This is a genomic window from Blastococcus goldschmidtiae, from assembly GCF_031845325.1.
Lineage (GTDB): Bacteria > Actinomycetota > Actinomycetes > Mycobacteriales > Geodermatophilaceae > Blastococcus > Blastococcus goldschmidtiae.
This window is the reverse complement of the sequence record NZ_JAVREI010000006.1, coordinates 1-213,299: the sequence shown is the minus strand read 5'-3', so window position 1 is coordinate 213,299 and position 213,299 is coordinate 1. Positions and strand designations below refer to the sequence as shown.

Genomic DNA, 213,299 nt, shown 5'->3' with positions numbered 1-213,299 from the left:
CCCCCCCCCCCCCCCCCCCCCCCCCCCCACGACTGCGAGGCCCGCCACGGGAGGTCCCGCCCCGTCACGGGGAGAGGTACCGCCGCGTCACGGGAGGTCCCGCCGCGTCACGGCGCGGCGGAACGTCCGTCGACGCGGCGAGAGCCCCGCGTGCCCGCTCAGCGGCGGGTGATCTCCAGGGTCCCGGCGGGGACGGAATCCATGTCCGGGCCGGTGGAGCGGGTGCGCTTGAGCTCCCAGAAGTCGGGCAGGTTCGCCAGCAGGACGGCACCGTCGAAGGCCTTGCCGGCGTCCTCGCCGGTGGGCACCTTGCTGATGACGGGTCCGAAGAACGCGACGCCGTCGATGTGCATGACCGGCGTGCCGACGTCGTCACCGACCGGGTCCATGCCCGCGTGGTGGCTCTTCTCGAGCGCCTCGTCGTACTCGGCCGAGGTTGCCGCCTCGGCCAGGGACGCGGGCAGGCCGGCGCGCTCCAGCGCCGGGGCGATCAGCTCGTCGAGCTCCGCCTTCTCGTGGTGCCGCAGCGTGCCCATGGCGGTGTAGAGGTCGCCGAGCACCTCGTCGCCGTGCTGCTGGGCGGCGGCGATCGCGACCCGCACCGGGCCCATCGCCTTCTTCATCGTCTCCTGGTAGTCCTCCGGCAGGTCGCGGCCGCGGTTGAGCACGGCCAGCGACATGACGTGCCAGTGCAGGTCGATCTCGCGGACCTTGACGGCCTCGAGCACCCAGCGGCTGGTGAGCCAGGCCCAGGGGCACAGCGGGTCGAACCAGAAGTCGACGCGGGCCTTCACGGGGGCGCTCTGCACTGCCTCGGTCATGCGGTTCTCCTCGCGGTCGGCGTCCCGGGCGGCGTCACCGGGCTCTCCCCGGGTGCCAATCAGGATCGCGGCGCCGTTGTTCCCCCGCAGGACGGAGCGGTGGCCGTGGACCCGGGGCCCCCACCGTGGCCGCGAATGCCCTGCTCCTCGCGTGGGAAGCTCCCGGACGTGGCCGCACCCAACTTGACCCGCATCGATGCCTCCGCCCGCGCCGAACTCCTGACCGTCGAGAGCTACGACCTCGTCCTCGACGTCACCGACGGCGCCGGGCACCCCGGCGAGCGCACCTTCGAGTCGACGACGACCGTCGTGTTCGGCTGCCGCGAGCCCGGCGCCTCGACCTTCATCGACCTGGTCGCCGACGGGCTCCGCTCGGCCACCCTGAACGGCGTCGACCTGGACGTGAGCACCTGGAAGGAGGAGGTCGGGCTGCCGCTGCCCGACCTCGCCGAGCAGAACACGCTGGTCGTCACCGCCGACTGCCGCTACTCCAACAGCGGCGAGGGCCTGCACCGGTTCCTCGACCCCGAGGACGGCCAGGTCTACCTCTACACGCAGTTCGAGCCGGCCGACGCCAAGCGGATGTTCGCCTGCTTCGACCAGCCCGACCTCAAGGCCACCTTCACCCTGCACGTGACGGCGCCCTTCGACTGGCAGGTAGTCTCCAACAGCGGTGACCGCACCGTCGAGGCCGGCGACGGCGGCTCGCAGCTGGTGCACTTCGCCCCCACCAAGCGCATCTCGACCTACCTGGTCGCGCTGATCGCCGGGCCCTACGCCAAGGTGACCGACTCCCACGACGGCATCCCGCTCGGCCTCTACTGCCGGGCCAGCCTGGCCCAGCACCTCGACCCCGACGAGTTGTTCCGGGTGACGAAGCAGGGGTTCGACTTCTACCACCGGGTCTTCGACTACCCGTACCCCTTCGACAAGTACGACCAGCTGTTCGTCCCCGAGTTCAACGCCGGGGCCATGGAGAACGCCGGCGCGGTCACCTTCCTCGAGGACTACGTCTTCCGCTCCAAGGTGAGCCGGGCCCGCTACGAGCGCCGGGCCGAGACGGTGCTGCACGAGCTGGGCCACATGTGGTTCGGCGACCTGGTGACCATGCGCTGGTGGGACGACCTGTGGCTCAACGAGTCCTTCGCGACCTACATCAGCACGCTGTGCCAGGCCGAGGCCACCGAGTACACGACGGCCTGGACGACGTTCGCCAACACCGAGAAGGCCTGGGCCTACGCGCAGGACCAGCTCCCCTCGACGCACCCGATCGCCGCCGACATCCCCGACGTCGCAGCGGTCGAGGTGAACTTCGACGGCATCACGTACGCCAAGGGCGCCTCGGTCCTCAAGCAGCTGGTGGCCTACGTCGGACGGGACGAGTTCCTCGCCGGGGTGCGGCGCTACTTCCGGCGCCACGAGTACGGCAACACCACGCTCGCCGACCTGCTCGGCCCCCTGTCGGAGAGCTCGGGTCGCGACCTGTCGGAGTGGGCCGACCAGTGGCTGCGCACCAGCCAGGTGAACACGCTGCGGCCGGTCTTCGACCTCACCGACGACGGTCGCTACGGCAGCTTCGCCATCGAGCAGACCGCGGTCGCCGAGCACCCGGTGCTGCGCAACCACCGCCTCGCCGTGGGGCTCTACAGCGAAGATCCCGACGGGCTGACCCGAACGCACCGGGTGGAGCTCGACGTCGCCGGCGCACGGACCGAGGTCCCCGACCTGGCGGGCCACCCCGCCGCGGACCTGGTCCTGGTGAACGACGACGACCTCACCTACGCCAAGCTGCGGCTCGACGAGCGCTCGCTGGCCACGCTGCGCGCCCGCGTCGGGGCGATGACCGACCCGCTGGCCCGGGCGCTGTGCTGGTCGGCGGCGTGGGACATGACCCGCGACGCCGAGCTCCCGGCCCGCGACTGGGTCGAGCTGGTGCTGGCCGGGGTGGGCGCCGAGACCGAGATCAGCGTCACCCAGTCACTGCTGGCCCGGGTGCAGACGGCGCTGAACAGCTTCGCCGACCCGGCGTGGGCGCCCACCGGCTGGGCGCGGCTGGGTGATCACGCGCTGGCCGCGCTGGACTCCGCGCCGGCGGGCAGCGACCAGCAGCTGATGTGGTCCCGCACGCTGGCCAGCGCCGCCCGGACCGACGAGCACGTCGCGGCCCTGCGCGGTCTGCTCGACGGCTCGCGCGCCCCCGAGGGGCTCGTCGTCGACACCGACGCGCGATGGTCCTTCCTGCAGGGTCTGGTCGCCCTGGGCGCCGCGGGCGACGCCGAGATCGAGGCGGAGGCAGCCCGTGACGCCACCGCGACCGGGATCCGCCGTGCGGCCACCGCGCGGGCGCTGCGGCCGACGGCCGAGTCCAAGGCCGAGACCTGGCGGCAGTCCTTCCACGACGACGAGGTGCCCAACGCGGTGCACGAGGCGATCGTCGCGGGGTTCTGGCACCCGGCCCAGCGCGAGCTGACCGCCGCGTACGTGGACCGGTACTTCACCGACATCCGGTCCATCTGGGACCGCCGCCCGGGCGAGATCGCCAAGAACGCCGTCCAGTACCTCTTCCCGTCCGTGGTGGAGCCGCGCACCATCGCCGCCGCCGACGCCTGGCTGGCCGACGCCACCCAGCCCGCCGCCCTGCGGCGGCTGGTGTTCGAGGGTCGGGACGGCATCGCGCGGGCACTGCGGGCCCGCGAGCGGGACGCCGAAGCCGGCCTCTGAGGCACCGACGAGACGAGGCCCCGGCCACCGGATCGGTGGACGGGGCCTCGTAGGTGTGGTGATCGTGGGGCGATCGCGGGGGCCGGAGGCTCCCCGATCGGCACACGAGGTGGGGCTCCGGGCCGGTCGGGGACGGCTCCTGGCCGCGGTGCGATCCGGAGGATCGCGATGTCTCAGTGGCGGGTGGTGGGCCGGCCCGCCTGATCGGCCAGCTGGCGCAGCCCGTTGATGATGCCGCCGACGAGGTCTCCCCCGGCGAAGGCGGTCGTCATGGACAGCACGGCCAGCGCGCAGGCGCGGTCGGGCAGCCGCCGCGCCGCCGCGGACCCGGTGACGACCTCGGCCACGCGCTGCCCGGGCGAGACGGCGATCAGCACCGCCTCGGCGGTGTTGCCGCCGGAGTGGGCATGCAGCTCCTCGGCGCGGGAGCGGGTCGGGGTGCCCAGGTCGCCCACGTAGAGGGTGAAGCGCAGGCCGGTCTCCCGCGAGGACATGGTCAGGGCCTCGTCGAGGCGGGCCAGCTCCCGGAAGCTGAAGATCTGGTCGACGCCCTCGTCCGTGCGCGCCGCGGCGGTCCGGTTCGTCGCGGTGTCGTGGGACTCGACTTCGAGAGCGCTGGTCATCGCGGGCCTCCGGGCAGGTCGATCGCGGGAGCGACGGGGGTGGTCGTGACGGGTGCGGGCACCGGGCTCACCACGTGCCGCGGGCTCCGCCGAGCGGGCCGGCGGCCCGGGGCCGGGAAGCCACGGTGGCGCCACCGGTCGAGCCACCGCTGATCGCGCGCGTCGCACTGCTGCCCGCGTGCGTCCCGCCGCTGACCGCGTGCGTCGCCGCGGCCTCGTCGCCGTACCGCTCGGGGTAGACCGACGAGCCGAGCGCCTGGGCGTCGTCCTCGCCGTGGCCGCCCCCGTGCCCGGTGGCCTCCGGGTGTGGCTCGTACCAGATCGGGTCGTGGTTCCACGGCTGCCCGGGCTTGTAGCGGGGCCGCCGGTTGCGCGCGCCCGGCCCGAGGGTCATCAGCGCGAGCACCAGGACCACGGCCAGCGGGACAACGGCGAAGACGAGGATGGTCTCGACGACGGTCACACCCGCCAACTTACCGGCACCGGTCCCGGTCAGCCCGTAGTGCTCCCCCAGGCGGCGGGGTGTCGGTGCGCCCAGGGCCGGGCGGCCTCCAGCTGCGCCGAGAGCGAGATGAGGGTGCTCTCGTCGGCGGGCCGGCCGACCAGCATGCTGCCCATGGGCAGGCCGTCGGCGGTCCAGTGCAGGGGCACGCTCACCGCCGGCTGGCCGGTGACGTTGCAGAGGGCGGGGAATGCCGAGAGCGAGATCAGGGTGCTCTCGTCGGCGGGCCGTCGCCGTCGGCGTCGAACCAGCCGATCGGCCGCGGGGTCATGGTGACCACCGGTGCGACCAGCACGTCATAGGCCGCGGTGGCCTGCACGAAGCGCCGGGCGAACGACCGCAGCGCGGCCATCGCCAGCATGGCGTCGCGGGCCGTCAGCGCCAGACCGCGGGCACGCAGTTCCCGCGTGAGCGGCCGCAGGTCACCGACCCGCTCGGCCGGAACCGGAAGGGTGGCGCCGGACAGCGCCCACACCTGCTCGAAGGCAGGCAGCACCTCGGGCCCGACGAGTCCGGCCGGCGCCTCCTCGAGGTCGTGGCCGAGGTCGGCGAGCAGCCCGGCCGCGTCCGCCAGGGCGGTGGCGACCTCGGGCTCGAGCGGCGCCGCCCCGGGCATCGGCGACTCGCGGAGGACGGCGATCCGCAGCCGCCCGGGCGCACGATCGGCCGCGGCCAGGAACGTCTCCCCCTGCGGCAGCGGAGGCGCCCAGCCGGGATCGCCGGGCTCCGGGCCGACCATCGCGTCGAGCATCGCGGCGGCGTCGCGCACCGTCCGGGCGAGCGGGCCGTGGGTGACCAGTCCGGTGATCTCGCTGCCCGACGGCGCGTTGCTCACCCGCCCGCGCGCCGGCTTCAGTCCCACCAGCCCGTTGACGCTGGCCGGGATGCGGATGGAACCGCCGCCGTCGCTGCCGTGGGCGAACGGCACGAAGCCGGCCGCGACCGCGACCGCCGCCCCGCCGCTGGAGCCACCGGCCAGCAGGCCCGGGTCCCACGGGCAGCGCGCCGGCCCCACCAGGTCGTTGTCGGTGTAGCAGGGGAAGCCGAACTCCGGGGTGTTGGTCTTGCCCAGGCTGATGGTGCCGGCCGCGGCCAGCCGGGTGACGACGACGTCGTCGACGGTGGGCACGTGGTCGGCGGTGACCCGCGACCCGGACGTCGTCCGCACGCCGGCGGTGCTGGTGAGGTCCTTGATCGCCGTCGGCACCCCCAGCAGCGGGGGCAGGTCGCCGCCGTCCCGCACGCGGCGCCCGGCGGCGGTGGCAGCGGCCAGCGCCCGCTCGGGGGTGACCGTGACGAAGGCACCGAGCGCCCCGTCGAGCGCCTCGATCCGGTCCAGCGCGTGCCGCACCAGCTCGGTGGGGCTCACCTCGCCCGACCGCACGGCGGCGGCCTGCTCGAGCGCCGTCAGGTCGTGCAGCTGGGTCACGGGCGGCGACGCTAGTCGGCGGATTCCCCACCCCCGGGGCCGCGCACGCCGGCGGTGACGTACACAAGGAGCCATGGACCTCTCCCGTGCCGCCGCGGAGGCCCTCGACGCGGCCGACCCCCTCGCCGGCTCCCGCGCGCGCTTCTACGGCGCCGACGAGGACGGTCCCGACCGGCTGCTCTACCTGGACGGCAACTCCCTCGGCCGCATGCCGCTGGCCACGCCCGCCGCGGTGACCCGCGTGGTCGAGCAGGAGTGGGCGCGCGGACTGGTCGGCTCCTGGTCGCAGTGGATCGGCGCGGCCACCCGGCTCGGCGACGACCTCGGTGCGGGCGTGCTCGGCGCCGGCCCCGGTCAGGTGCTGGTGGCCGACTCCACCACCGTCAACCTCTACAAGCTGGTCACCGCCGGTGCCGCGGCCCGCCCGGGGCGGGACGTGCTCGTCTGCACCGCCGACGACTTCCCCACCGACCGGTACGTCGTCGCCGGCGTGGCCGAGGCCCGGGGCATGACGGTGCGCGAGATCGAGGCCGACATCGACGAGGGGCTCGACCTGGACGTGCTGGCGGCCGCGCTGGACGAGCGGGTCGCCGTCGTCGTCCTGTCGCTGGTGGCCTACCGCTCCGGCGCGCTGGCCGACGTCGCCGAGGTGACCCGGCTGGTGCACGGGTCCGGCGCCCTGCTGCTCTGGGACCTCTCGCACGCCGTGGGCGCGGTGCACGTCGACCTGGACGCCACCGGCGCCGACCTGGCCGTGGGCTGCACCTACAAGTACCTCAACGGCGGACCCGGGGCCCCGGCGTTCCTCTACGTGCGCCGTGAGCTGCAGGCCGAGCTGCGCTCGCCGATCCAGGGCTGGTTCGGCCAGCGCGACCAGTTCGCGATGGGCCCGGCGTACGAGCCGGCCGAGGGCATCGAGCGCTTCGGGGTGGGGACGCCGCCGGTGATCGGCATGGCCGCGGTCGAGATCGGTGCGGGCGTGGTCGCCGAGGCCGGCATCGAGGCGCTGGCGGCCAAGGGCCGGGCGATGACCGACCTCGTCGTCGCGCTCGGGGACGAGTGGCTCGTGCCCGCGGGCGTGGCGCTGGCCTCACCGCGGGAGGCGGTCCGGCGGGGCTCGCACGTCACCTTCGCCCATCCGCAGGCGTGGCAGCTGACGCAGGCGCTGGTCGACCGCTCGGTGGTCCCGGACTTCCGCACCCCCGACCGCGTCCGCCTGGGCCCCGCGCCGCTCTACACCCGCTTCGTCGACGTCTGGGACGCCATGGACCGGTTCCGCACGATCCTCACCGACCGCTCCTACGAGGCGTTCCCCGCCGAACGCGCCCGCGTCACGTGAGCGCCTCGGCGAAGACCACGAGGTTCTCCGACGACGCCCTGCCACCGCCGAGCTGGAGACAGGTGATGAGCACCAGCCGGCCGGGCACGGCCTCCCACACCTCAGCGGCGGCGGGGAGCTCCCCCTTCGCATAGCGCTCGGTGCGCTTCACCTCGTAGCCGACCGCGCCCGCCGGCGTGCTCACCTCGACGAGATCACCCGGGGCCAGGGTGCTGCCCTTCCCGTCGGGGTCCATCAGTGCATCGAAGCCGTACACGCCGGCGCTGGTGGAGTGGGCGGCGAGGTACAACGTGTTGTCGGCCTGCGCCACGTCGCCGACCGGGGCGCCGTAGGGCTCGATCCAGTAGGCGGCGGTGAGGGTCGGCGGGTTGATCACGCCCTGCTGAGGCGTGAGCGGCAGCACCGGGAGGTCCAACCCGACGGCCGGGACCGTCACGTGCACGTCGGAGGTGGGAACGGGAAGCTCCTCACCCTCGGCCGGGAGCGTCGGCTGCGCCGGCTCGCCGACCGGGGTGGTTGCCGGGGCGGTGGCCGCGGCCACCGGGTCGGATGACCCCGTGGCCGCGGCCGGCTGCCGGCTGTCGGTCAGACCGACGGCGAGGAACGTGCTCCCGGCGACGCCGAGGGTGGCGACCGCCGCGACGACGGCGGTGCGCCGGTTCAGGGCTGGCACGTGCCGCCCTCGACCGCCGGACGGCGGCGGGTAAGGGCGACGGCGATCCCACCGATGCCGGAGAGCGCCAGCAGACCAGCCCCCAAGGCGACCGTGGCCGACGCGCCGGAGGCCGGCGCGGCGTCCTCCACGCCGGTGTTGGAGCGCAGGCCGACGTTGGCGGCGGACGGCGCGCCGGGCGCCGGGGCCGACGGCGTCGCCGTGGGCGACGGCGTCGCCGGGGGCGCAGCCACCGGCGCGGGGGCGGGCGCGGTGACCGCCAGCTCTCCGAGCACCAGGGAGAGGCCCGACGCGGCGGGCTGGACGACCAGCAGTGCGTAGCTCCCGGGCGCGATCGTGGCGGGGATGTCCACCGTGGCCGACGACGTGTCCACGACCTGAACCGGCAGCTCAATCGGTGCCCCCGTGGTCGGCGCGCCGTTCGCGTCCAGCTCCTGGAGGCCGAACCGGGCGCCGGTGAAGTCGGCGATGCCGAGGTCCCGCAGGAGCGAGGTGGCCGGGAGGCTCAGCCCGACGGTGGAGCCGGCCGTCACGGTGCACGCCGCCGCGGAGGGGCAGAGCACCTCGGACTCGGCGGTGAGCTCGGGCCGCAGCGTCACGTCTCCTCGCGTCGTGGCGTCGATCGCGAGGAAGTAGCCGACCGGATCGACGGTGAACTCGGGCCCGAGACCCGTCGTGAGGCCGCCGATGACGAGGAGTCCGTCGGAGATGGTCGCGCCACCGGCCGCCGGGAGCGCGAACGAGAGGTTGCGGGTCCCCGCGCCCGTCACGGTGAGCGTCGCATCGGAGGTCGAGAACGTCCGGTCCGCAACCTCGTCGCCGTTGTCGTCCAGCTCGAGGTCCACCGTGGCGCCGGTCGTGTCGAACTCCGTCGGGAGCTCGACGGTCAGCGTGTCGCCGTACTCGGCCTCCGCCGGGACGAAGGTGAGGGTGCCGAGGTCGTCCAGGGGGTCCACGGCGCCCCCGAAGTTCTCCACCGGATTGCCGCCGAGGGCCACCGCGGCGGGGTCGAGCGGGATGGTGATCGCGGGAGCGGCGCCGGCCGACGGCATCGCCAGTCCGGCCGACACCAGGGCGGCCAGCCCGACGACGCCGGCACGGGCGAGGCCCCGGCGGCGGACGGAGCGGGGCAGGGTGCGGGAGGTCATCGGGCAGGCGCCTTTCTTGGAACGGCGAAAATGGCTGAGAGCGACTGATTTGCTGAGAGCGATTGATCCGGAACGTAAGGAGCCCGCCACCACTGGGCAAACCTGCGACAAGCCGAGCGATCAGGCGCGCACCGTGCGGCCCAGTCGTCACACCGACCCCACCCGACACACCGATGTTGCCGAAATCGCGGCCCGGGATTGGCAGATCCGGTCGAGACGGGCGCCAGTCAGTCGGGCTCCGGGACGCCGATCGGGTTGCCTGCCGGCCACAGCCCCGCGGCGACGACGGCGCGGCGCACCGGCCGGAGCAGCTCGGCCAGCCGGTCGCAGCCCGGCGCGCCCAGTGCCCGCCAGGGCCCGAGCGCGAGGCGGTCGGTGTCGGCCTCGATCGAGGTGACCATCGCCAGCCCCTCCGCGGTGAGCCCGTCGCCGGCCAGCCAGCCCCGGTCGGTCAGCCGGGTGGCGGCGCCGTCCCAGGCCGCGTCGTCCCAGCCGCGCGCCTTCTGCAGCCACGCCCGGTCGGACCGGCCCGCCGCCGCGGCGAGCACGTGCGCCTGGACGCCGTCGACCTCCCGGGCGACCAGCGCGACGGTGTGCCCGTCGCCGCGGTGCTCGCGGAGCGTGGTGAGCGCCTGCCACAGCACCAGGTGGGGCTCACCCGCCACGGCCACCGCGCTGTTCGCGGCGGCGAGCGGGCGGCCGGGATGGTCGACGGCGGCCGCCGCGGTGGCGGCCAGCTCCATGGCCTCGATCGCGGCGCCGGAGCCGGTCCACTCCTCCCCCAGCACCCTGCTGACCGCGGCGTCCACGCCCGCGACCCGGGCGTCCAGCGCCGCCGCCGGGGTCACCGCGTCCCACACCGCCGGCACGCGACGGGCCACGAACTCCGGCGCGAAGTTGACGAAGGTCGCGGAGACGACCTCCGCACCGACCGCGCCCAGCGGCGCCGCCCGGCCGGCGAAGTACCCCGACCAGAATCCGCGCAGGCCGGCCGCGGCGAAGGCGCTGCCGGCCTCCTCGGCGAAGTAGGTGAGCGCGTGGAACGGCTCGGCCATGCTCCACAACAGCCGCGCGGTCGCCGGAGAAGTCATCCGTTCCTCCGGTAGCTCGTCGGCCGCGTCCCGAGGCTCGCCGCGAGCGTGCGAGTGGGGAGGAGGACGGGGTCCTCTTTCATGCGCTCACGCTCTCGGGCATGCCCAGCCACTCCCGCCAGCGCGGGTCGACCGTGCGGTGACCGAGCAGCCGCCACGCAGCCCCGGTCGGCGGACGTGGCGGCTGCGGCAGCGACCACCCCAGCTCGGCCAGCGAGCGGTCGGCCTTGGTGTGGTTGCACCGGCGGCAGGCGGCCACCACGTTGTCCCAGGTGTGGGTGCCGCCCCTGCTGCGGGGGACGACGTGGTCGATGCTGGTCGCCGAGCCGCCGCAGTAGACGCAGGTCTGGCCGTCCCGGGTGAACACCGCGCGTCGCGACAGCGGCACCGACGAGGGGTAGGGCACCCGCACGTACCGGGTCAACCGGGCTACCACGGGCACCGGCAGGCTGACCCGCTCGGCGTGCACGACGTCCGCCGCCGAGTCGACCGGCTCGGCCTTCTCGGCGAGCACCAGCACGATGGCCCGCCGGCTGGAGACGACGCACAGCGGCTCGAACGTGGCGTTGAGCAGCAGGGTGGCGCCGGTCGTCCCCGGGGACGGCACGGGCAGGACCGATGGATGGTGTGGGTCGCGACGCGGGCCTGGGTGACCCTCCGACGTCGACCCGGACGCGGCGCGCAGCACGGATCACCTCCGGTCGCCGCGGACCGCCGGTGGCTCCGAGACCCGCGGGCTGGCCCCATTCTGACCCGGAAACCCCGGATCGGCGCTGCTGGGTTTTCCGGACGGCCCGGCCGGGCGGCCCCGGCCCGCCGCTACCGTGGGCGGGATGCGCTACCCCGAGGCACCCCGGTTCGACCTGGTCGAGGACCTGCACGGACACGCCGTCGCCGATCCCTACCGCTGGCTGGAGGACGACGCCGACCCGCGGACCGCGGCATGGAGCGAGGCCCAGGACGCCCTGGCCGCCGACGTGCTGGGCTCCCTGCCCCTGCGCCCGGCCTTCGCCGCCCGCCTGGAGGAGCTGGTGCACGCCGGCGCGGTCGGGCTGCCGGCGTGGCGGGGTGGGCGCGCGTTCTCCACCCGCCGCGACCCGGGCCAGGAGCACGCCGTGCTGCGGGTGACCGAGCCCGACGGCACGGTCCGGGTGCTGGTCGACCCGATGGCGCTGGACCCCGCGGGCACCACCACGCTGGACGCCTGGTCGCCGTCGATCGAGGGCGACCGGCTGGCCTACCAGCTCTCGGTCGGCGGGGACGAGGAGTCGCGGCTCTACGTGCTCGACGTCGCCACCGGCGAGGTCCTCGACGGCCCCGTCGACCGCTGCCGCTACTCCCCGGTTGCCTGGTTGCCCGGGGCTGCGGAGCTGTTCTACGTCCGCCGCCTGGCCCCCGACCAGGTGCCCGCCGGCGAGGAGCAGTTCCACCGCCGGGTGTGGCGCCACCGGGTCGGTTCCGACCCCGACGACGACGTCCTGGTGCACGGCGAGGGCAGCGACCCGGCCAGCTACTTCGGCGTGCACACCAGCCGGGACGGCCGCTGGCTGGTGGTCTCCCGCTCGGTGGGCACCGCCCCGCGGGATGACGTCTGGCTGGCCGACCTGACCGCGACGTCGGAAAGCGGGCCGGCGCCGCTGCGCGAGCTCCAGGTCGGCGTGGACGCGCAGACCTCGGCGTGGGTGGCGCGCGACGGGCGGCTGTGGCTGATGTCGGACCGCGGCACACCGCGCGGGCGCCTCGGGGTCGCCGACCCCGCCGACCCCGCGACCTGGGCGCCGGAGGCGTGGCGGGACGTCGTCCCGCAGCAGGACGGCGCCGTGCTCACCGACGTCACCCTGGTCGACGGGCCCGACGGCGACCTGCAGGTGCTGGCGGTGCACGCGGTCGACGCCACCGACCGGCTCTCGGTCTGGGCGGCGGACGGCTCGGGTCGGCTCTCCGACGTGCCCGCACCGGGCAGCGGCAGCATCTCCGGCGTCGTGTCCCGGCCCGAGGGCGGCACCGAGGCGTGGATCGGCTACACCGACTACGCCACTCCGCCCTCGGTGCTGCGCTGGGAGGCGGGCTCCGGCGCGGCGCTGCAGGAGTGGGAGCGGGCGGCCGTCGCCGGTGCCGTGCCGGAGCTGACCGTCGTCGAGACGCACGCGACCTCGGCCGACGGGACGCCGGTGCACCTGTTCGTCCTCTCCGGTACCGGCACGCCCGACGCCCCGCGCCCGGCGGTGCTCTACGGGTACGGCGGCTTCAACGTCTCGCTCACCCCGGCCTACAGCGCGCAGGCGCTGTCGTGGGTGGCCGCGGGAGGCGTCTGGGTGGTGGCCAACCTGCGCGGCGGCTCGGAGCACGGCGAGGACTGGCACCGGGCCGGGATGCGCGACCGCAAGCAGAACGTGTTCGACGACTTCGCCGCCGCCGGTGGGCACCTGGTCGCCGAGGGCTGGACCACGCACGGGCAGCTGGGGATCTTCGGCGGGTCCAACGGCGGTCTGCTGGTCGGGGCGACGCTGACCCAGCGGCCCGACCTGGCGGCGGCCGTCGTCTGCAGCGCCCCGCTGCTGGACATGGTCCGGTACGAGCTGTTCGGGCTCGGGCGCACCTGGAACGACGAGTACGGCACCGCCGAGGACCCGACGGAGCTGGGCTGGCTGCTGGGCTACTCGCCGTACCACGCGGTCCGGGAGGGGACGGCGTACCCGGCGGTGCTCCTCACGACCTTCGAGTCCGACACGCGCGTGCACCCGCTGCACGGACGCAAGCTCGCCGCCGCGCTGCAGCACGCGACCAGCGCCGAGGCCCCGGTCGTCCTGCGGCGGGAGGTGTCGGTCGGCCACGGCGCCCGGGCGGTGAGCCGGACCGTGGGGCTGGCGGCCGACCAGCTGGCGTTCCTGGCGCGGTACACCGGCCTGCTCCCTCGGGAGGACGCGTCCGGCGCCCCTCGCTGACAGACCGACCTCGGCCTGACACCATTCCGGTGATGGTCAGGTCACTATCCGTCGCCGAGCGTGGCGCGGCGGCGGTGGACGAGAGATCCGGGGAGCGGCGATGGTGACGACGAACGCAGTTCCGCCCCTGGCCGTGGCCCGCCCCGGATCGAGGCTGCGCTGACCTCGACCGCGCCGGAGCAGGCCGCTCCCGGCGCTCCCGACCGTCCGGCGACGTACCGCGAGGTCTTCGCCGTCGCGGAGTTCCGGCCGCTGTTCGGCACCTTCCTGCTCTCCACCGCGGGCGACGAACTGGCCCGCGTGGCGCTGACCGTGCTGGTCTACCAGCGCACCAGCTCCCCGCTGCTGGCCGCGCTGACCTTCGCCATCAGCCACTTCCCGTGGCTGATCGGCGGCCCGCTGCTGTCCACGCTCGCCGACCGGCTGCCCCGGCACCGCGTGCTCATCGCCACCGACGCCGCCCGCGCCGCCCTGCTGGCGGTGATGGCGATCCCAGGGATGCCGCTGCCGGTGCTGCTCGGCCTGCTGCTGGTGGTCTCGCTGTGCGCGCCGCCGTTCGAGTCGGCCCGGTCGGCGCTCATGGCCGACGTGCTCGACGGCGAGCGCTACGCCGTCGCCACGTCGCTGACGACGGTCACCCTGCAGCTGGCCCAGGTCGTGGGCTTCCTGGCCGGCGGCGCGCTGGTCGCCCTGCACCCCTCGCTGGCGCTGGGCATCGACGCCGCCACCTTCGCGGTCTCGGCGTTGTGGCTCTCGGCGCGGCTCCAGCGCCGGCCGGCGCCCGCGCCGCCCGAGCAGGGCTCCTCGCTGTGGCGGGACACCGCCGCAGGCCTGCGCTTCCTCGGCGGCACCCGGCGCATGCTGGCCATCATCGCCGTGCTGTGGGTGGGCGCGCTGTTCGCCAACGCCTGGGAGGGCATCGCCGCCCCGCTGGCCGACGAGCTGGGTCGCGGCAGCATGACCATCGGCGTGCTGCTGGCGGCCAATCCCGCGGGCGTCGTCGTCGGCGGCCTGCTGCTGGGCCGGCTCGTCCCGCCCGACCGCCGGGAGCGGCTCGTCGTCCCCCTGGTCGCGCTGTCCCTGGCCCCACTGCTGGCCGGAGGTCTGGTGGTGGCAGTGACCGGAGGCGGCACCCCGCCGTTCGCGACGCTGCTGGCGCTGCTGTTCGTGTCGGGACTGGGCTCCTCCTGGCTCATCCCGCTGAACATCTCCTTCGTGCAGGCGACGCCGCCGGCCTTCCGCGGCCGCGCGTTCGGTGTCGCGGTCAGCGGCCTCTACGGCGTGCAGGGCCTGGGCGCGCTGGCCGCCGGGCTCGCCGCGGAGGGCATGGCGCCCAGCGTCGTGCTCGCCGCGTGCGGCGGTGTCGGAATGATCGCCGTCGCCCCGGCGCTGGTTGCCTATCGACGGACGCAGCACCGGTCGTCCGTCGGAATCGACGCTGAGGGAGCATCGCGGGCATGAGCGAGTCGCGGCGGTCGCCGTCGGAGCGGACCGCCTTCTACGACGAGGTCGGCGGCTCCGCCACCTTCGAGCGGCTCGTGGCCCGCTTCTACGCCGCCGTCCGCACCGACCCCGTGCTGGCGCCGCTGTACCCCCAGGACGACTGGGAGGGCGCCGAGACGCGGCTGCGCCGGTTCCTGGAGCAGTACTGGGGTGGCCCCACCACCTACTCCGACCAGCGCGGGCACCCGCGGCTGCGGATGCGGCACGCGCCGTTCGCCATCGGCCCGGCCGAGCGCGACGCCTGGCTCACGCACATGCGCGACGCCGTCGACTCCCTGGAACTGCCCGCCGAGCAGGACGCCACGCTGTGGGGTTACCTGGCGATGGCGGCGCGCAGCATGCAGAACCGCTTCCCCGCGGACGCCGGCAGCGACCTCACCCCCTAGTCCCGGCCCGGCCCCCGGCCGACCCGATCCCCGAGGAGCCCGGTGCCACCGGAGCCGACGACCGTAAAAGGACCCCCTGCCCCCCACCGCTCGCAGGCTCGCGGCGGGTCCCTGCAGAGGGCCGAATGGTGGCGGGAGGCGGTCTTCTACCAGGTCTACATCCGCAGCTTCGCCGACGGGAACGGCGACGGCGTCGGCGACCTGGCCGGGCTGCGCGCCCGGCTGGGCTACCTGCGCGACCTCGGCGTCGACGCGCTGTGGATCACGCCCTTCTACCCCTCGCCGATGGCCGACCACGGGTACGACGTCGCCGACCCGCGCGACGTCGAGCCGGTGTTCGGCGACCTCGCCGGGTTCGACGCCCTGCTCGCCGAGGCGCACGCCCTGGGCATCCGCGTGACCATCGACCTGGTCCCCAACCACAGCTCGCACGACCACGAGTGGTTCCAGGCGGCGCTCGCGGCCGCGCCCGGCTCTCCCGAGCGGGCGCGCTACCTGTTCCGGGACGGTCGCGGGCCGGACGGCAGCGAGCCGCCGAACAACTGGCCCTCGGTCTTCGGCGGGCCGGCGTGGACCCGCGTCCCCGACGGCCAGTGGTACCTGCACATCTTCGCCCCGGAGCAGCCCGACCTGGACTTCGCGAACCCCGAGGTGGTCGCCGACCTCGAGGAGACGATGCGCTTCTGGCTGGACCGCGGGGTCGACGGCTTCCGCATCGACGTCGCGCACGGCATGGCCAAGCCCGACGGTCTGCCCGACATGGTCCCGATGGAGGACACCGGGCTGCTCGACGACCACGGCCCCGGCGACCACCGCTTCGACCAGGACGGCGTCCACGTCGTGCACCGGAGGATCCGCTCGGTGCTCGAGGAGTACCCCGGCCGGATGGCCGTGGGCGAGGTGTGGGTCTCCGACGACCAGCGGCTGGCCCGGTACCTGCGCCCCGACGAGCTGCAGCTGGCGTTCAACTTCAAGCTGCTGACGGCGGAGTGGACGCCCGCCGCCCTGCGCGACGCCGTCGTCCACTCGCTGGCCGCGGTCGCGGGCACGCATGCACCGGCGTGCTGGGTGCTGTCCAACCACGACCGGCCCCGGCACGTGACGCGCTACGGCGGCGGCGAGCTGGGCTCCCGCCGGGCGCGGGCGGCCGCGCTGCTGCAGCTGGCCCTCCCCGGAGTGGCGTACCTGTACAACGGCGACGAACTCGGCATGCCCGACGTCGACCTGCCCGATGCGGCGCTGCAGGACCCGATCTGGTTCCGCTCCGGTGGCCGGGAGCGCGGACGCGACGCCTGCCGCATCCCGGTGCCCTGGTCGGGCACCGAGCCGCCCTACGGCTTCTCCTCGGGCTCCGCGACGTGGCTGCCCATGCCGGAGGGCTGGGCGGAGCTCACGGCGGAGGCGCAGGCCGTCCAGCCTGCGTCGATACAGTCGCTGTACCGAACGGCGCTGGCGTTGCGGGCCTCCTCGCCCGCGTTCGCCGGGGCGGAGCTGGAGTGGTTACCGGCACCCGACGGATGCCTGGCGTTCCGCCGTCCGGGAGGGCTCGTCTGCCTGCTCAACCTCTCCGGTGCGGCCGTGCCGCTGCCGGAGGGGCGGGTGATGCTCGCCAGCGGGCCTCTGGAGAACGGGACGGTGCCGGTCGACACCGCGGTCTGGGCCGAGCACCAGGGCGTCGTCCCCGGCCAGGAATCGGCCGGACCCGTTCGGTAACTTGCCTCCCGTGAAGTCCCGGGATCTCGCCTACGTCGCCCTGTTCGCCGCGATCGTCGCGGTGCTGGGACTCCTGCCGCCGGTGCCCGTGCCCGGCATCCCCGTACCGATCACGGCGCAGACCCTCGGCGTCATGCTCGCCGGGTCGGTGCTGGGCGCCAAGCGCGGCGGTCTGGCGCTGCTGGTCTTCCTCGCGCTGGTGGCCATGGGCGCGCCGATCCTCTCGGGCGGGCGCGGGGGCCTGGGTGTCTTCGTCGGCCCGAGCGCCGGCTACCTGTACAGCTGGCCGATCGCGGCCATGGTCATCGGCCTGCTCACCCAGCTCTTCTGGCGTCGCTTCAACCTCGCGTGGGCGATGGTGGCCAACCTGATCGGCGGGATCGTCGTCATCTACGCGGTCGGCATCCCGTTCACCAGCCTGTACGGCGACGTGCCGCTCTGGGCCTCGTTCACCGGGTCCTTCGCGTTCATCCCGGGCGACCTCGTCAAGGCGGTCGCCGCCTCGGTGGTGGCCGTCGCGGTCCGCCGCGCCTACCCCGTGATCGAGCTGCCGTCGCGGCGCGTCACCGCGAGCTGACCCGCGTGCGGTGGCGACGGCGTCCCGGTGCGGACCCCGAGACGCCCGCTGTCGCGTCCGGGGCCTCGATCGAGCTGCGGGACGTGGCACACGCCTACGGCGAGCGGACCGTCCTGGCGGGCGTGTCGCTCACCCTGACCGAGCGCCGCGTGGGCGTGATCGGCGCCAACGGCTCCGGCAAGAGCACGTTCGCGCGACTGCTCAACGGCCTGGTCGTGCCCACGTCGGGCGCGGTACGGGTGGACGGTCTGGACACCCGCACCCAGGTGCGTGCCGTGCGTCGCCGGGTGGGCTTCGTGTTCCAGGACCCGGACGCGCAGATCGTGCACCCCACGGTGGCGGAGGACCTCGCGTTCGGGCCGCAGAACCAGGGACTGCCCCCTGCCGAGATCGCGCTGCGGGTCGAGGAGCTGCTCGGCCGGTACGAGCTGGCCGGGCACCGCGACCACCCGGCGCACCTGCTCTCCGGCGGGCAGAAGCAGTTGCTGGCGATCGCCGGCGTGCTGGCCATGCGACCCCAGCGGATCGTGTTCGACGAGCCGACCACCCTGCTGGACCTCGCGAACACGCGGAAGGTGCAGCGGGTCATCTCCGAGCTGGAGCAGGACGTCGTGGTCGTGACCCACCACCTCGACCTCCTGTCCGGCTTCGACCGCGTGCTGGTGGTCGAGGACGGGCGGGTGGCGGCCGACGGCACCCCGGCCGAGACGGTGCCCTGGTACGTGGCCAGGATGACCTGATGCTCTCCCTCTACGTGCCGGGGACCAGCCCTGTGCACCGGGCACCGGCCGGGCTGAAGCTCGGCCTGCTGGCCGTTCTCGGGGTGGCGCTCTTCCTCACCGAACGGCCGGCCGCCGTGGGCGGCGCGCTCGTCGTGGCCCTGGGCGTCGGGCTGATCGCCGCCGGGCTGCCGTGGCGTGCGCTGTCGGCCCAGGTCCGCCCGGTCTGGCTCTGGCTGATCCTGCTGTTCGTCTTCCACCTGCTGGTCACCGACCTCCGGACCGGCACGGTGGCGGTGGTGCGACTGCTGGCCCTGCTCGTGGCGGCGGCGGTGGTGACGGCGACGACCCGGGTCACCGCACTGGTGGCCGTCGTCGAGTGGCTGGCCTCGCCGCTGCGCGTGTTCGGGGTGCGGCCGGCGCGCATCGGGCTGGTCATCGCGATGACGCTGCGGTTCATCCCGCTGGTGGCCGAGCGGGCGGCCGGGATCCGCGAGGCGCAGGCCGCCCGCGGGGCGGACCGGCTGCGCTGGGGCATGGCGGTGCCGCTGCTGGTGCAGGTGCTGCGGATGGCGACGACGGTCGGCGAGGCACTGGACGCCCGCGGCGCGGACGACGCGCCCGCGCGCCGCCCGCGGCGTCGCCCGGCGGTGGCGTCGTGACCGGTTCCGTGCGCGAGATCTGGCGGACCGGCACCGCCGCCGCCCCGATGCTGCGGGTGCCCAGCGGCCGGCTGGTGCCGGGCGTCGGGCTGGACGGGGACCGCTACGCCCTCGGCGGCGGGACGTGGGCGCAGTACCCCGAACTCGAGAAGCAGCTGACGCTGATCGACCGGGACGACGTCGCCGCGGTCGCCGCTGAGGTGGGTGCCGCTCTCACCCCCGGCGACACCCGGCGGAACCTGGTCACCTCGGGCATCGATCTGCCCTCGCTCGTGGGTACCTGGTTCGCTGTCGGCGACGCCTTGGTGTTCGGGATGAAGCGCTGCCCACCGTGCACGCACCTGGAGCGGCTGACCGGGCTGAAGCTCGTGAAGGCGATGGTGCACCGGGGCGGGATCAACGCGGCGGTGTTCGGTGGCGGGCTGATCGCCGAGGGCTCGGTGATCAGGCCGGTCCCGGACGAGGAGGCCGCGAGCCGGGGCGCACCCACCGGCGCTGCGCGGCCGGTGCCCCGCCTGGTCTGACCGCCGTCAGCCGCACGCCTCCACGACCATTGCCACCCCCTGGCCGCCGCCTGCCGCGATGGCCGCGAGGCCGTAGCGGCCCCTCCGGCCTCGGGCCAGCTGGGAGAAGAGACGGACGACGAGCACCGCACCCGAGGCGCCCCAGGGGTGGCCGAGGGCCAGCGCGCCCCCCTGAGGGCACACCCGCTCCGGGTCCAGGCGCAGGTCGGCGCAGCACGCGAGCACCTGGCCGGCGAACGCCTCGTTGAACTCGACGACGTCGACCTCGTCCAGGCGGAGCCGCGCGCGGTCGAGGGCCAACGTGGCAGCGGGGACGATGCCGAGCCCCGGACGGTTGGGGTCGACCCCCGCCGTGGCGGTGGCCAGCACCCGCAGCCCCCGCCCGCCTCGCCGGTGATGCGTCGCGGCGTCGACCATCGTCACCACCGCGGCGCCGTCGTTGATACCGCAGGAATTGCCCGCGGTCACAGCGCCCTCCGGGTCGAAGGCCGGCCGCAGCCGCGCCAGCCGGGCGACGCTGAGACCGTCCCGCGGACGCTCGTCGACGTCGACGCCGCCCAGCGGGACGATCTCGCCCACGAACCCGCCGGCCCGCTGGGTCGCCATCGCGCGGGCGTGGGACCGGGCGGCGTACTCGTCCTGCTGGGCCCGGGTGATCCCGCGTTCCGCGGCGATCAGCTCCGCCGCCGGTCCCATGTCCGGATCACCGATGTGCGCGGGAGCGAAGGGGGCCCGTTCATAGCGGGTGGCCGGGCCGTCGCCCTGCGGCGCCCAGGACCGCCAGGGCGCGGTGGATGCGGACTCCACGCCACCGGCCAGCACCGTCCCCTCCTCGCCGCGCAGCACGGCGGCGCCCAGGACGACGGCAGCCAGACCACTGGCGCACTGCCGGTCGACGGTGAGTGCAGGCAGGGTCACGGGTAGGCCGGCCTGGAGCGCGGCGACGCGGGCGACATCACCGCCGGGACCCATGCAGTTGCCCAGCACGACCTCGCAGGTGGGTGAGCCGGGGCGTGCGCCGGCCGTGAGATCCGCGAGCACGGCGGCCGCGAGGTCGGCGGCGGTGTACCCGGCCAGTGACCGCCCCGCCGTCCCGATCGGCGTGCGGCGCGCGGCCACGATGACCGGCGCATCCGGGTCCGTGGGCATCACCGGGGGGTGTCCTCGGGGCTGGTGGATGCCTCGGGGGTGGCGGCTACCGGGGCGAGCCGCCCGGAGGCCACCAGCTCGGCCACCGCCGCGCGGTCGACCTTGCCGGCGTCGGTCATCGGGAAGCACGGCAGGCGGAACCACAGGCGGGGCCGCTGAGCCGCGGAGAGGCCGCTCCGTGACGCCCGCTGGGCGACCGGCAGTGCCGCGGGCTCGGCGAGCACCGCGGCGACGACCGCGCCGAACCGCGGGTGCGGGACGCCGACCACCACCACCTCGCTCCCGGTCACCCGGCGCAGGGCCTCCTCCACGTCGTCGACGAGCACCGTGGCGCCGCCGGTGACGACGGCTTCGGCTCCCCGTCCGGTCACGGTGAGCACCCCCTCGTCCAGCCGACCGCGGTCCCCTACGGTGGCGAAGCCGTCGGCGGCGACGGTGAACGGTCCTTCGGCACCACCGGCGTAACCCCGCGACAGGAAGGGCGACCGCGCCCAGACGCGCCCGTCCCGGATGTCGACGGTCACGTCCGGGAAGGGCCGCAGGTCGTCCTCGTCGCCGCCCCAGGCGACGAAGGACAGCTCGGCCGCCCCGTAGTAATGGGCGATCCGTGCGCCGCCCGCGCGCGCCTGCGCGGCCAGTGCGGGTTGCAGTCGGTCACCGGCGACCACGACGGTGCACCCGCGGAGATCGGTGCCCCCACGCAGGAGGGCGAGCAGCACGGCCGGCGTGACGTGCAGGTGCGTGGCCTGCTCCGGGTCGGCGACCAGCGGCAGCGCCTCGTACCGGGCGTGGACGGCGGCGAAGAGGTTCATCGTCGCCGACAGCGGCCCGGGCACGCAGACCCGGGACGACGCCCCGATCCCGGCCAGCGCCGAGACGTGTGCGAACGAGTCCACCCATGACGCGGTGGTCCGCACGACCACGCGCGGCCGGCTGGTGGTGCCCGAGGTCCGGAGGGCGATCAACCCGCCCCTGTCATGGGCGTCGAGCACCGCGGCCACGGGGTCCTCGGCAGCGGCGATGTCCGCGATCGACTCCGGCACGTCAGGCGGCCGGCGGCTGGTCGGTGAACCGGGCCAGGAAGTCCTTCTCCTCGGGCGTGAGCCGGCGCGGGCGCTCGAGGGCGAAGTCGAACGGCACGATCTTGGTGCTGCCGGTGACGGCCAGCTTGCCGTGGTCGAAGAGCTCGTAGCGGCACAGGAAGGTCGCCGCGCGGACGTCGGTGACCCAGACGTCGATCTGCAGCGGCTGGGAGGAGTAGACGACCTGGCGCTTGTAGGCGATCTCGTGCGCGGCGACGATCAGGCCGCGCCGCTGCCCCGTCCTCAGGTCGTGCGTGGGCTGCTCGCGGAACAGGCTGATCCGGGCCATCTCGAAGTAGCCGAGGAAGGCCACGTTGTTGATGTGCTGGTAGGCGTCCATGTCCGACCAGCGCATCGGGACCGCAGCGGTGTGCCTCACACCGCCACCCTGCCCTACCCCTCGCCGGGCCTACGACCGGACCCGCGCACGCGCCTACGGTGAGGCGGTGGGGAACTCCTGGCCCGCCGACCTTCCCGGGGTCCTTCCCCTGCCGTCCGGACGGAGGGTGCTGGGCCGCGGGCTGCGCACTCCGCCCCCGGTTCCTCCGCCGGACCTCGGGGTCTACCTGCTGGCGCGCCGGCCGCGGGCCGCGGCCTGGGAGCAGCACTGGGTGCGGTGGCGGGACTTCGGCCTTCCCCGGGACCCGGCCGAGCTGCGGACGGCGCTGGCCGCGGCCTGGGAGCGCGCCGCCGGCGAACGGGTGGAGATCGCCTGCGGCGGCGGCATCGGACGCACCGGCACCGCGCTGGCCTGCCTGGCCGTCCTGGACGGCGTCGCTGCGCAGGACGCGGTCGCCTTCGTCCGCCGGCACTACCGCCGCCGTGCGGTGGAGACGCGAGGTCAGCGCCGGTTCGTCAGCGCGTTCGGAGCGGCCGGCTGAGGTGCGGTCAGCCGGTCAGCCGCCGGGCGATGCGCTCCTGGCCGGGGCCGGACAGGTCGGCGACGGCGGCCGGCCGGCCGGCCACGGTCATCAGGAGCGCCTCCGCGGCGCCCCGGACCTCGGGGCCGCGGCCGAAGGACCAGTCGATGTCGGTGGCCACGAGCCGGACGTCGCGCACCCGCAGGGCACCCAGCAGGGTCGGGGCGAACAGGGCCGTGCGCAGCGCCGGCACCAGCCGCTCGGCCGGGACCTGCCGGGGCAGGCCGAGCGGGCGCCGGATGTCCTGCTGGTGGATCATCCCGTCGGTCAGGGCGATCGCGCCGCCCATCGCGGCGGTCAGCCCCGTCGGCGTGAGATGGCCGTCCAGGAGGCGGAGCAGCTCTTCGGGCGTCCGGGTGCCGTACTCCCGCAGTCCGATGGCGTTGGACCGGTCGACGCTGAGCAGCCCCCGCGCGAGCCGTTCGGCCAGCTGCCGGGGACCGAGTTCCTCGTAGCTCAGCATGTGCGCCACGACGTCCTGGACGGTCCAGCCCGCGCACAGCGAGGGCGCCCGCCACTGCTCCGGGGACAGGCCGCTCAGGAGGTCGCGCAGCTCCTCGCGTTCGGCGCGGGCCAGGTGCATGACGGACATGCGCGCTCCGGGGAGGTCTCGGTCGCATCGGTCACGACGGCTGGCCGGAGCGTAGGGCGCCGGCCCAGGTCCCGGACAGCCCCCAGCCGCGGTTCCCGAGTGGCCCCCATCCCGCGGGCCAGGCCGGTCCCCACCGCGCGGCCGCACTCCGCACGGAGCGCGGGCGGAACGACGACGGCCGGCGCGGAACGACGACGGCCGGCGCGGAACGACGACGGCCGGCGCGGAACGACGACGGCCGGCGCGGAGCAGGTGCTCCACGCCGGCCGTCGTCCGGTCGTTCCGCTCAGTCGCGGGACAGCTTGCGGTAGGTCGCCCGGTGCGGCCGGGTGGCGTCCTGGCCCAGCCGCTCGACCTTGTTCTTCTCGTAGTCGGCGAAGTTGCCCTCGAACCAGAACCACTTGGACTCGCCCTCGTAGGCGAGGATGTGGGTGGCCACCCGGTCGAGGAACCACCGGTCGTGGCTGACCACCACGGCGCAGCCGGGGAACTCCAGCAGCGCGCCCTCCAGGCTGGTCAGCGTCTCGGTGTCGAGGTCGTTGGTGGGCTCGTCGAGCAGCAGCAGGTTGCCGCCCTGCTTCAGGGTCAGGGCGAGGTTGAGACGGTTCCGCTCACCGCCGGACAGCACGCCTGCGGGCTTCTGCTGGTCCGGGCCCTTGAAGCCGAAGGCGGCGATGTAGGCGCGCGAGGGCATCTCGACGTTGCCCACCTTGATGTGGTCCAGGCCGTCGGAGACGACCTCCCACAGGGTCTTCTTCGGGTCGATCCCGCTGCGGTTCTGCTCGACGTAGGACAGCTTGACCGTCTCGCCGACCTTGATCTCGCCGTCGTCGGGCTTCTCCTCGCCGACCAGCATCTTGAACAGCGTCGTCTTGCCGACCCCGTTGGGGCCGACGACGCCCACGATGCCGTTGCGCGGGAGGTTGAAGGACAGCTCGTCGATGAGCACGCGGTCGCCGAAGCCCTTGGTCAGCTTGTTGGTCTCGACGACGACGCTGCCCAGCCGCGGGCCCGGAGGGATCTGGATCTCCTCGAAGTCCAGCTTGCGGAACTTGTCCGCCTCCGCCGCCATCTCCTCGTACCGGGCCAGACGGGCCTTGCTCTTCGCCTGGCGGGCCTTGGCGCCCGAGCGCACCCACTCCAGCTCGTCCTTGAGCCGCTTGGCGCGCTTGGCGTCCTTGGCCCCCTCGACCTGCAGGCGGGCGGCCTTGGTCTCCAGGTAGGTCGAGTAGTTGCCCTCGTAGGGATAGGCCCGCCCCCGGTCGAGCTCGAGGATCCACTGGGCGACGTTGTCGAGGAAGTACCGGTCGTGGGTGACGGCGACGACGGTGCCGGCGTACTTCTCGAGGTGCTGCTCCAACCAGGCGACGCTCTCGGCGTCCAGGTGGTTGGTCGGCTCGTCGAGCAGCAGCAGGTCGGGCGCCTCGAGCAGCAGCTTGCACAACGCCACGCGGCGGCGCTCACCACCGGAGAGGACCGTGACGTCGGCGTCACCAGGCGGGCAGCGCAGCGCGTCCATGGCCTGCTCGATGCGCGCGTCGAGCTCCCAGCCGTCCTGGTTCTCGATGACCTCCATGAGCTCGCCCTGCTCGGCCATCAGCGCGTCGAAGTCGGCGTCGGGCTCGCCCATCGCCGCGCTGACCTCCTCGAAGCGGGTCAGGGCGTCGCGCAGCGGCTTGACCGCCTCCTCGACGTTGCCGCGCACGTCGAGGTTCTCGTTGAGCGGCGGCTCCTGCAGCAGGATCCCCACCGTGGCCCCCGGCGCGAGCGTCGCCTCACCGTTGGAGGGCTGCTGCATGCCGGCCATGATCTGGAGGACCGTCGACTTGCCTGCGCCGTTGGGGCCGACGACGCCGATCTTCGCGCCGGGCAGGAACGACAGGGTGACGTTGTCGAGGATCACCTTGTCGCCGTGCGCCTTGCGCGCGCGGACCATCGTGTAGATGTACTGAGCCACTGGGCTTCGGAGCCTTCCGTCGTCTCGCGAGCGGGGGCGGGGCCGCCGGGCGCGACCCCACCCCGTCCGTTCTCGCTGTCGATCCTCCCAGTCCAGGGCGACTACGCGTGCGCGGGCTCCTGCGAGAGGTTGTCGGTGTCCGCAGGGTTCAACGTCTCGTCGCTGCCCACGTAGTCCCGACCGGGCCGCAGTTCCTCCGCCGACGTCGGGAAGCCGTGGTCCTCGGTGCTCGCGGAGGAAGCCGGCGTGCCCTCCTCGGCCGTTCGGGCGCTCCGGTCCCTGGTGAAGACCGACCGCCCCTTCTGCAGGTTCGACCCGACCGCGAACGCCCGGATGCGCGGCTTGCTGCGCGGTCCGCTCTCGGACTCCCAGCTGTGCGTCGTCAGCGCCCCGTGGACGATGACCGGGTCCCCCTTGCTGATGCTGGCCGCGACGTTGCCGCTCAGCGCGCCCCAGCACTCGACGTCGACCCAGAGGGTGCCGGAGTCGACGAACTGCTGGGTGGCGCTGTCGTAGCGGCGGGCGGTCGACGCCATGCGGAAGTTGGTCACTGCGCCGTTGTCCAGGCTGACGCGACGGGGTGAGTCGACGACGTTGCCGACGACGGTGACGGTGGTGTCGTTCACGGTGCTCCTCGGGGTGCTGCGCCGGACGGCGCGACCGGCGCGGTGCCGGCGTGCTCCGACCCTGCGGCGCAGGCAGCCCGGCAGGGCCCCGGGTGGCGCATCTGTGGAACCGCACTCCCCCTGTGGACGACGCGGAGCATGCGCGCTGAGACCGCCGCCGGGCACCGATGCGATGATCGGCGACCGAGCGCCCGTAGCTCAGCGGATAGAGCACCGGACTTCTAATCCGACGGTCGCAGGTTCGAATCCTGCCGGGCGCGCCCTCCCGCCGGGCTCGAGGTCGCTCGCGTCCGGCCTGCGCGGCGGCGACCTCAGGTCCGATCGCACGATGTCATTGAGACCACAGGACACGGGTAACGAGCGCTCGCCGGCGGGGCCGGCATCACTGTCCATGCAGGCGAGGGACGGGTGCGAGGGTCCATGGGCAGGACGCAGGCGCAGAGACACGGTGTGCTGGTCGTCGCGGCACTGGTCGTCGGGGGGTCCGGACTGGTCGCCGGTCTCACCGCGTCCGGCGACACCCCGGTCGACGTGGCGCGGGCGGAGGCGAAGGCGGCCGACGACGGCCGCACCGACGTCGCCGTCGGCGCCTTCTCACCCGACCGCCTCTCCGCCGGCGCACCCCCCGGTGCCACGACTCTGCCGGCGCTCCCGGTCCGGGGAGCCGAGCAGCAACCGGCCGGGACGCCGGTGATCGAGGGCCTCGCCGCCAACGGCATCCCCGACGTGGCGCTCAACGCCTACCGGGTCGCCGCGACCCGCATGAACTCCACCAAGCCCTCCTGCGGCATCGACTGGTCGCTGCTCGCAGCCATCGGCCGCGTCGAGTCCAACCACGGTCGCTTCGGTGGCGCGGTGCTCAACGGCGACGGCACCTCGACGCCGGAGATCCGAGGCCCCGCTCTGGACGGCGGGCAGTTCCCCTACATCGGCGACAGCGACGGGGGCCGCTTCGACCACGACACCCGCTATGACCGTGCCGTGGGCGCCATGCAGTTCATCCCCACCACCTGGCGGTCCCACGCGGTGGACGGCGACGGCAACGGCACGACCGACCCCTTCGACATCGACGACGCGGCGCTGGCCGCCGGGAACTACCTGTGCGTCGCGGGGCGTGACCTGCGCACCGATTCCGGCCAGCGCCGGGCCGTGTTCGCCTACAACCACTCCGATGCCTACGTCGCCCAGGTGCTGGCCCTCGCCCGGGCGTATGCATCCGGCATCCCGGTCGACACGCTGCCGCTGGTCGGCGACACCAGCAGCCCGGTGCCGCCGCCGTCCGGCAACTACCGCGCACCGGCCGCGCCCGGGCCGGCCATCGGCGCCCAGGACACGACGCCCGCCTCCGGGGACACGGTGCTCGTGGGCAGCAGCGGCCCGCCACCGGCGGCTCCGGCCGCGGGAGCCCCGGCCGCGCCCCCGGCTCCTCCGCCGGGTTCCGACAGCGGGAGCGGAGCGTCCGCGCCGTCCGGCGGCGGGGGCGGCGGCACCCCTCCCCCTGCCACCGAGCGGGCTCCGGCCCCGGCTCCCGCCCCTGCGCCGGCACCCCTACCGGCCGCCCCGGCACCCGCGCTGCCGGCACCGGCGCTGCCGGCTCCTGCGCCGCCGGCACCGAAGCTGCCTGCGGCGCCCGCGCCGCCGGAGGTGGTCGAGCCCGTCCCGGGCGAGACGTGCACCCTGCTGGGCCCCCTCGGGAAGGCCCTGCTCCCGGGTCTGCCGGTCTGCCCCTCCGACGCCCAGGAGGGCTAGCCCCGACGACGACGAACCCCCGGCCGCGCGATGCGGCCGGGGGTTCGTTCGCTCACCGTCCCTGTCGCCTCAGCCCCGCTGGAGGGCCGGCGCCGCAGGTCGGCTCAGTACCAGACTTTTCGCCCTCCGACCGCGCGTCCGGTCGCACCGAGCACGTAGAGGATCGCCCCCACGACGAGCAGGATGATCCCGATCGTCCAGAGGATCGAGATCTCGAGGAAGAAGCCGAGCAAGAGCAGGATCAGTCCGAGAATCAGCATGCGTCTCTCCGTTCGGCTCGAAGTGGGTCAACCCGGAAGCTGGCCACCACCCGCCGGTCGACACCTCGACGCTCCGCTGATCACCCGTTCGTGATCATCTCGACACCCGGACGAGTCGCCCCACCTCTCCGCAGCCCGGTGTCACCCCTCGTAGCCGGGCGACCGACTCTGACCGTCCGGATCGCGCGACGGCGGTCGGAAGACCGCGAAGGGATCGGTGACCGCCAGCTCCGGGGTGACGAACCGGTGGAGCGCCGCGGGCCGGCCACCGGCACGACCGGACGCCGCCTGCTCCCCCGTCGGCTCCAGCACGCCGCGGCGCAGCAGCACCCGCTGCAGATTGGTGGCGGTGACGTCGTAGCCGAGCGCGGCGACGTAGAGCTCGCGCAGCTCCGCGATGGTGAACTCCGGCGGGGCCAGCGCGAACCCGACGTTGGTGTACGAGAGCTTGGCCCGCAGCCGGTCCAGCGCCGACCGCACCATCGAGCCGTGGTCGAACGCCGTCGGCGGGAGGGCGTCGACCGGGTGCCACGCGGTGTCCTCGGGCAGCGCCGGGTCCAGGTGCGCGGGGATGAGGCCCAGGTAGGCCGTGGCCACGGTCCGCCCCCGAGGATCCCGACCGGGGTCGCTCCTGGTCTCCAGCTGCTCCAGGTGGCCCAGCACCTCGACCTCGACCTTGGCCGCCAGCTGCCGCGCCACCGACGCCCCGAGAGTCTCCTCGGCGAGCAACGGCCCCCCGGGCAGGGCCCACGCGCCGGCGAACGGCTCGTTCGGCCGCTCCCAGAGCATCACGTGCAGCCGCCGCACCCTGACCTGCAGCACCACCGCCAGCGCCTGGTGCGGATAGGCCGGGCGCTCCGGCGACGACCACACAGAACCCATGCCCGGGAATGCTAGGGTCCTGCTCCGAGGTTTTCGCCTGATAGTCATAAACCCCGTCCGCATGGAGGTCCCCGTGACCGCGACGCTCCCCGCCCCTTCCGCCGCCGCCTGGACGCCCGACCAGTGGCAGGACTGGCGCGACGAGGTGCGCCGGCTCGCCCGCGAGAAGGACGTCGTGATCCTGGCGCACAACTACCAGGCGCCCGAGATCCAGGACGTCGCCGACCACGTGGGCGACTCCCTCGCCCTCTCCCGCCTCGCGGCCGCCAGCGAGGCCGGCACGATCGTTTTCGCCGGCGTCCACTTCATGGCCGAGACGGCGAAGATCCTGGCCCCCGAGAAGACGGTGCTGGTGCCGGACGCGAACGCCGGCTGCTCGCTGGCCGACACCATCACCGCCGACCAGCTGCGCGCCTGGAAGGCCGAGTACCCCGGCGCCGTCGTCGTCTCCTACGTGAACACCTCCGCCGAGGTGAAGGGCGAGACCGACATCTGCTGCACCTCGTCCAACGCCGTCGAGGTCGTCGAGTCGATCCCGGCCGACCGGGAGATCCTCTTCCTGCCCGACCAGTTCCTGGGCGCGCACGTCCAGCGGGTCACCGGCCGGCAGAACATGCGCATCTGGATGGGCGAGTGCCACGTGCACGCCGGCATCTCCCCCACCGACCTGCGGGCCAGCGTCGAGGCCGCCCCCGACGCCGAGCTGCTCGTGCACCCCGAGTGCGGCTGCGCGACCAGCGCGCTGTGGATGGTGTCCGACGGCCAGCTGCCCAGCGAACGGGTGCACATCCTCTCCACCGGCGGGATGCTCGACGAGGCCCGGCGGACGACGGCCAAGCGTGTTCTCGTCGCCACCGAGATCGGCATGCTGCACCAGCTGCGCCAGGCCAACCCGACGACGGCCTTCGAGCCGGTCAACTCCCGTGCGGCCTGCCCCTACATGAAGATGTCGACGCCGGAGAAGCTGCTGCGGGCCCTGCGCGAGGGCCGCGACGAGGTGACCGTCGACCCGGCCGTGGCAGCCCGCGCCCGCGCCGCGGTCGAGGCCATGGTCGCCATCGGCACGCCGTCACCGGTCGGTGAGTGAGGTGCGGAACCGGGTCGCCACGCTGGCGCCCACGGTCGTCGCCGGCCTGCCCCTCCCGGCGGCCGAGCGGGAGCAGACCACCGACGTCGTCGTCGTGGGCAGCGGCGCCGCCGGGCTGATGGCGGCCGTCGCGCTGGCGGAGACCGGGCGTTCGGTCACCGTCGTCACCAAGGGCGAGCTCGGCGCGGGCAGCACGCCGTGGGCCCAGGGCGGGCTCGCCGCCGTGCTCGGTGCCGACGACGACGCCGAGCTGCACGTACAGGACACCCTCGTCGCCGGCGCGGGGCTCTGCGACGAGCCCGCGGTGCGCGCCCTCGTCACCGAGGCGCCGGGGGCGATCGCCCAGCTGCGGGAGCTCGGCGCCCGCCTCGACCTGGACGACGTCGGCCGGCCCGCGCTGACCCGCGAGGGCGGGCACAGCCGCGACCGGATCGTGCACGCCGGCGGCGACGCCAGCGGCGCCGAGGTCACCCGGACGCTGGCCACCGCGCTGCGCGCCCGCGGCATCGCGGTGCTCGAGCACACCGTCGCCCTGGATGCGCTGCACGCTGCGGACGGCGGCGTCGCCGGGGTGCGGACCGCCCGCCTCACCGACGACGGCGCGCTCACCGACGTCACCGACCTGCACGCCCGCGCGGTGGTGCTGGCCACCGGCGGCTTCGGCCAGGTGTTCACCGCCACCACCAACCCGGCCGGCGCCACCGGCGACGGCCTGGCCCTCGCCCTGCGCGCCGGCGCCGAGATCGCCGACGTCGAACTCGTGCAGTTCCACCCGACCGCGCTCTGGACGGGCGCCGGTGCCCGCGGGCAGCAGCCGCTGGTCTCCGAGGCCGTGCGCGGCGAGGGCGCCGTGCTGGTCGACGCCGACGGGAACCGGATCATGTCCCGTGCCCACCAGCTGGCCGACCTCGCGCCGCGCGACGTCGTCTCGGCGACCATCGCCGCCTCCCTCCGCGCCACCGGCGCCGACCACGTGTTCCTCGACGCCCGGCACCTGGGTGCGGAGTTCCTCGCGCGCCGCTTCCCGGGCATCGTGCGGGCCTGCCGTGACGCCGGCCTCGACCTCGCACACGAGCCGGTCCCGGTCGTGCCGGCGGCGCACTACGTCTGCGGCGGTGTGCTCGCCGACCTCGACGGGCGGACCGTGGTGCCCGGCCTCTACGCCGTCGGCGAGGTCGCGTGCACCGGAGTCCAGGGCGCCAACCGGCTGGCGTCGAACTCGATCACCGAGGGGCTGGTCGCGGCGCGCCGCTGCGCGGAGCTGCTCGCCGCCGAGCTGCCCGCACTTGCAGAGATCGTCCCGCCCGCGACCGCCGGGGACGCGATCGACCCGGCTGCTCGGCCCGCGATCACCGCGGCGACGACCCGCCACGCCGGCGTCCTCCGTGACGCGGACGGCCTCACCGAGCTGGCCCGCACGCTGGCCGCCGTGGACCGGGCCGCCGGTCCGCTCGACCTGGCCACGGTCGAGGCGACGGCACTGCACACCGTGGCGACCCTGCTCGCGTCGGCCGCGCTGGCGCGTCCCGAGAGCCGGGGGTGCCACCGGCGGCTCGACGCCCCCGAGACCCGGCCGGAGTGGCAGGTCCGCCTGGTGCACCGGCTCGACCGCACCGGCCACCTGCGCACGCGCACCGTGCCGGTGCAGGCCGGCGCCGACGAGCAGGTGGTCGCGTGACGAGCGGACTGCGGGAGGAGCTGGCGGCCGCCCTGCGCAGGGACCGGCTCGACCCGGTCGCGGTCGAGCGGCTGATCCGTACCGCGCTGGACGAGGACCTGGCCTTCGGCCCGGACGTCACGACGGAGTCCACCGTGCCTGCCGACGCCGTCGCCACCGGCGACGTGACCCCGCGCAGCGTCGGCGTGCTCGCCGGGGTGCACGTCGCCGCCGCCGCCTTCGACCTCGTCGGCGGCCCGGCCATGGACGTGGTGGTGCACGAGGCCGACGGCGCGACCACCGAGCCGGGACTGCCCGTCCTCACCGTGACCGGCCCCACCCGGGCGCTGCTCACCGCGGAGCGGACCGCGCTGAACCTGGTCTGCCACCTGTCGGGCATCGCTTCGCTGACCCGACAGTGGGCCGACGCGATCGCGGGCACCGGGGCCGCCGTCCGCGACACCCGGAAGACGACGCCGGGCCTGCGCGCGCTGGAGAAGTACGCCGTCCGCTGCGGCGGTGGCGTCAACCACCGGATGGCGCTGGGCGACGCCGCGCTGGTCAAGGACAACCACGTCGCCGCCGCCGGGGGCATCGCGGCGGCGGTCGCGGCCGTGCGGACGAGGGCTCCGGCGATCCCGCTCGAGGTCGAGTGCGACACGCTCGAGCAGGTCCGGGAGGCGATCGCAGCCGGGGTGCAGCTCGTGCTGCTGGACAACTTCTCCACCGCCGACACCCGCACCGCGGTCGACCTGGTGCGCGGGACGGGTGTGCGGCTGGAGGCCAGCGGCGGGCTGGACCTGGTGCGGGCGGCTGAGGTGGCGGCGACCGGCGTCGACTACCTGGCGGTCGGCGCGCTCACGCACAGCGCGCCCGTGCTCGACCTGGGCTTCGACCTGCGCTGACGCGCTCTACGGGTGTTGTTCGCGCTCTGCGGTTCTGCAGGACCGGTGAAGAGCCAACAACGCCCTCAGAGCGGTGCGGAGGCCGGATGCGCGTCCAGGAACGCCTGGACGCGGCGCGTCCTCCGCGCCATCACCGGCCTACTGACCGCCAGCACGATCAGCACCCCGATCCACCACCAGGACAGGGAGCCGATGAGCTGTCCGGCGCCCAGGAGCACGAGACCCCACCTCAGCCTCGGCTCGAGATCCTGACGAACGAGGGTCTCCGCCAGGTGGCGCGCGAGCGGGAGGTGGGCGGGGTCGGCCGGCACGCGCCCCAGGACCTCCCTGGTCAGTTGCCTGCGCTGGCTCAGGCGAAGCACCAGCAGCGGGGTGCGCCACGCTTCGCGGAGCTGGCTCTTCCGCAGTTGCCTGAGGGCGGCGGGGAAGGCCACGACGACGCCGGCGAGCATGATCAGCAGCCCGATCAGCGAACGCCACACCGGAGGGTCATCGGAGTCGCTCTCGGCGTCGGGACCGGGCCAGACGTCCAGCGCGAACACCGCTCCGAGCCCTACTGCGAGCACGGCCGCGAAGGCGAGCAGGTTTGAGGCGCTGCGCGCGGCGCAGTCGTCGCCGCGCTGCTTCCGACGGGGTGCCCTCGAGGAGGGACTGCGCCTCCGACCAGCGGTCCTCGTCCGACGTCACGCCCGGCAGCGTCACGCACGGCAGGGCTGGTGCGCGCACGGGACGGCGATGATCAACCGGACGGGTGACGCGCGCCGGGGTGACGCTCGGAACCATTCACCCCGCGGTGGCCGGACGCGGTTCCACCGCCAGCCGCACGGCGAGGGCGCCGAGCACTCCTCCCATCAGATAGCGCTGCACCCGCAACCACGACGGGCGGACGGCGAGGAACCGTGCCAGCGCCCCAGCGAAGAGCACGATCAACGCGTTCACGGTCAGCGCGATCGCGATCTGCACGAAGCCCAGCGTCAGGCTCTGCAGCGCCACGGACCCTCTCTCCGGGTCCACGAACTGCGGGAGCAGCGACACGTAGAGCACCGCGATCTTGGGGTTGAGCAGGTTGGTGACCAGGCCTATGACGAACAGCCGGCGCGGCCCGTCGACCGGAAGGTCGCGCGGCGCGAAAGCGTTGACGCCACCCGGCCGGACCGCCTGCCAGGCGAGGTACAGCAGGTAGGCGGCGCCCGCGAGCTTGAGTGCGGTGTACGCGGCCGGGACGGCGACGAACACTGCCGCGAGGCCCGCGGTGACGGCCGCCAGGTAGACGAGGAACCCCACGGCGACGCCGAGCAGCGAGATCAGTCCGGCCCGCCGCCCCTGGGTGATCGACCGGGACACCAGGTAGATCATGTTCGGCCCCGGTGTCAGCACCAGCCCGAGAGCGACGGCCGCGATCCCGGCGACTGCCGACCACTCGACCATGAGGGCTCCTCCACCGTCGCGCCGTTCCGGATGATCATCCGCAACCGGCCGCCGTACAGCAGCATTCCGAAGCCGGGGGACGCCGCTCTACGGGTGCCGCGGAACGGTCAGACGGTGCGGCGGTCCGGGTGCACCCAACCGATGGCCGGGGCGACGTGCTCCACGATGTTCTGCAGCAGCCGGGCGTTGTACTCGACGCCGAGCATGTTGGGCACCGTGATGAGCAGGCTGTCGGCCTCGCGGACGGCGGCGTCCTTGGCCAGGTCCTCGGCGAGCTGGTCGGGCTCGCCGACGTAGCTCTTCCCGAACCGCGCCCGCACGCCCTCCAGGACGCCGACCTGGTCCTGTCCGGGGTCGCCGCCGAAGTACTGGCGGTCGAGGTCGCTGACGATCGGCAGCACGCTGCGGCTCACCGACACGCGCGGCTCGCGCTCCCAGCCGGCCTGCCGCCACGCCTCCCGGAAGCGGGCGATCTGCTCGGCCTGCAGCTCGTCGAAGGGGACGCCGGTGTCCTCGACCAGCAGCGTGGAACTCATCAGGTTCATGCCCTGCTGCGCCGTCCACTCGGCCGTGGCCCGGGTGCCCGACCCCCACCAGATGCGCTCGGCCAGCCCCGGCGACTGCGGCAGGATCGGCAGCTGCGCGGCGCGGCCGCCGGTCGTCTTCGGGTCGGCGTCGACGATCGGCTGCCCCGAGATCGCGGCGAGGAACAGGGCGGTCTTCTGCCGGGCGAGGTCGGCGTCGCTGCTGTCCGGCCCGGGCACGTAGCCGAAGGCCTCCGAACCGCGCAGCGCCGTCTCCGGTGATCCTCGGCTGACGCCGAGCTGCAGCCGGCCGTCGCTGAGCAGGTCGGCCGCGGCGGCCTCCTCGGCCATGTACAGCGGGTTCTCGTACCGCATGTCGATGACGCCGGTGCCCAGCTCGATGCGCGAGGTGCGGGCGGCCATCGCGGCCAGCAGCGGGAACGGCGAGGCGAGCTGGCGGGCGAAGTGGTGCACCCGCACGTAGGCGCCGTCCACACCGATCTCCTCGGCCGCCTCGGCCAGCTCGACGGTCTGCACGAGCGCGTCCCGGCCGGTGCGCACCTGCGAGCCCGGGATGGGTTGCCAGTGCCCGAAGTTCAGGAAGCCGATCTTCTTGTCCACGCCCGATCCAGCGCTTCCGCACCGCACCGTGTTCCCGGGATGACCGGGGCACGCGGCGGCGTTCCCCTGGGCAGCGACCGCACCGGGCGGTCCAGCGGGAGGGGATCCCATGCGCGCCACCGTCAACGGCACCGTCATCGCCGAGGCCCCGGAGTCCGACCTGGTCCGGATCGAGGGCAACTGGTACTTCCCACCGTCCGCGGTGGTGCCCGGGGCGCTGACGGAGAGCCCGACCGCCTACACCTGCCCCTGGAAGGGCGCGGCCCAGTACTTCGACGTCGTCACCCCGTCCGGGACGACCTCGGATGGCGCCTGGAGCTACCCCGACCTCAAGCCGTCGGCCGTCCAGCGGGTGGGCACCGACTTCGCCGGCTACGTCGCCTTCTCCCCCGGGGCCACCGTCGGCGACTGAGGGCCTGCCCGCGTCCCGGTCCGCACACGCAGGGACCGTCCTCCCACGCACAGATTGGGACGTGGTCTGCTCGATCTGCCGGACGTGGACGCGCGTCTTCGGCAGATTCCGCCTGCGCAGCCCAAGATCTCACGCGCTGTCACGGCACGATTACGACTCTCCGTGCCCGAGTTCCGTCACTTGGCGCCTCCGATGCGTAACCCTGACCCGGTGAGTCATCCCGCCTCCGCGACGCCGTGGCAGCCCACCGGCACGCCCGATGCGGCTGCCCGGCAGCGCATGCGGGCCATCGACACGCTGCTGGCCGACCGGGGCCAGCTGTTCCAGGCGCTGTTCCTCGCTGCGCCGATCGCCAAGGCCCTCGTCGACCTCGACGGTCACGTGGTCGTCGCCAATCCGGTCATGTGCGCCCTGACCGGGCGCAGTGCCGACGACCTCGCCGGCCGGCACATCGATCTGCTGGCCCACCCCGATGACCCGCCGGTCGGCGACCTGGGTCTGGCGCCGCTGCCCGGCGAGCCCCCGATGGACCCGAACCTGCTGCTCGACGGCGAGCGCCGGTTGCGCCGCTCGGACGGCACCGAGCTCTGGGTCGTGCAGGCCCACGAGGTCGTGCGGCACAACAACGGGACCCCGCAGTTCGTCGTCCTGTCGCTGGTCGACGTCACCGACCGCCGCCGGGCCGAGGACGACCTGGTGCGGCGCGCCTTCACCGATCCGCTGACGGGGCTGCCCAACCGCCGTGCGCTCACCGACCGCCTGCGGCACGCCGTCGCGCTCTCCCGCCGGCGGGGGCTCCAGGTCGGTCTGGTGCATCTCAACATCGACCGGTTCCGCGCGGTGAACGACACCCTCGGCCACGAGGCCGGCGACATGCTGCTCAGCCAGGTCGCCGACCGGCTGCGGTGGAGCACCCGCGTCGAGGACACCGCCGTGCGCCTGGGTGCCGACGAGTTCCTCGTCGTCGCCGAGGACGTCGAGGACCTCGAGGGGCTGCGCGCCCTGGCCGAGCGGCTGCTCAGCGTGCTCGACGAGCCGTTCGTCGTGCTCGACCGCGAGATCACCCTGTCGGCCAGCGTCGGGCTCACCCTCGGCTCGGACCTGACCCCCGACGACCTGCTGCGCCAGGCCCAGAGCGCGCTCAACCGGGCCAAGGCCGACGGCAGCCGCGCGCGGGTCGAGGTGCACGAGGGAGCGCTCAGTGACAGCGACGTCGACGCGCTGCAGCTCGAGGTCGACCTGCGGCACGCCCTGGACAACGACGAGCTGCGGCTGTTCTACCAGCCGATCGTGCACCTGGCCGACGAGTCGCTGCTCGGCTACGAGGCCCTCATCCGCTGGCAGCACCCGACCCGCGGGCTCCTCCCGCCGGGTGCCTTCCTCGACGCCGCCGAGAACAACCGGCTGACCTCCAAGCTGGGCGCCTGGGTCCTGCGGCGCGCCTGCAACGACGCCGTCACCTGGCCCGAAGAGCTGCGCGTGCACGTGAACGTCTCGGCCCGGCACCTGGCCGAAGAGGGCTTCAGCGAGCTGGTCGCCGCCGCGCTGGAGGAGTCCGGCCTGGCACCCGAGCGGCTGGAGCTCGAGATCACCGAGTCGACGGCGCTGTTCGCCGCCGAGGCCACCCTGCACGCGGTCGCCGTCGTCACCGACGCGGGCGTGACCCTGGCGCTGGACGACTTCGGCACCGGGTACTCGGCGATCACCGCGCTGCACCGGCTGCCCATCCACACGCTCAAGATCGACCGCTCCTTCGTCGCCGACGTCGTCGCCGAGCCCGCGACCGCAGCGCTCGTGCAGGGCCTGCTGCAGCTCGGCCGCGGCATGGGTCTGCAGGTCATCGCCGAGGGCATCGAGGACCTGGACCAGGCCGCCTGGCTCCTGGACCACGGCTGCGCCATGGCCCAGGGCTACGCCTTCGGGCGGCCCGCTCCGCTGCCCAGCCCGGCGGACGTGCTCATCGGCGAGGTGACCCAGGCCCCGGCCGAGGACGTCGCCGGCGAGCTGCTGCCCGACGCGCTGGAGACACCGGTCGTGCCCCAGCCGCGCACGGCCGCCGCCGAGCCGCCGCGTCGGGTCGTGCTCGCGAGCGACGACACCGGCACGTTCGGCCTCTTCGACCAGTTCGCCGACGACTCCGACGAGGCCTGAGGGCTTCTGGCGGCGTCGCCGCACCGGGCCGCTGAGTGCCGGTCCTCTGCCACGATCACCGACGTGGACACGTTCGCGGAGATCGCCGACGAGCGTCGCCGGCTGGCCGAGCTGGTGCCGGGCCTGACGGAGCAGCAGCTGGCGACGCAGAGCCTGTGCAGCGAGTGGACCGTGCGCGACGTGGTCGCGCACCTGGTGGTGCCGCTGGAGGTCGGCATCCCGAGGTTCGCGCTGGCCATGCTGAGAGCCCGCGGGAGCTTCGACCGGGCGAACGTCCGGCTGGCCCGCGCGCAGGCGCGGCGGCCCATCGGCGAGCTCACCGAGGTGCTGCGCCGGAAGGCGGACTCGCAATTCACCCCTCCCGGCGCCGGTCCCGAAGCACCGCTCACCGACCTCCTGGTGCACGACCTGGACATCCGCTGGCCACTCGGGCTGCGGTGCGACGTCCCTCCGGCGCGCCTGCGCACGGCACTGACCTTCGCGGCCTCCTCGCCCGTCGGCGGCAAGGTCTCCGCGCGGACGCTGAGCGGGCTGCGATTCCACGCGGACGACCTCGGCTGGGCACACGGCGGCGGTCCGGCCGTGTGCGGCCCCGCCGAGGCCCTGCTGCTCGGGATCACCGGTCGCACGGCCGCGCTGGACCACCTCGAGGGCGACGGCGTACCGACCCTGCGGAGCCGGCTGGCCTGATCCCTCCCGATGGCGCCGCCGCACGGACGGGTGGGGGTGTCGGCCTAGGGGCGCGGGAGGGCCAGCGGCACGGGACGCTTGGGCGCCCGCCCGTCGCCGGAGGACCGGCCGCGCAACCGCCGGCCGATCCAGGGTCCGACGTAGCCACGCACCCACGCCGCCTCCTCGGCCACCGCGGCCCGGAGGGCCCGGGGTTGCGCCGGCGGGAGTGGCATGCGCCAGTCGTCGTCGCCGGCCGGCACGCCCAGCGCGGTGGCCGCGGCCAGCGCCATGCGGCGGTGCCCCTCGTCGGTGAGGTGGATCCGGTCGGTGTCCCACAGCCGGAAGTCCTGCACCCAGCCGGCACCCCACTGGTCGAGGACGGCAGCGCCGGTGCGCGCGGAGATCGACCAGATGTTCGCGTTGAACACCGCGATCCTGCCGCGCGCCCGGCGCAGGATGGGGGTGTTCCGGGTGTCGACGCCGGTGGCCAGCAGCACGTCGGCACCGGCCTGCCGGAAGCGGACGACGGCCGTCTCCAGGGTCGCCGCGAGCTCGTCCGGGTCCGCGCCGGGGCGCATGAGGTCGTTGCCGCCGGCGATCAGACTGACCAGGTCGGGGGCCGCCTCCAGCGCGACGGGCACCTGCTCGGCGACCACCTGCCGCAGCAGTCGCCCGCGGATCGCCAGGTTGGCGTACTCGACGTCGGCCTGGGTGGCGGCGGCCAGGTGCTGGGCGAGCCGGTCGGCCCAGCCGCGGTACTCGCCGGGACGGGACGGGTCGGCGTCGCTCAGCCCCTCGGTGAAGGAGTCGCCGAGTGCGATGTAGCGCTGCCAGGGAGCGGATGAGGGCACGAACTGCACGTCCCCCACCCCATCACGCCACTGCGGGCCGCCTGCACCGACCGGGACGTGCCGTCGAGCACAGCGGCTCAGGACACCGCTGGCGGCCAGCGGTGACCGCGCCACTCGTCCCACGTCGCGAATCCGTCCGGCGGTTCGTCCACCGGTTCACTGCCGTCGAGCTCGCCCGGGGTGGGGACCTCCATCGCCGCGGCCCAACCGGCGAGCTCCTGGTCGGACATCGGCCACGTCGTGTGCGGCGCCTCGGCCTGGCGCCGGTCGATCCGTCGGCGCTGTTCGGCGGGGGTAGCGACGAAGTAGCGCATCTCCACCACGGCACCGCGGTCGGCTGCTGCCTGCCGGAGAGCGGAACGCTCGTCCCGGCTCCAGAGGCCGAAGTCGATGACGACGTCGTCGCCCAGTTCCAGAGCCCGCAGCCCGATCTCGATGAGCGGCGTTCCTCTCGGCCTCGATGCGCGTGGCGGCCGGGGTCTTCCCGGTGCACGGGAGCCCCACGGTCAAGAACAGGGTGGGCGGACGCATCGGCTCACGCTAGGGCCGCCCCATGCCCCACTCCCAGCACTTTCCCGGGCAGGGCAGGTCCCCCGGCGCACGAGCCGCAGGTGAACGCGGGTAAGAACCCCGCGTCGGTCCTGTTGCCGGCCAGCGGAAGACACGATCCGCGGTCACGATGCCCGCATGCGCATCGACGTCGCCGCCTCGCTGGCCCTCTCCTCACCCGCGCCGGCGCCCGCCCTCCTGCAGGTGGCCGTGGCCGCACCGCTGACCGAGCAGCTGACGGTGATCTCCGGCGGCACGGCGCTGGAGCCCGACGAGTTCGAGGTCGACGGCGCCCGGGTCCACCGGGTCCAGCTGCGGCCGGGCGACACGACCATCACCTACTCGGCGTCGGTCGAGGACGGCGGCGCACCGCGCCAGGTGACGCCCGCCGACTGGGCCCTGGCGCTGCGGCCCAGCCGGTACTGCCCCTCGGACCAGCTCGAGGGCTTCGCGCGCTCGGAGTTCGACGCGGACCTTCCCCGGGGTGAGCTGGTGTCCGCCGTGGCGGACTGGGTGCACCGGCGGCTGACGTACAGGTCCGGCTCCAGCCGGCCGGTGGACACCGCCGTCGACACCCTGCTCACCGGTCAAGGCGTCTGCCGCGACTACGCGCACCTGACCATCACCCTGCTGCGCGCGCTGGAGGTCCCGGCCCGGCTGGTCGCCGTGTACGCGCCGGGGTTGCGCCCGATGGACTTCCACGCCGTGGTGGAGGCCGACGTCGACGGCACCTGGTGCGTGGTGGACGCGACCCGGCTGGCGCCCACCCGGTCACTGGTCCGCATCTGCGCCGGCCGGGACGCCGCCGACACCGCGTTCCTCACCACGCTGGGCGGCGTCGCGGTGTTCGAGGGCATGACCACCACCGCCACCACCGCCGGGACCCTGCCGGCGCCCGACCCGTCGCCGTTCCCGCTGCCGTGACGTCGACCTGTCGCCCAGTCGACGTGTCGGTTCGGCGACAGGGTGATCAGTCGCCGTCGCGCCAGGTCTCCAGCAGCCGCAGCCAGATCTCGCTGATCGTGGGATAGGCCGGGACGGCATGCCACAACCGGGAGATCGGCACCTCACCGACGACGGCGATCGTGGCAGCGTGCAAGAGCTCCGCCACGCCGGGGCCCACGAACGTGACGCCGAGCAGCACCTCGCGCTCGGTGTCCACGACCGCGATCGCCGTCCCGGTGTAGCCGTCGGCGAACAGCGACGCGCCCGCGACACCGCCGATCGGGTACTCGACCACCCGGTGCGGCAGCCCGGCCTCGCGCGCCTCGGCGGCGGTGCGGCCCACGCTGGCGACCTGCGGGGCGGTGAACACCACCGACGGCGTGGCGGAGTGGTCGGCGGTCGCCGCCGCCGGTGACCACGGGCCGCCGTCCGCCTGCTCGCCGCGGGCCCGCGCGACGATCGCCGCGGCGGCCTGCCGGGCCTGGTACTTGCCCATGTGGGTGAGCAGCTGGCGCCCGTTGACGTCGCCGACGCCGTAGAGCCACGGCAGGCCCTCGACCCGCAGTGTGTCGTCGACCGGCAGGTACTCCCCCGGCTCCAGGCCGACGGTGTCCAGCCCGATGTCGGTGGTGCGGGCGGCGCGCCCGATCGCGACCAGCACCTCGTCGCCGCGGTACTCCTCGTCCCCCGCCGTCAGCACCACCTCGGTGCCCTCCCGGCGCGCAGCGGTGACGTCGACGCCGAAGCGCACGTCCACCCCGGCATCCCGCAGTGCGTCCGCGACCGCCTCGCCGGCCTGCGGCTCGGACCGGGGCAGCAGGCTGTCGCCGCGCTGCAGGAGGGTGACCTGCGAGCCCAGCGCCTGCCACGCCGTCGCCATCTCGCAGCCCACGTAGCCACCGCCCAGGATCAGCAACCGCCCCGGTGCCTCCTTGGCGCTGGTCGCCTCTCGCGGCCCCCACGGTGCGACGTCGGCCAGGCCGTCGACCGGCGGCAGCTTGCCCACCGACCCGGTGCAGACGGCGACAGCGACCCGCGCGGTGAGCCGCACCTCCTTCCCGTCCGCGTCGGTGACGACGACGGTGCGCTCGCCGGCCAGCCGCCCGGTGCCGCGCAGCAGATCGATGCCGGCGCCCTCGACCCAGTCGACCTGGCTCGAGTCGTCCCAGTCGTGGGTGAAGGAGTCGCGGCGGGCGAGGGTCGCGGCGACGTCCTGCTCCCCGGTCACCGCCTGCTTCGCCCCGTCGACGGCCCGGGCCTCGGCCAGCGCCTCCGTGCCGCGCAGCAGCGCCTTGCTCGGCATGCAGGCCCAGTACGAGCACTCCCCGCCCACCAGCTCGCTCTCCACGAGCACGGCGGACAGCCCGCCCTTGACGACCACGTCGGCGACGTTCTCCCCCGTGGACCCGGCTCCGAGGACGACGACGTCGTAGGTCTGCTCCGCTGCGCTGCTCACCGGATCATCTTGCTGGTGTGCTGGACTGACCGCCATGCCGGTCGATGCCGCCGAGTTCGCCGCCGCCCTCGGCTCGTACGCCGCGGGGGTGTGCCTGCTGACCGTGCGCGACGGCATCGACGACGTCGGGACGACGGTCAGCTCGGTGATGAGCGTGTCGGCCGCGCCCCCGCTGGTCGCCGTCGGCCTCACCGCCTCCGGCTACCCGGCCGAGGTGCTGGAGGAGGTCGGCAGCTGCGCGCTGACGGTGCTCGCCGCGCCGCACGCCATCGTCGCCTCGCGGTTCTCCTCCGCCGGACGGCCCAGCGCCCGCCACCTGCTGGAGGCGGTGCCGTGGACGCGGGCCCCGGGCAGCGACGCGATCGTGCTCGACGGCGGCCTGTCGGCGCTGGACTGCCGGCTGGACCGGCTGGTCGAGGCCGGCGACCACGTGCTCGCCCTGCTGGAGGTCACCGACGTGCTGCCCGGGGACGCATCCGCGGTGCCGCTGCTGCGCCACCGCGGCCGGTACGTCGAACCGGGTGGATCGGCCGCCGGCCGGGCCTGAACCGCAGGTCCGCACGGCAGACTGCGGATCCGGTGTCACGAACCGGGCCGCGGCGGTGCTTCCTGGACATGGACCTCGTGCGGCATCCCCCGCCCCGATCGGCGGTCCCGGCGAACGCCCTGGCGCTGTCCGCCGGCGTCGTGACGCGGATCGGAGGGAGGGACGGCGTGCCGGTTCCCGATGTGCCCACCCGCGGCACCCTGCGCACCGACCTCGACCCCGTCTTCCGCCGGGAGTACCAGCGGGTCGTCGCCGTGGCCGCCCGCGTGCTCGGCTCGCGCGACCAGGCCGAGGACGTCGCCCAGGAGGTGTTCCTCGCCTTCAACCGCTCCTCGGTGCCCGCATCCGAGGCGGGCGGCTGGCTCTCGGTCGCCGCGGCCCACACCGCGCTGAACCTGATCCGCTCGGGGCGCCGCCGGGCGAGCAACGAGGAGACCGCGGCCGCGGCCGTCCCTCCGGTCGTGCCCGACGTCGCCGAGGACGTGGTGACGCTCGAGGAGCGCAGCCGCGTCCGGGCCGCGCTCGCCCGGCTCCCCCACAAGCAGGCCGTCGCCCTGGTGCTGCGGCACAGCGGGCTGAGCTACGCCGAGGTAGCGGCCGCCCTGGACCTGTCCCCCGGCAGCGTCGGCACCACCGTGCGACGCGCCGAATCCGCCCTGCGCAAGGAGTTGACCCGTCATGCGTCATCCCACTGACGGCGTGCTGCGCCGGCTGCTCGACGAGCCGGCCGGCGTGGCCGAGACCGACCGCCGGCACGTCGCCGGCTGCGACCAGTGCCTCGCCGCACTGGCCGCCACCCGCGAGGACGCCGCTCTCGTCGGCGCGGCGCTCTCCACCGACACCGACGTCGACGTCCCGGCCGCCTGGACGCGGCTGTCCACCGCGGCGCACACGTCGTCGTCCCCGGTGCGCGCCACGTCCCCTGTGCCGGCCCGCCGCGGCCGGTTCGGGGAACTGGTGCGCCGCCCCGCCGTCGCGGCGCTGGCCTTCGGCGTCGTCCTGGCCGGTGCCGGCACCGCGGCCGCCAACGACTGGCTGCAGATCTTCCGGACCGAGGAGGTCGCGGCGGTCGGGCTGCGCAGCGCCGACCTGATCGCCCTGCCCGACCTGGAGGCCTACGGCGACGTCGTCATGACCGGCGACGACGGCCTGCGCCCGGTGCCCGACGCCGCGACCGCGGCCGCCGAGTCGGGTCTGGACGTGCCCGAGGTGGACGCGCTCCCCTCCGGCATCACCGGGGAGCCGGAGTACCAGGTCGGTGGTGAGGTGACCGCCACCTTCACCTTCGACGCCGACCGTGCCGCGCAGGCCGCCGCCGAGGCCGGCGACACCCTGCCGCCCCCGCCGCCGGGGCTGGACGGCGCCTCCGTGCGGCTCGTGGCGGGGCCGGGCGTCGCCCAGGTGTGGCAGAGCGGCAGCGGGGCGCCGGGGCTGATCGTGGGCCGCGCCGTGGCGCCGACCGCGTTCTCCTCCGGGGTGCCCTTCGAGACGGTCCGCGACTACCTGCTCTCCCTGCCCGGCCTGCCCGACGACGTCGCGGCCCAGCTGCGCACGTTCACCGCGGACGGCTCCACGCTGCCACTCCCGGTGCCCTCGGACCTGGTCACCACCTCGACGGAACAGGTGGACGGCGAGCCGGCCACGGTGCTGGCCACCCGGGACCGGACCCTGGCCGCCGTGGTCTGGGTCGAGGAGGGCGAGGTGACGGTGGTGGCCGGCGCCCTGGACAGCGACGAGGTACTCGAGGTCGCGCGGGGGCTCCGCTGAGCACCGCGGCGGCCGGCGGGGCGGCGCTCGGCGGCGACGCCCTGCGGGACGCGGCCCGGCTGGTCGCCGACCTGCCCCCGCCGGCGGCCGCCTGGTGCACCGGACTGCGCAAGCGGTACGGACGGCGCACCGCCGTGGACGGGGTCTCGCTGGAGGTCGGCCGCGGCGAGGTGGTCGGCCTGCTCGGGCCGAACGGCGCCGGCAAGACGACCGTCATCAAGATGCTGCTGGGCCTGGTGCGCCCCGACGCCGGCGAGGTGATGCTGCTCGGGCAGCCGGCCGCCGAGCCGGCCGCCCGGGCCCGCGTCGGCTACCTCCCCGAGCTCTTCCGCTACCAGCCGTGGCTCAGCGCCGCCGAGGTGCTGGAGCTGCACGTCCGGCTCTCGGGCATGGAGGTGACGGCGCCGGAGCGGCGCGAGTCCCTGGAGCTCGTCGGGCTCGGCGACCGCGCCGGTGACCGGGTCGGCGGCTTCTCCAAGGGGATGCAGCAGCGGCTCGGCCTCGCCGTGGCGCTGGTGGCCCGGCCGGAGTTCGTCGTCCTGGACGAGCCCACCAGCGCGCTGGACCCGCTGGGCCGGGTCGACGTGCGCGACATCGTGCTGTCGCTGAAGTCCCGCGGCATCGCGGTGCTGCTGAACTCGCACCTGATCGGTGAGGTGGAGCGGGTGTGCGACCGGGTGGTCATCCTCGACCGCGGCCGGGTCGCGGCGTCGGGTTCGCTGCTGGAACTCCTCGGCCAGCACGAGGTCCGGCTGCACCTGACCGGGCTGCTGCCCGCGGGCGAGACGCGGCTGGCGGCGGCGGGACGCGTCGAGCGGCAGGGCGACTGGCTCACCGTGGCGTTTCCCGCCGACGACGAGGAGACGGTGCCGGACCTGGTGCGTGACCTGGTGGCGCTCGGCGTCCGGGTGCACGCGGTCGAGCCGGGGCGGATCAGCCTCGAGGAGCGGCTGCTGGGCATCCTGCGCGACGGAGCCGAGGGAGAGCGCTCGTGACCCGCGTCGTGCTGACCGTTGCGGGGCTCACCCTGCGTGAGGCGGCCCGCCGGCGGGTGCTGCTGGCGCTCGCGATCCTGACCCTGGTCCTGCTCGCGCTGAGCGGGTGGGGCTTCTCCCGGTTCGCCGCGGAGTCCGGCGGCACGCTGACCAGCGGCGAGGCGCGGCTGACGGCATCGATCCTGCTCAACCTGGTCATGTTCGGCTACAGCCTGATCGCCGCGCTGGGCACCGCGTTCCTCGCCGGGCCGACGTTGTCGGGCGAGACCGAGTCGGGCATCGCGCTGGCGGTGCTCGCCCGGCCGATCCGCCGGTCGGCCTTCCTGCTGGGCAAGTGGCTGGGGCTGGTGACCTTCGGCAGCGTCTTCGTCGTCCTCGCCGGTCTGGCGCAGATCCTCGTCGTCCGGGCGACGGTGGACTACTGGCCGCCCGATCCGGCGGCCGCGCTCGCGCTGCTCGCCGCACAGACCACCGTGCTGCTCACCCTCGCCGTCCTGCTGTCCACCGTCATCTCGCCGATGGCCTCCGGCGTCGTCGCGGTCGGCATGTTCTGCACCACCTGGGTGGCCGGCGTCGTGGGTGGCATCGGGGCCTCGCTGGACAACGAGGCCGTGGCCCGCGTCGGCTCGGTGTCGCGGATGCTGCTGCCCACCGACGGGCTGTGGCGCGGGGCGATGCACGGGTTCCAGGACCCCTCGGCGCTGCTGCAGTTCGGCGGGGCCGACGGCGAGGCGTTCCCGTTCCTCAGCGTCGCGCCGCTGACCTGGGCCTACCTGGCCTGGGCCGCCGTGTGGGTGGCGATGGTGTGGGGGCTGGCCGCGGTCTCCTTCGTCCGGAAGGACCTCTGACGGGATCGGCACCGGCTAGCCTCCGGAGCCGATGAGCGCACTGCGGATCCGGGCCGGGGCCGTCGTGCTGGTCGCGCTGCTCGGCGGCTGCTCCGGCACCGAGCCGGTGGCCGCACCCCCGTCGTCGCCGTCGCCGTCGCCGTCGACTGCGCCTGCCACGACCGCAGCGCCCCCGCCCGATGCCTCCCCCGCCTTCCGCGGACTGGAGGCCGAGTTCGGCGCCCGGCTCGGCGTCTTCGCCGTCGACACCGGGACGGGGCGGACGCTGGAGCACCGCGCCGACGAGCGGTTCGCGTACGCATCCACGCACAAGGCGCTGAGCGCGGCCCTCGTCCTCGACCGGACCACCGACGCCGAGCTCGACCAGGTGGTGCCCTACGACGCCGACGACCTCGTGACCCACTCGCCGGTCACCGAGCGGCACGCCGGCACCGGGCTGCCCCTGCGCGACCTGCTCCAGGCCGCGATCGGCCGGAGCGACAACACCGCCGCCAACCTGCTGCTCGCCCGCCTCGGCGGACCGGCGGGGTTCGAGGCCGGGCTCCGGGAGCTCGGGGACGACGTCACACAGGCCGACCGGACGGAGCCCGAGCTGAACGAGGCGGTGCCCGGCGACGAGCGCGATACCAGCACCTGCCGAGCGCTGGCCTCCGACCTGCAGGCCTTCCTCCTGGGCGACGCCCTGTCCGCCGACGACCGCGCCCTCCTCATGGAGTGGATGCGGGGCAACACCACCGGCGCGACGCTGATCGAGGCCGGGATCCCGCCGGGCTGGGAGATCGCGGACAAGTCCGGGGCCGGCGGCTACGGCACCCGCAACGACATCGCGGTCCTGTGGCCACCCGACGGCGCCCCCATCGTGCTGGCCGTCCTCTCCACCCGTTTGCTGGCCGATGCGCCGCACGACGACGCACTGGTCGCGCGGGCCGCCACGGTGGTCGTCGACACCCTGCAGTGACGGCCCCCGTGCAGGGGCCCGCACGCGAGCTCGCGAGCGGGTGGGGGGCACGGGGGTCCTTCGACTAGCGTCGGACGGGCTATGAGCGCTCTGCCTGCACCCACCGAGTCCGCCCTCCGCCGCGCGCTGACCCGCGCCGAGCGGGGCGTGACCCTCGACGCCGTCGAGGCCGAGACGCTGCTGCACGCCCGCGGCCTGGGCGAGGGCGAGCCGCTGGACCGGCTGCTGACCGCCGCCGCCCGGGTCCGCGACGCGGGGCTGGCGTCCGCGGGACGTCCGGGCGTGGTCACGTACAGCCGCAAGGTGTTCATCCCGCTCACCCACCTGTGCCGCGACCGCTGCCACTACTGCACGTTCGTCACGACGCCGGGGCAGCTGCGCGCGGAGGGCAAGGCGCCCTACCTCTCCCCCGACGAGGTGCTCGACGTCGCCCGCGCGGGTGCGGCCATGGGCTGCAAGGAGGCGCTGTTCACCCTCGGCGACCGCCCCGAGGACCGCTGGCCCGTCGCCGCCGAGTGGCTGGAGGCGCACGGCTTCGACTCCACCCTGGGCTACCTGCGCGCGATGGCCATCCGGGTGCTCGAGGAGACCGGGCTGCTCCCCCACCTCAACCCCGGCCTCCTGTCGTGGGAGGAGATCCAGCGGCTCAAGCCGGTGTCGGCCTCGATGGGCATGATGCTGGAGACGACGGCGACCCGGCTGTGGTCCGAGCCGGGCGGCCCGCACTTCGGTTCTCCCGACAAGGAGCCCGCGCTCCGGCTGCGGGTGCTCGAGGACGCCGGCCGCTCCGCCGTCCCCTTCACCACGGGCGTGCTGCTCGGCATCGGCGAGGACTACGCCGAGCGGGTCGACGCCGTGCTGCAGATCCGGGCCAGCGCACAGCGGCACGGGCACGTGCAGGAGACCATCGTCCAGAACTTCCGGGCCAAGCCGCGCACCGCCATGCAGGCGCACGACGACCTGGAACTGCAGGAGTACGTCGCGGCGGTGGCCGTCACCCGGCTGCTGCTCGGCCCGAAGGCGCGGGTGCAGGCGCCCCCGAACCTGTCGGACTCCACCGAGCTCGGCCTGCTGCTGCGCGCGGGCGTCGACGACTGGGGCGGCGTCTCGCCGCTGACCCCCGACCACGTCAACCCCGAGCGGCCCTGGCCTCAACTCGAGCAGCTGGCTCTGCTCTCCCTCGATGCCGGCTTCACCCTCCGCGAACGACTGGCCGCCCAGCCGCCATACGTGCTGCAGCCCGAGCCCTGGCTGGACCCGCGGGTGCGCCCGCACGTGGACGCGCTGGCCGGCCCCGACGGGCTGGCCGTCGAGGGACGGCTGCCGGTCGGCCTGCCGTGGCAGGAGCCGGACGAGTCGTGGACGTCGTCAGGCCGGGTCGACCTGCACGTCGAGGTGGACACGACCGGGCGGACGTCGGACCGGCGCAGCGACTTCGACGCCGTCTACGGCGACTGGTCCGAGCTGCGCGACCGCACCGAGAGCGCCCGCGACGGGCGCTCGACCGCGCTGACCGTGGGCGACCCGGAGGTGCACGCCGCACTGGCGCACGCGGAGACCGATCCGGCCGGGCTGACCGACGCCGAGTACCTCGCGCTGCTGGGCGCCGACGGCGCCGATCTCGAGGCGCTGTGCGCGCTCGCCGATGCCGTCCGCAGGGACGTCAACGGCGACGACGTCACCTACGTCGTGAACCGGAACATCAACTTCACCAACGTCTGCTACACCGGCTGCCGGTTCTGCGCGTTCGCCCAGCGGCGCACCGACGCCGACGCCTACACGCTGTCGATGGAGCAGGTCGGCGACCGCGTGGACGAGGCGTGGGCGGCCGGCGCGACCGAGATCTGCATGCAGGGCGGCATCCACCCCGACCTGCCCGGGACGGCGTACTTCGACCTGGCCCGCGAGGTGAAGAAGCGGCGGCCGGGCATCCACCTGCACGCCTTCTCGCCGATGGAGATCGTGAACGGCGCGGCCCGCACCGGGCTGTCGTTCCGCGAGTTCCTCACCGCGCTCAAGGAGGCCGGGCTGGACTCGGTCCCGGGCACCGCGGCGGAGATCCTCGACGACGACGTCCGCTGGGTGCTGACCAAGGGCAAGCTGCCGACGGCGACCTGGCTGGAGATCATCGGCACCGCGCACGAGGTCGGCCTGCCGACGACGTCGACGATGATGTACGGCCACGTGGACACCCCGGCGCACTGGGTCGGGCACCTGCGCACTCTCGCCGCGCTGCAGGACCGCACCGGTGGGTTCAGCGAGTTCGTGCTGCTGCCGTTCGTGCACCACAACTCGCCGATCTACCTGGCCGGCGTCGCCCGCCCCGGGCCCACGGTCCGTGAGAACCGGGCCATCCACGCCGTCGCCCGGCTGCTGCTGCACGGCCGGATCCCCAACATCCAGACCTCGTGGGTGAAGCTCGCCGACGCCGGTACCAAGGCAGTCCTGCAGGGCGGCGCCAACGACCTCGGCGGCACGCTCATGGAGGAGACGATCAGCCGGATGGCCGGCAGCGAGAACGGCTCGCTGAAGACCATCGCGGAGCTGGAGGCGATGGCCGCCGCGATCGGCCGGCCCGCCCGCCAGCGGACGACGGAGTACGGCACGCCCCCGGCCGAGCGGCTCGCCACCGCGCGCTCCGAGGAGGGCCGCGCCCGGCTCACCCTCTCGATCACCCCGAGCTGAGAGCGGCCAGCTCCACGACCGCCGAGACCACCTCCTCCCCGGAGAGCAGGACGAGGTCGTTGTGGTCGGCACCCGGCACCTCCACCACCCGGTGCAGCCGGGCCGCGGCGTCGGCCACCTCCCGGCTCTGCGCCGGCGGCACGACCGAGTCGCCGCCGCCGTACACGACGGTGGTGGGCACCTCGACCCGGCGGACCAGCTCGGTCACCGGGTAGCGGTCCCGCAGCAGCGCCCGCACCGGGAGGAACGGGTAGTGCTCCCTGCCCACGGCGGCCAGGTCGACGAAGGGCGAGCGCAGCACGAGGCCGGCAGGCGGGTGCTCGACGGCCAGCTCGGTCGCGACGGCCGCACCGAGGCTCTCGCCGAAGTACACGAGCCGGTCGGGCGGGACCTGCGCCCGGTCCAGCAGGAACGCCCGCGCCGCACGGGCGTCGAGCGCGAGGCCGGCCTCGCTCGGGGTGCCCGGGTTGCCGCCGTAGCCGCGGTAGTCGAAGAGGAGGACGGCGAGCCCCTCCTCGGCGAGCGCACGCGCCAGCGGGGCCCGCATGCCCCGGTGGCCGCCGTTGCCGTTGGCGACCAGCACCCCGGCGGCGTCCGGCGTCCGGCCGGGGACGAACCAGCCGGCCAGCCGCAGGCCGTCGTCGGTCTCGAGCACCACGTCCCGCGCACCGGGGACGGCCTCCGCCGCCGGGGCGACCGGCCCGGCGTCCGGCAGGTAGACCAGGTGGCGCTGGAACGCCCAGAGGAGGCTCACCAGTGCAGTGCACAGCAGGACGACGACGGACGCAGCGACGACCGCCCTGCGCAGCATCCCGCGATGCTCCCTCCTGCCGTCCGTGGGAGACCAGCGCTAGCGTCCGCCCATGGCACACGACCACGCCGCCGACGGCAGCGACCAGTGGCACGCGCCGCTGCGGCACGTCCGCGCGGCCGAGATGTCGACCGACACCGGCCAGACGCCCGGGATGAGCCGCAGCGAGGCGATCTCGGCGCGCACCGTGGGGTCGGAACGGCTCTGGATGGGGCGGACGACGGTCGGCCCCGGAGCGACGTCCGGCAATCACCACCACGGCGACTCCGAGACCGCCATCTACGTCGTCTCCGGGCGCCCGGTGTTCGTCTTCGCCCGCGACGGCGAGGAGGTGCGGCTGACCCCGGAGCCCGGCGACCACGTCTTCGTTCCGCCGTTCACCCCGCACCGGGAGGAGAACCCGGGCGACGAGGAGGCCGTCGTCGTCATCGCACGAAGCAGCCAGGAGGCCATCGTGGTCAACCTGCCGCCGGGGTCGCTCCGGGAGGTCTGACCGCCGCCCGCGGTCGGCTAGCGGTCCTGGCCCTCGCGGCGCCCGGTCGGCTCCACGCCCTCGCGGCGCGCGGTCGATTCCACGCCCTCGCCGGCGGTGGCCCCCCGGGCATCGGTCTCCTCGACCAGCACGTCCACCCGGGTCACCTCCACCGGTGGCTGCTCGACGACGGCCACTGGCTGCGTGGTCGGCGGTGCCGGCGGGGACACCTCTTCCCCCTGCACGCTCTCCGACCCGCCATTCGACCCGGCCACGGCGGCGCCGGCAGCCACGGCTCCGGCAACTGCGGCCGCTCCGGCGGCGACGGCCTTCCCCGACATCCCGGCCTTGCCGCTGTCCCCTCGGGACAAGGACGCGTCCTCCACGCCCGGCGTGCCGAAACCCAGGGAGTGCTCCTTCGAACCTCGCCAAGCGCCGCTCGCGTGGCCCGCGTCCTCGATGAGAATCTTGAACTTCTGCAGGTCCGACTTCGCCTGCCTGCTCACGATGCCCAGCTTGTCACCGGCGTGCTCCACCAGACCCTCGGGCTCGTATTCGAGGCTGAGATGCACGATCGTGGAAGAGGGACCGGCGGGTTCGAAGCGCACGGCGCCGGCGTTGGTCGCGCCTCCCGTGGCGGCCCAGCTGATCTTCTCGTCAGGAACCTGCTCGAGGATCGCGGCGTCCCATTCTCTCCGGACACCTGCGATCTCGGCCACCCAGTGCAGGCGCAGGTCGCCGCGCTGCTGGACCTCCTTGACCCCGCCCATGAAGTGCGGGAAGTCCTCGAACTGCGTCCACTGGTTGTAAGCCGTGCTCACCGGGACATCGACCTGGATGGACTCTTCGACCTTGGTGCTCATCGTCGTCTCCTCGTGTCGTCGCGCATGTCGTCCGGCCCTCGCACTACCCGATCGCCACCGGTGATGCACGGACCGCGGACGAACGGCTCGACTGCTCCGGTGGAGGCTCGTCTGCCCGGTGCCGATGGACCTGTTCCTGGCGTTTCCGCTGCGGCTCTCGTCCCGGTGGTGGTGGCTGACCCGTCTGGCCGCGGTCGTGCTGACCGTGGTGCTCCTGGAGCGGATCATCCGGCTGGAGAAGGGCACGGCCGCAGCCGCACAGCCCGTCGCTAGCCTCGGCGCGTGGGTCTCTTCGGGCAGTTCGCGTACAGCGACGGGCGGTGGAGCCGGGGCGGCCCGACGGCGGTGCCGTTCCTGCTGGTCGACGTGCACGACAGCGGGTTCGCCACCGTCGACCACCGCCGCGCGGACGCCAGCGGCGGCCGCTTCTTCCTGCGCTACGAGCCGAGGTTCTACTTCGCCGAGGTCGACGCGTCGGATCCGGTCGACGTCGACGCGGAGGCCGAGGGGTTCGCCGCGTGGACGAAGGAGGCGACCGGCACGGACCTCGACCCGGCCGATGTGCGCCCGTTGCTGGCCTCTCCGACCGGGGTTCCGCCCACCGACGAGTCGGTCGAGCTCACCGTCGACCGGCTGGCCGCGCTGGCCGGCCTGCCCCCGGTGCAGTGGCCGATCGAGGCAGACGGCTACGCCGGCTGAGGTCAGCGTTCGGCGAAGGCCAGCCGGGCGCCCAGGGCCACGAAGGCCCCGCCGAAGACGCGGCGGACCCAGGTGATGACGCGGGGCCGGGAGATGACGTGGTCGCGGACGGCGGCGGCGAACAGGCCGTAGCCGACGAACACCACGAACGTCACGCCCATGAAGGCTGCGCTGAGCCACAGCATGCTGGCCAGGACGTTCGCCGAGCCCGGGGCCACGAACTGCGGCAGGAAGGCCAGGAAGAAGATCGTCAGCTTCGGGTTCAGGATGTTGACCAGCACCCCGGAGACGATGACCTGCCGCGCGGAGCGGGCGCTGGTTTCCCCCTCGACCGCGAGCGCGCCGGTGTCCCGGATCGTGTTCCAGGCCATCCAGAGCAGGTAGGCCACGCCGGCGTACTTCACGATCTGGAAGGCGACCGCGCTGGTGTGCAGCAGCGCGGCCAGGCCCGTGATGGCGGCGAGCACGTGCGGCAGCGTGCCGAGCGTGCAGCCGATGGCGGCGATCAGGCTCGCCCGGGCGCCGCGCGCCAGCCCGGCCGCCACGGTGTAGAGGACACCCGTCCCCGGAGTGGCGACGACGACCAGCGTCGTGATCATGAACTCGACGCTCACGGATCTCCTCGGTAGGCCCGGGTGGTCGCTCCTCGGCAGCCCGGGTGGCCGGACCGGAGGCTACCCAGATCACCCGGCGATGGGAACGGTGCAGACGCCGACGGCTCGCCAGGTCAGCAGCCACGCTCGGTGACGACACGCCCAACGGGTTCCGCGGGGCAAAGCGTGCTGGTCAGAGCCGCTGGTCCGGCAGGATGCGCCCGACCGCGCGGCAGCTGCGCCGCGCCCGGAAGAGGAGCCTCCGTGGCCGTCCAGGATCGAATGACCCCCCGCAACCTGTACCTCTACCTGGTCTGCCTGATCATGCTGGTGGTCAGCCTCGTCGCCGTCGTCCAGCTCGTGCGCAGCGCGATCGGGATCGCCTACCCCGAGGACGTCATGGGCTACGGCTGGACCGCCTACGAGGACCCGAGCGTCATCGGCGGCGTCGACGAGGAGTTCCTCTCCGCGGAGCAGAACGCCGCGAAGGACTCGCTGCGGCGGAGCGAGATCGTCAGCACGGTCACCGCGGGGCTGACGCTGCTCCTCGCGGGCGGGTTGTTCGCCCTCCACTGGCACCGCGCGCAGTCGGAGCGGTTGCTCCCGGCCGCCGCCCCGGAGGTTCCGGCCGCTACGCCGACCCCCTGACCCCGCCGCGGCGTGTCAGGCCGGACCTCGCCTCCGGGGTGCGCGCCGGCATCCCTTGACCGGCACCGCGAGGTCGCGGGACCGTCGGCGGCGCCGGAGGTGACCGACCATGACGCTCCTCGGACCGGGGCAGGGTTCCCGGCTGACCGCGCTCGGCTCCACGTACACGACCAAGGCGGCCGGGAACGCGACGGACAACGCCTACTGGCTTGCCGAGGAGGAGTTCTGGGGCGAGACCACGCCCCAGCACGCCCACACCACGGCGGACGAGGCGTTCGTCGTCGTCTCCGGCCGCGCGGCCGCCTGGCTCGACGGTGAGGAGGTGGACGCCGGACCGGGGACCTTCCTGCTGGTGCGACGTGGCCGGCCGCATGCCCTGCGACGCCTCTCCCAGGAGCCTGTGCGGATGTTCACCCTGGCCACGCCCGCCGGGATGGAGCACGTCTTCCGGGCAGTCGTCGAGCAGGGCGAGGAGGCGTTGCTGGAGGACCCCGCCCGGCTGGTCGCCCTCGCCGAGGAGCACGGCACCCGCATCCTCGGCGACCATCCCGGCCCCTGACGTCGACCGAGGCTTCCCGCGCACCGCTCCGGGTAGGGCGGCTCTCGTGCGCCTGATCTCCTACCGCCGTGCCGGCGGTCCCGACGTCCTCGAACTCCTCGACGTCCCCGTGCCCGACCCCGGCCCGGGTGAGGTCCGGGTGCGCGTCGCGTACTCGGGCGTGAACCCGACCGACTGGAAGTCCCGCAACGCGGCGCAGCCCGGCGCGGACGGCCAGGTGCCGAACCAGGACGGCTCGGGCACGGTCGAGGCCGTCGGCCGGGGTGTCGACCCGGTGCTGATCGGCGAGCGGGTGTGGATCTGGGAGGCCGCCTGGCAGCGCCGCTGGGGCACCGCCGCCGAGGACACCGTCGTCCCGGCCCGGCACGTCGTCCTGCTCGGGGCCGAGCCGTCCTTCGAGCTCGGCGCCGCCCTCGGCATCCCGTTCCTCACCGCCCACCGCTGCCTGACCGTCGCCGAGTCGCTGCCCGACCGGCTGGTCGCCGGCGCGCTCACCGGCCACACCGTGCTGGTCCAGGGCGGCGCGGGCGCGGTCGGCAACGCGGCCATCCAGCTGGCCCGCTGGGCCGACGCGACGGTGATCGCCACCGTCAGCAGCCCACGCAAGGCCCAGCTGGCCGCGGCCGCCGGTGCCGACCACGTCGTGGACTACCGCGAGCAGGACGTCGTCGCCGAGGTCCGGAAGGTCGCGCCGAAGGGGGTGGACGCGGTCGTGGAGGTGTCGGCGGCGACGAACGCGGCCGTCGACGCCCAGGTGATCGGGATGCACGGTGCCGTCGCCATGTACGCCGACGACGGCGGTGCGGAGGTCACGGTGCCCGTCCGGGCCCAGATGGGGCCGAATGCGCGCTGGCAGTTCGTGCTCGTCTACACCGAGCCGGAGCGGGCCAAGGTGCTCGGCATCGAGGACGTCGCCACCGCCGTCGCCGACGGCGCGATCCGGGTCGGCGAGGAGGCCGGGCTCCCGCTGCACGTCTTTCGGCTGGCCGAGACCGCCGCCGCCCACCAGGCCGTGCAGGACGGCGCCGTCGGCAAGGTGCTGATCGACGTCACCGGCTGAGGTGGTCGACGGGTCGACACGGCGACTCGGGAGCCGCCGTGCCGGTGCACGTTGACCCGCGCGCTCCCCGCCGGGACCGTGGGTCCGACACCGACACGCACGGAGGTGCCCGATGATCCTGCTCGGACCGGGAGACGGGACGAAGCTGACGGCGCTGGGATCGACGTACACGACCAAGGCCGACAGCGCCGCCACCCGCGGGGCGTACTGGCTGGTCGAGGAGGAGTTCTGGGGGGCCACCACACCCCTGCACAGCCACACCACCGCGGACGAGGCGTTCTACGTGCTGGCCGGGCGCGCGGCCCTGTGGCTCGACGGTGGTGAGGCCGAGGCCGGCCCCGGCGCGTTCCTCCTGGTGCCCCGCGGACGTCCGCACGCCCTGCGCCGGCTCTCCGACGAGCCGGTGCGGATGCTCACGCTGGTGTCCCCCTCCGGGATGGAGCAGTTCTTCCTGGCCGTCGCGGAAGCAGGCGAGGAGCGGCTGATGGCCGATCCCGACCGTCTGGTCGAGCTCGCCGCCGAGCACGGCACCGAGATCCTCGGCGACCACCCGGCGGTCTGACCGGCGGCGTGCTCCCTGCCCAGCCGGCAAGCCTGTGGGCGGCCTAGGGTCGCGGCATGAGCCGCTCCCCCGTCGACCTGTCCACCCTCTCCGGCGAGCTGCTGGACCGGGCGCGGACCGAGCACGCCGGCCGGGCGGGGCACACGCTCCCGCACCCGGTGGACGGGCTGCGCCAGACGGTGATCGCACTCCGGGCCGGGGCCGAGCTCAGCGAGCACGAGAGCCCGGGGGCGGCCTCGCTCCAGGTGCTCCAGGGGCAGGTCCGGCTGGTCGCCGGCGAGGAGACGACGGAGCTCGGCCGCCACCAGGTCGCGCCCATCCCGGATCGCCGGCACGGCCTGCACGCCGACGAGGACAGCGTCGTACTGCTCAGCGTCGCGGTCCCCCAGCGCGCGCCCCAGGCCGACTGAGGCCCCCTGCAGGGACCCGCCGCGAGCGTGCGAGTGGCGGGGGGCAGGGGCTCCTTCTTCAGCCGAGGCCGAGGTCGCGGGCGATGAGCATCCGCTGCACCTCGCTGGTGCCCTCGCCGATCTCCAGGATCTTGGCGTCACGGTAGAACCGGCCCACCGGGAACTCGTTCATGAAGCCGTACCCGCCGTGCACCTGCGTGGCGTAGCGGGCGTTGTCCATGGCGACCTCGGAGCTGTAGAGCTTGGCGATCGACGCCTCACGCTTGAACGGCTCGCCGCGCAGCATCTTCTCCGCCGCCCGGTAGTAGGCCAGCCGCGCGGTGGAGGCCCGTACCTCCATGTCGGCGATCATGAACTGGATCGCCTGGTTCTTCCCGATCGGCTGACCGAACGCCTCGCGCTCACCGGCGTACTTCACCGACTCGTCGACGCAGCCCTGCGCCAGACCCACCGAGAGCGCCGAGATCGCGATCCGGCCCTCGTCGAGGATCGAGAGGAACTGCGCGTAGCCGCGGCCCCGCTCCCCCACCAGGTTCTCGGCCGGCACGCGGACGTCGTCGAAGGAGAGCTCCCGGGTGTCCGAGGCGTTCCAGCCGACCTTCGAGTACCGCTTGCCGACCGCGAAGCCCGGCGTCCCCGACGGCACGATGATCGCGGAGATCTCCTTGCCGCCGTCCGGGCGCGTGCCGGTGACCGCGGTGACGGTGACCAGCTCGGTGAGGTCGGTGCCGGAGTTGGTGATGAACGCCTTGGACCCGTTGATGACCCAGGAGCCGTCCTCGAGCCGGGCGGTGGTGCGGGTGGAGCCCGCGTCCGAGCCGCCGCCGGCCTCGGTGAGCCCGAAGGCGCCGAGCGCCTCCCCGGCACACAGCCGGGGCAGCCACTCGCGCTTCTGCGCTGGCGTGCCGAACCGGAAGATCGGCATGGCCCCCAGGGAGACGCCGGCCTCGACGGTGATCGCCATCGAGGAGTCGACCCGGGCCAGCTCCTCGAGCGCCACGCACAGGTCGAAGTACGTGCCGCCCGAGCCGCCGTACTCCTCGGGGAAGGGCAGGCCGAACAGCCCGAGCTCGCCCATCTGCCGCACGATGTGGGTGGGGAACTCGTCGCGCTCGTAGAACTCGCCGATCTGCGGGGCGATGACCTCGCGCGCGAACTCGCGCACCGTCGTCCGCAGCGCCTCGGTCTCGTCGCTGAGCCGGTAGTCCAGCATTCAGTCCTCCTGCTCGTCACCGGCGGCGGCCGGGGTCACCAGCGCCACCCGCTCGTCCAGCGCGACCGTCTGGCCGGCTGCCACTCCGAGCTCGGTCACCGTGCCCGCGATGGGGGCGGTGAGCACGTGCTCCATCTTCATCGCCTCGACGACCAGCAGCGGGGTCCCCGCCGCCACCTCGTCGCCGACGGACGCCTGCACCACGGTCACCGTCCCGGGCATCGGAGAGGTGACCGCGCCGCCCCCGCCGGATCCGGCCGCCGCCGACGCCAGCCGCTCCTGCTCGCGCAGGGCGGCCACCCGCCCCCCGGCCGCCAGCCACACCGTGCCGTCGCGGTGCACCACCACCCAGGACGACGTCAGCCCGTCCAGGGTGACCCGCAGCCGATCGCCGTCCCGGACCGCCGAGGCCCGCACCGGATCGCCGTCGCCCACCGCGACCTGCGCGTCGCCCGAGCGACCCCGCACCCGCACCGTCACCGGCTCCCCGCCGGCGGCCTGCAGCCGGCGCACGGTCCAGGCCGGCTCGCCCAGCCGCCAGCCGTCGGGCACGTCCCACCGGTCGACGACCGCACCGGCGGGTTCGGACTCGACGAGCAGCGCCAGTGCCGCCGCGGCATGGACCTCCGCCGGCGGGGGGCCGGGCAGCGTGAGCGCCTCGCCCCGCCGCTCGATCAGGCCGGTGTCCAGCCGCCCGGCGACGACGTCCGGATCGCTCAGCAGCTGCTGCAGGAAGCCGGCGTTCGTCGTCACGCCGAGGACGGCGGTGCGCCCCAGCGCCGCGACCAGGCGGGCGCGGGCGGTCTCCCGGGTGGGCGCCCAGGCGATCACCTTGGCCAGCATCGGGTCGTAGTCGGTGCCGACGACGGTGCCCACGGCCAGCGAGCTGTCCACCCGGATCCCCGGGCCGTCGGCCTCCACCAGCCCGAGCACGGTGCCGGCCGAGGGCAGGAAGCCGCGGGCAGGGTCCTCGGCGTAGAGCCGGGCCTCGATGGCGTGCCCGTCCAGGGAGACGTCGCTCTGCTCGACCGGCAGCGGCTCACCGGCGGCGATCCGGATCTGCTGCTCCACCAGGTCCAGGCCGGTGATCGCCTCGGTGACCGGGTGCTCCACCTGCAGGCGGGTGTTCATCTCGAGGAAGAAGAAGTCCCGTGGACGATCCGCGTCCACGATGAACTCGACGGTGCCGGCCCCGGTGTAGCCGACCGCCCGGGCGGCCTCGACCGCCGCCCGGCCCATCGACGCCCGCATCGCGGTGTCCAGCAGCGGCGACGGCGCCTCCTCGATCACCTTCTGGTGCCGGCGCTGCAGCGAGCACTCGCGCTCGCCGAGGTGGATCACGGTGCCGTGGGTGTCGCCGAGCACCTGCACCTCGATGTGCCGTGAGTTGCCGACGTACCGCTCGACCAGCAGGGTGTCGTCGCCGAACGAGCCGCGCGCCTCGCGGCGGGCGGCGGCGATCGCCTCGGGCAGCTCGTCGGCCGAGCGCACCACCCGCATGCCCTTGCCGCCGCCTCCGGCGCTCGGCTTGAGCAGCGCCGGGAAGCCGACGGCGACGGCGGCGTCGGCGACCTGCGCGTCGGTCATGCCCGGCTCGGTCCGCCCGGGAACGACGGGGACGCCCGCGGCCATCACGGTCTGCTTGGCGCGGATCTTGTCGGCCATCGCCTCGATCGCGTCCACCGGCGGCCCGACGAAGACGATCCCCGCCGCCGCACAGGCCTTGGCGAAGTCGACGTTCTCGGACAGGAACCCGTAGCCGGGGTGGATCGCCTGGGCGCCGGTGCGGACGGCGGCGTCGAGCACCCGCTCGATCGACAGGTAGCTCTGCGCGGCGGGCGCGGGCCCGATGGGCACGGCGACGTCGGCCAGCCTGGTGTGCAGCGCGTCGGCGTCGGCGTCGCTGTGCACGGCGACCGACCGGATGCCCATCTCGCGCAGGGTGCGGATGACCCGGACGGCGATCTCGCCCCGGTTGGCCACGAGGACGGTGTCGAACACCTACGCCACCGCCCCGTCCTGCTTTTCCGCGGAAAAGCGCAGCGCTTCTCCGCGGAAAAGCGCGAGCGCGGTGAGGTCACATGCGGAAGACGCCATAGCCGACCTCCTCGAGGGGTGCGTTGGCACAGGCCGAGAGCGCCAGGCCCAGCACGGTGCGGGTGTCGGCGGGGTCGATGACGCCGTCGTCCCAGAGCCGCGCTGTGGCGTAGTAGGGGTGCCCCTGCTGTTCGTACTGCTCCCGGATCGGCGCCTTGAACGCCTCCTCCTCCTCGGCCGGCCACTCCTCGCCGCGGGCCTCGATCCCGTCCCGGCGGACGGTCGCCAGCACCGAGGCCGCCTGCTCCCCGCCCATCACCGAAATGCGGGCGTTGGGCCAGGTGAAGAGGAACCGGGGCGAGTACGCCCGCCCGCACATCGAGTAGTTGCCCGCCCCGAACGACCCGCCGATGACGACGGTCAGCTTCGGCACCCGGGCGCAGGCGACGGCGGTGACCATCTTGGCGCCGTGCTTGGCGATGCCCCCGGCCTCGTAGTCGCGGCCGACCATGAAACCGGAGATGTTCTGCAGGAACAGCAGCGGGATCTTCCGGCGGTCGCAGAGCTCGATGAAGTGCGCGCCCTTGAGCGCGGACTCGCTGAACAGCACGCCGTTGTTCGCGATGATCCCGACCGGATGACCGTGCAGCCGGGCGAAGCCGGTGACCAGCGTCGGGCCGTAGAGCGGCTTGAACTCGGCGAACCGGCTGCCGTCGACCAGCCGGGCGATCACGTCGCGGACGTCGTAGGGCGTCCGGGGGTCCGGCGGCACCACCTCGACCACCGACTCCGGCGGGTACAGCGGCTCCTCGACCGGGTCGACGTCCCAGGGGCGGGGCTCCCGCGGGCCCAGGGTGCCGACGATCTGCCGGACGATCTGCAGGGCGTGCGCGTCGTCGTCGGCCAAATGGTCGGTGACCCCGCTGACCCGGCTGTGCAGGTCTCCCCCACCGAGGTCCTCCGCGGTCACGACCTCACCGGTCGCGGCCTTCACCAGTGGGGGGCCACCCAGGAAGATCGTGCCCTGGTCGCGGACGATCACCGCTTCGTCGCTCATGGCCGGGACGTACGCGCCACCGGCGGTGCAGGAGCCGAGGACGGCGGCGATCTGGGCGATGCCGGCCTCGGAGAGGGTGGCCTGGTTGTAGAAGATCCGGCCGAAGTGCTCGCGGTCGGGGAAGACGTCGTCCTGCATCGGCAGGAACGCACCGCCGGAGTCGACCAGGTAGATGCAGGGCAGCCGGTTGTGCAGCGCCACCTCCTGCGCGCGCAGGTGCTTCTTCACCGTCATCGGGTAATACGTGCCGCCCTTGACCGTGGCGTCGTTGGCGACGACGACGCACTCACGCCCGGCGACGCGGCCGATGCCGGTGATGATCCCGGCGGCCGGGGCGTCGCCGTCGTAGAGGCCGTGCGCGGCCAGCGCCGACAGCTCGAGGAACGGGCTCCCCGGGTCCAGCAGCGCATCCACCCGCTCGCGGGGCAGCAGCTTGCCGCGCGACACATGGCGCTCGCGGGCGCGCTCGCCGCCGCCGAGTGCGACGGTGCGCAGCTGTTCGGCCAGGTCCGCGGCCAGCGCCGCGTGCGCCGCCGCGTTGCGGGCGGCGGCGTCGGGATCGGTCGCGGTCGGTCGGGTCAGCACCGGGGCGTCCACGGCTGCAGGTTAACCGCGGTTCACTACGGAGGGCCAGAGCGCGCCGCGCGTCGGTGAACGGCGGTTCACCGGCCGGTACGATCCCGGCGTGACGATGACCGGTACGGAGCGGGACACCGCTCTGCACGCCGACGTCGACCGGCCCTCGCGGCGGGAGCAGATCCTGCAGGCGGCGGCCCAGCTGTTCGCCGAGCGCGGCTCCCGTGCGGTCGGCGTCGACGACGTGGGTGCGGCCGTCGGCGTGACCGGTCCGGCGATCTACCGCCACTTCGCCGGCAAGGACGCGATGCTCGCCGAGATGCTGCTGCGGATCAGCGAGCGCCTGCTGGCCGGCGGGAGCGAGCGGGTGACCGCCGCCGGGGCCGATCCCGTGGCCCAGCTGCGGGCGCTGATCGACTTCCAGGTCGAGTTCGCGCTGGAGAACCCCGCCCTGATCACCGTGCACGACCGCGACCTCGGGTCGCTGGCCGACGCCGACGCCGCCCAGGTGCGCCGGCTGCAGCGCCGCTACGTGGAGGTGTGGGTCGCGGTGCTGGCGCGGCTGCACCCCACGTCCGACCCCGCCGCCTGCCGGGCCCGGGCCCACGCCGTCTTCGGGCTGATCAACTCCACCCCGCACAGCGCCGGCCAGCTCGACCGGCCCGCGATGGCCGCGCTGCTCACCGGCATGGCCGAGGCCGCCGCCACCGTCTGCTGAAGGATCCCCTCCCTCTCACCGCTCGCACGCTCGCAGCGAGCCTCCGGAGGGCGCCTAGTCGAAGGCAGGTGTGGTCAGGGACAGCCCGCTGGTGGCGACCTGGTCCACCTCGGCGGCGGTGCCGGCGGCGGACGGATCCACCCAGTCGCTCTCGACGATGGTGACCGTCGATCCGGAGACCGCGCTGGCGTACTCGGCGTCGGTCAGCTCCTCCGGTCCGCCGGGGTACCTGACACCCTCGCTCAGCAGATCGCTGACGTTGCCGGTCCCGGTGGTGTCGGTCAGGCCCCGCAGCTCGCGCGCGGCCACGGTGTCGGGCATCCGCACGCGGGAGACCGAGACGACGACGTCGCGCCCGCCGACCTGCGCCGAGTAGAGCGCCCGGGCCAGGCCCGTGCAGTCCGACGCCTGGAAGAAGGCCGCCGTGTCGCCGTAGGCGTTGCCGACGCAGGTGTCGTCCACCTCGGCGGCCCGGAGCGTGTACGCCACCCCCGCGACCTGCTGCACGTTGCCCACCGCGGGGCCCGTCGGGCCGGCGTCCCCGGTGGGCTGGGCGGGTGCGGCCGTGTCGCCACCGCCGTCCCGGTCGGCCAGCCCCAGCGCCAGCCCCACGCCGACCAGCGCCAGGACCAGGACGGCGGCCAGGACCAGCAGTATCCGGCGGGTGCGACCGGGCCGTTCGGGGTCGTCGTGGTCGGCGGGGCGGTCCCAGAAGTGCTGCTGGTCCGGCTCCGCGACCGGCGGGACGGGTGGTGTGGCGGCAGCCGACGGCTGCTGCGCGGGCAGCACGGCGGTGCGCGGCGGGGAGTCCGCGACCTCGGGCTCGCCACGGGCGAAGAGTCCGCCGATGCCTGCGTCGCCCGACGGCGGCTCGGCGGGTGCGTCCACGGCCACGGTGTCCTGCGTGGTCGCCGGAGCGGCGTCGGCGGCGTCGGCGGCGTCGGCGACGGACGGCCCGTCGATGGCCACGGTGTCCCCGGCCGGCGCCGCCGCAGCGGCGGTCACGGACGGGGACGGGGACGGGGACGCCGGCACGAAGGCGACCGGGTTCGTCGGGCCGCCGGCGGCCGCGGCGTTCCCGACCGGCGCGCGCGCCGGGGACTGGGCGGCTGCCGCGGCGTGCGCGGCGGCGACCGAGGCAGCCACCGCCTGGTCGATCGACGCCCGGGTGGGCGCGGCAGGCTGGGCCGGGGACTCCTGCGGCGCGGACGCCGGCGGAGGTGCCTGATGCTCGGCCGGGGCCGGCGGCGGGGCGCCCGGCGCGGCGGCGGCGGGCGACGCGGCCATCGCCGCCGGCGTCAGCAGCTGCGGACGGCGCAGCACGTAGGGCGAGTACGGGAAGCCCTCGCCGTTGAGCTCCTCGACCGAGGGCCCGCGGCCCTGCAGGCCCAGTGCCTCGAGGGCGGCCCGTACGTCGGCCGTCGTCCACAGCCGCGGGTTGTCGACGCCGGTGTACCGGCTCGCCCGGGCGATCCCGAGCAGCAGCGAGCGGGTCTCCAGCAGGGCCACCTGGTCGCCCTCGCCGAGGTCGCCGTCGGCGGGCAGGAGACCGTCGATACCGCCGACCAGCACGGTGAGCCGGGCGATGCGGCCGGGCTCCAGGCCGGCGCGACGGAGCCGCACGGCGGTCTCCATGCCGGCGCGCATGAGGCCGTCGAGCGGCGTCGAGCCGCCTCCGGCCAGCTGCAGGACCGCTCCCCCCGTGCCGGCGGGACCGATCCCCCACGGGCCCTCGGGTGACGCGGTGACGACGCCGGACTGGCGCACCACCTCGGCCACCCGGACCACCGCGATGCCCTCGGGCACGAAGAGGATCGCGTCGGACAGCCGGCGCTGCAGCGGCCCGTCGGCGAACGGGATGGAGGCCACCACCGCTCCCCGGAGGGCGTTCCCGGTGTCCCAGCGCACCAGTTCGGAGAAGAAGGCACGCTCCCCGTCCGTCTGCGGCGGCAGCGGGGTGAGGGGCAGCACGGTCGTCCTCCGGGCGATGGGGTGGGTGGTCCGGCAGTGCCGGGCGCAGCCGGCGGTCGATCGACCCCCGGCGATCGGCCCGACGCTACGTCACCTGCCGGGGCGGTCCCGGGCACCCGCGCCGGGCATGCCGCGATTCACCCGCGGCGGGAACGTGGCACGCCCGGGCGTCCGCGGGACGCCGTCGGTGGTGGTGCGTACTGTCGGTCGCCGTGGCTGACAGCACAGGGCACCTGGTCTGGATCGACTGCGAGATGACCGGACTGGACCTCGTCAAGGACAAGCTCATCGAGGTCGCGGTGCTCATCACCGACTCCGAGCTGACCGTCCTGGACCCGGGTCTGGACCTCATCATCGGCGCCGACGACGCCGACCTCGACGCGATGGACGAGGTCGTGCGGGAGATGCACGCCAAGTCGGGGCTGACCGAGGAGGTGCGCGCCGCCACGCTGACCGTGGCCGAGGCCGAGCAGCAGATCCTCGCCTACGTGAAGCGGTGGGTGCCCGAGCGCCGGACCGCTCCGCTGTGCGGCAACTCCATCGGCACCGACCGCGGCTTCCTCGCCCGGGACATGCCCGAGCTCGACGACCACCTGCACTACCGGATGATCGACGTCTCCTCGGTCAAGGAGCTCGCCCGCCGCTGGTTCCCCCGGGTCTACTTCGGGCAGCCGGCCAAGGGGCTGGCGCACCGCGCGCTGGCCGACATCATCGAATCGGTCCGCGAGCTGGCCTACTACCGGCGCACAGTGTTCGTCGAGGCGCCCGGGCCCAGCACCCAGCAGGCGAAGAAGGCGGCCGAGGAGGTCGTCGGCGGCTTCGCGGCGCTCCTCTCCGGCGAGGTCGAGCCGGCCTCCGCCGGAGACTGAGGCGCGCCGCTCCCCCGGCCTCGTCGGGGACGGCGGCGGCTCCGGTATCGTTGCGCCGGTTCCCCTCCGGCTCACGCGCGGGGGACGGACATGGTGGGTGTAGCTCAGTCGGTAGAGCACCAGGTTGTGATCCTGGGTGTCGCGGGTTCGAGCCCCGTCACTCACCCCAGCACGGAGAGGCCCTGGTCAGGGAACTGACCAGGGCTTTTACGTCTCCCCGGGTCTCCGTTGGGGGGCAGTCCCCTCCGCGGGCGCCCCCCAGCGGGGCAGATCGGGGGGCGTGACGGGGGCGACTGCGCATCGCGCAGAGCCCCACACCGTGCGGCTGGTCGACCTGACCCACCACCACACGCGGACACAACATGTGGATCGACTCCCGCTGCCGCCAGTACCGCGTCCACTACCGCGACCCTCAGCCGCAGCAGCCGAACCGCCGGTCCTACGGACGACCCGGGGTGTGAGCCTTGTGAGAGTTGTGCGAGAGGCGGTGTGCAGCAGCCCGCATCTGGGCTGCATCGCCTCACACCGGCGCCGGAGAGCCCGTCGCCTTGTCGAGGACGTGCGCGTCGGCGAGAGCGGTGAGGTCGGTGAGGTCGGCCGCCAAGGTGCTGGGGCAGCAGATGTGGTCCACCCACGTCCCCAGTCCGCCCAGGCGTTGACCGCCTCGACCTACCGTCGCGCGGCTGTGGCCTTCGCGTCGTCCCTTTCGTCCGGTTTCCCTTGCCCTCGAGCAGCACGACGAGCCGGTCGGTCATGCGCACCACGAAGTCGGGTCGGGACTCATTGACCGGAGGGTCGACCGCGCGGGAAGGTGCAGATCAGCCCATCGGGCGCCGACCACGCGCGTCCGAGCCGTCCCCCCCGCCGTCCTCCCGCCACCTGGAGCACCTCCTGACACTCGCCTTCGACCATCCCGGCGCCAGCGCCAGCGCCACGGTGTCGACGACCACCGGCCTCGTCTGGCTCGCCGGGCTCACGTCGCTCGGCGCCGGGGCGATCCACGCCGCCGCCATCGGGGTCCACAGCGAGCACCGGTCGGCCGTCGTGGCGTTCACCGCCGTCGCCGCCCTCCAGCTGGCGTGGGGCGTCCTGGCGCTCATCCGTGGCAACCGCCTCGTCGCCGTCCTCGGCCTGCTGATCGGGACGGGCGCCCTCGCCGGCTGGGCCCTCGCCAAGGTGAGCGGCATCCCCTTCGTCGCCGGCCTCGACGAGGCCGAGCCCATCCAGACGGCGGACGGCCTCGCCGCCGGCCTCGCCCTCACGTCGGTGCTCGCCCTCGGCGTCGCCCTGTGGACGTGGCGCAGCGCCCGCCCCGGGCTGCGGGCGCCGCTGCCACTCATGGCCGTCGGCGTCTCCGCCCTCACCGTGTTCGGCATGGTGACGGCCGGCTCGCACGCTCACGCCGCCGGAGACGGCCACGGCTCGGACGGGACGGTCGCCGCCGACCATCACGCCGACGGGACCGGGACCGCAGACCACGTCGAGGACGCCTCGGCGGCCACCGTCCCCTACGACCCCACCAAGCCGATCGACCTGAGCGGCGTCGAGGGCGTCACCCCCGAGCAGCAGGCCGCGGCCGAGAACATCATCGCGGTGACCCTCCACGGCCTCCCGCAGTGGGCGGACCCCACCTACGCCGAGGCCAACGGGTTCCACTCCATCGGCGACGGCTTCACGGGCACCGAGCACCTCGTCAACGAGGCCAACATGGACGACGGCGTCATCCTCGACCCGGACGTCCCCGAGTCTCTCGTGTACGACACGAGCGGCGGCGGTCGCCGGCTGGTGGCGGCGATGTACATGCTCAAGCGGGGCACGCCCCTCGAGCAGGCCCCCGACCTCGGCGGCAACCTCATGCAGTGGCACACCCACGACAACCTCTGCTACGACGCGGAGGGCAAGGTCCGGGGAATCACCGATGCGAGCGGCGCCTGCCCGGCGGGCCTGGTCAAGCCGGTCGAGACGCCGATGATTCACGTGTGGCTGGAGCCGCACCCGTGCGGGCCGTTCGCGGCGCTCGAGGGCATCGCCGGCGGCCGCATCCCCGACGGCGAAGAGGTCCTCTGCGACCACGCCCACGGCGACTGACCGACGCCCCCGGCGGCTCGTTGCGGGCCTCGCTCAGCGATGGCAGTCCCGCCCCTGGGCGGCCCCGCCGACGTGAACCGGGTCCCCGGCGAGTGGACGGCCCACGGGGCGCCGACCCCACCGGTCGTCGTGGACGAGTTCCCCGACCGACCGGCCCGCACCGGCCCGTGCCCGCCCTCGGGGAACAGAGACCATCAGGGACGTCACCTCCGTCCTTCCAGCGCCGTCCTTCCAGCGCCGTCCTTCCAGCGCCGTCCTTCCAGCGCCGTCCTTCCCGAGCCGCCGGGACGGCCATCGGGACGCGGCTGCCCCTGTGCTGTACCGGTCACGCACCGAGGTAGACCGAGATGGCACCGAACAGGGCGAAGCCGGCAGTGAGGAAGACCGGCCCCAGCCGCGAGGTCTCCCCCTCGTGGGCCTCGCTGATCATCTCCTCGACCACGACGGCGGTCAGCGCACCGCCGGTGAGGGCCAGCACGGACAGGGTGACGATCTCGGGGGCGTCCCGCAGGGCCCAGTAGCCGATGGTGGCGCCGAGCAGGATCGGCACGGCAAATCCTGCCGCCATGGCGATCCGCTTCCTCCGGCCGATGCCGGCGTTGCGCAGGGTGGCGACGGCGGCGAAGCCCTCCGGTACGTCGGCGGGCACCTGGCCGACCGCGAGCAGCAGGCCGAGCGCCGGGTTCACCACGGTGCCCGTCCCGATCATCACGCCGTCGCTGAAGAGGTCCATCGAGACCCCGGAGAAGATGGCGAAGGCTCCGGACTGCTTCTCGCCGCCGCCACCCGTCCGGGCCTGCACGAATCCGATCATCCGGTCGAGCCCGATGAAGATGGCCCCGCCCGCGACGAAGGCCAGCAGCGGAATCCACGGCAGGCCGGCGCCCAGCGCCTCCGGCATGAGCTCCAGGCCGACGACGGCGAGCACGATCCCCGCGGCCAGGTGCAGGGCGAGGCTCAACGCACGCTCGGAGACGGGGAAGAGCTCGGCCAGCACGCCGCCGGAGAAGTTGCCGGCCGCCGGCAGCGCAGCAAGAGCGAGGACGAGCAGGAAGTCGGACATGCACTCCTCCCATCAGGTCGGGACCACCGCCCCGCGGCGGCGCTCACTCCGCACTACCGCGGCACTGCCGACCGCAACCGTGTCTCGGGCTCGGTGACACCGCGGACCGCACGACCGCCGACCGGCTCGGACCGTGCGTGGGCCCGACCGTGACGGGTACGGCGACGGGGTCACCGATGACCGGTCACCGCGATCCGGACGAGGAGAGAATCGTGAGCAACGAGACGCCGAACACCCCCGGGCTGAGCGAGACGGAACTGCGGGATACCAAGGTCGACGACCTCCGCGACAAGGCCAGAGCCGCAGGGATCGAGGGAACCTCCTCGATGAAGAAGGAGGAACTCGTCGGCGCCCTCTCGGACGCCTACCGCAGCGGGGAGGGAGCCGGAGGCGGCGGGGACGACGGCGGGCAGGGTGAGGCGGGGAAGCCGGGTGACCGGGGTCCCGACGGCGGTCACCTGCGCATCGGCGACCAGACGTCGCGTTCCCTGCAGTACTCGCAGGAGATCGCCTCGCTCGACGAGGACCCTGAGCGCGCGGGCCGGAGCCTGGCCACGTCCAGTCACGAAGTGATCCGCAAGTGGGCCGAGGACCGCGATGCCGTGCCCGCCACCGTCGACGGGACCGAGCACGGCGACCACCTCGGTGTCCTGCGCTTCGACTTCGGCGGCGACTCGGACAACCTGCGCCACGTGAGTTGGGACGAGTGGTTCGACACCTTCGACACCCGGAAGCTGAACTTCCTGTACCAGAAGGAGCGCAAGGACGGGAACCAGAGCAACTTCTTCCGGTTGGAGAGCCCCGACCGCGAGGACGCCTGAGGGCCGGGTGGGATTCTCGTCCGGCGACCGGCCGTCGCCCCCTCGCGTCGGTGTCGTCGTCGCCACCCGGAACCGACGTGAGTCGCTGCTGCGGAGCCTCGCCCGGCTGGACGCCCCCGGCGGCGCGCCGATCACGGTGGTCGACAACGGGTCGACCGACGGCACCCCGGCGGCGGTCCGGGCTGCCCATCCCCGGGTGACCGTGCGCGAGCTGGGCAGGAACCAGGGGGCTGTCGCACGCAACGTGGGCGTCGCGATGTCGGCCACGCCGTACGTCGCGTTCAGCGACGACGATTCCTGGTGGGCCCCGGGCGCGCTCGAGCGCGCCGCCGACGTCCTCGACGCCCACCCGGGGGTGGCGGCGCTGGTCGGGCGGGTGCGGCTGGCCGCCGACGGCTCCGAGGACGCGGTCTCCCGGAAGATGGCCCGCGCACCGATCGGGCGCCGGGCCGGGGCCCCCGGTCCCGACGTCCTGGGCTTCCCTGCCTGTGCCGCCGTCGTCCGACGGGAGGCGTTCCTCGCCGTCGGCGGCTTCTCCCCGCTGCTCTTCTTCGGCGGCGAGGAGAGCCTGCTGTCCCTGGACCTCGCCGCCGCGGGATGGCAGCAGGTCTACGTCGAGGACGTCGTGGCGTGGCACGACCCAGCGGGTCCGGCGACGGTGGCTCCGGCCCGGTGGGCCCTCCAGACCCGCAACGACCTGCTCGTCGCCTGGCTGCGCCGGCCCCTCCCCACCGCCGCCTGGGACACGGCCCGGCTGGCGGCGCGGGCGCTGCGTGATCCGTCGGCCCGCCGGGCCCTCGCCGGGCTCCTGCGTCGGCTGCCGGCGGCGGTGCGAGCCCGCCGCGCGGTGCCCCGGGAGGTCGAGGACGGGTTCTCGGCCGCCCACCGCCCCCTGCCCCGGCTCAGCTCCGCAGCTGCCGGGTGACCCAGTCGCGAGCCGCCGCATTGCCCGCCGCCCCCAGCGCACCCGCGGTGACAACCGCGTCCGCCAGCTCTCCGGACAGGCATCGGTCCAGCCCGGTGTCCAGCGCGGAGGTGGTCAGCTCCTCGCCCGGCAGGACGACGGGCCAGCCCAGCGCTGTCGCCTGAGCCGTCACCTTGGCCCCGCCCGCGACGGGGTCCACGGAGATGACCGGCCTGCCGTGCTTCAGCCCCAGGACGAGCGCGTGCAGTCGCATGCTGACCACGACGTCGGCCCGTCGGATCAGCGCCTCGACCTGCGCGGGCCGGCGCCGGTGGGGCTTCTCGTACAGATCCATCGTCAGCTGGAACCAGGGCAGACCCCGGGCCGCGAGCCACTCCTCGATGGTCTCGCGCACCTGGTCGGCACGGCTGCGCCCGCCGTACTCGCCCTGCGCAGGAGCGAAGGCCACCGCGACCACCGGCTGCTGGCCGTCCGGAGCGCCGGCACTCTCGATGGCGAGGTCCGGACGGGTGACGCCCGGTGCATCCCGTTCCCACACCTGGTCGAACAGGCGCCGGCCGACCTCGTCGACGACCGAGACGTTGATCGCCCACCGCACCGAGGCGCCGAAGGCCGCACACAGTTCGTGCAGCAGGGGTTCGTCGCTGATCGGGCCGCTGACGAAGACCAGGTGGGTGTAGTCCGCCGGGTCGACCTCGCGCCAGTCCACCCCGCTGCCCAGATAGGGCGCCTCCGCGACGTCGAAAGGGACGCCGAGGTCGGTGAGCCAGCCGGCGACGGTGTCCGCCCCCAGCTCGTCGCCGACGGTGGCGATGACCTCGTCGAAGCTGAACCATCCGGCGACGAGGACACGCATGCGTTCCACCCTGGCAGGCGGGTGCGCCGACGGCACGGTGAGGGACGTGGACTGCGCAGGTCAGGACGCCTTCCGCCCGGCTGCCCGCGCCGCGTGCACGGCGTCGGCGAGCTCGTCCCGGGTCATCTTCGACCTGCCGGAGACGTCCAGCTCCTGTGCCAGGTCGTAGAGCTCCTTCTTCGACATGTCGCCCAGGTCCTCCTCCGGTCCCCGCGCGGAGGTGTCGTCACCGGACCCCCGGCGCGCCCGGCGGGTGCTCAGCTTCCCGGCGTCCTCGGCGTTGCCCGGCCGGTGCCCCGCGGCGTTCGCCACGCTCTCGCGCAGCGCCTCCATCAGGTCCAGGACGTTCGACGCCGCCTCGGGCTCCCCCTCGGTCACGATCTCCTCGCCCCGGCGCTTCGCCTCGATCAGCTCGTTGACCCGGTCCCGGTAGGTGTCGCGGTAGTTGGTGGGCTCCCACTCGGTGGTCATCGAGTCGATCAGTGACACCGCCATGTCGAGGTCACGGGCCTTGAAGGAGTGGGCGACCGGCAGCTGCTCGATTTCCTCGACCGGGTCGCGGACCTCGTCGGCGAAGAACATGGTCTCGAGCGTCAGGACCTCGCCCTGGGGTCGGATGGCGGCCAGGTACTGCTTGGACCGCATGACGAAGGTGGCGACCCCCACCCGCCCGGCTCGTTCCATCGCCTGCAGGAGGAGTGCGTACGCCCGCTGTGCCTCCTCGTTCTGCGGGGCCAGGTAATAGGTCTTCTGGTAGTAGATGGGATCGATCTCGGACACGTCCACGAAGTCGGAGATGTCGATGACCCGTGAGCGCCCCGGTTCGATCTCCTCGAGCTCCTCGGGGGTGACGATGACGTACCGGCCGTCCCCGATGTCCTCGCCCTTGACGATGTCGTCGTAGTCGACCTCCTCGCCGGTGTCCTCGTTGATCCGCCGGTAGCGGATGCGGGAGGAGGTCCCCCGCTCGAACTGGTTGAAGTGGACCGTCTTGTCCTCTGTCGCCGAGTAGAGCCCGACCGGCACGTTGACCAGCCCGAAGGTCAGGGCCCCGGTCCAGATGGCACGAGCCACTGCGATCGCCTCCTCCACGAGCGTTGCCGGGGGCGGTACCCGCGGGGCGCTCCTGCATGCCGCTCCGGTCGGGGACCGCTGCTGCCGCGCGCAGGTCAGCCCTCGGCGCTGCGGCCTGTCGCGGCCTGCCCGAGCCGGTCCACGCGCGACCGGGCACGGTCGCGCACCGTGCTCGCGCGATGCGCCCGGCGCTCGGCGGCGTCTCGCCGCCGCTGGCCCTTCCGCAGCTCCGCGGTCAGCTCACCGGACTCCTTCTCGGCCCGGCGCAGCTCCTCCTCCAGGTCACCGATCCGCGCGCGCACCTCGTCCCGCCGGGTGCCCAGGCCGGCCAGCTCCTCGCGTTCCCGCTCCGCTTCTCCCTCGGCCTCCGCTGCGGCGGCCTCGGCCTCGGCCAGCTCCTCCCGGGCACTGGCCAGCTGGTCCTGCGCGGCACGCCGCCGCCGGTCGCCGGTGGCTGCCCGGTCGTCGCCGGTGCCGCCTCCTGCTCCGGTCGCGGGGCGCTCCTCCCCCCGGGGGACGGCGGCGAGCGCACCCCGGACGTCGGCCCGGCCCACCCCCGAGTACGACAGCGGCGTGGTCAGCAGGCCCGACAACGTGGCGCGGCCGGCCTCCTCGTCGGCCACCGCCGCACGCAGGGTGTCCTGCACCTGGGCCGCGACGGAGTCGCTCACCGGCCGGCCCAGCTCGTGCGCCAGCGAGCGGGCCTGCCGTGTCAGGGCCGTCACCACGCCGCGGCGTTGCCGGGTGAGCTCCTTCAGCTGCTCGCCCTCGAGCTCGCGTTGCGCCCCACGCAGTTCGGTCCCCAGGGCCACGAGCTGCCGCAGCTCGTCTGGCTCCCGACGCACCAGCGTGTTGACCACCCACGCTGCGGTCGACGGCTTCCGCAGCCTGCCGATCGCCTCCGCCAGTTCCCGCTCCCCATCGGCACGAGCCTCTTTCCGCCGTACGTCCCGAGCGGCGATGAACTCGTCGGGCGGCAGCCCGTACAGCTCGTCCGCGACACCCGAGAGCCTCACCGCCCACCGCCGCATCCGGTCGACGCTGCGTCTCCCCCCGGTGACGCGGCACACCGTGCCCACGCCACCAGCCAGCCCGTCTCGAGGACCGCGTCCACCAGGTACATCCGGCTGATGCGGTGACGCCCCCCGTAGACGACATCCACGGTGGCCACCACCAGCGCGGTGCCCATGCCGATCCGGCGAGCGGCCGTCACGCCGTCCTGGGACGGTTCGGCCCGGAGCTGCACCGCACCGTTGGCCACCATCAGCCCGCTGACGGTGCGCACCAGCCAGCGGTCCGCCTTCGGGCCGGTGACCGCCTCGAAGCTCCGCATGCGCAGGAGCGGCCACGCACCCCCCAGCACGTTGAACAGGCCGTGCGCCCGCGCCAGCCGCACGCCCGCCGGCGAGGCTGCCGTCCTCATCCGTCCTCCCCTCGCCGTGTGCGAGCCGCCGGACCGAGCAGGTGTCCCGAGGAGCGCCCGGCCAGTCCGAGGGCCCCCCAGCCACGCAGCGGCCGCCCCGCCAGTTCCGCGGCCATCTCCAGGGCCCGGCGCCGCGCGCCCCGGGAGCGCCATGCCGCGGGGAGCACGCGCTCGCTGGCGCCGAGGTCGTCGTCGAAGTGGTCGTCCAGGAGCCCGACGACGGCCGCATCCTCGATCACCATCGCCACCTGCTCGTTGAGCGCGAGCGACCGGGCGTCGAAGTTCGTCGTCCCCACCATCGCGACCGCGGCGTCCACGGTGATGACCTTGGTGTGCATCAGGGTCGGCTGGAACCGCCAGATCTCGACACCCGCGTCCAGCATCGGCCGGAAGTCGGTCTCGGCCTGCAGGTGCACCGCCGGTCGTTCGACGTGCGGGCCCGACACCAGCAGCTGGACCCGTACGCCGCGCCGGGCCGTCGCCACGACCAGCTCCAGCAGCCACCGCGGCAGGCGGGCGTACGGAGTGGCGACGCGCACCGTGTCGCGCGCGGTGTGCAGCAGGGCGGCGATCGCGATCGCGGCCTCGTTCCACCCCGGTTGCGACGGCGGGCGGAGCACCTGGACGGCGGTGTCCCCGGCCTGGCCCAGCGCCGGGAATTCGTCCTGCTCGGTCAGCAGCGCGCCGGGCAGCCGGACGTACGCCTGCATCCACGCCGTCACGAAGGCCGACCGCAGACCGGCGACCGCGGGGCCCTGGACCCGGTAGGCGGTGTCCCGCCAGTCCCCCGGGCGGTCACCCTGCCCCGTCCACGTCCGGGCGATACCGGTCCCGCCCGTGAAGGCGACCGTCTCGTCGCACACCAGTACCCGGCGGTGGGTGCGCATGTTCCAGACCGTCGGTCGCCAGCTGGGCAGTGGCCGGTAGAAGAGGACCGGGCAGCCGGCAGCCCGGAGGCGACCGAGCTCTGCCCGGTCGACGTCCTTCCCGCCGAAGCCGTCGATCATCACCCGCACCCGCACCCCGTCGGCGGCGCGCTCCACCAGCGCGTCGGTCACCTGCCGGGTGACCTCGCCCCGGGACCAGGCGAACCAGATCATGTCGATGGTCCGGCGAGCGGTGCGGATGGCCTCCAGCAGCGCCGGGAAGGTCTGGTTCCCGTTCTTCAGGACGTCGATGCGGTTGCCGTCGGTGAACGGCACGCCCACGAGGGCCTCGAGGGCCGGGCGACGCATCGTGGACGGCGCGATGGCGTCCTCCTGTCGTCCACGGCTACGGCGCCGAACCGGGGAGCCTGCTCCTGGTGGGACGGCCGCCGGCGTCGTCCCACCCTCGACAGCACGTCCGGCAGCCACGGAGAACTCCTCACGCTGAGCGGTCCTTCCCGTCGTTCCGCTGCCCGCCGGCAGTGCCCGGTAAGCCCCGCACCGGCGCTGTCACCGCATTGACACATGCCGGTCGGGGGTCCGGCCGGGAACAGCGTTCCGATCCGTCGGTCACTGCGTCGTCGCACCGCTCCGATGGCCCCGAGCCGGGCGACCGCCGTCATTCCGACATCTCCTCGCCGTCCGGGTGCCCCGCGGAGACGAGGAGCCGTTCGGCGACGGCCGACTCGTTGCTCTCCGTGACCAGGTACCCGATCCCGGCCGCGAACGGCGCCAGGGCCCAGAGGCTGATGTGGGACATCGACTGCGCCAGCAGCAGCGCTGCGCCCATGCCGACGAGGACGGAGAGGACGTTCAGGCTCGTGCCCGCCGCCAGCGTGCGGGTGGGGTGCTGGGGCATCGGCCGGCGGAAGCCGCTCGACAGGATCCCCTCGAGCAGGGTGAACGACATGACCGCGCCGATCGCGTACAGGAAGATGCGGCGTATCCGGGGAACCCTCCAGCGTCTGCAGCAGGCCGAAGGTGACCGTGGCCAGGATGGAGAAGCCGAAGGTCGTGCTCTCCCGGTCGACGGTGCTCCTGAGCCCGCGCAGCACCGTGGTGCCGGCGGTGTCCGTTCCGTGCTGCTTCGACATGCCGCTCTCCTGTCGGTCCGGGGCCGTCCGGCTGCCGGACCGACCTGCTCGTCCGGCGGTCACGTGGTACCGCGCCCGGCGCCCGATAGTCCCCACGGCACCTGGTCGGGCCACCGCTGGCGGCGCCTCGGCCTGTGGTCGACGGGCCCGTCCCGGTCCTCCGGAACCAGGCCGACGGCCACCGTCCGCCTACCCGTGGAGGTCCACCGGGGCCCCGAGCGGGTGACCGCGGCCCCGCCCAAGGCCCTGGTCAGGAAACCGACCAGGGCCTCTCGCGTTTCCCGGGCGGCAGGACCCGTGGAGGCCTGCCACACAGCGCGCCACGGCGAGCGGGTCTCCCAACGAGAGCTGGCCGTCCGGACGCCCCGACCTGGCCGGCGTCCCGCCGTCCTGCCCTCCGTGGCTCCACCCCGACACGCCGTCATGAAGGAGTGGTCCATGCGCATCCGCCGGCTCGCCCGCACGGTCTCGGTCGTCACCCTGCCGTTCGGCCTGACCGCCTGCGGGAGCGCCATGGAAGCCACACCGGCCACGGAGGAGGAGTTCTGCAGCTCGTACGACGCGACCTACCGCTTCAGCGAGGCAGAGGGCGAGCGGATGGCGGAGGAAGGACGCTTCAAGAGCGAGGACCGCGAGTGGCTGGAGAAGCTGTACGGCAGCGTGCCGGACAGTGCCGACGACGAGGTGAAGGGTGCAGCCCAGCACCTGATCGACAACGGCCACTCGGGCCCGGGCGACCTGCGGGAGCGGGACCTCTCCGATGCCGAGCAGGATGAGATGTTCGGCGCCCTGAGCACCATCACGACGTACGGCGAGGAGACCTGCGCGGTCTGACCCGGTCCCGCGCAGGATCTCCGGCGACCTCGCTCGCTCTGGACGGGCCGCCCACGCGGTCGCCCTCGCGAGCGGGTCACGGCAGAGTCCCGGCCATGCCCCTCATCAGCACCCGCTTCGACGCCACCAGCACCGCCGCCGACGTCGTCGCCGGCCACGACCTCACCGGGACGCGAGCCATCGTCACCGGCGGCGGCTCCGGGATCGGCGTGGAGACCGTGCGGGCACTGGCCTCGGCCGGCGCCGAGGTCACCATCGCGGTCCGCGACCCGAGGCAGGGCGGGCGGGCCGCGCAGGACGTCGCCGGTACGACCGGCAGTACCACGCTGCGGGTCGCCCGCCTCGACCTCCTGGACCTGGACTCCGTCGCGGCGTTCGTCGCCGACTGGGACGGTCCGCTGGACCTGCTCATCAACAACGCCGGCGTCATGGCCCTGCCGCAGCGGACCCTGACCGACCGCGGCTGGGAGACGCAGTTCGCCACCAACCACCTCGGCCACTTCGCGCTCACCGTCGCCCTGCACGACGCCCTGGCCGCGGCGAGGGACGGCGCCCGCATCGTGTCGGTGTCCTCCACCGGCCACCTGGCCTCGCCCGTGCACTTCGAGGACATCCACTTCGCGCAGCGGGAGTACGACCCGTGGCAGGCCTACGGCCAGTCGAAGACGGCGAACGTGCTGCTCGCCGTCGAGGCGACCCGGCGCTGGGCCGACGACGGCATCGTGGCCAACGCCCTGATGCCGGGCGGGATCATGACCAACCTGCAGCGGCACGTGTCCTCCGACGTCATCGAGGGCTGGGAGAAGGCGCAGCGCGAGGGCACCGTGACGTTCAAGACCCCCGAGCAGGGTGCGGCCACCACGATCGTCGCCGCCGTCGCCCCGGAGTTCGCCACCGGTGGGCACTACCTGGAGGACTGCGTCGAGGCGCCGACCGTCGCCGACGACGCCAGGGTGCGGGCCGGCGTACGGCAGTGGGCCCTGGACGAGGGCAACGCCCGCCGCCTGTGGGATGTCAGCGAGGAGCACGTGGCCCGGCACCAGGGCGGCTGAGCGCCGCCTGGACGTCGACCGGTCGGTCCTCCACCATCGACCACGTGGAGGCGCCCCCGGTTCGGGTCCCGATCGAGGGCGGTGTGCTGGAGGCGACGGTCACGGGTTCCGGCGACCCGGTCGTCCTCGTGCAGACGGCGCTGGTCGCTGACGAGCTGCTGCCGCTGGCCGAGCGGCTGCGCCGCCGGTTCCGGGTCGTCCACCACCACCGGCGGGGATACGCCGGCAGCAGCCCGGCCCTGCAGCCCGGCTCCGTGGCCCGGGACGCGACCGACTGCGCGCGCCTGCTCTCGGCGTTCGCCGTCGACCGGGTGCACGTCGTCGGCGCGTCGTACAGCGCCGCCGTCGCCCTGCAGCTGGCCGTCGACCACCCCGGCGTGGTGCGCACGCTCACCCTCGTCGAGCCGCCGCCGGTGCACGGTCCCGCGGACGCCGCGTTCCGCGCCGCGAACGCCGCACTCCTGGCCGACGGACGGGCTCTCGGCGCCGAGGCCGCCGTCGACCGCTTCCTCGTGTCCCTGATGGGGCCCGACTGGCGCGAGCAGCTCGACGGTGCCCTGCCGGTCAGCTCGGCGCAGGTGCTGCGGGACAGCCGGACCTTCCTCGACGTCGACATCCCGGCGCTGCTGGCCTGGCCCTTCGACGCCGCCACCGCCGCCCGCATCCGCTGCCCGGTGCTGCACGTCGCCGGCAGCGACCACGGCCCCCTCTTCGACGGCGTCGCCGACCTGGTCCGCGCCTGGCTGCCGGACGCGGACCAGGTGACGATCCCGGGCGCCGGGCACGACGTCGCGCTGACGCACCCTGATGCGCTCGGCGAGGCGGTGGTCCCGTTCCTGGCCCGCCATCCCCTCGGCTGACCGCGACACCGCCCCGTCGGTGGTCCGGGGGCTAGGCACCGCCGCCCTGCAGGTGGCGGACGACCTCCTCGAGCTCGGCGGTCGGCGAGACGTCGATGTACTCGCAGTCCTCGAGCGCCTCCGGCGCGTGCCCCGGTGCCCAGTGGAAGGCCTGGCCCGCCTCGTACGTGGAGTCGCCGTCCTTGGTGTGCATGACCAGCCGGCCGGAGATCATGTACCCCCAGTGTGGGCACGGGCAGAGGTCAGCGGGCAGGCCCACCAGGCCCGGCCGGAGGTCGGTGCCGGCCGGCAGGCGCACCCAGGCGATGGTGTTCTCGCCCGCCGGGCCCGCCCGGAACTCGAGCCCCCCGTCCTGGATCGCCATGGGAAGGTCCGTGCGGTCGATGGCGCGCATGTCGTCTCCTCGGTACGGGATGCCGCGGTGGGCACCGGATCAGGGCTGGATGTTCTGGTTCAGGTGGAAGAGGTTGTCCGGGTCGTAGCGCCGCTTCACCTCCCGCAGACGGGCGTGGTTGGTGCCGTAGTTGGCGCCGGCCCGTGGCTGGTCGTCCGCCGACGCGAAGTTGACGTAGCCCCCGGCCTCGGAGTGCGGGGCGATCGCGGCGTGGTACTCGCGGACCCAGGCCGTGTTGCGCTCGTTGTCCGCCGGGTCGGGCCACATGCCGGCGATCACCGGAGCGAACGACGCGTCCCGATGCCCGAACGCCGTGGCGTCGCCCGCCACGTCGTGCACCGCGCCGTTGATCGAGTAGAGGTGCACCGTCGAGTTGACGGTGGGCACCTTCGGCCCGTGCTCCATGTGGACGGCGATCGCCTCGTCGGTCAGTTCGCGGACGAAGGCGGCCTTCCAGTAGTGCTGCAGCCCCGGGGGGACCAGCCCGTCGAAGGCGCTGTTGAGTGCCCCGTACGGCATCTCGCCGACGTGCTCGGCAACCGGGCGGGCGATCTGCCGGAAGCCGTCGAAGATCCGCTCGCCCTCGGCCGCGGTGCCGGTCCAGCAGGACACCAGGGCCACGAAGGGCTCGCCGACCCGGTCCTCCGGGACGAACGGCAGCGGCGGCGCGATCTGGAAGGCCGGGAAGCCGCCGTACTCGCGCGGTGCCGTGCGGATGAACTCCCGGAAGTACGCCAGCACGGCCGGGCCGTCGGACAGCTCGAAGAACATCGGCCCGCCGTGGACGGTGGTCACCGGGTGCAGCCGGAAGGTGAACCGGGTGACCACGCCGAAGTTGCCGCCACCTCCCCGCAGCGCCCAGAACAGGTCCGGGTGCTCGGACTCGCTGGCGGTGACCACCGAGCCGTCGGCCGTCACCACCTCGGCCGCGAGGAGGTTGTCGCAGGAGAGGCCGTAGCCGCGGCAGAGGTACCCGATGCCGCCGCCCAGGGTCAGTCCACCGACGCCGGTCGTGGAGATGATGCCGCCGGTCGTGGCCAGACCGTGCGCGGCGGTGACGTCGTCGACGCGCCCCCAGGTGCTGCCGCCGCCGACGGTGGCGGTGCGCGCCTCGTCGTCGACGTCCACCGTCTGCATGGCCGACAGATCCGCCACCACCGCGTCGTCCGCGGTGCCGAAGCCCGGCACGCTGTGCCCGCCGCCGCGCACGGCCAGCGGACTGCCGCTCTCGGCGGCACAGCGCACCGTGGCGACCACGTCGGCGGTGCCCGCGCAGCGGACCACCACCGCCGGGTGCGCGTCGATCATGGCGTTGTAGACGTGCCGCGCCTTCTCGTAGGCGGCGTCGCCGGGCCGGACGACCGGTCCGCTCACCCGCGTGGTCAGGACGTCGAGTGCTGGCAGGGCCATGGCTCCTCCTGGGGCTGGATCCCGGTGTGCCGCGCATGTCGCGGTGCGGATCCGACGCTAGGAGCGAGGGGGCGGCGACCACATGACCAGATGTGCCTGACCTGACCGCCACCCCGCGCATGGTCAGATCTGGTCATCGACGGGCGGAGCCGGCGGGTCTAGCGTCGGATGGGTGTCCGGCTGGGCGCCACCACCGCTCCCGGCGCGCTGGTCGGCACCCGCGCGCCCGGCTTTCGTCGGCCGCTGGGCGGAGCTGAGCACGCTCGAGGAGGTCTGGAGCGCCGTCCTCGCCGGCACCCGGCAGGTCGTGTTCGTCGGCGGGGAACCCGGGGCCGGCAAGTCCCGCCTGCTGGCCGAGGTCGCCACTACGCTGCACCGGCACGGCGCCACCGTGCTGGTCGGCACCTGCGCCGCGGAGTTCGGACCCCCGTACCAGCCCTTCGGCGCCCCCCTCGGCGCGCTGATGGGTCTCCGGGCGGACCCCCGGCACGACGAGCGGCTGTCGACCCTGGCCGGACGGAGCCCTCCGGAGGACACCGACGCCCCCTCGCACGAGTACCGGCGGACGCTCTACGACGCGGCGGTGGAGGCGTTCTGCGACGTCGCCGGCCGCCGGCCGCTGGTCCTCGCGCTGGAGGATCTGCACTGGGCCGGGCCGTCGTCCCTCCAACTGCTCAGCCACCTGGTCGAGCGCACCGCGGACTGCCCGATGCTCGTCCTGGGGACCCACCGCACCACGCTGCCGGACCGGTCCGGAGGTCTGGTGCGCACCGTTGCCCAGCTGCACCGGCTCGACGGCGTGCGGCGGCTCGACCTGGCCGGGCTGGCCGCCGAGGACATCGCCCGGTACCTCGTGCAGGAGGGCCACCTGTCCCCGCGCGAGGCGCGCAGCGCCGCCACGGTGCTGCGGGACCAGACCGGCGGCAACCCGTTCTTCCTCCGCGAGCTGTGGCGCGACCACACCGCGCGGGGCGCGAGGACGACCCCGGCACGGGAGGCCCGGAGGGCGCCGGCCTCGGTCCGCGACACGATCCTCGACCGGCTGGAGCGGCTCTCCGCCCCCGGCCGCCAGACGGTCGAGCTGGCCGCGGTCATCGGTGAGGACGTCGACGTCGGGACCGTCCTGGCGGCAGCGGAGTGGAGCCGGGCGACCACCCTCGCCGGGCTCGACGAGGCCGTCGCCTTCGGTCTGCTCGAACCCGTCCCGCCGGGCGACGACGTCCTGCGCTTCGCACACGCGCTGTCGCGCCAGGCGGTGCTGGAGCTCATGCCGGCCTCACGCCGCCTGAACCTGCACGCGGAGGTCGCGCGCGCGGTCGAGTCCACGGCCCCGGCCTCCGAGCGGCGGACGCGGCAGCTGGCCTTCCACTACGCGCAGTCGCAGGCCCTCGGCCACGCGGGACAGGCCGTCCGGTACCTCACGGCCGCAGCACGGTCGGCCGCGCGTGGCCTGGCGCACGAGGATGCCGCGGGCTGGTTCGAGCAGGCCTCGTCCCTGGTCGACGACGGGGCGGAGCGCGACCGGCTCGCCCTGTCGGCCGCCGACAGCCACCTCCTCGCCGGGGACTTCGCCCGCGCCCGCGCCCTCGCCGAGCAGGTGGCCCGGGGCGACGGGGACACCGGCGAGCGCCTGCGGGCCGCGGTGACCTTCGAGGACGCCTCCTGGCGGCCCGGCCTGCCAGGCCACCGCTCGGTGCACCTGCTCGTCGACGCTCTGGCGGAGATCGCACCGGACCCCACGGATCCTCGCTACGTCCGCGGCCTGGCGAGCCTGGGGCGGGCGCTGGCTTTCACCGGCGCCACCGAGGAGGCCGGCGCGCTCGGCCGGCGGGCGATCGGACTGGCCCGCAGCCAGGGCGACGACGACCTGCTGGCCCACGCGCTGCAGGCGAGTCTCTGGAACGGCCTGCGTCCGGAGGACGCCCCGGACAAGCTCGCCCGCGCCGGCGAGCTGTCCTTGCTGGCGGACCGCACCGGAGCGCTCGGTCACCTGGGCCCCGCGGCCTACTACCGGGGCGTGATCTCCTACCTGCAGGGCGAACCGGTCGCGCTGGCGCAGGCGCACGACGACCTGACCCGGATGGCCCGGGCCACGGGTCAGACCTTCTTCGACTACATGGCCGGGTGCATGAGCTATGCCCGCCAGTTCGTCGCCGGGGACTTCGCCGCCGCGCACCGCACGTGCGGCGCCCTGCAGGAGCTGGGCACCTCGTTCGGCAGCGACGACACCGAGGGCCCGTGCGCCGTCCAGAGCTACATGATCCGGCGGGAGAGCGGCCAGGTCGCCGCGGTGCGCACGCTGATCACCGGCGAGGAACGGCCGGAGGACCACTGGGCGCCCGGCCTGCTGGCCCTGTACACCGAGCTCGAGCTGGCCGGGCCGGCGGCGCGGCTGCTGACCTGGCTGCTCGACGGACACCTGGTCCGGCACCAGGACTCCGCGCAGTGGCCGTGCGTCCTGGTCTACGCCGTCGAGGCGGCGCTGTTCCTCGAGGACGCGGAGGCCGCGGGTGTGCTGCAGCCGCTGCTGGCCGAGTACGCCGGCAGCAACATCGTCGCCGGTCAGTTCGTGGCCGTCTTCGGCAGCGCGGACCGGTACCTGGGCGCCGTCGCCTCGCTGCTGGGTCAGCCCGGCGCAGGGGACCTCCTGGCGGCGGCCCTGGACATGGACACCCGGATGGGTGCGACCGTGCACCAGGCGCACAGCCTCGTGGCGCAGGTGGTCCACGGTCGTCGGACCGGCGCCAACGCCCCGCGGCTCGAGGAGCTCGCCGGGCGGGCCCGGCAGCTGGCCGAGCCCCTGGCGCTCCGGCGGGTGATGCGCCTCCTAGCGGAGCCGGCGCCGCCCGGGCCGGCACGCTCCCCCGGTGGCCTGACCTGCCGGGAGACCGAGGTGCTGCGCCTGCTCGGCGAGGGCCTGCTCAACCGCGAGATCGCCCAGCGGCTGGTCATCAGCGAGAACACCGCCGCCAACCACGTCCGCAGCATCCTGGCCAAGACCGGGTCCGGAAACCGGACGCAGGCGGCGATGTTCGCCGCCGCCCACGGGTTGCTCGCCTAGCCACGTGCGCGGAATCGACCTCCGGGGCGGCCGGTCACAGCGGCGCCGTCGAGCCGTCGGGCCGCAGCGTCGCTGCCATCTCGACGATGACGTCCGCGGGCAGCCCGGCGCGAGCGGCGGCGCGTCGGATCGCCTCGGCCGAGGGAGCCTCGTAGAGGCAGTACGTCTTCCGCTTGTCGGCGGACAGGAACGAGTAGAGCCACTCGACCCCCTCGTCGGCGTTGATCCGGTTGACGCCGTCCGCGTCGTCGGCGGTGACCTCGAGGTCGTCGGCGAAGCGGCGTTCGATCATGAAGACGGGCATCGGCCGGCCCTTCGACGGAGGTGTCGACCGTACTCGCCGATACGCCGCACCGGCCGGTGTCCGGCCACCGCGTGGCCCCTGGACGGCGCCGGCCGGCTGACGGGGACACCGGTGGCCTCCCCGTCAGCCGGCGGACGGGGTCAGCCGATGCGGACCGGCAGCGCCCGGGGCCCGCGGATCTGCCCCGCCGACCACCGCACCGCGTCGGGATCGGCCAGGCTGAACTCGGGGATGCGGTCCAGCCAGACGTCGAGCGCCACGGTCAGCTCCATGCGCGCCAGGTGGGAGCCCACGCAGCGGTGGATGCCCAGGCCGAAGGCGGCGTGCCGGTTCACCTCGCGGTCGATGACCACCTCGTCGGCCCGCTCGAAGCGCTCCGGGTCGCGGTTGGCCGCCGGGAAGGGCAGCAGGACCCAGTCCTCCTTCTTCATCTCGACACCGCCGAGCTCCACGTCCTCCTTGACCAGGCGGGCCATGGTGACCGGCGCGTAGGCGCGCAGGAACTCCTCGACCGCCTTCGGGCGCAGGGAGGGGTCCTCCACCAGGCGCTTGCGGTCCTCGGGGTGCTGCGCCAGGTGCCACAGCGAGGAGCCGATCGCGCTCCAGGTGGTGTCGATGCCGGCGATGAGCAGCAGCGTCATGGTGCCCACCACGTGCTGCGGGGACAGCTTCTGCCCGTACAGCTCGGCGTCGATCAGGTAGCTCGTGAGGTCGTCGCGCGGGTTGTCCAGGTGGTCGCGGACCTGGTCGAACAGGTAGTCCGACAGCGCCATCCCCCTCGCCTGACGCTCCTCGAGAGGCCCGTTGGCTCCCTCGAGCGCGTTCTCGACGAAGTGCGCGAACTTCTCGCTGTCCTCCTGCGGGAAGCCCAGCATGTCGGCGATGACCCGCATGGGGATGTACATGCCGTAGTCGGTCGCGGCGTCCACGACGTCCCGGCCGGCGAAGCCGTCGATCAGCGAGTGGCAGAACGCCTCGGTCGTCACCGCCTGCTTGGCGACGTTCGACTTGGTGAACGCCGGCAGCAGGAGCTTGCGCGCGTCGTGGTGGAACGGCGGGTCCGAGGAGATCGGCGGGGCCAGGCCCACCGGCGCCACGTCGAGCGGCGGCCGGACGTTGCTCACGATGATCGCCCGGGACGTGAAGTTCTCGGTGTCGTAGGCGATCGCCGCGACGTCCTCGTACCGGGTGGGCAGCCACGCGCCACCGAAGCGCTCGGTGCGCGCGACCGGGCAGCGGCCCCGGAGGTCGTCCCAGACGTCGATGGCGTTCTCCGCGTACTCCGGCTCCATGTGCGAGAAGTCGGTGGTCCAGTCGGACACCGGCCCGGTCACGATCTCGTTGAACGTGCCGAGCTGGCCCTGCGCGATGCGTTGCTGCCGGGCTTCCTCGTTGAACCTGTCGTCGACGGTCATCGTTCCTCCTCCTGGACGAGCACGGCGGACTCGGGGCAGTTGGCTGCAGCGAGACGGATGTCGCCCTCGCGGCCGTCCGGCACGGTGCCGTCGGCCGTGAGCGGGGTGAGGGTGGCGTAGCCCTCCTCGTCCTCCCCGAACAGATCGGGGGCGAGGTCGTAGCAGCGGCCGTGGCCCTGGCACGTCTCGGCGTTGATGGCGACTCTCATACGGATGTCCCGATCTGTTCGGCGGCAGGGTCTTCGATGGCGGTGACGGGCTGGAGACTGGCCACGACGCGGACCAGCAGGTCGGCCCACTCCGCGTCGTCGACGTCGTGGAGGTCGGGGCTGACGAGCGTCGTGCCCGCGGCCAGCGCCAGGCAGAAGTGCGCGACCGCCCGGGGTGGGAGCGAGGGGTCGAGGTCGCCGCGGTCCTGGCCCTCACGGACCAGTGCCGCGAGCCAGTCGGCCCGCTCCCCGATGTAGTCGCGCAGCGCATCGGCCACCTCGCTGTGGCGCCGGGCAGCGATCAGCGCCTCGACGGCCAGGTAGCTCTCCGGGTCCTGCCGCCGGCCCAGTGCCGCCCCGGTCTGCAGGAGCAGGTCGGCCACCGACCGGGTGGGGAACCTCGCCACCAGGTCGGCGAGCGGACGCCGTCCGTGCGCCCGGAGGGCACTGATCAGCAGGTCGGCGCGGGAGGTGAAGTAGCAGTACAGAGCACCGTTGCTCAGGCCCGCCGCGCTCGCGATGTCGGACACCCGGGTGCCGTCGTAGCCGCGCGCGGCGAAGACGTCGGCCGCGGCGCGCACCAGGCGTCGACGCGTGGCTTCCGCGCTGGCTCCGACCGTTCGCCCCATGACCGGAAATGAAATGTGATTCAGTTCACTGCGTCAAGGGCCACCGGCGTGGCGCCGCGCAATCGTCATGGCAGGCCGCCCACCACGCCGCCGGAACACGGGAACGGCCCCGCCGGGGCTGGTCGCCACCGGTGCGCGTCGGCCACACTCGCCGCCATGACCACGATCACGTCCGTGTCGAGCACGCCGTGATGCGGCTCGGCGAGCTGCCCACGCCCGCCCTCGTCGTCGACCGCGGGGCCCTGGAGCGCAACCTGGACACCATGGCCGGCGCCTGGCCGGCGCGCCGGCTCCGCCCGCACGTCAAGGCGCACAAGACCAGCGGCCTGGCCCGTCTGCAGGCCGACCGGGGCCACGTGGGCTTCACCTGCGCCACCATCCGCGAGGTCGAGGTCATGGCGGCGGCGGGGCTCGGCGAGGACCTGCTCCTGGCCAACGAGGTCCTCGACATGCGCCGGCTCGCGGCCGTCGTGGACGCGGGGAGCCGGGTGACGGTCGCCGTCGACTCCGACGCCGTGCTGCAGGCCGCCGTCGCCGGAGGCGTCCGGGAGGTGCTGATCGACGTCAACGTGGGGCTCCCCCGCTGCGGCTGCCCGCCGGAGGACGCCGGCCGGCTGGCCGACGCCGCGCGCACCGCCGGCCTGGAGGTCCGGGGCGTCATGGGCTACGAGGGCCATCTGATGCTCGTGGCCGACCCCGCCGAGCGCCGGCTGAAGACGGCCGGAGCCATGGACCTGCTGCTGCGGGCCTCCGCCGACGTCGGCGGCGACATCCTCTCCGGCGGCGGGACCGGCACCTGGCGGACGAACACCGCCGTGACCGAGCTGCAGGCCGGTTCCTACGCGCTCATGGACACCGCGTACGCCGCGCAGGACGACGTCCCGTTCGAGCAGGCGCTGACCGTCCTCGCGACCGTGGTCTCGGTGAACGGCAGCACGGGCTACGCCGTTGCGGACGCCGGGCTCAAGGCCTTCGGCATGGACCACGGCAACCCGACCCTGCCGGGCTCGTCGGTCTGGTACTGCTCTGACGAGCACACCGTCTTCTCGCCGGAGGACGGTGCACCGCTGCCGGCGATCGGGGACCGCGTGCGGCTGGTCCCCGCCCACATCGACCCGACCTGCGCCATGCACGAGCGCATGTGGCTGGTCGAGGGCGAGGAGGTCGTGGACTGCTGGCCGGTCGACATGCGGGGCTGGTAGAGCCCCCCTCGTGCGCCACCCCTCCGCTCCGGCATGCAGCGGGCGGGCGGGCTCGATGCGTCCTACTGGTGAGGACGGCTGACGGGAGCAGGACGTGACGAGCGAGCACTTCGTGGCAGCACAGGTCTCTTCCCTGCCGCCGCCGGGGTCGGGCCCCGTGAGCAGGCGCATCCTCCGGGTCGTGCTCGCTAGCGCCCTCCTCGCCGCGACCGTGACAGGGTGCTCGACCGCGGACGCGGAGCAGGCGCCGGAGACGGGTGCCGGGTGGCGCCAGCTACCGGATCCGCCTCTGGGACCGCGCGACGACGCCGTGCTCGTCGGCCTGGGCGACCGGGTGCTCGTCGTCGGCGGCGAGGAGTTCTCCTGCCCGCCGAACGCCGACTGCACCGCACCGCAGGAGCCGCTGTTCGACGACGGCGCCGTCTACGACTCGGCGACGGACGCCTGGCGCGCCACCGCGCCACCTCCGTTCGGCCTGCGCCGCGGACGGGGCGTGACCGCCGCGCTCGACGGCACCGCCTACCTGGTCACCACCTGCGCGGACGGACCGGCGTGCGAGGCGCCGCCCCGGCTGCTGTCCTACCGCCCGGACGACGACCGGTGGACCGACCACGGTCCCGTCCCCGGACCGCAGCCGCTCCCCCGCCGGGTCACCACGGTGGGCGGGAGCCTGCTGGTGTACTCGACCGGCGACACGCTCGTCGAGGCCGCCGACCTGCTCTTCGACCCGGAGACCTCGGCCTGGACCGAGCTGCCTGACGACCCGCTGCCCATGACCGACGACCGCTTCATGGTGCCGGTGGAGGGTCACCTCGTCCTCGCCGCTTCCCCGAGCGCCGTCCTGCCCCCGGACACCGGATCCGCGGACCCGGCTGCCCGCTCCGACCGCACGCCGGCTGCCCGGTTCGACCTCGACCGCGGCGAGTGGGCCGTGCTCCCGGACGCCCCCGGACAGGGACACCAGCTGCTGCCCACCGACCGTGGGCCGCTGCTGGACGGGCACTACAGCGGCGCGTCCGGCTGGCTCCTGGACACCGGCACGTGGACGTGGTCCGCGCTGCCGGTGCACGACCTCGAGTACGACGACATCAACGGCGTGCTGGACCGCGACCGAGCCGTCTACGACATCCACAGCCTCGCCTTCACGCGGCTCCTGGTCTACGACAGCGTGACGGACGCGTACGTGACCTTCCCATCGCCGCCCGGCCGCGAGGACGTCTACGGCGACTCCAGCACCGCCCTCGGACGGGACCTCGTCGTCGTCGGCGGGCAGCGGTCGGGCACCGCGCCCGGTGACGACGATCCCGCCGCCGATGCCTGGCTGTGGATCGCTCCCGCCGGCTGACGACGGGCCCTTGCCACCCGGAGGGCCGGCTCAGCCGATGCGCAGCGGCAGTGCCCGTGGCCCACGGATCTGCCCGGTGGACCAGCGCACGCCCGCCGGGTCCGCCAGCGTGAACTCCGGGACGCGGTCCAGCCAGACGTCGAGCGCCACCCGCAGCTCCATCCGCGCGAGGTGCGACCCGACGCAGCGGTGGATGCCCAGCCCGAAGGCGGCGTGCCGGTTGACCTCGCGGTCGATGATCACCTTGTCGGCGTCCTCGAACCGCTCCGGGTCCCGGTTGGCGGCCGGGAAGGGCAGCAGCACCCAGTCCTCGGCCTTCATCTCCACCCCGCCGAACGTCATGTCCTGCTTGACCAGCCGCGCCATGGTGACCGGCGCGTAGGCGCGCAGGAACTCCTCGACCGCCGTCGCGCGCAGGGACCGGTCCTCGACCAGGCGACGGCGGTCCTCGGGATGCGTCGCCAGGTGCCACAGCGAGGAGCCGATCGCGCTCCACGTGGTGTCGATACCGGCGATGAGCAGCAGGGCCATGGTGCCGGCCACGTGCTGGGGCTCCAGCTTCTGCCCGTAGAGCTCGGCGTTGATCAGGTGCGTCGTCAGGTCGTCCCGCGGGTTCTCCAGGTGGTCGCGGATCTGCGCCAGGAGGTAGTCGAAGAGCTGGTCACCGCGCTCCTCGCGCTCCTCGAGCGTCTGGTTGATCCCCTCGAGGGCGTCCTCGACGAACTCCTTGAACCTCGCCCCGTCCTCGGCGGGGAAGCCGAGCATGTCGGCGATCACCCGGATCGGGATGTGCATCCCGTACTCGGTCGCCGCGTCCACGAGCTCCCGGCCCTCCAGGGCGTCGATCAGCGAGTGGCAGAACGCCTCGGTCGTCACCGCCTGCCTGGCCACGTTGGTCTTGGTGAACGCCGGCAGCAGGAGCTTGCGGGCGTCGTGGTGGAACGGCGGATCCGACGAGATCGGCGGCTCCCCGCCGACCGGCGCCAGGTCCAGCGGGGGGCGGTAGTTGCCGGCGATGATCGCGCGGGAGCTGAAGTGCTCGGTGTCGTAGGCGATCGCCGCGACGTCCTCGTAGCGCGTGGGCAGCCACGCCCCGCCGAAGCGCTCGGTGTGCGCGATCGGGCAGCGGGCGCGCAGGTCGTCCCAGATGCGGTGCGCGTTCTCGGCGTACTCCTCCTCCATGTGCGAGAAGTCGGTGGCCCAGTCCGACACCGGCCCGGTCACGATCTCGTTCCACGTGCCGAGGTCCTCGCGTTCGATCTGCCGCTCGCGGAAATCGTCGGTGAACCTGTCGTCGACGGTCATCGTCGCTCCTTCTCCAGCGGATCACGGATCGTGCGATGGGGACGGCTCGGCGGCCCGGCCCGAACCCGTCAATTGAAATGTGATTCAGTTCACCCCGTCAAGGCCTTCGGCCCCGGCACGTGCGCGGATGGCCGCGCGTCGTGCCCGCGGCCGGTAGGTGCCTACGATCCGCACGGTCGGGAGCCCCGGCCCGCGCCGACGAGAACGACGAGGAGTGCACGTGGCCAACCACGGCGAGTGGCAGTTCGGGATCTACTTCAGCGGGCTGGTCGGCGAGAAGCCGACGCTGCCGATGGACTACGCCGCCCTCGAGCGGGCCGCCGAGGCCGCCATGTCCGAGGAGGTCTGGTCCTACGTGGCCGGCGGCGCCGGGAACGAGCACACCCAGCGCGCCAACGTGACCGCCTTCGAGCGCTGGGGCCTCATGCCACGGATGCTGGCCGGGGCCGCGCAGCGCGACCTCGGCGTCGAGCTGTTCGGCCACCAGCTGCCGACGCCGCTGATGCTGGCCCCCGTCGGGGTCATCGGCATCTGCGAGCCCGAGGGGCACGGCGATCTCACGACCGCGCGCGCCGCAGCCGCCACCGGCGTCCCGATGATCGCCTCGACGCTGATGCAGGACCCGATGGAGGACGTCGCCGCCGCCCTCGGGGACACACCGGGCTGGTTCCAGCTCTACCCGCCGAACGACCGCGAGCTGACCGAGAGCCTGGTCCGGCGGGCCGAGGCGGCCGGGTACCGGGCCATCGTCATCACCCTGGACACCCTCACCCTGGGCTGGCGGCCGCGGGACCTGACGATCGCCAGCTTCCCGCAGCTCACCGGCCTGTGCCTGGCCAACTACACCTCCGACCCGGTGTTCCGCTCCCGGCTGGACGCTCCTCCGGAGGAGGACCCGCAGGCCGCCACCGGGCTCTGGGCCAGAATCTTCGGCAACCAGAGCCTGAGCTGGGACGACCTCGGCTGGCTGCGTTCGCTCACCACGCTGCCGATCCTGCTCAAGGGCATCTGCTCGCCGGACGACGCGCGACGTGCCGTCGACGCCGGCATCGACGGCATCTACTGCTCCAACCACGGGGGGCGGCAGGCCAACGGCGGGCTGCCCGCGCTGGACTGCCTGGCCGATGTCGTGGACGCCGCCGGGGACGCCCCGGTGATCTTCGACAGCGGGGTCCGCGGCGGGCCCGACGTCGTCAAGGCCCTCGCCATGGGCGCCCGGGCCGTCGCGATCGGCCGCCCGTACGCCTACGGGCTCGCCGTCGGCGGTCAGGCCGGCATCGAGCACGTGGTGCGCTCCATGCTCGCGGAGACCGACCTGACCATGGCCGTCGACGGCTATCCGACGATCGCCTCGCTCACGCGCGACGCGCTGCGCCCCGTCGGCTGAGACCGGCGGCGTCCCCAGGATCCCCGGGGGCGCCGCGAGCGGGAGCGCCGATCGCCGTCAGCCGCCCAGGATCGCGGGCACCATGACCGGAGCGATCGTGCGCGCGTAGTTCGCGGTGAGATGGTTGTAGTGGGCGTAGACCGGGGTCGTGCCCACGACCGACGGGCAGAGGTCCTGCACGCAGAACCACGCCTCGCTGTCCACGAACCTCGCGCCGGCCGCCGCAGCGGCGCGCTGCTCGAGCGGCCGGAACTCGTCGTAGATGGCGTGCGGCGCGTTGTTGCAGCTGCTGGGAATGCTGCCCGGGCCGAGGCACGTCTCGAAGGTGTCCGACGCCGGCGGCGGCGCCACCACCACCAGCTCGGCACCGGAGGGCGCCAGCGTCCTGAGCAGCTCGGTCGCGCCGGCCTCGAACGTCGGGCGCAGCTGCGGCCGGCGGTAGCCGTTGCTGGCGATCACCAGGTCCGGCCGGTTGTCGAGGATCCACTGCGTCGCCCACTCCCGGTGCGCGACGCACCCGCGCGACGAGTCGTCCTCGGGCGTCCCGGGGGCCAGGTTGGGGCACGCCTCGTAGGTCAGGACCTGGATGGACCAGCCGGCGGGCTCGAGTTCCTGGCGGAGCCCGGGCAGCCAGCTCATGGCGATGGAGTCGCCCAGCAGGACGGCTCGCCGGGGAGCGTCCCGGTCTCCGAACAGGCAGTCGTCGACGTTCTCCACCGTGACGTTGAGGCAGCCGCCGTCACGCCACTCGGGGGCCACGGCCTCGCGGAGCTCGTCGAGCGCGGGATCCAGCTCTCCCCATGCCGGTGCGGTCAGCGACACCCGGATCTCCTCGGCCAGCACGTCCGCGGGGCTGGGCGGCGCGGCGGCATCGGCGGTCGACGGCCGGGGTGCGGCGTCCGCGGCCGCCTGCGCGGCGTCCTGTGCCGCCCGGTTCGCCTGCCCGGTGGGCGCCAGCACCGTGAAGACCGGCACGGAGACCGCCACCGCCGCGACTGCCGTCACGGTGACCACCTTCGCCCGCCGGAAGACCTGGCTCGCCTTGGCCGATCGTTGCCGGGCCGGCGTACCGACCAACCACCGGGAGTGCAGCACCGGCTGCTCGACGGCGTAGAAGCTCACCGTGGCCAGGAGCAGCGACAACGCCGTCGCCGTGGCGTAGAAGGCGACGGTGCCGCCGGCCATCACGGTGGCCAGGAGCACGACGACGGGCCAGTGCCAGAGGTACAGCGAGTAGGAGATGCGGCCGACGTAGCGAGCGGGGGCGCTGCCGAGGGCCCAGGCGACGCGGGGCCCGCCGGGTGCCGCGCCGAAGGCCACCAGCAGGACCGCGGAGAGGATCGGGAGCAGCGCGGCCGATCCCGGGAAAGGGGTCTCGGGCGAGATCACGAAGGCCGACAGGAGGACGCCGGCCAGGCCCGCCCAGGCGAGGACGGCGCGGAGCGGGCCGGGGAGCCGGGCCAGCTGCACCGCTGCCACGGCGACGAGCGCACCCGCCCCCAGCTCCCATGCGCGGGCGAAGGTGGAGAAGTAGGCGGTGTCCGGGGACGCGGCCGTGGCGTGGACCGACCACGCCAGGGAGGCAGCGGACACCGCCAGGAGCACCGTGCCGGTCAGCGGTCCCCGGAGACGGCCACGCGCCAGGGGCACGGCGTAGATCGCCAGGATCAGGACTGGCCAGACCAGGTAGAACTGCTCCTCCACCGCCAGCGACCAGAAGTGCTGCACGGGCGAGGGCGGCAGGCCCTCCTGGAAGTAGTCGGTCGACTGCCGCGCGAAGTTGATGTTCGCGCCGAAGAACGCTGCCCAGAGGACGTCGCTCACGGTCTGCGTGAACCGCCCGCCCAGGAACAGGAACCACGAGGCCAGCACCGTGACGGCCAGCGTGGCCCCCGCCGCGGGGAGGATCCGGCGGGCGCGGCGGACGTAGAAGCCGCGGAAGGAGATCCGGCCGGTCCTGGCGCGTTCGCGCAGGAGCAGTCCGGTGATCAGGAAGCCGGAGATCACGAAGAAGACGTCGACGCCGATGAAGCCGCCCGCGGGCCAGCCGGTGACGTGGTCCAGCAGCACGAGCCCGACCGCCACGGCGCGGAGACCCTCGATGTCCGCGCGGAAGTGGCCCTGCTCCGCCTGCCCAGCCGGAGCGGCGCGCGGCGCTCTGTGGCGGCCCCTCCCACCGGTGGCTGGAGCGTGCGTCATCGGTGCTCGCCCCCCTCGGGCAACTCTCGCCTCACGAAGGTGGCTGGCGTCACTCCAGGGAAACACGAAACTGGTAGGTCATCCAACTGGTACCCCCCTCGGGAGGACACCACCCCGCCTCACGGCGACACCGTTCCGGCCGGGATGCGCGGACCGCCCCTCGCCGCCCTCCCGGTCGCCGTCCAGCCGACGGGTGGGATCAGCGGCCTACCTGCGCCGGGGATTCCCCGCCCTCCAGGTCGCCCTCGGTGTCCAGGTAGGCCTGCTGCAGCTCGGCCAGCAGCGCCGGATCGGGCTCGGCCCACATCTTCCGGTCGACGGCCTCGAGCAGCCGCTCGGCGATGCCGTGCAGCGCCCACGGGTTCGACTGCTCCATGAACTCGCGGTTCTCGGGGTCCAGCACGTAGCTCCGCGCGAGTCCCTCGTACATCCAGTCGGCGACCACGCCGGTGGTGGCGTCGTAGCCGAACAGGTAGTCCACCGTCGCGGCCATCTCGAAGGCGCCCTTGTAGCCGTGCCGCCGCATCGCGGCCAGCCACTTCGGGTTGACCACCCGCGCGCGGAAGACCCGGGAGGTCTCCTCGACCAGGGAGCGGGTGCGCACGTGCTCGGGGCGGGTGGAGTCGCCGATGTAGGCCTTCGGGGAGGCGCCGGTCAGCGCGCGGACGGTGGCGACCATGCCGCCGTGGTACTGGAAGTAGTCATCGGAGTCGGCGATGTCGTGCTCGCGGGTGTCGATGTTCTTGGCCGCCACCGCGATCCGCCGGTACGAGGTCTCCATGTCCGCGCGTGCCGCCACGCCGTCCAGGTCCCGCCCGTAGGCGTAGCCGCCCCACACGGCGTAGACCTCGGCGAGGTCCGCGTCGGTGCGCCAGTTGCGGCTGTCGATCAGCGACAGCAGCCCGGCGCCGTAGGCCCCGGGCTTGGACCCGAACACCCGCGTGGTGGCCCGCCGGCGGTCCCCGTGCTCGGCGACGTCGGCGTCCACGTGGGCCCGCACGAAGTTCTGCTCCGGCGTCTCGTCCAACCCCGCGGCGAGGGTGACGGCGTCGTCGAGCATGGTGACCACGTACGGGAAGGCGTCCCGGAAGAACCCGGAGATCCGCACGGTGACGTCGATCCGCGGGCGCCCCAGCTCCGCCAGGGGGATCGGCTCCAGCGCGGTGACCCGGCGGGACGCCTCGTCCCACACCGGGCGGACGCCGAGCAGCGCCAGCACCTGGGCGACGTCGTCGCCGGAGGTGCGCATGGCCGAGGTGCCCCACACCGAGAGCCCCACCGAGCGCGGGTGCTCCCCCGTCTCGGTGACGTACCGCTCCACGAGCGACTCGGCCAGGCCCTGCCCGGTCTCCCAGGCCAGCCGGGAGGGCACCGCGCGGGGGTCGACGGAGTAGAAGTTGCGGCCGGTCGGCAGCACGTTGACCAGCCCGCGCAGCGGGGAGCCGGAGGGGCCGGCGGGCACGTACCCGCCGTCCAGCGCGTGCAGCGCCATGTCGATCTCGTCGGTGGTGCGCGCCAGCCGGGGCACCACCTCGGCGACGGCGAAGTGCAGCACCCGCTCGACCTCGGCGTGCGGCTCCCCCAGCACGCGCTCGACGACGGCCGCTACCGCATCAGGTGCCCAGCCGGCCGCCTCCATCGCGGTGACCAGCGCCAGTGCCCGCGCCTCGACCTCGTCGGTCTCGTGCAGCCCGGCCGACCCGTCCTCGACCAGGCCCAGCGCCTCGCGCAGACCGGGCATCGCGACCGAGCCGCCCCAGATCTGCCGGGCCCGCAGGATCGCCAGCACCAGCCCGACGCGGGCGTCGCCTTCCGGAGGCGAGCCGAACACGTGCAGCCCGTCGCGGATCTGGCTGTCCTTGATGGCGCACAGCCAGCCGTCGACGTGCAGGATCATCTCGTCGAACTCGGCGTCGTGCGGCCGGTCGTCCAGGCCCAGGTCGTGGTCCAGCTTGGCGGCCTGGATGAGCGTCCAGATCTGCTGCCGGACGGCGGGCAGCTTGGGCGGGTCCATCGCCGCGATGTTGGCGTGCTCGTCGAGCAACTGCTCCAGCCGGGCGATGTCGCCGTAGGTGTCCGCGCGGGCCATCGGCGGCACCATGTGGTCGATGAGCACCGCGTGGGCCCGGCGCTTGGCCTGCGACCCCTCCCCCGGGTCGTTGACCAGGAACGGGTAGACCATCGGCAGGTCACCGAGCGCGGCGTCCGGGGCGCACGCCGCGGACAGCCCGACGGTCTTGCCGGGCATCCACTCCAGGTTGCCGTGCTTGCCCACGTGCACGACCGCGTGCGCGCCGAAGGACGAGCGCAGCCAGTGGTAGGCGGCCAGGTAGTGGTGGCTGGGCGGCAGGTCGGGGTCGTGGTAGATCGCGATCGGGTTCTCGCCGAAACCGCGCGGCGGCTGCACCATCACCACGACGTTGCCGGCGCGCAGGGCCGCGAACACGATGCAGTCGTCGGTCGGGTCCACGAACAGCTCACCGGGGGGCGGTCCCCAGTGCTCGACCATCCGGTCGGTCAGCTCGGCGGGCAGCGTGTCGAAGAAGCGGCGGTACTCGGCGGCCGGGATGCGGACCGGGTTGCCCGACAGCTGCTCGGCGGTCAGCCAGTCCGGGTCCTGCCCGCCGGCCTCGATCAGCGCGTGCACCAGCCGGTCGCCGTCCAGGTCGGCGACGCCGGGCAGCGAACCCTCGCCGTCGAACGGGCCGATGTCGTAGCCCTCCCCGGCCATCGCGGCCAGCAGCCGGACCACCGACGCCGGGGTGTCCAGGCCGACCGCGTTGCCGATCCGCGCGTGCTTGGTCGGGTACGCCGACAGCATCACGACGATCTTCCGGTCCGCCGGCGCGGTGTGCCGGAGCCGGGCGTGCGCGACGGCGGTGCCGGCGACCCGTGCGGCCCGCTCGGGGTCGGGCACGTAGGAGGTCAGGCCCTCGTCGTCGACCTCCTTGAAGGAGAACGGGACGCTGATGATCCGGCCGTCGAACTCGGGGATGGCCACCTGGTTGCCGACGTCGAGCGGGGAGAGCCCGTCGTCGTTGGCCGCCCACGTCTCGCGCGGGGTGCCGAGCACCAGGCCCTGGATGACCGGCACGTCCAGGCGGGCCAGCTCGCCGACGTCCCAGGCGCCGTCGTCCCCACCGGCCTGGGCAGTGGCCGGCTTGGAGCCGCCGGCCGCCAGGACGGTGACGACCATGGCGTCGACCGTGCGCAGCACGTCGAGCATCGCCGGGTCGACCGCGCGCAGCGACGCGGTGTAGATCGGCACGGGCACGCCACCGGCGGTCTCGATCGCCTCGGACAGCGTGTGCACGAAAGCGGTGTTCCCGGCCAGGTGGTGCGCCCGGTAGTAGAGGACGGCGACCCGCGGGCCGGTCGCGGTGCTCGGGCGGTCCAGCAGCCCCCAGTCCGGCGCGACCGCCGGCGTCTCGAAGCCCTCGCCGTCCAGCAGCACGGTGTCGGCCAGGAAGCGGTGCAGCTGCACCAGGTTGTCCGGGCCGCCCTGGGCGAGGTAGGCGTGCGCCTCGGTGGCGACGCCCATCGGCACCGTGGACAGCGCCATCAGCTCGGCGTCGGGCAGCTGCTCCCCACCCAGCACCACGACCGGCACGCCACTGTCCAGCAGGGGTGTGAGCATGTCCTCGTACTTGCGGGCGGCCCCGAGGATCCGGACGACGACGAGGTCGGTGCCGGCGGCGAATTCGGCGAGCTGCCCTGGGCCGACGCGGTAGGGATTGCCGAGCTTCCAGTCCGACGCACTGGCCTTGGCCGAGAGCAGGTCGGTGTCCGAGGTGGACAGGAGCGTGAACGTGCGCTGGGTGCTCATGGGGAAGCCTTCCCTCGGGGTCCGCGCCCCGGGTCGTCGGGCACGGCAGCCGGAGTATCTGGCTCCCCCGGTCGCCCGGGGTCACAGTGGCGGGACCGCACCGGAGTCGCACCGGTTTCCTCACGCACTGCCGTGATGGGGGGACCGTACCCGCTGCCCGATCCCGCGCCGCACCACGGCGGCCGACGTACCCTCGCTCCCGCCATGACCGCTCCCCGCCCGCTCCGCGACCGGGCGGACGCCTGCCCCGGCGCGCTGCAGACGCACGCCGCCGCCGACGGCGCCCTGGCGCGGGTCCGGGTCCCCGGCGGCGCGCTGACTCCGGTGCAGCTTCTCGTGCTGAGCGCGGCCGCCCGCGAGCTCGGCGACGGCGCCCTCGAGTTGACCAGCCGGGGGAACGTGCAGCTCCGCGGCCTGCGGTCCGGCTCCGAGACCGAGCTCGGCGACCGGCTGGCGGCGGCCGGGCTGCTGCCCAGCGCCACCCACGAGACGGCGCGCAACGTCCTGGCCAGCGTGCTCAGCGGCCGGGCCGGCGGGCTGCTCGACGCACGGCCGTGGGTGCCGGCCTTCGACGCGGCGCTCTGCGCCGACCCGCGGCTGGCGGAGCTGCCGGGCCGGTTCCTCGCCGCGTTCGACGACGGACGCGGCGACGTCGCCGGGCTGGGTGCCGACGTCGGGCTGCTCGCGCTGGGGTCCGGCGACGTCGCGCTGCTCCTGGCCGGCACCGACACCGGGCTGCGCTGCTCGCCCGGCGGTGCGGTCGATCTCGCCCTCGCCGCGACCCGCGCGTTCCTCGACGAGCGCGCGGCCCAGGGCGGCACGGCCTGGCGGGTGAAGGAGCTCGCCGACGGGCCCGGACGGATCGCGGCCGCCCTCGGGCGCCGGCGGGGCCCGCTGGTCCCCGTGCCACCGGCGGCGACCTCCGGCCCCGCCGGGGCGGTGCCCCAGGACGACGGCCGCACCGCGCTGGGCGCCGTCGTCCCCCTGGGCCGGCTGACGGCCGCCCAGGCGGAGCTGCTCGCTGCGACCGCGAGCGGGGACCTGCAGCTCACGCCCTGGCGCAGCGTCGTCGTCCCGGACCTGCCCGACGCCGCGGCGGCGCCCTCCCTCGCGGCGGCCGGTCTGGAGCTGGACCCCGGCAGCCCGTGGCTGCGGGTGACCGCCTGCGCCGGGCGGCCCGGGTGCACGAAGTCGCTGGCCGACGTCCGCGGTGACGTCGTCCGGGCGGTGGCCGCGGGCACCCTCCCGGCGGGCGGCGCCCGGCAGCACTGGGTCGGGTGCGAACGGCGCTGCGGACGGCCCTCCGGCGAGGTCCTGGACGTCGTGGCGACGGGTTCCGGCTACCGCGTCGGCTGAGCGGTCATCTCCGCCAGAACAGGTGGTGGGTCACCCCGCTCGGGCTCGGGACGACGTCGCAGTGGAAGCGCTCGTGCAGCTCCTCGGGCGACGTCCACAACCGGGCGCCGGCACCGAGCTCGACCGGCGCGACCGCGACGTGCAGCGTGTCGACGAGGTCGGCGTCGAGGAACTCCCGGACGACCGTCGCACCCCCACCGAGCCGGACGTCCCTGCCCTGCGCCGCCTCCCTTGCCTGCTCGAGCACCTCGGCCGGTGACCCGTCGACGAAGTGGAACGTGGTGTCCGACAGCGTGAACGAGGGGCGCGGGTGGTGGGTCATGACGAACACCGGCGTGTGGAACGGCGGCTCGTCGCCCCACCAGCCCTGCCACTCGTGGTTCTCCCACGGGCCGCGGTGGGGGCTGAACTTGTGGGCGCCCATGATCTCGGCGCCGATGTTGTGGGAGAAGTCGCGGGTGAAGTAGTCGTCCAGGCCGCGACTCCCGCCGGGGTCGGTGCGGTTGGGCCAGCTCGCCGTGGCACCCGCCCAGGCCATCATGGTGGCGGGATCGGCGTGGCCGAACGGCCGCTCCAGGCTCTGGCCCTCGCCGGCGCCGAAGCCGTCGCTCGAGACGACGAAGTTCTGGACTCTCAGCAGCTGGGTCACGGGGCTCCTTCTCGATGGTCGACGACGGTTGGACCACCAAGGCCTGCGAAAGTCATCGCCGCGCGAGCTCGGCAGGGCAGCGAGCAGCCTGCGCAAGGGCTGCGCGCAATCTGTGGACATGCGTCTGACCTGCGAGTTCGGATGGTGGGAGAGACGTCGGAGCGGTAGTATTCGTACATGTGTTCGACCTCGTGTGCGGCTCCGCTGGCGTGCCTCGCCGGTGCGCTCGACGCGCTGGCCGGGCAGGACCTGAAGTCGTCGTTCGGGCCGGCGGTGCTCGAGCGGACCGACGCGTTGGTGCGCGCGCGGAACCGGCTGGACGCCGAACTGGCACGCACCGTGCGCGAGGGTGAGCTGACCCAGGCCGCCGAGCACGACGGCAAGGCCTCGATGGCCTCCTGGCTGCGCGGTCACCACCGGCTGTCCAAGGCTGAGGCGGGCCGGGTGGTGCGGTCCGGGCGGGCGCTGGAGCAGCTGCCCGTGCTGGCCGTGGCGGCCGCCGCGGGTGCGGTCCCGGCGGAGGCGGTGAACGCGATCGCGCCGATCGCCGCACCGGACGCGCTCGCCGCCGCCGACGCCCAAGGCGTGGACGTCGCCGAGATCGACGCCGCCCTGACCCGCGCGGCGATCACCGCACCGCACGCCGACCTGCGCCAGGCCGTCGGGCACTACCTCGCCCGCCTCGACCCCGACGGCCCCGAACCCGACCCCACCGAGCAGCGGTCGCTGACGATCACCCGGCACACCGACGGGTCGGTGTCCTTCCACGGAACCCTCGATGCCGTGGGCGGGGAGAAGTTCCACGCCGCGGTCGAGTCGATCCGACAGGCCAACCGCCCCGCCGGGGACACCCGCACCCGCGCCCAGCAGGGCGGCGACGCGCTGGTGCAGCTGGCCGACAACGCACTCGCGTCCGGGAACCTGCCGACGATGCGGACGGTGAAGCCGCACGTCGCGGTCATCATCGACCTGGACGACCTGGTCGACCCCCACCCCGGCGCCGACGCCGGGCGCACCGGGTTCGGAGCGCTGATCTCCGCCGCCCGCGCCCGCTGGCTGGCCTGCGACAGCGTCGTCAGCCGCGTGGTGATGGGCCCCGACGGGCAGCTGCTGGACCTGGGGCGCACCCACCGGGTCGTCCCACCACACCTGCGCCGGGCGGTGGAGATCAGGGACCGCACCTGCGTGTTCGCCGGGTGCGACGCCCCCAGCCACTGGTGCGACGTCCACCACGTCCTCGAATGGCTCGCCCACGACGGGCCGACCTCCTTGGACAACTCGGCGCTGCTGTGCGAACGGCATCACACCAAGGTCCACCACGGATTCCGGCTGGAACGACAACCCGACGGCCGATGGCGCACCTGGCGCCCCGACGGCACCGAGATCGTCGTCTTCGACCCGTTCCTGATCAGCGCCTGAGCACCGATCCACCCTGCTCAGGCCTGCCCTCACCGCCCTGCCCGGGCCCGCCCCGGCGCGCTGATGGACCGGCGGGCGGCACTCGCCCGGCGTCCGCACACGTGCTGCGTGGACGCGCCGGCCGGCCGCCCGCCGTCCGGGGCTCCCCCGGTGGGGCCACCGAGCGCGACGTAGCCTCGCCCCCGCACGGCGCTCGCCCGCGCCGGCACCGAGTGCGATGGAGACCCCGCAGCGCATGTACGAGTACGAGAAGGACGGCGCCGAGATCTACCGGCAGTCGTTCGCGACCATCCGCGCCGAGGCCGATCTCGCCCGTCTGCCCGAGGACGTCGCCCGGGTGGCGGTCCGCATGATCCACGCCTGCGGGCAGGTGGACCTGGTCGAGGACGTGGCCTACTCCCCCGCCGTGGTCGAGCGCGCCCGGGCCGCCCTCGACGCCGGGGCGCCCGTGCTCTGCGACGTCCAGATGGTCGCCTCGGGCGTCACCCGGCGCCGGCTGCCGAAGGACAACGACGTGGTCTGCACGCTCAACGACCCACGCACGCCCGCGCTCGCCGCGGACCTGGGCACCACCCGCACCGCCGCCGCGCTCGAACTGTGGCGTGACCGGCTCGACGGTGCCGTGGTCGCCATCGGCAACGCGCCCACCGCGCTGTTCCACCTGCTCGAGATGGTCGCCGCCGGAGGTCCCCGGCCGGCCGCCGTCCTCGGCATCCCGGTGGGCTTCATCGGCGCGGCCGAGTCCAAGGACGCGCTCGCCGCCTCGGACCTCGACTTCCTCGTCGTCCGCGGCCGGCGCGGAGGCAGCGCGATCACCGCCGCCGCGGTCAACGCGATCGCGAGCGACGTCGAATGAGCTTCGAGCAGGGCCAGGACGGCCATGAGGCGACGCGCACGAGCGGCCGCCTGTACGGGGTCGGGCTCGGGCCCGGCGACCCGGAGCTGATCACCGTCAAGGCCGCCCGGCTGATCGGGGCGGCCGACGTCGTCGCCTTCCACGCCGCTCGGCACGGCCGGTCGGTGGCCCGCGGGATCGCCGCGCCGTACCTGCGGGAGGGCCAGATCGAGGAGCTGCTCGTCTACCCGGTCACCACCGAGACCACCGACCACCCCGGCGGCTACCAGGGCGCCATCGACGAGTTCTACGAGGCCGCGGCCGCCCGGCTGGCCGCGCACCTGGAGGCCGGTCGCGACGTCGTCGTGCTGGCCGAGGGCGACCCGTTCTTCTACGGCTCGTACATGCACATGCACAAGCGGCTCGCGCACCGGTTCCCGACCGAGGTCGTCCCCGGCGTGACCAGCGTCAGCGGCGCGGCTGCGGCCGTCGGCCGGCCGCTGGTCGAGCGCGACGAGGTGCTCACCGTCCTCCCGGGCACGCTGCCCGCCGACGAGCTCGCCGAGTGGCTCTCGACCACAGACTCGGCCGCGGTGATGAAGCTCGGCCGCACGTTCCCGCAGGTCCGCGAGGCGTTCGACCAGGCCGGCGTCCTGGACCGCGCCCTCTACGTCGAGCGGGCCACGACCGACGGGCAGCGCACGATGCCGCTGGCGGACGTCGACCCGGCGAGCGTCCCGTACTTCTCCCTCGCCCTGCTGCCGAGCCCGCTCACCGGCGAGCTGCCCGTCGAGGAGCGGGCCGCCCACGAGGACGCGACCGCCGGCGAGGTCGTCGTGGTCGGCCTGGGCCCCGGCGCGCGGTACTGGACGACGCCGGAGGCCGCCGACGCGCTCGCCGGCGCCGACGTGCTGATCGGCTACGGCCCCTACCTGGACCGGGTGGCGGTCAACCCGCGCCAGGAGCGGTACCCGAGCGACAACCGGGTGGAGGCCGAACGCGCCGCGCACGCCCTCGAACTGGCGCGCTCAGGACGACGGGTCGCGGTCGTCTCCAGCGGCGACCCCGGCGTCTTCGCGATGGCCGCCGCGGTGCTGGAGGTGGCCGGGCAGCCGCAGTTCGCCGACGTGCCGGTGCGCATCGTCCCCGGGCTGACCGCGGCCCAGGCGGTGGCCTCGAAGGCCGGCGCCCCGCTCGGGCACGACTTCTGCGTGATGTCGCTGTCCGACGTGCTCAAGCCGTGGGACGTCGTCGTCGACCGGTTGCGGCACGCAGCGGCCGCGGACCTCGTGATCGCCCTCTACAACCCCCGGTCGAAGCACCGCCCGCACCAGCTCGGCGAGGCGCAGCAGGTGCTGCTGGAGAACCGCTCGCCCGAGACCGTCGTGGTGGTCGGCCGGGACGTCGGCGGGCCCGAGGAGCGGCTGACCGTGACCAGCCTCGGCGAGCTGGACCCCGAGACCGTCGACATGAGGTGCCTGCTGATCATCGGGTCCTCGCAGACCCGCGTCGGCCCGTCCGGCCAGGTCTGGACGTCGCGGAGCTACCCACGGGACGCCGCCGGCTGACACCCTGACCCGGTGGTACGACGAGCGCTGCGCATCCGGCCGGCCGCCGTCCTGCTCATCGGGCTGGCGGGCTGCGGGAACGGCCCGCCGCAGGTGTGCAGCCTGGTCATGCTCGAGTCGTCCGTGGCCGCGGACCTGAGCGGTCTCGATGTCGACCTGCGGTCCGTCGACGCCGTGCTCTGCGTCGAGGACGACTGCGCTGCCCCCGATCCCTGGTCCGGGGATGCCCCGCCCGGGGACACCGTCCGCCGGGTCGGCCCGGACATCCCGCGCGGGGACGAGGTGCAGGTGCGGATCGTCCTCACCGATTCCGGCACGGGGGCCGAGGTCTACCGCGGCAGCGGGGCGGTGCCGGTCGAGGTGGTCGAGCCGAACGGCCCCGGCTGCGGGGAGACGCCCGTCCTGCCCACGGTCACCGCCGACCCCGACGGCACGCTGCGCTCCTGACCTACCGGCGGCACAGCCACGCGACGGCGTCGTCGACGGTTGCGACCGTCGGCACCCCGGGCGGCAGGGCCGGCCGGCGCACCAGCACCACCGGCAGCGCGAGTTCACGGGCGGCGACGAGCTTGGCCGCCGTCATGGCGCCGCCGCTGTCCTTGGTGACGACCACCTGGACGGCGTGTTCGCGCAGCAGGGCCAGCTCGTCGTCGAGGCTGAACGGGCCGCGCTCGAGGACCACGGTGGTGCGCGCCGGCAGCGGCGGGTCCGGCGGGTCGACCGACCGCACGAGGCAGTGCGCCGTCAGCCCGGCGAAGGCGGCCAGCCCCTTCCGTCCGGTGGTGAGGAAGACGCGGTCGAACCCGGCAACGGCTGCCGCGGCGGCCTCGAGCGAGTCGACCCAGCGCCAGTCGTCGCCCGGCTGCGCGGTCCAGCCCGGCCGCTGCAGCCGCAGCAGGGGCACGCGCGCCACCTCGGCGGCGGCCGCGGCGGAGGCGGTCATCGTGGCGGCGAAGGGGTGGGTCGCGTCCACCACGACGTCCACGGTGTGCTCCGTCAGCCAGGCGGCCAGGCCGGCGGCCCCGCCGAAACCACCGATGCGCACCTCCCCCGGCGGCAGCCGCGGGTCGGCGACCCGCCCGGCCAGCGAGCTGAGGACGTCGACGTCCTCGGCGACCAGGGCCGTGGCCAGCCGACGCGCCTCGCCCGTGCCGCCGAGCACGAGCACCCGACCGGTCCGGCTCACCACCCGTGCATCCTGATGACGTGACCACCGCGGGCAGGGAGGGCAGCAGCGGGCTGCGCTACGGCTGGACGACGGGCGCCTGCGCGACCGCCGCGACCACCGCCGCGTACACCGCGCTGCTCACCGGCGAGTTCCCCGACCCGGTGACCATCGACCTCCCGAAGGACAACCACCCGTCGTTCGCGCTGGCCAGGGAGGCGCTCGGGGACGGCGTCGCCACGGTAGGCGTCGTCAAGGACGCCGGCGACGACCCCGACGTCACGCACGGCGCCCTGGTGAGCGCCCGGGTCACGCACGGCGAGCCCGGCAGCGGCGTGACGTTCCGGGCCGGACCCGGCGTCGGCACGGTCACCAAGCCGGGGCTCCCGCTGCCCGTCGGCGAGCCGGCGATCAACCCGATGCCCCGGCAGTTCATGCGGGAGCACGTCGCTGCGGTGGCCTCCCGTCACGGTGGCACCGGCGACGTCGTCGTCGAGATCTCCGTCGAGCACGGCGAGGAGCTGGCGCGCAGGACCTGGAACCCCCGTCTCGGCATCCTCGGCGGGCTGTCGATCCTGGGCACGACCGGCGTCGTCGTCCCCTACTCGTGCTCGGCGTGGATCGACTCGATCCGCCGCGGCATCGACGTCGCCCGGGCCGCCGGGCACCAGCACGTCGCCGGGTGCACCGGGTCCACCAGCGAGCGGGTGGCCGCCGACCTGCACGGCCTGCCCGAGGACGCACTGCTGGACATGGGCGACTTCGCCGGCGCCGTCCTGAAGTACCTGCGCCGCCATCCGGTGCCCCGGCTGACCGTCGCCGGTGGGATCGGGAAGCTGGCCAAGCTCGCCGACGGTCACCTCGACCTGCACTCCGGCCGCTCGCAGGTGTCGACGGAGTCGCTGGCCACCCGGGTCCGCGAGGCCGGCGGTCCGCCGGAGCTGGTCGCCGGTGTGCGCGCCGCCAACACCGCCCTCGACGCGCTGCAGCAGTGCTCGGCCGCCGGCGTCCCGCTCGGCGACCTGGTCGCGGCCGGCGCCCGCGACACCGCGCTCGGCGTGCTCCAGGGCGCGCCGGTCGACGTGGACGTCGTGGTCATCGACCGCGGCGGGACGATCGTCGGGCGCGCGGGCTGACCGGTCCCTCAGCGGCATCGCGTCGTCGAGTAGAGGTGGCTGTCGGGGAACTCCCCCGCGGTCAGCACCGCACCGACGATCACCACCGCCGTCCGCTTCACCCCGGCGGTCTCGACCTGCTCGGCGATGTCGTCGAGCGTGCCCCGCAGGATCAGCTCGTCGTCCCGGCTGGCCCGGGCGACCACCGCCACCGGGCAGTCCGCGCCGTAGTGCGGGACCAGCTCGGGCACCAGCTCGGCGATCCGCTGCACGGCCAGGTGCAGCACCAGGGTCGCCCGCGAGGCGCCGAGCGTGGCCAGGTCCTCGCCGGGAGGCATCGGCGTGGAGCGGGCCGAGGTGCGGGTCAGGATCACCGTCTGGCCGACGCCGGGGACGGTCAGCTCCCGCTTGAGCGACGCGGCCGCGGCGGCGAACGCCGGCACGCCGGGGACGACGTCGTAGGGCACGCCGGCCGCGTCGAGCCGGCGCATCTGCTCGGCCATCGCGCTGTACACCGACGGGTCGCCGGAGTGCAGCCGGGCGACGTCGTGCCCGGCCTCGTCCGCGGCGACCAGCTCCGCGGTGATCTGGTCGAGGTCGAGATCGGCGGTGTCGACCAGCCGGGCTCCGGCCGGGGCGGTGTCCAGCAGCTCGCGCGGCACCAGCGCGCCCGCGTAGAGGCAGACGGGCGCGGCGGCGATGATCCGCGCCGCCCGCAGCGTGATCAGGTCGGCGGCACCCGGGCCCGCTCCGATGAAGTGCACCGTCATGGCTTGACTCCCGACCAGATCGTCACGGGCATGGCCGGCTTCCAGCCGGTGAAGCCGCCCACCGGGACCGTGTGCGCGATGCCGACACGCACCAGCTCACCACCGGAACGGGCGAAGCGGTCGGCGAGCACCGCCTCGCTCTCCAGCGTGACCGCGTTGACCACCATGCGCCCGCCGGCGGGCAGGGCCTCCCAGCAGACGTCCAGCACGCCGGGCACGGTCGCCCCGCCTCCCACGAAGACGGCGTCGGGCACGGCGAGCCCGGCCAGGGCCCCGGGCGCCCGGCCCTTCACCACCTGCAGATCGGGCACCCCGAGCCGGCCGGCGTTGCGCACGATCCGCTCGGCCCGGTCCGGTGCGCTCTCCACGGCGACCGCCCGGCAGGACGTATGCGTGCGCATCCACTCGATGCCGATCGACCCCGAGCCCGCGCCGACGTCCCAGAGCAGCTGACCGGGCAGCGGACCCAGCCGGGCGAGGGTGACGGCCCGGACGTCGCGCTTGGTCAGCTGGCCGTCGTGCTCGTAGGCCTCGTCCGGCAGCCCCGGCGTCGTCGGCAGCGGCACGGTGCCCGGGTCGGCGACCACCTCGACGGCGGTCACCACCAGAGGATCGGTCTCGGCGTGCGGCCAGTCGACGGCGCTGCCGGTGAACCGCCGCTCGCCCGGCCCGCCCAGCTGGGCCAGGGCCGTGATCCTGCTGGCGCCGTAGCCCCACGCCGCCAGGCGGTGCGCCACCGCCGCGGGTGACTCGGCGTCCGAGCCCAGCACCAGCAGCCGGCGGCCCGGGGTCACGTGCGGGCCCAGCAGCTCGACCGGCCGGCCGACGACCGCGACGACGGTGGTCTCCTCCACCGACCAGCCCATCCGCGCACAGGCCAGCGTCACCGACGACGGGTGCGGGACGACGTCGACGGCCTGGGGCCCGAGCACGCGGACCAGCGAGGTGCCGATTCCGGAGAACATCGGGTCGCCGCTGGCCAGCACGACCACCCGGCGGCCGGGGTGGGCCTCGCGGAGGCCGGCGAGCGCCGGCGCCAGGGGCCGGGGCCAGGGCACCCGTTCCGCGGTCACCGACGGCGGCACCAGGGCGAGCTGGCGGTCGCTGCCGCGCAGCACGTCGGCGCCTTCGATCGCCCGCTGGGCGGTCGACGACAGGCCGGCCCACCCGTCGGCGCCGATGCCCACGACGGTGACCGGCGCGGCTCCGTCCCGCTCGTCAGCACGCACGACCGGCGATCCTAGGCACGGGCCCGTGAGGCCGGTCGACACGATGTGCGGCGATGGACACCCCGATCGCGACCGGCCCGGCCCTGCCGCTCGGCCGGATCCGGGAACGGGCGAGGTCAGAAGGGGACCTGCTGCCCGAGCAGACCGGCCCCGCTCCCCCGTCCCGACAGCACCCGGCAGAACTCGACCGCGTCGAGCTCCAGCTCCTCTCCGCCCGTTCCCGAGGACCACCGGCCCCCGGCCGGGCCGGTCAGGACCAACCGGTAGGGCCGGCCGTGACGCTGCGCCCACTCGGCGACGACGTCGGCGACCAGGACCCCGTCGTGCCCGGGGGTGAGCTCCAGCTCGTGACCGGTCGCGCGGCACACGTCGACGCGGTGCATCCACACGTCGCGGGTCAGGACCACGTCGAGCAGGAAGCCGATCCGCCAGTACTCGCGGACGTCCGCCATGACCTGCTCCTCGGGCAGCTTCACGCGGCCCGCGATCCGGGACATCCGGCGCCGGCCCCGCAGGGCGCGGGGCGTGGTGGTCTCCAGCGCGGTCACGATCGCCGGTCCGTCCAGACCGGCGTGCGTGCGCACCTGCACGTCGGTCAGGGCGTCGATGCCGCCGCCGGCCTTGCCGGCCAGCCGCTGCTGGCGGGCCATCTCGCGCACCGAAGCGGCCATCTCCGCCATGCCGAGCACGTGCGCGGCCATCGCCGTGACGTCCCAGCCGGGACAGTCCGTGGACCTGTTCCAGTCGTCGGCCGACAGGTCCCGGAGGACGGCGTGGATGCGTGCGTACTCGGTGGCGGCGAGCCGGTAGGCGGTGTCCCTGTCCAGGGCGGCGGTCCGCGGGCGGGAGAGAGCAGGAGCAGGAGCGGTCACGACGGACCTCCTCGGATCAGCGGGCGGATGGGATCTCTCGGTGGTGGCGCAGCCACATGTCCATGACGTCGGGCAGGACGGCGGTGAAGAAGCCGGTCTCGAACGGTTCGCCCGGCGCGTTGGACAGCTGCTGGGAGATGACCCCGCCGACCAGCGCCGTCCAGGTGCGGTAGGCGCGGTCGATGTCCACGTCCGCGGCGAGGTGCCCGGCGTCCCGCAGACGGACCAGGAGCGCACGGGACTCGGCGTCCAGTTCGACGGCCGGCGCGTACGCGCGCGCCGAGGGCGCGAAGCCGGGCACCGGACGCCAGAACATGAGCGCCGAGTGGGCCGGGTGCTCGACGGCCCAGCGGACCAGGACGGCCGTGCCGCCACGCAGGGCGGCGAGCGGATCGGTGTCCTCCCCGGTCGCCCCGGCCTCGCGCAGCGTCTCCCGCAGGGCACGCCACCCACGCTCGAACAGGGCGTCGTAGAGAGCGTGCTTGCCGTCGAAGTACCCGTAGAGGGACGGCGGGCGGACGCCCATCCGGCGGGCCACCTCGCCGAGCGTCAGCCCGGCGGCACCGTGCTCCGCCATCACCTCGACGGCGACGTCGAGCACCTGCTCGATCGTCTCCTGCCGACGCCGCTGCCGACGGTCCAGGGGTACCGCTCCGGTCACGACGACGACTCTTCTCCTCATGCCATTAGGAAGTCAACAGAGCCTTAGGTAACTGCCGCGCGGGGAGAGCCCGGTCTTTGCCGTCGCCGTCGCGTCGTGGTCTCATTGCGCCGCCACACGCGACGGCAGTGGAGGAAGCCCGGTGAGATTCCGGCGCGGTCCCGCCACTGTGAGCCGGCCTCCGGGCCGGTGAGTCAGGAACTCCCGCCGTCGCGCTCCTGCCACCTCCGGGCGTGGACACCCGGGGAGAGGACGCGTGTTCCGTGCGCCGTATCCGCGCATGACCTACCCCTTCAGCGCCGTCGTCGGCATGGACGACATGCGGCTGGCCCTGCTCCTCAACGCCGTCTCCCCCGCCGTCGGCGGCGTGCTGGTGCGCGGCGAGAAGGGCACGGCGAAGTCGACGACGGTCCGCGCACTGGCCGCGGTGCTGCCGCCGGTCGCCGTGGTGCCCGGCTGCCGCTTCGCCTGCGACCCCGCCGCTCCTGATCCGGCGTGCCCCGACGGGCCGCACGAGCCGACCGCCGGTGGCCCGGTGCGTCCCGCGCGGCTGGTGGAGCTGCCCGTGGGTGCGTCCGAGGACCGGGTCGTCGGCTCGCTGGACCTCGAGCGCGCACTGACCGAGGGCGTGAAGGCGTTCGAGCCCGGCCTGCTGGCCGCGGCGCACCGGGGCGTGCTGTACGTCGACGAGGTCAACCTGCTGCACGACCACCTCGTCGACCTGCTGCTGGACGCCGCGGCCATGGGCACCGCCTACGTCGAGCGCGAGGGCGTCTCCGTCCGGCACGCCGCCCGTTTCCTGCTCGTCGGGACGATGAACCCGGAGGAGGGCGAGCTGCGGCCGCAGCTGCTCGACCGCTTCGGCCTGACCGTCGAGGTGGCCGCGCCCCGCGACCCCGCCGAGCGCGCCGAGGTGGTGCGCCGCCGGTTCGCCTCCGACGCCGATCCGGCCGGGTTCGCGGCCACGTGGTCGACCGAGGAGTCGGGGCTGGCCGCCCGCATCGCCGACGCCCGTGCCCGGCTGCCGCGCGTGGTCCTCTCCGACGCCGCCCTGCAGCAGGTGACCGCGGTGTGCGCCGCCTTCGACGTCGACGGGCTGCGCGCCGACCTGGTCACCGCCCGCGCCGCGATCGCGCACGCCGCCTGGTGCGGCCGCGACGAGGTGACCGAGGACGACGTCCGGGTCGCCGCCCGCCTTGCGCTGCCGCACCGCCGCCGTCGCAACCCCTTCGACGCCCCGGGGCTCGACGAGGAGACGCTGGAGCAGGCACTGTCCGACAGCCGCCCCGACTCCCCGCCCGACGACGACCCCGCCCCGCCCGAGGGCACCGACCCCACCGACGGCGGCCCCGACGGCGGCAGCCCGCCACCGGTCGACGGCTCCCCCGGCGACGGCTCGTCCGGCGACGACGGCGGCCACCACGGCCGCGAGGACGGCGCGGGTGACGGCTCGCAGTCCGGCCAGGACGGCCGGCACGGCCCCGAGGGCGGCGAGCCGACGACGGCGCCCCGGGGCGAGGGCGGCGGCCACGTCGATGCCTCCCCCGCACCCGACCGGGCCGCGGTCGCGCCGTCCGACCCGTTCCGCGCGCGGCGACTGGAGGTGCCCGGCATCGGCGCCGGCGCGGCCGGCCGGCGGTCGCGGGCCCGCTCGGAGCGAGGCCGGGTCGTCGGCTCCAGCCACCCGACCGGCGCCGTCACGAAGCTGCACCTGACCGCCACCGTGCTGGCCGCCGCACCGCACCAGCGGGCCCGCGGCCGCAGCGGTCCGGGTCTGCGGATCGCCCGCGAGGACCTTCGCCAGGCCACCGTCGAGGGCCGCGAGGGCAACCTCGTCCTCTTCGTGGTCGACGCCAGCGGCTCGATGGGCTCCCGGGCCCGGATGGCCGCGGTCAAGGGGGCGGTGCTGTCGCTGCTCCTCGACGCCTACCAGCGTCGCGACAAGGTCGGCATGGTCACCTTCCGCGGTGCCACGGCGGAGCTCGCGCTCCCGCCCACCTGGTCGGTGGAGGCGGCGGCCGCGCGGCTGACCGACCTGCCCACCGGCGGACGGACCCCGCTGGCCGCGGGGCTGCTGGAGGCGCACCGCGTCCTCCGGCTGGAACGGATCCGCGATCCGAAGCGCCGCCCGCTGCTCGTCGTCGTCACCGACGGGCGGGCCACCGGTACGCGGGGCAGTGGATCGCTGGCCGAGGCCCGGGCGGCAGCGATGCTGCTGGCCGCAGCCGGAACCGCCGCGGTCGTGGTCGACTGCGAGTCCGGGCCCGTCCGGCTCGGCCTGGCCGGGGCACTGGGAACGGCGCTCGGCGCGGAGACCCTGCGCCTGGAGGAGCTCGGCGCCGACGCGCTCGCCGCCACCGTCCGCAGCGCCAGGGCGGCCTAGGTGAGCGAGCGTGCGAGCTCACCCGTGGACGGAGCGTGCCGGGGCACTCGGCCGACGAGCGCCAGCGAGGAGGACTAGTGCCCCAGGGTCAGGTGCCGGTCGTCCCGCAGGACGGGCTGAGCACCCGGCAGCGCCGCAACCGGCCGCTGCTGGTGGTGCACACCGGCGAGATGAAGGGCAAGTCCACCGCCGCGTTCGGCATGGCGATGCGCGCCTGGAACCAGGGCTGGTCGATCGCGGTCTACCAGTTCGTCAAGAGCGCCAAGTGGAAGGTCGGCGAGGAGAACGCCCTCACCGCGCTGGGTCGGCTGCACGAGCAGACCGGCGAAGGTGGCCCGGTCGTCTGGCACAAGATGGGCAGCGGCTGGAGCTGGTCGCGCCGCGCCGGCACCGAGACCGACCACGCCGCCGACGCCGCCGAGGGCTGGGCGCAGATCAAGCGCGACCTCGCCGCGGAGGCGCACCGCTTCTACGTGCTCGACGAGTTCACCTATCCCATGAAGTGGGGCTGGGTGGACGTCGACGATGTCGTCGAGACGCTGCGGAACCGGCCCGGCGCGCAGCACGTGGTGATCACCGGCCGGAACGCGCATCCCGCGCTGCTCGAGGCCGCTGACCTGGTGGTGGAGATGACCAAGGTCAAGCACCCGATGGACGCCGGCCAGAAGGGCCAGCGGGGGATCGAATGGTGACCCGCCTCCCGCGCCGCGCCCGGATCGATCATCGTCGTCTGGCGGTCGACACGCCGGGCGCTGCGAGCCACATGACGATGATCAACGGGGAGTCGGCGTGGTGACCGTTCCGCGGGTGGTCGTGGCCGCGCCGAGCAGCAACGCCGGCAAGACCTCGGTGGCGACCGGGCTCATCGCCGCCCTCACCGCCCGCGGCCTCGCCGTCTCCCCGCACAAGGTCGGCCCCGACTACATCGACCCCGGCTACCACGCCCTCGCGGCCGGCCGCCCGGGCCGCAACCTGGACCCGTGGATGGTCGGCGAGCAGCGCATCGCCCCGATGTTCCTGCGCGGCGCCCTGCACCCGCGCCCGGCCGACCTCGCCGTCGTCGAGGGCGTGATGGGCCTGTTCGACGGCGCCAGCCACCCCTCGGTCGAGACGGGCTTCTCCTCCACCGCGCACGTCGCGCGGCTGCTGGCGGCCCCCGTCGTCCTCGTCGTGGACGGCTCCTCGCAGGCGCGGTCGGTGGCGGCGCTCGTGCACGGGTTCGCCACCTTCGACCCCGGCGTCCGGCTCGGCGGCGTCGTCCTCAACCGGGTCGGCAGCGACCGGCACGAGGCGATCCTGCGCGAGGCGCTCGCCTCCGCCGGTGTGCCGGTGCTCGGGGCGGTCCGCCGGTTGGAGCAGCTCCACACGCCCTCCCGGCACCTCGGGCTGATCCCGGCGGCCGAGCGGTCCGGCGAGGCGCTGGCCACGGTCCGGGGTCTCGGCGAGGTCGTGGCCGCGTCCGTCGACCTGGACGCCGTCCTCGCCCTGGCGCGCTCGGCTCCTCCGCTCGACGCAGCCCCCTGGGACCCGGCCGCCGAGGTCACCCCCGCAGCGGGCCGGCCCCGGATCGCCGTCGCGGGCGGCCCCGCCTTCACCTTCGGCTACGCGGAGACCACCGAGCTGCTCGAGGCGGCGGGCGCCGAGGTCGTCGTCGTCGACCCGCTGCGCGACGAGGCGCTGCCGCCGGGCACCGCCGGGCTCGTCGTCGGCGGCGGCTTCCCCGAGGTGCACGCCGCGGACCTGTCGGCCAACGCCTCGCTGCGCGCCGACGTCGCGGCCCTCGCGGCCGGCGGCGCACCGGTCGCCGCCGAGTGCGCCGGGCTGCTCTACCTGGCCCGCGAGCTGGAGGGCCTGCCGATGTGCGGCGTCCTGGACGTGGCGACGGCGATGTCGCCCCGGCTGACGCTGGGCTACCGGGCCGCGGTCGCCGTCACCGACTCGGTGCTCGCGCCGGCCGGGACCCGGGTGCGCGGCCACGAGTTCCACCGCACGCACGCCGACCCGCCGGCCGGTGCAGCCGGCGCGTGGCAGTGGTCGGAGGCCGGCCCCGAGGGCTTCGTGACGGGCAGCGTGCACGCCTCCTACCTGCACCTCCACTGGGCCGGCAGCCCCTCCCTGGCCTCGCACTTCGTCGCCTCCTGCGCTCCCGCGTCCCGATCGGAGAACGTCCGTGCACATCGCTGAAGGTTTCCTCCCGGCCGGGCACGCGGCCGGCTGGACCATCGCCGCCGCCCCTTTCGTGGTGCACGGCGCTCGCGCCGTGGTCACGGAGGTGCGCGAGAACCCGGAGTCGACGCTGCTGCTGGGAGCGGCCGGGGCGTTCACCTTCGTGCTGAGCGCGATCAAGCTGCCCTCGGTCACCGGCAGTTCCAGCCACCCGACCGGCACCGGCCCCGGCGCCATCCTGTTCCGGCCCCCGGTGATGGCGCTGCTGGGCACCGTCGTCCTGCTGTTCCAGGCGCTCCTGCTCGCGCACGGCGGGCTGACCACCCTGGGCGCCAACGCGTTCGCCTTCGCCGTGGTCGGGCCGTGGGCCGGGTACGGCGCCTACCGGCTGACCCGTGCCGCCGGGGCCGGCCTGCTGCCCGCCGTCTTCGCCGGCGTCGCGCTGGCCGACCTGGCCACCTACGTGACGACGTCGGTCCAGCTGGCGCTGGCCTTCCCCGATGCGGAGAGCGGACTGGCCGGTGCGCTGCTCAAGTTCCTGGGCGTCTTCGCGGTGACCCAGGTCCCGCTGGCCATCGGCGAGGGCCTCCTGGGCGTGCTGCTGTTCCGGGTGCTCACCGTCAACGCCCGGCCCGAGCTCGAGCGGCTGGGCGTGCTGACGCCGGCTCCGCGCGCCACCACCGGAGGTGCCGCGTGACCCGCCGCAGGCTGGTCACCGCGCTGCTCGTCCTCGCCGTGGTCGCCCTCTTCGCCGTCCCGCTGCTGATCGACGGCGGGACGTCGCAGTTCGGTGGCACGGACGCCGCGGTCACCGAGCAGCTCGAGGCCGAGGGCTACACCCCGTGGTTCGACTCGCTGTTCAGCCCGGCCGGCGAGGTCGAGTCGGGGCTGTTCGCCCTGCAGGCCGCACTCGGCGGAGGCGTGCTCGGCTACGTGCTGGGCCGGCTGCGCGGCCGGCGGACGACGTCCCCGGCGGCCGCTGCGGGAGCCGGCGAGCAGTGACCGGTCTGGCCGTCGACGACGCGGCGTGGGCCAGCGCCTGGCGCCGGCGTGCGCCCGGCGACAAGGTGCTGCTCTGCGGCGGCCTCGTCGTCACCGCTCTCGTGCTGCCGGCGTGGCCCGGCAGCGCGCTGGTCGCCGTCGTCGCCGTCGCGCTCGCCCTCGGGCCGGCCCGGGTGCCCGCCCGCACCTTCGGCCGGGCGGTCCGCTGGCCGCTGGCCTTCGTGGCGGTCGGCGCGGTCACCGCCGTGGTCGAGGTCGGCAGCGGCGGGCCCGGGTGGGCGCCGGACGCGGCGGCCCGCGCGGGCTCCCTGGTCGGCCACGCACTGGCCGGCAGCGCCGCCGTGCTGCTGCTCGCCACCACGACGCCGATGTCGGACCTGCTGCCCGCGCTCCGGCGGGCCCGGGTGCCCGCCGCCGTCGTGGAGGTCGCCTCCGTCACGTACCGGATGCTGTTCGTGCTGCTCGACAGCCTCCGCACCATCCGCGAGGCGCAGGCCGCGCGGATGGGCCACTCGTCGCTGCGCCGCTCCTACCGCTCCTCGGGGCTGCTGGCCGCCGCCGTGCTCACCCGCTCCTGGGACCGCGCCCGCCGGATGCAGGAGGGCCTGACCGGCCGCGGCATGGAGGGCTCGCTGCGGGTGCTGCCCGAGGTGCTGCCCTCCTCCCGGCTCTTCCTCGCCGCCACCGCCGCCGGGCTGGCCGCCATCGTCGCGACGTCGGCGGTGCTGGCGTGAGCCACCGGACGCTCGCCGCCACCGGCCTCGTGGCCGGGTACGAGCGCGGCCGGCCCGTGCTGGAAGGTGCCTCGCTGGACGTGCCGGCCGGCCGCCGGCTGGCGGTGCTCGGCGCCAACGGCTCGGGCAAGACCACCCTGCTGCGCTGCCTCTCGGGCGCCCTGGTGCCCGCGGCCGGGGAAGTGGCCGTGGACGGCGCCCGGCTCACCTACGGCCGCCGGGCGCTGCGGGCGCACCGCCAGGAGGTGCAGCTGGTGCTGCAGGACCCCGACGACCAGCTGTTCAGCGCGTCGGTGGCCCAGGACGTCTCCTTCGGGCCGCTCAACCTCGGCCTGCCCGAGGACGAGGTGCGCACCCGGGTGGCCGAGGCGCTGCAGCTGCTGGCCGTCGACGGCCTGGCCGCCCGGCCGACCCACCAGCTCTCCTACGGGGAGCGCAAGCGGGTGGCGATCGCCGGAGCGGTGGCCATGCGGCCCTGCGTGCTGCTGCTCGACGAGCCGACGGCCGGCCTGGACCCGTCGGCCGTCGCGGAGACGCTGGCCGCGTTGCACCGCCTGCAGGAGCACGACGCCACGGTGGTGATGAGCACCCACGACGTCGACCTGGCGCTGCGCTGGGCCGACGAGGTGGCGGTGGTGGTCGACCGCCGGGTGGTCCAGGGCTCCCCCGAGGACCTGCTGGGCGACGACGACCTGCTCGCCCGGGCCCGGCTGGACCGGCCGTGGGCGCTGACCGTCGGCACCCGGCTCCGCGCCCTCGGCCTGCTGCCCGAGGGACCGCTCCCCCGCGATGCTGCCGGGCTGCTCGCCGTGCTCCCCGACCGCCCCGGTGTGCCGTCGTGATCACGGTCGGGATCGGTGCAAGGTCCGGTGTGAGCGCCGAGGAGGTGCTCGCCGCGGTCGACGCGGTGCTGCCCACGGGAGCCGGCGCCGTGCGGCTGGCCACCCTCGCGGCGCGGGCGCAGGAGCCGGGACTGCGGGAGGCCGCCAGCGCACGCGGCTGGTCGCTGGTCGGCCACCCGGCGACGGCGCTCGCCCAGGTCCGGACCCCGACGGCGTCGGCCCGGGTGGCGGACGCCGTCGGGACCGGTTCGGTGGCCGAGGCCGCGGCCCTGCTGCACGGCGGTTCCCTCGTGGTGCCGAGGACGGTCTGCGGCCGCGTGACCGTCGCGGTGGCCTCCGATGAGCCGGTCCCGTGACCGACCTCTCCCACCACGGCGACGCGGAGCTCGCGGACGGGCTGGTCGACCTCGCCGTCAACGTCCGCGCCGACGCACCGCCGGCCTGGCTGCGCGCCGTCCTGCACGCGTCGGTCGACGCCGCCGCGTCCTACCCGGACCCGGCCCCCGCCCGGGCCGCGGTCGCCGCCGCGCACGGCCGCCCCGAGGACGAGGTGCTGCTCGCGGCCGGCGCGGCCGAGGTCTTCGTCCTCGTCGCCCGGGCGCTGCGACCCCGGCTCGCCGCCGTCGTCCACCCCTCGTTCACCGAGCCGGAGGTGGCGCTGCGGGCAGCCGGGCACCCGGTCACCCGGGTGCAGCTGCGCGGGGACGACGGCTGGCGGCTGGACCCCACCGCCGTGCCGGAGGACGCCGACCTCGTGGTGCTGGGCAACCCGACGAACCCGACGTCGGTGCTGCACCCGGCCGACGCCGTCGCCGCCCTGGCGCGGCCGGGCCGGGTGCTGGTCGTCGACGAGGCGTTCGCCGACACGGTCCCCGGCGAGCCGGCGTCGCTGGCCGCCCGGCGGGACCTGCCCGGGGTGCTGGTGGTGCGCAGCCTGACCAAGACCTGGGGTCTGGCCGGGCTGCGGGTCGGGTACGCGCTGGGCCCGGCGGCCCTGATCGCGAGGCTGGCCGCGCAGCAGCCGCACTGGCCGGTCTCCACGCCTGCGCTCGCCGCACTGGCCGCCTGCAGCACGCCGGCTGCCCGCGCCGAGGCCGAGGCCGCCGCGCACGACCTGGAGACCTGGCGCGCGACGCTGCTGGCCGACCTGCCGCCGTCGGTGGTGGTCGAGGGCAGTCCCCGTTCCTCGTTCGTGCTGCTGCGCGTCCCCGACGGGCTCCGGGTGCGCGAGGAGCTCCGCCGGTGCGGCTGGGCGGTGCGCCGCGGGGACACCTTCCCCGGCCTGACCGGCGACCACCTGCGGGTCGCGGTGCGCCGGCCCGAGGTCTCGCTCCCCTTCGCCGCGGCCCTCACCGACGTCGTCCGCGCCGCTCCGACCCCCGAGGAGGTGCCGTGAGCACCCCGTCGCTGCCCCACCCGTCCGCACCGCTGCACCCGGTCGACCTGCACCTGGACGGCCGGCGCGTGGTCGTCGTCGGGGGCGGTGCGACCGCCTACCGGGCGGCCGTCGGTCTGCTCGACGCCGGCGCGGAGGTGACCGTCGTCAGCCCCGCCGTCGTGCCCGCGCTGGAGTCGCTCGCCGGCTCGGGCGCGCTGACCTGGCTGCTCCGGCCCTACGCGCCCGGCGACCTGGAGGCCGCCTGGTACGCCGTCACCGCGACCGGGGATCCGGCGGTGGACGGGTCCGTCGCCGCCGAGGCCGAACGCTCCCGCGTCTTCTGCACCCGCGCCGGCGCGGCGGAGACATCCTCCGCCTGCCCCGTGCCGGCGGACGTCGAGGAGGGGACGCCGGCCGGCGCCGCCGGGCGGGTCGTGCTCGTGGGCGGCGGCCCGGGTGATCCCGGGCTGATCACCGTCCGGGGCCGGCAGGCGCTGTCGGAGGCCGACGTCGTCGTCGTCGACAACCTGGGCCCCCGCTCGCTGCTGGCCGGCCTCCGCTCCGACGTCGAGATCGTGGACGCCTCGAAGCTGCCCCGCGGCCGCGCCATGCCGCAGGAGGAGATCAACGCGGTCCTGGTCTCCCGCGCCCTCGCGGGCAAACGGGTCGTGCGGCTCAAGGGCGGGGACCCGTTCGTCTTCGGCCGCGGCATGGAGGAGGTGCTCGCGTGCGCGGCCGCCGGCGTCCCGGTCGACGTGGTGCCGGGCGTGACCAGCGCCGTCGGGGTCCCGGGCATCGCCGGCATCCCGGTGACCCACCGCGGGCTGACCCACGAGTTCGTCGTCGTCTCCGGGCACCTCCCCCCGGGGCACCCCCAGTCGCTGGTCGACTGGTCGGCGATCGGGCGGCTGCGTGGCACGGTCGTCGTGCTCATGGGCGTGGAGACCGCGCCCGCGATCGCGCGGGCGCTCGTCGAGCACGGCCGCGCACCGGACACCCCGGTCGCCGTGGTGGTCGAGGGCACGACGGGGCGCGAGCGCACCCTGCGAACGACGCTGGCCGCCCTCGGGACCACGCTCGTCGAGCACTCCGTGCGACCGCCCGCGGTGTGGGTCGTCGGCGCCGTCGTCGCGCTGGCCGACCCCGCCGGCTCAGCCGCCCCGGCGCGCGCGGGTCAGTCGGTGACCTCGACCAGGTCCATGACGAAGACCAGCGTGGACCCGCCAGGGATCGGGCCCCGGTCCTCGTCGCCGTAGCCGAGGTCGCTGGGGATGGTGATCATCCGGCGGCCCCCGACCTGCATGCCCTCGATGCCCTGCTCGAAGCCGGGGATGACGCGACCGCCACCCAGCGGTACCTCGATCGTCTCGTCCGGGCCGCCGCTCCAGGAGGAGTCGAACTCCTCGCCGGACTCGTAGAAGGCGCCCACGTACTTGACCGAGGCGGTCGAGCCCTCGACCGCCTCGTCGCCGTCACCCTCGACGATGTCGTCGATCACGAGCTCGTCGGGCGCGGGCTCGTCCGACGCAGGCACCTCAGGCTTCTCGGAGAGGTCGGTCGAGATCTCCGCGGCGGCGCCGGTGCTGTCCTCCGATTCGCCGCAGGCGGCCAGGGAGACGGACAGGACGACGGCGAGCAGCGCTCGGGAGGCGGTACGGCGGAACATCGGTTCACTCCTGGCGAGCAGTGCTCGGATCGGGCTCGGCGGCGAGCCGGTACGGGGGCGGCCGGACGGGGGCCGTTCGCCCATCGTCCCAGAGCGAGCGGGCCCCCGTCGGCGGCCCGCCACGATCAGAGACCCCGATCCGTGCTGCGTCCTCCCTCACCGCCCACCGTGAGGGAGGACGCGCTGTGATCAGGTTCCCTGATCCCAGCGCGGCGGCGGGTCAGGCGCAGTCCGGGCAGCGGACGTCGTCGACGTCCTCCCCGGCGAGGAAGTCACCGATCCAGTCGACCAGCTCTGTGCCCTCGACCTCGCTGCCGTAGAGCACGTCGTCCCCGGCGGTGCTGACGTGCTGGTCGCCCGGGCCCACCCAGGAGCTGAGCTCGACGCCGTTGCCCTCGATGTACTCGTGGTTGTCGGTGATGAGCTCGAGCAGGGGCGTGTCGCCGAACCCGATCAGCTCGGTGAACTCGCGCTGCACCTCGTCCTCGGCGGTGTCGATCGTCGCCAGGCCGATGCCGGGGACGTGCCGGCCGGCCTGCACGAACAGGCCGGGCAGCGACCACGCCGACTGCGGCTCACCGGCGCTCTCGGGCCACTGCGGGAGGTTGCCGAAAATGCCCCAGAGACCACCGATGGCCCCCGTGATGAGCTCGTCGCCCGGGTACGCGCCCGACCCGTCCGAGATCACCTTGATGTCGGCGTCCGGCAGCAGGTCGTGGGCCAGCCCGCCGTACAGCGGAGCACCGGCCGAACCGGCGCTGAAGCCCAGGACGACGACCTGCTCCGCGTCGGGGAAGGACGCCGCCATGCCCTCCAGGGCGGTCGTGGCGTTCACCCGGCCCTTGTGCTCGACGACGACGACGCCGCCGCCGTAGTCCTGGGTGTTGTCGCCGAGGTGCAGGTCGCCGGTGCAGTACGGCACGAACACGACGCTGTAGCCGAACAGCGGGTTGGCGGGGTCGCCGACGTCGACCAGGCCCCGGGTGGCCGGCGTCGGCGTCCCGTCGCGGTAGACGTAGCCGGGCTCGTCGGCCAGGTCGGACGCGAGGCTGGGCTTCGACGTCCCGTCGGCGGAGCCGCAGGTCTCCGCGCTGAAGCACGCACCGCCGCCCTCGAGGACGAACAGCACCTTGGCCGGGTCGCCCTCGTGCTGCCAGTAGTGGAACTCCGACCCGTCGCTGCACCGGCACTCGTCGGGGGTGGCCACCTTCTCCCAGGCGACCTCCTGCACCTCGTCGGCCGGCCGGTTCGCGGCGGCGGCAGTCTCCGTGTCGGCGGGCGACGACCCGTCGGAGCAGGCGGCGAGGCCGGAGAGGGCGAGGACGGCGGCGAGCGGGGGCCCGAGGCGGCGGATCACGGCGCGGAGCGTAGTACGCAGCACATCTCGCGTTCACCGCCGACTTACCCGCCGGTAACCAGCAGTTCGCTGGTCAGCTTCGCGTCACCTGCGCGTACCAGGGCACGGGCGACGGCAGCGGACGCGCGCGGCCCGCCTGCCCTCAGACGCCGTCCACGATGCGCTGCAGGTCCGCGGCCATGCGGCTGGCCTCGTGCGAGGCCCCGACGATCGCCTCCCGCGCCTGTGCCGTGGACGCGCTCTGCTCCTCGACGGCGGCGGCGATCGTGGTCTGCGCCTCGACGACGCCCTGGATGACGTCCTGCACGCTCGCCAGCGATGCACCGGCCGCGTCGACGTCCCCACGCACGGCGTCGACGACGCGGCGGATCCGCTCGGTCGCCTTGGCGGTCTTCCCCGCCAGGCCCTTCACCTCGCCCGCGACGACGGCGAACCCCTTGCCGGCCTCACCCGCGCGGGCCGCCTCGATGGTCGCGTTGAGCGCGAGCAGATTGGTCTGGTCGGCGATGGTCGAGATGCTGCCCGCGATCTGGTCGATCTCGGCCATCGTCGCCGCGAGCCGCTCGACCGTGCCCGCACTCTCCCGCGAGCCCGCGCTGGCCTGGCTCGCCGTCGTGGTGGCGGAGCTGGTCGCCGCGGCGATCTCGCCGATCGCCGCGCGGGGTCCGGCCATGACCGAGGTCGCCGTCCCCACGTTGTCGTCGAGCCGGCGTCCCGCGTCGACCAACTCGGCCTGGGCGGCGGCCTGGGCGAGCGTCTGCTCCTCGGCCCGTCGCTGCTCGGCCCGGCGGCCACGGTCGGCCTCCTCGGTGTACTTCCACCCGTAGGCCAGGAACGTGGCCTCGGCCAGCAGGAAGATGGCGTGCAGCAGGGCGAAGGCGAGCGGGTTGTGCTGCGCCTCGTGGGTGGAGAAGACCGACTCCGGCAGCCACAGGCTCATGGCCGCGTGGTGGACGGCGACGAACCCGACGGCCAGCAGGAACGGCGTCCACATCTGGTAGAGCGCCACCAGCGCCAGCAGCGCGTAGAACCAGATGTGCATGTCGGTGAGACCACCGCTGACGTGCACGAGCACGTCGGCGCCGACCCGCCGACCCCGCGGGTGAGCCCGATCGCGGCGAGCACCGGCGGGTGGGCCGCCAGGACGGCGGAGATGATCCGGTGCCGGCTGACGAAGTGGACCTCGTCCAGCCGTGCGCCGCGGGGAATGCCGGCCCAGAAGCCGCTGCGTCCGGACGTCGTCGGCTCTGCGAGAGGAGTGGTCACGCGCGGACTATCGGCGGCCCGCCGATTGCATTGGGCACAACCGGTGTAGTCGGTCCACTTTTCGGTGGGACGGGTGCATCCAGGAAGGGGTTCCGCTGCGAACACCTGCCGTGGACCCGCGACAGTGGATCCTGCAGCCCCTCGTGGATGCCGGACTGCCTCCCCAGACGATCACCGACATGTTGTTCCGCCTGAGCTTCGAGACCCTCGCCCAGGACGGCGCCGCCGACGACGGCGCCCGTGCCGTCGTGGACGGGCAGCCGGCCGCGGTGCAGGCCGCGTGGGTGGAGACGCTCAGCCGGATGATCGCCGCCGGCGAGCTGATCTCCTAGCCGTCCTGGCCGGAGCCGAACGGGACCGCCGTCCAGTCCAGGACCCGGCCGGCCACGGTCTCCAGCAGCGGCCGGTCGTGGGAGATCGCCAGGACGCCGATGCCGGCCTCCCGGCAGTGCTCGAGCAGCAGCGTCCAGATGCGTGCCTGGGTCACGGCGTCGAGGCTGGCGCTGATCTCGTCGGCGACGAGGTAGCGCGGCCGGGTCAGGAGCGCCCGGGCCAGGTTCACCCGCTGCAGCTCGCCGCCGCTGATCTCGTGCGGATAGCGGTCCAGCCAGCTGGGGTGGACGAGCCGCTCGTCCACTCCCTCCAGCTGCGCTCCGGTGGCGGCCAGCGCCTGCCGCACCCGCCAGCGCGGGTCGATGGCGCGCTCGGGCTGCTGCAGCACCAGCTGCACGGGGTGCGGCGCCCGACGGCTGTGCGGCGCCACGCCGTCGACCGTGACCAGGCCACGGTCGGGCCGCAGGTGACCGGCCAGCACCCGGCCCAACGTGCTCTTGCCGCCCCCGCTCGGTCCGCAGAGCCCGACCACCTCACCCGGGGCGATCCCGAGATCCACCCCGGCGAGCACCCACGGGCGGTCGCGCGCGTAGCGGAACCAGATCCCCTCGGCCTGCAGCATCAGACTCCTTCCGCCACGCGGAACCCGTTGCCCGGGAGCGCCTGCCACAGCGCCCGGGTGAACGGATGGGTGAGCGCGTCGCCGTCGCCGGTGAAGGCGGCCGGGTCGGCGACGTCGACCGTGCGCCCGTCGCGGCAGATGACGACGCGGTGGGCCACCTCGACCGCCGCCCGGAGCTCGTGGGTGATGAGGACGACCGCGCAGCCGTCGTCGGCCATGGTGCGCAGCTCCCCCAGGGTCCGCCGGACCTCGGCGGGCGGCAGGCCCGTCGTCGGCTCGTCGGCGATCAGCACGCGCGGATCGCCCAGGGTGGCCATGGCGACCAGCACCCGCCGAGCCATGCCCCCGGAGAGCTCGTGGGGGTAGCGGCCCAGCACCTCCGGGCCGAGCCCCCTGCGTTCGAGGGCGTCGGCCGCCGCGCGCCGGGGGTCTGCGGAGCCGGCGAGCTGCGCCGAGCGGCGCACCTGGCGGCCCACCGGGCTGAGCGGATCGAGGAAGCCGGCCGCCTGCGGGAGCAGGGTCATGCCCCTGCCCGCGTGCCGGCGGCGGGCGGCCGGGTCGAGCCGCTCGCCGTCCAGCAGCACGTCCCCGCGCTCGACGGCGTTGGGCGGCAGCAGGCCCAGCACCGCGTGCGCCAGCAGGCTCTTGCCCGCGCCACTGGCGCCGACCAGCGCGACGACCTCCCCAGCGACAGCGGTGAGGTCCATGCCGGTCAGCGCGTGCACCGTTCGCCGCCGCAGGCCCCGCTCGTACTGCACGAAGTCGATCTCCAGCCCGCGGACCTCGAGCACCGGCCCGTTCACGGGGCCTCCTCGCTGGCGCTCGTCACCTCCGTGCCCGGCCGCTGCTGTGCTGACTGGTTCGCTCGCACCCTCGCTCACAGGTGGTGGCTCCGGGGGTCGAGCAGCGCGCGGGCGTTGCTGCCGATCGTGTCGACGAGCTTGACCACCACCAGCAGGCACAACCCGGGGAGGACGGCCAGCCACCACGCGCCGGCGGTCAGGTAGCGCATCGACTCGGCCAGCAGGATGCCGATCGAGGGCTCTCCCGGGTCCACGCCCAGGCCGAGGAAGGACAGCGCCGCCTCGTGCAGGATCGCGTGCGGGAACAGCAGCACGGTGCCCACGAGGAAGTGCCCGCCGAGGTGGCCGGTCAGGTGCCGGCGGGCGAGCCAGCCGCGGCCGTGGCCCTGCTGCCGGGAGATCGCGACGTAGTCCGACGACATGACCTCGCGCGCCCGGCCCCGCAGGACCCGGGTGAGGGTCGGCCAGTGGGTGAGCGCGACGGCGGCGACCACCGCACCGGTGCCCCCACCCAGGGCGAAGGCCAGCAGGATCAGCAGCACCAGGTGGGGCAGGGCCAGGAAGAGGTCGACCAGCCAGCCCACCGCGCGGTCCACGACGCCGCCGAACACCGCGGCCAGGCAGGCGAGCAGCAGGGCGATGCCGGCCGACACCACCGCGGCGGTCACCCCGATGACCAGGCTCAACCGCAGGCCGGCCAGCGTCCGCGCCAGCATGTCGCGGCCGAGCCGGTCGGTGCCGAACCAGTGCGCGGCCGAGGGCCCGAGGTTCCGGTCGGCCAGGTCGGTGGTCTGCGCGGCGTCGGCGGCCAGCCCGCCCGCGACGACCACGCTCAGGACGACGAGCACCGACAGCCCGACGTAGGCCAGCGTGCGGCGGCGCCGGTCGGCGAACCGCCGGCCCGACCGCTCCAGGACGGCGGTCACCGCGCGCCCCGGCCGGCGGGCTCGGGCACGACCGGCGACGGCGGCAGCGGGTCCGGGTCGAGCAGCGGCTCCCACGGCTCCCCCCGGCCCCAGCGCGGACGGCGGGCGCGCGCCGGGTCGTGGGCGACGCGGGGATCGAGCCGGCGGTGCACCAGGTCGCCGAGCTGGTTGCCCACGAAGACGAACACGGTGGTGAACAGGGCGATGCCCAGCAGCAGCGGGACGTCCTGCCCGAGCGCGGCCGTCGTCGTGGCCGCGCCCAGCCCGGGGTAGGAGAAGACCTGCTCGGCCAGCACCGAGCCGCCGAACAGCTCGCCCAGCGAGGCGAACTGCAGCAGGACCGCGGGCGCGGCGGCGTTGCGCAGCACGTGGTGCACCACCACCCCCCGCCTCGACTCCCCCTGCGCCCGGGCGAAGGTGACGTGGTCGCTGGCCATCGCCTCGATCACCGCGTGCCGGGTGTGCAGGACCACGGGCGCGACGCCCACCACCGACAGCGTCAGCGCGGGCAGCAGCAGGTGGTGGATCCGGTCGAGCAGGGTCACGTCCTCGGCCAGGACGCCGACGGGGACGGCGCAGCAGACCGGTGTCCAGCCCAGCGACACGGAGAAGACGTAGAGCAGCAGCAGGCCGACCCAGAACACCGGCGCCGACGCCAGCGTGTAGGCCCACCAGCAGACCGCGCGGTCGGCGAACCGGCCCTGCCGGGCACCGGCGAGCACCCCGAGGGCGAAGCCGACGATCCCCGACAGCACCCACGCGGTCGCCATGAGGGCCAGGCTGGTCAGGAAGCGCTCGCCGATCACCTCGGTGACCGGGGCGTTGAACGACAGCGACCGGCCCAGGTCGCCCTGGACCACGTTGCCGAGCCAGGTGGCGAACCGCTCCAGCGGCGGGTCGTCCAGGCCCCACCGCTCGGCGATCTGCGCCCGCTGCTCCGGGCCGACGGCGGCGATGTCGCCGCCGACGTAGGCGTCCACCGGGTCCACCGGCGAGTGGACCATCAGCGCGAAGGACGCCGTCGCCACCGCGGTCAGGAGCAGCACCAGCCGGACCAGCCGGCCGGCCAGCCCCCGCACCACCCGGGTCAGCAGGTCCACTGCCACCCGGTGATCCCCGCGGTGACCGGCCAGCCGTGGCCGTGCGGCTCGATCCGCTCGGCTCCCAGGTCCAGGCACTCGTCGACGACGTAGGTGTGGTCGAGGTTGACCAGCCATGCCCAGGCGGCGTCGCCGGAGGGACCGAAGCCGGAGCCCTCGCCGTCGTACTGGGCGGCCCGCCACTCCTCCTCCGCCACGGCCGGGTCGGTGGCGGTCATCGCCGCGTCGAGGTGCGCGTCGACCTCGGGGTTGCCGTAGAAGCCGGGGTTCCAGTACTCCACGCCGGCCTGGCCGGAGGAGTACAGGTTGTACATCTCCGTCGGGTCCAGCTGCCCCCAGCCGAAGAGCACCGCGTCGGCGTGCAGGCGCTGGTCGATGACGTCCCAGCTCTCCCCCTCGGCGCTGATCTCGACGCCGATGGGCGCCACCATGTCGGCCACCGAGAGCGCGAGCCCCTGGCGCAGCGAGTCCGACGCCGGGTAGAGCAGCGTGAACTCCGCGCGGACGCCGTCCTTCTCGCGGACGCCGTCGCCGTCGGAGTCGACCCAGCCGGCCTCCTCCAGCAGCTCCTCGGCACCCGCCGGATCGGCGTCCTCGATGGCGGAGTCGGGCTCGTACCAGGGCAGGCCGTCGACCGGCCCGGTCGCCGGTGACCCGTAGCCCTCGAGGACGCCGTCGACGAGCGCCTGCCGGTCGATGGCGAGGTTGACCGCCCGCCGGACGGCGAGGTCGGAGGTGACGTCGTTGCCGATCGGGGCGCCGTCGTCCGTGGTGCGCCCGGTGTCGGGGACGTACGGGAAGGTGATGCCGCGGTTGTCGACCGACTGCACCTCGACCAGGCGCATCCCCGGCACCTCCGTGGGCGCCAGCTGGGCCGGTACTGCGGCCATGTCGACCTGGCCCGCCGACGCCGAGGCGATCGAGGCGTCCTCACCGGTGAACTGGAAGACGACCCGCTCGAAGGCCGGCTGCTCGCCGTAGTAGTCGTCGTTGCGCTCGACGATGAGCTGCTGCCCCTCGTCCCACTGCACCAGCTCGAACGGCCCGGACCCCACCGGGTTGCGCGCGTAGTCGGGGCCGTGCGCGTGCTCCGGCACGATGCCGAGCGAGATCAGCCGGTTCACGAAGGTGCTCTGCGGACGCTCGAGCCGGAGTTCGACGGTGTCGTCGTCCACGGCCACGGCCTCGCGGAGCGCGGTGACGTCGGTCAGCCCGCCGCTTCGGCTCGCGGTCGTGAAGGTGTAGGCCACGTCGGCGGCGGTCACCGGCTCGCCGTCGGTGAACCGGGCGTCGGTGCGGAGGTCGACCGTCCAGACCAGGCCGTCCTCGCTCACCGACCAGTCGGTGGCCAGATCGGGGACGACGTCGAGGCTCTCGTCCCGGGCGAGCAGCGTGGACTGGAACAGCGGGGACCCGTACCGGCCCCAGCCGAGGGTCGGGTCGTAGCCGTCCTCGGACTCGCCGCCGATGGCCAGCACCAGCTCGGTGGGCGCCTGCGCCGGCGCGGCGGGGCTGCTGTCGCCGCACGCCGCGAGCACGGTGACGAGCACGACCGCACCAGCGAGGGCACGGCCGGACTTCGGTACTGCGCGCACGTGGGAACTCCTCCGCCGACCTGAGCCTCCGACTCTATTGCAAGCTCCTTGCAACAAGCCCGTCGGCCGGTCCCCGGGGCCTACTGTCGGCCGGCATGGCCCGCCTGATCCTGCTGAACGGCTCGCCCGGCATGGGGAAGTCGACCCTCGCCCGCCGGTACGTCGCCGATCACCCGCTGGCCCTCTGCATGGACGTCGACGACGTGCGCAGGTTGCTGGGCCGCTGGCAGGAGCTGCCGCAGGAGTCCGGCTCCCTGGCCCGCCGCATGGCTCTGGCGATGGCGGCCGAGCACCTGCGCGGCAGCCACGACGTCGTCGTCCCGCAGTACCTGGGCCGGGTGCCCTTCATCGAGGAGCTCGAGCGCCTGGCCGCCGCGACGGGCAGCACCTTCTCCGAGCTCGTGCTCATGGACACGCGGGAGAACGCCCTCACCCGCTTCCACGCCCGGTCGGCGGATCCCGCACTCGCGTCGCACCACCGGGATGCGCTGGCGCTCACCACCGGCGGCGACGGGGAGCTCCGTGAGATGTATGACCGGCTGGTCGCGCTGGTCGCGCGGCGACCCCGGGCGCGCGTCGTGCCGACGTCGGCAGGTGATCCGGAGGCCGCCTACCGCGCCGTCCTGGCCGAGCTGGGGACGCCGTAGGCGGTGGACCAGGGGCCGCGACGCAGCGCAGCCGGTCGCTAGCCGACCCGGGCGTCCCCCAGGTCCTGTCCGGCGAGGTGGATCAGCCCAGGACCCTGACCGGTCGACGTCTCGACGAACAGCTCGAATGCCCGCCCGCGGCCCGCCGGCCCGGTGGCCCGGGCGAGCACCTCGTGGACGTCGGTGGCACCCGTGAGACGCCACTCGTAGGAGCTCCCGCGGTCCCAGAAGTAGACCCGGTAGACCGGGGACGGCTCCTCCCACCGGGTGTCACGAGGGTCGACCGATGCAGCGTGCACCGCACCAGGATGCCGCCCGCCGGCTCCGTCGAGGCGGCGACCTACCGTGGACCGCCTCAGGTCCCGGCGCGGGTGACGGCGGCGCAGAAGACGCGCGCGTCCTCGACCGTCTCCTCCAGCGGCGCCAGCACCGAGGACTGCGCCACCTCGGCCACCCGCGCGGTCAGCCGCTGCTCCGCCCGGCGCCGTCTCCTGCGCGCCCCGGCCCGGACGAAGGGTCTGGCCAGCACCGCGAGCAGCGCACCGCCGAGCAGTCCGGCGACCAGCAGCAGGGTGGGCAGCGGGATCCCCTCGACGCGGGGCAGCGGGAGCACGTCGCCGAGCTGCAGCCAGCCGAGGACGCCGAGCCCGAGCAGCCACAGCGCGCCGACCAGGGCGCAGGCCAGGAGCAGCCACTGGAGCCCGCCGACCGCGCGCTGCCACACCGGCACCCGGACCGGCCCGAGGTCGGTGCCGGTGACCGCCCTGTCGAGCTGGTCGGCCAGCCCCGAACCCGCCTGGTCCGCGGTCCGTCGCAGCTCGTCCCGCCAGGCCTGCGATAGCCCGTCGCCGGCCGCCGTGCGCACCTGCCGGAGCGCGGCGGTCATCGCCGCCTGCTGCACCGCACCGGCCTCCGGCAGGGAGGAACGGGCGCGCTCGTCGCCCAGGTGCAGGCGGGCGAGCGGGTCCGGGCGCAGCTTGCGCACCCAGCGCACCAGCGGCCAGCCGGTGCGCGCCGCACCGTCCCGCACCGCGGAGCGCTCGACGGCCGCCGCCACCACCGGCACTCCGGCCGCGCCGGCGAGGGCACCGGTCAGCTCCGCCTCGGCCGCACGCCCCGATGCCGCACCGAGGTCGCCGTCCGGGCAGTGCACCGCCAGCGCCTCGGCGGCCGCCCGGACGTCCGCGGTCAGCCGTTCGGTCGCGGCCCGGCGGGCGCTGACCCGGCGCCCCAGTTCGGCACGCAGCTCGGCCAGCCCGGCGCCGGTGCGCGCCGAGGTGGCGACGATCGGCGTGTCCGCGAGCCCTTCGGCGTCGAGCAACCGGCGCAGGTCGGCCAGGCAGGCAGCGGCCGCCTGCTCGTCGAGCCGGTCGATCTGGTTGAGCACCACCACCAGCACGCCGGCGTGGCCCGCCATCGGCGCGAGATAGCGGCCGTGCACCGCCGCGTCGGCGTACTTCTGCGGATCCAGCACCCAGACCAGGACGTCGACCAGCTCGACCAGCCGGTCCACCTCCAGCCGGTGCTCCAGCCGGACGCTGTCGTGGTCGGGCAGGTCGAGCAGCACGAGACCGTCCAGCCCGGCCTCCGCGGCGGCCACCCGGTGCCGCCGCGGCACCTCCAGCCAGTCGAGCAGCCGGTCGGCGCCGGCCTCCCCCCAGACCGAGGCGTGCGCCACCCCGGTCGTCGGCCGTCGCACCCCGGGGGTGCTCACCTCGGCCCCGGACAGGGCGTTGAACATGGTCGACTTGCCGCTGCCGGTCGCACCGGCCAGCGCGACGACCGTCGCGTCCCCCAGCGCCTCGCGGGCACCGGCCTTGGCCAGCAGCGTGCGGGCGTGCGCGACGTCCGCTACGTCCAGCCGCCCCTCGGCCACCTCGACCGCCTCGCGCAGCGCCGCGAGCCGGTCGGTCAAGGCCAGAGCACCGCGGTCCCGCCGCCTCATCGCTCCGCCCGCCGGGCCGCGGCCAGCTCGGCCGCCGCGGTGCGCAGCTCCTCGACGCTGCCCGGTGGCGGCGCGGCCGCCTCGACCAGTGCGTCGAAGCGAGCACGCTCGTCGGTGAGCAGACGGTTCGCACGCTGTTCCAGGTCCGCCCGCGCCCGCGCGGCCAGGGCCCGCACCGCGGAGTCACCGAAGACCGCCTCGAGCACCCGCTGGCCCACCGCCGTCGTCCCGCCGGCCACGGCGACCTCCCCGCCGGTCAGCCCACCGGTCGAGGCGAAGACGGCGACCATCACCACCGCCCCCGCGCCGTTGACCCCCCAGGAGTAGACCCGGGCGCGGTTGCGCTTGCCGGCGCCCTCGCTGCGCACGAGATCCAGGACCGTGCCCTGCCAGTCACGCACCTCCCCGGAGGCCGCCTCCGCGAACTCCGGCGACGCCGTCTCCAGCTCGCGGCCCCGGTCGGCCAGGAGCCCCGGTCCTCCCGGCGTTCCCCGCCAGGTGGCGGCCGTGCGCTCGGCCGCCCCCTCCGCGGCGTCCCGCAGGAGCACCTCCACACCCGACTCGAGCGCCTGCTGCAGCCCGACGCCGGCCGAGGGGCGGCCGGTCAGCGACGCGGTGAGCCGGTCGCGCAGCTTGCCGACCTGGCCCTGCAGGCTGCGCATCCACTCCCCCGTGCCGACGAACTCCTGCCACCGGGCGAGCACCTCCCCGCGCAGCAGCGCGCCGCTGGCCACCCCGTCGGACACGTCCTCGCAGGCCCGCGCGTAGGCGGCCTCCGCGGCCTGGCGCAGCGCCGCGGCCGCGGCCGCCTGCTGGGCCACTCCCCCGGCCACCAGGTCGACCCGCCCCCCGAGGCTGTCCAGTGCCCCGGCGAGGGTCTGCCGGACGACGGCCGCGCGCTGCTCCTGGTCGGCCGCCAGTCCGTGCAGCCAGGAGCGCAGCGGACCGACCTGGTCCTCGGGGAGGAAGCCGTCGGTCAGCGGGCGTTCCTCGATCACGAACAGCCGCGCCGCGGACAGGCCCGCGGTGCGCAGCATCCCGCCCAGGTCCGCGGCGATCTCGCCGGCGGCCTCGGGCGGCACCCGGTCGAGCACCACGGCCAGGGCGGTGCCCCGCTCCTGCGCGGTGCGCAGCAGCTCCCACGGGACGGCATCGGCGTAGCGCGCGGCCGTGGTGACGAACAGCCAGAGGTCCGCGGCCGCCAGCAGCTGCCCGGCCAGCTCACGGTTGGTCTCCACCACCGAGTCGACGTCCGGCGCGTCCAGCACCGCCAGCCCCGGAGGCAGCGCGTCGCTGACCACCAGCCGCAGCCCCCCGGTGACCTCTCCCTCGCCGGTGCTGCGGGCCAGGCCCGGGAGCACGCGGTCGCCGGCGAACGCGGCCCGGTCGGCTGGGGAGCACACCAGCACCGGGGCGCGGGTGGTCGGGCGCAGCACCCCGGCGGTGGTCACCGGCGTGCCCAGCAGGCTGTTGACCAGGGTGGACTTCCCGGCACCCGTGGAGCCGCCGACGACGGCGAGCAGCGGGGCGTCCAGGTCGCGCAGCCGCGGCAGCAGGTAGTCGTCGACCTGGTCGACGACGGCCCGGGCCGAGCGGCTCGCCTCGTCGCGGCCGGGGACGTCGAGGTGCAGGGGTGCGTCGGCCAGGAGGTCGCGGAGCGCCTGCAGGGCGTCGGGGAGGCGCGGCGCGGAGGTGCTCATGACCGGCATACCTGCCCCCGGGAGCGGGCGCTCACCCGCGACCTGGGCAGACAGCGCCGCCGCCGTCCCCGAACGAGGGAGACGGTGGCGTGCGGTGCAACTCAGGACGTCAGCCGGCGGTCCACCGCGGCGGCCGCTTCTCGGCGAACGCCTTCATGCCCTCGGCCGCGTCGGCGGAGGCGAACAGCCGGCTCATCTCCTCGGCCGAGCGGTCCCAGGTGGCCGACTCCGCCGGCCGGTCGCCGTCGACGATGCCCAGGGCGAGCCGCTTGCTGGCCTGCACGGCGAGCGGCGCGTTGGCGGCGACGACCTCTGCCAGTCGCATCGCCGTCGGCAGCACGTCCGCGGCGGGCACGACCTCGTTCACCAGGCCCCAGCGCAGCGCCTCGTCGGCCCCCATCGGCTCACCGGTGAGGACCAGCCGCATCGCCACCTTGCGCGGCAGCTGCTCGGGCAGCCGGAAGACACCGCCGGCGGCGGCGAGGATGCCGCGCTTGACCTCGGGCACCCCGAAGGTCGCGTGCTCGGCGGCGACCACCAGGTCCGCGGCGAGCGCGAGCTCGGTACCGCCACCCAGCGCCGCGCCGTTCACCGCGGCGATCACCGGCGTGCTCATCGGGTGCCGCACGAAGCCGGCCAGGCCGTAGTGCTCGCGGCCCGGCACGATCGGCCGCTCGCCGCGTGCCAGTGCCTTGAGGTCGGCGCCCGCGGAGAACGCCTGGTCGCCGGCGCCGGTGAGCACGACGCAGCGGATCTCCGGGTCGGCCTCGGCGGCGTCGAAGGCGTCGGCGAGCCGGGTGGCGACGTCGCGGTCCAGGGCGTTGCGCGCCTGCGGCCGGTTGATCGTGATGAGCAGGACGTGGCCGGTCCGCTCGGTGAGGACGGTCGGGACGGGCTGGTCGGGATCGGTCACGGGAGGCCTCCTGGGCGGTGCGACGACGGGGCGGGGTGGGAACGGGGCGCGGGCCTCAGAGCCCCAGCGACCGGCCGATGATCTCCTTCATGATCTCGGTCGTCCCGCCGTAGATCGTCTGCACGCGGGAGTTCAGGAAGGCCTTGGCGACGGGGTACTCGAGCATGTAGCCGTAGCCCCCGTGCAGCTGCAGGCACCGGTCGACGACGCGCTTCTGCAGCTCCGTCGTCCACCACTTGCTCATGGCGGCGTCCTCGACGGTGAAGCGTCCCGCATTGTGCTCGAGGATCGCCTTCTCCAGGTAGGTCTCGGCGATGGAGACCTCCGTGTGCATCTCGGCGAGCTCGAAGCGGGTGTTCTGGAACTTCCCGATCGGCTTGCCGAAGGCGGTGCGGTCCTTGCAGTACTGGATCGTGAGGTCCAGGACGATCCGGCTGGCCGAGACCGCGCCGGCGGCGATCGACAGCCGCTCCTGGGGCAGGTTGTTCATGAGGTGGAAGAAGCCGTGCCCCTCCGTCCCGACCAGGTTGGCGGCGGGCACGCGGACGTCGGTGAAGAACAGCTCCGCGGTGTCCTGCGCGCGCAGGCCGATCTTGTCGAGCTTGCGGCCGCGCTCGAAGCCGGGCATGCCGCGCTCGACGGCGAGCAGGGAGAACCCGCGGGCGCCGGCTTCCGGGTCGGTGCGGGCCACGACCAGTACGAGGTCGGAGAGGATGCCGTTGGTGATGAAGGTCTTCTGGCCGTTGAGGATCCAGTCGTCGCCGTCGCGCACCGCCGTCGTCCGCAGGCCTTGCAGGTCCGAGCCGGCACCTGGCTCGCTCATCGCGATGGCGGTGATCAGCTCGCCGCGCACGAAGCCGGGCAGCCAGCGGGCCTTCTGCTCGTCGGTGCACAGGTCGGTCAGGTACGGGGCGACGACGTCGTTGTGCAGGGTGAAGCCGAGCCCGCTGGCGCCGGCCCGGCCGACCTCGGCGGTCAGGATGGCGTTGTAGCGGAAGTCCTCGACCCCGCCGCCGCCGAACTCCTCGGGCACGTCCATGCCCAGCAGACCCTGCGCCCCCGCGGCCAGCCAGACGTCGCGGTCGACCTGCCCCGCCTCCTCCCACGCGGCCGTGTGCGGCACGGCCTCCTTCTCGAGGAACTCGCGCACCGACGCGCGGAACGCCTCGTGCTCGGCTTCGTAGAGCGAGGACTGCACGGCCACCCCCGGGTCGGGTCGACGCCCCTGGGCAGGGGCTGCCCCGGAACATAACCGACCCCGGATGCGCCGCTGAGGCCCAGCTCACACCGGTGCCGGGTCACGTCGCGCGTGCCCGGGTGAACCGGGCCCGACGGGCGGCTTCCCGCGGCAAGTAGATTCCCGGGCCATGCCCGCCCCCACCGCAGCACGACCCTTCGGCGCGCTGCTGACGGCCATGGTCACGCCGATGACCGACGACGGCGCCGTCGACTTCGACGCGGCCGTGCGCCTCGCCGTCCACCTCGTCGACTCCGGGCACGACGGCCTCGTGCTCAACGGCACCACGGGCGAGGCGCCCACGACGTCGGACCGCGAGAAGTTCGAGTTGGTGCGCGAGGTGAGCCAGGCGCTCGGCGGTCGGGCGGTCGTCGTCGCGGGGGCCGGCTCCTACGACACCCGGCACGCCGCCGAGATGGCGCGGCAGGCGGCCGAGGCCGGCGCCGACGGCCTGCTGGCGGTCACCCCGTACTACTCCCGTCCGTCGCAGGACGGCGTGGTGGCGCACCTGACCGCCGTCGCCGACGCCGGCGACCTGCCGGTCATGCTCTACGACGTCCCCGCCCGCACGGGTCTGCGGCTGAGCGCCGACTCGCTGCGCCGGCTGGGCGAGCACCCGCGGATCACCGCCGTGAAGGACGCCACCGAGGACCCTGCCGCCGCCTTCCGGCTGATGCCCGAGACGGGCCTGGCCTGGTACTGCGGTGACGACAGCCTGCTGCTGCCGTTCCTGTCGGTCGGCGCGGTGGGCCTGGTGAGCATGGCCGGGCACCTGGTCGGCGAGCGGCTCGCGCACGTCATCGCACTGGCCGAGGACGGCGAGCCGGAGCGGGCCCGCGAGGTGTTCCGGTCGGTGCTCCCCGTGATCGACCTGATCTCCGGCACCGGCAACGGCGCCCTCCGGTCGAAGCTCGCACTGGCCCTCTGCGGCCTCATCCCGGGGCCGGCGATGCGGCTGCCGCAGCTGCCGGCGGACGAGGACGAGACCGCCGCGGTCCGCGCGGCGCTGACCGCCGCGCTCGGCTCCTGACGCGGACCGGCCCGGGGCCGTCCGGCCGCTGTGCGAGGCGGGCGGGGCGGATGTGACGGGTGCGCCGAACACGCGCCCGGCGGTACTGGCCCCGGGCGGCCCGTGCTCGGACCCTGGCAGCATGACCAGCGTCTACGCGTACGGCACAGCACACGCGGTCGTGATGGTCGGCTCCTTCGGCGTCGGTGGGCTCCAGCCGCGCCAGATCGGCCCGGCCCACGCCACCATCGGCCGGGTCAGCGGGCAGAGCCGGAAGGCGCTGTGCGGTGCCTACGTCTCCCTCGACGAGCAGCAGCCGTGGCCGCCGGAGGGGTACGACGACCAGCAGCTGTGCGGGTCCTGCGCCGAGCTCGCGGCCCTCTGAGCCGCACTCAGCCGCCGGCCACCGACGGCAGCACCTGAACGACCGCGCCGTCCGGGACCCCGGCGTCCGGACCGCCCTGCCAGCGCACGTCCTCACCGTCGACGTAGACGTTGACGAACCGGCGCACGCGCCCCGTCTCGTCGCGGATCCGCCGGCCGAGCTTGGGGTGCTGCTCGGCCAGCGCGTCGAGCAGGTCGGCGAGCGTGTTCCCCGCCGGGTCGACGTCGAGGTGCCGGGCGCCGCCGGCCAGGTCCGACAGCGCACCGGGCAGCACCACCTGGACGCTCATGCGACGCCCCTCACGGCAGCCGGACCGCCCGGACGGCGAGCACGTCGGGCAGGTGGTCGGCCACGAGGGTGAAGGTCTCCCCCTCGTCGGCGCTGGCGTACACGCAGCCGTCGCGGGTGCCCACGTAGACGCCGGTCGGGTCGGCGTCGTCCACGCAGAGGGCGTCCCGCAGCACGGCGGTCCACGCGCCGTCGGGCAGACCGCCGCCCACCTCGGTCCAGGTGTCGCCGGCGTCCCGGGTGCGGTGCACGCGCAGCCGCCCGTCCGGGGGCATCCGCTGCAGGTCGGCCACGAGCGGCACCACCCACGCCGTGCCGGGGGTGGACGGCGAGGCCGCGACGGGGAACCCGAAGTCGGCCGGCAGCCCCGCGGCGATCGAGGTCCAGGAGCCGCCGCCGTCGTCGGTGCGGAAGACGCCGAAGTGGTTCTGCGCGTACATCCGGGCGGGGTCCCCGGCGTCGACGGCGACCTTGTGCACGCACTGGCCGTACTCGGGCGGGGGCTCCGGCAGGAAGACGGCGCTGATGCCGCGGTTGCGCGGCGCCCAGCCGGTCGCGCCGTCCTCGCTGACGTAGACCCCGCCGGTGCTCATCGCGACCGTGACCCGGTCGGTCCCCGGGTCCGGCAGCACGGTGTGGACGGCGCCGCCGCCGGCGCCGGGCTCCCAGGTGGGCCGGTGCGGGTGGTCCCAGAGGCCCCGCACCAGGGCGAAGCTGCAGCCACCGTCGGTGCTGCGCCACAGCGAGTGCGGCTCACAGCCGGCCCACACCACATCGGGGCGGTCGGGGCTGTCCGGACGCAGCTGCCACACCCGGGACAGCGCGGCGCCGGTGTCCTCCGGGAAGCGGACGGCGCCGGAGTCGGTCTCCTGCCAGCCGGCGCCCAGGTCGTCGGACCACACCACCGACGGGCCCCAGTGGCCGTACTGGATGCCGGCGAGGATCCGCGGCCGGGGCCGGCGGACGTCGATGCACACCGCCGCGACCTCCTGGGCGAGGAGGTGCGGTTCTCCGACCGTCCAGGTGCGCCGGTCGTCGTCGCTGCGGGCCAGCCACAGCCCCTTGCGCGTGCCGATCGCGAGCAGATCGGTCATGGTGCTCCTCCCGGGTCGACGGTCTCGCAGGGTCAGACCGTCGGGCCGGGCGGAACTCAGCGGCGGGTGGCGCCGCCGGTCTCGGGCTGGTCGGTGGGCGCGGCCCCGTCCGGGGCGCCGTGCCGGCCGGAGGACTGGTGATCCTGGCCGGCAGCCGTGCCGGCGCCGGAGGCCAGGTCCGGGGCGGCCTTGCGGGCGCGGGCCCGGAGCTGCTCGGCGGCCGTGCGGTCCTCGTCGGCGCGGGCGGCCATCTCTCGGGCCTCCTTCTCCGCCAGCGCGGCGCGCTCCTGCACCTCGGCCAGTTCACGGCGGGCGCGGGCCGCCTGCTCCTCGGCGAGCGCCTGCTCGGTGTCCGCACGGGCGGAGCGGACCCGGGCCTCCTGCAACTGCTCGCGTGCCTGCTCCCGCTTGCGGGCGTTGCCGATCCGGGAGCGCTTGCTCAGGTAGAGGGCGAGCAGCGCGATCAGTGCCACGGCCACGACGACGAGCACGACGATGAGCCAGGTGTCCACGGTCCGCCTCCCTCGGTTGCCGACGGGAGTGCCCGCAGGTCAGCGGCGGGAAACGCGTCCCGCGGTCAGCCGCGGCGGCTCACTTCAGGGCGCTGCCGGTCTTCCACTGCCCCCACGGGACGGCCCAGTCGTGGATGTCGCCATCCGCCCGGGACAGGATCGGGCCGTCGGAGTTCTTGATCTCGACGACGTCGCCGGGCTGGGAGAAGTCGAAGAACCAGGCCGCCCGCTCCGTGGACAGGTTGATGCAGCCGTGCGAGACGTTGCTGATCCCCTGCTCGGCCACCGACCACGGGGCGGCGTGCACGAACTCACCGTTGTTCGACAGCCGGACCGCGTACTCGACCGGCGTCCGGTAGCCGTCCGGGCTGTCGACCGGGACGCCGAAGGTGCTGGAGTCCATGACCCGGTTGCGGTTCAGCTCGGTGACGACGTGCGGGCCGTTGCGGCTGGGGAACTCCGGGCCACCGGCGCTCATCGGCCAGCTCTGCACCAGCTCGTCGCCGTCGTAGACGTCCAGGGTGTGCGTGGCGGCGTCCGCGACCGAGACGTGCCGGTCGCCGATGGAGAAGTCGATGGTGCGGTTCTTCTCGCCCCAGACGCCGTCGCCGAAGTCGATGCCGTAGAGCCGGGCGTCCAGGGTGACCTCGATGTTCGCCGGCCAGTACTGCGACGGGCGGAAGTGCACCTCGCTGTCGCTGAGCCAGTTCCAGACGCCGTCGGTGGGGGTGGAGCTGGTGACCACGAGGTTGCTCTCGACGGCGGCCTTGTCGGCGACCGGGTCGTCGAAGTAGACCCGGACGGGCATGCCGACGCCGACCGTCGTGCCGTCCAGCGGACCGATCGACGGCGTGGAGAGGGTGTCCGGGGTGACGGTCGTGAACGTCGTGGAGACCTCGGTCTCGTTGTCGGCATCGTTGGTCGCCGTCGCGGTGAGCGTGTACCTGGTGCCGTAGGCCAGCGGGGTCTCCGGCGTCCACACCTCGGGGGCGGTGTCGGCCTGCCCCTCCGCGAGCGCGCCCTCGACGGGAGCGCCCGCGCCGTCCACCACGGTCACCTGGGCGAGGTCGCCGTCGATGACGGAGATCTCCAGGGGGATCAGCGGCTCGACGTCGACCGCGCTGTCGGACGGCGCGACAGTCACCTTCGCCGGAGGGATCCCGGCGGTCGAGCCGCCCGAGCTGTTCGGCTCGTCATCCCCACTGCACCCGGCCAGGAACGCCAGGGTGCCCGCTGCCAGGACTGCCGCCGCTCGTCGCACCTCGCGACTCCTCTCCCCTACCGGCACCCCTCGACGGGCGCCGGATCCCCCAGTCTCCACGGAGGGACGACACCTGGGCCGCGACGTGCGGGATCGCACGCGCGATCGGCCGGGCCGGAGTGTGGCGAGGCCCTCCCTGCCACTCCGCACCAGGCGCGGGGGGCGCTGGTATCGTTCTCCCTCGTTGCCCGGCCAGCCGGGCGACACGCGCCATTAGCTCAATTGGCAGAGCAGCTGACTCTTAATCAGCGGGTTCGGGGTTCGAGTCCCTGATGGCGCACCACGATCGACCAGCGGCTTCCTCCTCCGGGAGGGAGCCGCTTCGTCGTTCCACGACTCCTGGATGCCCAGCCGGGCCGTGCGTCGTCCGGGGCTGGTGCGGACGCGGTGGAGCCCCGCTCAAGGACCGGATCTCCGTAGGGTGCGACCGGTGAACTGGAAGCGGGCAGCGTTCGCCCTGTTCGCCGCGGCGGCCGGCACCAACGTCCCGACCCCGTTGCTGCTCGTCTACGAGGAGCGGCTGGACCTCTCCCCCGAGGTGCTCACCACGCTGTTCGGGGTGTATGCGGCGGGGCTGGTGCCGGCGCTGCTGCTCGCCGGCCCGCTGTCGGACCGGCTCGGGCGCCGGCGGGTCGCCCTGCCCGGCATCGTGCTCTCCGGGCTCGCCTCGCTCGCCTTCGCCGCCGCCGGCGACACGCTGGCGCTGCTGTTCCTCGCCCGGTTCGCACAGGGCGTGGTGAGCGGCATGGTCTTCAGCGTGGGCAGCGCATGGCTCGGCGAGCTGTCCGCTGCGGCCGGCGCGGGCCCGGGAGCGGGGGGCCGCCGTGCGGCCTTCGCCATGACGGCGGGCTTCTCGCTGGGACCGTTGACCAGTGGGCTGCTGGGCCAGTACGCCCCGGCGCCGACCGTGCTGCCCTACCTCGTGCACACCGTGCTGGTCGGGGTGGGGCTCGCAGCCGCGGTGCGGTTGCCGGAGACGGTCGACCTGGTCCCCGGCCGGCGCAGCGGCACCGATGCGACGCCGGCCGCGCCACTGGTCCGCCCCGGTGACGGCCTGCTCGTGCTCAGCGTGCTGGCCCCCGTCGCCGTCTGCGTCTACGCGTTCCCGTCCACCGTCATCAGCGCCGTCCCGCTGCTCGTGGAGCTGCCCTACGGCGGCGTCGCGGTCACCGGCGTGCTGGCCGGGGTGACGCTCGGCGCCGGCACCGTCGTCGCGGGCCTGCAGCGCCACCTGGGCCCGTGGACGGCCGTCGTCGGCACCGTGGCGGGCACGTCCGGGTTCGGGTGCGCCGCCGCATTCGCGTCGACCGGGGCGCTGCCCTGGCTGGTACTGGCCGCCCCGCTGCTCGGTGCGGGTGGCGGCCTCTGCCTCGCGGCGGGGTTGACGCTGACCGCCCGGTTGGCCGCCCCCTCCCGCCTCGGCGCGCTCACGTCGCTGTTCCTCTCCTTCGCCTACCTGGGCTTCGCCGCGCCGTTCGTGATCGCCGTGGTCGCCCGGGCGACCACGGCGACCCTGCCCCTGGCCGCGGCCGCCGCCCTGGCCGCCCTCCTGACCCTTCGGCTGGTGCCGGTCGCCAGCTCGGGGCGGCTGTAGGCGCACGCGACGGCGCCCCCCTCCCCGGCCGGGGAGGGGGGCGCCGCCAGCTGGATCCGCGGTCAGTCAGCCGGGGCGAGGTCCGCCGCGAACTCACCCTCGAACGACTCCTCCGCGACGGTCGCGCCGCCAGGCACGTCCGCGGGGCGCAGGATGAAGGACTCGAGGCTCGGTGACTGGCCCTGCTCGAAGCTCTGGAGCGGGACGAGGACGCCACCGGTGTCCACCGACTCGAGCTCGCTGAAGGCCTCCACGACGCCGGCGCGGGTCAGGTCGCCGTTCTCGCACGCCTGGTCGAGTACCTGGTCCATGACCGCCGACATGCCGTAGCCGACGAGCACACCCAGACTGGGCGGCGAGCCGGGGTAGGCCTCCTCATAGGCAGCCAGGAGCTCGGGGTTGGCGTCGAACGAGGAGACCGGCGAGGCCACGTAGAGGTCGTCCTTGAGCTTCTGGGCCGCGGCGCCCTCGAGCAGGCCGGGCGCGAAGACCGGGTTGCTGCCCAGCAGGGGCACGTCCAGCCCCTGCGCCTGCGCGGCCGCGGCGACGGACGCGGTCTGCCCCGGGGCCACGGTCAGCGCGATCGCGTCCACCCCTTCGGCGGCGAACTGGCTGACGATCGCGCTCATGTCCTGCTCCTGCGGCGTGATCTCCCGCTCGATGAGGGTGAGTCCCTTGGCCTCGGCGACGGCCTGGCTGCCCTCGAGACCGTTGGCCCCGTACTCGCCCTCGAAGTAGATGTGGCCCACCGTGTCACCCTCGGCGAGCAGCCCCTCCTGGAACGCGTAGTCGTAGAGGTTGGAGATCTCCACGTCGTACGTCGCGCCGGGGACCCCGGTGCCGGGGATCAGGGTCAGCGTCTCCGACCAGGCGGACGGGAAGCTGACCATCTCGTCGGACTCGAGCTCGGGAGCCAGCGCGGTGTTGATCGGCGATCCCAGCAGCTGGTTCATGGCCAGGATCTCGGGCTCCATCGAGCTGTACAGCTGGACGGCGCGCTGCACGTTGTAGCCGGCGTCCTGGACTTCGATCTCGACGTCGTACTGGCCGCAGACGTCGTTCTCGGCCCAGTACAGCTCGTTGGCGTTCGTGATGTCCTGGCCCAGGGCTGCGAAGACGCCGGTCAGGTCGGTGAGCGCGCCGAGGGTGATCGTGTCTCCCTCGATGCCCACGTCGGTCTGCACTTCCCCGCCGGCCTCACCTCCGCCTGTGCCTGCGCCGTCGTCCTCCCCCCGGGTGCTGCAGCCCGCGGCGGCGAACACGAGTGCGGCGGCCAGTGCCGTGGCGACTCTGGTGGTCGGTCGTGATGTCATGTCGTGCTGCTCCTTCGGTAGGTGGTTCTCACGTGGACGAGTCGGTAGCGGGGGTCGGGGGACGGGTCACCTTGCCGCCGGGACGGCGGGCACGGCCGAATCGGGAGGAGATCCGGCGGGCGAGGCCGGCCAGGCCCGCCGGTTCGAACAGGATCACCAGGACGATGGCCAGGCCGTAGAGGTACAGCGCGGCCTCGCCCGCGGCGATCCCGCCCTGCCCGGCTCCGCTGACGAAGGGCAGGACGTCGGCGTACTGCTGGAAGAGCAGCGGCAGGGCCGTGACGAACAGCGCCCCGAGCGCCGCGCCGGCCACCGAGCCCAGCCCGCCCAGCACGATCATGGCGAGGTAGGAGACGGACAGGAGCAGCCCGAAGGACTCCGGCGCGATGCTTCCGATGGAGAGGGCGTAGAGCACCCCGGCCAGGCCGGCGTACATCGAGCTCAGCATGAACGCCCGGGCCTTGTAGGCCTGCACGTTCACGCCCATCACCGCGGCGGCCGTCTCGCTGTCGCGCAAGGTCTGGATCGCCCGTCCCGCTCGGCTGCGCAGGACGTTGTGGGCGAAGACGTAGGCGGCGACGGCGATGACGAGGCCGAGGTACCACAGCCGCTCGCTCTCCCGGAACGGGACGCCCATGACGAAGAGCTCCGGGTCGTCGTTGCCGAAGCTGAAGCCGAAGAGTGAGAACTCGGGCACCGGCCGGCCGTTGAAGCCGCCCGTCACCGAGGTCCAGCTGTTGAACACGTGCTGGCCGATGAACACCAGCGCGAGCGAGGCGACGCCGAGGTAGATGCCGCCCAGCCGGGCCGAGATGGGGCTGAACAGCAGCCCGGCCAGACCGGCCGCCAGCACACCGGCGATCATCCCGAGGATCGGCGGCAGGCCGAGCCCAGCGAGGTCGGTCACGCCCAGGGCCGCCCCTCCCTCGGCCGACACGAAGGTGTAGGTCACCGCACCGACGGCGAGGAAGAAGGCGTGCGCGAGCGAGAGCTGGCCGGTGTTCCCGACCAGCAGGTTGAGCCCGATCGCCCCGACCACGGCGGCGAACACCGCGAAGCCGGTCCGCAGCCAGAACTCGTCGAAGTACAGCGGGAAGGCGAGCAGGAAGAGCAGCAGCGCGGCCACCAGCAGGGGCTTGACCACCGAGCGGCGCCGCGGTGCGGCAGAGGCAGGTCGGTCGGCCGTCGTCGCTCCGGCGTCGACGGTGGCGGTCGTGTCAGACACGGGTCAGCTCCTTCGTGCCGAACAGCCCGGAGGGCCGGACCAGCAGGACCGCGAGCATCACCACGTAGGGGACGACGCTGCCGAACCCGCGACCCAGGAAGAGGATCTCGTCCTGGTAGCCGGCCGCCATGGCCTCCGCGATCCCGATCAGCAGCCCCCCCACCAACGCCCCGCCGGTGGAGTCCAGACCGCCGAGAATGGCGGCGGGCAGCGCGCCGAGCGCCACCGTGTACACGGTCGGGCTCACACCCGGGGTCGGGGCGCCGACGAGGAAGAGCGCGGCGATCCCGGCCAGTACCCCGGCCACGATCCATGCCACCGCGGAGACCCGCCCCTGGCGGATACCCATCAGCGCCGCGGCCTCGCCGTCCTCGGCCGATGCGCGCATCGCCACGCCCCAGCTCGAGTACTTGAAGGCGAGGAAGAACAGGCCGATGACCGTGGCGGCCACCGCCAGCGCGATGACGCGGTTCAGGCTCAGCCCGGTGCTGCCGATGCGGATGGACTCCCCGGCCCAGGGGTGCGGGACGTTCAGGATGTCCGAGCCGATCCGCCGGACCATCTCGGTGAGGATGATGATGTCCACGCCGATCGTGACGATGGCGAGGCTGATCACCGCCGCGCCACGGAGCCGGTTGATGATGAGTCGCTCGATGAGGAGCGCCACGAGCGCGGTGAGCGCGATGCCGGCCAGCAAGGCCGGCACGAACCCGATCGAGTCGGCGAAGCGGGCGATCGAGTAGGCCCCCAGCAGCAGCAGCGACCCCTGGGTGAAGCTGACGACCTCGCTGGACTTGAAGATGATCACGAAGCCGAGTGCGATCAGCGCGTAGAGGGCGCCGAGGGAGACTCCGTTGAGCAGGAGCGCTGAGAACTGCGTCACGATGTGGTCCCGGGCATCTCGGAGGAAGGGTGGGCGGCTGTTGCCCCGCTGTCGTCGGGGGACGCCGGGGCCACCACGGAGCCGCCGTCGGCGGAGTGGTGTGCGGTGTACGACTCCGCCGGGGTCTCCTCGTCACCCGAGCCCAGGTAGGCCCGGATGACGTCGGGGTCGTTCTGCACCTCGGAGGGGGTGCCGTCGGCGATACGGCGGCCGAAGTCGAGGACGGTGACCCGGTCCGCCAGGGACATGACCATCCCCATGTCGTGCTCGACGAGGATGATCGAGATCCCGAGCGCGGCCCGGATCTCGCGGATCGCGCCGGCCATCCGAGCGGTCTCCTCGGCGTTCATGCCGGCGACCGGCTCGTCGAGCAGCAGCAGCCGCGGTTCGGTGCACAGTGCGCGGGCGACCTCCACCCGCTTCTGGTCGCCGTAGGACAGGACCCCGACCGGGGTGTGCAACTTCTCCCCCAGATCCAGGAACTCGGCGATCTCGGCCACCCGAGCCCCGTGCCGCTTGCCCTCCCGGGTGGCCCGGGGCAAACGCAGCCCGGCGGCGAGGAAGCCGGCCTTGGTCAGGTGGTGACGACCGAGCATGAGGTTCTCGGCCACCGACTGGGTGCCGGACAGGGCGATGTTCTGGAAGGCCCGGGCCACGCCGACGTCGGCGATCTTGTACGGGACCATCCGGTCGAGCCGGACGTCACCGAACCGCACCTGCCCCTCGGCAGCCTTGTAGACGCCGGAGAGGACGTTGAACAGCGTCGACTTGCCTGCACCGTTGGGCCCGATGATCGCGTGGATCGATCCGGGCACGACGGTGAGGGAGACGTCGGAGAGGGCCGTGATCGCCCCGAACCGCACGCTGACGTTCTGCACCTCGAGGGTTGGGACCTCCGGGGCAACGGCCGTCCGGCCCTCCGACGGCACGGCCGCGGAGGCTCCTGCAGCGGTCATGCCGTCCACCGCGAGAGCGTCTTGCGGGTCGCGGTCGGCGTGAAGTCCGCCGTCTCCTCGCTGCCGTGCCCGAGGTAGAGCCGCTGGACCTCGTCGGTCCGGGAGAGCTCCTGCGCATCACCCGAGAGCGACACCTGCCCGACCTCCAGGACGTAGGCCAGGTCGGCCACGCCCAGCGCCATGGTGGCGTTCTGCTCCACGAGCAGCACCGACGTGCCCTGCCGGTTGATCTCGGCGATCACCTCACCGATCTGGCCGATGATCCGCGGCGCCAGCCCCAGGGACGGCTCGTCCAGCAGGAGGAGCTTCGGGCTGGCCATCAGGGCGCGGCCGATCGCCAGCATCTGCTGCTCGCCACCGGACAGGAGTGCACCGCGCTGCGCACTGCGCTCCCGGAGCACCGGGAACAGGTCGTAGACGCGGTCCTGAGCCCGCGCCTTCGCGGCCTTGTCCTTGCTGCCCATGCCCCCGGCGCGCAGGTTCTCCTCGACGGTGAGCCGGCCGAAGATCCGCCGCCCCTCGGGCACCTGCACGAGCCCCATGCGGACCGTCGTCGCCGGGTCACGCGAACCCAGGTCGGTCCCGTCGAAGCGGAGGGAGCCTGAGTCGATCGTGCCCCGGTGCAGGCGGAGAGTGCCGGAAATGGCCCGCAGCAGCGTCGACTTGCCCGCCCCGTTGCTGCCGAGGACGGCGACGACCTGGCCGTCGGGCACCTCCATGGACACTCCGCGCAACGCCTGGACAGCGCCGCCGTAGGTCACGTGAAGCCTGTCGATGCTCAGCACGGGCACCCTCCGTCGCGTTGTGATCTGGACCACACGCTGGGGGACTGTAGGCGCACGACCGGCTCTTCTGGCGTACTCCACCTCACGGTTCGATCACGTCTTGCGGCCCGCTCACCTCGGCAAAGGTGCCGGTGCGGCTGCCCGCCGGTCGTTCAGCCCGCGATCGGAGGGCGCGCGCGGGTCGCGGCTCGCCGGCGACGTCGAGCCGGATGTCGTGCGCGGGTAGCTCCGACTGCGGTGGACGCGCGAGTCACACACCCGTCTGCTGGGCAGCGGCGGAGCCGGCGAGCGTGCTCTACAGCCGTGCTGCTGCTCGGGACCGAGGAACATCGAGCGCGAGGCCGGCCTCGTGGAGCGCCTCCGTCACGGCCTGGCGATCGCCGTGCCGCTCACCTCGGCGAGCTCGGCGGCGACGACCGCCATGTTGGCCTGCCACAGATCCTCCGGGGTCGGCGGCAGGATCTCCGCCCACATCGGCAGGCAGAACCCGAGCATCTGTCCGGCGCCGCGGGGGCGCCCGTAGAGCCACATGTGGAAGTGCGAGCCACCGTCACCCCAGCGGGCGACATGGACCCGGCCGATGCCACCGACGGCCTGGATCGCCCGGTCGAGCCGGACGATCATCTGCCCCAGTTCGCCGGCCATCTCGTCGTCGAGGTCGTCCATGTCGAGGTGCTCACGGGTCTCGAGGAACACCTGGACCGGCACCCCTGAGGGCCTGGCTGCGCTGACCCGCCAGCGCTTGTCGACCCAGATGTACTCGTCATCACCAGCCGCACACGCGTGACAGGGTCCCCCGCCCGGCTCCCCCGAGCGTGGGCGGTCCGTCGGGTACAGCGGCTTGGGCTGTCGCACCCGGAGCTCACCCTCGAACGGGAAGATCGACCACTCCACGAACTCCGGCAACGGCAGCGACGGAGTCTCTCCGGCAGGTGACATTTACCGATCATGCCGCAACCGCCAGCATCTCCAAGCCGGAGAAGGAGGCCGATCTGAATCGCTCCCATGATGTGCTTCGCGCAAGTCGAGCCACGGCGGAGCGGGCGCCGGAAGAGGGGCGCCGTTCCCGGTCTCTCGACCACCACTGAGCCTGCTGAGCATCCCCAGCCGACGGTCCACCGACTTGCAGCCGAGCGCCTCCACCACGTACCTCGCCGCGAAGTAGGCGGCGAGGCGTCGGCAGCGGTCGACCTGCGTTCCGGCCATCATCTGGGCATGCAGGCTCCGCCCGTCGCTGTGACCGCCGGCCCCGACCTCGTGCTCCGGCTGCTCGACGAGGACGATGCGGTGGCACTCCAACGCGCGATCGACGAGAGCCGGGACCACTTCGCACCGTTCATGCCGTTCGCCACGACCGACCCCTCGGGCCTTGCGTTTCGGCAGTCGTGGATCAGACAGGGCCGGGAGGCCTTCTTCACAGGACAGCGGTTCCAGTACGGGATCATTCGCGCCGGCGAGGTGATCGGCGGGTGCAGCATCGACCCCGTCGATGACCGCACGGCATCCATCGGTTTCTGGGTACACGTGGAGCACGTCCGCCAAGGCGTTGCTTCGGCGGTGGCAGCTGCTCTCACGCAGGCGGCCCTCGAGGCTGGATGCGAGATCGTCCGCATCCGTCACGACCGAGCGAACGCGGCGAGCGGGTCGATCGCCGCACGCCTGGGTTACGAGCGCATCGGCGAAGAGCCACACTCGATCGACGCACCGGGCCAGACGGGCACCAGCGTCGTGTGGACCCTCACCCGCACCGTCTGACGCCGGGCGAAGAAGATCGGTGACGACATCGCCCCAGCCGACCGGGGCCGTCACGCCTCCCTGCTGCAACCGGAGTTACGGGTCATCGGCTCTCCGGACCAGGCTGTCGACGACGGGCGAAGGCCTCCCACGGCGGTACCGGCGTGAAGCGGCCGTGCTCGTACTCCCACCACCCGGAGGGGTGGCTCTCGCGCGTGGCGATCGATTCCTCGAGGTGGATGGTGAGGAAGCGAGCCGCGGCCTCCTCATCCGACAGGGGCTGTCCCCACACCTCGGTGCCGTCCGCGCCCGCTCCCCCCAACAGGCGGAGGAGCTCGGCTTCATGGAAGTGGAGGCGGGCGCGTTGACCGCTCCGGAACTCCAGTTCCACGACGCCTTGCTCCGGATCGAACCCGGTCACGGTCTCCTCGACCTGGGTGGAGGTCTCCCAGTGCTGCGAACGTCCGGCCCCCCGGCGGACGGCCACCTGGACCTCACCGCCCAGCTTGTCGACGAACGCACGCAGCAGGCTCACGGCCCTGGGATCCACCGCACCAGCATGCCCACCGCTGACCGGCTCGCTCGCGGGCCCGCCCGAACCGGGCGCCTGCTCTCCGCTCAGCGGGACGGCACCGGACTCGTACCTCAGGCGTCGGACCTGCCGGGCCGGAGCCGGCGGCGCATCCGCCCGATGCGGTAGACCACCACCGCGGTGTTGACGGTGAGCAGCACCAGCCAGCCGAGTCGCCACTGATGGTTCGTCGCCTGCGCCGCGATGACGATCAGGAGCGTGGTCGAGACGACCAACCAGCCGACCTCGCCCGCCAGCCGCCACTGCGCTGCCCGTCCCGTCATGGACGGCAGCATGGCCGACGAGCGTCCGGGCACGCGACAGGCGCCCCGCACCGGGACTTCGTGCACAGTCGGCCCCGCCCACCCGGGAAGGACGACGCCCGCAGACCCGTTGACCGGGCATGAGCAGCACGCCGGCGTTCCGCGACGTCGACGTCGTCGTCATCGGGGCTGGTCAGGCCGGGCTGTCGACGGCGTACGGGCTGCTCCGCCAGGGGTTCGAGCCGCACACCGGCTTCGTCGTCCTGGACGCCGACGACGGCCCCGGAGGCGCCTGGCAGCACCGCTGGCCCTCGCTCACCCTCACCACCACGCACCGGGTGCACGACCTGCCCGGCCTGCCGTTCAGCCCGGACGACCACGGCGCGCCGGCCGTCGAGTCCGTGCCCGCGTACTTCGCCGAGTACGAGCGCTCCTTCGACCTGCCGGTGATCCGGCCGGTGCGGGTCATCGCCGTCCGCCGCACCGACGACGACCGCTTCCGCGTCGAGACCGACGCCGGCGCGTGGACCGCCCGCGCCGTGGTCAACGCCACCGGCACCTGGACCCGGCCGTTCGTCCCCCGCTACCCCGGCCAGGACACCTTCCGCGGCCGCCAGCTGCACACCGTCGAGTACCGGGCGGCCGAGGACTTCCGCGGCCGGCACGTCGTCGTCGTGGGCGGGGGCGCCTCGGCCACGCAACTGCTCGGTGAGATCAGCCGGGTCACCTCCACGACCTGGGTCACCCGGCGCGAGCCGGTCTGGCGCGACGGCGTCTTCGACGAGGACGCCGGCCGCGCGGTGGTGGCGCAGGTCGAGCAGGCGGTGCGGGAGGGGCGCCGGCCGGGCAGCGTCGTCGGTCTCACCGGGCTGCTCACCTCCACGCCCTACATCCGCGACGGGCTCGACCGCGGCGTCCTCCAGCGCCGGCCGATGTTCGACCACATCACCCCGGACGGCGTCGCGTGGGACCCCTCGGACGGACGAGAGGGCATCGCGATCCACGCCGACGTGATCCTGTGGGCGACCGGCTTCCGCGCCGCCGTCGGTCATCTCGCCCCCCTGCAGCTGCGGGCACCGGGCGGCGGCATCCGGATGGACGGCACCCACGTCGCCGGGGAGCCGCGCATCCACCTGGTCGGCTACGGCCCGTCGGCCAGCACGATCGGGGCCAACCGGGCCGGACAGTCGGCCGCCCGGCAGCTGCGCCGGCTGCTCCGTCCCGACCTCGCGCGCAGCGCGTAGGGACGTCCGCCCGGGACGGACACGACGATCCGATAACGGACGCAGAAGGCTCTGGAACGACGGCGCCCGTGCTGCCAGGCTGGCGCCCCGGACGACGACGTCGATCCCAGGAGGCCGTGGTGCGCACCTGGTCCACCCGATACGTCCCACGAGTCGCGGCCCTGGTCGCCCTCCTCGTTGCGGCCCTGCTCTCCGGCGTGCTGACCGCACCGCCCGCGCAGGCGACCAACGACTGCCCGCCGCCGATCCGGCAGGTGCTGAACCAGACGCCGCCCACCCACGCCCGCAACGTCGCACTCACCTTCGACGACGGGCCCTCCCCGCGGTGGACGCCCCAGGTGCTCGACATCCTGGCCGCCCGGGGCATCCACGCGACGTTCTTCGTCGTGGGCAGGCGCGTCGCGGAGAACCCGCAGCTCCTCCGGCGGATCGTCGCCGAGGGGCACACGGTCGCCAACCACAGCGACACCCACGCGGACCTCGACACGCTCTCGCGCGAGGCGCAGGCCCGCGAGATGGACCGGGCCTCCGAGGCGATCTACGCGGCGGCGGGGGTCCGGCCCTGCTTCTTCCGCGGCCCGGGCGGCTCGCACCAGAGCACCTCGGTGAAGGAACTCGCCTGGGCGCGCGGCATGACGATCGCCGACTGGTCCAACGACCCGCGCGACTGGGCGGCTCCCGCCAGCCCGAGCCCCTCCTACCAGGACACGATCGTGCAGCGGTCGACCAACCCGGTGTACGCGCACCCCATCGTCCTGCTGCACGACGGTCCGCCCGGCAACTACCGGCAGAACACCGTCGACGCGCTGAACCGGATCATCGACTCCTACGCCTCCCGCGGCTACGCCTTCACCGACCCGGCCGGCCGGGCCTTCACCAACAGCCGGATCCAGATGCACTACAACGCGCTCGGCGGTCCGGCCGGCATCCTCGGGAGGCCCGTCACCGACGAGCGCAGGACGCCGGACGGCCGGGGCGCCTTCACCTACTACGAGAACGGCGCCATCTACTGGTCGCCCCGGACCAGCGCACACGCGGTGCGTGGCGCCATCCTCGGCACCTGGTCCGCCCTCGGCTGGGAGCGGTCCGCGGTCGGCTACCCGACCACCGACGAGCTGCCCACCCCGCGCAAGCCGGGCGCCTTCAACCACTTCCAGACCGGGTCGGTCTACTGGTCCCCCGCCACCGGCGCGCACGAGGTCCGCGGCGCCGTCCGGGAGCTGTGGAGCGGGCTGGGCTGGGAGAACTCCTTCCTCGGCTTCCCCACCACGAACGAGCTGCCCACCCCGACCAAGCCAGGCGCCTTCAACCACTTCCAGGGCGGGTCGATCTACTGGTCCCCCGCCACCGGCGCGCACGAGGTCCACGGCGCCATCCGCGCCCGGTGGGCGGAGCTGGGCTGGGAGAACTCCGCGCTCGGGTTCCCGACCAGCGACGAGTACGGCATCGACGGCGGCCGGCGGTCGGACTTCCAGCACGGCTCCATCACCTGGACGCCGGCCGGCGGAGCGGTGGTGCAGCAGGGCGGGTGAGCACCGCCTGACCGCACCTGCCCGGGGATCGCCCTGGTCAGCAGGTCGGGGCCGGTTCAGGGTCCGATCAGGGCGCTCCCCGATGTGCCGGGCACCCCGCGCCGCGAGGCTCCTCGGCATGACTCCACGGATCCAGACCAGCGGGGCGCGGCCATGATCAGCGTCTCGGGCCTCACCAAGAAGTACGGCGACAGGACCGCCGTCGACGGCGTCACCTTCACCGTCGCAGCGGGCCGGGTGACCGGCTTCCTCGGCCCCAACGGCGCCGGCAAGTCGACGACCATGCGCATGGTGCTCGGCCTGGACCGGCCGACCGCCGGCAGCGTGACCGTCAACGGCCGCCGCTACCGCGACTCCCCCGCGCCGCTGCGCGAGGTCGGTGCCCTGCTCGAGGCCAGGGCCCTGCACCCCGGCCGCTCCGCCCGCGACCACCTGCGCTGGCTCGCCGCCAGCAACCGGATCCCGGTCACCCGGGTGGACGAGGTCATCGGCCTGGTGGGCCTGGACGCGGTCGCCGGCACCCGCGTCGGCAAGTTCTCCCTCGGCATGGGTCAGCGGCTGGGCATCGCGGTGGCGCTGCTCGGTGACCCGCCCGTCGTCGTCCTCGACGAGCCGGTCAACGGCCTGGACCCGGAGGGCATCCGCTGGGTGCGCACCCTGGCCCGGCAGCTGGCCGCGGAGGGGCGCACGGTCTTCGTCTCCAGCCACCTCATGTCGGAGATGGCGCTGACCGCCGACCACCTGGTCGTCATCGGCCGCGGCCGGATCCTCGCCGACTGCTCGATGCCCGAGTTCATCGCCGAGCACGCCACCTCCTACGTCCGCATCCGCACGCCCCAGCAGAGCCAGGTCGCCGATCTCCTGCGCGGCGCCGGCGCCGAGGTCGCGCCCGTCGACGACGAGCTGCACGTCCAGGGGCTGGGCGCCGCGGCCGTCGGCGAACTGGTCGGCGACAAGGGGCTGTACCTGCACGAACTGACCCTGGTGCGCTCCTCGCTCGAGGACGCCTTCATGACCCTGACCGCCGCGAGCGTCGAGTACTCGGCCTCCGTGCAGACCCCGGCTGGAGCCCCCCGATGACCGTCCCCGCCGCCAGCACCACCGTCGCGCTGGACCCGCGCAGGAACGTGCCGGGCACGCGCCCCGGGTTCGGCTCCACGCTCCGCGCGGAATGGATCAAGTTCTCGACCGTGCGCTCGACGATGTGGTCGGTCGTGATGCTCTTCGTGCTGGGCACCGGCATGACCGCGCTGATCTGCGCGGCCAACGCCGAGTGGCTGGCCAGCAGCGAGGCCGACGAGCACCCCGGCTCCTTCCTGACCTTCGGCATGACCTTCGCCCAGATCACCGCGATCGTGCTCGGCACGCTGGCGGTCACCAGCGAGTACGGCACCGGCATGATCCGGGCGACGCTCGCCGCGACGCCTCGGCGCGGGTCGGTCCTCGTGGCGAAGGCGCTGGTCCTCACCGGCACCCTGCTCGTGGCCGGCACCGTCACCGCGTTCGCCGGCTACTTCGCGGGCAACTGGTTCCTCGACCGCGAGGGCGTCGGCCTGGCGCTCAGCGACGACGGGGTGCTCCGGGCGATGTTCGGCAGTGGTCTCTACATGGCCGGGCTGGGGCTGTTCGCCGCCGCCGTCGGGCTGCTGGTGCGGCACACCGCCGCGGCGCTGTCCATCGTCCTGGCGCTGGTCTTCGTGCTCGGCAACATGGCGTTCCTGCTCCCTGGCGAGTGGGGCGAGTGGGTCGCCAAGCTCATGCCGGGCAACGCCGGCTCGGTCGTCGCCACGCCGGTGTCCTTCAACCCCGAGGCGCTGGCCCCGTGGACCGGGTTCGCCGCGTTCGCCGCCGAGGCCCTCATCCTGCTCACCATCGGCTGGCTGGTCTTCCAGCGCCGCGACGCCTGAACCGCCCGGCCCCTCCACCCGTCGCCCACCCACTCCCACCCACCCGTCCCCCGGCCGCCCCGGCCGGGGGACAGTGGTGTCGTGACGTCTCCTGATCCGGCTGCCGAGGGCCGCCGCCGCGCCGACGAGTTCCTGCTCCTGCTGACCGCGGAGGACCCGGCCGCCGATGCCCTGCTCGAGGAGCTCACCGACGTCCGGGAGCTGGCCTACCTCGGCGCCGGCCTGACCGCGATCGCCCGCACCGAGGGCCGCGCGCTGCCCACCGCGCAGCGGGCACAGGCGAGCACCCGGCAGGTGGCCATCGGCCAGCAGCGCGACCGCGCCCGCGGCGACGTCGAGGGGCTGCGCGCCTGGCTGCGCCGGTCGGGTGAGGAGATCCTCTTCATCCGGTCCCTGCACGCCGCCGCGGCGCGCTACCGGAGCTGAGCGCACGTGGATGACCGCGGCTCGGTCCGTTCCCACCGCCGTTCGCAGGGGCCGTGGCCGCCGACGACCGCTTCTCCGGTCGTCGGCGGCCAGGGCTGCCCTCGGGACTTCCTTCCGCCACACCTCGGTCGGGCGGCTCAGCTCCCGGTCGGGATGATCCCCGGGAAGATGATGAACAGCGCGATCGACATGGCATAGGGGACGTAGAACACGAAGGTCCCCTTGAACACCTGCAGGACGTCAAGGCTCTTGTCCAGTGCGCTGACGATGTAGACGTTCACGCCGACCGGAGGGGTCACCGCTCCCAACGTCGTCACCAACGTGATGATGACCGTGAACCAGATCGGGTCGTACCCGAGCGTGAGGATGAGCGGGAAGAAGATCGGGATGCCGATCACCAGGAACCCGAGGGCATCCATCAACGCACCGCCGACCAGGAAGATGGCGATGATCATCAGGATGATCGCGGTGGACGGGATGTCCATCGCACCGATCGCATCGGCGAGCTCGAATGGCAGGCGGGTGAGGCTGAGGAACCTGCCGAACACGACCGCTCCGGCGACGAGGAGCACCACCATCGCCGAGATGCGCAGACTCTCGACGACGGCCGTCCACATCGACGCGACGGTCAGCTGCCGCCGGGCCAGGGCGATCACGATGGCACCGAAGGCGCCGACCGCACCGGCCTCGGTCGGCGTGAACCAGCCCAGGTAGAGCCCGCCGATCACGAGCGCGAACAGGACGACGGCCTCGGAGACCCCTCCGAGCGATCTGAGCCTCTCCCCCCACGGGACCTTCGGCCCGGCCGGCCCCAGTTCAGGCTTGAACCGGCACAGGACGAGCACGGTGATCACCAGAAGCGCGCCGACGATGAGTCCGGGAATGAGCGCCGCCACGAACAGCCGGGTGATGGACTGCTCGGACTGGATGGCGATGATGATCAGTGCGGTCGACGGCGGGATGAGTACACCCAAGGTGCCGCCGATGGCGACACTGCCACCGGAGAGCGCCGGGCTGTACCCGTACTTCTTCATCTCCGGCAGCGCCACTGCACCCATTGTCGCCGTGGTCGCCGAGTTCGATCCGGAGACGGTGGAGAAACCGATGCTCGCCAGGATGGTGGTCGCCGCCACCCCGCCGGGCAGGGACCCGATCCACTTGTACGCCGTGGCGTACAGCCGGTCACTGATGCCGGCCCGGAACGTGATCTGCCCCATGAGGATGAACAGCGGGATGACTGCGAGTCCGTAGGACGTGAACTGCCGGAACAGATCGCCGGACAACAACTGCAGCGCAGCGGACGGGGTGAGCAGGTACGTCGCCCCGGCGAACCCGATGAGCATCAGGCCGAACGACACCGGCATGCGCAACAACAGCAGCACCATCAACGCTGCAATCGCGATCAGGGCGATCGCCAGCGGACTCACGTAAACGTCCTCCTGCCAGTTCGGATGGTGCTCACCAGATGCTCTCCGGCATGTCCGAGCGGAGGTTCCGCCCGATCGACAAGAGGTCGCTGATCAGTGCCAGCGCCAGCCCTGCGATCCCCACCGCGAGGATCAGCGAGAACGGCCAGTACGGCAGACGGAGCGAGTCCGACAGCGCTCCCTGGTCCTTGAGGTTCAGGCCGTAGGACACCAGCTGCTGTGCCAGCAGGATGAACAGCGCGGCAGAGACCAGCGTGATGACCGCGCCGACGACGAGCTGGATCCGCGCCGGCGCCTTGTTCATGAATAGATCGATGGCGATGTGCGAGCGCGTCCGTTGGGCCTCGGCCAGCGCGAGGCCGTTCACGGCGACCGCCAGGAAGGTCACGACCTCGACCGTGCCGTAGTACGGCGTGGCGACCAGACGGAGGACGACGTTCCCGACGGTGACCACGAGCATCACGAGGAGGACCGCCGCCGCAATTCCCGCGAGGCCCTGCGAGACCCGGTCGATGACCCTGGTCGGGCTCATGCGCAGTCTCCGCTACCAGGAATCCCCACCGGTCAGTTCTCCGCGCTGTACTGGTCGCGGAGCTCCTCCACCCGGTCGAGCACCTCCTGCGGGTCGAAGTCCCCGCCGACCTCGTCGACCCAGGTGTCGACCAGCTGCGAGAGGGTCTCGTCGAAGGCCTCCTGCTCACCCGGCTCGAGCTCGACGGTCTCGACGCCGTGCTCGCTGGCGGCCCACTCCAGGGCCGGCTGGACGTTGTCCTGGTCGTGGTACTGGGACGCGAACTCCGCCATCTCGGGCCGGAGGTCCTGGATGCACTGCTGGACGTCCTCGGGGAGCTCAGCGAAGCGACCCTCGTCCATCACGGCGACGAAGCTGTTGGAAATACCGAAGGGGTAGTCGGTCACGTAACTCACCTGCTCGGCGAGCCCGAAGTCCTGGAGCACCTCGCGGGAGGACATGTAGCCGGTGATGACCCCGGTCTGCAGTGATTCGGCGACGTTCGGCATCGGCATCCCGACCGGCGAGGCGCCGAGCGCCTGGAGGGCGGGAACGCCTGCCCCCGCCGCGCGCAGCTCCCGGCCGGAGAGGTCGCTCCTGCTGGTGATCGGCTGCTGCGTCTGGAGATAGGCGGGCTCGGTGGTGAAGGCGGTGACGATCTCGTACCCGTCGAACTCCGCCGGCTCGTACTCCGTGAGCAGGTCGAGGAAGGTCTTGCTGGCCACCTCGGCATTGGTGAACCCCACCGGCAGGGAGACCGCGGAGCTCAGCGGGAAACGTCCCACGTCGTAGGCGGGGGAATCCATCCCGATGTCTACGACGCCCTCGCTGACGCCGTCGTAGATGTCCCCGGACCCGAGCAGCGACCCACCCGGGAAGAACTCGACCTCGACCTGCCCGTCGGTGCACTCGTCCATCCGCTCGGCCCACTCCTCCATCTGGACCCCGGGGAAGGACGCGATCGGGGCGAAGAAGGCATAGCTGAGCGTGATCGACTCCTCGCCCCCACCCTCTCCGCCGCCGCCTCCGCCGCCGCAGGCCGCCATCGCGGATGCTGTCGCCAGAGCACAGGCAGCCTTCAGGCCATTCCTCGTCCGCTGTCCCATGGGTGGTACCTCCGGTGGATGAGTGATGCAGCACACTGAGCCCCTGACGCTACGAGCGCGGCGTCGCTCCGTTGTCACCCAACCGGGGCAAAGCGCGCGTCCGCCGTCACGGTTTGGACTCGGCGCCCGACCTGGGAAGTTCCAGATACGTCGCGCTGTCGACCAGGCCTCATGCGCCATGGACCTGAGCCAGGTTCTCCCGTCAGCGGCCAGCGAGCCGGGTGGGCCCACAGCCCGGAGGCGGGGACCGCCGGTCGCTGCTGAGGCCGTCCCGACGAGCGCGGTGCGTGTGGTCGACCCCGTGGCCGGTCTTCGAGAAACTCTGGACCGCCCACGGGTTCTCGATCACCATCGCCGCCACCGCGACGCATGCGGCCGGCGGGGGTCGTGCTGCCGATCGGTCATCCGGCGCCCGGACGTCATGACGGGTCACGGGGCCGACACTGCGCTGCGGCCAGGGTCAGGCCCAGTCGACGCTGAAGTACTGCGCCTCCTGGAACTCGCGCATGCCCTCGCGGGCTCCCTCCCGGCCGAGTCCGCTCTGCTTCATCCCCCCGAAAGGGGCAGCCGGGTCGGAGACGGCCCCGCGGTTCACCCCGACCATGCCGGCGTCGAGCGCCTCGCTGAATCTCAGTGCACGCTTCAGGTCGCCGGAGTAGACGTACGCGGCCAGTCCGTACTCAGAGCCATTCACCCACGCCAGCACCTGCTCCTCGTCCGACCACGTCACGACGGTGACCACCGGGCCGAAGATTTCCCTCTGCAGGATGTCCGCGTCGTCCGGGACGTCGGTCAGCACCGTTGGAGGGAAGTAGTAGCCGGTCAGGCCCGGATCGAGTTGCTGCTCGAAAGCCAGCCTGGCGCCGGCGCCGACGGCCGAGTCGACCAGGGCGCGGATGTCGTCCACCGCGCGGCGCGTGATGAGTGGCCCGATCTGATTGCCCTCCACCTCCGGCGGCCCCACCCGTAGGCCGGCCACCTCGTCGACGAAACGCCCGACGAATCGCTCGGCCACGGATGCGTGTACGTAGAAGCGGTTCGCCGCGGTGCACGCCTGACCGCCGTTGCGGAACTTCGCCACCAGCGCGCCCTGCACGGCGGCGTCGACGTCGGCGTCGTCCATCACGACGAACGGTGCGTTGCCGCCGAGCTCCATGGAGGTGTTGACCACCCTGTCCGCGGCCTGGCGGAGCAGCACCCGCCCCACCCCGGTCGATCCGGTGAAGGACAGCTTGCGTACCCGCGGATCCTCCAGCCAGGTGGAGACCACGTCCGCCGGTGCGGACGTCGGCAACACGTTGACCACCCCGTCCGGGACACCTGCGCGGGAGAGCAGTCGCGCGATGGCCAGTGCGGTCAGCGGGGTCTCCGCGGCCGGCTTCAGCACGACCGTGCACCCGGCGGCGAGCGCCGGAGCGATCTTCCGGGTCGCCATGGCGGCCGGGAAGTTCCAGGGGGTCACGAGCGCGGCGACGCCCACCGGCCGATGCGTGACGATGGTCCGGGTGCCACCCGCCGGGGACTCGCCGTAGGCACCTTCGCTGCGCACCGCCTCCTCGGCGAACCACCTGAAGAAGTCGGCTGCGTAGGCGATCTCGGCCTGCGCGTCGGCCGTCGCCTTGCCGTTCTCGCGCGCGATGAGGGCCGCGAGCAGGTTGCGCTCCTCCATCATGAGCTCGAAGGCCCGGCGGAGGACCTCCGATCGCACGCGCGGCGGGGTGGCAGCCCCCCACTGCGGCAGCGCTCCCGCGGCTGCGTCGACGGCCGCGACCGCCTCCGGGATGCCGGCGTCAGCGATCCGCGTCACCAGGCGGCCGGTCGCCGGGTCCCGGACCTCGAGCTGCCCATCGTCCGACGCGGCGCGGCCGGCACCGGCGATCCAGATGCCCTCCGGGGGGCACAACGAGTCGATGTAGACGGCGACGCCGCCGGTGCTCGCGTTCACCGCGCCAGTCTGTGCAGCCGGCTTGGCCCGGGCAGTCCCCGAAGGGGTAGTTCCGGTCAGCGCGACCGGAGGCCGGCCGATCTCAGCCGATGGGGGCTTCGGCGTAGGCCCGCTTCTCGGCGATCGCCGCCCGGTGGTGCGGAAGCCGGGACGTCGCGTTCACGCAGAGCGCGCCCACCTGGACACCGTTGCGCCCGAAGACCGCCACGAGGGAGTCGTCGGTGACCGACTCCACATGCACCTGCTCGGCTCCGTTGGCTCGCCCGACGAAACGCATCCTGGCGTCGAACTGGTCGGACCAGAAGTAGGGCACGGGCGCGTAGGCGCCGGGTGCCCCGAGCAGCACTCGGGCGGCATGCCGGCCCTGGTCCACCGCGTTCGTCCACTGCTCGACCCGCATGTCTTCGTCGAACAGTGGGTTGAACCACCGGGCGACGTCACCCGCGGCCACCACGCCCGGGGCGTTCGCCCGCAGGCTCCGGTCGCACAGCACGCCGTCGGAGAGCGCGATGCCGCTGTCCCGCAGCCAGTCGATCGCCGGGGTGGCCCCGAGTGCTCCGACCACCAGATCGGCCGCCACGACGTCACCGTTGCCGAGGTTGACGCGGTAGCCGGTCCGTACGGCCTCCACCGAGACGGCGTGCGTGCCGCAGCGGATGGGCACCCCTCGCCGCGCGTGGAAGTTCCGGAACCAGACCCCCACCTCGTCCCCGAGCACGCGGGCCAGCGGCGCCGGCGCCACCTCGATCACCGTGGCTCGGCGTCCCATCTCCGTGACCGTCGCCGCCACCTCCAGGCCGATGAAGCCTGCGCCGATGATCGCGACGTGCTCGGCAGCCCCGAGGCGTTCGCGCAGCGCGACGGCGTCGTCCACCGACCGCAGGAAGGCGACGTGCTCGTTGCCGGCCGACAGGGTGCGGGCTCGTGAGCCGGTGGCGATGACCAGACCGTCGTAAGCCACCTCGTCGCCGCCGTCCACGACGACGACGTTCTCCTCGGGCCGGAGTCCGACGGCGGGTCGCCCGAGCCGGAGGGTCACGCCCATCTCGTCGTACCACCCCGGCTCCCGCAGGGGCTCCAGATCCGGGCCGCACCGCAGCCCTTCCTTCGACAGCGGAGGGCGGTCGTACGGGAGGTGCCGCTCGGCCCCGACGAGCACGATCCCGTCGCTGAAGCCGTCCGCCCGCAACCGCTCGATCACGTGCACGGCGGCGAGCGAGGCTCCGACGACGACGACCCTGTTCACCGAGATCCCCCTCGCAGAAGCCGGACTGCAGGACGCATGTGCACGGTATGCCAAGGGTCTGCACTTCGACCGTCCCGAGACACGGTTACCGACAGGCGACCTTCACGTCACTCATCCGGAACATGCCCACGTCAGGATGAACACGTCGTCGAACTTGACGAAGATCACGGTACAGTGCGGTGGATCACAGCGTCTGCTCATCCCTCTCACCCGTCTGCGCACTGTCTCGACGGCACGGATGACCAGCCGGAGACCGAGGAACCTTGGGGGTGCGCCAGGGGTGTCGAGGCGACAGACGGAGCAGGAGCGGCACCGGCTCGCTGGTGCATTGCAGTCCGCGCTCACCAAGGAGGACGTCGCAGAGGCCTACCTCGCGACGGTCGGCCGGGTCATCGAGGCGGAAGGGCTCGGCCTGTACGAGCTCGAGCCGGAGCGTGGGACCGTCATCGACGTGCGCGCCACCGTGGGTGGCGAGGTGCTCGAGCACTACGAGGAGTTCGGTCGCCCGGACGATCCCGTGCTGCGCTTCGTGATCGAGCAGCGCCGGCCCATCGACTCGTCCCGAGCGGCGAGTCCGGCGGAGTGGAGCGCCTGCGGGGCGAGGGAGGCTCTCCGTATCGGCGGGTTCGGGCACTCCCTCGAGGCCCCGGTCATGGTGTCGGGCCTGATGCTCGGCACCATCAACTTCGCGCGTCGCCCGCACGAGCCCGTCTTCGACGGCACGGACCTCACCTCGGCACGACTGGTCAGCGAGCAGCTCGGACTGGCCACCGAACGAGCCTTGCGGTTCGAGATGACCGGCCATCGGGCCAGCGCCCTCGAGCACGCTCTCGACCGGCTTCCCCAGGCTGTCGTGGTGACCGACCTGGACGCGAACGTGATCTTCCAGAACCGGACGGCGCGCAACGACCTCGATCTGTGCGACGTGCCCGCTCCCGTCCCCGACAGCGTCAGCCTCTGCATCGGACAGGCCATGGCGGAGTTCCGCGGCGACGGCAAGCGGGTCTTCACCAGGAGCATCCGGGACGCCGCGACGGGGAAGCAGTCGATCGTCAAGTCCTACCGGCTCTCCGAACGTGACCGGACCGCCGTCACGGTGGTGTTCCCGTGCCGCGAGGAGAGCGCTTCCCGGCAGCTCCCCGCCTGGGACGTGCTGACCAAGCGGGAGCAGGAGATCGCCCAGCTGGTCAGCGAGGGGCTGACGACGAAGCAGATCGCCGCCAAGGCGTTCATCAGCGAGAACACGGTCAAGCAGCATCTCAAGCGGGTCTTCGCCAAGACCGACGTGACCAACCGGGCCGAGTTGGTGCAGTTGATCTGGACGGCGACCAAGGCGGTCTGAGCCGGGTTCATGCCGGGAGCTGCACCGCGCGCCCCACCCTGGCACCGAGTGCGAGCTGGCAGAGCGACAGCACGAGGACGTACACGAGCAGGTGCTGGCCGGCTCCGAAGACCTCACGGATCGCGCCCGCGACGACCAGCCCCAGCGCCACCCCTCCGTAGGCCGACGCCTGCGCCATGGAGGACAGCCGGCTCGTCGTCCGGTCGCCGGCCGCACGCAGACTGATCAGGGACAGGGCGACGACCATGGAGGCGCCGAGCGCCAGCCCGCTCAGGGCCACCCAGAACGGGAGCAGGGACGGCGCCTGCAGGATGCCGGCCATGGCGACGACCGTCCACGCGGGCACGAGGACCGCCGTGATCCGCTGGTCGCCGCGCAGGGTGAGCACACGCGGCACCGCGAGGTTGCTGGCGACTCCCACGACGAGGAAGACCGACAGGTGGAAGCCGGCGGCACCGGGGCTGACCCCCATGTCCTGCTCGACGGTGGGCAGCCAGCTCAGCAGGACGTAGAACGCCGTCGACTGGAGCCCGAAGTACCCAGCCACCTGCCAGGCCAGCGGCGAACGCCAGATCGACACGATTGCCGGGAGCGGGACCGGACCCGGCTCCCCTGTCGTGGGTGCGTGCGCAGCGGACCGGATCCGCGGCAGCAGGAACACGAGGGCCACGAGGATCGGGCAGCCCCAGACCGCGAGCGCCAGCCGCCAGGAGTCGGTGGCCCGGGCGAGGGGTACGACGAGCCCGGACGCCGATCCCGCGACGACGCTCTGCACGGCGATGTAGTAGCCCGTGATCCGCGGGACGTGGCCGGGGAAGTCGCGCCGGACGACGACGGGCAGCAGGACGTTGCCGACGGCGATGGCCGCGCCGATGATGACCGTGCCCAGGAAGAGCGGCGGCCCCTCTGCGTTCGCCGGGAGCGAGCGGATCACCGAGCCGGCGGCGAGCACCAGCATCGACCCGAACAGCGTGCGGTCGACCCCGAAGCGCTGCGCCAGCGCGTGGACCACGGGCGAGACCACGGCGAAGGCACCCACCGGGACCGCCGCCAGCGCGCCGAGCTGGACCGGCGACAGACCTGTGTCCTCCCCGATGACCGGCAGGACGGGGCCGACCGCGGAGATGAGCGCGCGCAGGTTGGCGGCGACGACAAGGACGCCGACCAGCAGCAGCCCGTAGGGCAGGGCTGCTGCTACCGGCCGCCCCCGGCTCACCTCGGACGCGCCGGTTCCGGCGTCAGTGCCAGCCGGGGTCCGGGATCGTCGCGACGTCGAGGACCACCTCCGCGAGGACGGGGCCGGACCCCGGGCGGACGAGTTCGGCCAGCCGGTCGAAGTCGGACCACTCCTCGATCTTCAGCCCGGTGCCCCCGAGGGACGACGCCACGGCGGTGAAGTCTGGCCAGTCGAACGTCGTGAGCGAGGGGTCGAGGTCCTGGCCGACGAAGCGGTAGTACTCGGCGCCGTAGGCACCGTCGTTGAGGAGGACCACCAGGAGGTCCAGGTCGTTGCGGACCGCCGTGTTGAACTCGGCGAGGCCACCGAGCATGAAGCCGCCGTCCCCGACGACCACCAGTGCCGGGACCTCCGGCCGCCCGACGGCCGCGCCGATCCCGTACCCGACGCCCATGCCGATGTGCCCCACGTTGAGGCAGTGCGCGTAGTCCCAGGGGTGGTCGACGTCGAGGATCCGCAGTGCCTCGTGGGAGAAGCGTCCGCCGTCGATGGCGAGGGTGCGACGTCGCGGCACGATCTCGTTGACCCGGTGCAGGACGCCGGTCAGCGTGAGCGGGCCGTCCGTCGGTGTCGTGGCCCGGTCCTCCTCGTGCCATGCAGCGATGCGCCGTGCCAGGTCGTCGCTGCGGAAGCCCACGGCCGGCACCTCCGCCTGGTCGAGGAGCTCGATCAGTCCCCGGGCGGTGGCCGAGGCGTCTCCGGCGATCGCCACGTCGACCGGGAAGTAGCGTCCCGGCGCCCCGGGATCGGTGTCGACCTGGATCAGCCGCTTGCCATCGAGCAGCTCGCCTTTCAACGTGGTGAGCGCACTCAGGGCAGCTCCGAACACGATCAGGCAGTCCGCCCGGGCGATCACCTCGGACGCCACGGGGTGCGAGAGCGTCCCGACGATCCCGACGTCGCAGGGATCGCCGGCGAACAGCCCCTTGCCGCGCAGCGTGGTGGCCACCGGCGCTCCGATGCGCACCGCGAGCTCGCGCAACACGTCCGCCGCCCCTGGAGCGCCGGCGCCACGGCCGCCGACGACGAGGGGGCGGTTCGAGCCGGCGATCGCGCCCACCGCGTCCTCGAGGTCCTCGAGCGTCGGGGTGAGCACGCCGGCGGCTCGTCGACTGCGGCGGGGGGCGGCAAGCTCCGTCGGCGCCTGCTGGAAGTCGGCGGGCACCTCGAGGACGACGGGACGACGCTCGGCCAGGGCCTGTCCCATCGCGGCCGCGAGGTCTGCGGTCACGGTGTCGACCGAGCGGACCTGGAGGTACGCGGCCCCTGTGGGGACGACGACGTCCCGTTGCGGGATGTTCTGCAGGTGGAACGCCTCGCTGCGCACCGTGTCCCCGGCGACCACGACCAGCGGATAGTGCCCGCGGGTTGCGTCGAACAGCGCGCTCACGCAGTTGGCGATGGCACCGTGCGTGACCGTGGCGACGCCGACGCGACCGGTCACGGCGGCGTAGCCCGCCGCCATGAGAACCGCGCCACCCTCGTTCGCGGCCGGGACGAAGCGGCCTTCCTCGTTGCGGTGGAAGGAGTCGACGACGTACATGTTCGCGTCACCCATCACGCCGAACATGACCTCGACGCCGTGGCCCGCGAGTGCCTGCGCGAGCACGTCGTTGAAGCGCTGGACCATCTCTCAACCTCACCTTCCACCTGGGACGGACGGACGGGCGACCCGGCCGGTCACGGCCTGCGTCCCCCATCGCTGTTGATGACGATCCCGGTGACGACGCGGGCCGCATCCCGGTCGGCGAGATACAGGTAGGCGCCCGCGTGGTCCTCGGGACGAGGAGTGATCCCGAGCAGCGTGCCTGAGGCGATGCGCTCGTCGCGTCCCTCGACCCGGTCCGCGGTCTGGGTCTGAGCCAACGCCGAGAGGCCGCCGAACCTGGTGCCGGTGGTGCCGCCCGGCGCCACCGCGTTGACCCGGACCTCGGGCGCCAGGTCCACGGCGAGGTGCGACACGACGCCACGCACGGCCCACTTGGAGCTGCCGTACAGGACTCCCCCGCCCACCGGGTGGAAGGCCGACTCGGACACGGTGAGCGTGACCGATCCGCGCGCACGCTGCAGCGCCGGCAGCGCGGCATGGACGGCGGAGAGGGTGCCCCGCACGTTGACGCGGTAGATCTCGTCGGCCGCGGAGACCAGCTCGGCCGCGGTCAGCGTGCGCAGGCTCGCGTAGTAGTCGAAGACCCCTACGCAGCTGGTGAGGTTGTCGAGCCCGTCCCCACCCGACGCCCGTTCGACCGCTTCGGCCAGCTGAGCGGGGTCGGTGGCGTCGCCGACGAGCACGTCGACATCTCCCCCGGAGACCTCGGCAAGCTCTCGCGCGTTTTCGGGAGATCGCTCCAGAACCGTGACGGCCGCACCGCTCTCGAGGTAGGCCAGCGCGACGGCCCGTCCGATGCCGGACCCCCCTCCCGTCAGGAGGATGCGCTGCCCCTCGAGGCGGCTCACTGCCCGGGGTTCCGCGCGATCAGCTGGCTGATGAGGTCCGGCTCCTGGTAGCTCAGGCAGTCGAGCGCCACGGCGTCCAGCAGGACCCGGCTCCCCCGCCTGGGCGACCAGATGTCCAGGCGCATGCCGTTCCTGGTCTCGACCTTGCGGATCACCACGTCAGCGAACTCGTTGGCGATCACGATCGGCCCGTCGTTCCCGCCGTCGAGCGGGTACGCGGACACCTCGCCGGTCTCGGGACGCTCCACCAGGGGCTCGTTCTGTTCCGCCACGATGTCGCCTTTCCTTGGGTGGTGCTGCTCAGATGAAGATGGACATGTTGTGCGCGTTGATCAGTGCCTGGTCCAGGGCGGCCCACCGCCGCGCGAGCTCCCAGCCGTCCCCCTTGCGACGGATCGTGTCCTTGCGGAAGAGCGAGTAGAGGCTCGGGTTCGGGTCGTCCCCGCGGCTGCGGTAGATGAAGACGTTGGACGACGCCAGGTACTCCCCATCGGTCTCCGTGCGGTCCACGACGACGTTGGTCACGAAGTGGCGAGTACGCGACGGCGGCTGCTCGGCCCAGGCGAAGTCCGTCTCCAGCCGCCGCACCCGCACCTCGAGCGTGCCCTTCGTGTCGTCGAAGATCCGCGACGTCGGTGCGAGCTCCCAATCCGCGAGGCCCTCGCGCGTCACGCGGACCGGCACCTCGTACCGGATGTCCTCGGCGAGGAAGTCCAGCCAGTCCCGGAAGCGCCGCTCGTCCAGGGCGAGGGCTTCTCGGTAGAGGAACTCGGTGATGTCCAGGACCGTCTCGCGGTCGACCCGCGACTCCTGCGTCGATGTCACGGCTCGACATCTCCCACCAGGTAGTCCGCCCACCGGCCCCAGAGGTTCCTGAAGTTGGTGTCGTTGACGTACGGCCTGACCACGTGACCGGGGCCGGGGAAGTCCGGGTCCCGCTCGCTGCCCATGCCCATGATGTAGGGGAAGTCGATGTTCTTGACCATCGTGGACTTCGCCGACCGGGTGACCTTCGTCCAGTTCTCGAAGTCGTCCTGCTCGAACGTGCCTGCCTGACCGAAGGCGAGCGTGTAGGCCTTGTACGCCTCGTCCTTGTACTCCTGGGAGGCGCCCCTGGGGACCAGGCACCAGGAATACATCTCCATACGGCCCGGACCGACCGGGTGGTACAGCCGCATGGTCACGAACCGCACGCCGGTCTCCCCGGGCACGAGGCTGAACGGCTGCATCAGGAACGACAGGTTGGGGAACACCGTGCCCACGGCCGTCCGGACCTTCGAGAAGACCTCGATCTGCGCCGGCGACAGCGTGCGCTTCATCTCCGCGGTCAGCTCCTCCGGGAAGCCGCCGAACGGGGGGAAGTTCGGACTGTGCCCCAGCCCGATGCCGTGCCCGCGGCCGGGGATGCTGGCCGCCCAGCCCTGGCTGTGCGTCGAGCCCGAGGACGGGAAGTAGCCGAGGTTGAAGCCGAACTGGTGGGCCACCGGCGTGTGGTAGCCGTCGCCGGCGAAGTTCTCGGCGCAGATCTTCCAGTCGGTGTCCGCCACCCAGTGGTCCGGGGGCCCGTGCACCTCGCTGCCCGCCTCGCCCTGCTTGAGGTAGAGGTCGAGGTAGAACTGGAACCCGCCGAGATACTCCTCGAGGCTCGGCGTCCTCGGGTCGAGGCAGCCGAAGACCAGCCCGGCGTAGGTGTCGATGCGGACGTTGACCAGACCCCAGTCCTTGCGCTTGAGCCGGCCCTCGTACCCCTCCTTCATGTAGGGGACGCCGATCAGCTCGCCGGAGTTCTTGTAGGTCCAGCCGTGGTAGGAGCACCGGAAGTGCGAGGCGTTGCCCATCTCGGACTTGCACATCACGTTGCCGCGGTGCCGGCACATGTTCAGGTTGGCGTGGATCTGCCCCTGCTCGTCCCGCGCGACGATGATGTTGTTGTTGCCGATGTAGCGCGTGACGTAGTCACCGGGGGAAGGGATCTCCGACTCGTGGGCCAGGAAGCACCACGTCCGGGGGAAGAGGCGCTGCTGCTCGAGATCGAAGATCTGCTGGTCGTTGAACGCCCGCGCAGGGAACCGGCCCTCCTTGATGCCTTCCCGGATCTCGCGGAGCGAGCTCTCGATGCCGCTGTCGACCGCCCACGTGGTCATGTCACACCTTCTCGATCTTCGTGCGCGGACCGAACTTCTTCTCGATCTCCTCGGAGATCTGCTTGTAGCGGGCCACGTGCTCGATCGTCGTGCTGACGTGCTGCTCGGGAACCAGGTCCTCGGTGTACGGCGGCCGGCACTTGCCGACGTGGATGTAGCCGGCCTCGTTGATCCGGATCTTCTCCAGTGGGATGTTGTACTTCGCGAACTCCATGAAGTCCTGGCCGACGAGGAACGGCTCGTGCGCCCAGCGGAGCCGCTCGGTCAGCCAGCGCGCGTCCTCGGTGCGGCCCTGCTGGAGGGCGTCGCGCAGTTCGAGGACCGGCCCCGGGCCCATGGCGGTGGTCGAGGACCAGGCCATGCCGACGAGCTCCTCGCCGTACATCTCCCACGCCGGGAACCAGTCGGTCTCGATCGACATGAGCGGGAAGCGCGTCCCGGTGTGCGCCATGTCGTTGTGGTAGCGGAACCCGACGGAGGCGCCGCCCGCGTACTTGACGGCCACCACCTGGGGCAGCGTGACCAGGGTCTTGTAGACGCTCCGCGGGATGATCCCGCCGAATGCCGCCGTGTTGTCGTAGACGACGATCGCCATCTCCGGCACGGCCTCGGCGACGTCCCGGTAGAAGCGCTCCATGACCGGGGCAACCATGTCGCCCCACATGGGACGACCCAGCAGGGTCCCGGTGATGCCCAGGTCGGCCAGGAACTTCATCCGGCTGACCGTGTCGCGGGTGTTGAGGGTGGTGGCGCCGATGAACACCGGGAAGTCCGGGTTCACGTCGCGGACGGTCTCCGCCACGCAGGAGGCGAAGCTCTTCCACTCATCGAGGGTGAGGGTCGCCATCTCACCCAGAGTGCCGTTCAGGGCGATGGCGTCGACACCGTCGGCGATGAGCGTGCGGATCATGCGCTCGGTCTCCTGCAGGTCGACGGTGTCCACCGCGTCGACCCTCTCGGCACCTGGCAGGGCCGGGGTGGGCGGGTAGGCCATCACGCCCCGCATGTCGCGGCCGGTCACCTTGGGCAGCTTGCTCATCTCGTTTCCTCCGGTCGGTGCAGTGCTTGTCGGTTCGGGAAGAGTTCGTAGCGCCGGTCCTCGCGGGGTCCACTGCGCAGGTGTGGTCAGAGCCGGGCGGCAGCCACGGACGTGCCGGTCAGCCACTCGGGCACGGCCTCGTAGACCAGGACGTCGAAAGGGCTCTCCACGGCACCGGCCGCGACCAGCCACGTGCGGATCTCGTGGGCGCCGTTGCCGGCCTCGTCGATCTCCGCCCGGGTGTAGTCGGTGAGCCGCGCGGGGTCACCGGACTCCAGGCGGGCGAGGAAGTCGCGGTCGAACTCGGCGTTGATGTTGCCGGACTCCGGCAGACCCACCCAGTGCGAGAGCCCACCGGTACCGACGACGACGACCCGTTGCGCCTGGGTCTGGGCCTCCACGGCCCGGCGGATCATCCGGCCGAACTCGTAGCAGCGCTTCGGCGTCGGCCAGGGCGGGTTGACCCCGTTGACGATGACCGGCACGAGCGGGTACTTCGACTCCGGGTCGAGGTGCTTGAACGGGACGCAGAAGTTCTCGTCGAAGTCCAGCCCGCCCTCGACCAGCGACGGGTCGAACTCCGACTCGAGCGCGAACTCGTAGAGATGCCGCCCCAGTGCCGCATCTCCGGGGTAACGGTGCTGCTCCACCCGCAGGAAGGAAGCCATCTCGGCGGTCACGGGTCCGAGGTACGAGTCCCCGGTCGCGATCGCGAACGCCGGCAGGTTGCCGAGGTGGAAGTTGGTGAAGTGCTCCACCGAGACGGCGACGATCGCGTCCGGCTCCAGCTCGTCCAGTCGGCGTCGCGCCTCCGCGTACGCCTGCTCCACGGCCTCCTGCTGTCCGGGCTGGGCACGCTCCGGCCAACCGGTGATGCCCGGCGAGTGGGACGCCATGAAAGCGCCGACGACGGTGCCCGTGCGTGACATCAATTCACCTCTCCACGGATGCGTGCGTAGTACTCGGCACGGTCCACCTGCAGCTGGATCGCGCAGAAGTACAGGAGGTAGGGGTTGATCCCCCGCTCGTACAGGGCCTTGAAGTCGAGCGTCTTCATGAGGTGACGCCAATCGCCTTCGATGCCGTACTCGTCCAGCACCGCATCGGGCTCTTCGACGTACCGCGCCTTCACTGCTCCGTCGCGGCGGATGTCCCACAACAGCTTGTGCAGGGCGTACACGCGCTCACCTTCTTCGTGTGCGTTCCGTGGCCTCTCGGGCGTTCCCGCGACTGACGACGTCTCCGGGTAGCGCGACCACCGGACCTCTCGACCCTAGGACCGCGAGGGGGCCCACCGGACTTACCCGTCCGGGTCCATTCGCGGTGTGGGTCGCCCTCGAGCCCCCGGTCTCCCGGCCGAGGGCGACCCGTGCCGACCGGCGTCAGATCCGGTGGAGGAACCAGTCGGACAACCGCGACGTCGCGACCGAGAAGTAGTCGTAGCTGCAGTGCAGCGACCCGGCCCCGTCGTAGATGTCCACGGTGACGTCATCGGTCGTGAGCGCGTCGACGAACCGACGTGCGCCCTCGATGTCCATGATGATGTCCCTGGTCCCGTGCATGACGTACACGGGGATCTGCAGTTTGTCGGCGACGCCGTCGAGCGTGAACTCGGCCAGCTTCTCCCGGGCCTCCGCGTCGTCCTTGGAGCCGCTCAGCCACTGCAGCTGCTCCTGGAGCGGCGGGTAGAACTCGTAGAAGTCGGTGAGGATGCTCCAGGTCCCACACCAGGCCGCGACAGCCTTCACCCGCGGCTCGAACGCAGCTGCACGCGGGGCGTAGTAGCCACCGAAGCTCACCCCGGCGAGGCCGAAGCGCTCCGGGTCCACGTCGTCGCGCTTCTCCAGGAAGTCGAGGATGGCCGCGACCGGGACCTCGTAGTCGGGACGGCTGTACATCTCCTTGAAGCGCAGGCTGCTGCCCCGCCCGGGGGTGTCCACCATGACCACGTTCATGCCACGGGCGGGGAACTCGGTCCCGCCGAGGAAGTACAGCTCCTCGGCCCACGAGTCGGCACCGCCGAGGAACAGCACGGTCGGGCGACGCTCACCCGAGTTGTCCGGCCGGACGACGTACCCCTCCATCGTCTTGCCCTCGAACGGGACCTCGATCTGCTCGATGACCCCGTCGGTCAGCGAGGCCGCCTTGCGGAAGTTGGCCCGGCCCGTGTTGTAGGCCTCGGCCCGACGCGGGTCGTGCGACGACAGGAAGAACTCGGAGTGGCGGTAGTAGCTGCACGAGCGGAACAGCGCCCGTCGAGCCGTGGTGATGTCGCCGCGGTCGAGGGCCGCCTGGCCCTGGGCAGCGACCTCCTGGGCCGTGCGGTTCCACTCCCGGTGCCACACCTCCCCGTCGGTAGTCTGGTCGCCGATCCGGGCGGCCGTGCGGGCGCACTCGAAGAGGTCGGCACCGCCGACGGCGACCTGGGCGAGGAGTCGCATGGTCTGCAAGGACCAGTCCTCGTCCTGCGGGAAGAGCTCGATGATCGACAGGGCGTCCTCGTTGGACGCCGCCGAGGTCTCGGACATGGCTACACCTCCTGTACGGCCGGGCCGGAGCCCGGCTCTCTTGTGGACGTGGACCGGCCGCCGGCGAAATGCCCGGCGACCTCCTCCCACGGCGTGCGATTGCGGATGGCCTCGCGGTATTCCGCGAGCCGACGCGGGGTGCGGACGCACACCGCACCGCGCAGGACCCCGTTGCGGCCGTAGAGAGCCACCAGCGCGTCGGGCTTCGGCTCCTCGATCACCAGGTCGTCTGCGGCGTCGGCTCGGCCGACGAAGCGCACCTTGGCGTCGTGCTGGTCGGTCCAGAAGTACGGCACCGACTGGTGGGCCTCCCGATCGCCGAGCAGGGTCCCCGCGGCGTGACGCCCCTGCTCCACGGCGTTCGTCCAGTGCTCGACGCGCATGTCCTCGCTGAACAGGGCGTTGTGCCAGTAGGCGATGTCCCCGGCGGCCACGACACTCGGCACGTTCGTGCTCAGGTCGCTCGCGCAGCGGACCCCGTTCCCGAGGTCGACCCCGCTGCCCTCCAGCCAGTCCGTCTGCGGAACGGCCCCAACGCCACCGACGACGACGTCGGCGGACAGCGTCGGCCCCTCGGCGAAGCGGAGTGTGAAGCCGTCTCCGTGGCTGCTGATCTCCTGCAGCGCGACGGCGCAGCGGATCTCGACGCCGTTGCGCTCGTGCACCTGGCGGATCCAGCCGCCCACCTGCGGACCGAACGCCCGGTTGAGCAGCGTCGCCGCCGTCTCCACCACCGTGACGTCGAGCCCCAGCCGACGGGCCGTCGCCGCGACCTCCAGGCCGATGAACCCGCCGCCCACCACGACCAGGTGACGTCCCGGTAGCAGGTCCGCCCGCAGCCGCCGCGCATCCTCGAGGGTGCGCAGCCGGTGGATCCGCGACGGATCACCACAGGGCACCGGGAGTGGACGCGCCGCCGACCCCGTCGCCAGCACCAGGCCGTCGTATCCGACCGCGTCGCCGCCGTTGAGGTGCAGCGTCCGGGCGGCGGTGTCCAACCCGACGACCCCCTGCCCGAGGCGCAGGCCGATCTGGTGCTCGTCGTACCAGGCCCGGGGCCGCAGCGGCAGCTCGGCGTCGACGCCGTCGTCGAGCAGCGCGTTCTTGGAGAGCGGGGGCTTGTCGTAGGGAAGGGACGCCTCCCTGTCGACCAGGGTGATCTCCCCCTCGAAGCCACGCTCCCGCAGAGCCTCGGCCGCGTGGACGCCGGCGAGCGACGCGCCGACGATCGCGACGTGCCTCACTCCGGGACGTCCTCGACCGCGATCGCGTGGGCGGGGCAACCCCGGGCGGATGCGTCGGCTTTCTCGCGGAGCTCCGCAGGCGGGTGCTCCTGGCGGAGGACGGCGATGTCCTCGTCCTCGTCGAAGTCCCAGATCTCCGAGGCCTCGATGATGCAGTTGGCATATCCCTGACACTTGTCGCGGTCGAAGACCATCCTGTAGCCCATGCGGTGGGTCCTCCGGAATCGATAGCGGGGAGGTCGGACAGCGCGCTCAGTGACCCGCAGCGCTGAGATGGGGCATGTCCGGGGTGACAGCCGCCAGGCGCGCGGCACGTGGCGTGTTCCTGCTGGTGAGGTTCCGGAGATGTCCTCCGGTGATGACTGCCGTGATCCCCGGGATGTCGCCGATCTCCAGCGCCCCGAGCGCGTCCTCCCGGGTGGATCCCCACGGGGCGTCCATGACGATGAGATCCGCCGCCCGTCCCGCCTCGATGACGCCGGCGGGTAGGTCCCAGACACGCGCGTTGTTCCCGGTGGCAGCCGCCCAGAGGAGCGCCGGATCGATACCGGAGAAGGAAGCCAACTCGGCGACCGTCTTGATCACTCCGAGCGGCATGACGCCGGTGCCGGTCGGTGTGTCGGACCCGATCACCACGCGGGCGAAGTGGCCCCCGTCGACAGCCTTGCGGAGGATCCGCAACGACGACTGGAGGTTGCCCGCCTGGACCAGCTGCAGTGCCATCGAGGTCTCGTCGATGATGCGGTCGACGCCCGCTGCTGGCAGCGACGTGGGGCCGCCGTTGATGTGCCCGCAGACGTCCGGTGCCAGGTGCAGCAGGTGATCGGGCGTGATCGGCTTGCTGCCGGGGATGCTGGCTCCCCCGGAGTGGCACATGACCGTGATCCCGTGTGCCTGGGCACTGCGTACCTGGTCGTAGCCGTCCGCGGGGTCCTCGTACAGGCCGAAGCCGAACTTGGCCAGGCGCACGCCGGCCGCCTGCAACTCCGCGAAGTCGCTGTCCCGCAGGGTCGGCTCCAGGACGACGGCGCCGGCATGGACGGTCATCCCACCCGGGTGGAAGTTCTCGAAGCAGGTCTTGGCGGCGATTGCCAGCGCCTTGACCCCGACCGCGCTGTGCGGCCGCCCCTGCGCATGGATCTCCCCGGGTGACACGACGCTCGTGATCCCGCCGTGCACGTAGCTGGCGAGGAAGTCCACGGTCTTCTGGCGCGGCGTGTAGTCGCCGAGGACCACGTGGCAGTGCGAGTCGATCAGCCCGGGGGCGATCGTCGCGCCGTTGGCGTCGACGACGACGTCGGAGTCCGCGACCTCCTGCTGCAGGTCCTGGCGGCGCCCGACGGCGGCGATCGTGCCGTTACGGCTGACGACCGTGTCCGCGCCGTCGATCACCGGGGCCTCGAGGTCGCCCGAGAGGATGCAGCCGGCACCGACGACGGCGATGCTGCCGGTCACTGGGACGCCTTGGCGCGCGCCTCGTCGACCGTCATGCCGCCGACGCGCGCGTTGATGCGCCCCCGGTTGGCCACGGCTGCGATGACGACGATCTCGTCGGGATGCGGCGCGTCGGGGATGCGCACCTCGATGGCGTCGTAATGGCTGCGCACCCAGACCTCGTCCTTGTAGGCGAGAGGGACGTCGATAGCGGCTCCCGCGGTGGCAGGCTTGGTGACCGAGGTGATCCACGCGGTACCACCGCCGATGGCGTCCCGGAAGGCGTTGCCGAACACCGACGTCACCGCGGCGTTGATGTGCTCCTGCTCCCCGTCGGTCCCCACGAGGCCTGCCTTGCCGTAGCTCTCCACCGGTTCGCCGAGAAGCCGCGCGGCCTCCCCCCCGAGCATGGTGCCGATCTCGCCCGAGGCATCGACGAGAGCGCTGAGGTCCTCGACATACCCCTGCCCCGCGTACGGGTTCCGGATCACGGCGCAGACGGCGACCCGCCGCAACGGACCCCGGTCATCGCTCCGACCGGCGGACGAGTGCACGACCTCGACCTGTGAGAAGACCTTGCGGACGGTGGGTGGAGCGCTTGCCACGGTCTCTCCTTCACTAGCGGACAGGCGGCCGCGTCGGGGGCCGACCTGGACCCTAGGTTTGGAAAGGAGCCGGGTTGTCCCCCGGTCGGGTCAATTCGTGCACCGACCCCGGGAGCCCCCGACGCGGCCCCTAGGTTGGTCGTTGCCGGACCGCTACGGCCTCCGGCCGACCGGTATTCCTCTCCCTCACCCGGCGCCGTCGCCGTATCCGGTGAGAGGTGCCCGGTGCTGTCGAATGCGACGTGGCGAGCCCGGACCGAGGCCTTCGTCGAACGGCGCAGTCATGCTGGGAGGAATACGTGACTTTCACGGTCGGATACTTCGTCGGCAGCCTTTCGGGGCAATCGATCAACCGGGTCCTGGCCACGGCTCTGATCCGCTCGGCGCCGGCCGAGTTGGAGTTGGTCGAGATCCCCATCGGGCAGCTGCCGCTGTACAACCGGGACCTCGACGCCGACTACCCACCGGAAGCTCGCGAGCTGAAGCGCACCGTCGAGTCCGTCGATGCGCTGCTGTTCGTCACCCCCGAGTACAACCGCTCGATCCCCGGCGCACTGAAGAACGCCATCGACTGGGGAAGCCGGCCGTGGGGCCACAATTCGTTCGCCCACACGCCCTCGGCGACGATCGGCGCATCTCCGGGGGCGATCGGAACCGCCGTCGCACAGCAATCGCTCAAGAGCATTCTCAGCTACTGCAATTCCCCGCAGCTCAACGCCATGGAGGCCTACATCCAGTTCCGGCCCGAGGCGTTCGGGGAAGGCGGTGAAGTGCTGGACGAATCAGTGCGCGCATTTCTCGAGAAGTTTATGGGAGAATTCCGGGACTTCATCGCTCGCGTGCGCACGGTCCTGCCCGGCTGACCCGGACGGCCGGCCGCCCACGGGTAGCAGCCCGGCCAGCGGCCAGGGCCCGTGGCCGTCAGCGTCGCGCCGCCCCGGGCTCCCGCGCTGCCACCGAGGCCAACGGCCAGAGCAGGGTCAGCAGGACGCCGACGGCGACGTAGGTCCAGTCCAGCCCGATGCCGGCGGCCACCAGGCCGATGAGCAGCGCACCGGTGCCGGTCCCGCCGTCGAACGAGGCGTTCCACACCGCGCTGGCCGTGGTCGTCCCGTTCTCACCGGCTCGTCGGAACGCAGCCAGCAGGGTGAGGTTCTGCACCGCGCCGAACCCGGCGCCGCAGAGGGCCGCGCCCACGACGATCCACGTCCGGTCACCCCCCAGACCGAGGGCCGTGACCACCATCCCGGCCGCCGCACCCAGCAAGGACAGCGGCAGGAGCATCCGGCTGCGGAGCCGGTCGGCCAGCAGCCCCGCGCCCCAGCGCGTGACCGCGGCGCCGAGGCCGAAGACCAGCAGCGCCACGGTGGCCACGGCTCCGTCCGGGCGCTCGATGGGCAGGAAGGTGACCAGACCACCACCAGCCAGGGTGACCACGAAGAGGACGGCCGAGGGGGCCAGCGCGGCACGGACGGCCGCCCGGCCGGATCCCGCGGGCCCCGGGCGGGGCTCCGGCCCCACCGAGCCGACCAGCATCGGCACGAACACCACGCCCAGCACTGGCGCCGCCGACAACCACGCCAGCCATCCGACGTGCCCGTTCAGCACGAGCGCGGCCCCCGCCGGGATGGCGACGAGGTTGGGTATCGCGATCGCCAGGCCGTAGACACCCACGGCCTCTCCGCGCCGTTCCCGCGGGGCCACGCGGATCGCCAGGGTGGCGCCGAGCACGGTCAGCACGGCGAACCCGGCCCCGCGGACGGCGGAAAGTGCGGAGATCCAGAACACGCTGTCGTCGAGCACGTACAGCGGCGCCGGGAGCCCCATCGCCAGCAGCCCGGCGACCAGCACCGGACCGGTGCCGCACCTCGCGGTCAGGGCCGGGATCGCCGTCTGCGTGAGGATGGTGGCCAGCAGGAACACCGCGGTGACCACTCCGGCTGAGCTCTCCGCGGCGCCACCGACCACCGCGTAGGCCGGCAGGGAGGCCAGGGTCAGGCAATAGCTGGTGAAGCCCAGCAGGGTCACGCCCATGAGGCCCTGCATCCCGCGGCCCCGCCACAGCGGCGTCCGGATTCCTGCCTCGCTCACCTGTAGAGCATGACCGGCCGGGCCGCCCCGGCCGCGTACGGGTAGGCATGACCTGTGCCACTGCTGACGGTGGGCCACGGCCCACGCGATCGCGCCGAACTCGGTGACGCGCTGCGGGACGCCGCGATCGCCGTCCTGGTCGACGTTCGCCGCTTCCCCGGCAGCCGGGTCAACCCGGACGTGCGCCGGGAAGCTCTCGAGCAGTGGCTGCCCGCCCAGGGCATCGACTACCGGTGGGACGCCCGGCTCGGCGGCCGCCGGAGCCTGCCCAGGGACGCTCCGGTCGAGGACGGCTGGTGGACCGTCGCCCAGTTCGCCGCCTACGCCGCGCACACCCGGACGCCGGAGTTCGCCGCCGCACTGGACGACGTGCTCGCCGCCGCCGGGGCCGCGACGGTCGCGGTCATGTGCAGCGAGAGCGTGTGGTGGCGGTGCCACCGGCGGCTGATCGCCGACGTCGCCGTCCTGGGCCGGGGTGTGCCGGTGACCCACCTGATGCCCGACGGCCGCCTCGCGCCGCACCGCCCCTCCGAGGGCGCGGTGCTGGGCGAGGACGGCTGCCTCCACTGGCCCGCACGCTGACCGCCGTCCTCCCTCGTCGCCGCGCGTCCTCCCTCTCCGCCCACCGTCGGGGAGGACACGCCACGATCAGGTGACCTGATCCCGGCGGGGGTCAGCGCATGTGCGGGTAGCGGTGATCGGTCGCCGGGACGAACGTCTCCTTGATCGACCGGGTGCTCGTCCAGCGCAGCAGGTTCTGCGCGGCGCCGGCCTTGTCGTTGGTGCCCGAGGCCCGTCCTCCGCCGAACGGCTGCTGCCCGACGACGGCTCCGGTCGGCTTGTCGTTGACGTAGAAGTTGCCCGCGGCGTTGCGCAGGACCCGCTGGGCGTGCGCGATCGCCGACCGGTCCTGCGCGACGATCGAGCCGGTGAGCGCGTACGGCGCCGCGGACTCCATCTGCGCCAGCACGGTGTCGTAGTCGCCGTCCTCGAAGACGTGCACCGCGAGCACCGGGCCGAAGTACTCGGTGGTGAACACCTCGTGGCCCGGGTCGCTGCCCTCGAGGACCGTCGGCCGGACGAAGAACCCCTCGCCGTCGTCCGCCGTGCCGCCGGCGACGACGGTCAGCGCGTCGTCGCCCTTCGCGCGGTCCAGCACGCCGGACAGCTTCGAGAACGACCGCCGGTCGATCACGGCCCCCAGGAAGTTCGAGAAGTCGGTGACGTCGCCCATCGGCAGCGACTCGGTGACGTCGACCAGGTCGTCGCGCAGCCGAGTCCAGACCGTGCGCGGCACGTACGCCCGCGACGCTGCTGAGCACTTCTGGCCCTGGTACTCGAAGGCGCCGCGCACCAGGGCGGTGCGCAGCACGTCGAGGTCGGCCGACGGGTGCGCGACGACGAAGTCCTTGCCGCCGGTCTCGCCGACGATCCGCGGATAGCCGCGGTACCCCGCGATGTTCTGGCCGACGGTCCGCCACAGGTGCTGGAACGTCGTGGTCGAGCCGGTGAAGTGGATGCCGGCCAGGTCGCGGTCGGCCAGCGCGACGTCGGAGACGGCGAGCCCGTCGCCGGGGAGCATGTTGATCACGCCGTCGGGCAGCCCCGCGGCCTCGAGCAGCCGCAGCACGAAGTGCGCCGCGAACTGCTGCGTCGGCGACGGCTTCCAGACGACGGTGTTGCCCATCAGCGCCGGGGCGGTCGGCAGGTTGCCGGCGATCGCGGTGAAGTTGAACGGCGTGACCGCGTAGACGAAGCCCTCGAGCGGACGGTGGTCGACCCGGTTCCACACGCCGTTCGACGACACCGGCTGCTCGGCGAGCAACTCGCGGGCGAAGTGGACGTTCCAGCGCCAGAAGTCGACGAGCTCGCAGGCGCTGTCGATCTCGGCCTGGTAGGCGGTCTTGCTCTGACCGAGCATCGTGGCCGCGTTGAGCGTCTGCCGCCAGGGGCCGGCCAGCAGGTCGGCGGCCTTGAGGAAGACGGCGGCGCGGTCGTCGAACGACAGCTCCTGCCACCCGGGAGCAGCCTCCTTCGCGCACCGGACCGCCTCCTCCGCGTCGGCGTGCGTGGCATGGGCCGAGCAGCCCAGGACGGCGGCGTGCCGGTGCGGCTGCACGACGTCGAACCGCTCCCCACCGGCCATGCGCTGCCGTCCGCCGACGGTCAGGGGCAGCTCGATCGGCGCGGCGGCGAGTTCGGCCAGCCGGCGCCCGAGGGCCTCGCGCTCGGCCGAACCGGGCGCGTAGTCGAGGACCGGCTCGTTGCGCGGGGCGGGAACACGGGTGACGGCATCCATGGCGGTACCTCTCAGGACCTCGTGAGCAGCGAGCGGAGGAAGAAGGCGACGTTGGCCGGGCGCTCGGCCAGACGGCGCATGAAGTAGCCGTACCAGTCGGCGCCGTAGGGCACGTAGGCCCGGACGGTGGTGCCCGCGGCGGCCAGCCGCCGCTGCTCCTCGGGGCGGATGCCGTAGAGCATCTGGACCTCCCACGAGTCCGCGGACCGTGAGTGCTGAGCGGCCAGCTCGTGCGCCCGCGCCACCAACGCGGGGTCGTGCGAGCCGATCATCGGATGGCCCGGGCCGGCCATGAGCAACCGGAGGCAGCGGACGTATGCGGCGTCGACGTCCTTCCTGCGCCGGTGCGCGACGGTCGCCGGCTCGTCGTAGGCCCCCTTGACCAGCCGTACCCGGGAGCCGGGCGACGCCAGCGCCTCGGCGTCCGCCTCGCTGCGGAACAACATGGCCTGCAGCACCGCACCGGTGCCGGGATGCTGCCTGCGCAGGTCGGCGAGCGCCGCCAGCGTGGAGTCGACGGTGGCCGATTCCTCCATGTCGAGGGTCACCGTGGTGCCCAGCGCCGACGCCGCCTCGACGACCGGGCGGACCAGCTCCAGGGCGACGTCGTGACCGCCGGGCAGCGCCTGACCGAAGGCCGACAGCTTGACCGACACCTCGGCGGCCGGGCCGAGGCCGAACGACGCCAGGCCGTCGAGCGCGCGCAGGCAGGCGTCGCGGCTGCGGACCGCCTCCGCCCGGTCGGTGACGTCCTCACCCAGGTGATCGAGGGTCACCGCGAGGCCGTCGGCGGCGAGCGCGTGGACGGCCGCGAGCGCGTCGTCCAGGGTCTCGCCGGCGACGAAGCGGTCGACGACCCGGCGGGTGGCCGGGTGGGCGACGACGGCGCGGCGCAGCCCCGGCCGACGGGACGCGGCGAGCAGGGTCTGCTGCAGCAAGCGGCCTCCCTCCGGGTGCGTGCTCGAGCACCCCGGAACGCTAGGAGGTCCGGGCTCCGAGGGCCAGGGACGCAGGTACGGGCCCGGCACCTTCGCGCCGGCGCGCCTGCTGAGGAACTCCGCACAGGGGGCGGCCCACCCTCACCCGACGACCACGACGGATGCGACCTACCCTCATCGGGATGGCTGCAGGTGACCACGCTGCGCTCCGGGACGACCGCGGCACCGACGAGGACGTGCTGCGCCTGCTCCGGGTGGGCACCGCCGCCGAGCACGAGGACGTCGAACGCACCCTCGACCTGCTCGACCCGTCGCTGAGCCGGCACCGCCTCGCGCAGGTGCTGGACGCGATGCACGGCTTCTGGCGCGCGGCCGAGGCCGGTCTCGACGAGTGGGCGGTCCGCTGCCCGGCCGACGCGGAGCGGGTCGACTGGCCACGCCGGCGTCGCGCATCCCTCTTCGCGGCCGACCTGCGCGGGCTGGGATCGCGGGCGTCGGACCGGTTCCCGCTGCTCCCGCCGGTCCCGGGCACGGACGAGGCCCTGGGCCGGATGTACGTGCTCGAAGGGTCGACGCTCGGCGGGGTCTTCATCGACCGGCACCTGGCCGGGCTGCCCGAACTGGCCGGCGTTCCGATCCGCGCCTTCTCCCCCTACGGCAGCGAGACCGGCGCCATGTGGGCGGCCTTCCGCCGGGTCACCCGGGCGCGCGTGGCCGAGGGCGGCGACGCGGGCGCGATGCTCGGGGCGGCGCGCACGACGTTCGCGGCGCTGGCCGGCTGGTGCCGGCCAGCCGCGATGACCGGCCTCCCGGCATGACCGGCGCCCCGGAGATCGACTTCCTGGCACCAGGGACCCCGGTCGACCTCAGCAACTGCGAGCGCGAGCCCATCCACGTGCCGGGCAGCATCCAGCCGCGCGGGGTGCTCCTCGCCGTCAGCGATCCCCACCACGTGGTCGAGCAGGCGTCGGAGAACCTCGAACAACTGACCGGCGTGCCCTGGCAGGAGGCGCTGGGCCGCCCGCTGGCCGACGTCCTGGGCGCCGCCGCCGCCGGCGCCGTGATCCGTTCCGCGAGCGCCTTCGGCGACCTGCGCGAGCGCAACCCGGTCGAGGTCACCCTCGACGTCCGCGGCGAGCAGGTGCCGGTCGACGCCCTGCTGCACCGGGCGATCGTCGAGGGCGAGCTGCCCCGCGGCCGGGGTGGTGCCACCGGCGGCACGCCGAGCACCAGCCTCGTGGTGGAGCTGGAGCCGGCGCGCGGACCGCGGCCGTTCTCCTTCCCGAACACCTACCAGGCGGTGCGCGGGACGATCGCCGACCTCAACCGGGCCTCCTCGCTCCAGGAGCTGTACGACATCACCGCCCAGGCGGTGCGGGGCCTCACCGGCTTCGACCGGGTGATGGTCTACCGCTACGACGCCGACTACAACGGCGAAGTCGTGGCCGAGGCCAAGCTCGACGGGCTCAACTCCTTCCTGGGCCTGCACTACCCGGCCTCGGACATCCCCGCCCAGGCGCGGGCCCTGTACGAGAAGAACTGGATCCGGCTGATCTCCGACGTGGACTACGTGCCCTCGCCGGTCCGGCCGACCGATCACCCGACCAGTGGCCGGCCGCTGGACATGACCTTCTCCACGCTGCGCAGCGTGTCGCCGATCCACGTCGAGTACCTGCACAACATGGGCGTCCGCGCCTCGATGTCCATCTCGCTGCTTCGGGACGACAAGCTGTGGGGCCTCATCGCCTGCCACCACTACAGCGGCCCGCACGCCCCGCCGTACGCCACCCGTGCCGCGGCGGAGTTCCTCGGTTCGACGCTCTCGCTGCGCCTGGTGGACCGCGCCCAGGAGGAGGAGGTGCGCCGCGCCCTCCGGGTGCGCTCGACGCTGACCTCCCTGACCGCGGCCGCCCTGGACGAGGACCGCACGCTCACCGACACCCTGCTCGGCTCCCCCAGCCTGCTCGACCTGCTGCCCGCCGACGGCGTCGTCGTCCGCCTCCAGGGGCGGACGCGCGCGGCCGGGAGCGAGATCCCCCTCGACGTCGCCGAGGCGGTCGCCGCCTGGGCCGCGGGCCGGGAGGACGACGTCGTCGCCACCGAGTCGCTGCACCGGGACGCGCCGCAGCTGGGCGCGCCCGAGGAGCTGGCCTGCGGCGCCCTCGTGCTGCCGCTGCCCGAGGGGCAGTTCGTGATGTGGCTCCGCGGCGAGTCGGTGCGGCACATCGACTGGGGCGGCGATCCGCACAACAAGGCCATCGCCGAGCGCGAGGGCGACGAGATCCGGCTCAGCCCCCGCAAGTCCTTCGAGCGCTGGCGCGAGTCCGTGCGCGGGCGGTCGGAGCCGTGGACGCCCGAGCAGGTGGCCGAGGCGACCGAGCTGCGCACCCATCTGCTGGAGGCGCTGTACGCCCGCTCGCGCAGCGTCGTGCGGGCCGCGGAGACGCTGCAGCGCAGCCTGCTCACCGAGCCGGTGCAGCCGGCCGGCTTCGAGCTCGCCGTCCGTTACGTGCCCGCCGCGCGCGAGGCGCAGGTGGGGGGCGACTGGTACGACGTGTTCGACCTGCCCGACGGCTCGACCATCCTGGTCATCGGCGACGTGGCCGGCCACGACAGCCACGCGGCGGCTACGATGGGCCAGCTGCGCGGCCTGCTCCGCGGCATCGCCTACTCCGGCAGCGCCGGTCCGGCCGGGCTCCTCACGCAGCTCGACGGGGCGATCGCGGGGCTCGGCCTCGGAGCCCTGGCCACCGTGCTGGTGGGCCGGCTCGAGCGGCCCGAGGGGGCCGACGGCGCCACCCTGCTGCGCTGGGCCAGCGCCGGCCACCTCCCCCCGCTGCTCCGCGGTCCCGACGGTCGCGTGCAGGTGCTGGACAAGCCCCGGCCCGGCCTGCTCCTCGGCGTCGACGCCTCGCGGCCGCGCACCGAGCAGCAGGTGCTGCTCCAGCCCGGCAGCACTCTGCTGCTCTACACCGACGGGCTCGTCGAGCGCCGCGACCAGATCTTCGACGACGGAGTCGAGCTGCTCGCCGGGGCGCTGGCCGAGCTGGGGAGCCGCCCGGTCGGCGAGCTGTGCGACGCCCTGCTGGGACGGCTGCTGCCCGACGGCGCCGAGGACGACGTCGCGCTCGTCGCGGCCTGCGTCCGCCCCTGCCGGCCCTAGCCCTCAGTCCTCCAGGTCGGGCGCGGCGAACAACGGGGTCAACCCGTTGTCCGGCGCCGGTGCCTTCCGCTCGCTGGCCTTGACCTCAGGGATCGTGTCCCGCACGGGGATCTCGGGCAGCCCACGCGCGTCCCGCTCCAGGGCGGCCAGCAGTCGCTCCTCGTCGGGCGCGAGGTCCCCGGGGCCCAGGCGGGACCCGTGCCCGAGCGCATCATCGGAGGCGACCGTCGTCCTGTCCTCCGGGTCGCTCCCGTCCGGTCCGGCCATGCTCACGTCGCCCACCCCCGCCGGGCTCAACGAGGGAAGTTGGGCTCGAGACGCGGCACGATCTGCATCTCGGGCACGAACGCCGACGGGTGCAGCAGCACGAGGGTGCGCACCATCTCGGCCACCGCCGACGGCGGCATCATCAGGTGGGAGGGGATGCCCCACTGCTCCATCATCGGCGTGTCCATGGCCGCCGGGATGACCGACTGCACCCGGCACGGGAAGGGGCGCTCGGTGCCGTCGGGCTGCGTCACGGCCTTCTCCCGCAGCTCGCGCTGGATGCACCTGGTCGCGTTGAGGAAGCCGGCCTTCGAGCCGTTGTAGGCGATGGCGCCGCTGCCCGAGGTGATCGCCGACAGCGACACGATGTGGACGACGTCCGCCGTGCGCCCCTCCGGCAGGTGCTGCACCCGCTTGGTGAACTCGCTGGTGAGGAAGACGGGGCCTTCGAAGTTCACCGCCTGCACCCGCCGGTAGTCGGCGAGGTCGATGTCGGTGATGTAGCCCGGCCGGTCGATGCCCGCGACGTTGACGAGGATGTCGAAGCTGTCGCCGTGGGCGTCGAAGAGGCCGCCGACCACGGTGCGCCGGCTCTCGTCGTCGGTGACGTCCAGGGCCACCACCTCGGCGCTGCCGCCGGCGTCGGTCACCAGACGGCCGGTCTCCTCGCTGCCGGTTGCGTCGATGTCCGCGATCGCCACGTGCGCTCCGGCCTCGGCCAGCGCCACGGCCGTGGCGCGGCCCAGTCCGCTCGCGGCTCCCGTGACGAGCGCGACGCGCCCCTTCAGCGACTCCTGCATCCGGTCCTCCAGTCCATGGTTCGATCGACTCCCCCAGCCTCGCCGAGAACCGCACCGGTCGCAGGTCGGAGCCGGCCGGGGTCAGCTCCCGACGTGGCCGGTGGCCACCGCGCCCCGGAAGGACGACGACGGCGGCGCCCAGACGTCGGCCAGGGTGACCGTGCGCAGCTGCCGCTCGCGGATCAGGTCCAGCAGCTCGCCGTACACGGTGGTCACGGTCGGGTGGTTGGCGTGGCCGACCACGATGGTCTGCGGGGTGAACCACTCGCGCGCGTAGCCGACCAGCTCCGCGCCGGTGAGGACCCGCGAATCGCCGAGCGTGCCGTTCCACATCGCGATCGTCGGGTGACCGAGGTCGGCCGCTATCCGGTCGGTCCGCTCGTCGTGGGCGCCGAACGGCGGGCGGAGGAACGGGGTGTCGACGACGCCGAGTGTCGTGCGGAGGAACTGCTGGTTGCGGCGGATCTCCTCGGCGATCTCGGCGTCGCCCAGGCGCGTGAGGTCGGGGTGGGACCACGTGTGGTTGCCGAACGCCACCTGACCGGACTCGGCGAGCGGGCGGAGGACGGCGGCGTTCTCCGCCCACGACCGGTAGCGCCCGTTGGGGAAGAAGGTGAGCCGGACGCCGGCGTCGACGGCGAGGGTGGCGAAGGCCGCGACGACCTCGCTGTTCGTGCCGTCGTCGATGGTCAGCGCCAGCCCGTTGCCCGCGCCGGGCAACGCGGTGACCACCTCTGCCGGAGCGACCGGCCGGGCGGGCACCTCCACGGCCGCCACGGGGGACGGCGGCAGGCCCGTCGGCGCCGCGACGGGCACGCCCTCGCCGGCGCGCGTGCCCGTGACCGCCCCCCGACCGGTGGCGGCCACGGCGAGCCCTGCGGCGAGCGTCAGCAGGAACCCTCGTCGGTCCATGCGCGCGACGCTAGGCAGGGCGCAGCGGCTCCCCGGTGCAGCTCGGGGACGACGCGCCGCAGCCGTTCGCAGCGCATCCGGAGGGCTCCGCTGCGTGACGGGAAGCGCTCACCAGGCGTGTCGCTGGAACTACCTGCCGTCAGGCAGTGGGCAGCAGGCCGGCGTCCTCGATCATCCGGGCCTGCTCCCGGCACCACGGCGACCACGCGTCACCCTCGGTCTCCTGCCGGCGGCGGAACGCCGCCCAGTCGAGCACCTCCCACGCGCCGACCTCGGTCGGGTCGGGTGCCGGCGAGCCGGCGTACCGCCCCAGGTAGACGGGGCAGATCTCGTTCTCCACGACCCCGCGGAACTCGGCCCGGTAGCGGTAGCCGGGCAGGGCCGGCCGGAGTTCGCTGACCCGCAGGCCGAGCTCGAAGGCGGCCCGGCGGGCGATCGCGGCGTCGTCGTCCTCGTCCGGTCCGGGGTGGCCGCAGACGGTGTTGGTCCACATGCCCGGGAACGTCTGCTTCCCGTCCGCCCGCCGGGTGACCAGCAACCGGCCGGCGTCGTCGAACAGGTACGCGGAGAAGGCGCGGTGCAGCGGTGTCTCCCCGTGGTGCACCAGCGGCTTGGGCATCGTGCCGATGGCCCGGCCGTCGTCGTCGACCAGCACGATCATCTCGGGAGAAGGGGAGGTCACCGCCCCATCGTCCCTGACCGTCGCGGCCCGCGCCCGCACCGGACGCGGGGGGACCACCCCGTGCGCATCGCTCCGCCGAGGAGCAGAGTCGTCGGATGGACAGCTTCCGCCGCGACGGCCTGACCTTCGACGTCCGGGACGCCGGTCCCGGGGACGGCGAGCCCGTCGTCCTGCTGCACGGCTTCCCGCAGGACTCCGCCGCCTGGGACCGCGTCGCCCCGGCGCTGCACGGGCACGGGCTGCGCACCCTCGCGCCGGACCAGCGGGGCTACTCCCCCATGGCCCGGCCGCGCGGGCGGGCGCACTACCGGCTCCGCGAGACGGTGGGCGACGTGCTGGCCCTGCTCGACGCGGCCGGGCTGGAGAGCGCGCACGTCGTCGGTCACGACTGGGGCGGCATCGTGGCGTGGGGGCTGGGCGCCTGGCACCCCGACCGGGTCCGCACCCTCACCGCCCTGTCCGTGCCGCACCCCGCCGCCATGGCCAAGGCCATGGTCACCAGCGACCAGGGGCTGCGCTCGTACTACATGGGCGTGTTCCAGCTGCCGCTGATCCCGGAGCGGCTGCTGCTGGCCGGCGACGGCGCCGTGCTGCGCCGGATGCTGCGCTCCGGCGGGCTGGACGACGCCGTCGTGGACCACTACGTCCGCCGCATGCAGGAGCCAGGGGCGCTGTCCGCGGCCCTGGGCTGGTACCGGGCGCTGCCGTGGGCCGGCCGGGACCCGGTCGGAACGGTGCGCGTGCCCACGCTGCACGTGTGGAGCACCGGTGACGCGTTCCTCGGCCGGACCGCGACCGAGGCCACCGAGCGCTTCGTCGACGCCCCCTACCGGCTGGAGGTGCTCGAGGGCGTGCCGCACTGGATCCCCGAGCTGGCCGCCGACCGCGTCGCCCAGCTGGTCACCGCGCACGTGCGCACGGCGGCGTCCTGACCGGCCGAGACCGGCGCGGGGGCCCGTCCATGGCCGGTGCGCTGGTCACCGAGACGTTGGACCACGACCGTGGTCGGCAGGTCACCGCGTACGTACCGCCCCGCGGACCCGAGGCGGTCGTGTTCGCCGGTGACGTCCGGCTGATCGCGCCGTGGGGCGCCCTCCTGGAGGCGGCGGACGTACCACCCACGATGATCATCGGCGTCCACGGCCTCGCCGACGAGACACTCCGGCTCCACGAGTACTCACCGGGCTTCGACCCGGAACGGTTCGCGGCGCACGAGGAGTTCTTCGTCGGCGACGTCCGACGTTGGGTGCGGTCCCGCTTCGACGTCGCGCTGCCCGCGGTGCGCACCTCGGTCTGCGGTGCCTCGGCCAGTGGCGAGCTCGCACTCGCCCTCGGCCTCCGGCACCCCGACGTCTACGGAGCGGTCTTCTGCGCCTCACCGGGTGGGGGCTACCGACCGCCCGTGACCATGCCGAGGCCGCTCCCCCGTGCGTACCTGGTCGCCGGCACGCAGGAGCCGTTCTTCCGCGACAACGCACTGCGCTGGGCTCGGGCGCTCGACGACGCCGGAGCGGACGTCGTGATGACGGAGCGCCCCGGGTCGCACGGCGACGTGTTCTGGCGCGACGAGTTCCCGCTCATGGCGGCGTGGGCGTTCGGGTAGAGCCGTGGCCGTGCAGGCCCAGCGCGAGCCGACGGGCGGGGTCCTCGGCAGACTGACGGCATGACGGCGACGACCTCCCCCGCGACCCGGGCCGAGCGGCTCGACCGGCTGCCCTTCACCCGCGAGCACGGCCGGCTGGTCTTCGGCTCCGGTCTGGGCTGGGCGCTGGACGCCATGGACGTCGGGCTGATCTCCTTCGTCCTCGCGGCGCTGGCCACCCAGCAGCAGTGGGACATCACCTCCTCCGAGCTGTCCTGGATCGCCTCCATCGGCTTCGTCGGCATGGCCCTGGGCGCCACCCTGGGCGGGCTGCTCGCCGACCGGATCGGCCGGCGCCAGGTCTTCGCGATCACCCTGCTCGTGTTCGGGCTCGCGACCGGTGCGGCCGCACTGTCCTGGTCGGTCGGCGCGCTCCTGGTCTTCCGCTTCCTCGTCGGGCTCGGCCTCGGCGCCGAGCTCCCGGTGGCCTCGACGCTGGTGAGCGAGTTCGCCCCGGCGCGCGTCCGCGGCCGGGTGGTCGTCTGGCTGGAGGCGTTCTGGGCGGTCGGCTGGACCATGGCCGCGCTGATCGGCTTCTTCGTCGTCCCGCGCAGCGACGAGGGCTGGCGGTGGGCGCTCGCCATCGGTGCCCTCCCGGCGCTCTACGCCGCCGTCGTCCGCTGGGGGCTGCCCGAGTCGGTGCGCTTCCTGGAGACCCGCGGGCGGGTGGAGGAGGCCGAGGCGGCGGTGCGGCGCTTCGAGCAGTCGGCCGGCGTGGCAGCCGTCCCGTCGCCGCCCCCGGCACCGGTCGTCGCGCCGCGCCCCTGGGCGGTCTGGGCGGTCGGCACCCGGGCCCGGACCGCTGCGCTGTGGACGGTCTGGTTCAGCATCAACTTCGCGTACTACGGCGCGTTCATCTGGCTGCCGTCCCTGCTGGTCGCGGACGGCTTCACGCTGACCAAGTCGTTCGGGTACACCCTCGTCATCACGCTGGCCCAGCTGCCGGGGTACGCCGCGGCCGCGTTCCTGATCGAGAAGTGGGGACGGCGGGCCACGCTGGCCACGTTCCTCGCCGGGTCGGCCCTGGGCGCCGGGCTGTTCGCCGCGGCCGACAGCGACACCACCGTCCTGGTCACCGGGATGGTGCTGTCGTTCTTCAACCTCGGGGCGTGGGGCGCGCTCTACGCGGTGACGCCGGAGGTCTACCCGACCGTGCTGCGGGCCACCGGTACCGGCGCCGCGGCGGGCTTCGGCCGGTTGGCGTCCATCGCCGCGCCGCTGGCCGTGCCGCGCCTGGTCGACATGGGGGGCACCGGCCTGGTGTTCGGCATCTTCGCCGCGTTCTTCGTCCTCGGCGCGCTGGCCACGTGGGGTCTGCCCGAACGCCGCGGCCAGGCCCTGGACGACGACGTCGCGGCACCCTCCCCCGTCTCCGCCTGACGGGACGCCCGGGACCCTGGTCCACGACCGTCCGCCGGAGCACAGTGAGCGGGCATGACCCTCGACCCGGTGCTGACGAACCCCGAGCACTACTCCGTGGTGTTCGAGAACGACCGGGTGCGCGTGCTGCAGTACTCCGACCGCCCCGGCGACCGGACGACACCGCACGCGCATCCGGACAGCGTGATGCACACGCTCACCTCGTTCCGGCGGCGGCTGCACTCCGGGGATGTCCACCGCGACGTCGACATGCCGGCCGGCCTGACCGGCTGGCTGCCCGCCCAGGAGCACTCGGGCGAGAACATCGGGGAGACGGAGACCCGCGTGCTCTTCGTCGAGCTCAAGGACGGCTCGCCGGGCCCGGCGGGGACCGCAGCTCTCGGCCCGGCGTGACCCGGTACGCCCGGAGCCGGTCCGCGTCCCCGCGACCCTGGGAGAGCCCCGGTTCGCAGCGACCCGACCGGGTAGCGGCAGGTCATGGCTGACTTCTCCCCCGGGCACCTGCAGGGCGCCACCGTGGCCGTCACCGGCGCGAGCGGCAACGTCGGGACGGCGCTGCTGCGGCGGCTGACCGCACCGGGCAGCGGCGTCGCGGAGGTGCGCGGCCTGGCCCGCCGGCTGCCGCCGGAGGTGGCGCCCTACGACGGCGTCCGCTGGTTCTCCGCCGACCTCGGGGAGCCCGCCAGCGAGACCGTCCTGGCGGAGTTCATGGACGGCGCGGACGTCGTGATCCACCTCGCCTGGGCCCTGCAGCCCGGCCGCGAGCCCGAGCGGCTGCACCGGGTGAACGTCGACGGCTCCTGGCGGGTGGCCCGGGCCGCGAAGGCCGCCGGCGTGCAGCAGTTCCTGCACATGTCGTCGATCGGCGCATACACCGCCGGCGCCGTCGGGCACAGGGTCACCGAGGACTGGCCGACCACCGGCGTCCCCAGCTCGCAGTACAGCCGCGACAAGAGCGAGGCCGAGCGCGTCGTCCGCCAGGTCCTCGCGCACCGGTCACCCACGGTGCTGTCGGTCGCGCGGCCCACGCTCGTGCTCCAGCCGGCGGCGGGCAGCGAGATCGGCCGCTACTTCCTGGGGCCCCTCCTCTTCGCTGCCGCCCGTCAGCTCCCCGGCGCGCTGGCCCGGCTGCTGCCTCTACCGCTCCCGGCCGTCGCGGTGTCCTTCGTGCACGCCGACGACGTCGCCGACGCGCTCGAGCGGATCGTCGACCGCCGGGTGCCCGGACCGTTCAACATCGCGGCCGAGCCGGTCCTGGACGCCGGCGGGATCGCCACGGCACTCGGCACCCGCCGGATACCGGTCCCCGCGATCGCCCTGCGCGTGTCCCTGCAGGCTGCCTTCGCCGCGCACCTGGTGCCCACCGAGCCCGGCTGGCTGGACATGGGCACCTCGCTGCCGGCGATGGACACCAACCGCGCCCGCACGCTGCTGGACTGGGCGCCGGTCCACCGCAGCGACGACGTGCTGCGCCAGTTCGTCGCCGCGCTGGGCGCCGGCACCGGCGGGCCCGGCGCGCTGCTGCGGCCCGCATCCGGCCCGGTGCTCGACCCCGCCGGCGACCCGGCGAACGTGCCCGGCCCGCGGGCCGACTGAGACCCGCGGGCCCCGGCTCAGGACCGGCTGGTCCAGGCCCCCACGTCGCGGCCGGTCCGGGAGAAGACCTCCGAGGCGCGATCGGCGCGCAGGGCGACGAGTGTCGCCTCGCCCTCGGCCAGCGTGATCTCCGGGGCGTCCTCGGCCACCAGGCGTGCGGTGGCCGTGGCCCGGCGGCCCTCGACCGAGACCAGCTCGCCGGTGACCACGAGCGGCACGCCCAGGTGCACCGGGCGGCGGTAGGAGACGGTCAGCGTGGCGGTCAGTCCGCCGTGACCGGCTGCGCGCGCCGACCGGGCGAGCACGTGGTCGAGCAGGGTGGCGACGACGCCGCCGTGCACCAGGCCGGGTGGGCCCTCGTGCTGCTTGCCGACCGTCACCCTGCCGACGCAGCGGCGCTCCGCCGGCAGGTCCTCCACCACCATGGGCGGCGCCACCGGGCTCCCCGGGCCGTAGACGGGGCTGTACCAGCGCTCGCCGGTCGCCGGGTCGTCCACCGTCGCGATCTCGTGCACCTCGCGGAGGTCGTCGGACAGCAGCCCGGTGAGCTGCCGGGCCGCCCGGGTGGCCGCGGCGAGACGGTCCGGTGGCACCTCGGTGCGGACGGCGGCGTCGACCAGCTCCCGCAGCGCGTGGCCGAGCTCCGCGACGGCGTCCCGGCGAACCACGCGCTGCTCGGCCGACAGCTCGAGGCGCTCAGCCACGAGGCATGCCTGCCTCGCGCAGCAGCCCACCGCCGATGATGACCCGCTGGACCTCGCTGGTGCCCTCGTAGAGACGGAACAGCCGGGCGTCGCGGTAGAAGCGCTCGACCGGCGTGGTGCGCAGGTAGCCCATGCCGCCGTGGATCTGGACGGCGTTGTCGGTCGCGCGGGCCACCATCTCGGTGCAGAAGAGCTTCGCCGACGACGGGCCGATGGACATGTCCTCGCCGCTGTCGTAGCGCTCGGCGACCTCCCGCACCATGCTGCGGCCCGCGAGGACCTCGGCGTGCATGTCGGCGAGCATCGCCTGCACCAGCTGGAACCGGCCGATGGGCGCACCGCCCTGCTTCGCCGTCGCCGCGTAGGCCACCGACTCGTCGAGGACCCGCTGGGCCATGCCGACGCACAGCGCGGCGATGTGCAGCCGCCCCCGGGAGAGCACGGTGAGCGCCTTGGCGTAGCCGCGGCCCTCCTCGCCGATCAGCGCCTCGGCGGGCACCCGGACGTCGTCGAAGAAGACCTCCGCGGTCCAGGCACCGGACTGCCCCATCTTCTTGTCCTTCGGACCCACCGTGACGCCGGGCGTGGAGGTCTCCACCGCGAAGCTGGAGATTCCGCGGCCGCCCTTCTCCTCCGGGTTGGTGCGCGCGAACACCATGAACAGGTCCGCGAGCGGGGCGTTCGTGATGTAGCGCTTGCTGCCGTTGATGACCCAGGAGTCGCCGTCGCGGCGGGCGGAGGTGCGCAGCCCGGCGGGGTCGGAGCCGGCCTCGGCCTCGGTGAGCGCGAAGGAGCCGATCAGCTCTCCAGCGGCCAGCCCTGGCAGGTACTTCTTCTTCTGCTCCTCGCTGCCGAACTTGGCGATCACCTGCCCGGCGATGCCGTTGTTCGTGCCGAACAGCGAGCGGAACGCCGGGGTCGTGTAGCCGAACTCCATGGCCAGCTGCACGTCCTCGGCCATGCCGACGCCGAGCCCGCCGTACTCCTCGGGCAGCGCGTACCCGAACAGCCCCATCTCGGCGATCTGCGCGCGCAGCTCGTCGGGGATGCGGTCCTCGTCCTCGATGCGTTCCTCGAGCGGGATGACCTCCTCGCGCACGAGCTGACGAACGGCGGCCTTGATCTGTCGGAAGTCCTCGGCGTCCACGGTGACATTGTCGCCCCACTGGGCGACACCGCGACCAATGGCCCACACCGGCGCCGAGGCCGCTCGGCCCGAATGCGACGAACTGGTGGCCATCAGGCTTCGATGGCCACCAGTCCGTCGCACTCGGGAGCGGAGCGGGATCAGGCCAGCGCGTCCAGGCGGGTCATGTCCTCGTCGGAGAGGGTCACGCGCGCCGCACCGAGGTTCTCGGTCAGGTGGTCGACGGACTTGGTGCCGGGGATCGGGAGGATGACCGGCGACTTCTGCAGCAGCCAGGCCAGCGCCACCTGGGACGGCGTGGCGTCGAGCTCGCGGGCGATGTCGGCGACCGGGCTGTCGGGCGAGGCCAGGTCGCCGGTCGCGATCGGGAACCACGGGATGAAGGCGATGCCCTCGGCGGTGGCGTAGTCCAGCACGTCCTGGCTCTGCCGGTTGGTGAGGTTGTAGAGGTTCTGCACGCTGACGATCTCGGTGATCTCCCGCGCGGCCCTCAGCTCCTCCACCGACACCTCGGAGACGCCGATGTGCCGCACCTTGCCCTGCTCCTTGAGCTCGGCGAAGGCGCCGAGCTGGTCGGCCAGCGGCACCTCGGCGTCGATGCGGTGCAGCTGGATCAGGTCGATCCGCTCGAGCTTCAGGTGGCGCAGCGAGAGCTCCACCTGCTGCTTGAGGTACGCCGGCCGGCCGACCGGCGTCCAGATGCCGGGGCCCTGGCGGGTCAGCCCCGCCTTGGTCGCGATGACCAGACCGTCGGCGTAGGGGTGCAGCGCCTCGGCGATGATCTGCTCGCTGACCTCGGGGCCGTAGGAGTCGGCGGTGTCGATGAAGTCGACGCCCTGCTCGACCGCGGCCTGCACGACGCGGACGGCGGCGGCGCGATCGGCCGGCTCGCCCCAGACGCCGGGGCCGGGGAGCTGCATCGCGCCGTAGCCGAGCCGGTGCACGGGGAGGTCCCCGCCGAAGGTGAACGTATCGCTGAGCTGTGCGGTGGTCATGCCTGCGGCCAGCGCGGCAGCCCCCGCGCGTGTTCCCGGCCGGGCGTGTTCGATGGGCGGCGTGAGCGACGGGGACCGGGTCGGGCAGATCGTCGTCCTGCGGCACGGGCAGACGGAGTGGAGCCGCAGCGGCCAGCACACCGGGACGACGGACCTCCCGCTGCTGCCCGAGGGCGAGGAGCAGGCGCGGTCCCTGCGCGCAGCGCTGGCCGGCCGTGCGTTCGTCGAGGTGCGGGTCAGCCCGCTGCAACGGGCCCGGCGCACCGCGGAGCTCGCCGGCCTGGCGGTCACCGACGTCGAGCCGGACCTCGTGGAGCTCGACTACGGCGGCTTCGAGGGCCGGACCACGGCCGAGATCAGCGCGGACCTCGGGCGGACGTGGTCGATCTGGCGGGACGGGACGGCCGACGCCGAGGTCCCCGGCGAATCACTGGCCGACGTGGGCGCCCGCGTGGACCGGGTGCTGGACCGGGCCCGCGCCCGGCTGACCGACGGCGACGTCGCCCTGGTGGCGCACGGGCACGTGCTGCGGGTGCTCACCGCCCGCTGGCTCGGTCTGGAACCGGCCGCCGGGGCACTGTTCGCGCTGCCCGCCGGGCGCTACGGCGTGCTCGGCCACGAGCACCGGCGGCCGGTGCTCACCGGCTGGGCGCTGGGCTGACGCCGGCCGGGCGGCTCAGCGGGACCGGGTGGACCGGCTGGAAGCGGCTGTCCTCCTCCTCGGGCGGCCGCTCGGGCCGCACGGGGCGACCGAACAGCCAGCCCTGGCCGAGGTCGGCACCCAGCTCGGCGACCTGCTCGGCCAGCTCCTCGGTCTCGATCCCCTCGGCGACGACGACGGCGCCGAGCTCGTGGGCGAGGTCGGTCACGGCCTTCAGCACCGTGCGGGCGCCCTCGTCGGGCAGCCCCTGCACCAGCCCCTTGTCCAGCTTGACCACCTCGGGCCGGACGGCGGCCAGCAGTGACAGGCTCGAGTAGCCGGCGCCGACGTCGTCGAGCGCGACCCGCCAGCCCAGCGACCGGTAGTGCTCGAGCACGGAGACGAGGTGCCCGCGGTCGGCGATGGCGTGGGACTCGACGACCTCGAAGACGAACTGCTCCGGCGCCAGCCCGGAGGCGTGCGCCACCTGCTCGGTGCTGGCCAGGCAGACCTGGGCCCGGTAGATCGACGTCGGGTTGACATTGATGAACAGGTCGTCGCCGCCGAGCCAGGGCGCCGCCCCGGTGATGGCCGACTCCCGGCCGATGCGGTCGAGCCGGGCCAGCCAGCCGGCCGACTCGGCGACGAAGAACAGGTCGCCTCCGCCCACCTCCCGGCCGTCGACGAAGCCACGCAGCAGCGCCTCGTGCGCGACGACGGAGCGGTCGGCGAGCCTGACGATCGGCTGGTACGCCGACCAGAACTCGGCCTCGGCCAGGACGCCGACCTCGACGGTCACGCCGCGCCGGGCGAGCTCGACGGCGAGACTGGGCGCCGTCAGCAGGGCGGCGGTGCGCGCCTCCCCGTCCTCGGGCGGGTCGGTGGCCACGCGGACCGCCTCGAGCTCCGCGGCGGTGAGGTCGCGGGCGAGCCGCTGGAAGAGCCGGTCGATGCCGCGGCCGCCCTTGGGGTCGACGACGTCGACCAGGTGCGGCGCTGTGCTGACATCCAGGTTCAGCGACTTCGCGGTGCGCGAGACGGTCGGCAGGACGTGGCCGATGGCGGTCGCCAGCAGCACGCGAGCGGCCGCGCCGGGCACGTCCCAGTGCGAGCGGCAGCTGCAGACGCCCCCGCAGATGGTTCCCACGCGAGCAGGATGACCCACCCGGCGCCCGAGCGCACGAGGCGCGCGGCACGTCCGGCCACCTCCACCGGGTGACTCACCGCCGATTCACAGCTGAGGGTCAGGAGTTCCGAGACTTGAGTCCCTTAAGATTCTGGGATGTCCGTTCTCTCCGCACCCGACGTCCGTCCCAGTCGTGGCGGCCGGCCGCGCGATCCCAGCCGGGACGGCGTCATCCGCGCCGCCATCCTGCGGCTGCTGGCCGACGTCGGCTACGGCGCGCTGACCATGGACGCCGTAGCGGCGGAGGCCGGGGTCGGCAAGGCGACCATCTACCGGCGCTGGCGCACCAAGGAGGAGCTGGTCGTCGACACCGTCTCCGACCTCAACGCCGAGCAGGCGAGCACCCCGGACACCGGATCGCTGGAGGGTGACCTGCGTCAGCTGCTGCGCTCGATGGTGGCCCTGGTGAACGGCCCGGCCGGGGCGGCGATCCAGGCACTGCTCTCCTCGATGCAGCACCAGCCCGCCCTGGCCGCGGCGTTCCGGGCCGGCCCGCTCGCCGCGTGGCAGACCGCGTTCCGCGAGACGTGGGCGCGCGCCGAGCAGCGCGGCGACCTGCCGGCGGGCCTCGTCGGCACGCCCGTCACCGACGCGATCGGCGCCCCGCTCGTCCAGCGCTGGCTGGCCAGCGGGCAGCCGGTGGACGACGCCTACGCCGACGCGGTCCTCGACATGGTCGCGCTCCCGCTGTTGCGGGCCCACGGAGCGACGGTCTGAGCTCGGCTACCAGCCCAGCGTTCCGGGCGCACCCTTGAAGGGGCCGACGACCTCGTCGGTGATCCAGCCTCCGTAGAAGTCGCCCGGCTGCGGGCGGACGAGCTCACCGTCGACGGTGACGCGGTCGAGCCGGCCCGGGTAGAAGGCGACCGCGCCGGCCAGGTGCTCGTAGCCCGGGGTCGGCTGCTCGTAGGACCAGCCCACCGAGGGCACCCGCCGGTCATCGACGACGACGTCCCAGTAGGTCGCCTGGCCCTTCCACTCGCACCACGACCCGACCGAGCCGCGCGCCAGCAGCTCGTCGGCGAGGTCCTCGCGTGGCACGTAGTAGGTCGGCGGGTGGCTGGTCTCGCAGACCCGGATCGCCCGCCGGGTGTCACCTAGCACCCGCCCCCCGACCTCCAGCACGACGTGCCGCGGCGTCACCAGGGCAGAGGGCGGCCGCGGGTAGTCCCAGACGGACTCCTGGCGCGGGCCGACGGGATCGCGACGGACCGGCAACTGTTCAGCGCCTCCGGGGACGGATCTCCCGGACCACGACGCCGCGGCGGACCTTCCGCTCCTGGCCCCGGTGCCGGACCTTCTGCACCACGACGAGCGTCGCGAGCAGGCCGACAGCACCGGCAGCGGCCATCCCCGCAGGGGTCTGCAGCCAGCGCACGACGGCGTCCTGGCCCTTGGCGCGCAGGCGCGTGGGGCTCGTCCGGTAGGTCAGCTGGTCCAGCGTGGCGGCCAGCGACTCGCGGGCGGCGTCGATCTCCAGCTGGATCTGTCGGGGGTCGCGAGGCACCCCGACAGCCTGCCAGACGTCGCCGGAGTCAGCTCATCCACCAGCCGGCGTTCATCCTGCGGAGGTGCTCCTAGACTCCGGGACCACGCGGGAGTGGTGTAACGGCAGCCACGCCAGACTTAGGATCTGGTGCCTTCGGGCGTAGGGGTTCGACTCCCCTCTCCCGCACAGTGCGTCTCCCCGAGAGCGCGTGGACCACCGCCTGGGACTGCTCCTGGGAGGGCTCGGCGGCTCATCCCGGAGCCATCCGTGCGTCTCGTCGACGCCTCGCACGGAACACCTCACCCGTGCGAAGTCCGAGAGAGCCGTGGGTGTCCTCCGTCCGTTGGCACTACTACCATCCGCGCATGGGAGCGACCTTCGAGAGAACGGCTGTGCTCGTCCTCACGGGCGTGCTCGTCCTCGCCACCGGATGCAGCTCCCCCGGAGCATCCGGCTCCCCCGAAGCATCCGGCTCCCCCGAAGCAACCGGCTCCCCCGAAGCAACCGGCTCCCCCGAAGCAACCGGCTCCCCCGAAGCAACCGGCTCCCCCGAAGCAACCGGCTCCCCCGAAGCAACCGGCTCCCCCGAAGCAACCGGCTCCCCCGAAGCATCCGGCTTCCCCGAAACACCCGGCTTGGCCGTGTTCGACCAGCCCGCAACGCCCGAGGACGCCCTCCCTGAGCGCGTCCGTCTCTTGGGGGACTACGAGAACACCCGCTACATCGGCGAGGCGGGCGACGCCCGGGTCTATGCCGCCCAGGGGCCGGCCGACGAGCCGTGGTGCGTCCTCGTCGTGCTCACCGCGCCCGGGGAATGGATGGTGGGCCCGGCGTGCGCCGGCGACGAGCAGTTCGCCGAGCGCGGCGTCCGCGGCGACGCGCGCGGCGCACAGGGACAACGGGGCGAAGCTTGGCTGCTGCCGGACGACTTCGAGGGTGAGCTTCCGGACGGCTGGGACATCGTCGAGCCGAATCTGGCCGTACCGATCGCTTCGTAGCTGGGCCGCGAGGCCCGCCCCCTAGCCGGCGGCGACCAGGGCTCGGGAGGCGCGGACGACACCGGGTGCACGCTGCCCACGACCGTCACGTGCTGGCGCCGTTCCCGGATCTGGCGCACCGCGCCGGGCAGGGCCGGTCCCAGCGGCGCGGAACCGGGCCCGGAACAGCTCGGGCGTGTCCTGACCAGGCCGCGCGGAGACCGTCGCTGACCTCACGCGAGCTCGACGCGGAGCTCCAGCTCGGCCGAGGGGGCCTCGGGGTCGTCGTCGTCCACCACGGCCAGCAGGTGCACGGTGCCACCGTCGACGGAGCGCAACGCCAGCCCCTCCACCTTGTGCACGTGGCCGTCGACCTCGGGCACCGGGGCGACCGCCACGACCGTCCCGCCGTCCACCAGCGCCAGCGCGGTGGCGACCACCGGGCCGTCGTCGATCGCGTTGGGAGTGTCCTCCGCCGCGGCGCTCAGCAGCATCCGGCCGTCCGGCAGCGCGACGGCGTCGGTCACCGCCAGCCCCACTCCCTCGACCTCGCCCAGGTCGTAGCGCCACGGCTGCCCGACCGGGACCGACGCCGGGTCCATGCGGCCCAGCACCGCCGCCACCAGTGCCTCCAGCGGGAGGTCGACGCTGGACGACGGCACGCCCGCGGCCAAGTTGCCCCGGTTGAACCATCGCACGCGGTCCTCGTGCTGCCCGGCGCCCTCCAGGTTCAGCTCGTCCATCGTCACGCCCAGCCGGCCGGCGGCGTGCTCGTAGAGCGGCGCCAGGTCTCCGGCGGTGGCCACGGGCGTCCCGTCCACCAGCCGCACCAGGACACCGCGCATGCGCCGGGGCGAGGACCCGGAGCCGAGCAGCAGCACCGCCGGCTCGCCGTCGACCTCCGCCGGGCACGCCACCTCGAGGTCGGGCTTGAGGCCCTTGGTCCCCGCGGCCTCGGAGAACCGGTCCAGGCCCTCCACCGGCGGGAGCACCCGCACCGACGTCACCGAGTCGGACCTGCGCCAGGCGGCGAAGGTGGCGTCGTCCTGCGCGATGAGCCATCCGTCGCCCAGCGGCGCGATCGCCGAGGCCGCCGTCACCGGTGTGCCGTCGTCGAACGACAACCGTCGGGACCCGTCCACGACCAGCCGCATGCCTTCACTGTGCCGGGCGGGCGGCATCCCTGCACCGTCACCCTTCGGGGTGAGGAGCTCCGGCCTCCACTCGAACGCGGGCACCAGCACGCCGACCGCTACGGGTATGAGCAACTGCGCCACCGCCGTCGGACGCCGTCGCGCGCCGGAAGGGGCGGACGTCCTGGAGAGGATCGCCTCCCTGGCCGACGTGGACCGCCGCGGCCGACACGCGGAGCCCGCCGACGACCTGCCGATCTACGAGTCCCTGCGCGACGAACTGGCCGCCGTCGACTGGTTCAGCCTCGGCCGCTGAACCTCAGCGTGCGCCGACCACCTCGGCGATGACCGGGACGAGCGCCGCGAACGCCTGCCCGCGGTGGCTCCGCGCGTCCTTCTCCCCCGGCGACAGCTGCGCCGACGTCACCTCCAGGCCGTCCGGCACGAAGACGGGGTCGTAGCCGAACCCGCCCGTGCCACGGCCCTCGCGGATCACCGTGCCCCGCCACTCCCGCTCCAGCACCCGCTCCGTGCCGTCGGGCAGGACCAGAGCCGCGGCGCACACGAACGCCGCACCCCGCCGGCCGTCGGGCACGTCGGTGAGCTGCGCCAGGAGCAGCGCGGTGTTCGCCGCGTCGTCCCCGTGCCGGCCCGCCCAGCGCGCCGACAGGACCCCGGGCATGCCGTTCAGCGCGTCCACGGTCAGCCCGGAGTCGTCCGCCACGGCCGCCAGCCCGGTGTGACGCACCGCCTCGCGCGCCTTCAGCAGCGCGTTCTCCGTGAAGGTCGCGCCGGTCTCGGGCGCCTCCGGGTACTCCTCGACGTCGGCCAGCCCGACGACCTCCACACCGGGCACGGCGGAGTGCAACAGCCGCCGCAGCTCGGCGAGCTTGCCCGCGTTGCGGGTGGCCAGCAGCAGCCGGGTGCTCATCGCGCGAGTGCGGCGGCCTGCAGCCGGGTCAGCTCGGCGCAGCCGGCCACGGCGAGGTCCAGCAGCGCGTCGAGGGTCGGCCGGTCGAACACCGCACCCTCCGCGGTCCCCTGCACCTCGACGAACCCGCCGTCGCCGGTGCACACCACGTTCATGTCGGTGCCGGCGCGCACGTCCTCCTCGTAGGGCAGGTCGAGCCGGGGCTCGCCGTCGATCACGCCGACGCTGACGGCGGCCACCGACTGCACCAGCGGCTGCGCACGTGCGAGCTTCCCGCGTTCCCCCAGCCAGGAGACGGCGTCGGCGAGGGCGACGTAGGCGCCGGTGATGGCCGCGGTGCGCGTCCCGCCGTCGGCCTGGAGGACGTCGCAGTCGATGGCGATGCTGTTCTCGCCGAGCGCGCCCAGGTCGATCGAGGCGCGCAGCGAGCGGCCGATGAGCCGGCTGATCTCGTGCGTCCGGCCGCCGATCTTGCCCCGGACCGACTCGCGGTCGCTGCGGGTGTGGGTCGCGCGGGGCAGCATCGAGTACTCGGCGGTCACCCACCCCAGGCCCGAGCCCTTGCGCCAGCGCGGCACGCCCTCGGTCACGCTCGCCGCGCACAGCACGCGGGTGCGGCCGAACTCCACCAGCACCGAGCCCTCGGCGTGGTCGAGCCAGTTGCGCGTGATCGTGACCGGTCGGAGCTGGTCGGCCGTGCGGCCGTCGGCGCGGGACGTGGATCGAGGCTCAGTCACGGGAGCCGACAGTAGTGCGCGGCCGTCGTGCCGCCACGCCGAGCGGGCTCCGTGACGGTCACGAGGCAGCGGCGGCGGCGAGCAACGAGGATCGACGTCATGAGATCGGAGCTGCGTGCCGTCCGGACCGGAGGCGTCCCCGTGGTCGTGGACCTGACCGACGAGTGCGCCGAGTTCGTCCGCGACGAGACCGACGGGCTGCTGCACGTCTTCGTCCCGCACGCCACCGCCGGCATCGCCCTCATCGAGACGGGGTCGGGCAGCGACGACGACCTGCTGGCCCAGCTCGACCAGTTCCTCCCCCGCGACGACCGCTGGCGGCACCGCCACGGCAGCGCAGGGCACGGCCGCGACCACGTGCTGCCGGCGTTCGTGCCCCCGCACACCGTCGTCCCCGTGCTCGAGGGCCTGATGCAGCTCGGCACCTGGCAGCGCATCTGCCTGGTCGACACCAACACCGACAACCACCAGCGGCAGGTGCGCTTCTCGTTCCTCCCCGGCTGACCACCCGGTGCACTCCGTACACGTCCACACGGCAGGATGCGCGACATGACCGACAGCAGCACCGACACGGCACCCGTCCGCCTCACCCCCGGCGAGCCCGCCCCGGAGTTCACGCTGCCCGACGCCGACGGCACGCCGGTGTCGCTGTCGTCCTACCGGGGGCGGCGCGTGATCGTGTACTGCTACCCGGCGGCGCTGACCCCGGGCTGCACCACGCAGGCCGTCGACTTCACCGCCTCGGCCGGCGACCTCGCCGAGGCGGGCCTGGACATCATCGGCATCTCCCCCGACCCCGCGGAGAAGCTGATCCGGTTCCGGGAGAAAGAGGACCTGGGCATCACGCTGGTCTCCGACGAGGACAAGCAGGTGCTCACCGCCTACGGCGCCTTCGGGCCAAAAAAGCTGTACGGGAAGCAGGTCGTCGGCGTCATCCGCTCGACGTTCGTCATCGACGCCGAGGGACGGATCGAGAAGGCCTCCTACAACGTCAAGGCCACCGGGCACGTCGCCAAGCTGCGCCGCGACCTCGGCCTCGACTGAGCCGCGGCCCGGGTTGCCCGAGGTGATCCTTCCCCCGTGGCCCGCGGTGGCACCGGCGCACGGCGACGTCGTCCTCCGGCGGTTCACCGAGGACGACGCCGCGCTGGTCCGGGAGCTGTCCTCGGACCCGTACGTGCCGCTGATCAGCACGGTTCCGGCCGCTGCCACCCGCGAGCAGGCCCTGGACTGGATCGACCGCAACCAGCGCCGGCGGGAGGACGGCGTCGGCTTCTCCTTCGCCGTCGCCGTGGCGTCCACCGGGCGGGCAGTCGGGCAGGTCGGCCTGTGGCTGGCCGAGCTGCCCTCCGGCCGGGCCTCGGTCGGGTACCTCGTGGCACCGGGTTCCCGGGGGCGCGGGTTCGCCGGTTCCGCGCTGGCCGCCGTCACGGCCTTCGCCTGGACCGTGCCCGGCCTGCACCGCGTGCAGCTGTTCGTGGAGCCGTCGAACGAGGCGTCCGTCCGCACCGCCCGGGGCGCGGGCTACGAGCCGGAGGGGCTGCTGCGCAGCTACCGGGAGATCGGTGGACGGCGCCGCGACATGCTGATCTTCGGGGCCGTGCGCGAGGGCTGAGCCCCGGCGTCAGCCCTGGTCGAAGCGGAGGACGCTGCTGACGAGGGCGTCCATGACCGTGGTCGCCGTCTTGAGGTCGGGTGTCCGGGCGGCCAGCACGTCGGAGTAGAGGAACGACTCGCCGAGCCGGACCACGGCGAGGGCGAGCAGCGGAACGGGCATCTGCGGCGCGAACGCGTGCTCGTCGACGTCCCGCTGGAACAGCGACGTGTAGGCCTCGACCATCCGCGGGTGGACCAGGCCCTGGGGATCGGTGAGCACCCGGATGGCCATCGCAGGCTCCTCGTCGAGCAGCCGCTGCAAGGAAGGGGAGGTACCGAGCGCGAAGCGGAATTCCTCGCTGACCGCCAGGCAGCGCAGCCGACCGCCCGGATCCGTGTCCGCCGGCCGCGCGTCGTGCTCGCGCTGGATCCGGATCAGCGTGCGGGCGCCGAGGTGAGCGAGCGCCTCCCCGAGGATCGCGTCCCGGTTGCCCGCGCGGCGGAACAGCGTCGCCCGTGAGATGCCGAGCTCGGCGGCCAGGGTGCCGGTGTCCAGCCGCCGGCCGTGCAGGAGCATCCCCGCCGCCGCGCGGACGATCTCGTCGTGAGGCCCCGTCACGTTCGCAGCGTAGGACAGCGGGGCGGGCTCCGAACCGCTCGGAGCCCGCCCCCTCAGTGCCCCTGACTCACATGGGGCAGGTGGCGCGGTAGTCCGAGATGCTCCCGAAGTAGGAGACCGACGGCCCCGGGCAGAGGAACTGGGTGTACCGGGTGTCGTCGTCCACGAACCGCTTCAGCCAGGCGATGGAGCTCGACGCGATGTCGGTGTTCGGGCTGTTGGGCGCGAAGTGGCTCGCGTCGTTCAGCTCGAGGTAGGCCCGCTCCGGAGCGTTGGTCAGGTTGTCGTAGAACGGGATGGAGTGGCTGCTGACCGGCGCCACGCTGTCGTTCTCCGCGCCGATCACCAGGGTGGGCGTACGGACCTCGGGCCAGGTCTTGTCGGTGTTCCAGCCGGTCAGCGGGATGGCCGCCTGCAGGGAGGGCCGGTCCTTGGCCGCCTCGAGCGCACCGCCGCCGCCCATGGAGTGACCCATCACGGCCAGCCGGCTCCCGTCCACGCGGGAGCGGACCGAGCTGGAGCCGGTCAGGTAGTCCAGCGCGGCCAGCAGCTGGTCACCGCGGGCGGCCGGCTGGTCGTAGCGGGAGTTGGTGTTGAAGGTGATGACGACGAAGCCCTGCGAGGCGATCCGCGGGCCCAGCCAGGCGATCGTCGACTCCGACGCGGTGTACCCGGGCGAGATGGCCACGCCGCCGAACGTGCCCGCCGTCGTGGTCGTCGGGTAGTAGATGGTGGCCGAGCCGAAGCCGGGGGTGTACCAGTTCGACACCGACGTCGAGGAGACGGCGAACGAGCCGCGCTCGGCGCTGATGCTGGCCTGGGTGGGTGCGGGGCCCCGCCACCAGGACGGGTCGGCGGAGGCGGGGATCGACGTGGCGACGACCGTCGCCAGCGCGAGGGCGAGCGCCGCGAGGGCGCGCGCCACCAAGCGAGGAAGGGGCACGGTGGACCTTTCGGAGGAGTGCCGCGACCGAGGCCGACGGCGACCGAGGGAGGAATGCGCCGACGCACCGGGCCCGGTATGTGATGCACATCACCGTCGACGCCGCGTCAACGTAGCGTCACGGTCTGCGGCCGCGCAACACTTCCGGCGAACGTTTCAGAACACGCTGATCGACCGCCTTCGCGGAGGGTCAGCCGGCCCCATCCGGCTGCCTCGCGGGATGGACGCCGACCCCGCAGTCGACGGCGCACCTGGCTGCCACACCGCGCGGTCGCTGCCGCACCGCACGGTCGGGGACACCCGACGGGGTCAGCCGTCCGCGCCGTCCTCCCGCTGCGCGGCCGCGCGCTTGCGGCGCTTGCCCTCGTGCATCGCCTGCACCCGGGCGACCGGGATCGTGTGCCCCTCGGCAACCAGGTCGGCCGGCAGGTGCTGGGGCCCGGGCAGCGCCTCCGCCCACGGATCGGCGTCCCCCAGCAGCGCAGGCGCGGTCGTCACGGTGAAGTCCGCGGGCCGCACCTCCCCGAGCCGGTCCCACGGAACCGGGAAGGAGACCGGCAGCCCGGGTCGGATGCGCGGGCTGTACGCGGCGACGACGGTGCCCTGCCCCGACCGCGTCGAGTCGACGAAGACCCGGCCGCCGCGGTCCTCCCTGAGGTAGGCGGTCGTGGCCCGCTCCGGGTCCAGCGCAGCGGTGCGTGCCGCCAGCGCGCGCGTGGCGGCGGCGACGTCCTCGAACGACGAACCGGCCACCGGGACGACGACGTGCACGCCCTTCGACCCGCTCGTCTTCACCGCCCCGGCCAGGCCGGCCCCCTCCAGCGCCCGGCGCACGAGTCCGGCCACGGCGACGACCGCCGCGAAGTCCGCGCCCTCCGGGGGGTCGAGGTCGAGCACCAGCCCGGTCGGCTCGGGCTCGCCCGCGCAGAAGTTGGGCACGTGGAACTCGACGGTCCGCTGGTTGGCCAGCCAGATCAGGGTCCGGCGGTCGTCGCAGAGCACCTGGTGCACCTCGCGGTGCGCGCCGGCCGCCCAGACCGGCACGGTGCCGACCCACTCCGGCGCGCCCTTGCTCACGTTGCGCTGCATGAACGGCGCCTGCCCGGGGCGCACCCGCATGACCGAGAGCGGTCGCCCCGCAAGCCCCGGGACCATGCGGTCGGCGACGGCCGCGAGGTAGCTGACCAGGTCGCCCTTGGTCACGCCGAGCCCGTCGCCCAGCGGTGCGTCCAGGCTGCTCAGGGCGACGCCGTCCAGCTCCTCCATGCGAGTCACCGTTGCGCGCCCGCGCCCATCCGGCAACCGGCCAGGCAGGAGGCCCGCTGACCGGGTGCGGCCCCCTGGCGCATCGGCGTCGCCCACGGCCGTCCCGGCCGGTCGCGGCGGCCGGCAGGCCCTACCGAGCGCCTCCCCGGTCGGCGAGGCTGCGCACCCAGGCGACCGACTCGCTGGGATACAGGGCGATCGTCTCGTCCTCGTCGCTCATCCGGCGCCAGACCACCGGCAGGACGGTGCCATCGATTTCGGTGAGAAAGCCATCGGTACGCGGAGGGAGCGGATCCAGCCGTCCGACGTAGAGGAACACGATCTCGTGGCCGAGCGTCCCGTCGATGTGAAAGATGTTCTCGACCGTGGCGAGGAAGGCGAGGTCCCGGATGGCCGCGCCGAGTTCTTCCTGCACCTCGCGCACGATGGCGTCACGGTGCGGCTCACCCGGTTCGACGCTTCCACCGATCAGCCGGTGGTAGCCGTCAGGATTCTCCCTCGTCGGCGGATTGAGACTGACCGCGTGAGCCGTCAGGTCGTCGTTCGGGGCGATCAGCATGGGCTTGACCCGGATATGGGAGCGGTCGACCCTCGTCACGCGCGGCACTCTGCCAGGACCGCGCGACAGGTGCAGCGGGCATCGCGGCGAGGAGCTATGGGTTCCCGTCATCGGGGAGATCCGGCCAACCGCCCGGGCTCGGGCTCGGCTGACCTGGGACACCCGGTCAGATCTCGTACACGCCGGCGGGCTGGACGAGCTCGGTCTCGGAGAACACCGAGCTGGCGGCGAACAGCTGCCCGATCCGGTCGACCCACGCGGGGATGTGGGTGAGCAGCAGCCTGCCCACGCCGGCCGCGGCCGCGTGCTCGGCCGCCTGGCGGCCGGTCAGGTGCAGCCCCGGTGGCTGGTCGGGGTCGTTGTCGGGGTGCGCGGCCTCGGCGAGGAGCACGTCGGCGCCCCGGGCCAGCTCGATGACGCGGTCGCTGACGCCGGTGTCACCGGTGTAGACCAGCGACCGGCCCCCCGCGGTGAGCCGGATCGCGTAGGTCTCGATCGGGTGCGCGGTGCGCGCCAGCTCCACCTGGAACGGGCCGATCGTCAGAGCGCCAGGACCCACCGGCACGAAGTCGAAGACGTCGGAGAGCCCGTCGCCGTCCAGGTCGTAGGCCAGTGCCAACCGGCGTTCCGCACCCACCGGCGCGTACAGCGGGACCAGCCGGCCCGGCGACCGCTTGGAGTACCGGTGCCACACGACGAACGGCGCGACGTCCAGGCAGTGGTCGGCGTGCAGGTGGGAGAGGAAGACGGCGTCCACCGTGCCCGGGTCGATCAGGCCCTGGAGCGCGCCGAAGGACCCGTTGCCGAGGTCGAGCACCAGCCGGAAGCCCTCGTGCTCGACCAGGTAGCTCGACGCCGGGGAGCCGGGGCCGGGGCCGCTGCCCGAGCACCCCACGATGGTCAGCTTCATGCCGCGCCCACCGCGCCGGCGCGCAGCACCGAGCCGACCTCGGGTCCGAGGAACCTGCGCCCCAGCCGGGCGAAGGGTTCGGGATCGCCGGTGGCGAGGAAGGCGTGCTGCGGAGGTGCTGCCTCCTCGCGCAGCTGCCCGCTGCGGGTCAGCACCCGGTAGACGTCCTTGGCGGTCTCCTCCGCGCTGGAGACGAGCGTGACGTCGTCGCCCAGCACCAGCGAGAGGACGCCGGTCAGCAGCGGGTAGTGCGTGCAGCCGAGGACGACGGTGTCCACCCCCGCGGCCAGCAGAGGGTCGAGGTAGGACTGCGCCAGCCCCAGCAGCTGCCGGCCGCTGGTCACCCCCCGCTCGACGAAGTCGACGAAGCTCGGGCAGGCCGCGCTGGTGACCGTGATGCCGGGCACCGCCGCGAAAGCGTCCTCGTAGGCGCCGCTGGTGACGGTGGCCTGCGTGCCGATGACGCCGATCCGCCCGCTGCGCGTGGCGGCGGTCGCCCGGCGGACCGCGGGGAGCACGACCTCGACGACCGGCACGTCGTACCGCTCCCGGGCGTCCCGCAGCGACGCGGCGCTGGCCGAGTTGCAGGCCACGACGAGCATCTTCACGCCGTCGGCGACCAGGTCGTCCATCACCGCGAGGGAGTGACGGCGCACCTCGGCGATCGGCAGCGGACCGTAGGGGCCGTTGGCGGTGTCGCCGATGTAGCGGATCGCCTCACCCGGCAACTGGTCCAGCACCGCCCGGGCGACGGTGAGCCCACCGACGCCCGAGTCGAAGATGCCGATCGGTGCGTCCGCACCCGGCTGCGTCGTCCCCATGTCGCCGGTCAGGCTAACCGCCCGCCCCGTCCACTGCCCGCACCGCGGCGACGATCGCGGTCGCGGCCGTCACCAGCGCGGCGTTGTCCGGGGCCGGCGCGCCGTCGGGGAGCGAGAGCACGTCCTCCAGCCCGATGCGGGTGTCGAGCCCGCGCCGCACCGCCGAGCGCAGCACCGGCCAGCAGCTGCTGCCCTCACCGTGGAGCAGCACAGGCCGGCCCTTCCCCACGGCGGCGAGCAGCCGTGCGGCCTCCGCCTCGGCAGCCGCGCCGTCCAGACCGTCGGGCAGCTCCAGCAGCACGCGCAGGCAGGAGTCGCGGTGCGGCGAGGCCTGCCAGGCAGCCACCCCCTCGAGGTGCCAGAGGCCGGCCTCGATCTGCACCCCGCGGTCCAGCAGCGCAGCGGCGACGTCGTCCGCGCCGTCCTCGTGCCAGTTCAGCGACGCGTGGTCCGGCAGCACCGTCCAGCGCCGGATCACCTCGACCCGCTCGCCGGGATCGGGCAGCGCCCAGGCGCCGGTGGTGACCCCGATCGGCACGCCGGGGACCGCCGCACGGACCGCGGTGACCACCTCGGCCACGTGGGCGGGGTGCAGGGAGTCCGCGCCGGCGTCGTCCTTGGGGTGCACGTGCAGCTCGCGGGCGCCGACGGCCACCACGGCCGCGGCATCGCGCGCCACCGCGGCGGGGCTCACCGGCAGCGCCGGGTGGTCACCGGGACGGCGCGGGCCGTTCGGGCAGGCCTGGATCAGCACGCGCGCAGCCTGGCACAGCCCACCGACGCTCAGCTCACGCCCAGAGCTGACCCTCCAGCGCGGCGGTGGCCTCGTCCAGCGTGCCGGCGTAGGCGCCCGTGGACAGGTACTTCCAGCCGCCGTCGCAGACGATGAACACGATGTCGGCCCTGCGCCCGGCCGCGACCTCCTTGTCGGCGATGCCGAGCGCGGCGTGCAGGATCGCGCCGGTCGAGATGCCGGCGAAGATCCCCTCGCGCTCCACCAGCTGGCGGGTGCGGTGGATCGCGTCGTCCGGGCCGACGGAGAACCGGGAGTCCAGCAGCGAGGCGTCGTAGAGCTCGGGGATGAACCCCTCGTCGATGTTGCGCAGGCCGTACACCAGCTCGCCGTACCGGGGCTCGGCGGCGATGACCTGGATCTCCGGCTTGTGCTCCCGGAAGTAGCGGGAGCAGCCCATCAGCGTGCCCGTCGTCCCGAGCCCGGCCACGAAGTGCGTGATCGACGGCAGGTCGGCCAGGATCTCCGGCGCCGTGCCGTCGTAGTGCGCCTGCGCGTTGGCCGGGTTGCCGTACTGGTACAGCATCACCCAGTCGTCGTGCTCGGCGGCGAGCTCCTTGGCCATGGCGACGGCCTGGTTCGAGCCGCCGGCCGCCGGCGAGGGAATGATCTGCGCGCCGTACATCTCCAGCAGCTGCCGGCGCTCCACCGAGGTGTTCTCCGGCATCACGCAGATCAGCCGGTACCCGCGCTGCCGGGCGACCATGGCCAGCGAGATGCCGGTGTTGCCGCTGGTCGGCTCCAGGATGGTCGCGCCGGGCTGCAGCCGCCCCTCCTTCTCCGCCGCCTCGATCATCTTGATCGCCGCGCGGTCCTTGATGGAGCCGGTGGGGTTGTGGTCCTCGAGCTTGGCCCACAGCCGGACGTCGGAGGTCGGCGACAGGCTGGGCAGCCCGACGAGCGGGGTGCCGCCGAGCGAGTCGACGAGGGAGGCGAAGCGGGCCATGGGAGCTCTTCCGGGACGGGGAGGGTGCGAGGTGGACCGGGCGGTGCGACCGGTCAGCAGCCGCCCGCGACCGCCGGGAGGATCGTCACCGAGTCGCCGTCCTTGACCTGGGTGTCCAGGGCGCCGGTGAAGCGCACGTCCTCGTCGTTGACGTAGACGTTGACGAAGCGGTGCAGCTTGCCCTCCTCGGTGACGAGGCGGTTCTTCAGGCCCGAGTGCTGCGTGTCGAGGTCGTCGATGAGCGCGGACAGGGTGTCCCCGCTGCCCTGGACGGTCTTGTTGCCGCCGGTGTGGGTGCGCAGGATGGTGGGGATCCGGACCTCGATGGCCATGGCGTGCGTTCTCCTCGGAGTGTGCGGCTGGTGGGGGCACGCTGCGCGAGCGGCAGCGACGTGGTGCGTCTAGCGGGCGCAACGCCCGGGCGCCGCGCGCGATTCCGCGCCGGCGGCGGCCCTCCTGCAGGGGCCCGCCGCGAGCCTGCGAGCGGTGGGGAGCAGGAGGGTCCTCTTTCAGTCGTAGACGACGGTGGTCGGCGAGTGGCCGAAGAGGTAGGACTCGACGATCTCGACCTCCTCCTCGCTCACCTCGCCGTCGACGATCCGGTAGCTGCGGAACTCGACCTCGTCGCCGGCCAGCCCCGTCTGCTTCTCGTGGTGCCGGGTGGAGACCAGCACGTAGTGCGTGCGCGGGTCCGCGGCCGGCCCGGACGCGTAGCCGACGTCGGTGCGCGACGGGTAGGCCTCGGTGGCCGTGTGCGAGTGATAGACGACGACCGGCCACTCGTCACGGTCGTCCATGTCCCGGTACAGCCGCAGCAGGTCGGCGGAGTCGAACTCGTAGAACGTCGGCGACCGCGCGGCGTTGAGCATCGGGACGAAGCGCTCCGGCCGCTCGCTGCCCTCGGGCCCGGCGACGACGCCACAGGCCTCGTCCGGGTGGTCCTCCCGGGCGTGGGCCACGATGGCGTCGTAGGTCGCGCGGTCGATGCGCAGCACGGGCTCAGTCTAGGCGTCCGCCGTTCCGGGTCCGGGACAGGGCCGGGAAGGGTGGCCTCGGCAACCATCGGGTGAACAACCGATACGGTCTGGACCCGTGTGGGATGACGCTCTGCTGATCGCCGGCGTGCTGCTGGCCGCGCTGCCCGCATTCGTCCTCGGCGCCCGGGGGATGTTCCGGCACCGCGGCTACGTCACCGGCGACCCGAACGACCGCGCTTCGGTCATCATCATGGTCACGATGCGGGCGCTGGTGCTGCTCCTGGTCCTGGCGCTGTCGTCCATCACCCTGATCTCCTGCATCGGCGCCCTGATCAAGGACGTCGAGCTGCACGGCCTGGTCTACGTCTTCTTCACCCTCGACCTGCTGCTAGCGGCCCTGGTGCTGCTCACCTTCGGCCGGAGCGACCCGCGACCAGCGCGTCGACGAGCGACCCCTGCACGGCGGTGAGCCAGTAGTAAACGGCCAGCTGCTGGTCGGTCTCGTCGGCCACCTCCTCCGGCGGTTCGGTGTCCTCGCTGATGTCCAGCCGGGTGCCCAGGGCCAGGCGCAGGTCGTCGCTGGTGCGCAGCCAGGCGGCGGCCTGCTCGACGTCCAGCCGGACCTCGCCGCCCTCGGCCGGTAGCGAGGCGCGCACGGTGGCCAGGTCGTCGGCCTTGGCGCTGCGCAGCGAGGCCTCGGTCAGCTCCCGGTAGTCGGCGGCCATCTCCGGGTCGGAGCGGTGCCCGACCGGGAACAGCCGGTCGAGCACCGGGTCGTCACCGACGTCGTCGAGGTCGGCGGAGAGCAGCTGCTCGAGCTGGTCCAGCAGCAGCCCGAGGATGCCCGCCTCGGCCGCCTCCAGGCGGGCGACCAGCTCACCGCTGCGCGCCGTGCGGAACGGTTTCACGACAGCTCCGCGCCGGCGACCGTCGGGTCGGCTCCACGCCGCGTCTCGCCCAGGGATGTCATGAGTCCCTCTGGTAGCTGGCCCACAGGCCGTAGGCGTGCAGCCGGCTGGTGTCGTGCTCCATGCGCTCGCGCGGGCCGGAGCTGACCACCGCCCTGCCGTCGTGGTGCACCTGCAGCATCAGCGCGGTGGCGGTCGGCTCGTCGTAGCCGAACAGCTCCTGCAGGACGAAGGTCACGTAGGTCATCAGGTTGACCGGGTCGTTCCAGACGATGGTGACCCAGGGACGGTCCAGCTCCCCGCGTTCCTCTTCCGTCGTCTCGGGGGTCCGAGTCGGAGCGAGCGGTCCGGCCACGCGTCCACCATAGGACGCCGATCTGCCCCGGTCCCGACGCCCGCCTAGGCTCCCCGATCATGGCTGTGGACACCGGGCTCACTCCCCCACCGGCCCCCGCGCTCTTCACCGACCGGTACGAGCTGACGATGGTCGCCGCGGCGCTGGCCGACGGCACCGCCGACCGGCAGTGCGTCTTCGAGGTCTTCGCCCGCCGGCTGCCCCACGGCCGCCGGTACGGCGTGCTGGCAGGCACCGGCCGGCTCCTGGAGGCCCTGCCGTACTTCCGGTTCGGCGACGGCGAGATCGCCGCCCTCCGCGAGCAGGGGCTCACCGACGCCCGCCTCCTGGACTGGCTGGCCGACTTCCGCTTCTCCGGCGACGTCGACGGCTACGCCGAGGGCGACCTCTACTTCCCCGGCTCCCCCGTCCTGACCGTGCGCGCGTCCTTCGCCGAGGGCGTGCTGCTGGAGACCCTCGCCCTGTCGGTGCTCAACCACGACAGCGCCATCGCCTCGGCAGCTGCCCGCATGATCTCGGCCGCCTGCGACCGGCCGTGCATCGAGATGGGGTCGCGCCGCACGCACGAGGAGGCCGCCGTCGCCGCCGCCCGGGCCGCGCACCTCGTCGGCTTCGCGACCAGCTCCAACCTGGAGGCCGGCCGGCGGTACGCGGTCCCCACCACGGGCACCAGTGCGCACGCGTTCACGCTGCTGCACGACGACGAGCGGTCCGCCTTCGAGGCGCAGGTGGCGGCCCTGGGCAAGGGCACGACGCTGCTCGTGGACACCTACGACGTCGAGCAGGGCATCCGGACGGCAGTCGAGGTCGCCGGCCCCGAGCTCGGGGGCATCCGCCTGGACTCCGGCGACCTGCCGACGCTGGCCACCCGCGCCCGCGAGCTGCTGGACGAGCTCGGGGCGACCGGGACCAGGATCGTGGTGACCAGCGACCTCGACGAATACGCGATCGCCGGCCTGGCCGCGGCACCGGTCGACGGCTACGGCGTCGGCACCTCGCTGGTCACCGGGTCGGGGGCGCCCACCGTCGGCATGGTCTACAAGCTGGTCGAGCGGGACGGCGTCCCGGTCGCGAAGCGGTCGGAGGGCAAGCGCTCGGTCGGCGGCCGCAAGTACGCCGTCCGCCGGCACGACGCCGACGGCGTGGCGACCGCCGAGGTGGTCACCGCCGACCCCGTCGCCGCGCGCCCGGGTGACCGTGACCTGCTCGTGCCGCTGGTGCGCGACGGCGAGATCTGCGACCCGGTCTCCCCTGCCGAGGCGCTGAGCCGGGCCAAGGCCCACCACCAGCGGGTCCGCGGGGCGCTGCCGCCGGAGGCGTTCGCGCTCTCCCGTGGCGAGCCCGCGATCGACACCGTGACCGTCTGAGGAAGGACCCCCAGAAGGACCTCGCTGCCCCCCACCACTCGCCAGCTCGTGGCGGGACCCTGCACCGAGGCCGTACGACCACTCGCACGCTCGTGGCGGTGCCCTGGACGGGGCCGACCGGCAGACTGCACAGATGGCCCGCGCCCTGATCGTCGTCGACGTGCAGAACGACTTCTGCGAGGGCGGGAGCCTCGCCGTCACCGGCGGGGCCGCGGTGGCCGCCGCGGTCACCGGGCACATGGCCGCGGGTGGGTACGACCACGTCGTCGCCACCCGGGACCACCACATCGACCCGGGGGCGCACTTCAGCGAGGCGCCCGACTTCGTCGACTCCTGGCCCCGGCACTGCGTCGTCGGCACCGAGGGGGTCGAGCTGCACCCGGCCCTGGACCGCGCGCCGATCGAGGCGGTCTTCGACAAGGGCGAGTACGCCGCCGCCTACTCCGGCTTCGAGGGGACGGCGGACGGCGTGGCGCTCGCCGAGTGGCTGCGGCGGCACGACGTGGACGCCGTCGACGTCGTGGGCATCGCAACCGACCACTGCGTGCGGGCCACCGCTCTGGACGCCGTCGCCAACGGGCTCACCACGCGCGTGCTGCTCGACCTCACCGCCGGCGTCTCGGAGGCCACCACCGAGGCAGCCCTCGACCAGCTCCGCACGGCCGGGGTCGAGCTGTCCGGAGACGTCTCCCGGGCCTGACCGCCGTCGCGCTCAGAGGTCGACGGTGACGACGCAGTACCCTTCGTCCAGGGCATCGGCCGCCAGCAGGTCCGCGTGCCTCCGCCGCCATGCACCGGAGCGCAGGTCGTCCTCCAGGCGCTGCAGACCCGCGCGGAGCGCCGTCGGCTCCGTCCGGGCCAGCATGGAGATGCCCGCGCGCACCTCCGCGTCGAGGTAGGCCTCCGGACGGCGCCAGTAGGCAGCGCCGAATCCGTCGGTGCAGTCGTGCGGCACCGGGACGGACCGGACGCGGGCCGCGGGACCGAGCAGCCGGAGCAGCTGCTCCACCGGCACAGCGTGGCGCGCATCAGTCTCCGCAGCAGCAGGCAGGTATTCCCGCAGCAGCCAGAACTCGGCCACCCGACCCGGCCACCAGGTGAAGAAGACCGCCCGTCGCCGTGCCACCCGCCGCATCTCGGCCACACCGGCGCCGACGTCGCTCCAGTGGTGGACCGTCAGCACGGCCAGCGCCGCGTCGACGGCTCGGTCCGGGAGGGGCAGCGCCTCGGCCACTCCCTGCACGACCGGCGCAGCACCGGCGGGCCGCTGATCGATCATCACGCGACTCGGTTCGACGGCCAGCACCGTCTGCAGGGGCTCGTAGGCGCCGGCGCCCGCCCCGACGTTGACCACGCTGTCCACCTCGCCGACGGCGGCGCGGATCGCGGCCGCGATCCGCGGATCGGGTCGGCGGGTGCGCCCGTACGTGCGACCGATCTCGTCGTAGAGCGCCGCCGGCGCACCGCGGTCCAGGGTCACGGCGCCGCGTCCAGGACCTCGTCCCTCGTGAAGCCGAGCACCTGCAGCACGGCGTCGAGATAGGGCTGGTTGAGCGCGGTGTGCGCCTGCTCCCGCACGAACGGCTTGGCGTTGAAGGCGATGCCCAGCCCCGCGGTGTTGAGCATGTCCAGGTCGTTGGCGCCGTCCCCGACGGCCACGGTCTGGTCCAGCGGGATGCCGTACTCCGCGGCGAACCGCGCCAGGGCACGCGCCTTGCCGGGCCGGTCCACGATCTCCCCCACCAGCCCGCCGGTGAGCTGCCCGTCGACGACCTCCAGGGTGTTGGCCGCCGCGAAGTCCAGGCCGAGGCTCTCCGCCAGCGGATCGGTGATCTGCGTGAAGCCGCCGCTGACGATGCCGCACCGGAAACCGAGGCGCTGGAGTGTCCGGATGAGCGTGCGCGCACCGGGGGTGAGCACGAGCGCCTCGCGGACCTCGTCGAGCACCTCGACCGGCAACCCGGCCAGGACGGCGACGCGCTTGCGCAGCGACTCCGCGAAGTCCAGCTCCCCGTTCATGGCGGCGGCGGTGATCCGGGCGACCTCGGCCGCGCGCCCGGCACGGGCCGCGAGCTCGTCGATCACCTCGCCCCGCACCAGCGTGGAGTCGACGTCGAGCACGATCAGCCGCTTGCTGCGCCGGGTCACCCCGACCCGCTCGACCGCGATGTCCGTACCGGTCGCGGCGGCGACCGATGCCAGCGCCGTCCGCAGGGCGGTGGCCTCCGCGCCCGACACGGTCAGCTCGAAGCTGGTGACCGGGTAGTCCGACAGCCGCCGGATGGCGTCGATGTTCCCACCGACCGCGGCGATGCCCTGCGCCGCGCCGGCGACCGCCTCGGGCGAGACGGGGCGGCCGAGCAGGATCACGTGGTGCGGGCGGCCGGCCGACACCGACGCCGGCCCGGCCGAGGCCGGCTCGACGTCCACCCGGAGACCAACGTCCGCGGCGACGGCGGCGGCGAGCGGGCCCAGGTGCTCCAGCAGCGCGTCCTGGTCCACCGCGGGCGCTCCGTCCGGGGAGACCACCCCGACGACGACGCCCAGGACCAGCTGCCCGTGGACCACCACCTGCTCGACGTCGAGCACCTCGAGGTCGGGCGCACCCCCGGCCAGTGCAGCGAACAGCCGCGCCGTCACACCGGGCCGGTCGCCACCGCTGACGGTGAGCAGGGCCCGGGCAGGGGTCACCTCCGAGGCCTCGGGCATCGGGGGCGCGGGGTTCGACGGCACGGGGTTCGACGGCACGGGGTTCGACGGCACGGGGTCCAGCGGCACGCCGTCATGGTGCCGCACCCGACCCGCCGCTCCGGCGGTAGCCCCCGACGACGACGGACGCCCCGCCGGCCGTGAGGCCGACGGGGCGTCCGATGTCGGGCTGGCCATCCTTCAGGGGCCCGCGCCGAGCGTGCGAGGCGTGGGGAGAAGGGTGGTCCTTCTGTTACGTGGGGTCGGGGTCGTTCGGCCCCTGGCGCTTCCCGGTGCCGGGGACCAGTTCGCTGACTCCGGCGTAGGGCTCGTGGCGCTTGCCGGCGTGGGCTTCGGCCTGGAGCCGGTCGGTGAGGTGGGGGTAGTGCGCCTCGAAGGCGGGGCGCTCGGAGCGGATGCGGGGGATCTCCACGAAGTTGTGCCGCGGGGGCGGGGAGGAGGTGGCCCACTCCAGGGAGTTGCCGTGGCCCCACGGGTCATCGCGCAGGGCGAGCTTGCCGTACTTCCAGGACCGCACCACGTTGTAGATGAAGGGGATCACCGAGGCGCCGAGCACGAAGCTGAAGATGGTGGAGATCATGTTCAGCGTGGTGAAGGTGTCGGTGGGCAGGTAGTCCACGTAGCGGCGCGGCATGCCCTCGTTGCCCAGCCAGTGCTGCACCAGGAACGTGCCGTGGAAGCCGATGAAGGTCAGCCAGAACTGCAGCTTGCCCAGCCGCTCGTCCATCATCCGGCCGCACATCTTGGGGAACCAGAAGTAGATGCCGGCGTAGGCGGCGAACACCACGGTGCCGAACACCACGTAGTGGAAGTGGGCGACCACGAAGTAGCTGTCCGAGACGTGCCAGT

General features: G+C 73.7%; 219 protein-coding genes, 4 tRNA genes and 2 riboswitches. Of the genes, 96 read left to right on the top strand and 127 right to left on the bottom strand.

Features of this window, described 5'->3' with window-relative positions:
• Positions 1-158: 158 nt before the first annotated feature.
• Positions 159-821: a mycothiol-dependent nitroreductase Rv2466c family protein gene (locus RM425_RS11470; protein WP_311345330.1), complete on the bottom strand. Its 663-nt coding sequence runs from the start codon at positions 819-821 to the stop codon at positions 159-161.
• A 168-nt stretch (positions 822-989) separates the two neighbouring features.
• Here RM425_RS11470 and pepN point away from each other — a divergent pair, with 168 nt between their 5' ends.
• Positions 990-3,542 (top strand): aminopeptidase N, encoded by a 2,553-nt coding sequence (gene pepN, locus RM425_RS11465; protein WP_311345329.1) that lies wholly within the window; start codon positions 990-992, stop codon positions 3,540-3,542.
• A 173-nt stretch (positions 3,543-3,715) separates the two neighbouring features.
• On the opposite strand, the gene RM425_RS11460 is transcribed toward pepN, so the two are convergent.
• From RM425_RS11460 to RM425_RS11445, 4 genes are all read right to left on the bottom strand, one after another.
• Positions 3,716-4,165, bottom strand: a complete 450-nt coding sequence (locus RM425_RS11460; protein ID WP_311345328.1) for a DUF5130 family protein — start codon at positions 4,163-4,165, stop codon at positions 3,716-3,718.
• Between the two features lie 67 nt (positions 4,166-4,232).
• Positions 4,233-4,628, bottom strand: coding sequence for an aa3-type cytochrome oxidase subunit CtaJ (ctaJ, locus tag RM425_RS11455; protein WP_311345327.1), 396 nt, complete (start codon positions 4,626-4,628; stop codon positions 4,233-4,235).
• 29 nt (positions 4,629-4,657) lie between these two features.
• On the bottom strand, positions 4,658-4,873 hold the full coding sequence (locus RM425_RS11450; RefSeq protein WP_311345336.1) for an amidase family protein: 216 nt from the start codon (positions 4,871-4,873) through the stop codon (positions 4,658-4,660).
• Positions 4,873-6,096, bottom strand: coding sequence for an amidase (locus RM425_RS11445; RefSeq protein ID WP_311345326.1), 1,224 nt, complete (start codon positions 6,094-6,096; stop codon positions 4,873-4,875). Before RM425_RS11445 ends, RM425_RS11450 begins: the two co-directional genes overlap by 1 nt.
• 73 nt (positions 6,097-6,169) lie before the next feature.
• Between RM425_RS11445 and RM425_RS11440 the strand changes: the two genes are divergently transcribed.
• Complete coding sequence (locus tag RM425_RS11440; protein ID WP_311345325.1) at positions 6,170-7,435, top strand: kynureninase; 1,266 nt, start codon at positions 6,170-6,172, stop codon at positions 7,433-7,435.
• Here RM425_RS11440 and RM425_RS11435 read toward each other — a convergent pair.
• From RM425_RS11435 to RM425_RS11420, 4 genes are all read right to left on the bottom strand, one after another.
• Positions 7,428-8,108, bottom strand: a complete 681-nt coding sequence (locus tag RM425_RS11435; RefSeq protein WP_311345324.1) for a class F sortase — start codon at positions 8,106-8,108, stop codon at positions 7,428-7,430. The genes RM425_RS11440 and RM425_RS11435 overlap by 8 nt on opposite strands.
• Positions 8,096-9,256 carry a hypothetical protein gene (locus RM425_RS11430; RefSeq protein ID WP_311345323.1) on the bottom strand — a complete coding sequence of 387 codons (1,161 nt, stop codon included), beginning with the start codon at positions 9,254-9,256 and terminating at the stop codon, positions 8,096-8,098. Before RM425_RS11430 ends, RM425_RS11435 begins: the two co-directional genes overlap by 13 nt.
• Before the next feature lie 227 nt (positions 9,257-9,483).
• Positions 9,484-10,347 (bottom strand): SCO6745 family protein, encoded by an 864-nt coding sequence (locus RM425_RS11425; RefSeq protein WP_311345322.1) that lies wholly within the window; start codon positions 10,345-10,347, stop codon positions 9,484-9,486.
• 79 nt (positions 10,348-10,426) lie between these two features.
• On the bottom strand, positions 10,427-10,954 hold the full coding sequence (locus tag RM425_RS11420) for an HNH endonuclease (RefSeq protein WP_311345321.1): 528 nt from the start codon (positions 10,952-10,954) through the stop codon (positions 10,427-10,429).
• 226 nt (positions 10,955-11,180) lie between these two features.
• Here RM425_RS11420 and RM425_RS11415 point away from each other — a divergent pair, with 226 nt between their 5' ends.
• From RM425_RS11415 to RM425_RS11380, 8 genes are all read left to right on the top strand, one after another.
• Positions 11,181-13,292, top strand: coding sequence for a prolyl oligopeptidase family serine peptidase (locus RM425_RS11415; protein WP_311345320.1), 2,112 nt, complete (start codon positions 11,181-11,183; stop codon positions 13,290-13,292).
• Positions 13,293-13,352: 60 nt separating this feature from the next.
• On the top strand, positions 13,353-14,753 hold the full coding sequence (locus RM425_RS11410) for an MFS transporter (RefSeq protein ID WP_311345319.1): 1,401 nt from the start codon (positions 13,353-13,355) through the stop codon (positions 14,751-14,753).
• Positions 14,750-15,181, top strand: coding sequence for a globin (locus tag RM425_RS11405; RefSeq protein WP_311345318.1), 432 nt, complete (start codon positions 14,750-14,752; stop codon positions 15,179-15,181). The genes RM425_RS11410 and RM425_RS11405 overlap by 4 nt, the downstream gene beginning before the upstream one ends.
• Before the next feature lie 42 nt (positions 15,182-15,223).
• Positions 15,224-16,894: a glycoside hydrolase family 13 protein gene (locus RM425_RS11400; protein WP_311345317.1), complete on the top strand. Its 1,671-nt coding sequence runs from the start codon at positions 15,224-15,226 to the stop codon at positions 16,892-16,894.
• 10 nt (positions 16,895-16,904) lie between these two features.
• Complete coding sequence (locus RM425_RS11395) at positions 16,905-17,471, top strand: biotin transporter BioY (RefSeq protein WP_311345316.1); 567 nt, start codon at positions 16,905-16,907, stop codon at positions 17,469-17,471.
• An 83-nt stretch (positions 17,472-17,554) separates the two neighbouring features.
• Positions 17,555-18,211, top strand: a complete 657-nt coding sequence (locus tag RM425_RS11390; RefSeq protein ID WP_311345315.1) for an energy-coupling factor ABC transporter ATP-binding protein — start codon at positions 17,555-17,557, stop codon at positions 18,209-18,211.
• A complete protein-coding gene (locus tag RM425_RS11385; protein WP_311345314.1) occupies positions 18,211-18,852 on the top strand; it encodes an energy-coupling factor transporter transmembrane component T family protein in 642 nt (213 codons plus the stop codon). The genes RM425_RS11390 and RM425_RS11385 overlap by 1 nt, the downstream gene beginning before the upstream one ends.
• A complete protein-coding gene (locus RM425_RS11380; RefSeq protein WP_311345313.1) occupies positions 18,849-19,376 on the top strand; it encodes an MOSC domain-containing protein in 528 nt (175 codons plus the stop codon). The genes RM425_RS11385 and RM425_RS11380 overlap by 4 nt, the downstream gene beginning before the upstream one ends.
• Positions 19,377-19,382: 6 nt before the next feature.
• Here RM425_RS11380 and RM425_RS11375 read toward each other — a convergent pair whose 3' ends face one another.
• The 3 genes from RM425_RS11375 to RM425_RS11365 are packed head-to-tail and all read right to left on the bottom strand — an operon-like array spanning position 19,383 to position 21,986.
• Complete coding sequence (locus RM425_RS11375) at positions 19,383-20,525, bottom strand: thiolase family protein (protein ID WP_311345312.1); 1,143 nt, start codon at positions 20,523-20,525, stop codon at positions 19,383-19,385.
• On the bottom strand, positions 20,525-21,568 hold the full coding sequence (locus RM425_RS11370; RefSeq protein ID WP_311345311.1) for an AMP-binding protein: 1,044 nt from the start codon (positions 21,566-21,568) through the stop codon (positions 20,525-20,527). The genes RM425_RS11375 and RM425_RS11370 overlap by 1 nt, the downstream gene beginning before the upstream one ends.
• A 1-nt stretch (position 21,569) precedes the next feature.
• Positions 21,570-21,986, bottom strand: coding sequence for an acyl-CoA thioesterase (locus RM425_RS11365; RefSeq protein ID WP_311345310.1), 417 nt, complete (start codon positions 21,984-21,986; stop codon positions 21,570-21,572).
• A 67-nt stretch (positions 21,987-22,053) separates the two neighbouring features.
• Between RM425_RS11365 and RM425_RS11360 the strand changes: the two genes are divergently transcribed.
• On the top strand, positions 22,054-22,488 hold the full coding sequence (locus tag RM425_RS11360) for a protein-tyrosine phosphatase family protein (protein ID WP_311345309.1): 435 nt from the start codon (positions 22,054-22,056) through the stop codon (positions 22,486-22,488).
• Between the two features lie 7 nt (positions 22,489-22,495).
• Here RM425_RS11360 and RM425_RS11355 read toward each other — a convergent pair whose 3' ends face one another.
• The 3 genes from RM425_RS11355 to RM425_RS11345 form a co-directional block, all read right to left on the bottom strand.
• A complete protein-coding gene (locus RM425_RS11355; RefSeq protein ID WP_311345308.1) occupies positions 22,496-23,119 on the bottom strand; it encodes a maleylpyruvate isomerase family mycothiol-dependent enzyme in 624 nt (207 codons plus the stop codon).
• Between the two features lie 286 nt (positions 23,120-23,405).
• Positions 23,406-25,076 (bottom strand): energy-dependent translational throttle protein EttA, encoded by a 1,671-nt coding sequence (gene ettA, locus RM425_RS11350; RefSeq protein ID WP_311345307.1) that lies wholly within the window; start codon positions 25,074-25,076, stop codon positions 23,406-23,408.
• Between the two features lie 101 nt (positions 25,077-25,177).
• Positions 25,178-25,702 (bottom strand): single-stranded DNA-binding protein, encoded by a 525-nt coding sequence (locus RM425_RS11345; RefSeq protein ID WP_311345306.1) that lies wholly within the window; start codon positions 25,700-25,702, stop codon positions 25,178-25,180.
• 187 nt (positions 25,703-25,889) lie between these two features.
• Here RM425_RS11345 and RM425_RS11340 point away from each other — a divergent pair.
• Positions 25,890-25,962: transfer RNA gene (locus RM425_RS11340), tRNA-Arg, on the top strand.
• Between the two features lie 160 nt (positions 25,963-26,122).
• Positions 26,123-27,451, top strand: a complete 1,329-nt coding sequence (locus tag RM425_RS11335) for a lytic transglycosylase domain-containing protein (RefSeq protein ID WP_311345305.1) — start codon at positions 26,123-26,125, stop codon at positions 27,449-27,451.
• Positions 27,452-27,555: 104 nt separating this feature from the next.
• Here the strand turns inward: RM425_RS11335 and RM425_RS11330 are convergent, their stop codons facing one another.
• Together RM425_RS11330 and RM425_RS11325 are read right to left on the bottom strand one after the other, a co-directional pair.
• Positions 27,556-27,711, bottom strand: coding sequence for a DUF6131 family protein (locus tag RM425_RS11330; protein ID WP_311345304.1), 156 nt, complete (start codon positions 27,709-27,711; stop codon positions 27,556-27,558).
• A gap of 141 nt (positions 27,712-27,852) precedes the next feature.
• The gene (locus RM425_RS11325; protein WP_311345303.1) at positions 27,853-28,593 is read right to left on the bottom strand and encodes an NUDIX hydrolase; all 741 of its coding nucleotides are present in this window, start codon (positions 28,591-28,593) and stop codon (positions 27,853-27,855) included.
• Positions 28,594-28,666: 73 nt separating this feature from the next.
• Here RM425_RS11325 and nadA point away from each other — a divergent pair, with 73 nt between their 5' ends.
• Genes nadA through nadC form a run of 3 tightly spaced genes read left to right on the top strand, consistent with a single transcriptional unit; the run spans position 28,667 to position 32,242 of the window.
• A complete protein-coding gene (nadA, locus tag RM425_RS11320) occupies positions 28,667-29,680 on the top strand; it encodes a quinolinate synthase NadA (RefSeq protein WP_311345302.1) in 1,014 nt (337 codons plus the stop codon).
• Positions 29,673-31,358: an L-aspartate oxidase gene (locus RM425_RS11315; RefSeq protein ID WP_311345301.1), complete on the top strand. Its 1,686-nt coding sequence runs from the start codon at positions 29,673-29,675 to the stop codon at positions 31,356-31,358. Before nadA ends, RM425_RS11315 begins: the two co-directional genes overlap by 8 nt.
• Positions 31,355-32,242, top strand: coding sequence for a carboxylating nicotinate-nucleotide diphosphorylase (gene nadC / locus RM425_RS11310; protein ID WP_311345300.1), 888 nt, complete (start codon positions 31,355-31,357; stop codon positions 32,240-32,242). The genes RM425_RS11315 and nadC overlap by 4 nt, the downstream gene beginning before the upstream one ends.
• A 65-nt stretch (positions 32,243-32,307) precedes the next feature.
• Here the strand turns inward: nadC and RM425_RS11305 are convergent, their stop codons facing one another.
• From RM425_RS11305 to RM425_RS11295, 3 genes are all read right to left on the bottom strand, one after another.
• The gene (locus tag RM425_RS11305) at positions 32,308-32,808 is read right to left on the bottom strand and encodes a hypothetical protein (protein ID WP_311345299.1); all 501 of its coding nucleotides are present in this window, start codon (positions 32,806-32,808) and stop codon (positions 32,308-32,310) included.
• Between the two features lie 217 nt (positions 32,809-33,025).
• Positions 33,026-33,670 (bottom strand): LysE family translocator, encoded by a 645-nt coding sequence (locus tag RM425_RS11300; RefSeq protein WP_311345298.1) that lies wholly within the window; start codon positions 33,668-33,670, stop codon positions 33,026-33,028.
• A gap of 107 nt (positions 33,671-33,777) precedes the next feature.
• On the bottom strand, positions 33,778-34,815 hold the full coding sequence (locus tag RM425_RS11295; RefSeq protein ID WP_311345297.1) for an LLM class flavin-dependent oxidoreductase: 1,038 nt from the start codon (positions 34,813-34,815) through the stop codon (positions 33,778-33,780).
• Between the two features lie 109 nt (positions 34,816-34,924).
• Between RM425_RS11295 and RM425_RS11290 the strand changes: the two genes are divergently transcribed.
• The 3 genes from RM425_RS11290 (at position 34,925) to RM425_RS11280 (ending at position 38,068) form a co-directional block, all read left to right on the top strand.
• Positions 34,925-35,227 carry a DUF427 domain-containing protein gene (locus RM425_RS11290; protein ID WP_311345296.1) on the top strand — a complete coding sequence of 101 codons (303 nt, stop codon included), beginning with the start codon at positions 34,925-34,927 and terminating at the stop codon, positions 35,225-35,227.
• Between the two features lie 210 nt (positions 35,228-35,437).
• Positions 35,438-37,378: a putative bifunctional diguanylate cyclase/phosphodiesterase gene (locus tag RM425_RS11285; protein ID WP_311345295.1), complete on the top strand. Its 1,941-nt coding sequence runs from the start codon at positions 35,438-35,440 to the stop codon at positions 37,376-37,378.
• A gap of 63 nt (positions 37,379-37,441) precedes the next feature.
• The gene (locus RM425_RS11280) at positions 37,442-38,068 is read left to right on the top strand and encodes a maleylpyruvate isomerase family mycothiol-dependent enzyme (protein ID WP_311345294.1); all 627 of its coding nucleotides are present in this window, start codon (positions 37,442-37,444) and stop codon (positions 38,066-38,068) included.
• 44 nt (positions 38,069-38,112) lie between these two features.
• Here the strand turns inward: RM425_RS11280 and RM425_RS11275 are convergent, their stop codons facing one another.
• Together RM425_RS11275 and RM425_RS11270 are read right to left on the bottom strand one after the other, a co-directional pair.
• Positions 38,113-38,901 carry an SGNH/GDSL hydrolase family protein gene (locus RM425_RS11275; protein WP_311345293.1) on the bottom strand — a complete coding sequence of 263 codons (789 nt, stop codon included), beginning with the start codon at positions 38,899-38,901 and terminating at the stop codon, positions 38,113-38,115.
• A gap of 77 nt (positions 38,902-38,978) precedes the next feature.
• The gene (locus tag RM425_RS11270) at positions 38,979-39,317 is read right to left on the bottom strand and encodes an AAA family ATPase (RefSeq protein WP_396137042.1); all 339 of its coding nucleotides are present in this window, start codon (positions 39,315-39,317) and stop codon (positions 38,979-38,981) included.
• A 271-nt stretch (positions 39,318-39,588) separates the two neighbouring features.
• Here RM425_RS11270 and RM425_RS11265 point away from each other — a divergent pair, with 271 nt between their 5' ends.
• Complete coding sequence (locus RM425_RS11265; protein ID WP_311345292.1) at positions 39,589-40,374, top strand: transglutaminase-like domain-containing protein; 786 nt, start codon at positions 39,589-39,591, stop codon at positions 40,372-40,374.
• Positions 40,375-40,420: 46 nt separating this feature from the next.
• On the opposite strand, the gene RM425_RS11260 is transcribed toward RM425_RS11265, so the two are convergent.
• The gene (locus RM425_RS11260) at positions 40,421-41,851 is read right to left on the bottom strand and encodes a dihydrolipoyl dehydrogenase family protein (protein ID WP_311345291.1); all 1,431 of its coding nucleotides are present in this window, start codon (positions 41,849-41,851) and stop codon (positions 40,421-40,423) included.
• Positions 41,852-41,885: 34 nt separating this feature from the next.
• Here RM425_RS11260 and RM425_RS11255 point away from each other — a divergent pair, with 34 nt between their 5' ends.
• From RM425_RS11255 to RM425_RS11225, 7 genes are all read left to right on the top strand, one after another.
• Positions 41,886-42,398, top strand: a complete 513-nt coding sequence (locus tag RM425_RS11255) for a flavin reductase family protein (RefSeq protein ID WP_311345290.1) — start codon at positions 41,886-41,888, stop codon at positions 42,396-42,398.
• A gap of 167 nt (positions 42,399-42,565) precedes the next feature.
• Positions 42,566-43,093 (top strand): sigma-70 family RNA polymerase sigma factor, encoded by a 528-nt coding sequence (locus tag RM425_RS11250; RefSeq protein ID WP_311345289.1) that lies wholly within the window; start codon positions 42,566-42,568, stop codon positions 43,091-43,093.
• The gene (locus tag RM425_RS11245) at positions 43,077-44,165 is read left to right on the top strand and encodes a hypothetical protein (RefSeq protein ID WP_311345288.1); all 1,089 of its coding nucleotides are present in this window, start codon (positions 43,077-43,079) and stop codon (positions 44,163-44,165) included. Before RM425_RS11250 ends, RM425_RS11245 begins: the two co-directional genes overlap by 17 nt.
• A gap of 134 nt (positions 44,166-44,299) precedes the next feature.
• Positions 44,300-45,160 (top strand): ABC transporter ATP-binding protein, encoded by an 861-nt coding sequence (locus tag RM425_RS11240; protein WP_311345287.1) that lies wholly within the window; start codon positions 44,300-44,302, stop codon positions 45,158-45,160.
• Positions 45,157-46,008, top strand: a complete 852-nt coding sequence (locus RM425_RS11235) for an ABC transporter permease (RefSeq protein ID WP_311345286.1) — start codon at positions 45,157-45,159, stop codon at positions 46,006-46,008. Before RM425_RS11240 ends, RM425_RS11235 begins: the two co-directional genes overlap by 4 nt.
• Before the next feature lie 31 nt (positions 46,009-46,039).
• On the top strand, positions 46,040-46,966 hold the full coding sequence (bla, locus tag RM425_RS11230; RefSeq protein ID WP_311345285.1) for a class A beta-lactamase: 927 nt from the start codon (positions 46,040-46,042) through the stop codon (positions 46,964-46,966).
• Between the two features lie 81 nt (positions 46,967-47,047).
• Complete coding sequence (locus tag RM425_RS11225; RefSeq protein ID WP_311345284.1) at positions 47,048-49,651, top strand: bifunctional FO biosynthesis protein CofGH; 2,604 nt, start codon at positions 47,048-47,050, stop codon at positions 49,649-49,651.
• On the opposite strand, the gene RM425_RS11220 is transcribed toward RM425_RS11225, so the two are convergent.
• A complete protein-coding gene (locus RM425_RS11220; RefSeq protein WP_311345283.1) occupies positions 49,638-50,462 on the bottom strand; it encodes an alpha/beta hydrolase in 825 nt (274 codons plus the stop codon). The two genes, RM425_RS11225 and RM425_RS11220, sit on opposite strands and share 14 nt — an antisense overlap.
• A 52-nt stretch (positions 50,463-50,514) precedes the next feature.
• Here RM425_RS11220 and RM425_RS11215 point away from each other — a divergent pair, with 52 nt between their 5' ends.
• A complete protein-coding gene (locus RM425_RS11215; protein ID WP_311345282.1) occupies positions 50,515-50,955 on the top strand; it encodes a cupin domain-containing protein in 441 nt (146 codons plus the stop codon).
• A 17-nt stretch (positions 50,956-50,972) separates the two neighbouring features.
• On the opposite strand, the gene RM425_RS11210 is transcribed toward RM425_RS11215, so the two are convergent.
• Positions 50,973-51,797: an SRPBCC family protein gene (locus tag RM425_RS11210; protein ID WP_311345281.1), complete on the bottom strand. Its 825-nt coding sequence runs from the start codon at positions 51,795-51,797 to the stop codon at positions 50,973-50,975.
• A 282-nt stretch (positions 51,798-52,079) separates the two neighbouring features.
• Here RM425_RS11210 and RM425_RS11205 point away from each other — a divergent pair, with 282 nt between their 5' ends.
• Positions 52,080-52,496, top strand: a complete 417-nt coding sequence (locus tag RM425_RS11205) for a hypothetical protein (protein WP_311345280.1) — start codon at positions 52,080-52,082, stop codon at positions 52,494-52,496.
• Between the two features lie 2 nt (positions 52,497-52,498).
• Here the strand turns inward: RM425_RS11205 and RM425_RS11200 are convergent, their stop codons facing one another.
• Positions 52,499-53,110 (bottom strand): LysE family translocator, encoded by a 612-nt coding sequence (locus RM425_RS11200; protein ID WP_311345279.1) that lies wholly within the window; start codon positions 53,108-53,110, stop codon positions 52,499-52,501.
• 243 nt (positions 53,111-53,353) lie between these two features.
• On the opposite strand from RM425_RS11200, the gene RM425_RS11195 reads away from it, so the two are divergent.
• The 5 genes from RM425_RS11195 (at position 53,354) to RM425_RS11175 (ending at position 56,328) form a co-directional block, all read left to right on the top strand.
• A complete protein-coding gene (locus RM425_RS11195; protein ID WP_311345278.1) occupies positions 53,354-53,737 on the top strand; it encodes a hypothetical protein in 384 nt (127 codons plus the stop codon).
• Positions 53,738-53,846: 109 nt separating this feature from the next.
• The gene (locus RM425_RS11190) at positions 53,847-54,296 is read left to right on the top strand and encodes a cupin domain-containing protein (protein WP_311345277.1); all 450 of its coding nucleotides are present in this window, start codon (positions 53,847-53,849) and stop codon (positions 54,294-54,296) included.
• 46 nt (positions 54,297-54,342) lie between these two features.
• Positions 54,343-55,356, top strand: coding sequence for an NADPH:quinone reductase (locus RM425_RS11185; RefSeq protein ID WP_311345276.1), 1,014 nt, complete (start codon positions 54,343-54,345; stop codon positions 55,354-55,356).
• Positions 55,357-55,468: 112 nt separating this feature from the next.
• Positions 55,469-55,918 carry a cupin domain-containing protein gene (locus RM425_RS11180; protein WP_311345275.1) on the top strand — a complete coding sequence of 150 codons (450 nt, stop codon included), beginning with the start codon at positions 55,469-55,471 and terminating at the stop codon, positions 55,916-55,918.
• 56 nt (positions 55,919-55,974) lie between these two features.
• A complete protein-coding gene (locus RM425_RS11175) occupies positions 55,975-56,328 on the top strand; it encodes a cupin domain-containing protein (protein ID WP_311345274.1) in 354 nt (117 codons plus the stop codon).
• A gap of 58 nt (positions 56,329-56,386) precedes the next feature.
• On the opposite strand, the gene RM425_RS11170 is transcribed toward RM425_RS11175, so the two are convergent.
• From RM425_RS11170 to RM425_RS11160, 3 genes are all read right to left on the bottom strand, one after another.
• On the bottom strand, positions 56,387-57,541 hold the full coding sequence (locus tag RM425_RS11170; protein WP_311345273.1) for an acyl-CoA dehydrogenase family protein: 1,155 nt from the start codon (positions 57,539-57,541) through the stop codon (positions 56,387-56,389).
• On the bottom strand, positions 57,542-59,542 hold the full coding sequence (locus RM425_RS11165; protein WP_311345272.1) for an ATP-binding protein: 2,001 nt from the start codon (positions 59,540-59,542) through the stop codon (positions 57,542-57,544).
• A 76-nt stretch (positions 59,543-59,618) separates the two neighbouring features.
• Complete coding sequence (locus RM425_RS11160) at positions 59,619-61,232, bottom strand: carboxyl transferase domain-containing protein (protein ID WP_311345271.1); 1,614 nt, start codon at positions 61,230-61,232, stop codon at positions 59,619-59,621.
• 94 nt (positions 61,233-61,326) lie between these two features.
• On the opposite strand from RM425_RS11160, the gene RM425_RS11155 reads away from it, so the two are divergent.
• A complete protein-coding gene (locus RM425_RS11155) occupies positions 61,327-61,929 on the top strand; it encodes an SACE_7040 family transcriptional regulator (protein WP_311345334.1) in 603 nt (200 codons plus the stop codon).
• 54 nt (positions 61,930-61,983) lie between these two features.
• On the opposite strand, the gene RM425_RS11150 is transcribed toward RM425_RS11155, so the two are convergent.
• Entirely contained in the window at positions 61,984-63,900 is a 1,917-nt protein-coding gene (locus RM425_RS11150) for a hypothetical protein (protein WP_311345270.1), read from the bottom strand.
• A 212-nt stretch (positions 63,901-64,112) separates the two neighbouring features.
• Here RM425_RS11150 and orn point away from each other — a divergent pair, with 212 nt between their 5' ends.
• The 3 genes from orn to RM425_RS11135 all read left to right on the top strand — a co-directional run bounded on the left by orn (position 64,113) and on the right by RM425_RS11135 (position 66,857).
• On the top strand, positions 64,113-64,769 hold the full coding sequence (orn, locus tag RM425_RS11145) for an oligoribonuclease (RefSeq protein WP_311345269.1): 657 nt from the start codon (positions 64,113-64,115) through the stop codon (positions 64,767-64,769).
• A gap of 93 nt (positions 64,770-64,862) precedes the next feature.
• Positions 64,863-64,938 (top strand) — tRNA-His (locus tag RM425_RS11140).
• Between the two features lie 767 nt (positions 64,939-65,705).
• On the top strand, positions 65,706-66,857 hold the full coding sequence (locus tag RM425_RS11135) for a hypothetical protein (protein WP_311345268.1): 1,152 nt from the start codon (positions 65,706-65,708) through the stop codon (positions 66,855-66,857).
• A gap of 325 nt (positions 66,858-67,182) precedes the next feature.
• Here the strand turns inward: RM425_RS11135 and RM425_RS11130 are convergent, their stop codons facing one another.
• On the bottom strand, positions 67,183-67,920 hold the full coding sequence (locus RM425_RS11130) for a ZIP family metal transporter (RefSeq protein ID WP_311345267.1): 738 nt from the start codon (positions 67,918-67,920) through the stop codon (positions 67,183-67,185).
• A 212-nt stretch (positions 67,921-68,132) separates the two neighbouring features.
• Between RM425_RS11130 and RM425_RS11125 the strand changes: the two genes are divergently transcribed.
• Together RM425_RS11125 and RM425_RS11120 are read left to right on the top strand one after the other, a co-directional pair.
• Positions 68,133-68,741, top strand: coding sequence for a Rho termination factor N-terminal domain-containing protein (locus RM425_RS11125; protein ID WP_311345266.1), 609 nt, complete (start codon positions 68,133-68,135; stop codon positions 68,739-68,741).
• A gap of 7 nt (positions 68,742-68,748) precedes the next feature.
• Positions 68,749-69,666 (top strand): glycosyltransferase family 2 protein, encoded by a 918-nt coding sequence (locus tag RM425_RS11120; protein ID WP_311345265.1) that lies wholly within the window; start codon positions 68,749-68,751, stop codon positions 69,664-69,666.
• On the opposite strand, the gene RM425_RS11115 is transcribed toward RM425_RS11120, so the two are convergent.
• From RM425_RS11115 to RM425_RS11090, 6 genes are all read right to left on the bottom strand, one after another.
• Positions 69,644-70,522 carry a polysaccharide pyruvyl transferase family protein gene (locus tag RM425_RS11115; RefSeq protein WP_311345264.1) on the bottom strand — a complete coding sequence of 293 codons (879 nt, stop codon included), beginning with the start codon at positions 70,520-70,522 and terminating at the stop codon, positions 69,644-69,646. The genes RM425_RS11120 and RM425_RS11115 overlap by 23 nt on opposite strands.
• 60 nt (positions 70,523-70,582) lie before the next feature.
• Positions 70,583-71,596, bottom strand: coding sequence for a non-homologous end joining protein Ku (gene ku / locus RM425_RS11110; protein WP_311345263.1), 1,014 nt, complete (start codon positions 71,594-71,596; stop codon positions 70,583-70,585).
• Positions 71,597-71,691: 95 nt separating this feature from the next.
• Complete coding sequence (locus RM425_RS11105) at positions 71,692-72,612, bottom strand: hypothetical protein (protein ID WP_311345262.1); 921 nt, start codon at positions 72,610-72,612, stop codon at positions 71,692-71,694.
• Positions 72,609-73,019 (bottom strand): hypothetical protein, encoded by a 411-nt coding sequence (locus RM425_RS11100; RefSeq protein WP_311345261.1) that lies wholly within the window; start codon positions 73,017-73,019, stop codon positions 72,609-72,611. Before RM425_RS11100 ends, RM425_RS11105 begins: the two co-directional genes overlap by 4 nt.
• Positions 73,016-74,254: a phospholipase D-like domain-containing protein gene (locus RM425_RS11095; RefSeq protein WP_311345260.1), complete on the bottom strand. Its 1,239-nt coding sequence runs from the start codon at positions 74,252-74,254 to the stop codon at positions 73,016-73,018. Before RM425_RS11095 ends, RM425_RS11100 begins: the two co-directional genes overlap by 4 nt.
• Before the next feature lie 310 nt (positions 74,255-74,564).
• Positions 74,565-74,855, bottom strand: coding sequence for a hypothetical protein (locus tag RM425_RS11090; RefSeq protein WP_311345259.1), 291 nt, complete (start codon positions 74,853-74,855; stop codon positions 74,565-74,567).
• 622 nt (positions 74,856-75,477) lie between these two features.
• Here RM425_RS11090 and RM425_RS11085 point away from each other — a divergent pair.
• From RM425_RS11085 to RM425_RS11075, 3 genes are all read left to right on the top strand, one after another.
• On the top strand, positions 75,478-75,873 hold the full coding sequence (locus RM425_RS11085; RefSeq protein WP_311345258.1) for a hypothetical protein: 396 nt from the start codon (positions 75,478-75,480) through the stop codon (positions 75,871-75,873).
• Positions 75,874-75,968: 95 nt separating this feature from the next.
• Positions 75,969-76,925 carry an SDR family NAD(P)-dependent oxidoreductase gene (locus RM425_RS11080; protein WP_311345257.1) on the top strand — a complete coding sequence of 319 codons (957 nt, stop codon included), beginning with the start codon at positions 75,969-75,971 and terminating at the stop codon, positions 76,923-76,925.
• 44 nt (positions 76,926-76,969) lie between these two features.
• Positions 76,970-77,785 carry an alpha/beta fold hydrolase gene (locus tag RM425_RS11075; protein ID WP_311345256.1) on the top strand — a complete coding sequence of 272 codons (816 nt, stop codon included), beginning with the start codon at positions 76,970-76,972 and terminating at the stop codon, positions 77,783-77,785.
• A 31-nt stretch (positions 77,786-77,816) separates the two neighbouring features.
• Here RM425_RS11075 and RM425_RS11070 read toward each other — a convergent pair whose 3' ends face one another.
• Together RM425_RS11070 and RM425_RS11065 are read right to left on the bottom strand one after the other, a co-directional pair.
• Positions 77,817-78,179, bottom strand: a complete 363-nt coding sequence (locus tag RM425_RS11070) for a hypothetical protein (RefSeq protein WP_311345255.1) — start codon at positions 78,177-78,179, stop codon at positions 77,817-77,819.
• 39 nt (positions 78,180-78,218) lie between these two features.
• Positions 78,219-79,589, bottom strand: coding sequence for an FAD-binding oxidoreductase (locus RM425_RS11065; RefSeq protein ID WP_311345254.1), 1,371 nt, complete (start codon positions 79,587-79,589; stop codon positions 78,219-78,221).
• Between the two features lie 172 nt (positions 79,590-79,761).
• On the opposite strand from RM425_RS11065, the gene RM425_RS11060 reads away from it, so the two are divergent.
• The gene (locus RM425_RS11060; protein WP_311345253.1) at positions 79,762-82,650 is read left to right on the top strand and encodes an ATP-binding protein; all 2,889 of its coding nucleotides are present in this window, start codon (positions 79,762-79,764) and stop codon (positions 82,648-82,650) included.
• 34 nt (positions 82,651-82,684) lie between these two features.
• Here the strand turns inward: RM425_RS11060 and RM425_RS11055 are convergent, their stop codons facing one another.
• The 4 genes from RM425_RS11055 to RM425_RS11040 form a co-directional block, all read right to left on the bottom strand.
• Positions 82,685-82,954, bottom strand: coding sequence for a nickel-binding protein (locus RM425_RS11055; RefSeq protein WP_311345252.1), 270 nt, complete (start codon positions 82,952-82,954; stop codon positions 82,685-82,687).
• Positions 82,955-83,094: 140 nt separating this feature from the next.
• Positions 83,095-84,369 carry a cytochrome P450 gene (locus tag RM425_RS11050; RefSeq protein WP_311345251.1) on the bottom strand — a complete coding sequence of 425 codons (1,275 nt, stop codon included), beginning with the start codon at positions 84,367-84,369 and terminating at the stop codon, positions 83,095-83,097.
• On the bottom strand, positions 84,366-84,578 hold the full coding sequence (locus tag RM425_RS11045) for a ferredoxin (RefSeq protein WP_311345250.1): 213 nt from the start codon (positions 84,576-84,578) through the stop codon (positions 84,366-84,368). The genes RM425_RS11050 and RM425_RS11045 overlap by 4 nt, the downstream gene beginning before the upstream one ends.
• Positions 84,575-85,207, bottom strand: a complete 633-nt coding sequence (locus RM425_RS11040) for a TetR/AcrR family transcriptional regulator (protein ID WP_311345249.1) — start codon at positions 85,205-85,207, stop codon at positions 84,575-84,577. Before RM425_RS11040 ends, RM425_RS11045 begins: the two co-directional genes overlap by 4 nt.
• A 191-nt stretch (positions 85,208-85,398) precedes the next feature.
• On the opposite strand from RM425_RS11040, the gene RM425_RS11035 reads away from it, so the two are divergent.
• A complete protein-coding gene (locus RM425_RS11035) occupies positions 85,399-86,409 on the top strand; it encodes an alanine racemase (RefSeq protein WP_311345333.1) in 1,011 nt (336 codons plus the stop codon).
• 181 nt (positions 86,410-86,590) lie between these two features.
• Positions 86,591-87,754, top strand: a complete 1,164-nt coding sequence (locus RM425_RS11030) for a Kelch repeat-containing protein (protein WP_311345248.1) — start codon at positions 86,591-86,593, stop codon at positions 87,752-87,754.
• Between the two features lie 30 nt (positions 87,755-87,784).
• On the opposite strand, the gene RM425_RS11025 is transcribed toward RM425_RS11030, so the two are convergent.
• Positions 87,785-89,059: a cytochrome P450 gene (locus RM425_RS11025; RefSeq protein ID WP_311345247.1), complete on the bottom strand. Its 1,275-nt coding sequence runs from the start codon at positions 89,057-89,059 to the stop codon at positions 87,785-87,787.
• Between the two features lie 220 nt (positions 89,060-89,279).
• Between RM425_RS11025 and RM425_RS11020 the strand changes: the two genes are divergently transcribed.
• Entirely contained in the window at positions 89,280-90,446 is a 1,167-nt protein-coding gene (locus RM425_RS11020) for an alpha-hydroxy-acid oxidizing protein (RefSeq protein ID WP_311345246.1), read from the top strand.
• Positions 90,447-90,503: 57 nt separating this feature from the next.
• On the opposite strand, the gene RM425_RS11015 is transcribed toward RM425_RS11020, so the two are convergent.
• Both RM425_RS11015 and cobN read right to left on the bottom strand, forming a co-directional pair.
• Positions 90,504-92,645 carry an acyltransferase family protein gene (locus tag RM425_RS11015; protein WP_311345245.1) on the bottom strand — a complete coding sequence of 714 codons (2,142 nt, stop codon included), beginning with the start codon at positions 92,643-92,645 and terminating at the stop codon, positions 90,504-90,506.
• Positions 92,646-92,844: 199 nt separating this feature from the next.
• The gene (gene cobN, locus RM425_RS11010) at positions 92,845-96,471 is read right to left on the bottom strand and encodes a cobaltochelatase subunit CobN (protein WP_311345244.1); all 3,627 of its coding nucleotides are present in this window, start codon (positions 96,469-96,471) and stop codon (positions 92,845-92,847) included.
• A gap of 52 nt (positions 96,472-96,523) precedes the next feature.
• A riboswitch (cobalamin riboswitch) is annotated at positions 96,524-96,593 on the bottom strand.
• Positions 96,594-96,675: 82 nt separating this feature from the next.
• On the opposite strand from cobN, the gene cobG reads away from it, so the two are divergent.
• On the top strand, positions 96,676-97,827 hold the full coding sequence (gene cobG, locus RM425_RS11005) for a precorrin-3B synthase (RefSeq protein WP_311345243.1): 1,152 nt from the start codon (positions 96,676-96,678) through the stop codon (positions 97,825-97,827).
• A gap of 4 nt (positions 97,828-97,831) precedes the next feature.
• Here the strand turns inward: cobG and RM425_RS11000 are convergent, their stop codons facing one another.
• A complete protein-coding gene (locus RM425_RS11000) occupies positions 97,832-98,476 on the bottom strand; it encodes a dihydrofolate reductase family protein (RefSeq protein ID WP_311345242.1) in 645 nt (214 codons plus the stop codon).
• A 177-nt stretch (positions 98,477-98,653) separates the two neighbouring features.
• Between RM425_RS11000 and RM425_RS10995 the strand changes: the two genes are divergently transcribed.
• The 4 genes from RM425_RS10995 (at position 98,654) to RM425_RS10980 (ending at position 102,745) form a co-directional block, all read left to right on the top strand.
• A complete protein-coding gene (locus RM425_RS10995) occupies positions 98,654-99,895 on the top strand; it encodes an HNH endonuclease signature motif containing protein (protein WP_311345241.1) in 1,242 nt (413 codons plus the stop codon).
• 217 nt (positions 99,896-100,112) lie between these two features.
• Complete coding sequence (locus RM425_RS10990) at positions 100,113-100,751, top strand: precorrin-8X methylmutase (protein WP_449495085.1); 639 nt, start codon at positions 100,113-100,115, stop codon at positions 100,749-100,751.
• Entirely contained in the window at positions 100,748-102,298 is a 1,551-nt protein-coding gene (locus RM425_RS10985) for a precorrin-2 C(20)-methyltransferase (protein WP_311345240.1), read from the top strand. The genes RM425_RS10990 and RM425_RS10985 overlap by 4 nt, the downstream gene beginning before the upstream one ends.
• Before the next feature lie 12 nt (positions 102,299-102,310).
• Positions 102,311-102,745 carry a hypothetical protein gene (locus RM425_RS10980; protein WP_311345239.1) on the top strand — a complete coding sequence of 145 codons (435 nt, stop codon included), beginning with the start codon at positions 102,311-102,313 and terminating at the stop codon, positions 102,743-102,745.
• 1 nt (position 102,746) lies between these two features.
• On the opposite strand, the gene RM425_RS10975 is transcribed toward RM425_RS10980, so the two are convergent.
• On the bottom strand, positions 102,747-103,484 hold the full coding sequence (locus RM425_RS10975; RefSeq protein ID WP_311345238.1) for a cobalt-precorrin-6A reductase: 738 nt from the start codon (positions 103,482-103,484) through the stop codon (positions 102,747-102,749).
• A 20-nt stretch (positions 103,485-103,504) separates the two neighbouring features.
• Between RM425_RS10975 and RM425_RS10970 the strand changes: the two genes are divergently transcribed.
• Positions 103,505-104,599, top strand: coding sequence for a cobalt-precorrin-5B (C(1))-methyltransferase (locus tag RM425_RS10970; RefSeq protein WP_311345237.1), 1,095 nt, complete (start codon positions 103,505-103,507; stop codon positions 104,597-104,599).
• Positions 104,600-104,607: 8 nt separating this feature from the next.
• Here the strand turns inward: RM425_RS10970 and cobM are convergent, their stop codons facing one another.
• The 4 genes from cobM to RM425_RS10950 form a co-directional block, all read right to left on the bottom strand.
• Complete coding sequence (cobM, locus tag RM425_RS10965; RefSeq protein WP_311345236.1) at positions 104,608-105,348, bottom strand: precorrin-4 C(11)-methyltransferase; 741 nt, start codon at positions 105,346-105,348, stop codon at positions 104,608-104,610.
• The gene (cbiE, locus tag RM425_RS10960; RefSeq protein ID WP_311345235.1) at positions 105,345-106,577 is read right to left on the bottom strand and encodes a precorrin-6y C5,15-methyltransferase (decarboxylating) subunit CbiE; all 1,233 of its coding nucleotides are present in this window, start codon (positions 106,575-106,577) and stop codon (positions 105,345-105,347) included. The genes cobM and cbiE overlap by 4 nt, the downstream gene beginning before the upstream one ends.
• Positions 106,578-106,693: 116 nt before the next feature.
• Entirely contained in the window at positions 106,694-107,449 is a 756-nt protein-coding gene (locus RM425_RS10955; RefSeq protein ID WP_311345234.1) for a maleylpyruvate isomerase family mycothiol-dependent enzyme, read from the bottom strand.
• Between the two features lie 16 nt (positions 107,450-107,465).
• Complete coding sequence (locus tag RM425_RS10950) at positions 107,466-108,110, bottom strand: TetR/AcrR family transcriptional regulator (RefSeq protein WP_311345233.1); 645 nt, start codon at positions 108,108-108,110, stop codon at positions 107,466-107,468.
• A 131-nt stretch (positions 108,111-108,241) separates the two neighbouring features.
• Positions 108,242-108,314, top strand: a riboswitch (cobalamin riboswitch).
• 76 nt (positions 108,315-108,390) lie between these two features.
• Here RM425_RS10950 and RM425_RS10945 point away from each other — a divergent pair.
• From RM425_RS10945 to cobA, 10 genes are all read left to right on the top strand, one after another.
• On the top strand, positions 108,391-110,493 hold the full coding sequence (locus tag RM425_RS10945) for a putative cobaltochelatase (protein ID WP_311345232.1): 2,103 nt from the start codon (positions 108,391-108,393) through the stop codon (positions 110,491-110,493).
• 77 nt (positions 110,494-110,570) lie between these two features.
• Positions 110,571-111,185 (top strand): cob(I)yrinic acid a,c-diamide adenosyltransferase, encoded by a 615-nt coding sequence (cobO, locus tag RM425_RS10940; RefSeq protein WP_311345231.1) that lies wholly within the window; start codon positions 110,571-110,573, stop codon positions 111,183-111,185.
• Positions 111,186-111,282: 97 nt separating this feature from the next.
• Positions 111,283-112,677 (top strand): cobyrinate a,c-diamide synthase, encoded by a 1,395-nt coding sequence (locus RM425_RS10935; RefSeq protein ID WP_311345230.1) that lies wholly within the window; start codon positions 111,283-111,285, stop codon positions 112,675-112,677.
• The gene (locus RM425_RS10930; RefSeq protein WP_311345229.1) at positions 112,664-113,356 is read left to right on the top strand and encodes an energy-coupling factor ABC transporter permease; all 693 of its coding nucleotides are present in this window, start codon (positions 112,664-112,666) and stop codon (positions 113,354-113,356) included. Before RM425_RS10935 ends, RM425_RS10930 begins: the two co-directional genes overlap by 14 nt.
• A complete protein-coding gene (locus tag RM425_RS10925) occupies positions 113,353-113,661 on the top strand; it encodes an energy-coupling factor ABC transporter substrate-binding protein (RefSeq protein WP_311345228.1) in 309 nt (102 codons plus the stop codon). Before RM425_RS10930 ends, RM425_RS10925 begins: the two co-directional genes overlap by 4 nt.
• Positions 113,658-114,395: a cobalt ECF transporter T component CbiQ gene (gene cbiQ, locus RM425_RS10920; RefSeq protein ID WP_311345227.1), complete on the top strand. Its 738-nt coding sequence runs from the start codon at positions 113,658-113,660 to the stop codon at positions 114,393-114,395. Before RM425_RS10925 ends, cbiQ begins: the two co-directional genes overlap by 4 nt.
• Complete coding sequence (locus RM425_RS10915) at positions 114,392-115,237, top strand: energy-coupling factor ABC transporter ATP-binding protein (RefSeq protein ID WP_311345226.1); 846 nt, start codon at positions 114,392-114,394, stop codon at positions 115,235-115,237. The genes cbiQ and RM425_RS10915 overlap by 4 nt, the downstream gene beginning before the upstream one ends.
• Before the next feature lie 29 nt (positions 115,238-115,266).
• Positions 115,267-115,593 (top strand): cobalamin biosynthesis protein, encoded by a 327-nt coding sequence (locus RM425_RS10910; protein WP_396137041.1) that lies wholly within the window; start codon positions 115,267-115,269, stop codon positions 115,591-115,593.
• Entirely contained in the window at positions 115,590-116,633 is a 1,044-nt protein-coding gene (cobC, locus tag RM425_RS10905) for an Rv2231c family pyridoxal phosphate-dependent protein CobC (RefSeq protein ID WP_311345224.1), read from the top strand. Before RM425_RS10910 ends, cobC begins: the two co-directional genes overlap by 4 nt.
• A complete protein-coding gene (cobA, locus tag RM425_RS10900; protein WP_311345223.1) occupies positions 116,630-117,871 on the top strand; it encodes a uroporphyrinogen-III C-methyltransferase in 1,242 nt (413 codons plus the stop codon). The genes cobC and cobA overlap by 4 nt, the downstream gene beginning before the upstream one ends.
• Here the strand turns inward: cobA and RM425_RS10895 are convergent.
• The 3 genes from RM425_RS10895 to RM425_RS10885 form a co-directional block, all read right to left on the bottom strand.
• A complete protein-coding gene (locus RM425_RS10895; RefSeq protein ID WP_311345222.1) occupies positions 117,790-118,281 on the bottom strand; it encodes an FKBP-type peptidyl-prolyl cis-trans isomerase in 492 nt (163 codons plus the stop codon). The two genes, cobA and RM425_RS10895, sit on opposite strands and share 82 nt — an antisense overlap.
• Before the next feature lie 220 nt (positions 118,282-118,501).
• A complete protein-coding gene (locus RM425_RS10890; protein ID WP_311345221.1) occupies positions 118,502-119,638 on the bottom strand; it encodes a pectin acetylesterase-family hydrolase in 1,137 nt (378 codons plus the stop codon).
• Between the two features lie 142 nt (positions 119,639-119,780).
• The gene (locus tag RM425_RS10885) at positions 119,781-120,713 is read right to left on the bottom strand and encodes a methyl-accepting chemotaxis protein (RefSeq protein WP_311345220.1); all 933 of its coding nucleotides are present in this window, start codon (positions 120,711-120,713) and stop codon (positions 119,781-119,783) included.
• Positions 120,714-121,083: 370 nt separating this feature from the next.
• Here RM425_RS10885 and RM425_RS10880 point away from each other — a divergent pair, with 370 nt between their 5' ends.
• Positions 121,084-121,236 carry a hypothetical protein gene (locus RM425_RS10880; RefSeq protein WP_311345219.1) on the top strand — a complete coding sequence of 51 codons (153 nt, stop codon included), beginning with the start codon at positions 121,084-121,086 and terminating at the stop codon, positions 121,234-121,236.
• On the opposite strand, the gene RM425_RS10875 is transcribed toward RM425_RS10880, so the two are convergent.
• The 5 genes from RM425_RS10875 to RM425_RS10855 all read right to left on the bottom strand — a co-directional run bounded on the left by RM425_RS10875 (position 121,233) and on the right by RM425_RS10855 (position 126,283).
• A complete protein-coding gene (locus RM425_RS10875) occupies positions 121,233-121,859 on the bottom strand; it encodes an ABC transporter ATP-binding protein (RefSeq protein ID WP_311345218.1) in 627 nt (208 codons plus the stop codon). The two genes, RM425_RS10880 and RM425_RS10875, sit on opposite strands and share 4 nt — an antisense overlap.
• On the bottom strand, positions 121,859-122,662 hold the full coding sequence (locus RM425_RS10870) for an ATP-binding cassette domain-containing protein (RefSeq protein ID WP_311345217.1): 804 nt from the start codon (positions 122,660-122,662) through the stop codon (positions 121,859-121,861). Before RM425_RS10870 ends, RM425_RS10875 begins: the two co-directional genes overlap by 1 nt.
• 74 nt (positions 122,663-122,736) lie before the next feature.
• Positions 122,737-123,588 carry an ABC transporter permease gene (locus RM425_RS10865; RefSeq protein ID WP_311345216.1) on the bottom strand — a complete coding sequence of 284 codons (852 nt, stop codon included), beginning with the start codon at positions 123,586-123,588 and terminating at the stop codon, positions 122,737-122,739.
• A complete protein-coding gene (locus RM425_RS10860) occupies positions 123,585-124,694 on the bottom strand; it encodes an ABC transporter permease (RefSeq protein ID WP_311345215.1) in 1,110 nt (369 codons plus the stop codon). Before RM425_RS10860 ends, RM425_RS10865 begins: the two co-directional genes overlap by 4 nt.
• The gene (locus RM425_RS10855) at positions 124,676-126,283 is read right to left on the bottom strand and encodes an ABC transporter substrate-binding protein (RefSeq protein WP_311345214.1); all 1,608 of its coding nucleotides are present in this window, start codon (positions 126,281-126,283) and stop codon (positions 124,676-124,678) included. The genes RM425_RS10860 and RM425_RS10855 overlap by 19 nt, the downstream gene beginning before the upstream one ends.
• Before the next feature lie 95 nt (positions 126,284-126,378).
• Here RM425_RS10855 and RM425_RS10850 point away from each other — a divergent pair, with 95 nt between their 5' ends.
• Positions 126,379-126,930, top strand: coding sequence for an AAA family ATPase (locus RM425_RS10850; RefSeq protein ID WP_311345213.1), 552 nt, complete (start codon positions 126,379-126,381; stop codon positions 126,928-126,930).
• A 38-nt stretch (positions 126,931-126,968) separates the two neighbouring features.
• Here the strand turns inward: RM425_RS10850 and RM425_RS10845 are convergent, their stop codons facing one another.
• From RM425_RS10845 to RM425_RS10825, 5 genes are all read right to left on the bottom strand, one after another.
• Positions 126,969-127,229, bottom strand: coding sequence for a hypothetical protein (locus RM425_RS10845; protein ID WP_311345212.1), 261 nt, complete (start codon positions 127,227-127,229; stop codon positions 126,969-126,971).
• 56 nt (positions 127,230-127,285) lie between these two features.
• The gene (locus RM425_RS10840; protein WP_311345211.1) at positions 127,286-128,845 is read right to left on the bottom strand and encodes a GTPase; all 1,560 of its coding nucleotides are present in this window, start codon (positions 128,843-128,845) and stop codon (positions 127,286-127,288) included.
• 26 nt (positions 128,846-128,871) lie between these two features.
• Positions 128,872-130,575 carry a GTPase family protein gene (locus tag RM425_RS10835; protein ID WP_311345210.1) on the bottom strand — a complete coding sequence of 568 codons (1,704 nt, stop codon included), beginning with the start codon at positions 130,573-130,575 and terminating at the stop codon, positions 128,872-128,874.
• 109 nt (positions 130,576-130,684) lie between these two features.
• Positions 130,685-131,488 carry a crotonase/enoyl-CoA hydratase family protein gene (locus tag RM425_RS10830; protein WP_311345209.1) on the bottom strand — a complete coding sequence of 268 codons (804 nt, stop codon included), beginning with the start codon at positions 131,486-131,488 and terminating at the stop codon, positions 130,685-130,687.
• Between the two features lie 55 nt (positions 131,489-131,543).
• A complete protein-coding gene (locus RM425_RS10825; RefSeq protein WP_311345208.1) occupies positions 131,544-132,686 on the bottom strand; it encodes an acyl-CoA dehydrogenase family protein in 1,143 nt (380 codons plus the stop codon).
• Positions 132,687-132,855: 169 nt separating this feature from the next.
• On the opposite strand from RM425_RS10825, the gene dapA reads away from it, so the two are divergent.
• A complete protein-coding gene (gene dapA, locus RM425_RS10820; RefSeq protein ID WP_311345207.1) occupies positions 132,856-133,755 on the top strand; it encodes a 4-hydroxy-tetrahydrodipicolinate synthase in 900 nt (299 codons plus the stop codon).
• Positions 133,756-133,876: 121 nt separating this feature from the next.
• Positions 133,877-134,119 (top strand): hypothetical protein, encoded by a 243-nt coding sequence (locus RM425_RS10815; RefSeq protein WP_311345206.1) that lies wholly within the window; start codon positions 133,877-133,879, stop codon positions 134,117-134,119.
• 7 nt (positions 134,120-134,126) lie between these two features.
• Here RM425_RS10815 and RM425_RS10810 read toward each other — a convergent pair whose 3' ends face one another.
• From RM425_RS10810 to RM425_RS10795, 4 genes are all read right to left on the bottom strand, one after another.
• A complete protein-coding gene (locus tag RM425_RS10810; protein ID WP_311345205.1) occupies positions 134,127-134,408 on the bottom strand; it encodes a ubiquitin-like small modifier protein 1 in 282 nt (93 codons plus the stop codon).
• Between the two features lie 10 nt (positions 134,409-134,418).
• Positions 134,419-135,501, bottom strand: coding sequence for an exo-alpha-sialidase (locus RM425_RS10805; protein WP_311345204.1), 1,083 nt, complete (start codon positions 135,499-135,501; stop codon positions 134,419-134,421).
• 56 nt (positions 135,502-135,557) lie between these two features.
• A complete protein-coding gene (locus tag RM425_RS10800) occupies positions 135,558-136,013 on the bottom strand; it encodes a hypothetical protein (protein ID WP_311345203.1) in 456 nt (151 codons plus the stop codon).
• A gap of 79 nt (positions 136,014-136,092) precedes the next feature.
• A complete protein-coding gene (locus tag RM425_RS10795) occupies positions 136,093-137,274 on the bottom strand; it encodes a L,D-transpeptidase (RefSeq protein WP_311345202.1) in 1,182 nt (393 codons plus the stop codon).
• A gap of 207 nt (positions 137,275-137,481) precedes the next feature.
• Here RM425_RS10795 and RM425_RS10790 point away from each other — a divergent pair.
• Together RM425_RS10790 and RM425_RS10785 are read left to right on the top strand one after the other, a co-directional pair.
• Positions 137,482-137,557 (top strand) — tRNA-Lys (locus tag RM425_RS10790).
• Between the two features lie 147 nt (positions 137,558-137,704).
• Entirely contained in the window at positions 137,705-138,868 is a 1,164-nt protein-coding gene (locus tag RM425_RS10785) for an MFS transporter (protein WP_311345201.1), read from the top strand.
• A 62-nt stretch (positions 138,869-138,930) separates the two neighbouring features.
• Here the strand turns inward: RM425_RS10785 and RM425_RS10780 are convergent, their stop codons facing one another.
• The 6 genes from RM425_RS10780 to RM425_RS10755 form a co-directional block, all read right to left on the bottom strand.
• A complete protein-coding gene (locus RM425_RS10780) occupies positions 138,931-140,181 on the bottom strand; it encodes an ABC transporter substrate-binding protein (protein WP_311345200.1) in 1,251 nt (416 codons plus the stop codon).
• 28 nt (positions 140,182-140,209) lie between these two features.
• Complete coding sequence (locus RM425_RS10775) at positions 140,210-141,406, bottom strand: branched-chain amino acid ABC transporter permease (RefSeq protein ID WP_311345199.1); 1,197 nt, start codon at positions 141,404-141,406, stop codon at positions 140,210-140,212.
• Complete coding sequence (locus RM425_RS10770) at positions 141,399-142,289, bottom strand: branched-chain amino acid ABC transporter permease (RefSeq protein ID WP_311345198.1); 891 nt, start codon at positions 142,287-142,289, stop codon at positions 141,399-141,401. The genes RM425_RS10775 and RM425_RS10770 overlap by 8 nt, the downstream gene beginning before the upstream one ends.
• Positions 142,286-143,245: an ABC transporter ATP-binding protein gene (locus tag RM425_RS10765; RefSeq protein ID WP_311345197.1), complete on the bottom strand. Its 960-nt coding sequence runs from the start codon at positions 143,243-143,245 to the stop codon at positions 142,286-142,288. Before RM425_RS10765 ends, RM425_RS10770 begins: the two co-directional genes overlap by 4 nt.
• Entirely contained in the window at positions 143,242-144,030 is a 789-nt protein-coding gene (locus RM425_RS10760; RefSeq protein WP_311345196.1) for an ABC transporter ATP-binding protein, read from the bottom strand. The genes RM425_RS10765 and RM425_RS10760 overlap by 4 nt, the downstream gene beginning before the upstream one ends.
• A gap of 363 nt (positions 144,031-144,393) precedes the next feature.
• Entirely contained in the window at positions 144,394-144,969 is a 576-nt protein-coding gene (locus RM425_RS10755; protein ID WP_311345195.1) for a hypothetical protein, read from the bottom strand.
• A gap of 276 nt (positions 144,970-145,245) precedes the next feature.
• Here RM425_RS10755 and RM425_RS10750 point away from each other — a divergent pair, with 276 nt between their 5' ends.
• Positions 145,246-145,785, top strand: a complete 540-nt coding sequence (locus RM425_RS10750; protein WP_311345194.1) for a GNAT family N-acetyltransferase — start codon at positions 145,246-145,248, stop codon at positions 145,783-145,785.
• 82 nt (positions 145,786-145,867) lie between these two features.
• On the opposite strand, the gene RM425_RS10745 is transcribed toward RM425_RS10750, so the two are convergent.
• Both RM425_RS10745 and RM425_RS10740 read right to left on the bottom strand, forming a co-directional pair.
• On the bottom strand, positions 145,868-146,299 hold the full coding sequence (locus tag RM425_RS10745; RefSeq protein WP_311345193.1) for a hypothetical protein: 432 nt from the start codon (positions 146,297-146,299) through the stop codon (positions 145,868-145,870).
• 110 nt (positions 146,300-146,409) lie between these two features.
• Positions 146,410-146,619 carry a hypothetical protein gene (locus RM425_RS10740; protein WP_311345192.1) on the bottom strand — a complete coding sequence of 70 codons (210 nt, stop codon included), beginning with the start codon at positions 146,617-146,619 and terminating at the stop codon, positions 146,410-146,412.
• Between the two features lie 119 nt (positions 146,620-146,738).
• Here RM425_RS10740 and RM425_RS10735 point away from each other — a divergent pair, with 119 nt between their 5' ends.
• The 5 genes from RM425_RS10735 (at position 146,739) to RM425_RS10715 (ending at position 151,707) form a co-directional block, all read left to right on the top strand.
• Complete coding sequence (locus RM425_RS10735) at positions 146,739-147,842, top strand: NAD(P)-binding domain-containing protein (RefSeq protein WP_311345191.1); 1,104 nt, start codon at positions 146,739-146,741, stop codon at positions 147,840-147,842.
• A 119-nt stretch (positions 147,843-147,961) separates the two neighbouring features.
• Entirely contained in the window at positions 147,962-149,374 is a 1,413-nt protein-coding gene (locus tag RM425_RS10730; protein ID WP_311345190.1) for a polysaccharide deacetylase family protein, read from the top strand.
• A 153-nt stretch (positions 149,375-149,527) separates the two neighbouring features.
• Positions 149,528-150,454, top strand: a complete 927-nt coding sequence (locus RM425_RS10725; RefSeq protein WP_311345189.1) for an ABC transporter ATP-binding protein — start codon at positions 149,528-149,530, stop codon at positions 150,452-150,454.
• A complete protein-coding gene (locus RM425_RS10720; RefSeq protein WP_311345188.1) occupies positions 150,451-151,281 on the top strand; it encodes an ABC transporter permease subunit in 831 nt (276 codons plus the stop codon). The genes RM425_RS10725 and RM425_RS10720 overlap by 4 nt, the downstream gene beginning before the upstream one ends.
• An 81-nt stretch (positions 151,282-151,362) precedes the next feature.
• Entirely contained in the window at positions 151,363-151,707 is a 345-nt protein-coding gene (locus RM425_RS10715; protein ID WP_311345187.1) for a hypothetical protein, read from the top strand.
• A 137-nt stretch (positions 151,708-151,844) separates the two neighbouring features.
• Here RM425_RS10715 and RM425_RS10710 read toward each other — a convergent pair whose 3' ends face one another.
• The 5 genes from RM425_RS10710 to RM425_RS10690 form a co-directional block, all read right to left on the bottom strand.
• Entirely contained in the window at positions 151,845-153,134 is a 1,290-nt protein-coding gene (locus RM425_RS10710; RefSeq protein ID WP_311345186.1) for a TRAP transporter large permease, read from the bottom strand.
• Between the two features lie 31 nt (positions 153,135-153,165).
• Positions 153,166-153,666 (bottom strand): TRAP transporter small permease, encoded by a 501-nt coding sequence (locus RM425_RS10705; RefSeq protein ID WP_311345185.1) that lies wholly within the window; start codon positions 153,664-153,666, stop codon positions 153,166-153,168.
• A 32-nt stretch (positions 153,667-153,698) separates the two neighbouring features.
• Positions 153,699-154,691 carry a TRAP transporter substrate-binding protein gene (locus RM425_RS10700; RefSeq protein WP_311345184.1) on the bottom strand — a complete coding sequence of 331 codons (993 nt, stop codon included), beginning with the start codon at positions 154,689-154,691 and terminating at the stop codon, positions 153,699-153,701.
• A 520-nt stretch (positions 154,692-155,211) separates the two neighbouring features.
• Positions 155,212-156,696, bottom strand: coding sequence for an NAD-dependent succinate-semialdehyde dehydrogenase (locus RM425_RS10695; protein ID WP_311345183.1), 1,485 nt, complete (start codon positions 156,694-156,696; stop codon positions 155,212-155,214).
• A gap of 82 nt (positions 156,697-156,778) precedes the next feature.
• On the bottom strand, positions 156,779-157,942 hold the full coding sequence (locus tag RM425_RS10690) for an NAD(P)/FAD-dependent oxidoreductase (RefSeq protein ID WP_311345182.1): 1,164 nt from the start codon (positions 157,940-157,942) through the stop codon (positions 156,779-156,781).
• A 280-nt stretch (positions 157,943-158,222) separates the two neighbouring features.
• Here RM425_RS10690 and RM425_RS10685 point away from each other — a divergent pair, with 280 nt between their 5' ends.
• Positions 158,223-159,284, top strand: a complete 1,062-nt coding sequence (locus RM425_RS10685; protein WP_311345181.1) for a LuxR C-terminal-related transcriptional regulator — start codon at positions 158,223-158,225, stop codon at positions 159,282-159,284.
• Positions 159,285-159,291: 7 nt separating this feature from the next.
• Here RM425_RS10685 and RM425_RS10680 read toward each other — a convergent pair whose 3' ends face one another.
• The 14 genes from RM425_RS10680 to RM425_RS10615 form a co-directional block, all read right to left on the bottom strand.
• Entirely contained in the window at positions 159,292-160,500 is a 1,209-nt protein-coding gene (locus tag RM425_RS10680) for an MFS transporter (protein ID WP_311345180.1), read from the bottom strand.
• 22 nt (positions 160,501-160,522) lie between these two features.
• On the bottom strand, positions 160,523-162,151 hold the full coding sequence (locus RM425_RS10675) for a thiamine pyrophosphate-binding protein (RefSeq protein ID WP_311345179.1): 1,629 nt from the start codon (positions 162,149-162,151) through the stop codon (positions 160,523-160,525).
• A gap of 50 nt (positions 162,152-162,201) precedes the next feature.
• Complete coding sequence (locus RM425_RS10670) at positions 162,202-162,978, bottom strand: SDR family NAD(P)-dependent oxidoreductase (RefSeq protein ID WP_311345178.1); 777 nt, start codon at positions 162,976-162,978, stop codon at positions 162,202-162,204.
• Positions 162,975-163,250 carry a hypothetical protein gene (locus tag RM425_RS10665; protein WP_311345177.1) on the bottom strand — a complete coding sequence of 92 codons (276 nt, stop codon included), beginning with the start codon at positions 163,248-163,250 and terminating at the stop codon, positions 162,975-162,977. Before RM425_RS10665 ends, RM425_RS10670 begins: the two co-directional genes overlap by 4 nt.
• A gap of 28 nt (positions 163,251-163,278) precedes the next feature.
• Complete coding sequence (locus tag RM425_RS10660; RefSeq protein ID WP_311345176.1) at positions 163,279-163,803, bottom strand: aromatic-ring-hydroxylating dioxygenase subunit beta; 525 nt, start codon at positions 163,801-163,803, stop codon at positions 163,279-163,281.
• Positions 163,800-165,122 (bottom strand): aromatic ring-hydroxylating dioxygenase subunit alpha, encoded by a 1,323-nt coding sequence (locus RM425_RS10655; protein ID WP_311345175.1) that lies wholly within the window; start codon positions 165,120-165,122, stop codon positions 163,800-163,802. The genes RM425_RS10660 and RM425_RS10655 overlap by 4 nt, the downstream gene beginning before the upstream one ends.
• Before the next feature lies 1 nt (position 165,123).
• A complete protein-coding gene (locus RM425_RS10650; RefSeq protein WP_311345174.1) occupies positions 165,124-166,161 on the bottom strand; it encodes a dihydrodipicolinate synthase family protein in 1,038 nt (345 codons plus the stop codon).
• 86 nt (positions 166,162-166,247) lie between these two features.
• Positions 166,248-167,090 (bottom strand): DODA-type extradiol aromatic ring-opening family dioxygenase, encoded by an 843-nt coding sequence (locus RM425_RS10645; RefSeq protein WP_311345173.1) that lies wholly within the window; start codon positions 167,088-167,090, stop codon positions 166,248-166,250.
• A complete protein-coding gene (locus tag RM425_RS10640; RefSeq protein WP_311345172.1) occupies positions 167,090-167,341 on the bottom strand; it encodes a hypothetical protein in 252 nt (83 codons plus the stop codon). Before RM425_RS10640 ends, RM425_RS10645 begins: the two co-directional genes overlap by 1 nt.
• A gap of 202 nt (positions 167,342-167,543) precedes the next feature.
• Positions 167,544-168,689, bottom strand: a complete 1,146-nt coding sequence (locus RM425_RS10635) for an alpha/beta hydrolase family protein (protein WP_311345171.1) — start codon at positions 168,687-168,689, stop codon at positions 167,544-167,546.
• A gap of 2 nt (positions 168,690-168,691) precedes the next feature.
• Positions 168,692-169,933: an NAD(P)/FAD-dependent oxidoreductase gene (locus RM425_RS10630; protein WP_311345170.1), complete on the bottom strand. Its 1,242-nt coding sequence runs from the start codon at positions 169,931-169,933 to the stop codon at positions 168,692-168,694.
• Positions 169,930-170,139: a ferredoxin gene (locus RM425_RS10625; RefSeq protein ID WP_311345169.1), complete on the bottom strand. Its 210-nt coding sequence runs from the start codon at positions 170,137-170,139 to the stop codon at positions 169,930-169,932. Before RM425_RS10625 ends, RM425_RS10630 begins: the two co-directional genes overlap by 4 nt.
• A 46-nt stretch (positions 170,140-170,185) precedes the next feature.
• The gene (locus tag RM425_RS10620) at positions 170,186-171,388 is read right to left on the bottom strand and encodes an amidohydrolase family protein (protein WP_311345168.1); all 1,203 of its coding nucleotides are present in this window, start codon (positions 171,386-171,388) and stop codon (positions 170,186-170,188) included.
• On the bottom strand, positions 171,385-171,972 hold the full coding sequence (locus tag RM425_RS10615; protein WP_311345167.1) for an amino acid synthesis family protein: 588 nt from the start codon (positions 171,970-171,972) through the stop codon (positions 171,385-171,387). Before RM425_RS10615 ends, RM425_RS10620 begins: the two co-directional genes overlap by 4 nt.
• Positions 171,973-172,271: 299 nt before the next feature.
• Between RM425_RS10615 and RM425_RS10610 the strand changes: the two genes are divergently transcribed.
• Complete coding sequence (locus RM425_RS10610; protein ID WP_311345166.1) at positions 172,272-172,835, top strand: NADPH-dependent FMN reductase; 564 nt, start codon at positions 172,272-172,274, stop codon at positions 172,833-172,835.
• Between the two features lie 58 nt (positions 172,836-172,893).
• On the opposite strand, the gene RM425_RS10605 is transcribed toward RM425_RS10610, so the two are convergent.
• Complete coding sequence (locus tag RM425_RS10605) at positions 172,894-174,063, bottom strand: MFS transporter (protein ID WP_311345165.1); 1,170 nt, start codon at positions 174,061-174,063, stop codon at positions 172,894-172,896.
• A 54-nt stretch (positions 174,064-174,117) separates the two neighbouring features.
• Here RM425_RS10605 and RM425_RS10600 point away from each other — a divergent pair, with 54 nt between their 5' ends.
• Entirely contained in the window at positions 174,118-174,645 is a 528-nt protein-coding gene (locus tag RM425_RS10600; protein ID WP_311345164.1) for a DUF488 domain-containing protein, read from the top strand.
• A gap of 91 nt (positions 174,646-174,736) precedes the next feature.
• On the opposite strand, the gene pruA is transcribed toward RM425_RS10600, so the two are convergent.
• Together pruA and RM425_RS10590 are read right to left on the bottom strand one after the other, a co-directional pair.
• The gene (gene pruA / locus RM425_RS10595) at positions 174,737-176,362 is read right to left on the bottom strand and encodes an L-glutamate gamma-semialdehyde dehydrogenase (RefSeq protein WP_311345163.1); all 1,626 of its coding nucleotides are present in this window, start codon (positions 176,360-176,362) and stop codon (positions 174,737-174,739) included.
• Positions 176,363-176,373: 11 nt separating this feature from the next.
• Complete coding sequence (locus tag RM425_RS10590) at positions 176,374-177,300, bottom strand: proline dehydrogenase family protein (protein WP_311345162.1); 927 nt, start codon at positions 177,298-177,300, stop codon at positions 176,374-176,376.
• Positions 177,301-177,482: 182 nt separating this feature from the next.
• On the opposite strand from RM425_RS10590, the gene RM425_RS10585 reads away from it, so the two are divergent.
• Together RM425_RS10585 and RM425_RS10580 are read left to right on the top strand one after the other, a co-directional pair.
• Complete coding sequence (locus tag RM425_RS10585; RefSeq protein WP_311345161.1) at positions 177,483-178,118, top strand: biliverdin-producing heme oxygenase; 636 nt, start codon at positions 177,483-177,485, stop codon at positions 178,116-178,118.
• Complete coding sequence (locus tag RM425_RS10580) at positions 178,115-180,463, top strand: SpoIIE family protein phosphatase (RefSeq protein WP_311345160.1); 2,349 nt, start codon at positions 178,115-178,117, stop codon at positions 180,461-180,463. Before RM425_RS10585 ends, RM425_RS10580 begins: the two co-directional genes overlap by 4 nt.
• Positions 180,464-180,466: 3 nt before the next feature.
• On the opposite strand, the gene RM425_RS10575 is transcribed toward RM425_RS10580, so the two are convergent.
• The 4 genes from RM425_RS10575 to idi all read right to left on the bottom strand — a co-directional run bounded on the left by RM425_RS10575 (position 180,467) and on the right by idi (position 183,124).
• Positions 180,467-180,730, bottom strand: coding sequence for a hypothetical protein (locus tag RM425_RS10575; protein ID WP_311345331.1), 264 nt, complete (start codon positions 180,728-180,730; stop codon positions 180,467-180,469).
• A 26-nt stretch (positions 180,731-180,756) separates the two neighbouring features.
• Positions 180,757-181,530, bottom strand: a complete 774-nt coding sequence (locus RM425_RS10570; RefSeq protein WP_311345159.1) for an SDR family NAD(P)-dependent oxidoreductase — start codon at positions 181,528-181,530, stop codon at positions 180,757-180,759.
• Positions 181,531-181,611: 81 nt separating this feature from the next.
• Positions 181,612-182,442: a polysaccharide deacetylase family protein gene (locus tag RM425_RS10565; RefSeq protein ID WP_311345158.1), complete on the bottom strand. Its 831-nt coding sequence runs from the start codon at positions 182,440-182,442 to the stop codon at positions 181,612-181,614.
• A gap of 139 nt (positions 182,443-182,581) precedes the next feature.
• Complete coding sequence (gene idi / locus RM425_RS10560) at positions 182,582-183,124, bottom strand: isopentenyl-diphosphate Delta-isomerase (protein ID WP_311345157.1); 543 nt, start codon at positions 183,122-183,124, stop codon at positions 182,582-182,584.
• Positions 183,125-183,219: 95 nt separating this feature from the next.
• Between idi and RM425_RS10555 the strand changes: the two genes are divergently transcribed.
• The 5 genes from RM425_RS10555 (at position 183,220) to RM425_RS10535 (ending at position 187,742) form a co-directional block, all read left to right on the top strand.
• A complete protein-coding gene (locus tag RM425_RS10555; protein ID WP_311345156.1) occupies positions 183,220-184,056 on the top strand; it encodes an alpha/beta fold hydrolase in 837 nt (278 codons plus the stop codon).
• 29 nt (positions 184,057-184,085) lie between these two features.
• Positions 184,086-184,727 carry an alpha/beta hydrolase gene (locus RM425_RS10550; RefSeq protein ID WP_311345155.1) on the top strand — a complete coding sequence of 214 codons (642 nt, stop codon included), beginning with the start codon at positions 184,086-184,088 and terminating at the stop codon, positions 184,725-184,727.
• A gap of 60 nt (positions 184,728-184,787) precedes the next feature.
• Entirely contained in the window at positions 184,788-186,146 is a 1,359-nt protein-coding gene (locus tag RM425_RS10545; RefSeq protein ID WP_311345154.1) for an MFS transporter, read from the top strand.
• A gap of 54 nt (positions 186,147-186,200) precedes the next feature.
• On the top strand, positions 186,201-186,539 hold the full coding sequence (locus tag RM425_RS10540) for a cytoplasmic protein (RefSeq protein ID WP_311345153.1): 339 nt from the start codon (positions 186,201-186,203) through the stop codon (positions 186,537-186,539).
• A gap of 84 nt (positions 186,540-186,623) precedes the next feature.
• Positions 186,624-187,742: an NAD-dependent epimerase/dehydratase family protein gene (locus RM425_RS10535; RefSeq protein WP_311345152.1), complete on the top strand. Its 1,119-nt coding sequence runs from the start codon at positions 186,624-186,626 to the stop codon at positions 187,740-187,742.
• Positions 187,743-187,759: 17 nt separating this feature from the next.
• On the opposite strand, the gene RM425_RS10530 is transcribed toward RM425_RS10535, so the two are convergent.
• The 3 genes from RM425_RS10530 to RM425_RS10520 form a co-directional block, all read right to left on the bottom strand.
• Positions 187,760-188,446, bottom strand: a complete 687-nt coding sequence (locus RM425_RS10530) for a PaaI family thioesterase (RefSeq protein WP_311345151.1) — start codon at positions 188,444-188,446, stop codon at positions 187,760-187,762.
• Positions 188,439-189,593, bottom strand: a complete 1,155-nt coding sequence (locus tag RM425_RS10525) for an acyl-CoA dehydrogenase family protein (RefSeq protein ID WP_311345150.1) — start codon at positions 189,591-189,593, stop codon at positions 188,439-188,441. Before RM425_RS10525 ends, RM425_RS10530 begins: the two co-directional genes overlap by 8 nt.
• Positions 189,594-189,733: 140 nt before the next feature.
• Positions 189,734-190,588, bottom strand: coding sequence for an aldo/keto reductase (locus tag RM425_RS10520; RefSeq protein WP_311345149.1), 855 nt, complete (start codon positions 190,586-190,588; stop codon positions 189,734-189,736).
• A gap of 61 nt (positions 190,589-190,649) precedes the next feature.
• Between RM425_RS10520 and RM425_RS10515 the strand changes: the two genes are divergently transcribed.
• Complete coding sequence (locus RM425_RS10515; protein ID WP_311345148.1) at positions 190,650-191,249, top strand: histidine phosphatase family protein; 600 nt, start codon at positions 190,650-190,652, stop codon at positions 191,247-191,249.
• Here RM425_RS10515 and RM425_RS10510 read toward each other — a convergent pair.
• A complete protein-coding gene (locus tag RM425_RS10510) occupies positions 191,227-192,375 on the bottom strand; it encodes an EAL domain-containing protein (RefSeq protein WP_311345147.1) in 1,149 nt (382 codons plus the stop codon). The two genes, RM425_RS10515 and RM425_RS10510, sit on opposite strands and share 23 nt — an antisense overlap.
• 135 nt (positions 192,376-192,510) lie before the next feature.
• Between RM425_RS10510 and RM425_RS10505 the strand changes: the two genes are divergently transcribed.
• Complete coding sequence (locus RM425_RS10505; protein WP_311345146.1) at positions 192,511-193,131, top strand: TetR/AcrR family transcriptional regulator; 621 nt, start codon at positions 192,511-192,513, stop codon at positions 193,129-193,131.
• Positions 193,132-193,137: 6 nt separating this feature from the next.
• Here the strand turns inward: RM425_RS10505 and RM425_RS10500 are convergent, their stop codons facing one another.
• On the bottom strand, positions 193,138-193,632 hold the full coding sequence (locus RM425_RS10500; protein ID WP_311345145.1) for a DUF427 domain-containing protein: 495 nt from the start codon (positions 193,630-193,632) through the stop codon (positions 193,138-193,140).
• Between the two features lie 4 nt (positions 193,633-193,636).
• Positions 193,637-193,921 (bottom strand): DUF3618 domain-containing protein, encoded by a 285-nt coding sequence (locus RM425_RS10495; RefSeq protein ID WP_311345144.1) that lies wholly within the window; start codon positions 193,919-193,921, stop codon positions 193,637-193,639.
• 87 nt (positions 193,922-194,008) lie between these two features.
• On the opposite strand from RM425_RS10495, the gene RM425_RS10490 reads away from it, so the two are divergent.
• Together RM425_RS10490 and RM425_RS10485 are read left to right on the top strand one after the other, a co-directional pair.
• Positions 194,009-194,089, top strand: a tRNA-Leu gene (locus tag RM425_RS10490).
• Between the two features lie 179 nt (positions 194,090-194,268).
• On the top strand, positions 194,269-194,901 hold the full coding sequence (locus tag RM425_RS10485; protein ID WP_311345143.1) for a hypothetical protein: 633 nt from the start codon (positions 194,269-194,271) through the stop codon (positions 194,899-194,901).
• 212 nt (positions 194,902-195,113) lie between these two features.
• Here the strand turns inward: RM425_RS10485 and RM425_RS10480 are convergent, their stop codons facing one another.
• On the bottom strand, positions 195,114-196,034 hold the full coding sequence (locus RM425_RS10480; RefSeq protein WP_311345142.1) for a DUF6910 family protein: 921 nt from the start codon (positions 196,032-196,034) through the stop codon (positions 195,114-195,116).
• 106 nt (positions 196,035-196,140) lie between these two features.
• Here RM425_RS10480 and RM425_RS10475 point away from each other — a divergent pair, with 106 nt between their 5' ends.
• Positions 196,141-196,329 carry a hypothetical protein gene (locus RM425_RS10475; RefSeq protein ID WP_311345141.1) on the top strand — a complete coding sequence of 63 codons (189 nt, stop codon included), beginning with the start codon at positions 196,141-196,143 and terminating at the stop codon, positions 196,327-196,329.
• 3 nt (positions 196,330-196,332) lie between these two features.
• Here the strand turns inward: RM425_RS10475 and rdgB are convergent, their stop codons facing one another.
• Both rdgB and rph read right to left on the bottom strand, forming a co-directional pair.
• Complete coding sequence (gene rdgB, locus RM425_RS10470) at positions 196,333-196,944, bottom strand: RdgB/HAM1 family non-canonical purine NTP pyrophosphatase (protein ID WP_311345140.1); 612 nt, start codon at positions 196,942-196,944, stop codon at positions 196,333-196,335.
• Positions 196,941-197,681 (bottom strand): ribonuclease PH, encoded by a 741-nt coding sequence (rph, locus tag RM425_RS10465; protein WP_311345139.1) that lies wholly within the window; start codon positions 197,679-197,681, stop codon positions 196,941-196,943. The genes rdgB and rph overlap by 4 nt, the downstream gene beginning before the upstream one ends.
• A 99-nt stretch (positions 197,682-197,780) precedes the next feature.
• Between rph and RM425_RS10460 the strand changes: the two genes are divergently transcribed.
• From RM425_RS10460 to RM425_RS10450, 3 genes are read left to right on the top strand one after another with little or no spacing between them, the layout of a single operon-like run.
• Positions 197,781-198,185, top strand: coding sequence for a YjbQ family protein (locus RM425_RS10460; protein WP_311345138.1), 405 nt, complete (start codon positions 197,781-197,783; stop codon positions 198,183-198,185).
• Between the two features lie 45 nt (positions 198,186-198,230).
• Positions 198,231-198,725, top strand: coding sequence for a thioredoxin-dependent thiol peroxidase (bcp, locus tag RM425_RS10455; protein WP_311345137.1), 495 nt, complete (start codon positions 198,231-198,233; stop codon positions 198,723-198,725).
• 22 nt (positions 198,726-198,747) lie between these two features.
• On the top strand, positions 198,748-199,296 hold the full coding sequence (locus RM425_RS10450) for a GNAT family N-acetyltransferase (protein ID WP_311345136.1): 549 nt from the start codon (positions 198,748-198,750) through the stop codon (positions 199,294-199,296).
• Between the two features lie 9 nt (positions 199,297-199,305).
• Here the strand turns inward: RM425_RS10450 and RM425_RS10445 are convergent, their stop codons facing one another.
• The 10 genes from RM425_RS10445 to RM425_RS10400 form a co-directional block, all read right to left on the bottom strand.
• Positions 199,306-199,896: a QsdR family transcriptional regulator gene (locus tag RM425_RS10445; RefSeq protein ID WP_311345135.1), complete on the bottom strand. Its 591-nt coding sequence runs from the start codon at positions 199,894-199,896 to the stop codon at positions 199,306-199,308.
• Positions 199,897-199,963: 67 nt separating this feature from the next.
• Complete coding sequence (locus tag RM425_RS10440) at positions 199,964-200,839, bottom strand: alpha/beta hydrolase family protein (protein ID WP_311345134.1); 876 nt, start codon at positions 200,837-200,839, stop codon at positions 199,964-199,966.
• Positions 200,840-201,148: 309 nt separating this feature from the next.
• Positions 201,149-202,105 carry a DNA polymerase domain-containing protein gene (locus RM425_RS10435; protein ID WP_311345133.1) on the bottom strand — a complete coding sequence of 319 codons (957 nt, stop codon included), beginning with the start codon at positions 202,103-202,105 and terminating at the stop codon, positions 201,149-201,151.
• Positions 202,106-202,235: 130 nt separating this feature from the next.
• Positions 202,236-202,703: an NUDIX hydrolase gene (locus tag RM425_RS10430; RefSeq protein WP_311345132.1), complete on the bottom strand. Its 468-nt coding sequence runs from the start codon at positions 202,701-202,703 to the stop codon at positions 202,236-202,238.
• Positions 202,704-202,830: 127 nt separating this feature from the next.
• A complete protein-coding gene (locus RM425_RS10425; protein ID WP_311345131.1) occupies positions 202,831-203,574 on the bottom strand; it encodes an MBL fold metallo-hydrolase in 744 nt (247 codons plus the stop codon).
• On the bottom strand, positions 203,571-204,395 hold the full coding sequence (gene murI / locus RM425_RS10420) for a glutamate racemase (protein ID WP_311345130.1): 825 nt from the start codon (positions 204,393-204,395) through the stop codon (positions 203,571-203,573). The genes RM425_RS10425 and murI overlap by 4 nt, the downstream gene beginning before the upstream one ends.
• Positions 204,396-204,408: 13 nt before the next feature.
• A complete protein-coding gene (locus RM425_RS10415) occupies positions 204,409-205,149 on the bottom strand; it encodes a 3-keto-5-aminohexanoate cleavage protein (protein WP_311345129.1) in 741 nt (246 codons plus the stop codon).
• Between the two features lie 34 nt (positions 205,150-205,183).
• Complete coding sequence (locus tag RM425_RS10410) at positions 205,184-206,134, bottom strand: PLP-dependent cysteine synthase family protein (RefSeq protein ID WP_311345128.1); 951 nt, start codon at positions 206,132-206,134, stop codon at positions 205,184-205,186.
• A 53-nt stretch (positions 206,135-206,187) separates the two neighbouring features.
• A complete protein-coding gene (locus tag RM425_RS10405; protein WP_311345127.1) occupies positions 206,188-206,466 on the bottom strand; it encodes a MoaD/ThiS family protein in 279 nt (92 codons plus the stop codon).
• A 177-nt stretch (positions 206,467-206,643) separates the two neighbouring features.
• Positions 206,644-207,129 (bottom strand): M67 family metallopeptidase, encoded by a 486-nt coding sequence (locus RM425_RS10400; protein ID WP_311345126.1) that lies wholly within the window; start codon positions 207,127-207,129, stop codon positions 206,644-206,646.
• A gap of 97 nt (positions 207,130-207,226) precedes the next feature.
• Here RM425_RS10400 and RM425_RS10395 point away from each other — a divergent pair, with 97 nt between their 5' ends.
• Complete coding sequence (locus RM425_RS10395) at positions 207,227-207,580, top strand: hypothetical protein (RefSeq protein ID WP_311345125.1); 354 nt, start codon at positions 207,227-207,229, stop codon at positions 207,578-207,580.
• On the opposite strand, the gene RM425_RS10390 is transcribed toward RM425_RS10395, so the two are convergent.
• Positions 207,519-208,019 carry a DUF2017 family protein gene (locus tag RM425_RS10390; RefSeq protein WP_311345124.1) on the bottom strand — a complete coding sequence of 167 codons (501 nt, stop codon included), beginning with the start codon at positions 208,017-208,019 and terminating at the stop codon, positions 207,519-207,521. The genes RM425_RS10395 and RM425_RS10390 overlap by 62 nt on opposite strands.
• A 58-nt stretch (positions 208,020-208,077) precedes the next feature.
• Positions 208,078-208,374, bottom strand: coding sequence for an ATP-dependent Clp protease adapter ClpS (gene clpS, locus RM425_RS10385; RefSeq protein WP_311345123.1), 297 nt, complete (start codon positions 208,372-208,374; stop codon positions 208,078-208,080).
• 59 nt (positions 208,375-208,433) lie between these two features.
• Here clpS and RM425_RS10380 point away from each other — a divergent pair, with 59 nt between their 5' ends.
• Entirely contained in the window at positions 208,434-209,741 is a 1,308-nt protein-coding gene (locus RM425_RS10380; RefSeq protein WP_311345122.1) for a nicotinate phosphoribosyltransferase, read from the top strand.
• Positions 209,742-209,874: 133 nt separating this feature from the next.
• Positions 209,875-210,441, top strand: coding sequence for an isochorismatase family protein (locus RM425_RS10375; RefSeq protein ID WP_311345121.1), 567 nt, complete (start codon positions 209,875-209,877; stop codon positions 210,439-210,441).
• 12 nt (positions 210,442-210,453) lie between these two features.
• On the opposite strand, the gene RM425_RS10370 is transcribed toward RM425_RS10375, so the two are convergent.
• From RM425_RS10370 to RM425_RS10360, 3 genes are all read right to left on the bottom strand, one after another.
• Positions 210,454-211,221, bottom strand: a complete 768-nt coding sequence (locus tag RM425_RS10370) for a class I SAM-dependent methyltransferase (protein ID WP_311345120.1) — start codon at positions 211,219-211,221, stop codon at positions 210,454-210,456.
• Positions 211,218-212,519 (bottom strand): phosphoserine phosphatase SerB, encoded by a 1,302-nt coding sequence (serB, locus tag RM425_RS10365; RefSeq protein ID WP_311345119.1) that lies wholly within the window; start codon positions 212,517-212,519, stop codon positions 211,218-211,220. The genes RM425_RS10370 and serB overlap by 4 nt, the downstream gene beginning before the upstream one ends.
• A 163-nt stretch (positions 212,520-212,682) precedes the next feature.
• Positions 212,683-213,299, bottom strand: a 617-nt coding sequence (locus tag RM425_RS10360) for a cytochrome c oxidase subunit I (protein ID WP_311345118.1), incomplete at its 5' end; no start/stop codon positions are given.

Coding starts and splice junctions, on each gene's coding strand:
- RM425_RS11470 (WP_311345330.1), bottom strand. CDS start 821: ATGACCGAGGCAGTGCAGAGCGCCCCCGTGAAGGCCCGCGTCGACTTC.
- RM425_RS11460 (WP_311345328.1), bottom strand. CDS start 4,165: ATGACCAGCGCTCTCGAAGTCGAGTCCCACGACACCGCGACGAACCGG.
- RM425_RS11440 (WP_311345325.1), top strand. CDS start 6,170: ATGGACCTCTCCCGTGCCGCCGCGGAGGCCCTCGACGCGGCCGACCCC.
- RM425_RS11430 (WP_311345323.1), bottom strand. CDS start 9,256: ATGACCTCCCGCACCCTGCCCCGCTCCGTCCGCCGCCGGGGCCTCGCC.
- RM425_RS11425 (WP_311345322.1), bottom strand. CDS start 10,347: ATGACTTCTCCGGCGACCGCGCGGCTGTTGTGGAGCATGGCCGAGCCG.
- RM425_RS11415 (WP_311345320.1), top strand. CDS start 11,181: ATGCGCTACCCCGAGGCACCCCGGTTCGACCTGGTCGAGGACCTGCAC.
- RM425_RS11405 (WP_311345318.1), top strand. CDS start 14,750: ATGAGCGAGTCGCGGCGGTCGCCGTCGGAGCGGACCGCCTTCTACGAC.
- RM425_RS11385 (WP_311345314.1), top strand. CDS start 18,211: ATGCTCTCCCTCTACGTGCCGGGGACCAGCCCTGTGCACCGGGCACCG.
- RM425_RS11375 (WP_311345312.1), bottom strand. CDS start 20,525: ATGCCCACGGACCCGGATGCGCCGGTCATCGTGGCCGCGCGCCGCACG.
- RM425_RS11355 (WP_311345308.1), bottom strand. CDS start 23,119: ATGTCCGTCATGCACCTGGCCCGCGCCGAACGCGAGGAGCTGCGCGAC.
- RM425_RS11335 (WP_311345305.1), top strand. CDS start 26,123: ATGGGCAGGACGCAGGCGCAGAGACACGGTGTGCTGGTCGTCGCGGCA.
- RM425_RS11330 (WP_311345304.1), bottom strand. CDS start 27,711: ATGCTGATTCTCGGACTGATCCTGCTCTTGCTCGGCTTCTTCCTCGAG.
- RM425_RS11325 (WP_311345303.1), bottom strand. CDS start 28,593: ATGGGTTCTGTGTGGTCGTCGCCGGAGCGCCCGGCCTATCCGCACCAG.
- RM425_RS11300 (WP_311345298.1), bottom strand. CDS start 33,670: ATGGTCGAGTGGTCGGCAGTCGCCGGGATCGCGGCCGTCGCTCTCGGG.
- RM425_RS11290 (WP_311345296.1), top strand. CDS start 34,925: ATGCGCGCCACCGTCAACGGCACCGTCATCGCCGAGGCCCCGGAGTCC.
- RM425_RS11265 (WP_311345292.1), top strand. CDS start 39,589: ATGCGCATCGACGTCGCCGCCTCGCTGGCCCTCTCCTCACCCGCGCCG.
- RM425_RS11255 (WP_311345290.1), top strand. CDS start 41,886: ATGCCGGTCGATGCCGCCGAGTTCGCCGCCGCCCTCGGCTCGTACGCC.
- RM425_RS11245 (WP_311345288.1), top strand. CDS start 43,077: ATGCGTCATCCCACTGACGGCGTGCTGCGCCGGCTGCTCGACGAGCCG.
- bla (WP_311345285.1), top strand. CDS start 46,040: ATGAGCGCACTGCGGATCCGGGCCGGGGCCGTCGTGCTGGTCGCGCTG.
- RM425_RS11225 (WP_311345284.1), top strand. CDS start 47,048: ATGAGCGCTCTGCCTGCACCCACCGAGTCCGCCCTCCGCCGCGCGCTG.
- RM425_RS11220 (WP_311345283.1), bottom strand. CDS start 50,462: ATGCTGCGCAGGGCGGTCGTCGCTGCGTCCGTCGTCGTCCTGCTGTGC.
- RM425_RS11215 (WP_311345282.1), top strand. CDS start 50,515: ATGGCACACGACCACGCCGCCGACGGCAGCGACCAGTGGCACGCGCCG.
- RM425_RS11210 (WP_311345281.1), bottom strand. CDS start 51,797: ATGAGCACCAAGGTCGAAGAGTCCATCCAGGTCGATGTCCCGGTGAGC.
- RM425_RS11190 (WP_311345277.1), top strand. CDS start 53,847: ATGACGCTCCTCGGACCGGGGCAGGGTTCCCGGCTGACCGCGCTCGGC.
- RM425_RS11180 (WP_311345275.1), top strand. CDS start 55,469: ATGATCCTGCTCGGACCGGGAGACGGGACGAAGCTGACGGCGCTGGGA.
- RM425_RS11175 (WP_311345274.1), top strand. CDS start 55,975: ATGAGCCGCTCCCCCGTCGACCTGTCCACCCTCTCCGGCGAGCTGCTG.
- RM425_RS11170 (WP_311345273.1), bottom strand. CDS start 57,541: ATGCTGGACTACCGGCTCAGCGACGAGACCGAGGCGCTGCGGACGACG.
- RM425_RS11155 (WP_311345334.1), top strand. CDS start 61,327: ATGACCGGTACGGAGCGGGACACCGCTCTGCACGCCGACGTCGACCGG.
- RM425_RS11130 (WP_311345267.1), bottom strand. CDS start 67,920: ATGTCCGACTTCCTGCTCGTCCTCGCTCTTGCTGCGCTGCCGGCGGCC.
- RM425_RS11115 (WP_311345264.1), bottom strand. CDS start 70,522: ATGCGTGTCCTCGTCGCCGGATGGTTCAGCTTCGACGAGGTCATCGCC.
- RM425_RS11100 (WP_311345261.1), bottom strand. CDS start 73,019: ATGAGGACGGCAGCCTCGCCGGCGGGCGTGCGGCTGGCGCGGGCGCAC.
- RM425_RS11095 (WP_311345260.1), bottom strand. CDS start 74,254: ATGCGTCGCCCGGCCCTCGAGGCCCTCGTGGGCGTGCCGTTCACCGAC.
- RM425_RS11090 (WP_311345259.1), bottom strand. CDS start 74,855: ATGTCGTTCACCCTGCTCGAGGGGATCCTGTCGAGCGGCTTCCGCCGG.
- RM425_RS11085 (WP_311345258.1), top strand. CDS start 75,478: ATGCGCATCCGCCGGCTCGCCCGCACGGTCTCGGTCGTCACCCTGCCG.
- RM425_RS11080 (WP_311345257.1), top strand. CDS start 75,969: ATGCCCCTCATCAGCACCCGCTTCGACGCCACCAGCACCGCCGCCGAC.
- RM425_RS11070 (WP_311345255.1), bottom strand. CDS start 78,179: ATGCGCGCCATCGACCGCACGGACCTTCCCATGGCGATCCAGGACGGG.
- RM425_RS11065 (WP_311345254.1), bottom strand. CDS start 79,589: ATGGCCCTGCCAGCACTCGACGTCCTGACCACGCGGGTGAGCGGACCG.
- RM425_RS11055 (WP_311345252.1), bottom strand. CDS start 82,954: ATGCCCGTCTTCATGATCGAACGCCGCTTCGCCGACGACCTCGAGGTC.
- RM425_RS11050 (WP_311345251.1), bottom strand. CDS start 84,369: ATGACCGTCGACGACAGGTTCAACGAGGAAGCCCGGCAGCAACGCATC.
- RM425_RS11045 (WP_311345250.1), bottom strand. CDS start 84,578: ATGAGAGTCGCCATCAACGCCGAGACGTGCCAGGGCCACGGCCGCTGC.
- RM425_RS11040 (WP_311345249.1), bottom strand. CDS start 85,207: ATGGGGCGAACGGTCGGAGCCAGCGCGGAAGCCACGCGTCGACGCCTG.
- RM425_RS11035 (WP_311345333.1), top strand. CDS start 85,399: ATGCGGCTCGGCGAGCTGCCCACGCCCGCCCTCGTCGTCGACCGCGGG.
- RM425_RS11025 (WP_311345247.1), bottom strand. CDS start 89,059: ATGACCGTCGACGACAGGTTCACCGACGATTTCCGCGAGCGGCAGATC.
- RM425_RS11015 (WP_311345245.1), bottom strand. CDS start 92,645: ATGACGCACGCTCCAGCCACCGGTGGGAGGGGCCGCCACAGAGCGCCG.
- cobN (WP_311345244.1), bottom strand. CDS start 96,471: ATGAGCACCCAGCGCACGTTCACGCTCCTGTCCACCTCGGACACCGAC.
- cobG (WP_311345243.1), top strand. CDS start 96,676: ATGACCGCTCCCCGCCCGCTCCGCGACCGGGCGGACGCCTGCCCCGGC.
- RM425_RS10995 (WP_311345241.1), top strand. CDS start 98,654: ATGTGTTCGACCTCGTGTGCGGCTCCGCTGGCGTGCCTCGCCGGTGCG.
- RM425_RS10990 (WP_449495085.1), top strand. CDS start 100,113: ATGGAGACCCCGCAGCGCATGTACGAGTACGAGAAGGACGGCGCCGAG.
- RM425_RS10985 (WP_311345240.1), top strand. CDS start 100,748: ATGAGCTTCGAGCAGGGCCAGGACGGCCATGAGGCGACGCGCACGAGC.
- cobM (WP_311345236.1), bottom strand. CDS start 105,348: ATGACGGTGCACTTCATCGGAGCGGGCCCGGGTGCCGCCGACCTGATC.
- RM425_RS10945 (WP_311345232.1), top strand. CDS start 108,391: ATGACCTACCCCTTCAGCGCCGTCGTCGGCATGGACGACATGCGGCTG.
- RM425_RS10895 (WP_311345222.1), bottom strand. CDS start 118,281: ATGTTCCGCCGTACCGCCTCCCGAGCGCTGCTCGCCGTCGTCCTGTCC.
- RM425_RS10880 (WP_311345219.1), top strand. CDS start 121,084: ATGTTGTTCCGCCTGAGCTTCGAGACCCTCGCCCAGGACGGCGCCGCC.
- RM425_RS10875 (WP_311345218.1), bottom strand. CDS start 121,859: ATGCTGCAGGCCGAGGGGATCTGGTTCCGCTACGCGCGCGACCGCCCG.
- RM425_RS10850 (WP_311345213.1), top strand. CDS start 126,379: ATGGCCCGCCTGATCCTGCTGAACGGCTCGCCCGGCATGGGGAAGTCG.
- RM425_RS10835 (WP_311345210.1), bottom strand. CDS start 130,575: ATGAGCACCTCCGCGCCGCGCCTCCCCGACGCCCTGCAGGCGCTCCGC.
- dapA (WP_311345207.1), top strand. CDS start 132,856: ATGCCCGCCCCCACCGCAGCACGACCCTTCGGCGCGCTGCTGACGGCC.
- RM425_RS10815 (WP_311345206.1), top strand. CDS start 133,877: ATGACCAGCGTCTACGCGTACGGCACAGCACACGCGGTCGTGATGGTC.
- RM425_RS10810 (WP_311345205.1), bottom strand. CDS start 134,408: ATGAGCGTCCAGGTGGTGCTGCCCGGTGCGCTGTCGGACCTGGCCGGC.
- RM425_RS10805 (WP_311345204.1), bottom strand. CDS start 135,501: ATGACCGATCTGCTCGCGATCGGCACGCGCAAGGGGCTGTGGCTGGCC.
- RM425_RS10780 (WP_311345200.1), bottom strand. CDS start 140,181: ATGACATCACGACCGACCACCAGAGTCGCCACGGCACTGGCCGCCGCA.
- RM425_RS10765 (WP_311345197.1), bottom strand. CDS start 143,245: ATGACCGCTGCAGGAGCCTCCGCGGCCGTGCCGTCGGAGGGCCGGACG.
- RM425_RS10755 (WP_311345195.1), bottom strand. CDS start 144,969: ATGTCACCTGCCGGAGAGACTCCGTCGCTGCCGTTGCCGGAGTTCGTG.
- RM425_RS10750 (WP_311345194.1), top strand. CDS start 145,246: ATGCAGGCTCCGCCCGTCGCTGTGACCGCCGGCCCCGACCTCGTGCTC.
- RM425_RS10740 (WP_311345192.1), bottom strand. CDS start 146,619: ATGACGGGACGGGCAGCGCAGTGGCGGCTGGCGGGCGAGGTCGGCTGG.
- RM425_RS10735 (WP_311345191.1), top strand. CDS start 146,739: ATGAGCAGCACGCCGGCGTTCCGCGACGTCGACGTCGTCGTCATCGGG.
- RM425_RS10725 (WP_311345189.1), top strand. CDS start 149,528: ATGATCAGCGTCTCGGGCCTCACCAAGAAGTACGGCGACAGGACCGCC.
- RM425_RS10720 (WP_311345188.1), top strand. CDS start 150,451: ATGACCGTCCCCGCCGCCAGCACCACCGTCGCGCTGGACCCGCGCAGG.
- RM425_RS10705 (WP_311345185.1), bottom strand. CDS start 153,666: ATGAGCCCGACCAGGGTCATCGACCGGGTCTCGCAGGGCCTCGCGGGA.
- RM425_RS10700 (WP_311345184.1), bottom strand. CDS start 154,691: ATGGCGGCCTGCGGCGGCGGAGGCGGCGGCGGAGAGGGTGGGGGCGAG.
- RM425_RS10675 (WP_311345179.1), bottom strand. CDS start 162,151: ATGGTCCAGCGCTTCAACGACGTGCTCGCGCAGGCACTCGCGGGCCAC.
- RM425_RS10655 (WP_311345175.1), bottom strand. CDS start 165,122: ATGACCACGTGGGCGGTCGACAGCGGCATCGAGAGCTCGCTCCGCGAG.
- RM425_RS10650 (WP_311345174.1), bottom strand. CDS start 166,161: ATGAGCAAGCTGCCCAAGGTGACCGGCCGCGACATGCGGGGCGTGATG.
- RM425_RS10645 (WP_311345173.1), bottom strand. CDS start 167,090: ATGTCACGCACGGGCACCGTCGTCGGCGCTTTCATGGCGTCCCACTCG.
- RM425_RS10635 (WP_311345171.1), bottom strand. CDS start 168,689: ATGTCCGAGACCTCGGCGGCGTCCAACGAGGACGCCCTGTCGATCATC.
- RM425_RS10625 (WP_311345169.1), bottom strand. CDS start 170,139: ATGGGCTACAGGATGGTCTTCGACCGCGACAAGTGTCAGGGATATGCC.
- pruA (WP_311345163.1), bottom strand. CDS start 176,362: ATGGATGCCGTCACCCGTGTTCCCGCCCCGCGCAACGAGCCGGTCCTC.
- RM425_RS10585 (WP_311345161.1), top strand. CDS start 177,483: ATGGCTGCAGGTGACCACGCTGCGCTCCGGGACGACCGCGGCACCGAC.
- RM425_RS10580 (WP_311345160.1), top strand. CDS start 178,115: ATGACCGGCGCCCCGGAGATCGACTTCCTGGCACCAGGGACCCCGGTC.
- RM425_RS10575 (WP_311345331.1), bottom strand. CDS start 180,730: ATGGCCGGACCGGACGGGAGCGACCCGGAGGACAGGACGACGGTCGCC.
- RM425_RS10570 (WP_311345159.1), bottom strand. CDS start 181,530: ATGCAGGAGTCGCTGAAGGGGCGCGTCGCGCTCGTCACGGGAGCCGCG.
- RM425_RS10565 (WP_311345158.1), bottom strand. CDS start 182,442: ATGGACCGACGAGGGTTCCTGCTGACGCTCGCCGCAGGGCTCGCCGTG.
- RM425_RS10555 (WP_311345156.1), top strand. CDS start 183,220: ATGGACAGCTTCCGCCGCGACGGCCTGACCTTCGACGTCCGGGACGCC.
- RM425_RS10550 (WP_311345155.1), top strand. CDS start 184,086: ATGGCCGGTGCGCTGGTCACCGAGACGTTGGACCACGACCGTGGTCGG.
- RM425_RS10545 (WP_311345154.1), top strand. CDS start 184,788: ATGACGGCGACGACCTCCCCCGCGACCCGGGCCGAGCGGCTCGACCGG.
- RM425_RS10540 (WP_311345153.1), top strand. CDS start 186,201: ATGACCCTCGACCCGGTGCTGACGAACCCCGAGCACTACTCCGTGGTG.
- RM425_RS10535 (WP_311345152.1), top strand. CDS start 186,624: ATGGCTGACTTCTCCCCCGGGCACCTGCAGGGCGCCACCGTGGCCGTC.
- RM425_RS10520 (WP_311345149.1), bottom strand. CDS start 190,588: ATGACCACCGCACAGCTCAGCGATACGTTCACCTTCGGCGGGGACCTC.
- RM425_RS10505 (WP_311345146.1), top strand. CDS start 192,511: ATGTCCGTTCTCTCCGCACCCGACGTCCGTCCCAGTCGTGGCGGCCGG.
- RM425_RS10485 (WP_311345143.1), top strand. CDS start 194,269: ATGGGAGCGACCTTCGAGAGAACGGCTGTGCTCGTCCTCACGGGCGTG.
- RM425_RS10480 (WP_311345142.1), bottom strand. CDS start 196,034: ATGCGGCTGGTCGTGGACGGGTCCCGACGGTTGTCGTTCGACGACGGC.
- RM425_RS10475 (WP_311345141.1), top strand. CDS start 196,141: ATGAGCAACTGCGCCACCGCCGTCGGACGCCGTCGCGCGCCGGAAGGG.
- rdgB (WP_311345140.1), bottom strand. CDS start 196,944: ATGAGCACCCGGCTGCTGCTGGCCACCCGCAACGCGGGCAAGCTCGCC.
- RM425_RS10460 (WP_311345138.1), top strand. CDS start 197,781: ATGAGATCGGAGCTGCGTGCCGTCCGGACCGGAGGCGTCCCCGTGGTC.
- bcp (WP_311345137.1), top strand. CDS start 198,231: ATGACCGACAGCAGCACCGACACGGCACCCGTCCGCCTCACCCCCGGC.
- RM425_RS10435 (WP_311345133.1), bottom strand. CDS start 202,105: ATGGAGGAGCTGGACGGCGTCGCCCTGAGCAGCCTGGACGCACCGCTG.
- RM425_RS10425 (WP_311345131.1), bottom strand. CDS start 203,574: ATGAAGCTGACCATCGTGGGGTGCTCGGGCAGCGGCCCCGGCCCCGGC.
- murI (WP_311345130.1), bottom strand. CDS start 204,395: ATGGGGACGACGCAGCCGGGTGCGGACGCACCGATCGGCATCTTCGAC.
- RM425_RS10410 (WP_311345128.1), bottom strand. CDS start 206,134: ATGGCCCGCTTCGCCTCCCTCGTCGACTCGCTCGGCGGCACCCCGCTC.
- RM425_RS10405 (WP_311345127.1), bottom strand. CDS start 206,466: ATGGCCATCGAGGTCCGGATCCCCACCATCCTGCGCACCCACACCGGC.
- RM425_RS10380 (WP_311345122.1), top strand. CDS start 208,434: ATGGCTGTGGACACCGGGCTCACTCCCCCACCGGCCCCCGCGCTCTTC.
- RM425_RS10375 (WP_311345121.1), top strand. CDS start 209,875: ATGGCCCGCGCCCTGATCGTCGTCGACGTGCAGAACGACTTCTGCGAG.